Below are 229,310 nucleotides of genomic sequence, written 5' to 3'. Positions count from 1 at the left end.
GCGGCGGATGAGATAGGGCTCGATGAGCACCGCGACGATGAGCAGCAGCCCGAGGAAGACCGGCACCGCGCCGACCGGCAGCGAGAAGACGGCGTTGACCGTGATTTCCTCGTCGCCGATCTTGATGATGCGCGTGATCGGCCAGCCCTCGCGCAGCACCTTGTCGAGCAGCACGACCAGCATGGCCCCGAGGCAGGACCCGGCAACCCGGCCGCGGCCGCCGAGGATCGAGGCGCCGCCGATGATGACGGCGGCAATGACGGTCAGCTCACCGCTGACGCCGTAGAGCGGGGTCACGCCCTTGTCCTGGGCGGCCGACAGCAGGCCGGCGAGGGTCGCGCAGAGCGAGGAGATCAGGTAGGCCCGGATGCGCACCCAGTTGGTCGGGATGCCGGCATAGCCCGCTGCCTGCTCGTTGCCGCCGGTGGCGAAGGTCTCGTAGCCCCAGCGGGTCTTGGCAAGCACATAGGCGCCGACCACGGCGACGACGGCGAAGACCACGATCTGGTTGTTGAAACCCAGGACGTTGGTCTCGCCGAGGTGGAAGAACAGCGGATGCTCGCTCGCCTTGGCGGGATAGTAGATCGACTGGCCGTGGGTCAGCGCCAGCACGAAGCCGCGGCCGATGAAGAGGATGGTCAGCGTGCCGATGAACGCCGGCACCTTCAGGACGGTGACGAGCACGCCGTTGATCAGCCCGATCAGCGTGCCGAGCAGCAGGCAGAGGACCACCGAGGGGACGATGCCGAGATCGAGGAAGCTCGGGGCGAACAGCCGGGCGAACACCACGGCGACCAGGCCGTAGGTGGAGCCGACCGACAGGTCGAGGTCCTTGTTGACGATGACGAAGGTCATCCCGACCGCGATGATGGCCACCCGGGAGGTGTCGCGCAGCAGGGCGTGGAGCGCCTCGGTCGAGCCGAAGAACGCGGGGTTGACGAAAGCGCCGCCGAGATAGAGCAGCAAAAGCAGGGCAAGCAGCCCCGCCTCCCAGCCGCCGACAAGCTGGGGCGGCGCACGGCCGGGCGATTTGGTCGCGGTGGGCGCCATGGGTCCCCCTCTGGTCGTTGCCGTCGCTGCGGGGGAACTCGCGCCCTCCCGCACCGATTTTAAACGTTCCGAGCGAAATCAGTTCTCGAAGCGCTTGCCGACGTTTCCGACAGTCTCCTGCGTCACGAGTTGGGCGCGCGTGTCGAGATTGGCCGCCGCGATGCCGCGGTCGATCTGCAGATAGAGCTGCATAACCGGCCAGAAGCCCTGCAAGAAAGGCTGCTGCCCGAGCGCGCCGGTCAGATCGCCGCTCTTCATCGCATCCTGCTGGGCCGGGCCGAGGTCGAAACCGTAGGCGCAGATCTTGCCGGTCATTCCGGCCTGAGCGACGGCCTTGGCAAGCGCCGGCGTGAACACGTTGTTGCCGGCGAACGCGCCAACGACGTCGCCGCGCGATTCGAACAGCGTCACGATGCCGTTCACCGGATCATTCGGATTGGTGTCGATACCGGTGTTCTCCGGACCCGCGTCGACCTTGAAGGCATCAAGCTTGCCGGCATCCTTCAAGCCCTTGACGATGGCGTTGAAAGCCGAAGTGACGCGATTGTTCACCTCGATGTTGCCCATTGCGGTCGACGACGGCAGGACGATCGAACCCTTCTCGATACCCTTGTCCGCGAGGCACTTGACGAGCGCCTCGCCGGCGATTGCGGCAGCGGAGGCGTCCTGGCCGGTGTGGCCGATGCCGCTTCGGTTGAGGATCGTGCCGTCAAAGGAATTGGTCGTGGCGACCGGTATGCCCTTCGCCTCGGCGGCCTTGACGATGTCGTTATAGGCGCCGACCTGGGGCGTTGTCATGATCAGCCCGTCGATCGTCGGATCCTGCACGATCTGGTTCAGGATTTCGATCTCGCGGGCCGGGTCGTCGGTCGGCGATTCCGCGCCGAGCAGCAGGACCTTGGCGCCGATCAGGTTGCCGGCGACGGTCGCGCCGACGTAGACCGGATCGAAGAAGCCATTGCCGGCAGTGTGTGTCACGATAGCGAAAGTGAGGTGACCATCGGCCGAATGGAAGTCCTTCGTACCGGAGGCCTCCTTTGCGGCTTCTTCGAAGCTGTAGCCGCCGACCGCCTTATCGACGCCGCCCGATTGTGCGTAGGCGTTCGATACGCCGAGCGATAACGCCGCGGCACACACCGCGAGCGGGAAAATATGTTTCATGATTATCCTCCCTTGCAACCAACGGTCGGAAGCCGTTCGGGCGCATTTATTCAGGGGATTCCGAATGCTTCCTCCCACCCCGTACATTCTGCCCAAAACCTGCCCACGTAAAGGGCAATGCATCCTACGACTCTTCGCGATCCGATATCCAACACCTAAACATCAAGAATGATGCGGTCCATATTATCGGGAGAAAGGTCATCAGGACTGGAGGTGTGCCTTTTGGCACTATTCCAAACAAACCGGAAAAACACTCACAAACGCCCGAACAGATGCCCGATGTTCCAGAACAAGGATGTGTCGTCCATAGAGGGGAAAGACGGGGCCTGGAGGCAAAGTATTCCAGCTTCCAGCCGAATGCCTATGATGCAGCTTCGAACGCCACCGGCTTAAGTAAATAGTGCTCCCACTTTCACCGATGAATTGGTTCAGAGCGGAAAGCATCCGCGCCGTCGAAAGGTCTCCTAACGCAAGCGAGGGTCCTGCTAAGAGTTCGGAAGGCTTCTGGTCGGCGGAGCGTGATCCCGAACGGAAATCAGATCGACATGTCGAGAGAAGTTCGACGCCGGGGCAGCAGCGATGCGGGAAGTGATGAAAACGGCGACTGCACTTGGACGGCCGAATCCGCCGCTCGCAAGCGAGGATTGATCGTTCGCTAGAAATTGGCCAATGCGAATGACTGCAATTGGATACAGTGACACGCCTTTAGCTGTCGTACCTGGGAAGGTCCGCAAATGGCGCTGGCTGCTCGTTCCGATCGACGAGACGAATGGCAACATTCACCCGTTGACGACCTTGGGCGTTGCAGACTTGAACCTCCAAATCGAGGTCGGGAACCTGACCTTCAGCGCAAGAGCATTCGGGAGTGCGCTCGCGTGAGGTCATTCACCACATTTGGCGGCGACCCGCAGATGCTTTTTCGTGTTATGATGGCTTGCAACGCGCGTAATCTCGACCTCGGCAATATGGCAGAGGTCGAAAGCTATTGCCTTGGCACAGGAAGCTTTCGCCCCCAGCACTTGATCGCCTGAAACGCTGGGTGTGCTGCTTTCCCTGACTGACCCGGGGCGAGGAGGTTGTCCATGTCCACGAGTAGTGTTGACCGCCCGCTGCAGCCGGGCGACCGGGCACCGAATGTTGTGCTCAATGCGATCTCCCGCGAAGGCAAGATCGCGCTCGATGATTTTCGAGGCCGTAGCCCGTTGTTGATCGGTTTGTTCCGAGGCCTGCACTGTCCGTTCTGCCGGCGCCATGTCGCGGCGATGGCGCAACTCAAGCCGGCCTTGCGTGAGAAAGGCGTCGAATGCCTGGCGGTGGTCAATACGCCGGTCGAGCGGGCGCGGCTCTATTTCCGTTACCACCCAGCACCCGATCTTCTCGCCGCATCCGACCCGGAGCGGGCCTCGCACCGTGCTTTCGGCTTGCGCGAGGTCGGGATGGACACGGTCATGGCGATACGGATCCATCTCCCGGGCGAGTTGCCCGAGCCTATGGACGTCCTGGCAATGGACGAGTTTCTTAACAAGAAGGAAGGATATGAGATTACGGAAGCCGATCAGCAGGCGATGGCTTCCGGCTCGGGGCAGCTTGTCGGTCAGTTCCTAATCGACCGGGCGGGCATCGTACGCTGGAACTTCACTGAAGTTCTGGAGGATGGCCTCAACACCTTCAGAGCGCCGAATCCCGAGGAATTGATGTCGGCAGCTTCCCAAGTTGCACATTAATAGGCTGCGGAAATAGGCTGCTGATACTCGCTCGACGGACCATCCTGTGGTGATTCTTTGGATTTAACAATCATCGAAATGCTCAGCGCGGGAGGCTAAGGTCTGCCCGTGGGCTGCGTAGCGATTTCGATTCAACGGTCTGCGGACCGCCCCGACGCTAGAGTGAGCAAGCCGCATAGGCGGGGCGACGTCCGCTCCTTGCCGCAATCACGTCGTTCCGACAGGCGCGCATACGGCAAGTTTCCACCCCAGCCAGTCCTTCGACGCTCATTTCTGGCGTTCTGCGGCTCAGGTGTTTGAACCAGCGCGACGCGCCAACTACGGACATCGCCAAGCCACTACTCGGACGTCGCGTTTGGGTCGGTTCCGGACGGGGATCGGGATAGGGGGACGCCTCGCGACGCCGCCCCTCCCACACCACCGGGCATACGGGTCCGTACCACGGCGGTTCGATCGTATTAAGCTTGGGCAGAGACATGAAGTCGAGGGAGACCGAGAGACTCGAAGTAATGGTTGCGCAGGGCCTGTTGGACCGCCGGGTGTCCTGACATGCGCCAGAATCCCGTCGGTGAACCGGCGGCAACCGCAGCTCCGAACTTTGGTACGCCATGACGACGTAGTTCCTTGAAGCGGTTGTGCCCGTTCCCCCATTGCCACCAGAGATACATGCGTAGTCTCCGGCGGGTCCACGCTTCCAAGTTCGTAAGCACCCGTGGGGTCTGGCAGAAGCCAAAGTAGCCGCGCCATCCGATGAGGTATGACTTCAGCTCCTTGATCATCTGCGGCAGACTGATTCCCCGTGTCCGGCGTGTCATGTCCCGGATCAGCGCCTTGAATTTGTCGAGGGCCTTTGGCGCGATGCGCCGTTCGCTCCCGTCATTTGAGATGCTGAACCCAAGGAATTTCCGCTCCTCCGGTCGCGCCACCGCGCTCTTCGCCTCGTTGACCTTCAGCAGCAGCTTCTTGGTCAGGAACCGGCCGACAGAGGTCATGACCCGTTCGCCGGCGCGGCGGCTGCGAACATAGATGTTGCAGTCATCCGCATAGCGGCAGAAGCGGAGACCCCTTCGGGCCAGTTCCTTGTCGAGGTCGTCGAGCAGGAGATTGCTTAGGAGGGGCGAGAGCGGGCCACCTTGCGGGGTCCCCTCGTCCACCGGACGGACCAAGCCATCCTCCATCACCCCCGCATTGAGGAATGCGCGGATGAGTTTGAGCACGCGCTTATCGGATACCCGCGCGGCGACGCGCGCCATCAGGCTGTCGTGATTGACTCGGTCGAAAAACTTTTCGAGATCGATGTCAATCACGTGGCTGTAGCCCTCGGCAACGTAGCGTTGCGATTGGGCTACCGCCTGATGGGCGGAGCGTCCTGGGCGGAAGCCGTAGCTGTGCTCGGAGAACGTCGGGTCCCACTGCTCCTGGAGAACCTGCAGCAGGGCTTGCTGGATCAGTCTGTCGACGACGCAAGGCACGCCGAGTTTTCTGACCCCGCCCTCCGGCTTGGGGATTTCGACCCGCTTGACCGGCTGCGGCTGATAGGTTCCTTCGAGCAATCGAGACCGGATGCTTGGCCAGTGCTCACGCAGGTAGCCCTTGGCGTCATCGATGGTCATCCCATCCACGCCTGGACCGCCCTTGTTGCTTCGAACGCGTTTCCACGCTGTTTCCAGATTCTCTCGGCTACATACCGTCTCCATTAGTTGTTCTGTCCAGGCCGGGCTTTCGGGTGCCGACTTCGCCACGAGTGGTTCGGCCCCTTGGTAACCGCTGACAGGGGCTTCACCCCGGTCCCTCGGTTCCAGGGCCAGTGAGTACTGGGTCTTCTGCCGCTTTCCACTCATGAGTTGCCAGTCCTATTTGCCACTTCCAATCGTTCGGGCCTTCGGTCATCGTTTCCGGCTCGGCCTATCCGTTTGCTCCGCCTTTCGGCTTGGAGTGCCTCACTAGCCTTGCCGACAGCATCACCTACTACGCCCTCTGCTGACTCCTGCATCACGGTCAGGTCACCTTGCGGTTCCCTCAGTTCCGAAGTCGGAACATGACGCAGGCCTCCCCAGGTAAGTTCAATCGCCTTCCCCGCGCACCTGCCGGATCTACAGCCCTGCCCCTTGATGGATATGGACTTCGCGACACGTTGCCCGCTCGTCCGGCCAGGGATGCCTCATATCCGGTTTCTGTTCGTCAGGTCGCGGTTTTGCTCCACGCTTCCTTCAGACACCACCTCGCGGTAATGCCCTTGCGCTTTGCTAAGCCTTCACCTCCATCAGGTTGGCAAGGGGACTTTCACCCCCAAGCGGTTGAACATGCTGGGCACACAACGAACCCGCTGCGCGGGAGGGCGCCTGCGGTTGAGGTAGAGATCAAGAACCGGTCGTCGCGCCCGCGTTGAGCAGGGTTCGGCAAGGGCAGAGCATCACAGGCTTCTTCAACAAGGAGCCTGACTATGCCTCATTCAATTCTCGAAGCTTCGATCAGCCCGTTGCGCCAGCGACTGATCGACGACATGAACATGCGACGTTTCTCACGGGAGACACAGCGCAACTATCTCCGCGACATCGGACGCCTGGCGACATTCCTTGGGCGATCACCAGACACAGCGACCACCGATGACCTGCGCCGGTTTCAGATCGAGCAGCAGGAGGACGGCGTTCCGGTTCCGACGATGAACAGCATCGTGTCAGCGCTGCGCTTCTTCTTCACCCACACGCTCGACCGCCCGGACCTGGCGCGCCGGCTCGTCCGGCTGTCGCATCCGCGTAACCTGCCCGTGGTGCTGAGCCGCGACGAGGTTGCCCGGTTGCTCAACGCCACCACCTGCCTCAAGCACCAGGCGGCACTCTCGGTCGCCTATGGGGCCGGCCTGCGTGTCGCGGAGGTGTCGATGCTGAAGGTCGCCGACGTCGACAGCGAGCGCATGCTGCTGCGCGTCGAACGCGGCAAGGGCGGGCGGTATCGCAACGCCATGCTCTCGGAGGATCTGCTCACGCTTCTGCGTGAGTGGTGGAAGGTCGGGCGGCAGCAGGGCGTAATGCATCGCGACGGCTGGTTGTTTCCCGGGCAGCACGCGATGAAGCCGATCAGTACGCGGCAGCTCTATCGCATAGTCGTCGAGGCGGCCCAATCCGCCGACATCGCCAAGCGGGTCGGGCCGCACACGCTGCGTCACAGCTTCGCCACCCACCTGCTGGAGGACGGCACCGACATCCGGATCATCCAGGTCCTGCTCGGGCACGCCAAGCTCAACAACACCGCCCTTTACGCGAAGGTTGCGACCCGGACGGTGCGTGCCGTGACGAGCCCGCTCGACAAGCTCGGCCTGTTCAAGCCGGGAGAGACCTCGCCCGGTGGCTAATCCGTGCGCGCCTCGATCGAGGTCGCCGACATCTTCCGTGCTGCCGGACCCGCCTACCGGGCCGCCCATGCAGGTCACCTGAGCCTCGTCCAGCTCAAGGTGATGTCGGCGATCGAGCATTGCCGCACCGCAGCCCTCGGCGGTCACGTCGAGGCCTGCGAGGACTGCGGCCAGTGGCGCATCGCCTACAACTCCTGCCGCAACCGGCACTGCCCGAAGTGCCAGGGCGCAGCCGCGCGGACATGGCTTGCCGAGCGCGAGGCCGACCTGCTGCCGGTCGGCTACTTCCATGTCGTGTTCACGCTGCCCGCCGAGGTCGCCGACATCGCCTTCCACAACAAGGCGCTGGTCTACGACCTGCTGTTCAAGGCGGCATCGGAGACGATGCTGACGATCGCGGCTGATCGGAAGCACCTCGGTGCGCGCATCGGCATCACTGCGGTCCTCCACACCTGGGGTTCGGCGCTGACCCACCACCCGCACGTGCACATGATCGTGCCGGGCGGCGGCATCGCGCCGGACGGGAGCCGCTGGGTCTCGTCGCGTCCAGCCTTCCTTCTCCCGGTGCGCGTGCTCGGCAAGTTGTTCCGACGCCTGTTCCTCACCCGGCTGCTCGCGCTGCACGACGCCAGCCGGCTCGGCTTCTTCGGCACACTTGCTCATCTCACCGAGCGGCAGACATTCCTGCGCCACCTTGCTCCCGTCCGGAAGACGCGCTGGGTGGTCTACGCCAAGGCGCCGTTCGCCGGACCGGAGGCAGTGCTCGCCTACCTGTCGCGCTACACCCACCGGGTCGCGATTTCGAACAGCCGCCTGATCGCCTTCAACGCGAGCGGCGTCACCTTCCGCTACAAGATCCCATGAGGGTATGGATAGCGACCGGAGCTGTAATAGAGCGAGGTTGTTTGAACTCTCTGGAGACCCACCATGTCTATTACAACTGATCAATCTGCAGCGCCTGCCGCTATCCGTGTCGAGCTTGACGCAATTTTTATCTCTTTGGAACTGAGCAAATCAGCCTGGCTGATCACCTCGCTGTCGCCGGGTGCCACCGATAAGATGTCCCGGCACACGGTTGTCGGTGGCGACATTGCCGGACTGTTTGTACGTATCGACGAACTCCGTTCCAAAGCGCTGGCCAGGACTGGCAGGCTCTATCGAGTGGTATCTATTCACGAAGCCGGACTTGATGGATTCTGGCTTCACCGCTTACTCGATCGCGAAGATTGGATAGAAAGCCATATCGTGGACGCCGCCTCGATTGCCGTCTCGCGCAAGCGCCGGCGGGCGAAGACAGACCGGATCGACGGCGAGACGCTTATCCGGACGTTGTTGGCCTACAAGCGAGGGGAGCCCCGCGTCTGCTCTATGGTGCGAGTTCCAACCTCGCAGGACGAAGACCGTCGCAGGATCGGTCGCGAGCGCAAAGTACTCGTCGACGAACGAACGCTCCATATCAACCGCATCAAGGGTTTGCTGTTTAGCCAGGGCATTCGGGGCTATGAGCCTGGGCGCCGCGATCGCCGCGAGCGCCTTGAGGAGCTCCGCACGGGTGATGGTCGCGATCTGCCTCGGCACACCAAGGCCCAGCTTCTTCGCGAGCTCGGTCGCCTCGAATTACTGATCGAACAAATCAAGGCGGTGGAGGCCGAGCGTGACGCGGTTCTAGCGCAGGAGAAGGCGGCCCTGACCGAACCCGCAACGATGCTGCTCGGCATAAGGGGGATCGGCCCAGAATTCGCCAATGTCATCTACAGCGAATGCCTGTCCCGGCACTTCGACAACCGAAGACAGGTCGCATCCTACGCAGGACTTGCCGCAAGTCCCTGGCAAAGCGGTTCAATCAATCGTGAGCAGGGTATCTCGAAGGCAGGCAACCCACGTCTTCGAACAGCAATGGTCCAACTCGCATGGCTGTGGTTGCGTCACCAGCCGAATTCGATGCTGAGCCGCTGGTTCCAGGAACGGGTGAAGCACAATGCCGGAAAGCGCAAGGCGACGACAATTGTTGCCCTGGCCCGCAAGCTGCTGGTGGCGTTCTGGAAATATGTGACGTTCGGTGTTCTCATCGAGGGAGCCGCCATCAAAGCCACCTGATGCGACGACAGACGTAAAGTTATTCCCATCCCCAGGGCCTGATTAGCCCTGACGGATCCAGGGGGACGAACCGTGGTAGTCCATGGCTCAAAGCAAGCCGCCTACAAGAATGGTCTCGTCCTTCTGAGCCCTTGCCCGCCGAAAGCGGGATAGTGGTGCAGCCGCTGGGCGGCGACCGGATGTGAGGTTGATCAGGCCCGGATATCGGGCAGTGTCGTGCAACCGGGCTCAGACCGTGGATACCGTCTTCGAATAAGGAACGAATAATGTCGCCATGATGCCCCGACTTGACGTGATGACCCTCATGTGAGGTCACCTGAGCCTCGTCCAGCTCAAGGTGATGTCGGCGATCGAGCATTGCCGCACCGCAGCCCTCGGCGGTCACGTCGAGGCCTGCGAGGACTGCGGCCAGTGGCGCATCGCCTACAACTCCTGCCGCAACCGGCACTGCCCGAAGTGCCAGGGCGCAGCCGCGCGGACATGGCTTGCCGAGCGCGAGGCCGACCTGCTGCCGGTCGGCTACTTCCATGTCGTGTTCACGCTGCCCGCCGAGGTCGCCGACATCGCCTTCCACAACAAGGCGCTGGTCTACGACCTGCTGTTCAAGGCGGCATCGGAGACGATGCTGACGATCGCGGCTGATCGGAAGCACCTCGGTGCGCGCATCGGCATCACTGCGGTCCTCCACACCTGGGGTTCGGCGCTGACCCACCACCCGCACGTGCACATGATCGTGCCGGGCGGCGGCATCGCGCCGGACGGGAGCCGCTGGGTCTCGTCGCGTCCAGCCTTCCTTCTCCCGGTGCGCGTGCTCGGCAAGTTGTTCCGACGCCTGTTCCTCACCCGGCTGCTCGCGCTGCACGACGCCAGCCGGCTCGGCTTCTTCGGCACACTTGCTCATCTCACCGAGCGGCAGACATTCCTGCGCCACCTTGCTCCCGTCCGGAAGACGCGCTGGGTGGTCTACGCCAAGGCGCCGTTCGCCGGACCGGAGGCAGTGCTCGCCTACCTGTCGCGCTACACCCACCGGGTCGCGATTTCGAACAGCCGCCTGATCGCCTTCAACGCGAGCGGCGTCACCTTCCGCTACAAGATCCCATGAGGGTATGGATAGCGACCGGAGCTGTAATAGAGCGAGGTTGTTTGAACTCTCTGGAGACCCACCATGTCTATTACAACTGATCAATCTGCAGCGCCTGCCGCTATCCGTGTCGAGCTTGACGCAATTTTTATCTCTTTGGAACTGAGCAAATCAGCCTGGCTGATCACCTCGCTGTCGCCGGGTGCCACCGATAAGATGTCCCGGCACACGGTTGTCGGTGGCGACATTGCCGGACTGTTTGTACGTATCGACGAACTCCGTTCCAAAGCGCTGGCCAGGACTGGCAGGCTCTATCGAGTGGTATCTATTCACGAAGCCGGACTTGATGGATTCTGGCTTCACCGCTTACTCGATCGCGAAGATTGGATAGAAAGCCATATCGTGGACGCCGCCTCGATTGCCGTCTCGCGCAAGCGCCGGCGGGCGAAGACAGACCGGATCGACGGCGAGACGCTTATCCGGACGTTGTTGGCCTACAAGCGAGGGGAGCCCCGCGTCTGCTCTATGGTGCGAGTTCCAACCTCGCAGGACGAAGACCGTCGCAGGATCGGTCGCGAGCGCAAAGTACTCGTCGACGAACGAACGCTCCATATCAACCGCATCAAGGGTTTGCTGTTTAGCCAGGGCATTCGGGGCTATGAGCCTGGGCGCCGCGATCGCCGCGAGCGCCTTGAGGAGCTCCGCACGGGTGATGGTCGCGATCTGCCTCGGCACACCAAGGCCCAGCTTCTTCGCGAGCTCGGTCGCCTCGAATTACTGATCGAACAAATCAAGGCGGTGGAGGCCGAGCGTGACGCGGTTCTAGCGCAGGAGAAGGCGGCCCTGACCGAACCCGCAACGATGCTGCTCGGCATAAGGGGGATCGGCCCAGAATTCGCCAATGTCATCTACAGCGAATGCCTGTCCCGGCACTTCGACAACCGAAGACAGGTCGCATCCTACGCAGGACTTGCCGCAAGTCCCTGGCAAAGCGGTTCAATCAATCGTGAGCAGGGTATCTCGAAGGCAGGCAACCCACGTCTTCGAACAGCAATGGTCCAACTCGCATGGCTGTGGTTGCGTCACCAGCCGAATTCGATGCTGAGCCGCTGGTTCCAGGAACGGGTGAAGCACAATGCCGGAAAGCGCAAGGCGACGACAATTGTTGCCCTGGCCCGCAAGCTGCTGGTGGCGTTCTGGAAATATGTGACGTTCGGTGTTCTCATCGAGGGAGCCGCCATCAAAGCCACCTGATGCGACGACAGACGTAAAGTTATTCCCATCCCCAGGGCCTGATTAGCCCTGACGGATCCAGGGGGACGAACCGTGGTAGTCCATGGCTCAAAGCAAGCCGCCTACAAGAATGGTCTCGTCCTTCTGAGCCCTTGCCCGCCGAAAGCGGGATAGTGGTGCAGCCGCTGGGCGGCGACCGGATGTGAGGTTGATCAGGCCCGGATATCGGGCAGTGTCGTGCAACCGGGCTCAGACCGTGGATACCGTCTTCGAATAAGGAACGAATAATGTCGCCATGATGCCCCGACTTGACGTGATGACCCTCATGTGAGGACTACCGTCGCGACGGCGCCGACCGGCAGCAGGTCATGACGCTTGGCCCCGCCGAGTTCATCCGCCGCTTCCTGCTCCACGTGTTGCCGCGCGGCTTCCACCGCATCCGGCACTATGGACTGCTCGCCGGCTCCGCCCGCAAGGCCAGTCTCACGCTCGCCCGTGAACTCCTGGACGTCGCCGCGCCGCCCGACCCCAGCGAACCGGACGACTTCCGCCCGTCATGCCCGTGCTGCGGCGGACGCATGATCGTCATCGAGACCTTCGAACGCTGGAGGCAGCCGCGCGGACCGCCGGACGCAACCGCGACGAGCCGGGAGAACGTCCCATGACCCGGCATGGTATCCAGCGTTCAGCCGCAGGCACTCAGCCTCCGGCAATGGACCCACGCGTGTTCTTGGTAATGGTTGACCCCGACAGGCGCGCCTCCGGACCAGCGCCCGGCCGACAACACCGCGCGGAGGCACAACGAGGCGGCCTGTTCGCGCCCATCCCCGCGCTTCCCGTCGGCGGGCGCGCCATCGCCGACACCGGCCGAAATCCGAAATCCCCATAGCCACCGCCTGTGGCCCGCGGGTTCCTTCCTCGGGGACTTTCGTACGCCTGCCGGCGCCCGAAACTCTTCACGATAAGCGAAGGTCCGCTCCTGAAAAGCGTCGGGAACGTCTGCTCGTGGCGCAACCTCGCCTGTGGCGTTGACACCAGCAACGTCCGCTTCTGGAGAACTGGAGGGGCCGGCGGAATGACTGAGATGAGGCGCAAAGCGGTCGTCCCTGCCTTGGCAGACGTAAGTCGTCTTCGGGTAAACCTCGGTCGCTTGGACCAGTTGGGTTTCGACTCTAAGCCGCCTTCTTCTTCGCCAGCCTCGCCTTGATCGAGGCGACGTCGGCGCGCGGTGTCGCGGCGAACAGCGTCCTGGTGTAGCTGTGCTTGGGGTCGGCGAAGACCTCGTCGCGCGAGCCGTATTCGACCGCTTCGCCGAAATACATCACCATCACGTCGTCGGCGATGTAACGTACGACGGAGAGGTCGTGGCTGATGAAGACATAGGTCAGCTGGAACTCGTCCTGCAGGTCGGCGAGCAGGTTGAGCACCTGTGCCTGCACCGACAGATCGAGCGCGGAGACCGGTTCGTCCAACACCAGCAGGCTTGGGTTGAGCATCAGCGCGCGGGCAATGGCGATGCGCTGACGCTGACCGCCGGAGAACATGTGCGGATAGCGGTTGTAGTGCTCGTGGCCGAGGCCGACCTTCTTTAGCATCTTCATCGCAAGGTCGCGCCGCTCGGCGGCCGGCTTGTCAGTGTTGATCAGCAGAGGCTCGCCCAGCACGTCGCCGATCTTCTGGCGCGGATTGAGCGACCCGTAGGGGTTCTGGAAAACGATCTGCACCTTGCGGCGCATCTCCTTCGTCAATGCGTTCCTGGCGATGTCGACCTTGTTGCCGTCGATGAACAGGTCGCCGGATGTCGCCGAATCGATCAGCGTGATGATGCGGGCGAGCGTGGACTTGCCGCAGCCGCTTTCGCCGACGATGGCCAGCGTCCTGCCCTTGTCGACTTTGAACGAGACACCCTTGACCGCATGCACGGTGCGCGGCCCGGTGAACAGGCCGCCGCCAATGTGGTAGTCGCGCACGATGTTCTTGCCTTCGAGGACCGTGACGCTCATGAGGCGGCTCCCGAGGGCGCCGGCTCGAACATCATGTCGGACACGGTCGGCAGCCGGTCACCGACCGCGTTCTCCGGCAGCGCCGACAAAAGCGCGCGGGTGTAGTTGCTCTTCGGTGATTCAAACAGCGACAGCACGTCGGCCTCTTCCATCTTGCGGCCCTTGTACTGGACAATGACGCGATCGGCGGTTTCGGCCACCACGCCCATATTGTGGGTGATCATGATCAGGCCCATGCCGTATTTGGCTTGCAGCGAAACCAGGAGATCGAGGATCTGCTTCTGGATGGTGACGTCGAGTGCGGTCGTCGGCTCGTCGGCGATCAGCAGTTTCGGATTGCAGGCAATGGCGATGGCGATCATGATGCGCTGGCACTGGCCGCCGGACATCTGGTGGGGAAACGAACTCAGCCGTTCTTCCGGGTCGGCGATGCCGACCAGCTTCATCAATTCGATGGCCCGCGCCCGGCGCTGGGCGCGATCCATCCCCATGTGGAAGCGCAGCACCTCCTCGATCTGGAAGCCGACGTTAAAGCACGGGTTGAGGCTTGCGACCGGCTCCTGAAAGATCATCGAGATGTCCTTGCCGACGATCTTGCGGCGTTCGGACGGGCTGAGCTTCAACAGATCGATGCCGTCGAAGGCCATGCGGTCGGCCTTGACCGTCGCCGTGTTGGGCAACAGGCCCATCACCGCCAGCATCGCCACCGACTTGCCGGAACCGGACTCGCCGACAATCGCCAGCACTTCGCGCGGCTCGATCGCGAGATCGATGCCCTGCACGGCCATAAACGGTCCGGCCGCGGTGTCGAAGGAGACGGTGAGGTTCTTGATCTCGAGCAGAGGCATGCTCACGACCTCTTCAGCTTGGGGTCGAGCGCATCGCGCAGGCCGTCGCCGATCAGGTTGATGGCGAAGACGGTGATCAGGATGGCGAGGCCGGGGAAGGTCACCACCCACCAGGCGCGCAGGATGAATTCGCGCGCCTCGGCCAGCATGGTGCCCCATTCCGGCGTCGGCGGCTGCGCGCCCATGCCGAGGAAGCCAAGGGCGGCCGCCTCGAGAATGGCGTTGGAGAAGGACAGCGTCGCCTGCACGATCAGCGGCGCGATGCAGTTGGGCAGGATGGTGACCAGCATCAACCTCAGATGGCTGGCACCGGCGACCTTGGCCGAGACGACGTATTCGCGTGTCTTCTCGGCCATCACGGCGGCGCGGGTGAGCCGGGCGAAATGCGGCTGCAGCACGAAGGCGATGGCGATCATGGCGTTGACGAGGCCAGGCCCGAGAACCGCGACAAGCACCAGGGCCAGCAGCAGGGATGGGAACGCCAGGATGATGTCCATGATGCGCATGATCAGCGTGTCGACCCAGCCGCGGCAGTAGCCGGCAAGCAGGCCGAGGATGACGCCGGAGATCAGTGCGGTGGTGACGACGACAAAGCCGATGGCGAGCGAAAACCGCGAGCCGTAGATCAGGCGCGACAGCATATCGCGGCCGACGGCGTCGGTGCCGAGCAGGAACTGCGCGTTGCCGCCCTCCTGCCAGGCCGGCGGCGTCAGGAAGAAGTCGCGGAACTGATCGTCCGGCGAATGCGGCGCCAGCAGCGGCGCGAAGATGGCGATCAGGATCAGCAGCGCAAAGACGAAGAGCCCGATCACCGCGCCCTTGTTGACGGAGAAGTAATGCCAGAACTCGCCGAACATCTGCAGCCTTGCGTCCTGCTGCTTGACGACGGTCGCGGCTTCGATGGTGGCTGGGCCTTCGTTGCTCATGTCAGTTGGCCCGGATGCGTGGGTTGATGACGGCGTAGAGCACGTCGACGATGAGGTTCACCGACATGACGATCAACGCGATCAAAAGCAACCCGCCCTGCACGGTGAAATAGTCGCGCTTGGAAATGGCGTCGATCATCCATTTGCCGATGCCGGGCCACGAGAAGATGCTCTCGGTCAGGATGGCGCCGGTCAACAGCGTGCCGACCTGCAGGCCGATGGTGGTGACGACCGGGATCAGCGCGTTGCGGAAGGCATGCAGGCCGACGACCCGGAACGGGGTCAAGCCCTTGGCGCGCGCGGTGCGGACATAATCCTCACCCAGCACTTCGAGCATGGCCGACCGCGTCTGCCTGGCGATGACCGCGAGCGGAATGGTGCCGAGCACGACGGTCGGAAGGATGAGGTGCGACAGCGCCGAACGGAAGGCGCCCTTCTGCCCCGAGATCAGCGAATCGATGGTCATGAAGCCGGTCACCGGCTTGAAGAAGTAGAGAAGGTCGATGCGGCCGGAAACCGGCGTCCAGTGCAGCGTGCCGGAAAACACGATGATCAGCAGCAGGCCCCACCAGAAGATCGGCATGGAATAGCCTGCCAGGGCGGTGCCCATGGTCAGCTGGTCGAACCAGGAGCCACGGCGGATGGCGGCGAAAATGCCGGCGGCGACCCCCAGGATGACGGCAAAGATCATGGCGAAGATGGCGAGCTCGACCGTTGCCGGGAAGCGCACCAGGAAGTCCTTGAGCACCGGCGTCTTGGTGGAAAACGAGGTGCCGAAATCACCGCTGAGGATGTTCGTCAGATAGGTCAAATATTGTTGCCATATTGGCAGGTCGAAACCGAACTGGTGCATCAGTGCCGCGTGGCGTTCGGGCGACAGGCCGCGTTCGCCCGCAAGCACCAGCACCGGATCACCGGGCAGGATGCGCACGAAGCCAAAGGCGAGGATGGTTATCCCGATGAAGGTCGGGATGATGAGGGCGAGCTTGCCGAGGATATAACGCAGCATGGCGGGCGAGTGGGGGCGCCACCAAGTGGCGACGCCCCCGTTTCGCAACCTTATTCGGCGATATCGACGCCGTCGAAGCGATGGATACCGAGCGGATCCATCGCAAAGCCGGTGACGGTCTTCTGCATCGGCATGAACACCTTGGAGTGAGCGAGCGTCGCCCAGGGTGCCTGTTCCTTGAAGATGACCTGTGCCTGTTCATAGAGCTTGGTGCGCTCGGCCTGGTCCGAAACGGTCTTGGCCTTGTTGATGAGCGCATCGAAGTCCTTGTTGCACCATTCCGCGCGATTGTTCGAACCGACGGAAGCGCAGCTCAGGAGCACGCCGAGGAAGTTGTCCGGATCGCCATTGTCGCCGGTCCAGCCGACGATGACGGCGCCGTCGTGATCGACCGCGGAAGCGCGCTTGAGGTATTCACCCCAATCGTAGCTGACGATCTCGACAGTGACGCCGACCTTGGCGAAGTCCGACTGGATCAGTTCGGCGGTGCGGCGCGCGTTCGGCATGTACGGGCGCGACACCGGCATGGCCCAGACGTTCATCTTGAGGTCCTTGACGCCGGCTTCTTCGAGCAGCTTCTTGGCCGCATCCGGATCGTACGGATCGTCCTTCACTTCCTTGTTGTAGGACCACATGGTCGGCGGGATCGGGTTGATGGCGACCTGGCCGGCACCCTGGAAGACGGCGTCGATGATGGCCTTCTTGTTGATGGCCATGTTGAGCGCCTTGCGGACGCGCACGTCGTCGAACGGCTTCTGCTGGGTGTTGTACATCAGCGCGCCGACATTGAGGCCTTCCTGCTCGTCGACCTTCAGGTTCGCATCAGCCTGCAGGCCGGCGATGTCGGCCGGTGCCGGGTACGACATGATGTTGCATTCGCCAGCCTTGAGCTTCTGCGCGCGAACCGCCGGATCGGTGGTGATGGCGAAGACCAGATCGTCGATCTTCTGCTTGCCGCCCCAATAGTCCGGATTGGCCTTGTAGCGGATGGCGGCGTCGGTCTGGTAGTCGACGAAGATGAACGGGCCGGTGCCCACCGGCTTCTGGTTGAACAGTTCAGGCGTCTTGTCCGCCTGCAGCTTGTCGGCATATTCCTTGGAGACGACCGAGGCAAAGTCCATGCCCAGCGTCGGAATGAAGGTGATTGCCGGCTCCTTGAGGGTGAACTTCACCGTCAGGTCATCGACCTTCTCGACCTTGGTGATGTTTTCGCCGAACTGGTCATTGTAATACTGGTAGGCAATGCCCGGAATGTACTGAAACCACGGGCCGTTCTTGTCGACCTGACGTTCGAAAGAGAACACCACGTCGTCGGCGTTAAAGTCGCGCGTCGGGGTGAAATAGTCGGTGGCGGCGAACTTGACGCCCTTGCGCAGCTTGAAGACATATTCCTTGCCATCGTCGGAGATCGTCCAGCTTTCAGCCAGGCCCGGCGAGGTCGTTGTCTTGCCGTGATCGAATTCGACAAGGCGGTTGAAGACGGTGCGCGACGACGCGTCGAACGTCTGGCCGGCGGTATACGGCGCCGGATCAAAACCTTCCGGCGAAGCTTCCGCGCAATAGACCAGAGTTTTCGCGTTGGCCACGCCGCCCAGGACGCTTGCAGCCAGCAACGCGGCTGCAAAAGTCAGTTTCTTCTTCATTGAGCACTCCCTGATGTTCTTCCAAGCCCCTCTATCAGGCTCGCGAAGCGCGCATATAAGCACCGTTTTTCCGGCTTTGGAACACCCCGTTTGCTTACCCCGCGGGAAGCAGGAAAAAAATCCGCGATTTTGCTAAATGGCAGAAAAAATTAGCAGTTTTTTCCATTCACGCTATTATTAACGACCGCATTTTTTTATTGATCGCCGATCCGGCGATATCGATACCGCGCGCGCTTGCGAGCAGCCGAGGGTGCGCCAGGACACAGGGCGCGAGTGTTGGCGGCAGGAAAGATTTTCGGCGGCAAATCTTTCGCCGCCTTGCCGCAAGGGCAAGACTTGCACGGTCGGCAATGGAGGCAATACATAGTGACATAACGGCGGCAGCGGAGGACGTCTCTGTCAATTCAGGGGCGAGCGCGGCGCGAACGAACAAGAATTGTCCAGGGAGGAACGGGTGGCAAAAGCATCAAGGACGACGGCACCGGGGAAAGCGGGAGCCAAGGCGGCTCCCAAAGTAGCCGGTACGGCCAAGCCGAAAGCGCCAGCTGCCAAAGCCGCCGCGGCCAAGCCAAAGGCGGCCACCGCGCCAGTAAAGGCAAGCCCAAAGCCGGCGGCCAAGACTGCGGCTGGGAAGCCCGCGGCTACGCCAAAGTCCGTCGCCGCCAAGCCGGTGGCGAAGGCAGCTGCAGCCAAGGCGCCATCGGCAGCCAAACCTGCCATGGCCGCCGCCAAGGGATTGCCGAAAGCACTGACGGCGCTGGCCGCCGGCCTGCCGGAGAAGCCGTGGCTCAAGAGTTATCCGAAAAACGTGCCGGCCGAAATCGGCGCCTTGCCCTACAGCTCGATCGGCGATTTCCTGGTTGCCGCCTGCAAGCAATTCTCCGCCCAGCCGGCCTTCACCTGCATGGACAAGTCCATCAGCTACACCGATGTCGAGCGGCTGTCGGCGGCCTTCGGCGCCTACCTGCAATCGAAAGGCCTTCAGAAAGGCGCGCGCGTCGCGCTGATGATGCCCAACGTGCTGCAGTATCCGGTGGCGATGATGGCCGTGCTGCGCGCCGGTTATGTCGTGGTGAACATCAATCCGCTCTACACGCCGCGCGAACTCGAACATCAACTGAAAGACTCCGGTGCGCAAGCCATCGTCATCCTGGAGAACTTTGCCAACACCTTGCAGGCGGTGATCGCCAGGACGGCGGTCAAGCATGTGGTGGTCGCCGCGATGGGCGACATGCTCGGCGGCCTGAAGGGCACCATCGTCAATTTCGTCGTGCGCCGCGTGAAGAAGATGGTGCCGGCATGGTCGCTGCCCGGCCATGTCAAGTTCAATGCCGCAATGAAGGCCGGCGCCGGCATGGGTTTTGAGCCGGCCAAGGTGGCAGCCGATGATGTCGCGTTCCTGCAATATACGGGCGGCACCACGGGCGTGTCGAAGGGTGCCACGCTGCTGCACAGCAACGTGCTCGCCAATGTCGCGCAGAACGCGCAGTGGATGGAGGACGCCTACACGATCAAGCCGAAACCGGCGCACCCCAACTTCATCTGCGCACTGCCGCTCTATCATATCTTCGCACTGACGGTGAACGCGCTGATGGGCATGCAGCAGGGCGCCCGAAATGTGCTCATCCCCAACCCGCGCGACATTCCCGGTTTCGTCAAGGAACTGCAGAAATATCCGGTGCACATCTTTCCCGGCCTCAACACGCTGTTCAACGCGCTGCTCAACAATGAGGATTTCCGCAAGCTCGACTTCAAGCCGCTGGTACTGACGCTGGGTGGCGGCATGGCGGTGCAGAGGGGCGTCGCCGATCGCTGGAAGGCGCTGACCGGTTGTTCGGTCACCGAAGGCTACGGCCTCTCGGAAACCTCGCCGGTGGCCACCGCCAACAAGTTCACCGCCGGCGACTTCACCGGCACGATCGGCCTGCCGCTGCCCTCGACCGAGATCGCCATCCGCGACGACGACGGCAACAATCTGCCGCTCGGCGAGGTCGGCGAGGTCTGCATCCGGGGACCGCAAGTGATGGCGGGGTACTGGAACCGGCCGGATGAGACCGCCAAGGTGATGACCAAGGACGGCTACTTCAAATCCGGCGACATGGGTTTCATGGACGAGCGCGGCTACACCAAGATCGTCGACCGCAAGAAGGACATGATCCTGGTCTCGGGCTTCAACGTCTATCCAAACGAGCTCGAGGAAGTCGTGGCGATGCATCCGGGCGTGCTCGAAGTGGCGGCGATCGGCGTGCCGGACGAGCATTCGGGCGAAGTGCCGAAACTGTTCGTGGTCAAGAAGGATCCGGCGCTGACGGCCGAGACGCTGACCGCCTTTTGCCGCGAGAACCTGACCGGCTACAAGCGGCCCAAATACATCGAATTCCGCACCGAGCTGCCGAAGACGCCGGTCGGCAAGATCCTGCGGCGAGCGCTGCGCGAATAGTGGATAACGATCTTGCCGACAACGATGCGCCGGATCGGTGCTCGCGCCTCGACCCGGCCACGTTTATCAAGGCGAACATGCGCCTTGTTCCTGTGCCTGCGCTTCCAGAAATCCAGTTTTACATGGCTCACCCCGGCAGCGGATTGAGGCGGCTCGTCGAGCCCGAAGACGATGCGGAAGACGCGCCGGAGCCACAACCGCCCTACTGGGCCTATGCATGGGCCGGCGGCACCGTGCTCGCGCGCTATGTCCTCGACCATCCGATGACCGTGGCGGGACGCCGCGTGCTCGACCTTGGTGCCGGCTCCGGCCTTGTCGGCATCGCCGCCGCGAAGGCTGGGGCACGCGAAGTGATCGCCGCCGAGATCGACCGCAACGGCGTTGCCGCGATCGACCTCAATGCCGCAGCCAACGGCGTCGAGATCGCCATTGTCGACAAGGATATCACCACAGGTCCGCCACCGGCCGTCGACCTCGTGCTTGCAGGGGACGTGTTCTACGGCCGCGAGGTCGCTCTACGCGTCATCCCGTTCCTCGACCGCTGCCTGGCAGCCGGCATCGACGTGCTGGTCGGTGATCCCCGCCGCGCCGATCTGCCGCTATCCCGGCTGCGGTTGCTCGCCGAATACCAGGTGCCGGATTTCGGCGACGCGAAGGGTGCCGCGAGCAAGCCGAGCGGTGTGTTTTCCTTCGAGGCGGATGACCGCTGGCGCTGAGATCAAAACCCAGTCACTCGGAATGACCGGATTCGGACCTCCATCTTTGCCGCAACAACGTTGCTGGCCGTTACCTGAAAGCAGACTTTCGACTGCGGCACCGCGTTGGCCGTTTTGCGCCGCATGGCGGTCATTCATACGGTCCAGTCCATTCACCAAAAGCGGACATCGCTACTGCAGAAGCCGCAGCCGGCTTTGCGCCAAGAGCACACGTGAGCGAGGAGGGCGGAGAGCCGACCTAGCTGCATCGCGCTAGAATTAGGCACCTAGGGCGGAAAGCGGAGCTTCGCTGTACGTGCGAGTTGCGGTACAAGATGGGCGGTTGTAGCTGGAGTATTCCGCTAGGTTGCGCATGGCATGGATGCATCTGAAGTAACGGGGGCAGAAGTCGTTATCCTGAAACAAATCTAAGGCGTTTGCCATGAATTACACTCATCTAGGCCGGACCGGCATCAAGGTCAGCCGACTAGCCCTTGGCACGATGGAATTCGGCTGGCAGATCGATGAGTCGGACAGTGTCACGATCATGGACGAAGCTCTCGACGCCGGCATCAATCTCTTCGACACGGCGGATGTTTATGGCGGCCCGCAATCGCCCGAAATGGAGAAGGGCTACGGCACCTCCGAGGAGATCATCGGCCGTTGGCTCGCGCAGGGCGGCCGGCGCAACCGGATTGTATTGGCGACGAAGGTCTACCAGCCGATGGATACTGGTCCCAACGATCGCCGCTTGTCTGCCTATCACATCCGACGCGCCTGCGAAGCCAGCTTGCGGCGGCTGAAGACCGATCACATCGATCTCTACCAGATGCATCACGTCGACCGGGCCACGCCGTGGGAGGAAATCTGGCAGGCGATGGAGCAGCTGATCCACGAGGGCAAGATCACCTACGTGGGCAGCAGCAACTTCGCCGGCTGGGACATCGCCACTGCCCAGTGCACGGCCGCGTCGCGCAATCTGCTGGGATTAGCGTCCGAGCAGAGCCTCTACAACCTCGCGCAGCGTACCATCGAGCTAGAGGTGATCCCGGCGCTGCGTCACTACGGGGTGGGCCTCATCCCCTATGGACCGATCGGCGGTGGGTTGCTCGGCGGCGTGCTCCGCGGGGCAGCCCAGGGGCACGGCTCGTCGTCGCTGCTTCAAACGCGGGTCGCCGAACTGCGCCCGCAACTGGAAGCCTATGAAGCGCTCTGCGATGAACTGGGCGAAGCGCCTGCCCTCGTGGCCCTCGCGTGGTTGCTCCACAATCCGATTGTCACCGCGGTAATCAGCGGCCCCCGGGCGGTGGTGCAACTACGCGAGAACTTGAAGGCACCCTCGCTAAACCTCTCGAATGAAACACTGACGAGGCTGGACAAGATTTGGCCAGGCCCCGGCGGCGAAGCGCCGGGGGCCTATGCCTGGTAGGCTGTGGAAGTGACTGCTGTACCTACACAGCAACCATGCTGGAAGATTGCAGAGACGGCCCGACTGCAGATGGCCCCTTGCATTCGCGGAAGGCTATGACCTTCTGTTGCGGAGTTCCAAACTGCTCGGGCCGAGGGTCCAATAGGGGTCGCAGCGAAGGTCAGTTTTGGCGACTCGCATCGCAGTATCCCGCAAAGTGAGTAACGACCGGTTTGGGGCAGCTCACGACATCGGACCTTGGAGGGTGAACGTCCGCTATCGTTCTTCCCTGCACCACAAGAGGACCTCTGCTCCCGTGAAGAGTTTCGGGCGCCGGCAGGCGTACGAAAGTCCCCGAGGAAGGAACCCGCGGGCCACATTCGATGGCTATGGGGATTTCGATTTGCGGCAGGTGTCGGCGATGGCGTGTCCGCCGCCTGGAAGCGCGGGGATGGATGCGGACAGGCCGCTTCGTTGCGCCTGCGCGCGGTGTTGTCGGGACATTGGGCAGCTGGGCGCGGTCCTGTCGGCGTTGATGATCACCATGGACACGCGTGGGTCCGTTGCCGGAGGCTGAGTGCCTGCGGCTGATTGGAGTAGGCCAGGCCGGGTCATGAACAGTACTCCCGGTTCGTCGCCGTTGCGTCCGGCGGTCCGCGTGGCTGCCTCCACCTTTCGAACGTCTCGATGACGATCATGCATCCGCCGCAGCAGGGGCATGACGGGCGGAAGTCGTCCGGTTCGCTGGGGTCGGGCGGCGCGGCGACGTCCAGGAGTTCACGGGCGAGCGTGAGACTGGCCTTGCGGGCGGAGCCGGCGAGCAGTCCATAGTGCCGGATGCGGTGGAAGCCGCGCGGCAACACGTGGAGCAGGAAGCGGCGGATGAACTCGGCGGGGCCAAGCGTCATGACCTGCTGCCGGTCGGCGCCGTCGCGACGGTAGTCCTCACATGAGGGTCATCACGTCAAGTCGGGGCATCATGGCGACATTATTCGTTCCTTATTCGAAGACGGTATCCACGGTCTGAGCCCGGTTGCACGACACTGCCCGATATCCGGGCCTGATCAACCTCACATCCGGTCGCCGCCCAGCGGCTGCACCACTATCCCGCTTTCGGCGGGCAAGGGCTCAGAAGGACGAGACCATTCTTGTAGGCGGCTTGCTTTGAGCCATGGACTACCACGGTTCGTCCCCCTGGATCCGTCAGGGCTAATCAGGCCCTGGGGATGGGAATAACTTTACGTCTGTCGTCGCATCAGGTGGCTTTGATGGCGGCTCCCTCGATGAGAACACCGAACGTCACATATTTCCAGAACGCCACCAGCAGCTTGCGGGCCAGGGCAACAATTGTCGTCGCCTTGCGCTTTCCGGCATTGTGCTTCACCCGTTCCTGGAACCAGCGGCTCAGCATCGAATTCGGCTGGTGACGCAACCACAGCCATGCGAGTTGGACCATTGCTGTTCGAAGACGTGGGTTGCCTGCCTTCGAGATACCCTGCTCACGATTGATTGAACCGCTTTGCCAGGGACTTGCGGCAAGTCCTGCGTAGGATGCGACCTGTCTTCGGTTGTCGAAGTGCCGGGACAGGCATTCGCTGTAGATGACATTGGCGAATTCTGGGCCGATCCCCCTTATGCCGAGCAGCATCGTTGCGGGTTCGGTCAGGGCCGCCTTCTCCTGCGCTAGAACCGCGTCACGCTCGGCCTCCACCGCCTTGATTTGTTCGATCAGTAATTCGAGGCGACCGAGCTCGCGAAGAAGCTGGGCCTTGGTGTGCCGAGGCAGATCGCGACCATCACCCGTGCGGAGCTCCTCAAGGCGCTCGCGGCGATCGCGGCGCCCAGGCTCATAGCCCCGAATGCCCTGGCTAAACAGCAAACCCTTGATGCGGTTGATATGGAGCGTTCGTTCGTCGACGAGTACTTTGCGCTCGCGACCGATCCTGCGACGGTCTTCGTCCTGCGAGGTTGGAACTCGCACCATAGAGCAGACGCGGGGCTCCCCTCGCTTGTAGGCCAACAACGTCCGGATAAGCGTCTCGCCGTCGATCCGGTCTGTCTTCGCCCGCCGGCGCTTGCGCGAGACGGCAATCGAGGCGGCGTCCACGATATGGCTTTCTATCCAATCTTCGCGATCGAGTAAGCGGTGAAGCCAGAATCCATCAAGTCCGGCTTCGTGAATAGATACCACTCGATAGAGCCTGCCAGTCCTGGCCAGCGCTTTGGAACGGAGTTCGTCGATACGTACAAACAGTCCGGCAATGTCGCCACCGACAACCGTGTGCCGGGACATCTTATCGGTGGCACCCGGCGACAGCGAGGTGATCAGCCAGGCTGATTTGCTCAGTTCCAAAGAGATAAAAATTGCGTCAAGCTCGACACGGATAGCGGCAGGCGCTGCAGATTGATCAGTTGTAATAGACATGGTGGGTCTCCAGAGAGTTCAAACAACCTCGCTCTATTACAGCTCCGGTCGCTATCCATACCCTCATGGGATCTTGTAGCGGAAGGTGACGCCGCTCGCGTTGAAGGCGATCAGGCGGCTGTTCGAAATCGCGACCCGGTGGGTGTAGCGCGACAGGTAGGCGAGCACTGCCTCCGGTCCGGCGAACGGCGCCTTGGCGTAGACCACCCAGCGCGTCTTCCGGACGGGAGCAAGGTGGCGCAGGAATGTCTGCCGCTCGGTGAGATGAGCAAGTGTGCCGAAGAAGCCGAGCCGGCTGGCGTCGTGCAGCGCGAGCAGCCGGGTGAGGAACAGGCGTCGGAACAACTTGCCGAGCACGCGCACCGGGAGAAGGAAGGCTGGACGCGACGAGACCCAGCGGCTCCCGTCCGGCGCGATGCCGCCGCCCGGCACGATCATGTGCACGTGCGGGTGGTGGGTCAGCGCCGAACCCCAGGTGTGGAGGACCGCAGTGATGCCGATGCGCGCACCGAGGTGCTTCCGATCAGCCGCGATCGTCAGCATCGTCTCCGATGCCGCCTTGAACAGCAGGTCGTAGACCAGCGCCTTGTTGTGGAAGGCGATGTCGGCGACCTCGGCGGGCAGCGTGAACACGACATGGAAGTAGCCGACCGGCAGCAGGTCGGCCTCGCGCTCGGCAAGCCATGTCCGCGCGGCTGCGCCCTGGCACTTCGGGCAGTGCCGGTTGCGGCAGGAGTTGTAGGCGATGCGCCACTGGCCGCAGTCCTCGCAGGCCTCGACGTGACCGCCGAGGGCTGCGGTGCGGCAATGCTCGATCGCCGACATCACCTTGAGCTGGACGAGGCTCAGGTGACCTGCATGGGCGGCCCGGTAGGCGGGTCCGGCAGCACGGAAGATGTCGGCGACCTCGATCGAGGCGCGCACGGATTAGCCACCGGGCGAGGTCTCTCCCGGCTTGAACAGGCCGAGCTTGTCGAGCGGGCTCGTCACGGCACGCACCGTTCGGGTCGCAACCTTCGCGTAAAGGGCGGTGTTGTTGAGCTTGGCGTGCCCGAGCAGGACCTGGATGATCCGGATGTCGGTGCCGTCCTCCAGCAGGTGGGTGGCGAAGCTGTGACGCAGCGTGTGCGGCCCGACCCGCTTGGCGATGTCGGCGGATTGGGCCGCCTCGACGACTATGCGATAGAGCTGCCGCGTACTGATCGGCTTCATCGCGTGCTGCCCGGGAAACAACCAGCCGTCGCGATGCATTACGCCCTGCTGCCGCCCGACCTTCCACCACTCACGCAGAAGCGTGAGCAGATCCTCCGAGAGCATGGCGTTGCGATACCGCCCGCCCTTGCCGCGTTCGACGCGCAGCAGCATGCGCTCGCTGTCGACGTCGGCGACCTTCAGCATCGACACCTCCGCGACACGCAGGCCGGCCCCATAGGCGACCGAGAGTGCCGCCTGGTGCTTGAGGCAGGTGGTGGCGTTGAGCAACCGGGCAACCTCGTCGCGGCTCAGCACCACGGGCAGGTTACGCGGATGCGACAGCCGGACGAGCCGGCGCGCCAGGTCCGGGCGGTCGAGCGTGTGGGTGAAGAAGAAGCGCAGCGCTGACACGATGCTGTTCATCGTCGGAACCGGAACGCCGTCCTCCTGCTGCTCGATCTGAAACCGGCGCAGGTCATCGGTGGTCGCTGTGTCTGGTGATCGCCCAAGGAATGTCGCCAGGCGTCCGATGTCGCGGAGATAGTTGCGCTGTGTCTCCCGTGAGAAACGTCGCATGTTCATGTCGTCGATCAGTCGCTGGCGCAACGGGCTGATCGAAGCTTCGAGAATTGAATGAGGCATAGTCAGGCTCCTTGTTGAAGAAGCCTGTGATGCTCTGCCCTTGCCGAACCCTGCTCAACGCGGGCGCGACGACCGGTTCTTGATCTCTACCTCAACCGCAGGCGCCCTCCCGCGCAGCGGGTTCGTTCTTCGGCCCATGACAGACATAGAAGCGAGCGAACTGCACGTCTGCTTTCCTGAGCTGCTTCCCCGAAATCTGCCGCTTTCCACCAATCTCAGCCGTTGGCGGGAAAAGCCCAAGTTGATTTCGCCCCGCCTTGGCCGTCAGATCGTCTCCTTGACCCGCGCCGAGAGAAAATCCGGCAGATCGGCGACGGAATCCAGGACAACGTCGGCAATGCCGGCCAGCGATTCGCGGGTGCCGGTGCCGGAGAGCACGCCGACCGCCAGCCCGCAGCCGCCGGCACGCGCCATTTCGAGGTCGTGGCGGTTGTCGCCGACCATGGCGATTTCCGCCGGCCTGAGGCCGGTGAGATCGCTGAAGGCCAGGATCGTGTCTGGCGCCGGCTTCGGATTGGCCACCGCGTCGTAGCCATAGGCCGCGTCGAACAATTGGGCGACGCCGAGCGTGACCAGTGTCTTTTCCGCGCCGCTGGTCGAATCATTGGTGGCGACGCCAAGCCGGTAGGATTTCCTGTGCAGTGCCGTCAGCGTGTCGACGATGCCCGGCAGCGCCACGGCCATCGCCGAGCCTTGTACGGAGGTGATCTCGTTGAAGCGGGCAACCGCCAGCATCTGGTCCTCGTTGGACAAGCGCGGAAACCACAATTCGACGACGTCGAGATTGGTGCCGGACGCAAAGATCGAGTCCGGCTTGAAGCGCTTGTTGGCGAAATCGAAGCCGGCAGCGGCCAGCAGCCTGTCGGCTTTCCAGCGATCGCCCTCGGACGCATCCATGGCCATGAAGTCGGCAACGCCGAGCCAGGTCGCGTTGAAATCGACAAGCGTACCGTCCTTGTCGAACAATATTCCCTTGATGTCTGCCAAGCTTTTCACTCCGAGCCACGCAAATGGTGGATGAATCCCACAAGGCCAGCGGTCGATGCGTCCCGCTTCGCGGCACTTTCCTTGCCCTCCACGACAGGCAAAAGGCCGGTGGCCAGTTCCTTGCCGAGTTCGACGCCCCACTGGTCGAAGGAGTTGATGTTGAAAAGCGTGCCCTCGACAAAGACGCGGTGCTCGTAGAGCGCGATCAGCCGGCCAAAGGTGCGCGGGTCGAGTTTGCGGTAGAGGATGGTCACCGAGGGCCGGTTGCCGGAGAAGACGCGGTGCGGCGCTATCTTGTCGACTTCGGCCGGTTTCATGCCCTTGGCCAGCATCTGGGCGCGCGCCTCCTCGAGCGTGCGGCCCTTCATCAGCGCTTCCGACTGCGCCAGGCAGTTGGCGAGCAGCAGATCGTGCTGATGCTTGAGGTCGGGCTCGTGCCCGACGGCCGCGGCGAGGAACTCGACCGGGATGAAATCGGTGCCCTGGTGTAGCAACTGGAAGAAGGCATGCTGGCCGTTGGTGCCGGGCTCGCCCCAGACCAGCGGCCCGGTCGGCGTCGTCGCCGCCGTGCCTTCGAGGGTAACGCTCTTGCCGTTCGATTCCATGTCGAGCTGCTGCAGATAGGCCGGCAGCCTGGACAGGCGCTGGTCATAGGGGATGACCGCGCGGGCCGGATACCCGCAGATCACGCGATGCCACCAGCCGACCAGCCCAAGCAGCGCCGGCAGGTTCTGCTTTACGGGCGCGGTGCGGAAATGCTCGTCCATCTCGTGCGCGCCATCGAGGAAAGCACGAAAATTCGTCGGCCCGACAGCGATCATCACCGGCAGGCCGATCGCGCCCCAGAGCGAATAGCGCCCGCCGACCCAATCCCAGAAGCCGAAGACGCGATCCGGCGCGATGCCGAATTTGGCGACCAGGTCGAGCGCGATCGAGACGGCGGCAAAATGCTTGCCTACCGCTTCCTTGCCGAGCGCTTCCTGCACCCATTTGCGCGCCGTCTGCGCATTGGTCATCGTCTCGACGGTGGTGAAGGTCTTGGAGGCGATGATGAACAGCGTGGTTTCGGCGGACAGGCCCTTCAGCGTGTCGTGGATATGGGCGCCGTCGATGTTGGAGACGTAATGCGCGCGCGGCCCGTCATGATAGGGCGCCAGCGCCAGCGTCGCCATGGCCGGGCCGAGGTCGGAACCGCCGATGCCGATGTTGACGATATCAGTGATCTTCTTGCCGGTGGCCCCAGTCGCCTTGCCCGATCGCACGGCATCGGCAAAGGCGCCCATGGCGTCGAGCACGGCAGTAACGTCCGCCTTGACGTCCTGGCCGTCGACGGTGACGCCCTTGCCGGTCAGGTTGCGCAGCGCCGTGTGCAGCACGGCACGGTCCTCGGTGACGTTGATCTTCTTGCCGGCGAACATGGCGGCGCGGCGGCCTTCGAGATCGGCCGCCTTGGCGAGCTTTTCCAGCAGGTCCATGGTGGTCGCGTCGACGGCGCATTTCGACCAGTCGAGCAGAAGGTCGCCGTCGGTGGCGGAGAATGTTTCGAAGCGCTTGGGGTCGGCGGCAAAAGCTTGGCGCATGCTGGCGGGCGCGGCCGCGCGATGATCGCGCAGGGCGGCAAGCTGTTTTTGAAAGGACGGTTGATCCACTGCCAAACTCCGAGACCTAGAGCCATCATTACGGACCGGATGTTTCCGGCGCGTGTCGTCGCGACGATCTATCGAGCCTAATTCCACTCGTTTCAATGCGCAGCGATGACGCATGGAGTCACGCAGCGATGGCGCAGCGCAGCATCAAAATGGCGTGAAGGATCACTGGCATAAATCCCAACGATCAGAAAAATTGATTGGCGCAACCCCTTGTGCCACGGTTACGTTCGGCTGGTCCAGCCAAGCGAAAAAGGCTGGCCATCGAGGAACATCTTCCATGCCACAGCGTAACGATACGGCCATATGGTCCGGCCTGTTCCGGATTTCGGCGGAATCCGGACAGACCCTGCAGGCGCAGATCCGCCAGGCCATCGTGGCCGCCATTCTCGACCGCCAGATCGCCGCTTCGATGCCGCTTCCTTCCTGCCGGATCCTGGCCGAAAAACTCGGCGTGGCGCGCGGAACCGTGGTGCTGGCGTTCCAGCAGCTCGTCGACCAGGGTTTCCTGGTGGCGCGCGAGCGGCGTGGCCATTTCGTCAATCCCGATGTGCTGGCAACGCCGGCCAAGCCGCACCAGAAGGCCCCCGACCAGGCCAACGAGATCGACTGGAAGGCACGTCGCAAGATCGCCGCCAGCGACATGCCGCCGCCGGCCAAGCACGAGAACTGGATCAAGTCGTCCTACCCCTTCGTCTACGGCCAGTTCGATCCGGCGCTGTTTCCGACCGCCGAGTGGCGCGAGTGCAATCGCATGGCGCTTGCCGTGCTCGAGATCCGCAACTGGGCGTCCGACATGGTCGACCGCGACGATCCGCTGCTGATCGAGCAGATCCAGGCGCGGCTCTTGCCCCGGCGCGGCATCTTCGCCAATCCCGACGAGATCATCGTCACGCTGGGCGCCCAGAACGCGCTCTACATGCTGGCGACGCTGCTGATGTCCAAGGGCTCGAAGGTGGCGATGGAGGATCCCGGCTACCCCGACGCACGCTCGATCTTTCGTCTTGCGGGTGCCGAGATACAGCCAGTGCCGGTCGACCAGTCCGGCATCGTAACCGCTTCTATTGCCAACGATTCCGGGTTCGTCTTCGTCACCCCAAGCCATCATTGCCCGACCATGGTGCCGCTGTCGGCGGAACGGCGGCAGGACCTTCTGGCGCGCGCCAACCGCTACAACCAGATCATCATCGAGGACGGCTATGACAGCCAGCTCCTCGACGAAGCACCGCAGCAGGCGTTGAAGAGCCTCGATCGTTCCGGCCGCGTCGTCTATGTCGGCTCGATGTCGAAGACGCTGGCTCCGGGCCTGCGGCTCGGCTACATCGTCGCTTCCGCTGGCCTGATCTCCGAACTCAGGGCGCTGCGCCGCTTCATGCTGCGTCATCCGCCGGCCAACAACCAGCGCGCCGTGGCACTGTTCCTGTCGCTTGGTCACCACGAGGCGCTGGTGCGGCGGCTGTCGTCAGCCTTCGACGAGCGGCGCAAGCGGCTGGTCCATGCGATTTCCGCCTTCCTGCCGGAGTGGCGCTCGACCGATTCGGCTGGCGGCACATCGCTGTGGCTCGAGGGACCGCGCGGCACCGATGCACGCGGGCTGGCCGAGGCAGCAGCCTCGCGCAGCGTCATCATCGAACCGGGCGACCGTTTCTTCGATCAGACTGAAAAACCTTCGCGTTTCATGCGGCTGGGCATCTCGTCGATCGCGCTGCAGCACATCGAGCCAGGCATCCGCGAACTGGCCACCGCCGCTGGACGCAGGCCCGCGGCCGCCTGATCCATCGCCTGCCCCCTAGAGGGAGCCGCGCGCGTGGCTCCGTCCTTTAGCGCTCTGGCATATGCAACCGGACCGACTGGCCCATAGGATGGGCCAGTGCCGGCGGCATAGTCGGCGTCAAGGGAAGAAGCAGGCCGATGGTGGACCAACCGCCACGAATTCCTGCCGACGAAGGTGGAGTGCTTGCATGCCAGTGGCTGTCGAACAGCAGGACACGCCGGCGAACCGTCGTCCACAGCGCTCCGGTCTTCGCCAAACAGGACATGCCATGCGACCAGCTCCTCTGACGGAGGATACCGGAACACAGCACCAGGCCATCGAGGGCGGCAGCTACGGGCCGCTGCGCGGGGATGACTGCGAGCGCATCCACGAGGGCGTGCTGACGCTCCTGGAAACGGTGGGTTTCGCCAATGCCATCCCTTCCTGCATAAAGGTGCTGACCAAGGCGGGGGCGGTCCATGGCGACGATGGCCGTGTGCGCTTTCCGCGCGCGCTCGTGCTCGACACCATCAAGCGGGCGGCACGACATTTCACACTTCATGGCCAGGACGCCAGGCACGACATGGTGGTCCAGGGCAAGCGCGTGCACTACGGCACGGCGGGTATCGCCGTGCACCTGGTGGATCTGGAGAAGCGCGAGTACCGCGAATCCAAGCTGCAGGACATTTATGATGCCGCCCGCATCGTCGATGGGCTGGACAACATCCATTTCTTCCAGCGGCCGATGGTGGCACGCGACATCGCCGACCCGCTCGAGATGGATTTCAACACGCTCTATGCCTGTGTGATGGGGACATCGAAGCACGTCGGAACGTCCTTCACCGTGCGTGAGAATGTGAAGCCGGCGCTTGAAATGCTCTATGCCATTGCCGGCGGCGAGGAGAATTTCCGCGCCCGGCCTTTCGTTTCCAACTCCAACTCATTCGTCGTGCCGCCGATGAAGTTCGCCGAGGATGCCTGCGGCGTGCTCGAGGCCTGCGTTGAGGGCGGCATCCCGATCCTGCTGCTGTCGACCGGCCAGTCCGGCACGACGGCACCCGCCGCGATGGCCGGCGCCGTCGTGCAGGCGGTGGCCGAAGTGCTGGCCGGCCTGGTCTATGTCAACGCGCTCAAGCCGGGCCATCCTGCGATCTTCGGCGCCTGGCCATTCATGTCGGACCTGCGCACCGGCGCCATGGCCGGCGGGTCGGCAGAGCAGTCGGTGGCAACGGCGGCCTGCGCCCAGATGGCGCAATTCTACGACCTGCCCGGCGGCTCAGCCGCTGGCATGACGGATTCGAAACTGCCCGACATTCAGTCCGGCTACGAAAAGGGCATCACCAATGTGATGGCCGGCCTCTCCGGCCTTAACCTCGTCTACGAGGCGGCCGGCATGCATGCCTCGCTGCTCGGTTTCTGCCTGGAAAGCCTGGTCATCGACAACGATATGCTCGGTCATTGCCTGGGCTGCGCGCGTGGCATCGACGTGACTGACGAGGCCCTATCGATCGACAGCATCGCCGAGGTCTGCCTCAAGGGGCCGGGCCACTACCTCGACAACGAACAAACGCTCAAGCTGATGCAGACCGAGCATTTCTATCCTGCCTTAGGCGATCGTTCTTCGCCGAAGGAATGGAACGAAAAAGGCCGACCTGATATATTGCTGCGTGCGATCACCGAGAAGAAACGCATTCTTGCCGAACGATTTCCGCGCCACGTGCCAAAACAGGTCGACGACAGATTGCGTGCCCGCTTCGGCAGCCTGATCCACCTGCCGCGCACACAAATGGGCGCCTGACCGGAGACGAGTTCGTGCAGCCATACAGCCACCACCCAGGACCAACCATCGGGCAGAACGACAAATGAGTGTGCATCCTATCCAGCAAGCCCATACCGACGGCGACGCGATCGATCGGCTGGTGGCATCTCATCGGCCCGGCCACGGCCTGGTGCGCGCCTTCTATCATGACCAGGCAATCTTCGAGCGCGACATGGAACGTGTCTTTCGCCGCCACTGGCACTGCCTGGCGCATGCCAGCGTCATCGCGAACCCGGGCGATTTCGAGCTGTTCAAGCTGGGCGACGAGGCGGTCATCCTGACGCGCGGCATGGATGGCACCGTGCATGCCATGCTCAATGTCTGCCGCCACCGCGGCGCCGAGGTCTGCACCAAGGAGAAGGGCAACGCGAAGATGTTCGTGTGCCCCTACCACGCATGGGCCTATTCCAATGACGGGTCGTTGCGCGCTGCCCGCCTGATGCCGAAGGATTTCGACCGCTCGGCGCACGGGCTGAAGAAGCTTCATGTCCGCGTCGCCTCCGGGCTGGTCTTCATTTCCTTCGCCGAGACGCCGCTCGATTTCGATCCGATCGAACAGTCGCTGCGCACGAGCTGCGGCCAGTATGGCTGGGGCGACGCCAAGGTGGCGTATCGCCAGTCCTATCCGCTCGACGCCAACTGGAAGCTCGCCGTCGAGAACTATGTCGAATGCTACCATTGCGGGCCGGCGCATCCGGAATATTCGCAAACGCATGCGCTGGAAAAGCCGGCCGAGATGATCGAGCAGCTCAATGCCGCGATGGAGCAACGCACCTGCGCGCTCGGCATCGAGATCGGCAGCGCCAACCACTGGCAGAACTCGGCGGCCGGACAGGAAGCAATCCACACCTTCCGCTACGCGCTCTATGATGGCGTTTCGAGCGGCAGCCAGGATGGCTCGCCGGTGGCCCCGCTGATGGGCCGCTTCACCGACTATGACGGTGGCGTCACCTCCATCCACCTCGGCGGCACGACCTTCCTCGTCTGCTATCCCGATCACGGCATGATCTACCGCTTCATCCCGAAAACGGCCGGGACCTGCGAGATGGAACTGATCTGGCTGGTGCGCGGCGACGCGGTCGAGGGCCAGGACTACGATTTGGAGAAGCTGACCTGGCTGTGGAAGGTCACCACCGAAGAGGACAAGAAGATCATCGAGCACACCGCGCGTGGCGTGCGCTCGCACTATTTCGTGCCCGGACCGATCGCGCCGATGGAATACAACGAACTGCGCTACATCGGCTGGTATCTCGAGGAGATCAGCCGGGCTTGATCGGCTCGGCCGCCGTGGGGGGATCAGCCTTTCGCGTCATTCCGCGCTGAGCCCATATCGGTCGACGACTTCGGCGTTGATGAGCTTGGCATGCAGCGTCATCAGCACGATCTGTGCGTCGAAGCTGTCGCCGGCTTCAAGTGCCGCCTCGATGCGACGCTCGACTTCCAGCGTCCGCTCCCGGCCATTGGCTTGGTCGAAGGTTTCGGGACCCGCGATGCAATAGCTGCACAATTGTGCCACCGATGCATAAGTGTCCGGCGGCGGCTCGTCGGGCCAGTGATCCTTCATCAGATTGACGATGGTGAGTTTTACCCCCTCCGGCACGAGGGCGGGATGAAGGTCGGCGCCGCGCAATGCATCGTCGAGCTGCCTCAAATCGCCCGAGCGACCGAACATTCCAAGGAAGCCGAGGGAAGAACGCCGTCCCGCCATGTTGTTTCCTTCCGTTTCCAACCAATTAGGTGGTTCGCAAGCGGAATACAAAGGCAGTGGCATCTAAGCGCCGGCCGCCAGCAACAAGACACCAGCCAGCGCCGATCCGGCAAGCGTCGGCAACATGCCGATTTTCAATCTCAGGATGGCGATCATCGTCGCACAGGAGAGCAGCGCCGCACGCCAGTCGATCGATGAAAGCACCGGTACGTTCATGCCGGGGCCTATTGTGTGCACCTCACGGAAGACGACGTGCAAGGCAAACCACAGAGCCAGATTCATGATGACGCCGACAACGGCGGCGGTGATCGCGCCGAGCGCGGCCGACAATGCCTTGTTGCCGCGCAGGGCTTCGATGTAGGGAGCGCCGAGGAATATCCAGAAGAAGCAGGGCGTGAACGTCACCCAAAGGGTGAGCAACGCCCCCAGCGATCCGGCAAGCAACGGGTCCAGCGACCCGGCGTGGCGGTACGCGGCGATGAAGCCGACGAACTGCAGCACCAGGATGAGCGGACCCGGTGTGGTCTCGGCAAGCCCAAGACCATCGACCATTTCACCAGGCGCCAGCCAGCCAAAGGACTGGACGGCTGCCTGCGCGACATAGGCGAGAACCGCGTAGGCGCCACCGAAGGTGACGACCGCCATGAGACTGAAGAACCTGCCTATCTCAGTCCACACGCTTGCGGAGCCGGTGAGCCACCAGATCAGCAGGACAGGTCCGAGCCAGATCGGCAGCCAGATGGCGACAGTGCGCGGCGCATGCCATGTCGTCGGTTTGACATGGGCGAGCTCGCCGCGCTCGAACATCAGGTCGACCGCTCCCTTGGTATCGGCAACATCGCCCTTGCCATGCGCGGAACCGGAAAACAGGCCGGGAGCAACGCGGTCTCCCAGCCATCCGGTCAGGCCTGCGAGCAGGACGATGAGCGGGAACGGCACATTCAACGCATAGATGGCGATGAACGCCGCGACCGCGATCGACACCATGACGTGGTTCTTCAGGGCACGCCTTCCGATCCGGATCACCGCCTCGATGACAATGGCAAGCACCGCCGCCTTCACCCCGAAAAACAGCGCCGCGACGAGCGGCATGTCGCCATAGAGCACGTAGAGGCTGCTCAAGACGAGCATGACAAGCGCGCCCGGCACGACGAACAGGACGCCGGCGACAAGGCCACCGATCGTCCTGTGCAACAGCCAGCCGATGTAGATGGCGAGTTGCTGGGCTTCCGGGCCAGGCAGCAGCATGCAGTAGTTCAGCGCATGCAGGAAACGCTGCTCGCCGATCCAGCGCCGTTCCTCGACCAGTTCCTTGTGCATCAAGGCGATCTGCCCGGCCGGCCCGCCGAAGCTGAGCAGTCCGATCTTTGCCCAGACCTTCACAGCTTCGGTGAAGGTCGGTGCAGCCGGCACCTCGACGGTCACCGCCTTATTGTCCGGGACAAGAATGGTCATGACGGCTTACCTGCAGCGGGCCAGTTGTGCGTTTCTTCAGTGGCGTCGCGGCACCAGCGGAAGAACGCGTCGTAGAGCAGCATGCCTGCTTCCAGTTGTTCCAGATCGTCGCGAAACATACGCGACAGGCCAAGCGAGGCGGCCAGAAAGCCGGCCGCCTGGGGCACCAGGTCGAGGCTCGCGGTGTCGGCCGCACGCACGATCAACGCGAGGCGATCGAGCGCCTCGGATTCCAGCCCGAACTCCTCGATCATCGTGTCGAAGGTGCAGCGTTCGCCGCGATGGCTCCAGAACACATTGTCGATGTCGAAAGGCACGGCCTGGAAGCGATCGGCAACAGCCAATACTTCAGCGGGTTCGACAAACAGGAACACCGCGTCGGGGTCGAGGAAACGCCGGATCAGCCATGGGCAAGCGATGCGGTCGACCTTCGGGCGAGATCGCGTCACCCAGACGGTGGTGCCCTTTTCATTGCGTGGCGGCATCTTGGCGGTGCGGACCAAAAGCCCCCCGGCATCGCGCCAGGCCTCAAACCCGCCTTCAAGGGATTCGGCGGCAATCCCCTCATGTCGCAGCCATGCGACGACGCCTTGCGAGAGCTTTTGCCCCTTCTGGCAGACGACGGCCACCGGCTTGCCGGCAAACTCGGCCGCCCAGGTCGAAACGGTTTTGAAATCGCGTCGGCACGAAGCCGGCAGCAGGCGCGGATCGGCGTCGAAATCGTCGTCGATGCGGACATCGATGATGACAGGCGCGCCCGGCAGACCAATGAGACGAGACAATTGCGGTACGGTGATAGCGGTTGTTGACGGCATGGCGTCCACCTCCTGAAAAGAGAAGCTTGGACGCGAACATTGGGCTGACGCCTCACGGGGTCGTCGCGATGCACCCCTTGCCATGATGGTGGAATTGTTGGGCGCGCTTGTCAAGGATGATGAGCGTTCTCGACCTGCGACCGGGACGCGCTGGACGGAAAAGCGACAGGCGGCCTGATTGGTCAGGCCGCCTGTCGTCGCTCCACATCTATAATTGTCGGCAGGAATAATTGATGACTGCCCTTGGGAATAATTGATGATTATCCCCTGGAGCAATCAATGATTGTCCCCGAGCAATCAGTGATTGTCCCTGGGGACACCGCTGGTGTGCGCGACATCCTGGTATTTCACCGCCGGCTTCAGCACCATTCCCTCCGAGAACTGCGCGACCATGCCGCGCTGGATCTCCTGCCAGGGCGTCTGGTGCTTGGGATAGTGATAGCCGCCATTGTTCTGCAGTTCGGCGCGGCGCCGGGTGATCTCGTCGTCGGTGACGAGGATATCGGCCGTGCCTTTGCGCAGGTCGATGCGGACACGGTCGCCCGTCTTGAGCAGCGCCAGCCCGCCGCCGATCGCAGCTTCCGGCGAGGCGTTGAGGATCGACGGCGAACCCGACGTGCCCGACTGGCGGCCGTCACCGATGCAGGCGAGCGCGTGGATGCCCTTCTTGATGAGGTAGGCCGGAGGCTGCATGTTGACGACCTCGGCACCGCCGGGATAGCCGATCGGACCGGCGCCGCGCATGAACAGGATCGTATGCTCGTCGATGCCTTGCGCCGGATCGTCGATGCGGGCGTGGTAATCCTCCGGCCCGTCGAAAACCATGGCGTTGCCTTCGAAAGCCTCGGGATCCTTCGGGTTGGACAGATAGCGCTCGCGGAATTCCGGCGAGATGCCACTGGTCTTCATGATCGCCGAATCAAACAGATTGCCCCTGAGGTTGATGAAGCCAGCATTGGCCTTCAGCGGCTCGGCCACGGTGCGGATGACATCGGTGTTCTCGTTGGCGACGCCCTTGCAGTTGTCACCGATCGATTTGCCGTTGACCGTCACGGCTTCGGGGTAAGGCAGCAATCCGGCCTTCATCAGCTCGGCCACCACGGCCGGCACGCCGCCGGCGTGGTGATAGTCCTCACCGAGATACTCACCCGTCGGCTGCAGATTGACGATCAGCGGCACGTTGAGACCGATCTTCTGCCAGTCGTCATTGTCGAGCGGCACGCCGAGATGGCGGGCGATGGCATTGAGATGAATCGGCGCGTTGGTGGAACCGCCGATCGCCGAGTTGACGACGATGGCGTTCTCGAAGGCTTTCCGCGTCATGATGTCGGACGGCTTCAAATCCTCATGCACCATCTCGACGATGCGTTTTCCCGTCTCATAGGAAATCTGGCCACGCTCGCGATATGGTGCGGGAATGGCGGCCGAGCCCGGCAATTGCATGCCGAGCGCCTCGGCCAGCGAGTTCATCGTGGTGGCGGTGCCCATGGTGTTGCAATAGCCGGTGGACGGCGCCGACGAGGCGACGATGTCCATGAACTCGTCATAGCCGATCTCGCCGGCCGAAAGCCGCTGGCGCGATTCCCAGACGATGGTGCCGGAGCCGGTGCGCTTGCCCTTGTGCCAGCCATTGAGCATCGGGCCGACCGACAGGGCGATCGCCGGGATATTGACCGTGGCTGCAGCCATCAGCAGCGCCGGCGTCGTCTTGTCGCAACCGATGGTCAGCACGACGCCATCGAGCGGATAGCCGTAAAGCACCTCGACCAGGCTGAGATAGGCAAGGTTGCGGTCGAGTGCTGCGGTCGGGCGCTTGCCGGTCTCCTGGATCGGATGGCAGGGGAATTCGAAAGGGATGCCGCCCATCGAGACAATGCCTTCGCGCACGCGCTTGGCGAGTTCGATATGATGGCGGTTGCAAGGCGAAAGATCGGAGCCGGTCTGGGCGATGCCGATCAGCGGCTTGCCGGACATCAGTTCGGCGCGCGTCAGGCCGTAATTCAGGTAGCGTTCGAGATAGAGCGCTGTCATGCCCGGATTGTCGGGATTGTCGAACCACTCCTGCGAGCGAAATTTTTTCTTAGTGGTGGTGGCGCCTGCCATTGTGGTCTCCGTATTTGTAAGACAAATCGATATGGCAACGCGCGGAAGCAGGCAAGAGGGCGTGCGGTCGCAACCGGACTTTGGTGTGATAGACAGGCACCCAGCCGTGCGTTAGGGCTTCGGGCAGTCTTGTCCGGGAGGTTTTCATGGCTTTGGTGATCGAAGGCGAGGAGCGCATTGCCGCTCCCCTGCAAAAAGTGTGGGAAGCGCTGAACGACCCCGAGGTCTTGAAGGCGACCATCCCCGGTTGCCAGAGTCTCGACATGAAGTCGCCGACCGAAATGGCGGCGACCGTGGTGGTGAAGATCGGGCCGATCAAGGCGACGTTCAACGGCGAGGTGACGCTGAAGAACCTGAAGCCGCCGCACTCCTACACCATCCAGGGCGAAGGCAAGGGCGGCATTGCCGGTTTCGCCAAGGGCGGCGCCGACGTGACGCTGACATCGGATGGACCCGATGCCACGGTGTTGAAATACGCGGCCAAGGCCGATGTCGGCGGCAAGATCGCCCAGCTTGGCAGCCGGCTGATCGAATCGACCTCGAAGAAACTGGCCGGACAGTTTTTTTCCAGTTTTGGCGAGAAGGTCGGCGGTTAGGCCCCTCCCCCTTGAGAGGAGGGTGCCTCGACTTCTGAAGAAAATAGCGCCGAGCGCTTCACCGCGGACCCCACCCGGCCCTTCGGGCCACCCTCCCCTCAAGGGGGAGGGATATCCGCGCTACTCGAACACAATACTCGGCACCGCCGCTGCAGCCGCGCCGCGTTCTTCATTGACCCGGTCCCAAACCTTTGAAGCGATGCCGCGGTAGATTTTTGCTTCGGCGCCGTCGGGCTTCGAGACGACCACCGGGGTGCCGGCATCCGAGCTTTCGCGAATGCCCATTTCGAGCGGCACTTCGCCAAGGAAGGTGACGCCCAGGCGCTCGGCCTCGCGGCGGGCCCCGCCATGACCAAAAATGTCGTAGCGTTTGCCGGTGTCCGGAGCGATGAAATAGCTCATGTTTTCAACGATACCGAGCAACGGCACGTCGACCTTCTTGAACATGTTGAGGCCTTTTCGCGCGTCGATCAGGGCCAGGTCCTGCGGCGTCGAGACGATGACGGCGCCGGCCAGCGGCACCTGCTGGGCCATCGTCAATTGAGCGTCGCCGGTGCCGGGCGGCATGTCGACGACGAGCACGTCGAGCCGGCCCCACTCGACCTCGCGCAGCATCTGCGTCAGCGCCGACATCACCATCGGCCCGCGCCAGATCATCGGCGTTTCCTCATCGACGAGGAAGCCCATCGACATCACCTTCAGGCCGTAATTCTCCATCGGTTTCAGGATCTTGCCGTCGACGGTCTGCGGCCGGCCGTGGATGTTCAACAACCTAGGCATCGACGGGCCGTATATGTCGGCATCGAGCACACCGACGCGCAAGCCGTTGGCGGCGAGGCCAAGCGCGATGTTGACGGCGGTGGTCGACTTGCCGACACCGCCCTTACCGGAGGCAACGGCAATGATCGCCTCGATGCCGGGCACACCACGCTTGCCCTGGCTGTGTGAGGCCGGGGCGTGCGGAGCGGCACGCGGCGCGGCAGCGGCGGGCGGTGCCGGCCGGGGAGCGGGACGCGTCGGAACCGGCCCCTCCATACCGCCGCCCTTCTTCTCGGCGGTCAGCGCGACGACGGCGCCGGCGACACCGGGGATCGCCTTGACGACACGCTCGGCGGCAGCGCGCAGCGGCTCCATCTCCTGGGCACGGGCGGCGGGAACGGTAATCGAGAAGAAAACCTTCCCGTCGGCGATGAAAATCTCCGAAACCATGCCGAGGTCGACAATGTTGCCGGTGAAGTCAGGTCCATTGACCGTCTTCAGACGCTCGGTGACGATTTCCTTGGTGACGGACATGGCAGTTTTTCCTTACGCAACTCGCGCCTGAGATAGTGCAGTTTCCGAACAGAACCAAGCCGTGGAGCAATGGCTGCCTTGGCGTGCCTGAAAAAGCGGCGGGTCCTGTCGGATTTTATCCGCGCCAAACGTCTTCCAGATAATCGAGTGCCGATGCGGCCAGCAATCAGACAGAGTCGTCAAACAATCGCGGCGACCTATTTCAACGACCAGCACGGGACCGACAACCAGAGAAGGAGGCGACCATGCTCGCAAACAGCAACGCAACGGCCAATCTCGCGGTGAAAGACCTGGCAAAGGCCAAGGCTTTCTATGAGGGGACGCTTGGCCTGAAAGAGGTTCACAATGAGGGCGGCGAACTGATCGTCTACAAAAGCGGCGACACCGCCATCAATGTCTATCAGTCCCAATTTGCCGGAACCAACAAGGCGACGGCAGTGACATGGACGGTTGGCGATGAGATCGGCAATGTCATCAAGGAGCTGAAGTCGAAGGGCGTCACCTTCGAGCATTACGACATGCCCGGCCTGACGCTGGAGGGCGACGTCCATGTCGGTTACGGCATGAAGGTCGCCTGGTTCAAGGATCCCGACGGCAACATCCTGAACCTTGTGGACAGGTAGATGTCTTCACGTCACCTTGCCAGGCCGACCGCAAAGTAGGTGAGCGCCGCAATGACGGCCGTGGCCGGCAAGGTGACGATCCAGGCAATGACGATGTTGCTGGCAATGCCCCAGCGCACGGCCGAAAGGCGGCGGGCGGCACCGACGCCGATGATGGCGCCGGTGATGGTGTGCGTGGTCGACACGGGAATGCCGAGCCAGGTCGCGGCAAACAGGGTGATCGCCCCGCCGGTCTCGGCGCAAAAACCCTGCATCGGGTTCAGCCGGGTGATCTTCGAGCCCATGGTGTGGACTATGCGCCAGCCACCGAACAAGGTGCCGAGCGCCAGTGCCGACTGACAGGTGAGGACCACCCAGAGCGGCACATGGAAAGTCCCGCCGAGCATGCCTTGCGAATAGAGCAGCACGGCGATGATACCCATGGTCTTCTGGGCGTCGTTGCCACCGTGCCCGAGCGAATAGAGCGAGGCGGAAAAGAACTGCATGACGCGGAAGGTGCTGTCGACCGCAAACGGTGTCTGGCGCACGAATATCCACGAGACGACGAGAATCAGAATGAGCGCCAGGAGAAAACCGGTCGCCGGCGAGACGACGATCGCCGCAACCGTCTTGCCAAGCCCTGTCCAAACGATGGCACCCACGCCTGCCTTGGCCACACCGGCACCGACCAGGCCGCCGATCAACGCATGCGAGCTGCTCGACGGGATGCCGGCGATCCAGGTGACGATGTTCCAGACTATGGCGCCGACGAGCGCGGCGAAGATGACCGCCGGTGTGACGATGCTGACGTCGACGATGCCTTTGCCCACCGTCTCGGCGACATGGAGGCCGAAGAACATGAAAGCGATGAAATTGAAGAAAGCCGCCCATAGCACCGCGTATTGCGGCCTCAGCACCCGGGTGGAGACGATGGTGGCAATGGAGTTGGCCGCGTCGTGCAGACCGTTGAGAAAGTCGAAGAACAGCGCAACGGCGACGAGGCCGACCAGCACGGGAAAGGCAATGGTGGCTTCCATCACCTAAACATTCTCTATGACGATGCCGCTGATCTCATTGGCGACGTCCTCGAAGCGGTCCACCACCTTTTCCAGCTGGCCGTAGATCTCGCTGCCGATCATGTAGGCCATCGGATCGCTGCTGCCATGCTTCCTGAAGAGATCCTTCAGCCCTTGCTCGTGCAGATCGTCGGCCCGGCTCTCGACGCGCATGACCTCTTCGGCGATGGCGTTGAGGCGCACCGTGTGCGTCGCGACCTTGTTGAGCAGCGGGATCGCCTCCGCGACCAGCTTGGCGGCGGCGACGATGACGCCGCCCATTTCCTGCATCAGCGGGTCGAACTCCTTCTTTTCGAACAGCCTCACCGTCTTGACGGTCTTGTGCATCATATCGATGGCATCATCCATCGACTGGATCAGGTCCTTGATGTCGCCGCGATCGAAAGGCGTGATGAAGGAGCGACGCACCGCCAGCAGGACTTCCGCGGTGATATGGTCGGCCTCGTCTTCGAGATCGATGATTTTCTGGCACCAGCGGTCGATATCCCTGCCCTGGAGAAGCTGCTCCAGCGCCTCGGCACCGCCGACCACGGTGCGGGAATGTCGTTCGAACAGCTCGAAGAAGCCATCTTCGCGCGGCAGAAGCTTGCGGAACCAGCCCAGCATGGTCGATCTCCCAGTTTCATCCACATAGCGCCGCATTCAGCCGTGGGAAACAGGTAGCCGGCTTAAAGGTGTGGATGCAGGCCAATTGTGCATCGCGCTTGCGGTGAAGCGCGATTTCCCCGACCTTGCAACGAACGACCGGAAAGATCGCATGATCGACAAGCTGGAATTCTTCATCGCGCTCGCCAGGGAGGAGCATTTCGGCCGGGCAGCGGAGGTGTGCGGCGTTACCCAGCCGACGCTGTCGGCCGGAATCAAGCAGCTGGAAGGCCAGCTTGGCGTCATGCTGGTTCTGCGCGGCTCACGCTTCCAGGGGCTGACGCCGGAGGGAAAACAGGTGCTGGTGTGGGCGCGTCGAATCGTCGGCGATACCAGGACCATGCGCGAGGAAATGCGGGCGGCACGCCACGGTTTGTCAGGCCGCATCCGCATCGCCGCCATTCCGACGGCGCTCGCCATGCTGCCGCGCCTGACGACGCCGTTCCGCGAAAAGCACCCCGGCGTCACCTTCTCGGTGCTGTCGCGAACCTCGATCGAGGTGCTGTCGCTGCTCGGCAATTTCGACATCGATGCCGGCATCACCTATCTCGACAACGAGCCGCTGGGGCGGGTGACCAGCGTGCCGCTCTATAACGAGCGCTATCAACTGATCACCGCGATGGGAAATCCCTATTCCGACCGCGACAAAGTGACATGGGCGGAGCTCTCAAGCCTGCCGCTGTGCCTGTTGACGCCGGACATGCAGAACCGCCGCATCATCGACCAGCATCTGGCCGAAGCCGGCGTGCAGGTGCGGCCGACGCTGGAATCCAATTCGATGATCGTGCTGTTTTCGCACATCCGCACCGGCAAATGGTCCTCGATCATGCCGCTCAACCTGGCGGAAACATTCGGCTTTTCCGAACCGATCCGGGCCATTCCGATCGTCGAACCGGACGCCAGCCACACGGTCGGCCTGGTGGCGGCGCCGCGCGAACCGCACACGCCGCTGGTCTCGGCGCTGCTGGACGAGGCAATGGCGCTGGCGGACGATTTCCACGCCCGTCGCTAGGCTAAACAATGCTGGCTGCCAGAGCTTGATAGAAAATTTCTATCGAGCAACGAAACAGCTTTATTGATTCAGAGGGTTTCCTCTGATTTTGTAAAGACTTAGCGGTAAAAAGCTATCGACCAGGGAGGGCGCTGCGTGACGATGCAGCCTGCAAGTACCGAGATCACATCGCGCACTGCCGCGATCATCCAGGAGTTGAAGGGTCTCGAAGGCCCGCTGCTGCCGATCCTTCACGGCATCCAGGAAGAGTTCGGCCATGTGCCGCACGACTCGCTGCCTGTCATCGCCGAAGCGTTGAACATCTCCAGGGCCGAGGTGCACGGCGTCGTTACCTTCTACCATGACTACCGCAGCCATCCGGCAGGCCGGCATGTGCTGAAGCTCTGCCAGGCGGAATCCTGCCAGTCCATGGGTTCGGACGCCATCGCCGCCAAACTGAAGCAGTTGCTGGGCATCGGCTTCCATGAGACGGCCCGCGACGGCTCGGTCACGCTGGAGCCGGTCTATTGTCTCGGCCTGTGTGCCTGTTCGCCCGCCGCAATGCTCGATGGCCAGGTGATCGGGCGGCTCGATGACGAGAAGCTCGACGAGATCGTTGCAGAGGTGCGCTCATGATCCCGCGTATCTACATTCCCGCTGATTCCGGTGCGCTGGCGCTTGGCGCCGAAAAGGTCGCCAAGGCGATCGCCGGCGAACTGGCCGAGCGCGGCATCGAGGCCAAGATCGTGCGCAACGGTTCGCGCGGCGCCTATTTCCTCGAACCGATGGTCGAAGTTGCGACGGCGAACGGCCGCGTTGCCTACGGGCCGGTCAAGTCGTCCGACGTCAAAAGCCTGTTCGACAGCGGCTTCCTCACCGGCGGCCATCACAAGCGCTGGCTGGGCGCGCCGGACAAGATCCCCTTCCTGGCCAAGCAGACGCGGCTGACCTTCGCGCGCTGCGGCGTAACGGATCCGCTGTCACTGGAATCCTACAAGAAGCATGGCGGGTTGAATGGACTGACGAACGCGCTGGGACTGACGCCTGCCGCCATTGTCGCCCAAGTGACCGAATCCGGACTGCGCGGGCGCGGTGGCGCTGGTTTCCCGACTGGCATCAAGTGGAAGACGGTGCTCGATACCGTTGGCGACCGCAAATACATCGTCTGCAACGCCGACGAAGGCGATTCAGGCACCTTTGCCGACCGCATGATCATGGAGGGCGACCCCTTCGTGCTGATCGAAGGCATGACGATCGCCGGTATAGCCACGGGCGCGACCAAGGGCTTTGTCTATGTCCGCTCGGAGTATCCGCATGCGGTGGCGGCGATGAACAAGGCCGTCGAGATCGCCCGCAAGGCCGGCGTTCTTGGCGCCAGCGTGCTGGGTTCGCCCTACGCTTTCGACATGGAGATCCGGGTCGGCGCAGGCGCCTATGTTTGCGGCGAGGAAACGGCGCTGCTCGACTCGCTCGAAGGCAAGCGCGGCATGGTGCGGGCAAAGCCGCCGCTGCCGGCGCATAAGGGGCTGTTCGGCAAGCCGACGGTGATCAACAACGTCATCTCGCTGGCCTCGGTGCCTGTCATCATGGACAAGGGTGCCGCCTACTACAAGGATTTCGGCATGGGCCGCTCGCGCGGCACGATCCCGATCCAGATCGCCGGCAACGTGAAATATGCCGGCCTGTTCGAGGCCGCTTTCGGCATGACGCTGGGCGAGATCGTCGACGAGATCGGCGGCGGCACGGCCACGGGGCGTCCGGTCAAGGCAGTGCAGGTCGGCGGGCCGCTCGGCGCCTATTTCCCGCGCGCGCTGTTCGACACGCCATTCGACTATGAAGCCTTCGCGGCCAAGGATGGGCTGATCGGCCACGCCGGCATCGTGGTGTTCGACGACACCGCCGATATGCTGAAGCAGGCGCGCTTCGCCATGGAGTTCTGCGCCATCGAAAGTTGCGGCAAGTGCACGCCCTGCCGCATCGGCTCGACGCGCGGTGTCGAGACCATCGACAGAATAGTCGCGGGCATCGAGCCGGAGAAGAACCTCGCTCTGGTCACCGACCTCTGCAACACGATGAAATTCGGCTCGCTGTGCGCACTGGGCGGCTTCACGCCCTACCCTGTCATGAGCTCGATCACCCATTTCCCCGACGACTTCAAGCCCGCGCCCGTGCGTGTGGCTGCCGAATAGGAGCTGGCAGATGAACATCAAGGCCGACTTCCCATCCCTCGTCGAAGAGATCGACTACGGAACCCCGCAATCGAATGCGCAGAAGCAGGTCACGCTGAACGTCGACGGTCGCAGCATCACAGTGCCGGAAGGCACCTCGATCATGCGTGCCGCGATGGAAGGCGGGGTCGAGATCCCGAAGCTTTGCGCCACCGACATGCTGGACTCCTTCGGTTCGTGCCGCGTCTGCCTTGTCGAGATCGAAGGGCGCGGCGGCACGCCGGCGTCCTGCACGACACCTGTCGGCGAAGGCATGGTGGTGCGTACGCAGTCCGAGCGGCTCGACGCCATTCGCCGTGGCGTCATGGAACTCTACGTCTCCGACCATCCGACCGGCTGGAACGAACAGGCCGGAACCGGCGCCAGCGAGTTCGATGCGGTGGCGAAGTCGATCGGCCTGACCGAGAACCGCTACGGCATCGAGGGCCGCAACCACGTCAAGCAGGAAAACGGCGTGGCGCCCGGCCATGGCTCGCTGGCGGTCGATTACATCGCCCGCGACGAATCCAACCCCTATTTCACCTATGATGCCTCGCAATGCATCGTCTGCTCGCGCTGCGTGCGGGCCTGCGAAGAGGTCCAGGGCACTTTCGCGCTGACCATCGAGGGACGCGGTTTCGAATCCAGGGTTTCGGCAGGGATGCACGAGGCGTTCATCGATTCGGAATGCGTGTCCTGCGGCGCCTGCGTGCAGGCCTGTCCGACCGATGCGCTGCGCGAGAAGACGGTGCTTGCCAAGGGTCTGCCGGAACGCTCGGCCGTCACCACCTGCGCTTATTGCGGCGTCGGCTGCTCGTTCAAGGCCGAGGTGAAGGGCGACGAGGTCATTCGCATGATGCCCTACAAGGAGGGCAAGGCGAACCACGGCCATTCCTGCGTGAAGGGCCGTTTCGCCTATGGCTACGCCACCCATAAGGACCGCATCCTGTCGCCGATGATCCGGGAAAAGGTCACCGATCCCTGGCGCGAGGTGAGCTGGGAAGAGGCGATCGCCCATACGGCGAAGGAATTCCGCCGTATCCAGTACCAGTACGGACGCACCGCGATCGGCGGCATCACCTCGTCGCGCTGCACCAATGAAGAAACCTACCTCGTGCAGAAGATGGTGCGGCAGGGCTTCCGCAACAACAATGTCGACACCTGCGCGCGCGTCTGCCACTCGCCGACGGGCTACGGGCTCGGCCAGACCTATGGCACCTCGGCCGGCACGCAGGATTTCGACTCGGTCGACTATACCGACGTCGCCGTCATCATCGGCGCCAATCCGGCTTCCGCCCATCCGGTGTTCGCCTCACGGCTGAAGAAGCGGCTACGCCAGGGTGCAAAGCTGATCGTGCTCGATCCGCGGCGCACCGAGATGGTCAAGTCGGCACATGTTGAAGCGGATTATCACCTGCCGCTGAAGCCCGGCACCAATGTTGCCGTGCTGACGGCGCTGGCGCATGTGATCGTCACCGAGGGCCTGTTCGACGAAGCCTTCATCCGCGAACGCTGCGACTGGACGGAGTTCCAGGATTGGGCATCGTTCGTCGCCTTGCCGGAAAACAGCCCCGAAACCGTCGGCAAATTGTCCGGCGTCGATCCCGAGCTCATCCGGGGTGCTGCGCGGCTCTACGCCACCGGAGGCAACGGCGCGATCTATTACGGCCTCGGCGTGACGGAACACAGCCAGGGTTCGACCACGGTGATGGCGATCGCCAATCTCGCCATGGCCACCGGCAATATCGGCCGGCCCGGCGTCGGCGTGAACCCGCTGCGCGGCCAGAACAACGTGCAGGGCTCGTGCGACATGGGTTCCTTCCCGCACGAACTGCCCGGCTATCGCCACATCTCCGGCGAAGCGGTGCGCGATATCTATGAGAGCCTGTGGGGCGTGAAGCTGGACGACGAACCCGGCCTGCGCATCCCCAACATGCTGGATGCCGCCGTCGACGGCAGCTTCAAGGGCATCTACATCCAGGGCGAAGACATTCTGCAGTCCGATCCCGACACCAAGCATGTCGCAGCCGGCCTTGCCGCGATGGAATGCGTCGTCGTGCACGACCTTTTCCTCAACGAGACGGCGAACTACGCGCATGTCTTCCTGCCGGGCTCGACCTTCCTGGAGAAGGACGGCACCTTCACCAACGCCGAGCGCCGCATCAACATGGTGCGCAAGGTTCTGGAACCGAAGGCGCGCTACGCCGATTGGGAGGCGACGCAGGAGCTTGCCCGCGCCATCGGGCTGGACTGGAACTATCAGCATCCTTCCGAGATCATGGCCGAGATCGCGATGACGACGCCGAGCTTCGCCGGCGTCTCCTTCCAGCTGCTCGACCGTGTCGGATCCGTGCAATGGCCCTGCAACGAGAAGGCGCCGCTCGGCACGCCGATCATGCATATCGATGGGTTCGTGCGCGGCAAGGGCAAGTTCATCCGCACCGAATATGTGGCGACGGACGAAAGGACCGGGCCGCGCTTCCCGCTGCTGCTCACCACCGGCCGCATCCTCAGCCAGTACAATGTCGGCGCGCAGACCAGGCGTACCGACAACATCATGTGGCACTCAGAGGACCGGCTGGAGATCCATCCGCACGATGCCGAGAACCGGGGCTTGCGCGACGGCGACTGGGTGCGGCTGACCAGCCGCTCGGGCGAGACGACGCTGCGCGCGCTGATCACCGACCGGGTGTCGCCCGGCGTGGTCTACACGACGTTCCATCATCCGGACACGCAGGCCAACGTGATCACCACCGACTTCTCCGACTGGGCGACCAACTGCCCGGAATACAAGGTGACGGCGGTGCAGGTCGGCGCCTCCAACGGGCCGTCGGAATGGCAGCGCGACTATGACGAGCAGGCCAAGCAGAGCCGGCGCATCGCGTCTTTGCAAGCAGCGGAGTAGTCTTGGCGAGGCATTCGACGATAAGAGCTTCAATCTTGACGGCTGGTCGACCCCCACTCCGTCGAGCTTCGCTCGACACCTCTCCCCCGATCGACGGGGGAGAGGAAAGCGCGCGAACTCCAGGCTCCTTTCCTCTCCCTCCGGAGGGGGGAGAGGTGGCGCTGCGAAGCAGCGACGGAGTGGGGGAAGCCGGCCCCGCAACACGCAGCCACCGAAAGTCGGGCACAACCCAAAGAGCAGGCAACCCGGCGTATCTGGCGAGCAGTCGACCCCCACTCCGTCAAGCTTCGCTTGACACCTCTCCCCCGATCGACGGGGGAGAGGAAAGGCGCGAGCCTCCACAGATGCTGCGAAGGTGTACAGAGGGGCGCGCCTCGTGACTCGCAAACGCCCTGCCATCACCCAAATCTCCCGCCTTGCCCACCGCGCGTCGGGCACTGCGGCGGCCAATCGCATGGTGCCGGAAGAGACGCCGGTTGCGTTCTCCTTTGCCGGCACCACGCATGCGGTGATGATGGCAAGCCCGGCGGATTTCGAGGATTTCGCGCTCGGCTTCTCGCTGACCGAAGGCATCATCGCCTTGCCCGAAGAGATCGAAGCCATCGAGGTCGAGGGCCATGGCGCCGGCATCGACATCCAGATCCGGTTGAAGGACAGCGCCAACACGCGTTTCGAGGCGCGGCGGAGGCGACTGGCCGGCCCGGTCGGCTGCGGGCTCTGCGGTATCGAATCGATCGAGGAAGCGATGCGCTCGGTCGATGCTGTTGGTGCGTCAAAGCTTACGCTTGATGCCGACGACATCGTCCGCTCGGTCAAGCTCCTCTCCAAGGTGCAGCCGCTGCACACCGAGACCGGGGCCGTGCACGCTGCCGGCTTCTATGTGCCTGATAAGGGCATCGTCATGGCGCGCGAAGATGTCGGCCGTCACAATGCGCTGGACAAGCTGGCCGGCGCGCTGGCCAGGGCTGGCATTGATGGCGCATCCGGTGCCGTCGTGGTGACATCCAGGGTTTCGGTCGAAATGGTGCAGAAGACGGCTTCTATCGGCTCGGCTTGCATCATCGCCGTTTCGGCGCCGACCGCACTGGCCATCCGCATTGCGCAAGAGGCCGGCATGACGCTGGTGGCGCTGGTTCGCGGCGACGATTTTGATATTTTCACCCACCCCGACCGGGTGGTTTGCGGAGTTGCCAAGCATGTCGCATGACGAAGAACACATCATGAGCACCGCCGAGAAGCTGGTGCGCATGGCAAACCAGATCGCCGATTTCTTCCATTCCAAGCCGCGCGAGGAAGGCATTGCAGGCGTCGCCGAGCACATCAACAAGTTCTGGGAGCCGAGGATGCGGCGGCAGTTCTTCGAGATGCTGGACGACGGCACTGGGAACTTCAACGAGTTGGTGGTGGCCGCCTCCGTCAAGATCAGGCGACCGATCACGCCGGCTGAAGCCGACCTCAAACTCGGGCTCAAGGCCTCCCCGGCCGATGTCGCCGCCTCGCAAGAATAGCCGCCGGGCCGTGCTTGCTTATATTCTCGATCGCTAAAGTTTAAACTGCCGCAATCTGCGCTGTTCTGCTATGGTTTGACGATCAGAAATCGTCAGGCCGGGGTGGAAATCTCGTGAGGCCGATCGAGACGCGATACGCCCGTAGCGGCGATGTGCGGATCGCCTATCAGGTGGTCGGGCAGGGATCGTTCGATCTCGTCTTCGTGCCGGGCTTCATTTCCAACCTCGACCTGCACTGGGAAGACGAGGGCTATACCAGGCTCTTGAAGCGGCTTTCGGCATTCTCGAGGCTGATCCTGTTCGACAAGCGCGGTACCGGTCTTTCCGACCGCGTCGACGCCCATAACCTGCCCAGTCTCGAAACGCGCATGGACGATGTGCGCGCGGTGATGGACGCCGCCGGCAGCGGCCGTGCGGCGCTGCTCGGCTCCTCCGAAGGCGCGCCGATGGCGATGCTGTTCGCCGCCACGTATCCTGAGCGGACGCGGGCGCTGGCGCTCTATGGCGGCTATGCGCAGTTCCACAAATGGGTGATGTCGCCCGAACGCCTCGACGCTTTCATCGACATGGCGGAGACAGCCTGGGGCACCGGCGCCACTCTGCCCCATTTCGCGCCCGGTCGCGTCGATGATTTCCGGTTCGCCCAGTGGTGGGCTCGCTTCGAACGTTTGTCGGCGAGCCCGACTGCGGCGGCGGCGCTGGCGCGCATGAACGCGGAAATTGATGTGCGCGGCGTGCTGACGGCAATCCGTGCGCCGACGCTGCTGATCCATCGCCGCAACGATGCACGTGTCGACCCCGACGCCAGCCGCTTCCTGGCCAAAAAAATCCCGAATGCGCAGCTGATCGAGATTCCCGGACGCGACCATCCGATCTGGACCGGCGATGTCGACCGGTTGGTCGACCTGATCGAGGAGTTCCTGACCGGTGGGCGAGCCGTGGCCGAGGTGACCGCGTGCTGGCAGCACTGCTGGTGACACGCATCTACGACACCGCGCGGCTCGGCGACCGCATGTGGAGCGAACGCAGCCAGCGCTTCCAGGAAACCTGGCGGCTGCTGGTCGGGCGCCATTGCGGACGCTCGGCGGGCCTGCATGGCGAGATGATGATAGCGCGCTTCGACGGCCCGGCACGCGCCATACGCTGCGCGGCGGCGTTACGTGATGCGGCGCAGGAAATCGGTGTGGCGAGCGCGCAAGGAGCGCATGTCGGCGAGATCGAAGTGCGCGGTCCGCCCGTTGGGATGACGGCACGGGTGACGATGCAACTCGCCTCCCATGCCGGCCGCGGCGACATTCCCGCGTCGCGGCTGATCGCCGACCTGGCGACTGGATCGGGCCTTCATTTCACCGATGCCGGGCGCATCAGCGTCGACGAACTGGAAGAGCCGCTGGCGCTGGTCCATGCGACCTCCGAACAGCATCTGGAACCCGCCTGCCGGCCCAAGCCCAAGGCGGCCGAGCCGGCCGTATTGACAGCGCGCGAAAGCGAGGTGGTCAGCCTCGTTGCCGACGGCAAGAGCAATGCTGCGATTGCCGCCGAACTGAGGCAGAGCGAACACACGGTCAAGCGCCATGTCGCCAACATACTGCTCAAGCTGGACCTGCCGTCGCGGGCGGCAGCAGCAGCCTTTTCGGCCAGGCACCCTGGCCCGGACGACGGGCCATGAGAGCCATGGCGCTTTCGGTCGAAGCGGCCAAGGGCGCGCAAGCGCTATCAATTCTCCCATGCCGGCCAGGCGGATGTCGCCGGGAAAGGCGCTGTGAACGGAGGAGGAAATGCTGAAGTCGAACCGGACACTCAAATCGCTTGTGATAGCGGCAGGCGTTGGAGTGTTGTTCGCTATCGCTCCCGCAAAGGCCGAGGATGCGTCCGCGGCGGCTGCCTACAAGGACATCGAGGCGACGCTCGGCTCGGTGCCGGACATGTTCAAGACGCTGCCGGATGTTGCCGTTGCCGGCGCCTGGGCCGAGATCAAGGGCGTGCAGCTCAACCCAAAGACCGCGCTTGACGGCAAGACCAAGGAACTGCTGGGGCTCGCCGTCGCGGCGCAGATCCCGTGCCAGTACTGCATCTATTTCCACACCGAGGCGGCCAAGCTCAACGGCGCCAGCGACGAGGAGATCAAGGAGGCGGTGGCGATGGCCGCGATCGTGCGCCACTTGTCGACGATGCTCAACGGCAGCCAGATCGATCTGACGACCTTCAAGAAGCAGGCCGACGACGTGTTCGCGGCCGTCAAGGCGAAGTCGCAGTGAAGAAATCCCTGCCCGGCGACGAGCGCCGGGCAGCACTTCGACCATCAACCGCCCGGTCGGAAGACGGGCCAATGGAGGATGAAATGCTTACCAAGACCCAAACAGTGGACGGCGCGGCGATCAAGAAGGCGATCGAAGGCCGTGACGGCAAGATGCTGTCCAGCTTCTATGCCGACGACGCGCTGGTGCGGGTGATCGACCGCAACAACCCGCCGAGCAAGCCGCGCGAAATCCGCGGGCGCGCGGCGATCACCACATTCTGGGACGACATCTGCAGCCGGGCGATGACCCATAAGGTCGACACCACCATCGCCGACGGCGATAACCTCGCCTTCACCCAGGCCTGCGCCTATCCGGACGGCACCAAGGTGTTCTGTGCGGCGATGCTGGAGTTGAAGGACGGGCGGATCGCACGACAGACCGTCGTGCAAGCCTGGGACGAGTAGGTCAACCGCGGGGCCGTCCATCCCGATCGAATCGGGATGAGGCTCCGTTTCTAGTGCCGGAGCATGATCTTTTCCGAAAACCGGATACCACTTTTCGGGATCATGCTCTGGCCGCAACCCTGGAGGAGGAGAAGACAATGTTCAGCGCCAGATGGCAGATCGACGCCAAATTCGGACACAAGCAGACCGTACTCGACCTGTTGAAGAAATGGGAACGCGAGATCGGCTCGCAGGTCGGCCTCGACGAGCTGGAATTCCAGATCATGACCGGTTCGATCGGGGCGCGGGAAGCGACGGTCGAATCGCATCACCAGGTCGAAAGCCTTGCCAAGCTGGAGGCGTTCTTCGCCAAGATCGGCAAGATCGACGCGCACGCCAAATGGGGCAAGGAGATCGAGCCCTATGTCGTATCGGGCACCAGCCTGTGGAACATCTATCGCATCGTCGAGTAGTGGCTGAGCAGCCTTACCTCTCCCCTTGTGGGAGAGGTCGGATTGCCCCGATTTGTCCTTCACAAATCGGTTGGCAATCCGGGTGAGGGGTAAGCTGGCGTCAAGCTGGAACACCCCTCATCCGGCTCGGCGCTACGCGCCGATCCACCTTCTCCCACAAGGGGAGAAGGGCGGGCGCACTATGCGCTAGCTGTGAGCCACCATCACATGGCGCACGGCGGTGTAGTCTTCCAGTGCGTAGAGCGACATGTCCTTGCCGTAGCCGGATTGCTTCAGCCCGCCATGCGGCATCTCGTTGGTGAGCATGAAATGGGTGTTGATCCAAGTGCAGCCATATTGCAGGCGGGCGGCCGTCGCCATGGCGCGCGAAACGTCCTTGGTCCACACCGATGACGCCAGGCCGTAGTCGCTGTCATTGGCCCAGTTCACCGCCTCGTCGACCTCGGAAAAACGGGTGATCGAGACGACAGGGCCGAAGACTTCGCGGCGGACGATCTCGTCTTCCTGCAGGGCGCCGGCAACGACGGTCGGCTGGTAGTAGAAGCCGGAGCCCTCGCCCGGCTTGCCACCGGTGGTGATCTCGATGTGCTTCAGTTCCGAGGCGCGCTCGACGAAGCTGGAGACGCGGTCGCGCTGGCGGCGCGAAATCAGCGGACCGATCTCGTTTTCGGTGTCATCGGGACGGTTGTACTTGATGGTCGAGACGGCCGACGACAGGTCGGCGACGAGCTTGTCGTAGATCTTCTTGCCGGCGTAGATGCGGCAGGCGGCGGTGCAGTCCTGGCCGGCATTGTAATAGCCGAAGGCGCGCAGGCCGTTGACCACGGCGCCGAGGTCGGCGTCGTCGAAGACGATGACCGGCGCCTTGCCGCCGAGCTCGAGATGCGTGCGCTTGACCGACTTCGCGGCTGCCTGCAGCACCTTCTTGCCGGTGGCGACATCGCCGGTGATCGAGATCATGTTGACCTTGGGATGGTTGATCAGCGTGTTGCCGACACTGTCGCCGCGGCCGAGCACGACATTGACCACGCCTTCCGGCAGGATTTCCGCAAGTATCTTGGCAAGCTTCAGCGCCGTCAGCGGTGTCTGCTCGGACGGCTTGAAGACGACGGTGTTGCCGCCGGCGATCGCCGGCGCCAATTTCCAGGCCATCATCATCAGCGGATAGTTCCATGGCGCGATGGAAGCGACGATGCCGATGGGATCGCGGCGAACCATCGAGGTGTGGCCGGGAATGTATTCGCCGGCGACGACGCCCGGCATCGAGCGGACGGCGCCGGCAAAGAAGCGGTAACAGTCGACGATGGCCGGGATTTCGTCATTGAGCACGGCGTTGATCGGCTTGCCGCAGTTGAGCGCCTCGAGCGTGGCGAACTCCTGCGCGTTGGCCTCGATGCGGTCGGCGATCTTCAGGAGATAGCCGGAGCGCTGCGCCGGCGTGGTGCGCGACCACGAGACGAATGCCTGTTCGGCGGCAGTGACCGCCGCCTCGATCTGTGCCTGGCTGGCCTCGGGCAGGTTGAGGATGGTCGCCCCGGTCTTTGGATTGAGGATCGGTTCCTCGGTCTCGGTGCCCTTCTCGAATCTCGAGCCGATCAGCATCTGGGTGTCCATGTAGGTTCTCCCTTAACAGGAGCGAGTAGCGAGTAGCGAATAGCGAATAGGGTTTGACCGTCGATCTTCCCTATTCGCTATTCGCTACTCCCTATTCGCTGTTTTTCATTTCCCACTTCCAGCGATCTGGTCGCCGTCGCGGGTGAGGTAATAGGCGGCAAGGATCGGCAGCAGCGTCACCAGCACCACGACCATGGCGACGACATTGGTGACCGGGCGCTGGCGCGGACGAATCAGCTCTTCCAGCATCCAGATCGGCAACGTCTGCTGCTGGCCGGCGGTGAAGGTGGTGACGATCACCTCGTCGAAGGACAGCGCGAAGGCCAGCATGCCGCCGGCAAGCAGCGCCGTGGCAATGTTGGGCAGCACGACATGGCGGAAGGTCTGGAAGCCATCGGCGCCGAGATCCATCGATGCCTCGATCATCGAGCCGGAGGTGCGGCGGAAACGGGCGACGGCGTTGTTGTAGACGACGACGACGCAGAAGGTGGCGTGGCCAAGCACGATCGTCCAGAACGAGAACGGGATGTCGGCCAGCGAAAAGGCCGAGCGCAGCGCGATGCCGGTGATGATGCCGGGCAGCGCGATCGGCAGGATGACCAGCAGCGAGATGGTTTCGCGGCCGAAGAACTTTGTCCGCGACACCGCCGCCGAACAGAGCGTGCCGAGGACCAAAGCAATCGCGGTCGAGATCGCGGCAACCCTGACCGACAGCGACAGCGCCTGCCAGACATCCGGCCGGTTCCAGGTAACGGCGAACCATTGCGTCGTCAGGCCGGGCGGCGGCCAGACAAAACTCTTCTCCTCGGTGGTGAACGCATAGACGAAGATCAGCAGGATCGGCAGATGCAGGAACAATAGGCCGCAGGCGGCGGCGATCTTCAGGCTGAGCGGAGCCGACTGGGAACCGTCAGAGCGCATCGAAAGCCCCCATGCGCTTGGCGCCCCAGAGATAGAAGCCCATGATGACGATCGGCACCACGGTGAAGGCGGCGGCGAGCGGGATGTTGCCGGCGGTGCCTTGCTGCGAATAGACGGCCTGACCGATGAACAGCCGCGAAGTGCCGATGATCTGCGGGATGATGTAGTCGCCGAGCGTCAGCGAGAAGGTGAAGATCGACCCGGCGACGATGCCCGGCAGCGCCAGCGGGAACAGCACGTTGCGAAAGGTCTGGCCGGGCGAAGCGCCGAGGTCGGACGAGGCCTCGACCAGATTGCCGGGCACGCGCTCGAGCGCCGCCTGTACGGGCAGGATCATGAACGGCAGCCAGACATAGACGAAGACGATGAAGGTGCCGGTGAACGACACCGACAGCGAATTGCCGCCGACGACCGGCAGCGACAGCCAGGCGTCGATCACCCATTGCAGATGCAGCTTGCCGAACAGCCAGGTGAGGATGCCTTCCTTTGCCAGGATCAGCTTCCAGGCGTAGATCTTGACCAGATAGCTCGACCACAGCGGCAGCATGATGCCGAGGTAGAACAGCGCCTTCCAGCGGCCGCGCGCATAACGCGCCGCATAATAGGCGATGGGGAAGGCGATGACGGCCGAGGCCAGCGTGACCAGAGCCGCCATCGTCACCGTGCGCAGGATGATGTCGAGATTGGCGGCCTGCAACAGGTCGCCATAGGTCTTCAAGGTGAACTGGCGGTTGATGAGGCCGGAAAACTCGTCGATGGAGAAAAAGCTCTGCGCCAGCAGCGCAAACAGCGAGCCGATATAGACGATGCCGAGCCACAGCACGGGCGGCAGCAGCATGAGCAGCAGCAGGACCTTCGGCTTGCGCCAGAAAAGGTCCGACAGCGCGCCACGCAAACCGCCGCTGCCCGGCAGGATGGCGGGTGCAGGATTGGAGTTGAGCGCGGCGATCGTCATGGCACCGCTCTGTCTTGGCGGAGACTATGCGAGAGGCCGCGATCCTTCGCGCCCCCCTCTGTCCTGCCGGACATCTCCCCCTCTAGGGGGGAGATTGGCTGTCCCTTCTGGTTTCGCCAGTCGCCAAGGCTACAGAGTTGGCGAGGCCGAGAAACTGCCAATCTCCCCCCTAGAGGGGGAGATGTCCGGCAGGACAGAGGGGGGCGCTGCGCGCAAACCATCCTCATGCCGGCTCATCCATCAAATGCAGGTGCTCGCGGTTGAAGGTGAGCACGACCGCCTCGCCTTCTGCCGGCAAAGCCGTGCCGGCCGGCACGATGGCGTGCAGCCGCAGCCCGTCGGCATCGAGCGACAGTTTCGTCGTGGCGCCGAGATAATTGGTCGAGACGAGGCGGGCGGACACGCCTTCGCCACTGGCCGCGCGACCGACGCGAATGGATTCGGGACGCAGGCTGCCCCAGCGATGCTGGCCGGAATAGCGCTGGACGAAGTCCGGCGGCAGCACATTGGAGGAGCCGACGAAATCGGCGACGAAGCGGGTCTTCGGCCGCTGATAAATATCCTCTGGCGTGCCGATCTGCATGATCTTGCCATCGTTGAACACGGCGACGCGGTCGGCCATCGACAGCGCCTCGCCCTGGTCGTGGGTGACGAAGACAAAGGTGATGCCGAGCGCCTTCTGCAGCGACTTCAGCTCCTCCTGCATGTTCTCGCGCAATTTGAGGTCGAGCGCGCCGAGCGGCTCGTCGAGCAACAGCACCTTGGGCTGGTTGACCAGTGCACGGGCGAGTGCGACGCGCTGGCGCTGGCCGCCGGAAAGCTGGCCGGGGCGGCGAGTGCCATAGCCGGGCAGCCGCACCAGTGACAGCGCCTCTTCCGCCGCCTTGTGCCGCTGAGCCTTGCCGACGCCCTTGACCATCAGCCCGTAGGCGACGTTGTCGAGCACGTTGAGATGCGGGAACAGCGCATAGTCCTGGAACACGGTGTTGACGTTGCGGCGATAGGGCGGCACGCCCTCGGCGCGTTCGCCGAAGATCGAGATCGAGCCCGATGTCGGCTGCTCGAAGCCGGCGATGAGGCGCAGGCAGGTGGTCTTGCCGGAACCGGACGGCCCCAGCATGGCGAAGAACTCGCCGGGCACGATGTCGAGATCGACAGCGTCGACAGCGCGCACGCTGCCGAAATGGCGCGAGGCTTTCTGGAAGGAGACGGCGGAGGTCATGGGCTGTCAGTCCGTTGCCGGTTTGATGTGTTGATGTCGCGCGACGTCCTACCTCCCCTTGTGGGGAGGTCGCGGCAAAGCCGCGGGTGGGGGTGCCTCACACCCCACCCCGACGCTATGCGTCGACCCTCCCCACAAGGGGGAGGGTAAGAAAAATCACCGCCCGCCGATGACGCCGATATAGTCCGACACCCAGCGGTAGTAGGGCACGCACTGATCGTTCTGAGTGGTGCATTTCGACACCGGCGTCTTCCAGAACTTGATCTTCTCGAAATTCTCGTAGCCGTTGGTCTTGCAGCCCTCGTCGGTCAAAAGCTCATTGCCCTTGCAGGCGGCGGGCACGACGGGCAGCGAACCGAACCAGGCCGAGACATCGCCCTGCACCTTGGGCGACAGCGAATGTTCCATCCACATATAGGCGCAGTTGGGGTTGGCCGAGTCGGCCTCCATCATCGTGGTGTCGGCCCAACCGGTCGCGCCCTCCTCCGGAATGGTGGACGCGATCGGCTTCTTGGCGGCGACCAGCGTGTTGACCTGGAAAGGCCACGAGCCGGAAGCGACGACGCCCTCGTTCTGGAAATCGTCGACCTGGATGGCGGCGTCATGCCAGTAGCGGCCGACCAGCGTGCGCTGGACGCGCAGCAGGTCAAGCGCCGCCTTGTACTGGTCCTCGGTCAGTTCGTAGGGATCCTTGATGCCGAGTTCCGGCTTGTGGGAGATCAGATAGTTGGCGGCATCGGCGATGTGGATCGGCCCGTCATAGGCCTGGACGCGGCCCTTGTTGGACTTGCCGTCCGGCAGCTTCATTTCTTCAAACACGACGTTCCAGCTCTTGGGAGCCTCCTTGAAGACGTCGGTGTTGTACATCAGGACATTCGGACCCCACTGGTAGGGAACGCCGTAGTGGACGCCGCCAACGGTGAACCACGGTGCGTCCTTGAGGCGCTCGTCGACCGTCTTCCAGCTTGGGATCAGATCGGTGTTGATCGGCTGCACGCGCTTGCCGGCAACGAGGCGCAGCGAGGCATCTCCTGAAGCGGTGACGAGGTCGAAACCACCCTCGTTCATCAGCGAGACCATCTCGTCCGAGGTGTTGGCGGTCTTGACGTTGACCTTGCAGCCGCTCTCCTTCTCGAAGGAGGTCACCCAGTCATAGCCCTTGTCGGTTTCACCGCGCTCGATATAGCCCGGCCAGGCCACGATGTTGACCTGACCTTCGCCCTTGCCGAGTTCCTTGACCTGGGCGACGGCCTGACCGGAGAAGGTCAGCGCGACCGTCAAAGCAGTGCATGACTTCAGGAATGAATTCATCGTCGATCTCCCATTTTGGCGCCTGACCCCCGAAAACCGGTTCCGGTTTTCGCTAGAGGGTCACGCGCAGACTGAAAAAGTGTCACCTCGTCCAACGGACATATGCCGCTCTGCCGGCGGCTTGGTCCCTGAAACGGAAGGTGCTTGGAAATTTCCGGTTTCGCAAATTCATTTATCAGAAAGGCGATATCGGTTTTTCCGATAGGTCTACAGATGATCTTCTAGAGCCGCTGGCGGACCGTCCGCTGCGACTGGGCAAGGCCGATGAAATCGCGCGCCGCCTGCGGCAGGCCGGAGCCACGCCGCCAGACCATACCGACCTGCACCACCGGCAAGGAGCCCGAAATATCGCGCGATTCGATGCGGTCGCCTTCCAGCGACCAGGGCCGGTAGACGAGGTCGGGCAGCAGCGCCACGCCGGCGCCGGTGGCGACGAGACTGCGCACTGCTTCGACCGAGCGGGTGCGGAAAGCGACATGCGGCCTGGCGCCGATCGCCGTCAGCAGCTTGCCGGTGTTTTCCTCGATCTCGTCGACGGTCAGCATGATCAGCGTTTCGGAGGCAATGTCGCCAATGCTGATGATGTCGGCGCTGGCGAGCGGATGGCCGAGCGGCAGCCACAGCCGGTAAGCCGAGACTTCGAGAATTTCCGACTGCAACGCGGTGCGGTCGCGCAAATTGGAGGTGACCATGACGGCAATGTCGAGCTTGCCGCCGATCAAGAGATGTTCGAGGTAGTCGCCATTGTCCTCGATGGCCGAGACCTCGACACCGGGATAGGCGCGGCGGTAGCGGGCAAGCAGATCCGACAGCACATAGCCGGCGACCAGCGAGGTGACGCCGAGTTGCAGCCGGCCGCCCGCCACCGCCTGCTCACCTGAGAAAGAGCGGCGCGCGTCGGAAACGTCGGCGAGGATCTTGGTCGCGTGGCGCAGGAACTGGTGGCCCTTGTGGGTGATGTTGAGGCCGCGCGGATGGCGTTCGAACAGTTCGACGCCGAGATCGCTTTCGAGCTCCTTGATCGCTTCGGTGACCGACGATTGCGAGATCGACAGGTTCTGCGCGGCGCCCGAGACCGTGCCTTGCTCGGCCACGGCGATGAAGAACTGCAACTGGCGGATGGTGAAAGCCATGGCCGGACTAAACACGGCGGAGGCGATGCTGGGAAGTGGCGACCGGCGAACACTTGACGGCTCCAATAATCGTAACTAATTAAGTTACATGAAACGCAACAGCCGGCTTTCCTCGACCCTGCACATTCTCGTCCACATGGCCGAGAAGCCCGAACAGGCGCTGACCTCCGAGCAGCTTGCCACCTTCATCCACACCAACCCGGTCGTTGTCCGCCGTACCATCGCAGGCTTGCGCGATGCCGGCATCGTCACCTCGTCGCGCGGGCATGGCGGCGGCTGGCTGCTCGGGCGGGCGCCCGAGAAAATATCCCTGGCCGAGATCAGCGCAGCGCTTGGCGAGACGCTGCTGCCGTTCAGCACCGAGCCGGAAAGCCCCGGCTGCCTCGTCGAGCAAGCGGTGATCGCCGTCCTCGACGATTTTCGCGTCGCGGCCGAAAGGCTGCTGGCGGAGAAGCTGAGCCGCATCACGCTGGCCGACCTGACCGCCGATTTCCGCCGCCGTTTTGACCTCATTGGAGTCTCCAGCCATGCAGTATGATCTTGCCGTCGTCGGCGGCAGCTTTGCCGGCCTAGCCGCCGCCATCCAGGTGGCGCGGGCGGGGCGCAAGGTGCTAGTGATCGACGCCGGCCAGCCGCGCAACCGTTTTGCCGAGCATTCGCACGGTTTCCTCGGCCAGGACGGACGCGCGCCTGGCGCAATCCTGGCTGACGCAAGGCGACAGCTGCTGGCCTACCCGACAGCCAGGGTTGTCAGCGAGCGCGCCGACAAGGCCGTTGCCGCCGGCAGCAGCGATTTCGAGATCACCACCGATGGCGACGAGACATTCGGCGCCGCACGATTGGTGCTGGCCACCGGGGTGCGCGATATCCTGCCGGAGGTTGCCGGGCTTGCCGAGCTCTGGGGCAGGAGCGTGCTGCACTGCCCCTATTGCCACGGTTACGAAGTTTCCGGCGGGCCGCTCGGCGTGCTCGCGACCGGTCCGATGTCACTGCATCAGGCACAGCTGATCGCCGATTGGGGCGATGTCACGCTGTTCGGCAATGGCCTGTTCGAGCCCGACACAGATCAGATGCGCGCGCTGGAGAGCCGAAAGGTGCGGTTTGAGCCCACCACTGTCATCGAGCTACGGGAAGACGGCTCCGGCGGATTGATCGTCCACCTCGACGACGGCAGAAAGGCCGGCGTCAGGGCGATGTTCACGGCACCGCGCAACACCATGGCGAGCTCGCTGGCCGAACAGCTCGGCTGCGGCTTTACCGAAGGCCTCCTCGGCCCGGTGATATCAGTCGATGAAAGGCAGCAGACGACTGTGCCCGGCGTCTACGCCGCCGGCGACGCGGCACGCTCGATGCACAACATCGCCTTTGCGGTATCGGGTGGTACCTTTGCGGGCGTGTGCGCCCACCAGTCGCTGGTGTTTGGCTAAAACCCGGCTTCTTCGCCGGCGATGCTGAGCCGCGCGCCGGCCTGTGCAAGGGCGGCGGCTATGTCGCGCGGCGGCGAGCGGTCGGTGGCGAGTTCGGAAAAGCTGTCGAAGCCGCAGACCTGGACCAGGCCCAGGCGGCCGAACTTCGAGTGATCGGTGATGACGAGCGAACGCTGGCCGCGCGATAGCACCATGCGGGCGAACTCGGCCTCTTCCAGATCGTAATCCATGACGCCCATCCCCGCATCGATGGCGCCGGTGGAAATGATGGCGTGGCTGACCGAGAAGCGACTGACGAAGTCGATCGCCGAGGCGCCGAAGGCAGCGCCGGAATCACTGCGCAGCTCGCCGCCGGCCATGTAGACCTTGTTGCCGTTGATGGTGGCCAGCGTGCGGGCGATGTCCGACGAGTTGGTGACGACCGTCAGGCGCCGGTGGCCGAGCAGTTCACGGGCAAGGAACGAGGTCGTCGTGCCGGTGTCGAGCATGATCGATTCCCCGTCGCGGATGGTGGCGGCGACCATGCGGGCAATGACACGCTTGGCGTCGGCATTCTCACGCATGCGCCGCTCGAACGGTGCTTCTCCGATCATCGACGGCAGGCCGATGGCGCCATGCATCTTGAGGACAGAGCCGTCACCGGTGAGCGGCTTGACGTCGCGGCGCACAGTCTCGAGCGACACGCCCAGCCGGTCGGCCAGGCTGGCGATGGTGACGGTCCCCTCTTCCTGCAATAGCCGCAGGATTTCGCCGTGTCGTTTGGACTGGGCCATCTGGCTCCCCGGAGGTAACGCTTTGACCGATTCTAAGGTAATTCAAACGCTTTTAAAGGAATTACCCATACTTTCGGGCAAAACACCCAAAAAAAGTCACAGCTTTTTGTTGACAACCGGGCAACCCCGGCGTGAAATCCAAACCGTGACAAAGAGTTCGGAGCAGCCACGGGAGGGTGATGGCAGAGCCGCAACTCACTGACCAGGCCGTTTGGAACATGCCTGGGGCAAGGAATTTTCAGATCCGCGGGGGCGGATGCCGGGCTCAAAAACCTGGCCAAGGGGCTCGTCGGTGCGGTGCGGGATACCGATCCTGGCATCCCGCACCGACGAGATTTTTTGTGTTTCACCCCGCTGCCGTCGCGCTGTGCATGGCGCCTTGTCGAAGCCCAGCAAACCAGGAATGATTCCGTGATTGCCGAAGACCGCATCCGCGCCCTGCCCTGCTGGACCGGCAACATCGAGATTGCGCCGCTGCCGGGCGGTCTCAGCAATGCCAATTATGTGGTCACGGACGCAGCCGGAAGGCATGTCGTGCGCTTCGGCAAGGACTATCCGTTCCACCATGTCTTTCGCGAGCGCGAGGTGATGACCGCGCGGGCGGCGCATGCCGCTGGTTTCGCGCCGGCCGTGCTCCATGCCGAACCGGGCATCCTGGTGACGGAGTTCCTCGGCGCCAAAACCTATCTGGCCGAGGACGTACGCGCCAATCTCGGCCGCGTCGCTGCCCTGATGCGCGCCTTCCACCGGGAGATGCCCAATCACGTTTCCGGCGCCGGCTTCATGTTCTGGGTGTTCCATGTCATTCGCGACTATGCACGCACGCTTGAAGAGGGCGGCAGCCGCAAGCGCAGCGACTTGCCGCGCCTGCTGACGCTGGCCGACGAGCTGGAGCGCGCGCAGAAACTGTTGCCGATCGTCTTTGGCCACAATGATCTGTTGCCGGCCAACATTCTCGACGACGGCAACAGGCTGTGGCTGATCGACTTCGAATACGCCGGCTTCAACACGGCGATGTTCGATCTCGCAGGCGTCGCCTCCAACGCCGGCATGAGCGACGAGGAATCCTTCGCCTTCCTGACCGCCTATTTCATGAAGGAACCGGACGAAGCGATCCGCCGTTCGCACGCGGCCATGCAATGCGCCTCGCTGCTGCGCGAGGCGATGTGGAGCATGGTGTCCGAGCTCTATCTCGACGCGCCCGGCATCGACTACGTCGCCTACACCGAAGAAAACCTGACGCGGCTCGAAGGCGCGCTGGAAAACTACAGAACGAAGTACGGGATACAGAAATCATGACATTGCCGAGCCAGGCCGCCATCGTCGTCATCGGCGGCGGCATCATCGGCTGTTCGACAGCCTATCATCTGGCGCGCGACCACAAGGCTGATGTGGTGCTGCTTGAGCAGGGCAAGTTGACCTCGGGCTCGACCTGGCACGCCGCCGGCCTTGTCGGCCAGCTGCGCTCGTCAGCTTCGATCACCCGCGTGCTGAAATACTCCGTCGATCTATACAAGGGGCTTGAGGCCGAGACCGGCCTCGCCACCGGCTGGAAGATGACCGGGTGCCTCAGGCTCGCCACCAATGCCGACCGCTGGACCGAGTACAAAAGGCTGGCAACGACGGCAAAAAGCTTCGGCATGGACATGCAATTGCTGTCGCCGGCACAGGTCAAGGAAATGTGGCCGCTGCTGGAAACCAGCGATCTCGTCGGCGCCTCCTGGCTGCCGACCGATGGCCAGGCGAGCCCCTCCGACATCACGCAGTCATTGGCCAAGGGCGCGCGCATGCATGGCGCCAAACTGTTCGAGGATGTCCGCGTCACCGGCTTCGAGATGAAGGACGGCCGCATCACGGTGGTGAAGACCAGCAAGGGTGACATCGCCTGCGACAAGGTGGTCAACTGCGCCGGCCAATGGGCGCGGCAGGTCGGCGCCATGGCCGGCATCAACGTGCCGCTGCAGCCGGTGAAGCACCAGTACATCATCACCGAGAAGATCGACGGACTGGCGACCGACGCGCCGACCATCCGCGACCCGGACCGGCGCACCTATTTCAAGGAAGAGGTCGGCGGGCTGGTGATGGGCGGCTACGAGCCGAACCCGCAGGCCTGGACGACTGATCTTCCCGGGGGCGATGTGCCCGACGATTGGGAGTTCCGGCTGTTCGACGATGACTACGACCATTTCGAGCAGCACATGAGCCAAGCGATCGCGCGCGTGCCGGCGCTGGAAACCGTCGGCGTCAAGCAGATGATCAACGGGCCGGAGAGTTTTACGCCGGACGGCAATTTCATCCTCGGCACAGCGCCCGAATGCGCCAACATGTTCGTCGGCGCCGGCTTCAACGCCTTCGGCATCGCCTCGGGTGGCGGCGCCGGCTGGGTGTTGGCGCAGTGGGTGGTCGATGGCGAGGCGCCGCTCGACCTGTGGGTGGTCGACATCCGGCGCTTTTCCAACCTGCACCGCGACCGGCAGTGGGTCTGCGACCGCACGTTGGAAGCCTATGGCAAGCATTACACGATCGGCTTCCCGCATGAGGAGTATGCCAGCGGGAGGCCGCGCATCGTCTCACCGCTCTACGACAGGCTGAAACAGCAGCGCGCCGTGTTCGGCTCGAAGCTCGGCTGGGAGCGGCCGAACTGGTTCGCACCGCAAGGCGTCGAGCCGCAGGACATCTATTCGATGGGGCGGCAGAACTGGTTCGCGGCGGTCGGCGATGAACACCGGCACGTGCGTGAGAAGGTCGGCATCTTCGATCAATCGTCCTTCGCCAAATACGAACTGAGCGGGCCCGACGCGCTGAAGGCGCTGGACTGGATCTGCGCCAACGACGTCAGCAAGCCGGCCGGCCGGCTGACCTACACGCAGCTTCTCAACACGCGCGGCGGCATCGAGGCCGACTTGACGGTGGCGCGGCTGGCCGAAGAGAAGTTCTACATCGTCACCGGCACAGGCTTCCGCACGCATGATTCCTCGTGGATCAGCGACCATATCGGCGAGGGGCTCAATGCCACGCTTGTCGATGTCACCGAGGACTTCGGCACGCTGTCGCTGATGGGTCCCCGGGCGCGCGACGTGCTTTCGGCCGTGACCGAAGCCGATGTGTCGAACGCGGCATTCCCGTTCGGCCACGTGCGTGAGATTGCCATCGCCGGCCACACAGTTCGGGCGTTGCGCGTCACCTATGTCGGCGAGCTCGGCTGGGAACTGCATGTGCCGATCGCGGCAACCGGCGAAGTCTTCGACGTGCTGATGGCAGCCGGCAAGGAGCATGATATCCGCCCTGTCGGCTATCGGGCGCTGGAATCGCTGCGGCTGGAAAAGGGCTACCGCGCCTGGGGCTCCGACATCACCCCAAACGATACGCCGCAGGAAGGCGGGCTCGGCTGGGCGGTCAAGCTGCGCAAGAACACGGATTTCATCGGACGGCGCGCGCTCGAGAGGACCAGCGGCACGGCACTGAAGAAACGCTTTGCCGGCTTCACGGTCGACGATCCCGAGATCGTGCTGCTCGGTCGCGAAACCATCCTGCGCAATGGCGAGCCGGTCGGTTATCTCAGCAGCGGCGGTTACGGCTACACGCTGGGCAAGAACATCGGCTACGGCTATGTGCGCAATGCCGACGGGGTCAGCGACGATTTCCTCACCTCGGGCGACTATGAGCTGGTGGTGGCTATGGAACGCACGCCGGCAAAGATCCATCTCGAGCCGATGTACGACCCGGCAGCGGAGAGAGTAAAAGCCTAGTTCACGCGCAAAGCGAGACCGCGGCTAGGCACGGTGTCGGCCTCGCCCGGCATCGAGACGTAAGGCCGCGTTTCCTCGACGCGGGTGACGAGGCCTTGCGCCTCGAGCTCGGCGATGCGCGCGGCAAAGCCCTGATCCCACAGCGTGTTCTTGATCGTCAGCACGATCACCCCACCCGGCCGGCAGATGCGGATCAGTTCGTCCAGCCCCTCAGTGCCGACATGGCCGGAGGTGAAGACGCCGGCCGAGATGATGCCGGCATAGGCGTCGTCCGAGAACGGCAGTTGTCCGCCCAGCGCCAGGCAATGAAGCGCCGAATAGACGCCCTTGCGCGCCGCCTGATCCAGCATGCCTTGTGAAATGTCGAGCGCCTCGACCTGGGGATAACCGACAATGTTCAACCATTCGCCGATGAGCCCGGTGCCGGCCCCGGCATCGAGCAGCGGTGCGGCCCCGCGCGGCAGATGGCGGGCCAGCAGCGCAAGGCAGATCGTCGGATGGCGGTAGCCGGCGGCCGACATGTCGGCGTCATAGGTCTGCGACCAGCGGTCGTAGAGTGCCGCGACTTCCTCCGGCCGCTTCGCCGCGTAGGCCTCGGCAAGCGCGCCCTGATGTTTGCTGTCCGCCACTTTTGTCCTGTCCGCCAATCCCTAAAGCGTGTCGCGTCTGAACGGATTCACGCGACCCGCTTTAGGTCTTTGTTTTATGCATGTCGTTCTCCCAAAACCGAGGTCACTTTTGGGCGACATGCATTGGTCTCGCAGTGATGATAGCCAAACCACGAAAATTGTGGAACCGTCGCTGCGACAAATAACAGCGCGGGGGGCGCGGGCATGGTGACAGACGAAGCGCGTGCGGCACTGAACACCATTCCGATGCTGGCCGGCTACACCGGGCCGATCGAGCGGCTCGGCGGTCTCACCAATCTGGTCTTCAAGGCCGGCGAGTTCTGCCTGCGCATTCCCGGCAGGGGCACCGAGGAATACATCAACCGCGCCAACGAGGCGGTGGCTGCGCGCGAAGCGGCAAAGGCAGGGGTCAGTCCCGAGGTGCTGCATGTCGACCCCGGCACCGGCATCATGGTGACGCGCTTCATCGCCGACGCCGAGACGATGTCGCCGGAAAAATTCAAGACACGGCCGGCCAGCCCAGCCCGCGCCGGCGAGGCCTTCCGCAAGCTGTACAATTCCGGTGCGGTGTTTCCCTTCCGCTTCGAACTGTTTGCGATGCTCGACGACTATCTCAAGGTGCTGTCGACGAAGGATGTTGCCCTGCCCGCCGGCTATCATGACGTGGTCCGCGAGGCCGAGACAGTGCGGTCGGCGCTGGCCGCCCATCCGCTGCCGCTCGTCGCCTGCCACTGCGATCCGCTGTGCGAGAACTTCCTCGACACCGGCGAGCGGATGTGGATCGTCGACTGGGAATATTCGGGCATGAACGATCCGCTCTGGGACCTCGGCGACCTCAGCGTGGAAGGCAAATTCGACATGGCGCAGGACGAAGATATGATGCGCGCCTATTTCGGCGGCGAGGCCAAGCCGGCGGAGCACGGCCGCATCGTCATCTACAAGGCGATGTGCGATCTGTTGTGGACGCTGTGGGGGCTGATCCAGCTTGCCAACGACAATCCGGTCGATGATTTTCGCGCCTATGCCGACGGGCGGTTTGCGCGCTGCAAGGCGCTGATGGAGACGTCCGAATTTTCACGGCATCTGGCGACCATACGTCGGGGCTGAGCCTGGACTAATTGACGCCCTTCGGCACGTTTTCGGGCGGCACGGTGGTCTCGACCACTTTCTGGCGGTGGAAGATGAACAGGCCGGCCAGAACGACGATGCCCGAGCCGATCAGGATGCGCGGGCCTGGAACGTCGCCGAAGAACACCAGCCCGAAGACCACCGCCCACAACAGCAGCGTGTAGTGCAGCGGCGCCAGCGTCGAGGCCGGCGCCAGCTTGAGCGCCCTGGTGATCATCAGATGCGCGCCGCAGGAGACGATACCGAGCAGCAGCATAGCACCAAAATCGAGCGCCGACGGCGTCTGCCAGGCGCCGATGGTCAGCACACCGCCGACCAGCAGCGTGCCGATGGTCTGCCATGTCACCAGATTGGTGTCGCTGGTGCCGCGCAGCCGGCGGTTGAGGATGATGGCGAAGGCGAAGGAGATGCTGCCCACCAGCGCAAAGCCCGATGACAGCGAGAACGCCGCCGAGGACGGTTTCAGCATGATCAGCACACCGCAGAAGCCGAGCAGGATCGCCATCCAGCGGCGCCAGCCGACCTTTTCGCCAAGCAAGAGGTGCGAGAGTGCCGCAACGTAGATCGGCCCGGCCATGTAGAAACTCATGACATCGGCAAGCGGCAGATAGACCACGGCGGCATAGAAGAGCGCGGTGTCGAGCGTGGTCATCACCACGCGCAGCAGCTGCAGCTCCAGGCGTTCCATGCGAAACAGCTTGGCCGTGCCTTGATGGGCGATCATCGGGCCAAGCACGAAGAAGGCGCCGATGGAGCGGATCAGCACGACCTGGCCGACGGAAAAGCTGGCGACCAGCCACTTGCCCATGGCGTCGTTCAGCGCAAACAGGAAGTCGCCGGCCAGCATCAGCAGAATGCCGGCCAAAAGCACGTTCCTGATCGTCGAATTCTGCGCCACGGGCTGCGTCATGCCGATCCCGATTCCTCCCTTGCGTAAGCCGCGTCGTAGACGGAAGCGGCTGCTTTGACGAGGAGAATTCGGGCGATGGGTAAGACCAGCGCCGGGATTCGGCTGGATCTGCCCGGTTCCGGACTATTTCGGCTGCGGCCGCAGAATGATCGGCCGATAGATCACCGGCCGGTCCCAGGGATCGAAAGCCGGTGTGTTTCTCAGCTCCGCGCGCCGATCGAGGTCGATGCGCTGCAGGCATTCGGCAAAGGCGTCATTCTTCTTGAGAAAGCCGTAGGACCGGCATTTCGCTTCGTCGGCGGCGCGGCGGTCCTCAGCCGTCATCGTCGTGCAGCCCGTGCAAAGCGCCGTCAACGCCACAGCCATCACAGTATTGCGCCACATGAAATCCTCCTCGGCATAAAAGTGGAGTTTCATTGTAGATTTATTTGCGGACAGACGAAGCGGTGAACCTTGATGCAGATGCGGCGTCCTATTGGGCCTGATGCCGCCGGTTCACCATTGCCGGCCTTCCGTCGATGGACAGCCTGGTCTCCTGCTTCGTCCGCTCCGCCACCACCTTGCCCCTGGCGATGACGCAAAGGCGCTCGGCGCGCAGGCGCAAGGCCTCGATCGGATTGCCGGCGTCGAGGACGACGAGGCTGGCGCGCTTGCCGACCGCGAGGCCGAGATGATCGAGCCCCATGATCGACGCATTGACGTTGGTGACCATGTCGAAGCAGCGCGCCATGTCGGCCGGGCTCGACATTTGCGCGACATGCAGGCCCATGAAGGCGACATCGAGCATGTCGGCGGTGCCCAGCGAATACCAGGGATCGAGCACGCAATCCTGGCCCCAGCCGACGCGGATGCCGAGCGCCTGCATTTCCTTGACCCGAGTCATACCCCGGCGCTTCGGGAAGGTGTCATGGCGGCCCTGCAGCATGATGTTGATCAGCGGATTGGGGATGGCCGAGACACCGGCTTCGGCGATCAGCGGCAGCAGCTTCGAGACGTAGTAATTGTCCATCGAATGCATCGAGGTGAGGTGCGAGCCGGCGACCTTGCCCTGCAGCCCAAGGCGCTGCGTTTCATAGGCCAGCTGTTCGATATGACGCGACAGCGGATCGTCGGTCTCGTCGCAATGCAGGTCGACCGTCAGGCCGCGTCTGGCCGCAATCTCGCACAGCTCCGTTACCGAGCGCGTGCCGTCGGCCATGGTGCGCTCGAAATGCGGGATGCCGCCGACAATATCGACGCCCATGTCCAACGCGCGGATGGTGTTCTCCCGTGCCGTCGGCGAGCGATAAAACCCGTCCTGCGGAAAGGCGACCAGTTGCAGATCGATGTAGGGGGCCACCGTCTTCTTGACCTCGAGCAGCGCCTCTACCGCCAGCAGCCTGTCGTCGCAGACATCGACATGGGTGCGGATGGCGAGCAGGCCCATCGACACCGCCCAGTCGCAATAGGCAAGCGCGCGGTCGCGCACCGCCTCATGCGTCAAAAGCGGCTTCAATTCGCCCCACAGCGAAATGCCTTCGAGCAGCGTGCCCGACGCGTTGATGCGCGGAATGCCGTAGGAGAGCGTCGCGTCCATATGGAAATGCGGATCGACGAAGGGCGGTGAAACCAGATTGCCACGGGCGTCAACCTCGGTCCGCGCGGAACCCTGCAGGGTGGGCTCGATCGCCGCGATCGTCTCACCGCTGATGCCGATGTCGGCGACCCTGCCATCAGGCAGTGTGCCGCCGCGAACGATAAGGTCGAAATCCATCTGTCGTCATCCCGTCAAAAGAATCATCTGATGTAGCCGAGGCTGAAAATCGCATCCCGTCGATGCCGCTTGCAACAGCGGTTTGTCCGCGGCGGCCGCGGATGGTTCCATCCGGCCGCAACTCCCTCTATAAGCCGCCTTCGTTGTCCCGGTTTCAAGGATCCGCCGTTTGTTTCGTTTCTTCCGCTCGACGGAAAACCAGCGCCTCGTTGCGAGGCTGCTTCGGGAATCCTTTTACCAGCACAGGTTTGGCTACGGTGCCGCGATCTTGTCGATGCTTGTGGTGGCCGCCACGACCGGCGCCAGCGCCTGGATCCTCAAAGAGATCACCGACGAATTCGTGGTCTTCAAGCGGATTGACAGGGTCAACCTGATTGCGGCGGGGGTTGCCACGATCTTCATCCTCAAGGGCCTCGCCAATTTCATCCAGGCCTATTTCATGAGCCGGGTCGGCAACGCCATCATCGCCGACCGTCAGCGCAAGATCTACGACCGCGTCCTGGCGCAAGGCATCGAATTCTACCATTCGACCTCGTCATCCGACCTGATCACCCGCATGACCAACAATGCCCAGGCGGCGCGCAACGTGCTCGACCTCGTTGTAACGTCCTATGTGCGCGACCTGGTGTCGCTGGTTGTCCTGGTGGGGGTCATGGTCTGGCAGCAGCCAGCCCTGTCTCTAATCTGCTTCGTCGTCGGGCCAGTCGCCATATACGGCGTCAACCACATCTTGAAGCGCGTCCGTAAGATTGCCGCGATGGAGTTTCGCTCGGTCGGCCAGATCGTGCAGGTGATGCAGGAAACCGCAATCGGCGTCCGCGTCGTCAAATCCTTCAACCTCGAAGGCGCAATGCGCAACCGCATGTTCAAGGCCGTGTCGGACGTCGAGACCCGCGCCAACAACATCGCGACGCTGGAGGCGGCGACAAGCCCGGTGATGGAGACGCTGGCCGGACTGGCAATCGCCGGTGCCATCTTCGTCAGCGGCTTCCTGGTCTTGCAGGGCGGCCAGATGCCGGGAAACATCATGGCCTTTATCGGGGCGCTCCTGTTTGCCTATGAGCCGGCAAAGCGCCTTGCGCGCGTGCGCATATCCCTGGAAAGCGGCATTGTCGGCGTGCGCATGATGTTCGAGCTCGCCGACCAGCCGCTGACTCTGGCCGAGAAGCCGGACGCGAGGCCGCTTCTGGCCGGACCGGGCGAGATCCGGTTCGACGCCGTCAGCTTCGCCTACCAGAATGGCCCGCCGGTGCTGGACCGGTTCGACCTGACCCTTGCGCCCGGCAAGATGACGGCGCTGGTCGGGCCTTCCGGCGGCGGCAAGTCGACTGTTCTGAACCTGATCATGCGCATGTACGATCCGCAGAGCGGCAAGGTGCTGTTCGACGGCCAGGACATTTCCCAAGCGACGCTGGCGTCGCTGCGGGAAAAGATCGCCTATGTCAGCCAGGACACATTCCTGTTTGCCGGCACGATCATGCACAACATCCGGCTTGGACGTCAGGACGCGACCGACGAAGAGGTGATCGCCGCAGCCAAGGCGGCCAACGCGCATGACTTCATCAGCGCGCAGGCGAAAGGCTACGACACCGAGGTGGGCGAAAACGGCGCGCTGCTGTCCGGCGGCCAGCGCCAGCGCATCTCGATCGCGCGCGCCATGCTGCGCAACGCCGAAATCCTGCTGCTGGACGAAGCGACCAGCGCGCTCGACGCCGAGTCGGAAGCGCTTTTCCGAGATGCGCTGCAGCAATTGATGGAAGGGCGCACGACGATCGTCATCGCGCATCGTCTGTCGACCGTGCACCAGGCCGACACGATCGTGGTGCTCGAAGCCGGCAAGGTGGTGGAAAGCGGCCCGCACAAGACCTTGCTCAAGCAGGGCGGGCTCTATCAGAAGCTTTATGAGTACCAGCTGATGCCGTGAGATGAGCTTACCCTCCCCCTTGTGGGGAGGGTCGCTGCGAAGCAGCGGGGTGGGGCGGCGCCGACCCCCACCCGGACCTTCGGTCCGACCTCCCCACAAGGGGGAGGTAGGGGCCGCCGCAGCCTAATTTATTCCGGCACGAACCTGACAGCGCCCTTGGCCGCGCTGGTGGCCATCGCGGCATAGGCGCGCAAGGCGGTCGTCACCTTGCGTTTGCGCTTTTCCTCTGGCTTCCAGGCCAGGGCGCCCTTGGCCTCCATCGCCACCCGGCGGGCAGTGATTTCTGCATCATCTACAGCAAGGCGGATGCTGCGGTTCGGGATGTCGATCTCGATCGTGTCGCCCTCCTGCACCAATCCGATCAGCCCGCCTTCGGCGGCTTCCGGCGACGCATGGCCGATCGACAGGCCCGACGTGCCGCCGGAGAAGCGGCCGTCGGTGACCAGCGCGCAGGCCTTGCCGAGGCCCTTCGACTTCAGATAGCTGGTCGGATAGAGCATCTCCTGCATGCCGGGGCCGCCGCGCGGCCCCTCATAGCGGATGACGACGACATCGCCGGCCTTGATCTCGTTCGACAGGATCGCCTTGACGCTGGCGTCCTGACTTTCGAACACGCGGGCCGGGCCGGTGAATTTCAGGATCGATTCGTCGACGCCGGCCGTCTTCACGATGCAACCGTCGAGCGCCAGATTGCCTTTCAGCACGGCAAGGCCGCCATCCCTAGAAAAGGGATGTTCGGCCGAGCGGATAACGCCTTTCTCGCGGTCGAGATCGAGCTCGTCCCAGCGGCGGTCCTGGCTGAAAGCGACCTGCGTCGGCACGCCGCCAGGGGCGGCGAGGAAGAAATCGCGCACGCTCTGGCTTGTCGAGCGCGAAATATCCCAATGGTCGAGCGCGTCACCCAGGGTTCGCGTGTGCACGGTCGGCAAATCGCGGTTGATCAGGCCGGCATTGTCGAGCTGGCCGAGGATCGCCATGATGCCGCCGGCGCGGTGAACGTCTTCCATGTGGACGTCGGACTTGGCTGGAGCAACCTTGCACAGCACCGGCACCTTGCGCGACAGCGCGTCGATGTCGTCCTGATCGAAATCGATTTCGCCCTCATGGGCGGCGGCGAGAATATGCAGCACGGTGTTGGTTGAGCCTCCCATGGCGATGTCCAACGTCATGGCGTTCTCGAAGGCGCCCTTCGAGGCGATGTTGCGCGGAAGCGCGGTTTCGTCGTCCTGCTCATAATAGCGCTGGGCGAGATCGACGATCAGGTGGCCGGCCTCGACGAAAAGCCGCTTGCGGTCGGCATGCGTGGCCAGCGTCGAGCCGTTGCCCGGCAGCGACAGGCCAAGCGCCTCGGTCAGACAATTCATCGAATTGGCGGTGAACATACCCGAGCAGGAGCCGCAGGTCGGGCAGGCCGAGCGCTCGATGATCTTGACGTCCTCGTCGGAGATCCTGTCGTCGGCGGCCGCCACCATGGCGTCGACCAGGTCGAGCGCCTGCGTCTTGCCGGCCAGCACCACCTTGCCGGCTTCCATCGGACCGCCGGAAACGAAGACGGTCGGGATGTTGAGGCGCAGCGATGCCATCAGCATGCCTGGGGTGATCTTGTCGCAATTGGAGATGCAGACCATGGCGTCGGCACAGTGGGCGTTGACCATGTATTCGACGGAATCGGCGATCAGCTCGCGCGACGGCAGCGAATAGAGCATGCCGTCATGACCCATGGCGATGCCGTCATCGACGGCGATGGTGTTGAATTCCTTGGCAACGCCGCCGGCCTTCTCGATCTCGCGCGCGACCAGCTGGCCGAGGTCCTTCAAATGGACGTGGCCCGGCACGAACTGGGTGAAGGAATTGACCACCGCGATGATCGGCTTGCCGAAATCGCTGTCCTTCATGCCGGTGGCGCGCCAGAGGCCGCGGGCGCCGGCCATGTTGCGGCCATGGGTGGTGGTGCGGGAGCGATAGGCAGGCATGTTTTTTCCTTGGTGGCTGGCCGCAGCCGAAGACTGGCGCGGCGGAGCTGAATTCGGACCGCAGGCGTTATAGACGCGCAAGCCCGGTCTGGCCACAATTTTGCAATGCGCCAGATTCCACGAAAACCCGGATGCCGAAAAAAATTGCAGGCCGCTGTCGGATCGCGCGGCGCATGACCGTCCTTGGGGCAGACGGCAAGGAATGGCACCATTCCCGGAGTCAGCCGTTTCCCTGTAACAGCAGAGAGCAACCCGAGGAGCACGACATGCAAAAGATCACCACCTGCCTGTGGTTCGACGACCAGGCCGAAGAGGCCATGAATTTCTACGTGTCCATCTTCAAGAATTCGAAGGTGCTGAGCGTGATGCGTTGGCCCGAAGGCCATGCCGGCGAAGGCAAAGTGCTGGTGACCACGTTCGAACTCGACGGGGTGCAGTTCCAGGCGCTCAATGGCGGACCGCAATTCAAGCACACCGAAGCGATGTCGCAGTCGATCGACTGCAAGACGCAGGAAGAGGTCGATTATTTCTGGGACAGGCTCATCGAAGGCGGCGGCGAACCGTCGCAATGCAGCTGGCTGAAGGACAAATTCGGCGTCTCCTGGCAGGTCGTTCCGGAGCAACTGCCGCGCCTGCTTCTGGATCCGGACCGGGCCAAGGCCGGCCGGGTGATGTCGGCGATGATGCAGATGAGCAAGATCGACATCGCCAAGATCGAGGAAGCGGCGAGGGGGTGAGCAAAGGCGATCTTCCCCTGTGGGAGAAGGTGGATTGGCGCGCAGCGCCAAGACGGTTGAGGGGTGCTCCAGCGAAGTGAGGCGTCGGCGTTCCCTGGACCCCCTCATCCGTCGCCTTCGGTGACACCTTCTCCCGCAAGGGGAGAAGGGGAAGTCAGCGTCTATGCCGCCTTGTCGCGGACCTGATAGTCCTTGATCGTGGCAAACTTGATCGCCTTCCAGCGCTCGGCTTCGTAGTTGAGCGAGAAGGCGTGCTGGGCCAGAAACACCGGATCGTTGTCGAGATCGCGGGCGATGTCGCCGCGATGTGCCTCGATAAAGCGAAGCACCTCGGCCTTGTCGTCGGCCGATATCCAGCGGCAGACCGAAAACCGCGACATCTCGAATTCGACCGGCAGCGTGTATTCGAAGTTCAGCCGCTCCTTCAGCACGTCGAGCTGCAGCGCGCCAACGACGCCGACGATGGCCGGCGAGCCGTCCTCCGGCGAGAACAGCTGCACGACGCCCTCCTCGGCCATCTGGTGCAGCGCTTCCTTGAGCTTCTTGGCCTTCATCGCGTCGCCAAGGCGCACGCGGCGCAGGATTTCCGGCGCGAAATTCGGCACGCCGCGGAACAGGATCTCCTCGCCTTCGGTCAGCGTGTCGCCGATGCGCAGCGTGCCGTGGTTGGGGATGCCGACGACATCGCCGGCAAAGGCCTCGTCGGCGGTGACGCGGGTGCGGGCGAAAAAGAACTGCGGCGCCGACAGCGACATCGGCTTGCCCGTGCGCACCAGCTTGGCCTTCATGCCGCGCTCGAGCTTGCCCGAGCAGACGCGGACGAAGGCGATACGGTCGCGGTGGTTAGGGTCCATATTGGCCTGGATCTTGAAGACGAAGGACGTCATCTTCTCTTCGGTCGCCTCGACCTTGCGAGTATCTGCCTCCTGCGCGCGCGGCGGCGGCCCAAACGCACCGAGCGCCTCGATCAGGTCGCGGACGCCATAGTTGCGCAGCGCCGAGCCGAAATAGACCGGCGTCAGATGGCCCTCGCGGAAGGCTTCGATGTCGAGCGGCCGGCAGGCGCCGCGCGCCAGTTCCAGCTCCTCGATGAAAGCTTCTCGCTCGTTTTCCGGCAACAGGCCGGCGACGCGGTTGGAATCGGGACCGTTGACCGGCGTGCGGTCCTTTTCGGCATCGCCCCGGCGCACGGCGTTCAGCGCCAGATGGTAGGTGCCGGAGAACGTCTTGCCGCGGCCGATCGGCCAGGTGATCGGCGCGGTGTCCAGCGCCAGCTTCTGCTCGATCTCGTCCAAAATCTCGAACGGATCGCGGCTTTCGCGGTCCATCTTGTTGACGAAGGTGATGATCGGGATATCGCGCAGCCGGCAGACCTCGAAAAGTTTCAGCGTGCGCGGCTCGATGCCCTTGGCGGCGTCGATGACCATGACGGCCGAGTCGACCGCCGACAGCGTGCGGTAGGTATCGTCAGCGAAATCCTCGTGCCCGGGCGTGTCAAGCAGGTTGAAGACATTGTCCTCATACTCGAAGGTCATCACCGAAGTGACGACCGAAATGCCGCGCTCGCGCTCGATCTTCATCCAGTCGGACCGCGTCTGGATCTTGTCCTTCTTGGCCTTGACCTCGCCGGCAAGCTGGATAGCGCCGCCAAACAGCAGCAGCTTTTCGGTGAGCGTCGTCTTGCCGGCGTCCGGGTGCGCGATGATCGCGAAGGTGCGGCGGCGCGCCACTTCTTCTTCTATTGCTTCGGGCATTCTCTGGGATTTCCGTGTGACAGGCCGGGCTTCTAGCAGCGCAGTGCCGGGCTGTCGACCGGTCTGGCGGCGCGGACGCTGCTGATCGCCGCCTCACCGTCAGAGCATGCAGCTCAGTCATGCTATGGCTCCGGCCAGCGCATTGCCGCATATTTCGCGCTGCGCGATGTTGGCAAGCGGCTGCCAGGATGGCACTTGGGTGAGCGTCCGTCAGGAATCACGAGGCAGAGGAGGAGGCATGCGCGCCCCGAAAGAAGTGATCGTCATCGGCGCCGGCATCATCGGCGCCTCCATCGCCTGGCATCTGAGCAGAGCGGGTGCGCAAGTGACGGTGATCGCCGACAGCGCTCCCGGTGGCGTCGCGACGCCAAACTCATTCGCCTGGATCAATGCCAGCTGGGGCAATCCGGAGCCGTATTTCCGGCTGCGCACCCGCGCGATGGCCGAATGGACGCGGCTGGCGCAGGACCTGCCCGGCCTTCCTCTGAGTTGGTGCGGCGGCCTGCGCTGGGATCTGTCGGCGGCCGACATGGAAGCCTATGCCACAGGGTATTCATCCTGGGGCTACGGCATCGAGCGCGTCGACCGCGCAGGTGCTGCGCGCATCGAGCCCAATCTTACCGAGCTTCCCGATGTCGCCTTGCATGTGGCTGAGGAAGGTGTCGCCGAGCCGGTGGCTGCCACCAAAGCGCTGCTGGCCGATGCTGAACGGCGCGGAGCGAGGATCATTTCCGGCACGGTGACCGCGCTGGCCCAAACCGGCGGCAAGATAACCGGGGTGGACACATCGCATGGCCTGATTGCATCCGACGAGGTGGTGATCGCGGCCGGCGTCGGCTCGCCGGAGATCGCCGTGACGGCCGGGATCAACCTGCCGATCGAAGCGCCGCCCGGCCTGATCGTCCACTCGCGGCCTTACGAAAAGCTGCTCAACGGCCTAGTGCTGGCCGAGCGGCTGCATATGCGCCAGACAGCGGAAGGCCGCATCATCGCCGGCTCGGATTTCGGTGGCGCCGATCCGGGCATGGATGCTGAAGCCACCGCCCAAGAGCTGTTTGCGGCCCTGAAAGCCAGCCTGCGAGGCGGCGGCGGACTGGAGCTCGATTTCCACACGGTCGGCTACCGGCCGACGCCGATCGACGGCTTTCCGATCATCGGCCGCGCCGAGGGCGTGGACGGTGTCTATGTCGCGGTCATGCATTCCGGCATCACGCTGGCGCCGGCCGTCGGCCTGTTCGCCTCCCAGGAAATCCTCGACGGCGAGCGCGACCCGCTGCTTGCCCCTTATGGATTGTCGCGCTTCGCTCAATAGGCGGGCGGGCGGCGAAAGCCGCCGGCCAAAGATTCGATTGCCCTGGCGATGCCGAGCAGCCGCGATTCCGACCAGCGTCTGCCGACCAGCTGCAGGCCGATCGGCAGGCCGGCGCTGTCCAGTCCGCACGGCATGGAAAGCGCTGGATGGCCGCTGTAGTTGAAGACAGCGCCATAGGCCGGCAGCATCCAGTAGCTCTGCTCCTTGCCGTCGACCTTGATCGGCGTGCCCGGCTCGCAATGCGGGAAGGCCGTGGTCATGGCGACCGGGCAGAGCAGCGCATCATGGTTTTCGAAAAACCGGTCCCAGGCGAGAATGGACCTGTCGCGGCGGGCGAGTGCCTCGAACCAGCGTGACACCGGTGTCGGTTCCTCCGGTGGCTCCGGCTGGGCGACCTCCATCATCATGCCGATCAGCGCGCCGCCCTGCTCCAGATCGTCGTGCAGGTCGAGTTTTGGCAGTTTTGCTTCTTCGACGACGGCGCCGGCGCCTTGCAGCTGCCTTGCGAGGTCTTCGACCGCAGCGCTGATGTCGCCGGCCACCGGGAAGCCGGGAAAGGACGGCGCGAAGGCGATGCGCAATGTCTTGAGGTTGAGCTTCGGTATGTCCTCGACCGGCACCGGCGCCAGATCGGTGTCGCTTCCATCAGGGCCGGCGATGATTTGGTAGATCAGCCACAAATCTTCCACACTGCGCGCCAACGGCCCGAGGCAGGACATCAGCCGCACGCTGCGCGCAGCACCGCCAGGATCGGGAAAGGCGCCAGCCAGCGAGACGCGATGCTCTGTTGGCTTCAACCCATAAACGCCGCAGAAGCTGGCCGGCAGGCGGATCGAATCCTGCATGTCGGTGCCGACGTCGAACGGCGTCATCCCCGAGCAAAGTGCTGCCGCGGCGCCGCCGCTGGAGCCGCCTGCAGTACACTCGAGATTCCAGGGATTGCTGGTGCGGCCGAACAGCGGATTGTTCGACTGCCAGTCCGACAGCATGGTCGCGACATTGGTCTTGGCCATCAGCACGCCGCCGGCCGCCCTCAGCCGGGCGACGACCGGACTGTCGTGCCTGGCGACATAATCGGCGAAGGGCAGGAAGCCGACCGTGGTCTTCATGCCCGCCGTCTCATGCATGTCTTTCAGCGTGAACGGTACGCCGTGCAGCGGCCCAAGTGCGGCGCCGCGCGCTTGGGCTGCGTCTGCCTTTTTGGCGCGCTTGTGGGCCCCTTCCCGGTCGAGCGAGATGACGGCGTTGATCGCCTCGTTGTGGGCGTTGATCTGCTCCAGATGCGCGTCGAGCGCTTCGATGGCGGAAATCTTCCGCGTGGCGATCGCGGCGGCCAATTCGACGGTTGAAGAAAAGACGATGTCCATGATCAACGCTCCGGCTTGGCCGCGCTCGCCCTGGTCAAGATGGTGGATAGCGGTGCGACTTCAAGTGGAGTTGAGCATTCGAGGATTGGCTGCGTTTGATCGAAATTGTGCAGGCTGGGATTGTCCAAGTCTGCACTCTACGGCGCCCCCCTCTGTCCTGCCGGACATCTCCCCCTCAAGTGGGGAGATTGGATAGCGTCACGGCTTTCGCCAATCTTCAATGTTGCAAGAACGCGCGGTCAGCGAAACTGCCAGTCTCCCCACTCGTGGGGGAGATGTCCGGCAGGACAGAGAGGGCGCTGGCCCGCGGCTTTGCCGTAATTTGCAGCTACCCCACCAGCGCCAGCTTCGCCGGTGCCGGAGCAAATGGCCGGATGGCCATGCCATCGCCGGTGATCGTCACAAAGCTCGCCGGCGGGATCGCCTGCCAGTCGCCGCCCTCGCGATCGAAGGGTTCGGACACGATGCAGCGGCCGCCGCCCTTGCGCAGGACGGAGGTGTAGAGCGTCGGGGCGTGGGCGTCGGTGGCATAGCGTACCGCATGCAGCGCCTGCCCGTCGGAGAAGGCGGCGGTGAGTTTCAGCGCCGGTTCGAGGCCGGCGCGGCGCGAGGCTTCGAGCACGCGGCTGGTGGCGCGGGAGACGGCGCCTTGCGGATCGGTGGCCAATCCCTCGTCGATCATCAGGAGGAAAAACAATTCGGAATCGGTGGTGCCTTCGCGCTGGTCGAAGACCGCGTCGGACAGCGAGTTCTCCAGCGCGCGGCGGATTTTCTCGAAACCGCCGATCTGGCCGTTGTGCATAAACGACCAGGAGCTGGAGATGAACGGATGGCAGTTCATGCGGCTGGTGGCGCCGCCGGTCGACGCCCGCACATGGGCGAGGAACAGGCCGGATTTGATCTGCCGGCACAGGCTCTTCAGATTGGGATCGGACCAGGCCGGCAGGATATCGCGATAGAGACCCGGCTCCGGGCGGTCGCCATACCAGGCAAGGCCAAAGCCGTCGCCGTTGGTCGGCGATTTCGCCTCCTGGGCGCAGTGGCTCTGGGCGATCAGCGAGTGACAGGGCGCGGTGAGGATGTCTTCGAGAAAGACCGCTTCACCCAGATAAGCCGCCCACCGGCACATCGCTTCTGTCGTTCTCTAGGCGCGATCCATAAGAGCGGCAGGCTCCTTGGTCGCGTGTGTGCCTCTGTTGTGCGTCCGCTCGTAAAGCTCACGAACGATTCGGCTGGCGGTAGTCTCAAACAGAAATGGCAAGAAAGCGTGAACGAGTGCGGCGCCCGCCGCCAGCAACAGGCGCGACGAGAACCAGGCGGCAAAGGCCATATGACTGAGATAGGTTTCGCCGACCTTGGCCGGATGAGAGGTGAAAATCCTTGCGACCGACATGCTGGTCCCCTTCAGCGCTGGAAGTTCCTGATATGAGTATCCTGACATGGTTCGCCGGTTCATCGGTCTCAAATTATCCTTGCAGTCAGCCTATTGTTGGGACAAACATCCCACATGGCACTCGAAATCGACGAAATCGACCGAAAATTGCTCACCGAGTTGCAACGCGACGGCACGCTGTCGGTCGACCAGCTGTCGGAACGGGTGGCCTTGTCGCGCAATGCCTGCTGGCGCCGGGTGAAACGGCTGGAGGAAGATGGCGTCATCACCGGCCGGGTGGCGCTGGTCGATGCCGAAAAGCTCGGGCTTGGCCTTTCCGTCTTCATCCTGATCCGCACGTCCAACCACGACCCGGAGTGGCTGCAGAAGTTCCGGGCGGCGGTGACCGGCTTTCCGGAGATCACCGGCGTCTACCGCATGTCCGGCGACCTCGATTATGTCTTGCGCGCCCGCGTCGCCGACGTGAAGGCCTATGACCGGCTCTACCAGCGGCTGATCGCCAAGGTGGCGCTGTCTGACGTCTCCGCTTCCTTCGTGATGGAGGAGATCAAGGAAACCACGGTCGTTCCGATGGAACTGCGTTGAGGTATGTTGATATTCAGGTGATGCCGGCCTGCAAACGACGGTTTTCTGCGCTTCCGGTGCTCACGTACTTAAGTACGCTCCGCTCCGGTTCTCGAAACCCACCGTTTTCGGCTCGGCCTAACCTGAATCTCAACATACCTCAGGTCACAGTGCCGCCCAAAAGAAAGCCGTTGATAGGCTTGCGGTCGAGTTGACCGAATCGCCGTTCGCGCCGATAGGATCGATTTTATGCGCGCAGCCCTTCAAACTCCCTCCGTCATCGGTCCGACCGTCGGCTTCGTCAGGTTGCCGCACGGGGAAGGACTTTCCCTTCCTGCCTATGAAAGCACCGGTGCGGCCGGCATGGATCTGCGCGCCGCGGTGCCCGACGACCGGCCGCTGCTGATCCTGCCGGGAAAACGCGCTCTGGTGCCGACCGGGCTGATCCTGGAAATTCCGGAAGGCATGGAAGGCCAGGTCCGGCCGCGCTCGGGCCTCGCCTTCAAGCATGGCCTTACCGTCCTCAACGCGCCCGGCACCATCGACAGCGACTACCGCGGCGAAGTGAAGGTGCTGTTGATCAATCTCGGCGATGAGGACTTTGCCGTGACGCGCGGCATGCGCATCGCCCAGATCGTCTTCGCGGCGGCGACGCAGGCGGCAGTGGAAGAGCGCACTTTGGCCGGCGGCACGGCGCGCGGCGCGGGCGGGTTTGGATCGACCGGCACCGCCTGATGTCTGAACTGCCTAAACTTGTCATCTTCGACTGCGACGGCATCCTGGTCGATACAGAGAATCTGGCCAATCGGCGTCTCGCCGAATGGCTGACCGCTGCCGGCTATCCGACAAGCTTCGAATATTGCCGCAAGAATTTCTCCGGCCGCAGCATGGCGTCGGTGCAGAAAGAGATCGAAGAAAGAGACCAGCGTCAGGCTCGGCGTCGATTTCGTCGATCGCTGGAATGCCGGCCTGCCGGACCTGTTCGCCCATGGCGTCGAAGCAATCCCCTACGTCCGCGAGTTTGTCGAAGCCGTGCGTTCAGCCGGTATCGCCTATTGCGTCGCCACTTCGGCCAGGGTGTCGAAGATGCACATCACGCTCGGCCAGACCGGGCTGTTGCCGCTGTTCGAGCACGCGATGTTCTCTTCGACCATGGTCGGGCGCGGCAAGCCGTTCCCGGACCTGTTCCTGCATGCGGCGAAAGCCATGGGCTTTGCGCCTGCCGACTGCATCGTCATCGAGGACAGCGTCGCCGGCACGCAGGCCGGCATCGCCGCCGGCATGCGGGTGTTTTCCTACCATGCCGATCCCTATTCCGACCGCGCCGGCCTGATCCAGGCCGGCGGCATCCTGTTCGACGACATGCGCGAATTGGCCGGACTGGTGCCGATCCACTGACCTGATCTTCAGCCCGCGGCTGTACGCCTCGATTGTCCGTGCTAGCTTGGCACCGCCAACTCGAGGCCACGCATGAAACCCAGCCTGCTCCGCTTCATCCTCGCCTTGATGCTGCTGCCTGTTTTGTGGACCGCGGCCGCCGCGCAGGCCGTCAGCTTTCCAGAGCTCGGCAGCGCGCTGCCCGGCCGCACTGACGTGACCTATCTCGATCTGGCGAGGATGGTCATCCCAGATCTCGCCGAGGACAAGGACGGCTTCTACAAGGGCGGGTTGCCGATCCAGATGCGTCACATCGAGGGGCCGGACAGCGGCGGCTCACCGCCGGAAACGTCGGGCATTTTCAATGCGGCCGTGCTTGCCATCAAGGCTGGCGGCAAGGACCGGCTGACCATGCTGTTCGACCTTGGCGATTCTCCAGACAGCGCCGAAGGTTATGCGGTGCTGGCGCTCTACGACATCACGGTCAAGCCAAAATTGCTCGACGCCGTCAATGTCGCGCTCGACCGCGGTACCTATTTCCGCGAACCGGGCAAGCTTTCCGTTAGCGCCAACGATGACGTCCTCATCACCATGAGCGCGCATTTCAATTCGAGCCAGAACTATGTGATCACGCCGCTGATCATGATCCGCGATGACAAATTCGAACTTATCGACATGATCTATACGTTCGACGAAAACCTGTGCGCCTACAGCCGCAAGCAGGACGTGGCTTTGCAGACCGTCGCCGACGGCCAGCCTTATGCCGCTATCAAGGTGACGGTGACGGACTCTACTGTGCTGAACGGCGAAAGCTGCGACGACACTCCGCCCAAGCCAGAGTCCCACGAGATTTCCGTCACCTATCACTGGGACAAGAAGACATCGCGCTACACCAAGGATTCCGACGCGCTGGACAAATTGGCAGGAGAGAATGCCAATCGCTTCTGAACCAACCGCATTCGTTTGCCCGGTCAAATCGGGCAGGATAAAATCCGCTTAGCCACACCGCACATGATGGGGGAACTACCATGGACAAGGGCAAGATCTTTCGCGACCTGCATGCCTCGACCTTCGTCATGCCCAATCCCTGGGATATTGGCACGACGAAGCTGCTCGGCTCGTTCGGTTTCACGGCGCTGGCGACGACCAGCGCCGGCTTTGCCTTTTCACGCGGCCTGCCGGATGGCGCCGTGACCTTCGACCAGATGATCCACCATTGCCGCGAGGTGACGGCGGCGACCAGCCTGCCTGTCTCCGCCGACCTCGAGAAAGGCAAGGGCGACAGCGCCGAGCAGGCCGCCGAAACCATCTTCGCGGCGGAAGCGGCCGGCCTTGCCGGCTGCTCGATCGAGGACCACACCGGCGATCCGGACAAGCCGATCTATGATTTTGCGCACGCCGTCGAGCGCGTTGCGGCGGCGGCGGAAGCGGCGCGGGCACTGAAGCGCGATTTCGTTTTCACGGCGCGGGCTGAGAATTTCCTGTGGGGCAAGTCCGACCTCGACGACACCATCAAGCGGCTGCAGGCCTTCGAGAAGGCCGGCGCCGACGTGCTCTATGCGCCGGGCATCGGCGACGTCGAGATGATCCGCACGGTCTGCTCGGCGGTCAGCAAGCCGGTCAATGTCATGGCAAAGCCTGGCTTCACCATCGCCGACCTCGCCATGGCCGGCGTCAAGCGCATCTCGCTCGGGCCGTGGCTGACCAATTTCGCCTATGGCATGCTGGAGACGGCGGCACGCGAGATCCAGCAGGACGGCACGTTCGGCTTCACCCGCGCCGCCATGCCGTTCGGCAAATTGCAGGCGCTGTTTGCCAAACCTTCAGCTTAGATGAGGCCCATCGCATGACGCTTACCGTCGTCGATATGCATACGGGCGGCGAGCCGCTCCGGATCGTCACCGGCGGCTATCCCAGTATCCCGAAGAGCACCATCCTGGAAAAGCGCGCCTATGTGCGCGACCACCTCGATCACCTGCGGAAAATCCTGATGTTCGAGCCGCGCGGCCATTACGACATGTATGGCGCCTTGCTGGTCGAACCCGACCTGCCCGGCGCCGATCTCGCCGTGCTGTTCATGCACAATGAGGGCTATTCGACCATGTGCGGCCACGCCATCGTCGCGCTCGGCCGCTATGCCGTAAATGAAGGATTGGTGGCGAAACAGGAGCCAATCACGACTGTCAATATCGAGGCGCCATGCGGGCTGGTCGTCGCCTCGGTCGAGGTCAGGGACGGCAAGGCCGGCGCGGTGTCGTTCGAAAGCGTGCCGGCCTTCCTGTTCGCCGGCGGACAGACGATCGAACTGGCAGGCTGCGGCACGATCGGCTTCGACATCGCCTATGGAGGGGCTTTCTACGCGCTGGCCGATTGTCACCAATTCGGGCTCGAGTTCGGCCGCGACCGGGTGCGCGACTTCGTCGATGCGGCAACCGCACTGACGGACAGGCTCAAGGCCGAATTTCCGCTGTCGCATCCCGACCATGCCGACCTTGCCTTTCTCTACGGCACCATCCTGACCGATGGCCGCGACGCGTTTTCCGGCGAGGTGACCAAAAACATCTGCGTCTTCGCCGAGGCCGAGGTCGACCGCTCGCCGACCGGCTCCGGCGTCACCGCAAGGCTGGCAGCCATGCATGCCAAAGGCGAGATCGCGATCGGGCAGACGCGCCTGTTCGAAAGCATTGCCGGCTCGCGTTTTTCAGGAGCCGTGGTGCGGACGGCGAAGGCTGGCCCGCACGAGGCGATCATCGCCCGCGTCGGCGGTCGTGCCTATTATTCCGGGCGGGCTGAGTTCGTTGTCGAGGCAGACGACGAACTGGGGCGCGGTTTCCTGTTGCGCTAAGTGCGCCGATATCCGGATCGAGCCACTTCCCGCACCGAAATCGCCTTGTGCAGATGCACCATCATGGCGGCGGCGAAGAGCGGCGTCACCAGATTGAGCAACGGCACGGCGAGGAAGGCAGCGATGAGCAGCCCGGCGAGAAACACCGTGCCGGCATAGTGCCTGCGCAAGGCCCTGGCCTCTTCTTCGGCTCGAAAGCGCATGGCGGCGAATTCGAAGAACTCGCGCCCGAGCAGATAGCCGTTGACGATGAAGAAAGCGGCGATGTTGACGCCCGGCACCAGCAGAAGCAGCAGGGCGACGATGTTGCCAAGAATGACGACGCCGAGGAATCGCATCGACAGCACCAGCGAGCGCAGCGCCGGCATGGCGCGGCCGGTCGGGTCACCCGGATAGTCGGTGCGCTCGACCACTTCGGCGATATCGTCGAGGAACAGGCCGGCGACAACAGCCGTCACCGGCGCGATGAGCAACGCCATGCCGAAGGCAAGCGCAATGGCTGCGATGATGCCGCCCAGCCACCCGGCCCAGGACGGCATGCCGCGCAACAGCGTCTGCAGCCAAGGCAGCGCCAGCCACTCGACAAGGCTGGTCAGGCCAAACCACAAAGCCACCAGCGCCAGCACGGTCAGCCCGAGCGTCTTGACGAACACGGCACGAAACGGAGGCGAGAGCAGCTCAAAGGCCGCAGTGCGGGCAGCGTCGAAAATCACCGTGCTTCAACCCCAGGTCAGCGGACGCCGCCGAAATGGCGGACGCTTCCGAGATAGGCAGCGCAGGCCATCAGAACAAGCGGGCTGGGCGTTTACCGTGCAGACGCCGGCTTGCGAACCGGGAGGGTCATGGCGGCGACCCCAGCCACGACAAACGCCATGCCCAGCCATGCCGTCGAACCTAGGCTTTCGCCGAGGAAGAAAGCGCCGATGCCGACGCCGATCGGCACGCGCAGATAGGCCTGCGAGGTGGTGCCGACCGAGCCCAGCGTGTGGATGAGGCGGAAATAGATGACGAAAGCCAGCGCGGTGGAAAACACCGACAGGCCGAGCAGGGCCAGGATCGATGCGGTCGATGGCGCCAGCGTCCATGGCTGGTCGAACACAAGACTGAGGGGCACGAGGATAATTGCGCCGCATAGCATCGAACCGGCGGCCGGCAGCATCGGGTCGAGGCCCTTGAAGCCTCGGCCGAAAATCGCCGCGCCGGCATAGCAGATCGTTGCCGCGACGATGGCAAACTGCGCCCACAACTCGTGACCGAGACCACCCAGCGCCTCGGTGCCGATGATGAGGCAGATGCCGGCAATGCCGGCGCCGACGCCAATCAGTTTGCGCACCGTGACCGACTCGTGGCGGGTGATGAGCGCCGTCAAAAGGAAGGTGAAGATCGGTGAGGTCGCGTTCAGGATGGTGGCGAGGCCGGCATCGACCGAACGTTCGGCGGCAGCGATCAGGGTGAATGGCACGACGCTGTTGAGGCATGCCTGGAAGGCAAAGCGACGCCAGCTTGCCGCATCGCCCGGCATGGCGAGCCCGCGCCAGCGGATGATGGCGAACAGGATGCCGCCGGCGATCAGGGTACGGGCGGCAATGAAGGTGACCGGCGGGATCGTCTCGACGCCGATCTTGATGAAGGTGTAGGAGGCGCCCCAAAGCACCGCCAGCACGACGAGCAGCGCCAGGTCGGTGGTCATGTCGTTTTTTTCGGGCTCGTTCTTTGTCGACATGCTTTTTGTAGACATGCTCTTTGTAGACATTGGGGGGCTGGCTCGCCTTCGAAAAGTGATCGGCTGAGCCAGGCTTGTAGGCGGTGCGGCGATAAAATGCTTCGGCCACGGTCGAATTGTCATAGCGCCTCGTTGCCGATGCACCTTTGGCTTGTCCCGACCTGATCCGCCAAAGTTGCGTATCACGCCCTAGGCAAACCGGTTTCAAATCGCTAGACCCGCGCCGGGCCGGCGTGGCAAGAAGCCGGCTCGGGTTTTTGGCGGAGATTTTGATGCCGGATTATGACGTGCTTTGCATCGGCAATGCCATTGTCGACATCATCGCCCAGTGCGACGAGGAATTCCTCGAGACCAACGGCATCATCAAGGGCGCGATGAACCTCATCGACACACAGCGCGCCGAGCTGCTCTACAGCCGCATGGGTCCGGCGATCGAAGCCTCCGGCGGCAGCGCCGGCAATACGGCGGCCGGTGTCGCAAGCTTCGGCGGCCGCGCTGCCTTCTTCGGCAAGGTCTCCAACGATGCGCTCGGCGAAATCTACGCCCACGACATCCACGCGCAGGGCGTCGCCTTCGACACCACGCCGCTCAAGGGCGAGCCGCCGACGGCGCGCTCGATGATCTTCGTCACCCCCGACGGCGAGCGCTCGATGAACACCTATCTCGGCGCCTGCGTCGAGCTCGGACCGGAGGATGTCGAGGCCGACAAGGCTTCCGGCGCCAAGGTCACCTATTTCGAAGGCTATCTGTGGGACCCGCCGCGCGCCAAGGAAGCGATCCGCCAGACGGCGAAGCTGGCGCACGCGGCAGGCCGCGAAGTGTCGATGACACTGTCGGATTCGTTCTGCGTCGACCGCTACCGCGACGAATTTCTCGACCTGATGCGTTCGGGCACGGTCGACATCGTCTTTGCCAACAGCCACGAGATCAAGTCGCTCTACCAGACATCGTCGTTCGACGAGGCGCTGGCGCAGATCCGCAAGGATTGCCGGATCGCCGCCGTGACCCGCTCGGAAAAAGGCTCGGTCATCGTGCGCGGCGACGAGACCGTGGTCATCAAGGCGACCGCCATCAAGGAACTGGTCGACACGACGGGCGCAGGCGATCTCTATGCCGCCGGCTTCCTGCATGGCTACACGCAAGGTCGCAACCTGCAGACCTGCGGCGACCTTGGCTCACTGGCGGCCGGATTGGTGATCCAGCAGATCGGCCCCAGGCCAAGGCAGAATTTGCGCCGCGAGGCTGAGCAGGCGGGGTTGCTATAGCAGCCCCGGCGCTTCTAACCTCTCCCCTTGTTGTGGGAGAGGTCGGATTGCCCCGATTTGTCCTTTACAAATCGGATGGCAATCCGGGTGAGGGGTAACTTGGCGCCAAGCTGGAACACCCCTCAACCGTCTTGGCGCTGCGCGCCAATCCACCTTCTCCCACAGGGGGAGAAGGGAAGGCCGCCCTCGCTTCTCACCGTCGCGCGGCTGTCACACATCGCACCTACACGCAAACGAGGCGTCCTGCGACTGACATTTCGGGCGCCAACAGCCAGTTGGGGTGTCAAGAAATGCAAGACAGCAAGCTGTCGGGCCGCTGCATCTGTTGCCGCTGCGATTTCCGCTTTCCGCTCTAGAAATCCAACAACCGGCCGCATCCGTGGGAGGAGCGCGCGGCCCGGAAGACAGATGCATGAACAGATTTCAGACAACCGCCATCAAGCAGGACGACTTCGCGGAGATGGTCGCGGAGGAGGTCGAACGCGCGCTCGCCCACTATGATGAGGCCATCAACAAGCCCACCATGGTCTCGGTCGGCAAGATCGCCGGCAGCATAGCATCCGCCGTCACCTTGCTGTCGCCGAAGCACCAGCGCGCCATCGACGCCATCCATGCCGACCTTCCCGGCCTGGCCTCGAAATTCGTGCGCGCACTGGCAGCCGAGGCCGCGCGCCGCAGCGAAGCCGGTATTGCTGGCGCCACAAATCCGCCGACGACCCTGTCGGCCGATGTCGAGCCCCCTTCGCTGCCAAAGTCCGACGATCTCGAATCGATGCTGATCGAGGACTGGGCGGGCCGCGTCGCCGGCTCGACCTATCTGGAAGAGAATTTGCGCATCGCCCGCTCGACGCTGCATCGCTGGCAGCGGCGGGGCGAGGTCATCGCCTTGCGCAAGGGCGGCCGCAAACATGTCTTCCCGCTGGCGCAGTTCATCGATGGCCGGCCGGTGACGGGCATTCGCGACGTGCTGTCCCTGATAAGCAATCCGAGGCTCGCATGGCTGTGGCTGACGCGCCCCTCTGCGCTGCTCGACGGCCGCGTTCCCATCGACCTGCTTCGGCAGGATCAGGTCGGTGAGGTCGTCGAGGCGGCGCGTGCGTTCGCGCCGGACTAAAACTAAAACTGATATGAGCCCCGCCGGCCCGAGCTATCCTTTCCTTTCCGCCAGCAAGCCAAGATAGTGCTGCAGCACGGCAGCACCGGCGATCGACGTGACGTCGGCATGGTCATAGGCCGGCGCCACTTCGACGACATCGGCGCCGACGATATCGAGCGAGCCCAGTCGCCGCAGGATCATCAGCGCCTCGCGTGACGAAAGACCACCGGCGACCGGCGTGCCGGTGCCTGGGGCAAAGGCCGGGTCGAGACAGTCGATGTCGAAGGTCAGATAGGTCCTGGCATCGCCCACACGCGCCTTGATGCGCTCGACAACGCCGGCCACACCGAGCTCGGCGACATCTTCGCCATGCAGGATTTCAAGGCCGCAGGTGTCCGGCGCGTGGGTGCGGATGCCGACCTGGATCGAGCGCTCCGGCCTGACCAGGCCTTCGCTGACGGCCCTGGCGACGAACGAGCCATGGTCGATGCGCTTCTCCTCGTCGAGCCAGGTGTCCTGATGGGCGTCGAACTGGACCAGCGCCAGCGGCCCATACTTTTTCGCATGCGCTCTGAGCAGCGGCCAGGTGACGTAGTGATCGCCGCCGATGGACAACAGCGTGACACCGGCATCGATGACCTCGCCCGCCTGCGCCTCGATCTGCCATGGCGTCTCGTCATGCCGGCCGAAATCAAGGCCGCAATCGCCATAGTCGATGACCGCCAACCGTTCGAACGGATCTGCGCGGAAGGGATATTGCGGATCTCCTTCGAGGATGGCCGAGGCGCGCCGCACGCCTTGCGGACCGAAGCGGGCGCCCGGCCGGTTGGAGACGGCCGCATCGAACGGGATGCCCCACACGGCGACATCGACGCCGTCAAGGTTGCGGGTCAACCTGCGGCGCATGAAGGATAGGACGCCGCCATAGACCGGCTCGTGCGAGCCCCCGTAAATGGTCTTGCCGAAAACGGCCTCGTCGGTTTCGCGTGTGCGCGGCAATGATTTGAGCATGTCGATCATCTTTTTGCTGGAGAGAGGTGCAGAGCCCGAGCAGGTCAGGATCAGTTCGTTCCGGTGATGAAGCCGGTCCATAGCCGGGTAACCAGGCGCAGCGATTTCTGATCGCGTAGTTGGGCGGCAAACAAATGTTTCAGCGTCTCTTGCGAGATGTAGATGTCTGGATTGTCGCGAACGACGTCGTCGACCATCGGCGTCGCCGCCTTGACAGCGTTCGGGTAGAGCGTCGCATTGGTGAAGCGGGCGGCGACCCGCGGCGTGATCAGGAAATCCAGAAAGGCCTGGGCGTTTTCGGGGTGCGGCGCATCGACCGGAATGGTGACGACGTCGAAGAAGATTTCCGTGCCCTCCTTCGGGATGGAATAGCCTATATCGGCGCCGCTTTTGGCGTCCACCGCCTTGGTCGCCGCGCCGATCGCATCGCCACTCCAGCCAAGCGCCAGGCAGAGATCGCCGGCCGCCATCTCGCTCATGATCGAGCCCGATTTGAAATGCCTGATGTAAGGCTTGATCACCGTGAGCAGATTGGCTGCCTTCCTGATCTCGCTCTCGTCGGTCGAGAACGGGTCGAAGCCGAGGTAGTTGAGCGCGATCGACATCACGCCTTCCGGCGAATCAACCATAGCGATGCCGCAATCCTGGAATTTTCGCGCCACCTCCGAATTGAAGACCATGTCGAGGCTGTTGACCGGGGCGTCCTTCATCCGCTCGGCGATCTTGGCCTTGTTGTAGATGATGCCCGTGGTGCCATAGGCATAGGGCACCGCATAGGCGTTGCCCGGATCCTGCCTGGCCAGGAAGGCCATGATGTCGGGATTGAGACCCGAGGCATGGGGGAGCTTCGTCTCGTCGAGCTTCCGGATGGCGCCGGCCTTGATGTACTGGCCGACGATCGATGCGCCCGGCATGATCAGGTCATAGCCGGAGCCCCCGGTCAGCGCCTTGGTCGTGAGCATCTCGACGGCATCGAATGTGTCGTAGACGACCTTGATGCCGGTCTGTTTCTCGAAGTCAGCGATGGTGTCGGCGGGCACGTAATCGTACCAGAAGTAAATGTTGACGGTCTTGTCCTCGGCGGCGAGAGCACCGCCCGTCAGGGCGCAAACGGATAGGGCGAACATCGATGCGGTAAGGGTGGCAAGATGGCGCATGGCGCGGTCTCCCAAGGGGTCGGATCGCATGAGAATTGCCCGTTCGGCACAATCCGACAAACGGCATTTTTGTCGGTCATACTTGACAAAAACTCATCTCAAGCTTTGTCTTCGCCAATGAAGCTGCCTTCGTTGAATGCGATCCGAGCTTTCGAAGCGGCGGCGCGCCTGCACAGCTTCAAGGATGCCGCCGACGAGTTGCGGCTGACGCCCTCGGCGGTGAGCCGGCATATCCGATCACTGGAACAGGCGCTGGGTATAGAGTTGTTCGAGCGTGGCATCCGGCAGGTAACACTGGCGCCGAAAGCCACCCACTTTGCTCGCCGGCTGTCCACCGCCTTCAGGTCGATTGAGGCTGCCACCGAAGAGATGGGCAGCCATGGCCGCCCCGATGCCGCCAAGCGCGCCTCGCTGTCGATCAACGCGACCTTCATGAACCTGTGGCTGGCCGATCGCCTGCCGCGCTTCCGCGCCGAGAATCCCGATTTCGAACTCGACGTGTCGATCCACGACGATCAAAGCCGGGGTGGCAATCCGAGTGCCGATCTGCGCGTGCTGTTCACCGCCGATGCCGGCAATGCAGACTATTTGCAGCTTGTGTCACTGGTGATCTTTCCCGTCTGCGCGCCGGCCCTGCTTGCCGGTCCGAATGCGCCAAGCCGGGTAGCCGATCTTGCCGGACAGAGACTGCTGCACGAGAATACGACCGCCTGGTGGGAGGAATGGTTCGAGAAAGAAGGGCTGAAGGTCGACGCCAAATCCGGCCCGATCTTCCATGACCCGGCACTAGCCGTGCGCGAGGCGGTCAATGGCGGTGGTGTGGCGCTGGTCGACAACATCATGGCGCAGGATCTGCTGGCCAGCGGCCAGTTGGTGGCGCCGTTTCCGGTGCGGCACACGATTCCGGAAAGCTACTGCCTGCAGCAGAAGTCGGGCAATCGCGGCTCGGCCGGCATCAAGCGGTTCCGCGAGTGGCTGTTGGCGGAGATTACCACCCACAAGCAGGCGATGGGTATGGCTTGAGAGCCCTTGTGCACGCCCTTGATAGCGTCGCCTAGGCAGTCTTGCGGATCGGGTGCCGCGGCCTGGACGATGGCTGTTGCGGCGCCATTTCCTTGGCGGTGACCAGCCGGTTGCGGCCGCTCTTTTTTCCGATGTACATCAGCCGGTCGGCGAGCGTGATCAGCGCTTCGGAATCGGCGGCCTCCGCCGGATACATGGCCACGCCAACGGTGCAGCCGACCTGGATGGCGCCATTCGGCGTGGGAACCTTGATCCGCAACCTTTCCAGGATGCGTTCGGCGACGCGCACGGCCTTCTGCTGTGCCAGATCGGCGGCGCCCGAAAACAGGAAGGCGAACTCGTCACCGCCAAGCCGGGCCACGAAATCGGCGCTGCGCAGGATCGAGCGAAGCTGGCTCGAGACGCGCTGCAGCAGCGCATCGCCGGCCTCGTGGCCGAGCGTGTCGTTGACTTCCTTGAACCGGTCGAGGTCGATGAACAAAAGACCGGCCGCCTCGCCGGTGGCGCCGCAGCGAGCCACCACCGATTTGAGTTCGTCGTGGAAGGCGCGCCGGTTGGGCAAGTCGGTCAATGCGTCGTGGTTGGCCGAATGGTCGCTCTGCTGCTTCGCCAGTTCGATCTCGCGTTTTTGCGCCGAGAGCTCTTCGTTGGCTGTCTTCAGATCCAGCAGCAGCTGGGAATTGAGGTCCTCGACAACCTTGCGGTCGCTGATGTCGACGACGAAGCCTTCGAGGAATTCGAGTTCGCCGGCATCGTCCCAGACACCGCCGCCGATCTCGCGGACCCACAGCGGTTCGCCGACCTTCGGCACGATGCGGTAGTCGACGTTCCAGTTGCAGCGCGCTTCGAGCGCCGCGTCGACGGCGGCATAGACGGCGGCGAGATCATCCTGATGAATGGCCGAGACGTAGTCGCGCACGGCGTTGTGAATGAAATCGCTCGGCCGATAACCACTGACGGTGAGAATGCCGTCGCTGATGTAGAGCATGGTGTAGGACGCATCGTTGCGGCAGCGATAGAGGTAGCCGTCCATCCGGCCGGTGATGCTGAGAAGCGCATCCAGGCGCTCGTCGTGATAGGCTCCCTGGCCGACCACGGATGCCGGACTCGTATCGCGCTTCACGGCTGCAAATCCATGATTGTCACCACCCCAGTCTGTCCAAAAATGCCGCTCTGGCACATCGACGACAGCTCTCTGGTATAACAACCGGATATTATCAATCTCTTATGGATCGTGGTGATTTACCCGGAAATTCGGCTTGAATCGCAGGATTCCTGCGATTGCGCGTATTCAGGCGGAATGGCGCGGCCGATTCCGTTCATGCCGCCCAAGGCCTTGCCTCACTCGAAAAGCGTTCGCGGCTTTTCGTCAGCAGCGCGGACCGTTCGTCAAGTCCCCGCCGTGTACGCCGCAATCGCCGCCATGTTGACGATATCGCTGTCCTTGGCGTTGAGCGACACAATCTGAACCGGCTTGTTCAGCCCGACCAGCAGCGGGCCGATGACGGTGGAACCGCCGAGTTCCTGCAGCATCTTGGTCGAGATCGAGGCTGAGTGGAACGCGGGCATGATCAGCACGTTGGCTGGACCGGTCAGCCGGATAAACGGATATTGCGCCATGGCGCGGGCGTTGAGGGCGACGTCGGCGGCCATCTCGCCGTCATATTCGAAATCGACGCGGCGCTTGTCGAGGATGCGAACGGCTTCCTGGACGCGTTCGGAACGCTCGCCCTGCGGATGGCCGAAGGTCGAATAGGCGAGCATGGCGAGCCTCGGCTCGTAGCCCATGCGGCGGGCAAAGCCGGCTGCTTCCTCGGCGATGTCGGCGATCTGCTCGGCATTGGGCATATCGTGCACGGCGGTGTCGGCGACCAGCACGGTCTTGCCCCGCGCCAGCACGATCGAGACGCCGATGACGCGGTGGCCTGGCTTGGCGTCGATGACGCGGCGGATGTCGTCGAGTGCTGTGGAATAGTTGCGGGTGACGCCGGTGACAATGCCGTCGGCGTCGCCCAGCGCCACCATGCAGGCGGCAAAATGGTTGCGGTCGTTGTTGATCAGCCGCTGGCAGTCGCGGAACAGGAAGCCTTTGCGCTGCATGCGCTCGTAGAGATAGTCGGTGTAGATGCCGTTGCGGCGCGACAGCCTTGCATTGATGATCTCGATGCCCTGCTTGTTGAGGTCGATGCCGGCGTGCTTGGCGTTTTCCTTGATGACGTCGTCGCGGCCAAGCAGGATCGCGGTACCGAGCCGCTGGTTCACATAGGAGACGGCGGCGCGCATGACCTGCTCTTCCTCGCCCTCGGCGAAGACGATGCGCTTGGGCTGGCGGCGCACGCGGTCGTAGATGCGCTGCAGGGTCGAGGCGATCGGGTCGCGGCGGGCGGAGAGTTCCTGCGCATAGCGGTCGAGATCGAGGATCGGCTTGCGGGCGACGCCTGAGTCCATCGCTGCCTTGGCGACGGCAATCGGGATGGCCGAGATCAGGCGCGGGTCGAACGGCACCGGGATGATGTAGTTGGGGCCGAATTTCGGCCGGTTGCCCTGATAGGCGGCGGCGACGTCGTCGGGCACGTCCTGGCGCGCAAGTGCTGCCAGCGCCTGGGCGGCGGCGATCTTCATGTCGTCGTTGATGGTGGTTGCCCGCACATCCAGCGCGCCGCGGAAGATATAGGGAAAGCCGAGCACATTGTTGACCTGGTTCGGGTAGTCCGAACGCCCCGTGGCCATGATGGCGTCGGTGCGGATCTCGGCGACTTCCTCCGGCGTGATTTCCGGGTCCGGATTGGCCATGGCGAAGATGATCGGGTTCTTGGCCATCGACTGCACCATGGCGGTGGTCAGCGCGCCCTTGGCGGAGAGGCCGAGGAAGACGTCGGCGCCATCGAGCGCCTCGGCGAGGCTGCGCGCCTCGGTCTTGACCGCGTGCGCCGACTTCCACTGGTTCATGCCTTCGGTGCGGCCTTGGAAGACGACGCCCTTGGTGTCGCACAGGATGATGTTTTCCGGCGCGAAGCCCATTGCCTTCATCAGCTCGATGCAAGCGATGCCGGCCGCGCCGGCGCCATTGCAGACCATCTTGGTGGTCTTCATGTCGCGGCCGGTGATCTCCAGCGCGTTGATCAGGCCGGCGGCCGAGATGATGGCGGTGCCGTGCTGGTCGTCGTGGAAGACCGGGATGTCCATCAGTTCGCGCAGGCGCTGCTCGATGATGAAGCATTCCGGCGCCTTGATGTCCTCGAGGTTGATGCCGCCGAAAGACGGACCGAGGAAGCGCACGCAGTTGATGAACTCGTCGGCGTCCTCGGTGTCGACCTCCAGGTCGATCGAATCGACATCGGCGAAGCGCTTGAACAGCACCGCCTTGCCTTCCATCACTGGTTTTGAAGCCAGCGCGCCGAGGTTGCCGAGGCCGAGGATGGCGGTGCCGTTGGAGATGACGGCGACCATGTTGCCTCGCGTCGTGTAGTCGAAGGCGCGGCTGGGGTCTTCGGCGATGGCCAGAACCGGCACCGCGACACCAGGCGAATAGGCGAGGCTCAGGTCGCGCTGCGTTGCCATCGGCTTGGTGGCGACGACCTCCAGCTTGCCGGGGCGGCCCATGGCGTGGAATTCGAGCGCTTCCTGCGCACTGACGGACGGACCGTTGTTCTCGGTTTTCCTGGCCATGATGTTCTTGATTTCCTCACCGATGCAGCACCTCGTTGAAGCGGGTGCTTTGTGTCGGTCCGAATTAAGACCACGCGCCGCCGCGTGTAAACCGCCAGCGCGCGGGAATCGCTGTTGGCCCGAGTGATTGCGGGCATGCGGCCGCCTCGGTCGTCCCCTGTTTTTCGAAGCGCCGGCATTAAACCGCGCCATCACTTCTGCTAGCGTGCCGCGCATGAACATGCACAGCCCGAACGAGCCGGACGCCCCCGAGGCGATGACGCCGGTGCCGACAGCCGCCGCCGGCGCCACGCCGATGATAGAGCAGTTTATCGAGATCAAGGCGGCGAACCCGGATTCGCTGCTGTTCTATCGCATGGGCGATTTCTACGAGCTGTTCTTCGACGATGCCGAGAAGGCGAGCCGGGCGCTGGGCATCGTGCTGACCAAGCGCGGCAAGTATCAAGGGCTCGACATTCCGATGTGCGGCGTGCCGGTGCATGCGGCCGATGACTATCTGCAAAAGCTGATCGGCCAGGGATTCCGCGTTGCCGTCTGCGAGCAGATCGAGGATCCGGCCGAAGCGAAGAAACGCGGCGGCAAATCGGTGGTGCGCCGCGACGTGGTGCGGTTGGTGACACCAGGCACCATCACCGAGGACAAATTGCTGGCGCCCTCGGAATCGAGTTTCCTGATGGCGTTGGGGCGGGCGAAGGGCGGAGCCGATCACAGCTTCGCGCTGGCCTGGATCGACATCTCGACCGGCGCCTTCCGCGTCACTGATACCACCGCCGACCGGCTGCTGGCCGACATTTTCCGTGTCGATCCGCGCGAGCTGATCGTTGCCGAGCCGGTGTTCCATGATCCGGAACTGAAGCCGGTGTTCGACGTGCTCGGCCGCGTCGCCAGCCCGCAGCCGCCGTCGCTGTTCGATTCGGCCTCGGCCACGGGACGCATTGCCCGCTTCTTCGATGTGGCGACACCGGACAGCTTTGGCGCGTTTTCGCGCGCCGAACTGTCGGCGATCTCGGGAGCCATCGCCTATGTCGAGAAGACGCAGAAGGCCGAGCGCCCGCCGCTGTCGCGGCCCGAGCGCGAGGAGCAGGGATCGACCCTGTTCATCGATCCGGCAACACGCGGCAATCTGGAGCTGCTGCGCACACTGTCGGGCAGCCGCGAAGGGTCGCTGTTCAAGGCGATCGACCGCACGGTGACCGGCGGCGGCGCAAGGCTGCTCGCCGACCGGCTGATGGCACCGCTGACCGACCCGGCGGCGATCGGCGCCAGGCTGGATTCGGTGTCGTTCTTCCGCCCCGAGACGCGGCTCTGCCAGGCAGTGCGGTCGAGCCTGAAGAGCGTCGCCGACATGCCGCGCGCGCTGTCCAGGCTGGCGCTCAACCGTGGCGGTCCGCGCGATCTCGGCGCGCTGCGCGCCGGTTTCGAAGCGGCGGGCGCGATCGCCGAAATCTTTGCCGCGACCGTCCTGCCCCAGGAACTCGCGGCCGCACTCGCCGCCATCCATGCGCTGCCCCAGGCGTTGGCCCAGCACCTGACGCAGGCGCTGGGCGACGAACTGCCGCTGCTCAAGCGCGACGGCGGCTTCGTTCGCGGCGGTTACCATGCCGATCTCGATGAGATGCGGGCGCTGCGCGATGAGTCGCGAAAGGTGATCGCCGGGCTGGAGCGCTCGCTGATCGAGGAGACCGGCATCCGCTCGCTGAAGATCCGGCACAACAATGTGCTTGGCTACTATATCGAGGTGACCGCCAACCATCATGCGGTGATGACCGGCAGCGATGGCGCCAAGGCGCGCTTCATCCACCGCCAGACCATGGCCAACGCCATGCGCTTCACGACGACCGAACTCGCCGAACTTGAGACCAAGATCGCCAATGCCGCCGACCGGGCGCTCAGCATCGAGCTGGCCGCCTTCGACGCGCTGACGGCGGAAGCGGTTGGCGAAGCGGAGAAGATCCGCACTGGGGCCGATGCGCTGGCTGTGCTCGACGTCTCGGCGGCACTCGCGCTTTTATCGGAAAGCGAGGCCTGGTGCCGGCCGGTGGTGGATTCGAGCCTTGCTTTCGAGATTACGGGCGGGCGGCATCCGGTGGTCGAACAGGCCTTGCGCCGTTCGGGCGAAGGTCCGTTCGTCGCCAATGATTGCGACCTGTCGCCGGAGGGCAGCGCCAAGAACGGCGCGATCTGGCTTTTGACCGGCCCGAACATGGGCGGCAAGTCGACGTTCCTCAGGCAAAACGCGCTGATCGCCATTCTGGCCCAGACCGGCTCGTTCGTGCCGGCGACATCGGCCCATATCGGCGTCGTCGACCGGCTGTTCTCGCGTGTCGGCGCCTCGGACGATCTGGCGCGCGGCCGCTCGACCTTCATGGTCGAGATGGTCGAGACGGCGGCGATCCTCAACCAGGCCGGCGAACGCGCGCTGGTGATCCTCGACGAGATCGGCCGCGGCACCGCCACCTTCGACGGCCTGTCGATCGCCTGGGCGGCGGTGGAATATCTGCACGAAAAGAACCGCTGCCGGGCGATCTTCGCCACCCATTTCCATGAAATGACCTCGCTGGCCGGCAAGCTCGCGCGGCTCCACAACGTCACCATGCGGGTTAAGGAATGGGAAAACGACGTCGTCTTCCTGCATGAGGTCGGCAAGGGTGCCGCCGACCGCTCCTATGGCGTGCAGGTGGCGCGGCTGGCCGGCCTGCCGGAGGCGGTGGTCGACCGGGCCAAGGAAGTGCTGCACCAACTTGAGGAAGGCGAGGTTTCCGGCAAGACGAACCGGCTGGTCGACGATCTGCCGCTGTTTTCGGTGGCGGTGAAGCGGGAAGCGCCGAAGCCGGTGAAGAGCGATGCGCTGGGGGCGGCGCTGGGCGAGATCAATCCCGACGAGATGACGCCAAGGGAGGCGTTGGAGGCGCTGTACAGGTTGAAGGGGCTGGCTGGGAAGTAATTCCTTGCAATCGGAGCGGCGGCGGCGAAACCGCCAATCTCCCCCCTGGAGGGGGAGATGTCCGGCAGGACAGAGGGGGGCGCCGTAGAGTGCTGACCTTGCTTAACCTGCGCTCAAAAATAACGCTCGGCAGGGGAGGCGGCGCGAGGAAGCAGACGTCTTAAATTGATATGCTGGCGGGACAGCGCCCCCCTCTGCCCTGCCGGGCATCTCCCCCCTCGAGGGGGGAGATCAGCAGCCTCACCCGCCCGCCTAGATCATCTCCAACCCACGTTTGCGTGTCGGCGGCGGGAAGGCGCGGTCGAGATCGGCGATGTCCTGCGGCGTAAGCTTGATATTGAGCGCGGCGACATTCTGGCGGACATGCTGCTGGCTGCTGGCCTTGGGGATGGCGATGATGCCCTCCTGATGCATCACCCAAGCCAGGGCGATTTGCGCCGGGGTCGCAGCGTGACGAGCGGCAACGGCGTCGAGCCTGGCATTGCGTGCCAAAGCGCCCTGCTCGACCGGCGAATAGGCCATCAAGGGGATGCCGCGCTGCCGGCTCCACGGCGCCAGGTCGAATTCGAGGCCGCGCCGGACCAGATTGTAGAGCACCTGGTTGGTCTGAACATTGCCGCCATCGGACAAGCCGATCAGCTCCTCCATCTCGTCGCTGTCGAAATTGCTGACACCCCAGTGGCGGATCTTGCCGGCCTTTTTCAGGGTCTCGAAGGCCGCGACCGTTTCCTTCAACGGCACGCTGCCGGACCAATGCAGCAGATAGAGATCGATGCGGTCGGTGCGCAGGCGTTTCAGGCTGTTTTCGCAGGCGCGCTGCACGCCCGCGCGCGAAGCGTTTGACGGCAGCACTTTCGAGACCAGGAAGGTCTCGTCGCGGCGCCCGGCAATAGCCTCGGCCACCACCTCCTCGGCGCCGCCGCTGGCATACATTTCGGCGGTGTCGATCAGCGTGATGCCGAGGTCGAGGCCGAGCTTGAGCGCATTCACCTCATCGGCACGGCGGCTGATATCCTCGCCCATCTTCCATGTCCCCTGACCAAGCACCTGAACGGCTTCGCCTGAGGGCAGTTTGGTGTTTCTGATGGTCAACGGCATGGCGGGCTCCAGTTGGGGCTGGATCGCATCACAGGCTGGGCGAGAAATCCAGAGGACTTCTCGCCGGATTCCCCTTCGCGAAAAGGCTTACTTCACCGGATGGGCGGCGAGCCAGGCCTGCATCTGCTTGATCTCGGCTTCCTGCGCGGCGATGACGCCTTCGGCGAGCTTGCGGATTTCCGGGTCCTTGCCGTTGGCAAGCTCGACCTTGGCCATGTCGATCGCACCCTGGTGGTGCGGGATCATGCCCTTGACGAAATCGACATCGGCATTGCCGGTGTATTCAGATGCCATCATGTCGGCATGCATCTTGTCCATCGCCGCCTTGTAGCCTTCGGTCGAAGGGCTGGTCGCGTCCGTCGCCATTGCGCCCATGTCGTGTTTCATCTCCTCAGCCTGCGCCGGAACGCTTTCGAGGAAGACGGCAAGCAGCATTCCGGCCGCCATCAGCAGCAGCACGAGTTTTTTGGCGAAGGTCATTCATGGTCTCCTGTTGAGTGGTTTGGTATTTGGGGGCTTCGATCAGAGTTTCAATGTTCTCAGCCGCAATGCGTTTGCGATCACCGACACCGAAGATAGGCTCATCGCCGCCGCCGCCAGCATCGGCGACAAAAGCGTGCCGGTGAGCGGATAGAGCACGCCGGCGGCGACCGGCACGCCAAGCACATTGTAGAGGAAGGCAAAGAACAGGTTCTGGCGGATGTTGCGAATCGTTGCCTGCGCCAGCGTGCGAGCCCGCACGATGCCGTTGAGGTCGCCCTTGACCAAGGTGATGCCGGCGCTTTCGACGGCGACATCGGCGCCGGTGCCCATGGCGATGCCGACATCGGCGGCGGCAAGGGCCGGTGCGTCGTTGACGCCGTCGCCGGCCATGGCGACGCCCTTGCCCTCGGCGCGCAGCTCATCGACGAGGGCTGCCTTCTGCTCCGGCAGCAGGCCGGCGCGAACCTCGTCGATGCCAAGGCTTCTGGCGATGGCGTTGGCCGTGCGTTCATTGTCACCGGTCGCCATGATGATCCTCAAGCCGCTGTCATGCAGCGCCCTGATCGCCTCGGCGGTGGTCGCCTTGACCGGGTCGGCGACAGCGACGATGCCGGCCAGCTTCTTGTCGACAGCGACGAACATCGCCGTCTTGCCTTCGAGCTGCAGCGCCTCGGCCTTGGCCGAGATGGATGCGATGTCGATGCCAAGATCGGCCATCATGGCGGCATTGCCGAGCGCGACCTTCTTTCCCGACAAGGTGCCGGACACGCCCTTGCCGGTGACCGCCTCGAAGCCGCTGGCCTGGGCAACGGTCACACCGCGCGCAGCAGCGCCGTCGACGATGGCCTCGGCCAGCGGATGCTCCGACCCCTTCTCCAGGCCCGCGGCAAGGGCCAGCAATTCGTCCTCGGAAAAGCCGTTTGCCACGACGACATCGGTCAGTTTCGGCCGGCCCTCGGTCAGCGTACCCGTCTTGTCGACGATCAGCGTGTCGACGGAGGCGAAGCGTTCGAGCGCGGCGGCTTCCTTGATCAGCACACCGGCGTGCGCTCCGCGCCCGGTGGCAGTCATGATCGACATCGGCGTGGCGAGGCCGAGCGCACAGGGGCAAGCGATGATCAGCACCGACACCGCCGAGACGATAGCAAAGATCAGGCTGGGCTCGGGTCCGAAGATCGCCCAAGCGATGAAAGCGACAATCGCGACAAGGACGACGGCCGGGACAAAGTAGAAAGAAACGCGATCGGCCAACCCTTGAATCGGGGCGCGCGAGCGCTGCGCCTTGGCGACGAGCTCGACGATGCGCGCCAGCGTCGTCTCGGCGCCGACCTTCTCAGCGCGCATGATCAGTGAACCGTTCTTATTGAGGGTGCCGCCGGTCAGCGCATCGCCCTCGGCCTTCTCGACCGGCAACGGCTCGCCCGTGATCATCGATTCGTCGATCGAGGAACGGCCTTCCAGCACCGTGCCATCGACCGGCACGGCATCGCCGGGGCGGATGCGCAGGCGATCGCCGGCCTTGACCGCGTCGAGCGGCACATCGCTTTCGGAACCGTCGGCGGCGATCAGCCGCGCGGTCTTCGGCGCGAGATCGAGCAAGGCGCGGATTGCCGAGCCGGTCTTTTCACGGGCGCGCAGCTCCAGCACCTGGCCGAGGAAGACCAGCGCGACGATGACGGCGGCAGCCTCGAAATAGACCGGCACCGCACCGCCATGGCCGCGGAACTGATGCGGAAAAATGTCCGGAAACAGCGTGGCAACGACGCTGTAGAGATAGGCAGCACCGACGCCGAGCGAGATCAGCGTCCACATGTTGGGGCTGCGGTTGACGATCGACTCCCAGCCGCGGTGGAAGAAGGGGAAGGCGGCCCAAAGCACCACCGGACTTGCCAGGACCAGCTCGATCCAGACCTTTGTCCGATCCTCGACCAGGCCTTCAAACGTCAGGCCGATCATGGGCGCCATGGCGATGATCAAAAGGGGGACCGACAGGACAGCGCTCACCCAAAACCGCCTGGTGAAATCGACCAGCTCGGGATTTGGCCCTTCATCGCCCGTCGGCACGCCCATCGGCTCCAGGGCCATGCCACAGATCGGGCAGGACCCAGGCTTGTCGCGGATGATTTCGGGATGCATCGGGCAGGTGTATTGCGTGCCTTTGGGCATCGGCTGCGGTGCCGGCCTGTCGCCGAGATATTTTTGCGGCTCCGCCTCGAATTTCGCCTGGCAAGCGGCGGAGCAGAAATGGAAGCCCTGACCTTCGTGGCGGGCAAAGTGCCTGGCTGTCGCACGGTCGACGCTCATGCCGCAGACCGGATCGGTGGCCGTCAGGAATTTTTCCGGCTCGGCCACGAATTTCGTGCGGCAACCTTGACTGCAGAAATGATAGAGATGGCCGTCATGCCCGGCCGCAGGCTTGCCGGCGGCCGGATCGACGGTCATGCCGCAGACCGGGTCGCGAACAACGGCCTTGGCGGCAGGCGCGGCGCCTTTTGTCGAGCAGCAGCTACCATGCGCGTGATGATCGTGATCGGAATGCGTCATTCGAAAATGCCTCGATGGTCGGTGTGTGACGCGGAGATAGGGCTTCCAGTAACTGGAAGGTCAAGGGCTGTTTTGACTTTTTGCATTTCGGGTGCCGCTCGGGCGATTCACCCGGAAAAAGCCCGTATGCCGTAGCGCAGCGTGTGCTAGTAAATTCCGATCTTCCAGCAATGGTACCAATCAGTTAGACAATGAAGTGCCTGGTCATAAACCTCGATCGGTCTGCGGACCGGCTTGCCCATATGGTTGCCCAGTTCGCCCGTATCGGCATCCCGTTCGAACGGGTGGCGGCGATCGATGCACGCAACCATCCCGAACTTGAGCAGCAGCCTCAGCATGCGTTGTATGCGACCCGGCGCTTGTCGGGCAGCGAGATCGCGTGCCTGCATAGCCACCGCGCCTGCTGGTCGATCCTCGCGCAGGATGAGGCCCGCTATGGTGCGATCTTCGAGGACGACGTGGTCTTTTCGGCAAATGCCGGCCCGTTGCTTGCCGACAGTGGCTGGATCCCGGCCGATGCCGACATCGTCAAGCTGGAGACGTACTTCAAGAGTACCCTGATCCATCGGAGAAGGATTTCCGCTGGTCATGGTTTTTCCGCGTTCAGGCTCTACAAGAACCATCCGGGAACCGGAGGCTACGTCATCTCCAGACAGGCCGCGCGCGATCTCCTCGAGGCGACCGAAAAGGTCAATGTGACCGCCGATGATCTGATCTTCACCCCGGCGTTCCCGACCTCGTCCAGCAAGACGATCTATCAGCTCGTCCCTGCGTTGTGTGCGCAGGACCAGTTCGTCCGCGACCGACTGCCAAGCCTGCTCGGCCCAGAGCGAGATGCCGCAGGGGCCGCGAGCGGGCTTGCCGCAAAACGCAGAAAGCCGGCCGCCGAGAGAATCATGAAAGAGGCCGGACGAACCGCGCGGTGGATCGTCGATTTCTACAGATTTCGGCGACATATTGTCGTCCCCTTCGATTCGACTGGGGCAAACGACTAGCCGGCAGCCCCATACCCAGCGCCGCGAAAACGCGCTATAGACGCCGCCGAAACGGCAAGGCCGACTTGGACATATGGCAAGAATCTCCCTGAAGCTCGATGAACTGATCGACGGCGAAGCCTTGCGCCGCGAGATGACCGCGCTTACCGCGGCCACGGCAGGCGACGGCTCCGGACAGGCGGCGCGCAGCGGTGTGCTCCAGTTACTCAAGGGGCGGCTGGCAGAAGGGCGCACCATTGCCGAACGCATGCTGAGGGAAGACGGCGGCGGCAGCGCCTGCGCGGCGCGGCTGTCGCATCTCATGGATGAGATCATCCGAGCGCTTTACGATTTCGCCGTCACCCATGTCTATCGGGTCAAGAACCCCTCTTCGGCGGAGCGCATGGCAGTCGTCGCTGTCGGCGGCTATGGCCGCGGCACGCTGGCGCCCGGGTCCGATATCGACCTGTTGTTCCTGCTGCCCTACAAGCAGACGCCGTGGGGCGAACAGACCGTCGAATACATGCTCTACATGCTGTGGGATCTCGGGCTGAAGGTCGGCCACGCCACCCGCAATATCGACGAATGCCTGCGCCTGTCGCGCACCGACGTCACCATCCGCACCTCGATCCTCGAAGCACGTTTCCTGTGGGGCGAGGAAAAACTCTATGACGAACTGATGCTGCGGTTCGACCATGAGGTGGTGCGCACGACCGGCCCCGAATATGTCCAAGCCAAGCTTGCCGAACGCGACGACCGCCATGCCAAGGCCGGCGAAAGCCGCTATCTGGTCGAGCCCAACGTCAAGGACGGCAAGGGCGGCCTGCGCGACCTGCAGACGCTGTTCTGGATCGGCAAATACTTCTACCGGGTGCGCACCGGCGAGGAACTGGTCGACAAGGGCGTCTTCACAGAGGGCGAATACCGCGAGTTCCAGAAGGCCGAGGATTTCCTGTGGGCAGTACGCTGCCACATGCATTTCCTCACCGGCAAGGCCGAGGAACGGCTGCATTTCGACATCCAGCGCGAGATCGCCGAGCGGCTAGGCTACACCACCCACCCCGGCCTGTCGGCGGTCGAGCGCTTCATGAAGCACTACTTCCTCGTCGCCAAGGATGTCGGCGACCTGACCCGCATCTTCTGTGCAGCGCTCGAGGAAGAGCAAGCCAAGCACGTGCCGGGTTTCAACCGCATCTTCCTGACTTTCTCCAGGCGCAAGCGCAAGCTCGCCGGCACCTCCGACTTCATTGTCGACAACCATCGCATCAACATCGCCGACGATCAGGTGTTCGAGCGCGATCCGGTCAATCTCTTGAGATTGTTCTGGTTCGCCGACAAGCACGGTCTGGAATTCCACCCCGATGCGCTGAAGCTGCTGACCCGCTCGCTCGGCCTGGTCAACAAGTCGCTGCGGCGCGACGAGGAGGCCAACCGGCTGTTTCTCGACATCCTGACGTCGGACCGCAATGCCGAACTCAATCTGCGGCGCATGAACGAAGCCGGGCTGCTCGGCAGACTGATCCCGGATTTCGGCAAGATCGTCGCTATGATGCAGTTCTCGATGTACCACCACTACACGGTGGACGAGCACCTGATCCGCTGCATCGGCGTGCTGGCCGAGATCGAGCGCGGCGACGGCGAAAAAGTCCATCCCCTGTCGCACACGCTCATGCCGGGACTGAAGAAGAGCCGCGAGGCGCTCTATGTCGCCGTGCTTCTGCACGACATCGCCAAGGGCAGGCCAGAGGATCATTCCGAGGCCGGGGCCAGGATCGCACGCCGCATCTGTCCGCATATGGGGCTGTCGCCAGCCGACACCGAAACCGTGGCCTGGCTGGTCGAGAACCACCTCGTGATGTCGATGACGGCGCAGACCCGCGACCTCAACGACCGCAAGACCATCGAGGATTTCGCCGCGATCGTGCAGTCGGTCGAGCGGCTGAAGATGCTTTTGATCCTCACCGTCTGCGACATCAGGGGGGTCGGACCCGGTGTCTGGAACGGCTGGAAGGGCCAGTTGCTGCGCACGCTCTATTACGAGACCGAATTGCTGCTGACCGGCGGGTTTTCGGAAGTGTCGCGCGCCCAGCGCACGGCGGCGGCGCGCGAGCGCCTGGCCGAGGCGCTTGCCGACTGGTCGGACAAGGCTCGCAAGCGCTATGTCGGCCAGCACTATGAGAATTACCTTTTGGCCGTGGATCTCGCCGACCAGCTTCGTCATGCCGAGTTCATCCGCGAGGCGGACGCGTCGGGCAACAAGCTCGCCACCATGGTCAAGACTCACCAGTTCGAGGCGGTGACGGAAATCACCGTGCTGGCGCAGGACCATCCGCGCCTGCTGTCGGTCATCGCTGGCGCGTGCGCCGGGGCCGGCGGCAACATCGTCGACGCACAGATCTTCACGACATCGGACGGCCGCGCACTCGACACCATCCTGATCAGCAGAGAATTCGACCGCGACGAGGACGAGCGGCGGCGCGCCGAACGTGTCGGCCGGCTGATCGAGGACGTGCTGTCGGGCAAGAGCTGGCTGCCGGAGATGATCGAGAAGCGCACCAAGCCGCGGCGTGGCGCCAAGGTGTTCAAAATCCCGCCGCGCGCCGAAATCCGCAACACGCTGTCGAACCGTTTTTCGGTCGTCGAGGTCGAAGGCCTGGATCGGCCTGGGCTGCTGTCGGAGATCACCGGAACGCTTTCCGACCTGTCGCTCGACATCGCATCGGCGCACATCACCACCTTCGGCGAAAAGGTCATCGACACCTTCTATGTCACCGATCTGACCGGCCAGAAGATCGACAGCCCGGCCCGCATCGCCACCATCCGCAACCGGCTGATGGCAACGCTCGAAGGCATCGTGCCCGAACGCGGCGGCAAGGCCAGGGCGGCGGCCGAGTGACAGCGACCATCACTTTGTCCCAATTCCGCAGGCAGTTCCCAAAAGCATGAGCCTCGTCAAGAAATTCGCAACGGTCGCTTCTGGCACGCTGATGAGCCGCGCGCTCGGCTTCGGCCGCGAGATGCTGATGGCAGCCGCACTCGGCACCGGACCGGTCGCCGACGCCTTCAACGCCGCCTTCCAGTTTCCCAACACCTTTCGCCGGCTGTTCGCCGAAGGCGCCTTCAACGCCGCCTTCGTGCCGCTGTTCGCCAAGGAGATCGAGACCCACGGCACCGACGGCGCCAAGCGCTTCTCCGAGGAAGTGTTCGGCGTGCTGTTCACGGCGCTGCTGGCGCTGACCATCGTCATGGAACTGTCGATGCCGCTGATCGTGCGCTATCTGGTGGCGCCGGGTTTTGCCAGCACGCCGGGGAAGTTCGACACCACGGTGACGCTGGCGACGATCATGTTCCCCTATTTGATCTGCATGTCGCTGGGCGCCATGATGGCGGGCATGCTGAATTCGCTGCGCCGCTATTTCGCCGCCGCGGTGGCTCCGGTGTTCCTCAACGTCATCCTGATCGGCGTGCTCGCCTATGCCTGGTACAAGGGCTCCGACGCACTCACGGTTGGCTACGGGCTGTCCTGGGGCGTGCTTGCCGCCGGACTGGTGCAGCTGGCGATCGTCTGGGTGGCGGTGCGCCATGCCGGCATCTCGATCGGTTTTCGCCGTCCGAAAATGACTCCCGCGGTCAAGCGGCTGTTGATCCTGGCGCTGCCGGCGGCAATCACAGGCGGCATCACCCAGATCAACCAGCTGATCGGCACGGCGATCGCCTCGGCGCAAAACAGCGCGGTGTCCTCGCTCGCCTATGCCGACCGCATCTACCAGCTGCCACTTGGCGTGGTCGGCGTGGCGGTCGCGATCGTGCTGTTGCCCGAACTGTCGCGGGCGCTGAAGTCGGGCAATCTGATCGAAGCGGCCAATCTGCAGAACCGCTCGGTCGAATTCACGCTGTTCCTGACGCTGCCGGCGGCGGCAGCGCTCTGGGTGATGTCGGAACCGATCGTGCGGCTGGTCTATGAACGCGGCGCGTTCGCCGCCAACGGCTCGACACCGACAGTGGCGGCGATCCTGGCGATCTTCGGTCTCGGCCTGCCGGCCTTTGTGCTGATCAAGGCATTCACCCCGGGCTATTTCGCCCGCGAGGACACACGCACGCCGATGATGTTTGCCGCCATCTCGGTGGCGGTAAACGTCACCACGGCACTGACGCTGTTTCCACGCATGGGCGCGCCCGGCATCGCGGTGGCCTCGGCCGTCGCCGGCTGGGTCAACGCGGTGATGCTGCTCGGCGTCTTGATCCGACGCGGCCATTGGGGCCGCGATGTACCGCTGATGAAACGCATTCCACGTCTGGTGCTGTCTGCCGTGGTGATGGGTGCGGCGCTCTATTTTGCCGAACACTGGTTCGCCATCAGGCTCGGACCCGGCTCGCCGCTGGTGGTCAAGGCGACAACGCTTCTGTCGCTGGTTGCCGGCGGAGCGCTGCTCTACTTCATCACCGCGTTCGCCACCGGCGGCGCCGACTTCGGCATGATCGGACGCAATGTTGGAAGGAAGGGATCGCCGCCGACTAGGGGACAGTCTCCAGATCCGTGAGGCGGAATTCGTCCGCAGTCGAAAGCATCGGAACGCCGTAGTAGCGCGCGCAAGCGTAGTGAAAACAGTCAGCCAAGTTCAGGCGGATAGCGTTGTTGCGAAATCGCGATGCGGCCTCAACGGACAGCGATGTTGCGTCAGAAGCTGGCGGAAGCTCCCGCAAGGCAATTGCCCGCTCTTCGAGAAAACGGCTGACTATCTTCAGGCTTACGTCGACCGGTATGGCCAGCTTTTCCGATCGTGAAAGCGCCATTGCAGCTTCCCAGACGGCGATCGTCGAGGTGAACGGAGCCGATGCTTCGATAATCGCTTGCGCACAGCGCTCAGCTTCGGCCTCTTGGCTCAGCATCGCAACGATAGCGGCTGCGTCGACAAACATCAGTCTTCGCCCGACAATTCGTCATAGATCGAGCGCGGCAGCGGATTGCGCGCCTGATCGCTAAGCTCAATTCCGAACTCGGCGCGGAGCCGTGCCGCTGTCTCCAGCGGCGTCTCGCGGTTGCGCCGGCGCTCGAGCGCCTCACGCATGGCGATCACAATCGCCTCGGTTATGCCGACGCCCTCGACCTTCGCGAAGGCGCGCGTCAAGCTGTCGGCCTCCTTGTTGTTGATGTTGATCGTCATCACAGCCCTGCCTATTGAAAATGTAGTAATAGTTATGTAGCGACCTACATGACTATGTCAACATGCTGGTAGCCTCCCTTGACGTTCCCAGGAGTCTCTTGATCCTCTCCACGCCTTCGTCCATAAGCCCGCCGTCGCAAGACTTTCGCCGCGCGCGAAACGGCCCTCCACAAGCCATGAGGACAATCATGACCGCCTTCAAGCCACTCGTCTTTTCCGGGGTCCAGCCGACCGGCAATCTGCATCTCGGCAACTATCTCGGCGCCATCAAGAAATTCGTCGCCCTGCAGGACACATCCGATTGCATCTATTGCGTCGTCGACCTGCATTCGCTGACAGCACAGCTCGTCTATGAAGATCTCGCCGACCAGACGCGGTCGATCACCGCGGCGTTCCTGGCCTCGGGCATCGACCCGAAGAAGCATATCGTCTTCAACCAGTCGCGGGTCATGCAGCATGCGGAGCTCGCCTGGATCTTCAATTGCGTGGCGCGCATCGGCTGGATGAACCGCATGACGCAGTTCAAGGACAAGGCCGGCAAGGACCGCGAGAACGCCTCGCTCGGCCTGCTAGCCTATCCCTCCCTGATGGCTGCCGACATCCTGCTCTATCGTGCCACCCATGTCCCGGTCGGCGAGGACCAGAAGCAGCATCTGGAGCTGACCCGCGACATTGCGCAGAAGTTCAACAACGACTTCTCCGACCGCATCGCCGCCCTTGGCGTCGGCGTCGAGATGCAGGTCGGCGAAGAGACCGTGAACGGCTATTTCCCGCTGACCGAACCGGTCATCGGCGGGCCGGCGGCGCGCATCATGTCGTTGCGCGACGGTTCCAAGAAGATGTCGAAGTCGGACCCGTCGGATCTGTCGCGCATCAACCTGACTGACGACGCCGATGCCATCTCGAAGAAGATCCGCAAGGCCAAGACCGACCCGGAAGCGCTGCCGAGCGAGCTGGACGGTCTGGCCAGCCGGCCCGAGGCGGAAAACCTGGTCGGCATCTATGCGGGTCTCGCCGAGATGTCGAAGGCGGACGTGCTGAAGGAATTCGCCGGCCAGCAGTTTTCCGTGTTCAAGCCGGCACTGGCCGACCTTGCCGTGGAAAAGCTGGCGCCGATCGCCAGCGAGATGCGCCGCATTTCCGATGACCGCGCCTATGTCGACGCGGTGCTCAAGGACGGTGGCGAGCGCGCCGGCGTGCTTGCCGAAGCGACGATGAAGACGGTGCGCGACATCATCGGGCTGCTGCAGGGCTGATCCAACGTCGGGTGCACTGCACCAACACTGCACAAGGCCGGCGGCTTGCCGCCGGTCCGCCGTGGTGGCAGATTGCGGCCGCAATGACACCGAGTAGATAGTTAGACATGGTCTCCAAACGCCTCAGCCGCGAAGCCGGCCATCGCCGCAAGTTCCTGGCGATCATCGACGACACGCCGGAGTGTGAGCGCGCCGTCGCCTACGCCTCGAAGCGGGCGCAGAGCACCAGCGGCACGCTGGTGCTGCTCTATGTCATCGAGCCGGACGATTTCCAGCACTGGCTGGGTGTCGAGAAGATCATGCGCGAGGAGGCGACCGCCACGGCGCGCGCAGCACTCGACAGCTATGCCAACAAGGTACGCCAGAAGCTTGGCATCGAGCCTGAAATGGTGGTGCGCGAAGGCAAGCCGACGGAAGAGATCCACAAATTGATCGAGGAAGACCAGGACATCGCCATCCTAGTGCTGGCCGCCGGTGCCGGCAAGGAAGGCCCGGGGCCGCTGGTCGGCGCCGTGGCCGGCAAGGGTGCCGCCTTCCCGATCCCGGTGACCGTTGTGCCGCAGAACCTGTCGGACGAGGAAATAGACAGCCTAGCCTGAGGTGTGATGATATTCAGGTGAGGCCGGCCTGCAAACGGCGGCTTCCTGCGCTTCCGGTGCTCACGTACGAAAAGGTACGCTCCGCTCCGGTTCTCGGAACCCACCGTTTTCGGCTCGGCCTGACCTAAATCTCAACACACATTGGAGCGCGTCCCAGGGCGCGCAAAAACATTCCGCCAGCCAGGCCTTCCGGCGATGCGTTTCGCTTGAATGTCCAGCCAATTGAGCCTATTTAGAATTATTCCAAACTAGCTGCCCGAAATGGGCACGGAGATGGCCATGTTCATCCAGACCGAATCGACGCCAAACCCGGCGACGCTGAAATTCCTGCCCGGCAAGGAAGTGCTTCTGGAAGGCACCGCCGATTTCCGCGATGCCGACAGCGCCGCAATTGCCTCGCCCCTGGCTGGCCGGCTGTTCGAGATCCCCGGCGTCACCGGTGTTTTCTTTGGCTATGACTTCATCACCGTGACCAAGGACGGGCCCGACTGGCAGCATTTGAAGCCGGCGATCCTCGGCGCCATCATGGAGCATTTCATGTCCGGCGCGCCTGTCATGGCCAAGGCCGGTCCAGCCGCCGAGACCAGCCAGACCGGCGAGTTCTACGACAAGGCCGACGAGGAGCTGGTCATCACCATCAAGGAACTGCTCGACACGCGAGTGCGCCCGGCGGTCGCCCAGGATGGCGGCGACATCACCTTCCGCGGTTTCGAGAACGGCACCGTGTTCCTGCACATGAAGGGCGCCTGCGCCGGCTGCCCGTCGTCGACGGCGACGCTGAAGCACGGCATCCAGAACCTTCTTCGCCACTTCGTGCCCGAAGTGCAGCAGGTCGAGCAGGTCTCCTGATCGTTCAGCTTGCCGGCTAACAAATCGATCCATCGAAAAAACAAAAAACCGGGCCGAATTGCCCGGTTTTCTGTTTGGGACGTCCGTTGTTGCCTAGACGGTCCGCGTACGAAAGGTGCCTCTACCTGACCACGATTTCTCCGAGAGCCGGTACCGGTTTCTCGGGATCATGGTCTAAAGAACGATGACCTTGGCGCCGACCGAGGCGCGGTCATAGAGGTCGATAATGTCCTGATTCATCAGGCGAATGCAGCCCGACGACATCGCCTTGCCGATCGAATTCCATTCCGGGCTGCCATGCAGGCGATAGCCCGAATCACCGCCCTTGTTGAACAGGTACATGGCGCGCGCACCGAGTGGGTTCTTCAGGCCCGGCTCCATGCCGCCGGCAAACTTGGCCAGTTCCGGCTGGCGCTGGATCATCTGCCTCGGCGGCGTCCAGGTCGGCCATTCGCGCTTCAGCGCGATATGGGCAGTGCCGCGCCACTCGAATCCCTCGCGGCCGACGCCGATGCCGTAGCGGATAGCCCGGCCGTCACCCTCGACGAAATAGAGGAACTTGTTCTGCGTATCGACGATGATGGTGCCCGGCTTTTCCGGGCTGTCATAATTCACTTCCTGCCGATGGTACTTCATCGGCACCTTCTCGATCGGGATGCGCGGCAGCTGGTAACCGGCGTCGGTGACCGCGCCATAATTGTTGGAGAACATCTGCGAGCCGATGGTGCTGCAACCGGCGATAGCAGTGGAAAGCGCCAGTGCGGCGACGATTGCAAACGACTTCATGCGCATCAGGTGATCCGGTGCCCCGCCCCAACTTCGGCGGCACGAGTCGGCCGCTTTCTCACAATCATTCATGCTGGCATTTGCTTTGCTTGCCAAGCGCGCGATGCCTATATGCCTGTGCTGACGTGCTGGTAAGTGTATCACTATGGCATTTCGGCAACAGCACCCACAGGATTGTGAAGCAAATTCAAGGGGCCATCCCCGCGGGCTCCTGGAAATCGAGGAGAATCGGTCATGAATGTCGGTGACGCCGCCCACCGCTCCGGCCTGCCGGCCAAGACTATCCGCTACTATGAGGAGATCGGCCTGATCGCCCCAGCGCGCGCCGCCAACGGCTACCGCGACTATTCAGGAGACGACATCCACCGGCTGGCCTTTCTGCGCCGCGCGCGCAATCTCGGCTTTTCCATCGACGATTGCCGTCAGCTGATGGCGCTCTACCAGGACCGCGGCCGCGCCAGCCACGACGTGCGCGAGATCGCCGCCGCCCATGTCACGGCGATCGAGGAGAAGGTGCGTGAGCTGCAGTCGATGCGCTCGACCCTGCAGAAACTGATCCATGCCTGCCACGGCGACGAAAGGCCGGACTGTCCGATCCTCGACGACATGGCAGGCGCTGCCATGTTCGCCGACACGACCGCTTCAGCGAGATCATAGCAAGACGCCGGTCGCGGACCGCAAGCCTGTCGAGACGGCGGAGCCGTCCGCAGCAGCTGATTTGTCAAAGGATGCAACGCCCCGACGGGGCGATCACAAGACCTCTGTCGAGGCCCGGGCCCTCGGTCAAGTCGGGCAGCTTGAAACACACACGACCGCCGTGACCGTCGTGAGCTTTTCGCGCTTTACCAACGCCGGTCGTTCATAAGTCTTCTTCATGAGATATCCCCTGATTGCCCAGCAGAATTGGTGCATTTGGGCGCGCGAATTGTCAAGCAAGCGCTAAAGCTAAAAAAGCCCGTCACCGCCAGCACGCAGTTCGACTGACACAATTTTCTTCGGCATCTAGGCGCGTCAATCCGCCGCTCTATGTCTTCCTGGTCTCAATGATCAACGATGGAGGTTGGCATGGATCGGCGATTGTTTCTGACTAGAATGCTTGGACTGGCAGGGGCTGCGACCGTGGTCGCTATTGCGCGTCCTGCCACCGCGTTGGCCGGCGTCCCGAATACTGGGCCCGGCATTCTCGATGAACTCGACAAGCCGTCGGACGATATCCTCGACCAGCATGGTCCCCAAGATGGCGTCGAGCCCGTGCATTGGTATCGCAGGAGACGCCGTCGCGGGTGGAGAAGGGTTTGCCGCCGCTATTGGCGCCATGGTTACTGGCGCCGCAGATGTTTCCGCAGATCTTTCTGGATCCGCTTCTGACGAGAGCCAGCAGAACGCGAAGGTTCCGGCATCCGCCGGGCCCTCGCTGTCGCTGCTGGCCAGACTTCCAACAGCGGCTAGACTTCCAACCAAGAGTGCCCGCCACCGTCGGGCAGCGGGCAGGTTCTGGAGTGCCAGGGGATCAACCCAGCATTGGGTCAACGAGCGAGCCAGGGGTTGGTTGCCCAGCCAACTGTGTACGGTTTGACCAACCCGCCAAGGTGCGTTGTCCGCCTGTCGCGAAGCGCCAGGTTTGGCGGGCGGCACCCTCAAATCGGCCGTGGATGGCAGACGCCACCTCGGCAATGTTGTTTCGCCGGCAGCCGCGTCGGCCCTTTTGGATGGGCGCTACCCGGCGGGCGGTTCGGCGAAACTTATATTTCGATTTACTAAAGTAACGGAACGTCCGATGGACATTTCCGGAACTGTCAGACCTTTGCGTTGGTGAAACCAGACTTTGGTCCTACTTCGCGTCCTGAATATAGATGGAAGGGAGCGGCCCGGTAGCCTTGCCTTTGGGTGGCTGCCGCCGGGCCTGACCGGAGCGGGGTGTAGTGGGGGAGCTCCGGCTGCTCCAAAATAGCATTTTTTGCTTATATTCGCTCTAGCTAATTTATGGTCACGCTATCCAAATCGACGTGGCTGCGAGGCGAATCCCGCCAACCGGATAATCGCCGGCAAGGCCGCCAGCAATTGGCTCGTGCCGTATATTGCCAAGCGCTGATATGAGCGTAGGGTCGGCGGCTCGAAATGCGATTTTGCGGATAAATGATGAATACTGCCGCTGGTCCCGATCACCCGGTGACCCCAATGGCCGGAGACACCGCATGACCCGCGACCAGATGCTCGCCCACCTTCGCGCCGCCGATGCGGTCGCTCGCGGGGCTGTTGTGCATGGCCATCATCCGTTCGGTGCGGTGCTGATCGGCCCCGACGACGCGATCCTCATGCGCCAAGCCAATATCGACACCGTGCATCACGCCGAAACCGAACTTGCGAGGCGCGCGGCGGCCGCCTATTCGCCGGAGTTTCTCTGGACCTGCACGCTGGTCTCAACCGGCGAGCCCTGCGCGATGTGCACCGGAACGCTCTACTGGGCGAATATCGGCCGGCTGGTCTACGGCTTCGAGGAGACCAAGCTTCTCGCGCTGACCGGCGACCATCCCGAAAACCCGACGATGAGCCTGCCTTCGCGCATTGTGCTCGGCTCCGGGCAGAAGAAGATCGAGGTTCACGGCCCCTTCCCCGAAATCGAGGCCGAGCTTCTCTCCGTGCACCGTGACTTCTGGCAGCGGTAGTGGTTCTTCGCGCCTGGGATGCAAAGCAGATCGATGAATGTAACGTCCGGACATTCCTCCATTACGTGCTTGAGTGAGTAGTTCGACAGGTAGACAATGGGCAGCGAGGCACAAATAAAAGTGGGCCACCGGCTCCGGCAATTTGCCTACCTCGATAGGGTCAATCCTACCGGCAAGAAGTTCATGTATTTGAGAAAATTCAAGCCCCATGAATAAAACGGAATCAGGGAAGCCCACAAAGAGTCAAGTAGACAAGTTCCTCGATCTGGCGCGCGAGATTGAAACCGTCGACTCCGAAGAGCCGTTGAATGCAGCGCTTAAGAAGATGGCGAAGGCACCACTACCGAAGGACGAGAAGCGGAAGAGCCAACCGACTAGCTGGCCTGCCTAAGTGCTGTTCTCTTCAGCTTGTACTTCTCAAACTGCTTTTCAGCATGGCCGTCCGCTTTTTCGCGCTTCACGCTGCCAAGATGGGTCAGTAGCGGGCGCCCATTGAATTTGATGAACTCGTTCATCTTTGTTTCGGCTTGGGCCATGGTGACGAGCTTGCCTATGTCTACTTGATCTTCGAAGAAATCGAGGAGCATGGTCGTAAGCCGGTTCTTTTCTCGTATCTCCGTTCCCGCCAGATAGTTGTTTGCGATGGTAACATCCTGCTTGCGAATGTTTTCGTTCGGCCAACTCGACAAGCCCATATCCTCGGCATTTGCGTCGGCTCTCTCAATGATGAGCTCTGGACCAGTTCGGCTGGTTACCGCCCAAAGAAGCTTGTTCTGCATCCCGGCATAGAAATTGCGCCAGACCTCCGATTGCGGATCATAATCCTGGCACATAGCGCAAATGCTGCGCACCTCGCGATACACGTTGGCCTCAGACGACCGTATATCCCGGATCGTCTCTTTCAGTTCCTTGAGATGGTCGCGCTCGCTGGGGTTCTTTAGGCGGTCAATGTCAATGGCAAAGCCCTTTACCAAAAACTCTTTCAGGCGCTCGTTCGCCCACATGCGAAACATCGTGGCTTCCTTGGAATTCACGCGATAGCCGATAGAGATCACGAAATCCAAGCTGTAGAGGGTGGAGGGTTTGGTTTTTGGGGAAACTTGCATTTTTTGCAAGTTTCCTTCTTCCGGCAATTCGCCAGTTTCGATGATGTTGGTAATGTGCCGAGACACGCCCGTCACATCGATACCGAACAACTCAGCAATTTGCGTCTGTGTCATCCATATGCTTTCACCCGAATAGCGGATGTCGATCCGGACTCCATCGGCTGTGCCGTAAATGAGCAACCTATCGTTCATAGAAGTCTCGCCGTCTTTAGTGAACTCTTCGAGCCTGCTGATTTCCGCTTCAACCGTCCGATTGGGCATATTTGCTTTCCGATGCTGAACCATGCCGCGCAGTCTACATCGATTCGGCCCGGCACAGATGCGCGCTAAGGGGTTGTTCCACCGAATCTTGTTCTACATATGTTCCGCCTCGGATGTGGGTTTGTCAAATGGACAATCGCCCACAATAAAAGGGTTCAAACCGTGAACAAAATCTGGCATGGTGCCGCCATGCCAATCATTTCGCCTATCTCGATCAACCCGCTCATCGACGGTCGCCAGTCCGAACGCGCCATGCTGGTGCGGCGTGGCGTGCAGCGACTGTTGATGGCGATGGGCGCCCACGTGCTGCCCGAACTGTCGCTGGCCACAGGCCGCCGGGCCGATCTGGTCGCGCTGACCCGGCAAGGCGACATCTGGATCGTCGAGATCAAATCCTCGATCGAGGACTTCAGGGTCGACCGCAAATGGCCCGACTACCGGCTACACTCCGACCGCTTCTTCTTCGCCACCCACCCTGGTGTGCCCTCGGAGATCTTCCCGGAAGAATGCGGCTTCATCCTCTCCGACGGCTACGGCGCCGAGATCCTGCGCGATGCGCCCGAACACCGCATGGCGGCGGCAACCCGCAAGGCGCTGATGCTGCGGATCGCGCGGGCCGGCGCTTCACGGCTGCTGGCGGCGGAACTTGCCGGCGTGTCGGTGCCGGCGCTCGAGGGCGAGAGCGAGTAGCCGCCTTCGCTGAACCAAGAGCCGCCGGGCAGCCCTATTCTTCGCTCTCGTCCACCGAACCAACCGCCGGCGCCATCAAAAGCACGGCGGCGCCGAGGATGGCGGCGATGAAGGAGCCGGCGAGGATGCCGACCTTGACCGCGTCCTGCAGCGCCACGTCGCTGGCGAAGGCGAGCAGGCCGATGAACAGGCTCATGGTGAAGCCGATGCCGCACAGCAGCGATATGCCGATCATGTGCGACCAGCCGGCATGAGCCGGCAGGTCGGCGAAGCCGAGCCGGATGGCAAGCGCTGAAGCGCCGAACACGCCGACCAGCTTGCCGATCACGAGGCCGGCGGCGACACCGAGCGTCAGCGGTTCGATCAGCGCACCAAGGCTCAGGCCGGCGAGCGAGACCCCGGCATTGGCAAAGCCAAAGATCGGGATGACGACAAAGGCCACCATCTTGTGCAGGCCGTGCTCGAGCCGATGCAGCGGCGAATGGTCGAGGTCGTGGCCGATCCCGGCGGAGCGTTCGAGCGGGATGGTCAGCGCCAGCGCCACGCCGGCAAGCGTCGCATGGACGCCCGATTTCAGCACCAGCACCCACAGGATGACGCCCAGCACGAGATAAGGCACCAGCGTCATCACCCGCATGCGGTTGAGCACGACAAGCGCGGCAATGACGGCGAAGGCAGCACCCAGATAGGCGAGCGAAAGGCCGCTGGTGTAGAAGATGGCGATGATGATGACGGCGCCAAGGTCATCGATGATGGCAAGCGCCGTGAGGAACACCTTCAGCGAAGCCGGCACCCGGCTGCCGAGCAGCGACAGCACGCCCAGCGCGAAAGCGATGTCGGTGGCGGTCGGGATCGCCCAGCCGGAGAGTGCCGCCGCGTTGTTGCTGTTGATGGCGACATAGACGAGTGCCGGAATCAGCATGCCGCCGGCGGCGGCGATGCCGGGCAGGACCCTGCGTGGCCAGGTGGAAAGCTGGCCGTCCAGCATCTCGCGCTTGATCTCCAGCCCGACGAGCAGGAAGAACACCGCCATCAGACCGTCATTGACCCAATGCGACACGCTGAGCGGGCCGAGATAGGCGTGGAGCGCGGAGAAATAGGTTTCGGCCAGTGGCGAATTGGCGACGATCAGCGCCAGTGCCGCCGCCGCCATCAGGATGATGCCGCCGGCCGCTTCACTCTCGAGAAATTCGCGGAAGACGGAAACCGGCCGCTGCTTCAAATCCTGCATGTCGCCTCCGTCATGCCGCCTGCCGGCCGGCGTCATTCCGCAAAGATGCGCAAACCGCGCCTTAGCGCGGCGCGCGCTTGGCTAGTATCCGCTGCAAGGTGCGGCGATGCATGTTGAGCCGGCGCGCGGTCTCGGAGACATTGCGCTCGCACATTTCATAGACGCGCTGGATATGCTCCCAGCGGACGCGGTCGGCCGACATCGGATTTTCCGGAGGTGCCGCGCGTTCGCCGGCGGTGCGGGTGAGCGCGGCGAAGATGTCGTCGGCATCGGCGGGCTTGGACAGGTAGTCGACGGCGCCGAGCTTCACCGCGGTCACCGCGGTGGCGATGTTGCCGTAGCCGGTCAGGATGATGGTGCGGGAATCCTGCCGCTTTTCGCGGATGGCCGCGACCACGTCGAGACCGTTGCCGTCGCCGAGCCGCATGTCCACCACGGCATAGGCGGGCGGATTGGCGCGCGCCTTGGCAACCGCCTCCTCGACGCTTTCGGCCGTCTCGACCACGAAGCCCCTGGTTTCCATGGCGCGGGCCAGACGTGTGAGGAACGGCTTGTCGTCATCGACGATGAGCAGCGAGGTGTCCTCGCCTTCAACCATTGCGCCAATATTTTCGTCGCCTGTCATAGTCTCAAAATTCCTGCTGCCTTAATTTTACGCAGATATAGTTCCTGAGCCTCATTGTCCAATTTTTAGAGCTGCTTCAAGGCTCTCAGGCGGTATCGAACATGCTGGCCGAAGTGATTTCCGGATTGAGGAACACAGCACGCGGCCACGATATCTGTACCACGGCGCCCTCGCCCAGGCCGCTCGAATTGCGGAAATCGAGTGTCGCGCCTGAGCGTTCGAGCAGCGTCTTGGCAATGAACAGGCCGAGCCCCAGGCCGCCGCCGGCTTCATTGCCCTGGCGCGTCGACATATAGGGCTCGCCGATGCGGTCGATGATCTCGGCCGGAAAGCCGGGTCCGTCATCGATGATCGCGAAGGTCACAGCAGCGTCGTCCCAGCTCCAGCGCACGGTGACGCTCTTGCGGGCAAAATCGACGGCATTCTCGACCAGATTGCCGAGGCCGTAGATGACGCCCGGATTGCGGCGCCCGACCGGCTCGGGTCCGATGCGTTCGCCGGGCCGAAGCTTGATCGAGATGCCGAAGTCGCGATGCGGGGCGGTGACCTCCTCGACCAGCGAGGTCAATGGCAGCCGCGAAAGATGCGCCTCGCCCTCGGAGGACAGGCTGGTCAGCCGCTTCAGGATCTCGCGACAGCGTTCGCTCTGCGAGCGCAACAGCGTCACGTCTTCCCCGTATTTCGGATCCTTGCCGAGCGCCTTTTCCATCTCCTTGGCGACAAGCGCGATGGTGGCAAGCGGCGTGCCAAGCTCGTGCGCGGCCGCGGCGGCCAGCCCGTCGAGGGCCGAAAGGTGCTGCTCGCGCTGCAGCACCAGTTCGGTGGCGGCAAGCGCATTGGCCAGAAGCCGGGCCTCGGCGGCCACCCGGAAGGCGTATATGGCGGTGAAGGCGATCGAGGACAGCACCGCCATCCATATGCCCGCGACATAGATGAAGGGCATCGCCAGCGGCGCGCCCTCATACCAGGGCAGCGGCAGATGGACAAAGACCAGCAAGGTCGCCGCCGACATTACCAGCCCACCGAGGATGGCGGTCAGGCGCAGGGGCAGCGATGTCGCCGAAATGACGACAGGCACGGTCATCAGCAGCGAGAACGGGTTGGTCAGGCCGCCGGTCATGTAGAGCAGGCCGGCAAGCTGCAGGCTGTCGAAGATGAGGATGCCGAAGGCCGCAAGCGGAGTGAGCCGGTGCGCCGCCGGAAACCGGAAGGCAAGGAACAGGTTCATCCAGGCCGAACAGGCGATCAGGGCGAAGCACAGGCTGACCGGCAGCGGAAACTTCAGGCCATAGGCGACGACGAGCACCGCCAGGCTCTGACCGACAATGGCAAGCCAGCGCAACCGGATCAGCGTGTTGAGGCGCAGTCTCTGGCTCTGCTGGAAATCGGGCGAACGCAAAACGTTGATCATGGCCATGGATTACAGCCGCGGGACCAGGAACGCTAGGTCCCGCTCCAATCCGAGGATTCGGATTGGAGCTCTACTTCTTGTTTGAGCATGATCTTTTCCAAAAACCGGTTTCCACTTTTTGGGATCATGCTCTGGGTTTGGCGCGGGCGGTGGCGGCGGCGAGCAGCGGATTTTCCGGCCAGACATGCTTGGGATAGCGGCCGCGCATGTCGGCGCGCACGTCGGCCCAGGAGCCGCGCCAGAAGCCGGGCAGGTCACGCGTCGTCTGGATCGGCCGGTGCGCCGGCGACAGGAGTTCGAGCGTCAGCGGCACAGTGCCATTGGCGATCGAAGGATGGCGGTCGAGGCCGAACAGCTCCTGCACGCGAACCGCCAGCACCGGCCATTCGCTGTCATAGCGGATCGGCACATGGCTACCCGACGGGGCGTCGAAATGGGTCGGCGCCAGCGTGTCGATCCTGCGCTGAAGGTCATGCGGCACAAGTGTGGCCAGTCCGGCCGAGACAACGCCCGTATCGATGGCGGCAAACGATGCCGCGCCGGCGAGGTAAGGCAGCAGCCAGTCGTCGAGGCGATCGAGAAGTGCTGCATCCGCCATATCGGGCCAGGGCGCGCCAAGGCCGCGATGCAGCCAGCCAAGCCGCTGGCGCAGCGTTTGCGCCTCCTTGCTCCAGCTCAGCAGCGACAGCCCATGCTCGCGCACCGCATCTGTTATGGCGCGGTCGGCATCGGTGCCGGTTGGCGGCGGCAGCATGCGCTCGGCAAGCGTGATGGCGCCAATACGCACGGTTTCGCGCACGCGCACGGCGCGCTTGTCGCGATCAAAACTCGTTTCACGGCGCGTCTCGATCCTGTCCGCCAGTGCGTCGCGGACATTGTCCTCGCTGATGGCCGCCGCCGCTGTGATGCGCGCATTCTGCGCCTTGCCCTGGAGGTCGGCGACGACCAGAAATGGCTCGCCCGCCAACGGGTCGGCGGCATCGAGCATGGCGCCAGAGCCATTGGCCAGCACGAAACGGCCGCGCTCGCCGCGCGCTTTGGCGACGCGATCGGGCCAGGCGTGGACGAGAAGCGCGCCGGCGGAGGCAGCTTCGCTGCCCTTCGCCCCGCCAGCCTGCCTCGCCAGCCGTTCGGCGAGCTGCTTCGCAGCGGTGGCGCGCGGCGATCGTTCGGATCGAAAGCGCATCAGCCGTCGCTCCAGATCGGCGCCGTCGCCACCAAGGCCGCGCTCGGTGAGCAGCACGGCAAGCATCGCTGCCTCGAAGGCATGGCCGCTCTTGGCTGCCTCGGCGACCATATGCGCCAACCGCACCGGCAGAGCGAGCTTGCGCATCGCAGCACCCGCCTCCGTGAGGCGCCCCACCTCGTCGATGGCATCCAGCGCGCTCAGCAGCGCCCTTGCCTCGTTGAGCGCCGGAGCGGGCGGCGGATCGAGAAAGGCGAGCCCTGCTGGATCGGCAACGCCGAAGGCCGCGCAATCGAGCAACAGGCCGGACAGGTCGGCCTCCAAGATTTCCGGCGGCGTGAAGGCTGGGAGTGCGGCCGTCTGCTCGGCCCGCCACAACCGGATAGCGATGCCAGCTTGCGTGCGCCCGGCACGGCCGGCGCGCTGGTCGGCGGAGGCCTTGCTGACGCGCACGGTTTCCAGTCGGGTCAAGCCACTGGCCGGCTCGTAGCGTGGCAGCCGCGACAGGCCGGAATCGATGACGACGCGCACGCCGTCTATGGTGATGGAAGTTTCGGCGATCGAGGTGGCCAGCACCACCTTGCGGCGGCCTGCCGGCGCCGGCTTGATCGCGGCATCCTGTGCCTTGCCGTCGAGCATACCGTAAAGTGGCACGATGTCGGTATCGGCACTGATCCTGCCGGCCAGCCGCTCGGCGGTGCGCTCGATCTCGCGCTGGCCAGGCAGGAAGGCAAGCACGCTGCCGCTCTCGTCGGCAAGGACGGCGCGGATCGCCTTGGCCATCGCGTCCTCGATGGCGATGCCGGCGGGGCGCTCGTCGTAGCGGACTTCGACGGGAAAGGCGCGGCCCTCGCTCTCGATCACCGGCGCGCCCGACAGCAGTTTGGCGACACGCGCACCGTCGAGCGTCGCAGACATCACCAGCACGCGCAGGTCCGGCCGCAGCGCGCCCTGCACGTCGAGCGCCAGAGCGAGACCGAAATCGCCGTCGAGCGAACGCTCGTGGAATTCGTCGAAAATGACAGCCGAGACGCCAGGCAGTTCGGGGTCGTCGAGGATCATCCGCGCCAGCACGCCTTCGGTGACGACCAATATCCTGGTCGTTGCCGAGGCGCGGTTTTCCATGCGCATGGCATAGCCGACAGTGGCGCCGGGCTCCTCATCAAGCAATTGCGCCATACGGCGCGCAGCAGCACGCGCGGCGAGCCGGCGCGGTTCGAGCAGCACGATCTTGCTGGCCCCCAGCCAGGACGCATCGAGCAGCGCCAGAGGCACCAGCGTCGTCTTGCCGGCGCCGGGCGGCGCCACCAGCACGGCGCTGTTGCCATGGCCTAGCGCTTCGCGCAGCGCCGGCAGCACGGCGGATACTGGAAGCTCCGGCAGGGGTTTTGTGGTCATCGGTCCAGGAATGCGCTCGTCCAACCGCGGCAGGTCCGCTCCGTCCGCATATCAGCGGTCGCGGCCGTGGTGCAACTGATGGAACGGGGCACGTTCAAAGCCGGGTGCGCGAAAACGGGTTCCAGCGCACCGTGCCCAACCGCACTTCCTCGCGCACCATGGTCAGCAGGCCGGCTCCACCAACGACTGCAAGGCCGACCAGCGACAGCCCGTCCGGATATTCCTGGAAGAACAGCGCGCCGAGGATCACCGCCCAGACGATCTGCGAATAATGCGTCGGCGCGACCCGGTTGGCGGGTGCGTATTTCATTGCCAGCAGCTGCAGGAATTGTCCGCCTGCGGTGAAGGCACCGGCCATCATCAGCCACAGCAACTGCTTTCCGCTGGGAGCGGTGAATGCGGTGGCGGCGGCGCCGATGCCGTTAAACAACAGGCCGTAGCCGACCAGCACGCCCAGCATGGTCGTGCGCTTTTCCTGCTGCGCCAGCGAGCGCATCAGGATGACGCTGGTAGCCGCGAGGAAGGCAACGCCGAACGCGGCAAGGTGACCGAGATTGAGTTCGCGAAAGCCCGGCCGCACCACCAACATGACGCCGGCAAAACCGGCAACCACCGCCAGCCAGCGCCAGGGGCCGACCTTCTCCTTGAGGATCACTGTGGAGAGTATCGTGACGCAGAGCGGCGCCAGGAAGATCAGCGCATAGGACTCGGCCAGCGGAATGGTGGTGAAGGCGTAGACGCTGAGCACGCCGGAAGCGATACCCGCCCAGGCGCGCGCCTGCACCGCCCACGGCCGCCTGGTGCGCCAGAAATCACGCCAGCGCTCATCCGCTGGGCGAGTGAAGAAGAGAAAACAGCCGGCAAACAAGGTCGTGAAGAAGCCGATCTCGAAGACCGTGAATTGTCCGCCTAGACTTTTGACAACGGCATCGCTGCCCGAATAGCTTGCGTAGGCGATCAGGGCGAGCAGGATTCCGTTCGTCACGTTGTTCCATTTCCGGGGAGAGAGTGGTTTGAAAATCCTGGCGCTCGGTGCGCATCCGGACGACATCGAGATCTTCATGTTCGGTACGATGGCCGCCTATGCCGCGCAAGGCGCAGAACTCACTTTTGCCATAGCCACGGATGGTGCCAAGGGCGGCAAGAGTGATCCCGTTGTTCTCGCCCGTGTCCGTCGCGAGGAAGCAACGGCCGCGGCCGCGCTGCTCGGGGCGGCGCCGCGCTTCCTCGACTTTCCCGACGGCGAGCTGGTGGCCGATGCCGCGCTGATCGGAGCGCTGAAAGCACTGATTCGCGAAACCGGACCAGATCTGGCGATCACGCATGCGCCCAACGACTATCACGCCGACCATCGCGCGCTGTCGGACGGCGTGCGCATCGCGGCCTCGTTCGGGGTTCCGGTGCTGCATGCCGACACGATGGGCGGCACAGGTTTTTCGCCGACGCATTATGTCGACATTTCCGCCCATGCCGACATCAAGGCGAAAGCGATCCGCATGCATCAGTCGCAGGATCCCGACCGCTTCGTCGACGGCGCGAGAACGCAAAACCTTTTTCGCGCCGGCCAGTGCAACGGCGCGAAAGGGTCATTGGCCGAAGCCTTCCGCTTCGAACCGACATTCCCCTTCGCCGACATCCGCGCGCTGCTGCCGCCGGCGCCGCCGATCCGGAAGGTGATGGTGAGCACCAAACGGGTCGACTGAGAGCCGCTACGGTCTCAAAGCCAGGTCGCAACGAGCCCACCCGGCTTCGATAGTCCGCGCGGATCGGACCAGCGATCCGCACTTTTCCCAACGTTTTCAGAGACCGGCGCAACCATGCTGCGACGCAGCAACGAATTCGCTTGCCTTGTTTAGTAAAAATTGCATCACTAAACAAATTACTAAACATCTGCGGCGCTGCTGCGCCGCCATGTTTGGGCCCCTGAGGAGAGGGGTTGAGGGCTCTTGAAACCGTCATCCGGGCGCGTTTCGCAAATGGGAGGAAGGCATGAAATCGAGCTTGAAACTGGCGTTGGGACTGACCTCGGCGATTACAGCGTCGACAGCCGTCTCGAACGTCGCGCACGCTGAAGACCTGACGCTGTGCTGGGCCGCCTGGGACCCGGCAAACGCGCTTGTCGAACTGTCCAAGGATTTTACCAAGGAAACCGGCATCGGCATGAAATTCGAGTTCGTGCCGTGGACCAACTATGCCGACCGTTTCCTCAACGAGCTCAACTCGCACGGCAAGCTGTGCGACCTGATCATCGGCGACAGCCAGTGGATCGGCGGCGCCGCCGAGAACGGCCATTACGTCAAGCTGAACGACTTCTTCGACAAGGAGAAGATCAGCATGGACGATTTCGTGCCGGCAACCGTCGTCGGCTATTCGGAATGGCCGAAGAACACGCCGAACTACTGGGCGCTGCCGGCCATGGGCGACGTCGTCGGCTGGACCTATCGCAAGGACTGGTTCTCCAAGCCGGAGCTGCAGAAGGAATTCAAGGAGAAGTACGGCTGGGACCTCGGCCCGCCGACCACCTTCGACCAGCTGAAGCAGGTCGCCGAATTCTTCCAGAAGCGTGAGATCGACGGCAAGACCGTCTACGGCGCCTCGATCTACACCGAGCGCGGCTCCGAAGGCATCACCATGGGCGCCATGGACGTGCTCTACAGCTACGGCTTCCAGTACGAGAACCCCAAGAAGCCCTATGAAATGGAAGGCTTCGTCAACTCCGACAAGTCGGTGAAGGGGCTGGAATTCTACAAGGCGCTCTATGATTGCTGTACGCCTCCGGGCGCCTCGAACAGCTACATGGGCGAAGGCGTCGATGCCTTCAAATCCGGCCAGGTGGCGATGCACATGAACTTCGCCTTCACATGGCCGGGCCTGCAGAAGGACGAGAATGTCGGCGGCGACAAGATCGGCTACTTCGTCAATCCGAAGGGTCCCGACGGCGAGCAGTTCGCCCAGCTCGGCGGCCAGGGTATCTCGGTTGTGTCCTATTCCGACAAGCAGGAATCGGCGCTGAAATACATCAAATGGTTCGCCAACAAGGACGTGCAGGCCAAATGGTGGTCGCTCGGCGGTTATTCCTGCCTCAACGCCGTGGTCAAGGATCCGGCCTTCCCGGCCAGCCAGCCCTACGCGCAGACCTTCCTCGACTCGATGGCCATCGTGAAGGACTTCTGGGCTGAGCCGAGCTATGCGCCGCTGCTGCAGGCGTCGCAGAAGCGCTTCCACGACTATGTCGTTGCCGGCCAGGGTTCGGCCAAGGACGCGCTCGACGGCCTGGTCAAGGACTGGACGCAGGTCTTCCAGGATGACGGCAAGATGTAACCGGCTCCTCCCGAGCTAGGCCCAAGCGTCCCGTGCCGCCCTTGGCACGGGACGCGGTTCAGATAAATTCCATGACAGAGACGGCTTAAAGTGACCGAAGCAGGACTCACCATGCTCAATCGGACCGCGGAGAACGTTGCCCGGGCGACCCCGGAACCGTTGGCCCGCAAAGTCCGGGGCATCAGCGACAAGGGCCTCGCCTGGCTGTTCATCTCGCCGACGATCCTGTTGCTGCTCGCCATCAACATCTTCCCGCTGTTCTGGGCGATCTATCTGTCGTTCACCAACTACCGCGCCAACCGGCCGAACGAGGTGGTGAAGAATCTCGGCTTTGCCAACTACCAGCGCATCCTCGGCGACAAGGATATCTGGATCGCCATGCAGACGACGGCGCATTTCGTGTTCTGGACCATCCTGTTGCAGACGCTGATCGGCTTCACGCTGGCCTGGCTGATCGACCGGAAGTTCCGCGGCCACGCCTTCTGGACGACGCTCATCCTGGTGCCGATGATGCTGTCGCCGGCAGTGGTCGGCAATTTCTGGCGCTTCCTCTATGAGCCGCAGATCGGCCTGTTCGCCTATGCCATCTCCTTCGTCACGAGGATCCCGCCGACCGATATCCAGATGCTCTCCAACGTCTCGCTGGCGCCGTGGTCGATCATCATCGTCGATACCTGGATGTGGACGCCCTACGTGATGCTGATCTGCCTCGCTGGCTTACGCTCGATCCCCGAATACATCTATGAGGCGGCCGAGGTCGACCGCGCCTCCAACTGGCGGCAGTTCTGGTCGATCACGCTGCCGATGGCGCTTCCCTTCATCATGCTGGCTGTGCTGTTTCGCGGCATCGAGAACTTCAAGATGTTCGACATGGTCAATCTGTTGACCGGCGGCGGGCCGGGCTCGACCACCGAGGTCGCCTCGATCACACTGAAGCGGCAAGCCTTCGAAAGCTGGCGCACAGGCTACTCCTCGGCCTTCGCCATCATCCTGTTCGTTGCGGTGTTCGGCCTCGCCAACATCTACGTCAAGGCGCTCAACAAGGTGAAGCAGAGATGAGCCTGACCACAGCCCATTCGGTAGTCGCACCCTCGGCCAATTCGAAGCGTATCGCCGGCACGATCATCGTGCTTTACGCGCTGATCTCGATCGTGCCGCTGCTGTGGATCTTCGCCACCAGCTTCAAGACGCCGCCGGACTCGATCGCCTATCCGCCCAAGATCCTGTTCCAGCCTAGTCTGGAAGGCTATTGCAACCTGTTCACGACGCGGACACGGCAGACGCCGGAATACATCAACTCGCTGGGCCCGGCGACGGGCTTCTGCGACGAGACCGCGCGCAAGCGCAACATGGTGATCGCCGGCCCGTCCAACTTCCTGCCGCGCTTCGTCAATTCGCTGATCATCGCCTTCGGCTCGACCTTCTGCGCGGTGTTCCTCGGCACGCTGTCGGCCTACGGCTTCTCGCGCTTCAAGGTGCCGCTCGCCGACGACCTTCTGTTCTTCATCCTGTCGACGCGCTTCATGCCGCCGATCGCCGTCGCCATTCCGATCTACCTGATGTACCGCGAGCTTGGCCTGTCGGACACGGCACTCGGCATGATCCTGCTCTACACGGCGGTCAACGTGTCGCTGGCGGTGTGGCTGCTGAAAGGCTTCATCGACGAGATCCCGCGCGAATATGAGGAAGCGGCGATGATCGACGGCTATACGCGGCTGCAGGCCTTCTGGCGCACCGTGTTGCCGCAAGCCACCACCGGCATTGCCGCGACCGCCATCTTCTGCCTGATCTTCGCCTGGAACGAATATGCGTTCGCGGCACTCCTGACCTCCGGCACGGCGCAGACCGCGCCGCCCTTCATCCCGACCATCATCGGCGAAGGCGGCCAGGACTGGCCCGCGGTGGCGGCCGGCACGACGATCTTCCTGGTGCCGATCCTGGTCTTCACCATCCTGCTTCGCAAGCAATTGCTGCGCGGCATCACCTTCGGCGCGGTGCGCAAATGATTGATGTGGGAATAAGAAACCGACGGTGCCACCGTTTCCCTTCTCCTCGTTCACGGCTACGGGATCGACACATTTGCGAACGCTTAGCGTTTAGCGATAGCGTGCATGGCAAGCAGGCGCATGCATCGTCTCGCGCCGCGCCAGGTCGACCCCCACTCCGTCGAGCTTCGCTCGACACCTCTCCCCCGATCGACGGGGGAGAGGAAGGGCGCGAACTTATTTCAGCCAGACTCCCTTCCTCTCCCTCCGGAGGGGGGAGAGGTGGCGCTGCGAAGCAGCGGCGGAGTGGGGGAACCACCTGGCAACCGTCTCGCCCCGTGAACGGGGAGAAGGAAGGGAGTGGAGCATGACGCGTCCTGTTGCTCCCATAAAACCATCATGGCCTCGCTGGGCAAGGCGCGGCCTGATGGAAACCATCGCGACGGCACTGATCGCGATCGGCTTCCTGATGCTGTTCCAGCCCTTCGCGCTGTCGTTCTACACCTATTCCTTCATCACCATGCTCGCCGGCACCGTGATGTTCATCATCGTCTCCAAGTTCCCGGAATAATCATGGCCGAAATCCGTGTCCAGCACCTGAGAAAGGCCTTCGGCGATTTCGTCGCCGTGCAGGATTCCAACTTCGTCGTCGAGGATGGCGAGTTCTTCGTCATGCTCGGACCATCGGGCTGCGGCAAGACGACGACCTTGCGCATGATCGCCGGGCTCGAATTGCCGACCGGCGGCCAGATCCTGCTCGGCGGCGACGACGTCACCATGCTGCGGGCACGCGAGCGCGACATCGCCTTCGTCTTCCAGCTGTTCGCGCTCTATCCGCACATGAATGTGCGCAAGAACATCGGTTTCCCGCTCCTGGCGCAAGGCATGCCTTCGGCCGAAATCCGCACACGGGTCGAGGAAACGGCGAGGCTGCTGCGCATCGATCATCTGCTCAACAAATCCGTCTCCGGTCTTGCCGGCGGCGACCGCCAGCGTGTGGCGCTCGGCCGCGCCATCGTGCGGCGGCCAAAATGCTTCCTGATGGATGAGCCACTCGGCACGCTCGACACCGAATTCCGCGATCTGATGGTCCACGAGCTGCGCGAGCTGCACAACCGCATCCACGCCACGACAGTCTATGTCACGCACGACCAGATGGAAGCGATGTCGATGGCCGACAAGATCGCGGTGATGAACCATGGCGTCATCGAACAATTCGGAAGCCCACGCGAAATCTACGACCGCCCGGCGACCATGTTCGTCGCCGACTTCATTGGCTCGCCGCCGATGAATTTTCTGGGATTTGGCGGCGGGCTCGCCAAGGGTGCGAAGGAGATCGTCGTGCAAGGCGCGAAAGTGGCGGTGCCGGAGGTGCGCGAGGATATCGCGCCGGCCGACATGGCGCTCGGCATCCGCCCGGAACACATCCGCTTCGACGATGCTTCCAAGCTGCGCGGCGCCATCTACGGCACCGAATATCTCGGCACCACGCAGATCGTCGCGATGGAGACGGCGGACGGCATCATCAAGGCACGCGTGCCGGCCGAAATCCGCCTCTCCACCGGCGACCATGTCGGCCTGACGCTGAGCAGTGCACGGCTGTCACTGTTCGAGAAAGGATCCGGCCGCGCGGTGAGAACCGCGATCCACGATGTGGCCTCGGAACGGAGAGCGCAGCATGGCTGAAGTGCACATTAAGAACGTGACCAAGAACTTTGGCGACCATGTCGCCGTCAACGGTCTCGACCTGCATATATCAGATGGCGAGTTCGTCGTTCTGCTCGGGCCGACCGGGGCAGGCAAGACGACGACGCTGCGGCTGATCGCCGGGCTGGAACGACCTGATGCCGGCACGATCCAGATCGGCGGCCACGATGCCACAACGCTGTCGCCGGCCGAGCGCGACACCGCCTTCGTCTTCCAGCAATATTCGCTCTATCCGCATCTGTCGGTGTTCGACAATCTTGCCTTCCCGCTGCGCTCGCCGGCGCGGAAAATGCCGGAAGACCAGATTCGCCGCCGGGTCGAGGAGGTGGCGAAGATGGTGCGCATCCATCACAAGCTCGCCAACCGCTCGACCAAACTTTCGGGTGGCGAAATGCAGCGCGTCGCCATCGGCCGCGCGCTGGTGCGCAAGCCTTCGATCTATCTGATGGATGAGCCGCTGTCGTCTCTCGACGCCAAGCTGCGCGCCGATCTCAGGCTCGAGCTGAAGCGCATCCAGACCGAACTCGGTGCCACCATGCTTTATGTCACGCATGACCAGATCGAGGCGATGACGATGGCCGACCGCATCGGCATCCTCGCTGACGGCGTGCTGGTGCAGATCGGCTCGCCGCGGACGATCTATTCCGAGCCGGCAAACCTGCATGTCGCGGCGAGGCTCGGGCAGCCGGCGATCAATCTTCTGCCGGCCGGGCTGCTGCCTGACGGCGGCGCGCCGGCGGGAACCAAGACGATCGGCGCGCGCACCGAGCATCTGACGATCGCGAAGGCCGCGAATGGCCATGCCGATGGCGTCGTCGACTGGGTCGAGCATCTCGGTGACCAGAATCATTTGCATGTAACGGTGGGGACCAAGAAGCTGGTGACACTGACGGATCCCGACACGGATCTGGCGCAGGGCGACAGAGTGGTGATCCGCTACCGGTCGCCGCTGTATTTCGGCGCCGACGGACAACGACTGATGTGAATGGTTTCGGTGTTTCCCTCCCGAGGGTTCAACGCCGGCTTCTGATTGACGATTGCGGATACGGGGCTGGACGAATTCGATGACGCACTTTTTCAATCGCAGGGAAACGATCGTCACCGAGGCGCTGGACGGCCTGTTGCGGACCATTGGCTCGGGCGATCTCGCGCGTCTCGACGGCTATCCCGAGATCAAGGTCATCCTGCGCGCCGGTGGGGACAAGACGAAAGTCAGCGTCGTCTCGGGCGGCGGCGCCGGGCACGAACCGTCGCATGCCGGCTTCGTCGGCAAGGGCATGCTGACGGCGGCGGTCTCGGGCGAGATCTTTGCCTCGCCGAGCGTCGAAGCGGTGCTGGCGGCCATTCGCGCGGTCACCGGTCCGGCCGGCTGCCTGCTGATCGTCAAGAACTACACCGGCGACCGCCTCAATTTCGGCCTGGCGGCCGAGAAGGCGCGCGCCGAAGGGTTTCGCGTCGAGATGGTCATCGTCGCCGACGACATCGCACTCCCAGAGATTACCCAGCCGCGCGGCGTTGCCGGCACCTTGTTCGTGCACAAGATCGCTGGCCATCTGTCGGAGGCCGGGCACGATCTTGCGTCCGTTGCGGCAGCCGCTCGCGCGGCGGCGAAGGACATCGTTTCGCTCGGCATGTCGCTGTCGTCCTGCTCGATCCCCGGCCAGCCGCACGAAGACAGGTTTGGCGAGAACGATGGCGAGCTCGGCCTCGGCATTCATGGCGAGCCGGGCGTCGAGCGGATTGCGGTGCAAAGTGCCGACAGGCTGGTGGCGATCATGGCTGAGCGCCTCTCGGCACGTCTCGACCTCTCGGCCGACCATGCCTTGCTGATCAACAATCTAGGTTCGGTGCCGCCGCTCGAAATGTCTGTTATCGCCAACGCGGTGCTTGCATCGCCGCTGGCCAAGACCATCAAGCTGACGATCGGTCCGGGCCCGCTGATGACAGCGCTCAACATGAACGGCTTTTCGCTGTCGCTGATCCGGCTCGATGCGGCGCGCGAAACCGCCTTGCTGGCGCCTGTCGGTCCGCACGCCTGGGCGCCGGCAAAGCCCGTTGTTACGCCTTCTGTCATGCCATTGGCGAAAGCGGCCGGGCCAAGCGCGGTACGCAAGCCGAGCCAGAATGCACGCACCAGGCACCTTGTCGTCACAATCTGCGAACGGCTGATCGCGCTGGAAACCACTTTGAACAGGCTGGACGCCAAGGCGGGCGACGGCGACACCGGCTCGACGGTGGCGACCGGCGCGCGCAGCATCCTCGAACGGCTTGATACGCTGCCGCTTGCCGAGCCTGCAGCGGCCCTTGGCGCAATAGGTGACATTCTGAGCGCGTCGATGGGTGGCTCCAGCGGCGTGCTGCTGTCGATCTTCTTCACCGCGGCGGCCCAAGCTCTGGACAGCGGCGCGAGCCTGGCCAAGGCGCTGCTTGCCGGCCTTGAACGCATGACCTTCTACGGTGGTGCCGGAATTGGCGATCGCACCATGGTCGATGCGCTTGAGCCGGCGCTCAAAGCGCTCGACGCGAACGGCCTGGAGGAGGCGGCAACAGCAGCCCGGCATGGTGCCGAGGCCACCGCCGCCATGGACAAGGCGAAGGCCGGGCGGTCGGCCTATGTCGGCAGCAAGCTGCAAGGCGTGGTCGACCCCGGCGCTCATGCGGTGGCCGAAGTCTTCGCGGCCGCCGCCGCGCTGCATGAAGCGGCCTGACGCATGCTCCAGTTGTCGAATGACCGTTCTTTCGATACTGCCGGCAAGATGGAAACCGGGAATTCGGGTGACATGGCGGCATTGAACCTTGCCAGGCTGATCACGGCCGCCGCGGACACGATCGCCGCCCACGCCGAGGAATTGACCGCGCTCGACCAGGCGATCGGCGACGGCGACCACGGGCTGAACATGAAGCGCGGCTTCGAGGCCGTGCGGGCCGAAGCCGAAGTGTTTTCGGCCAAGCCGCTGCCCGAGGCCCTGAAGGCGATCGGCACCAAGCTGGTGATGACGGTGGGTGGCGCCTCCGGTCCGCTGTTCGGCACCCTGTTCATGGCGCTCGGCAAGGAGATTTCGGCTGAGCCCGATCGTGCCAATCTGACGGCGGCTTTCGGCAAGGCGATCGAAGCTGTGGCCGCGCGTGGCAAGTCGCAGATCGGGCAGAAGACAATGCTCGACGTGCTGCAGCCGGTGCATGACGCGTTGCTGCAGGGAAAGACGGCGCCGGAAATCGCCGACATCGCTGACGCTGCGGCCGAGGCGACCGTGCCGATGAAAGCCTTGCGCGGCCGTGCGTCGTTCCTTGGCGACCGGTCAATCGGCCACATGGATGCCGGCGCCCGTTCGACCGCACTTCTGGTGCGCACGATCGTCGAAACGCTGGAAGGTCAGCCATGAGCAATGTCGGCATTGTCATCGTTTCGCATTCGCCGCTGGTTGCCGAGGGCACGGCCGACATGGTGCGGCAGATGGTGGGCGACGAAGTGCCGCTTGCATGGTGCGGCGGAAACGGTCATGGCGGGCTCGGCACCAATGTCGAGGCGATCATGGGCGCTATCGACAAGGCCTGGTCGGAAGCCGGTGTCGCCATCCTGGTCGACCTCGGCGGCGCCGAGACCAACTCGGAAATGGCGGTGGAGATGATCGGCGAGCCACGCTCGCAAAAGATCATCGTCTGCAACGCGCCGATCGTCGAAGGCGCGGTGATGGCGGCGACCGAGGCCTCCGGCGGCGCCTCGCTCAGGGAAGTGGTGGCGACGGCGCATGAATTGTCGCCGTCGTGAACGAACGGGAATTTTGAAAGACATGTCCGCATCCGCCGAAGCGACCGTTGTGATCACCCACGAGGTGGGCCTGCATGCGCGTCCTTCGGTGAAGTTCACCAAGCTGGCCAAGAGCTTTGCCGCCGAGGTGGAAATCGCGCTTGCCGCCAACGGGCCCTGGTTCGACGCCAAGAGCATCGTCAAGGTGATGGCGGCCAAGGCGCCTAAAGGCACGGTGCTGCATATCAGGGCGAGCGGCGACGGCGCCGATGATGCCGTCGCCGCGCTGGTCGAACTGGTGCGACGCGATTTCGACGAAGGCACGGACCATGTCCGAACCGCTTAGGCTGCAAGGCATTTCGGCCTCGGCCGGCTATGCCGAGGGGCCGCTGTTCGATCTCGACCGGATTGCCGTATCCTATGTCGGCAAAGAGACAGCCGACGACGAGAAGGCCGCGCTGGAAACCGCTATCGCCATCGCGGCGGGCCGCCTCACCGTATTGATTGAGATGGCCGTGGGCGATGCCGCCGACATTCTCGAGTTCCAGATCGCCATGCTCGGGGATGATGCACTGAGCAGCCCCGCCTTTGCCAGAATCCAGGCCGGTGAGCGGGCCGATCAGGCCTGGCGGCAGGCGCTTGACGCTGAAATCGCCGGCTACGATGCTTCCGACCAGGATTACTTTCGCGCGCGTGCCGCCGACATCCGCGACATCAGGGACCAGGTGCTGCGGGCGCTGTCCGAGGATGGCGACGTCCAGGCACCAGCCGGCGCCATCTTCTACGGCGAGGACATCGCGCCGACGCGTTTTTTCGAAACCGACTGGAGTTGTGGTGGAGGCATCGCGCTGAAGGCAGGCAGCACGGCGAGCCACGTCGCCATGCTGGCGCGTTCGCGCGGCGTGCCGATGGTTGTCGGGTTGGGCGCTTCGCTGGCTCATCTAGCCGGCACAGCGCTGCTCGACGCCGAACATGGCGGCATCGTGCTGTCACCCTCCAAAGCCGAAATCGCTGCCTTTCGCCAGTCGTCTTCATCATTCTGGGCGCGCCGCGACCAGGCCGGGACGTTCCTGGCGCGGCCGGCGGTGACCAAGGCCGGCACGATGGTGCGCGTGCAGGTCAACATCGCCGACCCGTCCGATGTCGACAGCATCGACATTGCGACCTGCGACGGCGTCGGGCTGATGCGCACCGAATTCCTGTTCGGCAAGACGCTGCCGGACGAAGAGACGCAGTATCGCTCCTATCGCAAGGTGCTGGAGTGGGCCGGCGACAGGCCGGTGACGATCCGCACCGTCGATGCCGGCGGCGACAAACCGGTGCCCGGCTTCACGGTCGAGGAGAGCAATCCGTTCCTCGGCCTGCGCGGGATCAGGCTGTCGCTGGCAAGACCGGAGGTGTTTCGTGTGCAGATCCGGGCACTGCTGCGCGCCGCCGTCCACGGCAATCTGAAAGTGATGTTTCCGATGATCGCCATTGTGGAGGAATATAGACAGGCAGCGGCGATGTTCGCGGAGGAGCAGGCCGCACTTGCCGCGCGCGGCATCGCGAACAAGATGCCGCCGCTCGGCATCATGGTCGAGGTGCCGTCGGTGGCGATCGTGCCGGAAGCCTTTGCTGACGCCGCCTTCTTCTCGATCGGCTCCAACGACCTCACCCAGTATGTCATGGCGGCCGCCCGCGACAATGCTGCCGTGGCCCATCTCAATTCGGTCCGTCATCCGGCCGTGCTGCGGCTGATCGCTGCCGTGACCGCGTATGGCCAGCGGGAAAAGATCCCTGTCAGCCTGTGCGGCGATGCCGGCGGCGATCCCGCTTCGATCCCGGCGCTGATCGAGGCCGGCCTGCGCGATCTTTCCGTCGCGCCGGCGCAACTCGCCATGGCCAAGGCGGCCATCGCGGACGTTTCTGTCTAGGCGCGGCTGGCATGGTTGACATCAAACCCGAACCCGGTTCCGAAGAGGCGATCCGCGCCTACAAGACGATCCTGTCGCAGGTCATCGACCAGCGGCCGTCCGGCATGCGCCAGCGTCTCGCCGATGCGCTCGGCAAGCACCGCAGCTTCGTCACGCAGATTTCGAGCCCGGCCTATTCGATCCCGATTCCGTCGAAACATTTGCCGGCTATATTTTCGGTGTGCCATTTCAGCCCGGCCGAGCGCGATCAGTTTCTTGCCGCCTACCATCAGGCGCATCCGGGAAAAATGTCGGTCGCGGCAGGCATGCGCAAGACGCGGCATGTCTCGTTGATCGTGCCGGATTTCGGCGACGACAAGCAGAACGCCGCACTCGACAGAGCGGTGAACGATTTTATCCAGAAGATCACCAGCATCACCGGCAAAGGTAGCTGATCGCCTGGTATTAGGCCTATTTCGGGAGGAGACGGCCGTGAAGAAATTCATGAACTCGGTGGACACGGTGCTGATCGAGAGCCTCGACGGTTTCGTGGCCGCCCATGCCGACATCCTCTTGCTTGGCGACGAGCACAAATTCATCCGCCGCAAGACCTTGCGGCCGGGCAAGGTGGCGCTGATCTCCGGCGGCGGCTCCGGCCATGAGCCGCTGCATGGCGGTTTTGTCGGTCACGGTATGCTCGATGCCGCCTGCCCTGGCCAGGTGTTCACCTCGCCGACGCCAGACCAGATGCTGGCGGCGGCGCAAGCCGTCGATACCGGCGCCGGTTGCCTGTTCATCGTCAAGAACTATGAGGGCGACGTGATGAACTTCGACATGGCGGCTGAGATGTCGGAAGGCGTCCAGCAGATCGTGACCAATGACGATGTCGCCGTCGAGAATTCTTCCTATACGACGGGCCGGCGCGGCGTCGCCGGCACGCTGGTGGTCGAAAAGATCGTCGGCGCGGCGGCCGAACATGGCCTGGCGCTGGCGCCGTTGAAGGCGCTCGGCGACCGCGTCAACACTGCTACCCGCTCGATGGGCGTGGCGCTGACCAGTTGCACCGTGCCGGCGGCAGGCAAGCCGACTTTCGACATCGGCGACGGAGAGATGGAATTTGGCGTCGGCATCCATGGCGAGCCCGGACGCCGGCGCGACACGTTGAAAAGCGCCGATGACATTGCCGAGGAAATCTGTGCCGCGATCCTGGGCGACCTCGGTGACAAGGCGAAGGGCCCGGCGCTGCTGTTCGTCAATGGCTTCGGCGGCACGCCGCTGATGGAACTCTATCTAATGTACAACAGCGCGCGGGCAATTTTCGAGAAGCATGGCGTCGCGGTGACCCGTTCACTGGTCGGCTCCTACGTCACCTCGCTCGACATGGCCGGCTGCTCGATCACACTCACCATGCTCGACGATGAAACGACCAAATTCTGGGACGCGCCTGTACACACGGCGGCGCTACGCTGGGGCATGTAACCCTGGCTTCCACCCTGCTTTTCTGCGACCATTCCTGACTTCCTCGCAACGCCGGCTGGGTTGATGCTGCCACCGCTTACGCCTGCCGAAGAAAAGCTGCTGCTGCGCTTCGCCGATCCCGAGGCTGCGGCAGGTGGCGAAGTTTTGCCGGCAAAGACGCTGACGGCGCTGCTCGACAATGCAGAGTTCCATGGCGTGCTGCCGATCATGCTGCGCAAACTCAGCGGGGACGCGCGGCTGCCACCGGATCAGGGGCTGCGGGACAGACTGGACGACCTGCGCCAGAAGGCGACGATCGCCACCGGGCAGTCGATGCTGCTGCAGTACCATGGCGACCGCATCATGAAGGGACTGGCGGCGGACAATGTTCCGGCGCGGATCTTCAAGGGACCGGTCTTCGCGCGAAAGCTCTACCGCAACATTTCAGATAGGCCGTTCACCGACATCGACATCCTGGTCGAACCCGCCAACCTAGCCCGGGCAAACCGGGTGATCGCGGCATGCGGCTTCGAGCTTGGCAGCAACGAAGCTGAATCCTACCAGCTGCAGGAGTTCAAATGGCTCGAAAAAGAGAATTCGAGCCTGCTGGTCGAACTGCATGGCGATCTGGTGCATGACACCGGCATGCGGCGGCGCCTGTCGCTGGGTTTTCAGGAATTACTCACCATCGACGGCGAAGCGACAGACACGCCGGCAGCCCTTTTGACGATCGCCATCGTGCATGCCGCCGGCGGCCATAAATTCCACCGATTGCAGCTTTGCGTCGACGTGCTGCAAGGGGTTCGGGCGTTGCAGTCGGCGGACTCGGAAGCTCGCCTGTTCGACGCTGCCCGGATGACCGGCATCGAGCTCGAACTGGCTGTTGTGCTCAATGTGACCGGCCAATTGTTCGAGGAGAGCCGCGCGCTTGAACTCGCCGGCCGCATCAAGCCCGATCTCTCGATACGGCTGGCCAGACGGTTGATCACCACGAATACGCTGCTCGGCGTCAATTCCAGGGACAGGCTCGGTTCGCGCCTGCGCCGCGACGCCTTCCGGTGGATCCAGAGATTGGCCAAGGCCAGGCCATACGCCACTTGAAGTAGCCGTCAATCCCGCGTTGCCAGGGCGGCGCTGATCAGCGCCGCCGCGTCGGGTGGGCGCGCGCCCACCTCCAGCCGGAAGGTCGGCACCGCATTGACCAGCCCGCCGATCGTCGCCAGCCGGCGCTTCTGCATCGGCAGCAGCCCGGTCATGCCCGTGCGGACATTGTCAACTGCCAGCGCCACCATTGCGTCGGTCCCGGCCATGGCGACGAGCCGGGTCTGGCCGTCGGCGGAACGAGCCAGGTGCAGAAGGGCCGCCACCGGCCGGGCGGTCGCGTTTTCGACCCGCACGATCCCACTCAGCCGTTCGAGCGAGACAGGCTGTTCGCCGTTGCAATCCCATGTCTGGCCAAGGCATGGCGCCACCTGCGGGATCATCTCGGCAGTCTTCCGATGGATCTTGACGGCGCGCGGCAAGCCCCAGGCAACGACCTTGCCCGAAGCGACATTCAGGATCATGGCGTCGTCGGAGCAGAGCCCAAAGCCTTGTGTCGCCAGCGCCAGAGATGTCGTGGTCTTGCCGGTGCCGCTCGGGGCATGGATCAGCACCACCGCGTCATGGTCCGGCAGCGTCAGACCGGCTGTGTGCAGCATATGCTGAACGCCAGCGTCGAGCGCAGCATCCAGCACCAGCATCCAGGCCGTCCAGGTGACTTTCGTGTCGGGGCGAACCCGGATTTCGGCCCAACCTTCGTCACTCTTGATCGAGACAGTGAGGCGTTCGGGAAAGACGAGATGGACGGTGCCGCCATTCTCAATCATCCGGCAGTGGCCATCCAACGGTATTTCGCCATCGAAGACGAGCGATCCGTTGGCTGCCTCGTCCAGGGCTGCCGTCTCGGTGATATCAAGGCGAAAGTCCGGCTCGACGGGATCGGCGATGCGCAGACTGCCCAGCATCCGTTCGAAATCCTGCCACAGCCCGGGGCGCTCGGCTGATATGCCGAGGATTTGGCCGTTGAGGCCATAACACGCTGAAGGTCTGGTCAAGCGGGACGCACCTTTGCGGCATCGGCATGGTGACGGTAGATCTCGACCATGCCGGGAAGGCTGTCGCTGATCACCGGCCTGCCGTCGAGGCAGACCCAGCAATGCGCCGACATGCGTGGCGCCTGCATCGACTGGGGATCAACGCCGAAGCGCAGGTCCGGATCGAAGCCGGCAAGGCGCAAGAAACGATGACCGAGCAGCCCTTCTCTCAGGCACCTGCGGTCGCGCATCAGCCAGGGATGTCGGACGGTGCGATTGACAGCGGCGACGATGTAGGCGGACGGCAGGCCTCGATAGGGCGTCGACGAGGCGAGCGGCGCCCATTTGAGCACGTCCTCGAAGCTGCGGTTGGCGACCAGGACCGGCATCAGCCGCGCATCTGCCCAGAGATGGCAGCGAAACAAGGCGCGCAGGAGAGGACCGTCCGCCATCAAGCACCTGGCGCGGCGAGGATACCTTCCGAGACCAGATCCGTGGCCAGTGCCGCCATATCCTGATCGAGCGTTCCCTTGTCGACCTCGAACTCCTCGCAAAGCAGGTCGACGATCTGGTCTAGGTTGCGCACGCCGTCCACCTTGTCGAGAAAGGCTTCGGTCGTGCCGTTGCATGTGTAGAGCTGGCCGCTGCGCGCCAAAAGCACGACGGCACCATCGCCGACATGCTGGACAGAAGCGTCTTCCGCCAGCCGCAGAACCGTTTTAGAGGCAATTTCCATCACCAACCCCACCAAGCCATGCAAAAACCCGGAATTCAGATAGCGCGGCGAGGGAACGCTGTCTATCAGCCGATCATGGGAGACCTGCGGGCGGGCTCGTTCGGCTTTGCCTTCCGCAGATCCTCGTCCCGGCGGCGAAATCGCATCAGCTGCCTGTTCCCAGCCGGAATCGTCCCAGAAATAGTCGTCAACGCGAGGAGACAAGCAACTGAACCGGTCGGCTCGGCCGTTGCTTTTCTTCCCTAGAGTAAGGTAAAACCCGCTTGGGTCTTGGGGAGATAGCGTATGCGTTACAATTGGGAACGGGCTCCGACGAGCTTCGAACGTCATAGAAAAGCACTGGCGACAGCTATTTTGATCGCTAGCGGCATTGGCCTCATGCTTGTGGCCCTGCCGATCTAGAACAATCGACAATCATCGATACGCGCAGCTTTCGGCCTTGGTCTTGTCAGCGTAGCTGACCGGTCACCGCAAGGAAGCGGCGGTCGCGCCCTTCAAAACCCTGGCTGAAACGCTGCAGCAGCACGACGATCACCGCCGGCTTGCCGGCCGGGATGAATTCGTAGGATTCCGACAGGCTGTAGGAGGTCGGGCAGTTTCTTGAGCCCGGCACGGCCTTGTCCTCGTGCAGGATCTTGAACGGCTTGCCGTCCTGCCCTTGCAGCGTCAGCCGGAAGCCGAGCGCCTTGCCAGATGTGTCGCCCTGCTGCGTCGCATCGAAACTCGCCGAACAATCACTCGTGCTGGCTGCCAGGATCTCGTCGAGTTGGATGGTCGAAATGCCTGTTTCGTCATAGAGCGGCGACAGCCATTTCTGCGACACCTGTTCGAGGCGGGAGATGTCGTTGTAGGCAACCATTTCACCCGGAAAGGTGAACTTGTCGGACGCCGTCTGCTCGCCCTGTGATGCGATGGCATATCTGGCAAGAACGGGCGCCGCCTGCGCGGCGGCCTGGGCTCTCGCCTGCTCCAGCGTCAGCGTCGCCTCCTCCGAGTTGTCGACGACGAGGATCGGCTTGCCGCCGACAAATTCATCGGTGCGTGTGTCGATGATGTCGATCTGCGACCAGCCGGAATCCGAGGCGCCGGCGTCGAGCGTTCCATATTGCTCGAAGGCGAAATAAGCACCATCGGGCGAAAAGCCGATGATACGCCGTGCCGCGGCATCGCCAGCCTGAGCGGTTCCAGCGGAGATCGCGAGCACGACACCCATGACCAATGGGAGCGCAAAGCGCCCGATGATCCGCACAGCAGCAAACATCCCCACTCCAATCCCGTATCGCAATTTCATAGCTGCTTGCCCCCAAGCGCCAGGTCGATATCAGCCGTACAATGGCGTGCATTTGCGGCCAAGGTTAGAGCGCGCTATCTGGAGGGAAGAAAATCATTCCTGGGGAGGGTACGGATGGCTTCACGCTATCACGAGGTCTATGACGGCTGGAAACGCGACCCGGAACAATTCTGGGCGGACGCGGCGGGCGCCATCGACTGGTATTCGCCCTGGGACAAGGTGTTCGATGCCACGGCTGGGGTCTATGGACGCTGGTTTACCGGCGCCACCTGCAACACCTGCTACAATGCCATCGACCGCCACGTCGCCAGCGGGCGCGCCGACCAGATCGCGCTGATCCATGACAGCGCCATCACCGGAACGGTCAAGAAATTCACCTATGCCGAACTCAAGCGCGAGGTGGTTGCACTCACCTCGGTGCTAAAGAATCGCGGCATTCGCAAGGGCGACCGCGTCATCATCTACATGCCGATGGTGGCAGAGGCGGCCATCGCCATGCTGGCCTGCGCCCGCATCGGCGCGGTGCATTCGGTGGTTTTCGGCGGCTTTGCCTCGCATGAGCTTGCCACCCGCATCGACGACGCCAGGCCGAAGCTGATCATTTCCGCATCCTGCGGCCTCGAGCCGGGCCGCGTCGTCGCCTACAAGCCGCTGCTCGACAAGGCGATCGAGATCTCCCGCCACAAGCCGGACGCTTGCCTGATTCTGCAACGCGACCAGTTGCGCTGCGAACTGAAGGAGCATTTCGACATCGACTACGCCGACGCCGTCGCCCGCGAGCGGGCAGCGGGCGCCAATGTCGATTGCGTGCCGGTGCTGGCCACCGATCCGCTCTACATCATCTACACATCGGGCACGACCGGTCAGCCCAAGGGCATCGTGCGCGACAATGGCGGCCACATGGTTGCGCTGAAATGGACGATGGAAAACGAGTTCGGCGTCAAGCCGGGCGAGGTGTTCTGGGCCGCCTCCGATGTCGGCTGGGTGGTCGGCCATTCCTACATCGTCTACGGGCCGCTGCTGCATGGCTGCACCAGCATCCTGTTCGAAGGCAAGCCTGTCGGCACGCCCGACGCCGGCACCTACTGGCGGGTGATAGCGGAGCATGGCGTCGTCGCCCTATTCACCGCGCCGACCGCGTTCCGCGCGATCAAGGGGCAGGACCCGCAAGGCGAATTCATTGCGAAATACGACCTCTCGAAATTCCGCACGCTGTTCCTCGCCGGCGAGCGTGCCGATCCGGAAACCATCAAATGGGCGGAGCAGAAGCTTGATGTGCCGGTGGTCGACCATTGGTGGCAGACCGAGACCGGCTCGCCGATGACCATCAATCCCGCCGGCCTTGGCCTGCTGCCGGTGAAATACGGCTCGCCCGGCGTGCCGATGCCCGGCTACGACATCCGCGTGCTCGACGATGCCGGCCACGAGGTGAAGCGCGGCACGCTGGGCAATGTGGTGGTCAAGCTGCCGCTGCCGGCAGGCTGCCTGCCGACGCTGTGGAACGCCGACGCGCGCTTCCGCCAAGCCTATCTCGATGAGTTCCCCGGCTTCTACAAGACGGCGGATGCCGGCATGGTCGACGAGGATGGCTATCTCTACGTCATGGCCCGCACCGACGACATCATCAATGTCGCCGGCCACCGGCTGTCGACCGGCGCCATGGAGGAGGTGCTTTCAGCCCATCCCGATGTCGCCGAATGCGCGGTCATCGGCATTGCCGACGCCATGAAGGGGCAGGTTCCACTTGGCTTCGTGGTGCTGAATGCGGGTGTGACGCGCGATATCGGCCTGATCGAGAACGAAGTGGTCGGCCTGGTGCGCGAACGCATCGGCCCGGTCGCCGCCTTCAAGACGGTGGTGACGATCAAGCGCCTGCCAAAGACGCGTTCGGGCAAGATCCTGCGCGGCACCATGCAGAAGATCGCCGACAAGGAAGAATGGGCGATGCCGGCGACGATCGACGACCCGGTGATCCTTGATGAGATTACCATGGCGCTGAAGGAGCGTGGAATCGGGGTTTAGCGGCGGCCAATCGCGTATGGCAGCGCCCTTCCTCTCCCCCGTCGATCGGGGAGAGGTGTCGAGCGAAGCTCGACGGAGTGGGGGTCGACCTTTCATCGAAGCACTGCTTCCGCCTTTACCGCTTGCCTGAGTTTTCTTGCTCGCCGGGTTGTGGCTGTCTTGCGGTGGCGGCGCGATTGAAGAGCGGCTTCCCCCACTCCGTCGCTGCTTCGCAGCGCCACCTCTCCCCCCTCCGGAGGGAGAGGAAAGGAGCCAACCTTGCTAAAGCTCGCGCCTTTCCTCTCCCTCGTCGATCGAGGGAGAGTGTCGAGCGAAGCTCGACGGAGTGGGGGTCGATCTTTCATCTAAGCGATGCTTCCGCCTGATTACCGCTGCCTGAGTTTTCTTGCTCGCCTGGTTATGCATGTCTTGCGCCGGCATGTTTGGCGAATGGCACCCAATCCTTTATTGTGCAACGCAGCAATGTGCCCTAAAGTCCGTGGCGGGGGGCCATCCCAGCGGCACGGTATGGCTCAGCAGAAAATTACATTTGGTGGCGTCGACATCCTGCGCTTTCTCGCCGCCGTCATGGTCATGGTCTACCACTATGGCTTCTGGGTGTGGGCGTATCCGGACGGTGTTTCGGCGCGCGCCACGGGCGGCGTTCCCCCGCAACCGGCAATAGGCGCCTGGGTCGAATCCGGCTGGGTCGGCGTCCAGATCTTCTTCGTCATCAGCGGCTTCGTCATCGCCTTCAGCGCCGAAAGGTCGACGCCCTTGCGGTTTTTCGAAGCAAGGGTGAAACGGCTGGCGCCGGCGGTGTGGATCTGTGCACCGGTCACCGCGGTCGTCCTTTTGATCGTCGGTCTCAGCTGGCCGACGGATGCCGTCGTCAGGCTCGTCCGCACCGGCCTGTTCGCCCCCTACGCGCCTTGGGTGGACAGCGTCTACTGGACACTGGGCATCGAGATCGCCTTCTATGCCATCGTCTGGATCCTGCTTAGACTTGGCCGCTTCCATCAGATGGAAATGGTGGCCATCGCCATCGGCCTGGTCAGCACGCTGTTCTGGTGCCTGTACTACCCGCTCGACTGGGCCGATCTTGCCGAAACACGCACGCTCGCCCTGCTTCTGGTGCATCACGGCGTTTTCTTCGCGACCGGCGTCATGCTGTGGCTGATGCGCTTCAAGGCGGTGACAGCCGCGCGCCTTGCCTTCTGCGCCCTGTTCCTGAGCGGCGGCGTGCTGCAGATCGCCAGTTCGGTCGACGTTCATATCCTGAAGGTCGGACGAGAGATGCCATTCGCGCCGCCAATCCTCATCTTCCTCGCCGCCATCGCGCTGATGGCGTGGTCGCTGCGGCTCGACCTGTCCTGGAGCGGCTGGCGCCGGATCGGACTGATGACCTATCCGCTCTACCTGCTTCACGATGTCGTCGGCGCGGCCCTGCTCGGCGTCCTCGTCCGCGCCGGGCTGCCGCATCTCGTCTCAATGGTGGTCGTCGGCGCGACGATGATCGCGGCAAGCTGGCTGGTGGCGACCGAGGCCGAGCCACGCATCCGGCTGCTGCTCGACCACACCGTTTTCCGCTATCGGCTCAAGGCCGCGTAGTCGCCGACCTTCTTGACCAAATGGGGGTTAATCAGTGGGCACTTCGGTGCCCAGTTTGCGCAGGAGCCGTACTGTCCAGCCGCAGGATTCCGAGGCCTGGATCGTGGCAGTTTGAAATTCAGCCGGAAAGGACGCCGATGGTTCGTGGCCGGTACAAAAAGCAAGAGACCGATTGATGCTGATTGTCAGGATGGCGGAACTGGAAATCGATCCTGACCAGATCGACAGCTATAAAACCCTGCTTGCCGAAGAGATCGAGGCCTCCGTGCGAATCGAGCCGGGCGTGCTTTTCCTTCATGCCGTGTCGGAAAAAGGCGCACCTGAAAAGGTGCGCGTGATCGAATGCTACGCTGATCAGGCGGCCTACGAAGCCCATCTGACCACACCGCATTTTCTCAAATACAAGACGCAAACGGCGCATATGGTGCGGTCACTTCGGCTCATCGAAACCGACCCGATCACGTTGGCAGCGAAACCCGGTCAGATTTCAAACTGATCCACCACCCAGGCCCCGGCTCGACACCGCCGTTCATCCAGAGCGGTCGACCCCGTCTCAACGCGATGCGTTTTCGAAGGACCTGCTTGGGCAACAGCCGATCTCAGACCGGCGCCTTGCCGCGCACTTCCGACTTTTCCAGATAGTAGCTCGAATATTTGTCGAAGAACTTTTCCGAGCCGCCGAACGACCCGTATTTGGCCAGCTTCTTCAGATCGACCTTGTTCAGCACCGCGCCGACGATCTTGTTGGCGACATAGGGTTCTGATTCCAACATCGACCTGACCATCGCGCGGGGGGTGCGTCCCCATTCGGTGACCAGCACAAAACCGTCGACCAGCGGCGCGAAGGCCTTGGCGTCGACCACCGGTCCGAGCGGCGGCAGATCGACGACGATGTATTCGAACGTCTCCTTGGCGTTTTCGATGAAGCGCCGCATGCCGGCCGAGGAGAGAAGTTCGCTGGTATGCGAGAAGTGACCGCGCAACACCGCCGGGATGATCGCCAGCTTCGTCTGCCGGTCAATCTTGCCGACGGCCTGCCAGGTCTGGCCATTGACCACCGCTTCCATCAAGCCCTGCTCGGCTTCCATGCCGAGGCCGCGGCTGAGGCCGGGGTTGCGCAGGTCGGCGTCGATCAGCAGCGTCTTGGCGCCGTTGGCGGCAAGCAAGCCGGCCAGATTTGCCGCGACCGTCGACTTGCCCTCGCCGGGAAGCGCCGAGATGATGCCGATGACGCGGCTGCCTTGCCCTTCCATGACGACGTCGAAAGCGATCTTGGCGCTGCGCAGCGTTTCGGAGAACATCGAGGCAGGCGAATCGATGCTGACCCGCATGCGCGCCCGTTTTTCGGCTGAAGACAGCGATCTGGCGGTCTTGGTATCCAGTTGGGTCTCGCCCGGCTTTTCTTCCTTGCCGAGCTTGCCGCCGATCGTCGGCAGATAGCCGAGGAATTTCAGGCCGACACGGTCGCGCACATCCTCGCCGGTCCTGAAGAACCGTTCGTTGAACTCGTTCAGACCGCCGAAGCCGGCGCCCATCAGCATGCCGAGAACCAGCGAAAGTCCGAGCACGATAATGGTGCGCGGGCTTGACGCGGTAAGCGGCATCGAAGCGTCCGAGATGATGCGGATCTTGCCGACCGGGAAGGATTGCTGCTGCGCGGCTTCCTCGTAGCGGCCGAGGAATGTCTGATAGAGCGTGGTGAGCGCCGTCGCCTGCTGATCGAGTTCACGCAGCTTGACTCGCGTCTGGTTGTCGACGGAACTCTTGCCTTGTGCGGCCGCGACATTGGCCCTGAGCGCGGTCTCGCGCGCCAGCGCCACTTCATATTCGTTGCGATAGCTTTCGGTCAGCTGCTTCAGCTCGCCGAAAATCTGCGTCGATATGTCGGCCTTCTCCTTGGCGAGCGCCACCGCCTGCGGATGCTCGGGGCCGAAATTCGCCTCAACGTCCTGCAGCCGCTTGGCCACCGTCAGGTAGCGGGTCTTGAGCGCCGCGATGACCGAGCCGGTCGGCTGGTCGCTCGATATGGCGGCATCCTTGAAGGCATTGTCGGAGCCGCTGTCGACGATCGCCTTGTACTGCTGGTAGCGGGCGCTGGCGCGTGCGGTGTCGGCCTGCGCCACGATGAGCTGGGCGTTGAGATCGGAAAGCTGCTTGTCGCTCATCAGCTGGCCATCGCTGTTGGCGGCGAGCCCGTGCTCGGCCCTGAATTTCTCGACCGCGAGCGAAGCTGCCTGGGAACTCTGGCGCAATTCCGTCAACCGGCCCTGCAGCCAGACCGCAGCCCGCTCGGTGGCATCGAAGCTGGCGTCGAGCTGATCGGCGAGATAGGCGTCGGCATAAGCCTTGGTGATGGCGTTTGCCAAGGCCGGATCCGTGGCCTGGTAGCCGAGTGCGATGACATAGCTTCGGCCGGTGCGCTCAGCCTGGATCTCGTTCTGCAGCTTGAGGATTGCGTAGTCGCGACGCGATGTGGCGATCAGCGCGTCACGGGCGGCCGGGTCGAGCTTGCTGAAGTCGGCCCCCCCCGGCATGGAAGGGCTGGGGCGGACATACTGGATCACGCTGCGGACCATGCCGACGCCCTTCGCCAGAGCCGATACGGGCGGATTCATGAACGTATCGTTCTGGTCGAGCTTGAGCTTGTCGACGACCACGGCGGCAAGCCGTGTCGAGGTCAGGATCTCGATCTGGCTCAGGATGGCGGAATCGGTCTGCATGGTTGTCGACGCCGCCGAAATATCATCGACGATCTTGTTCAAGCCTTCGTCGATCAGCACGCTCGCGACCGACTGATATTTGGGCGGCGTTGTCTGCAGATAGAGCAGACCCAGAAAGACACCGATGACAGCACACACGGCAACCACCTTGGCCTGCCGTGCGGCCATGCCAAGCAGTCGCTCGATATCGATGAAGTCTTCACCGTCTCCTGCGTCCGAATTCGGCAATGGCATCCTCTTGTCGAGAGGAAAGTTGGCATAATTCATCTTCGGTCCAATTCTAGAGCCGGTCCCATTCCGATCGATCGCAATGGGCTCTATCTCACTGTTTTAACATGATCTTTTTCCGGAAACCCGGACCCACTTTCCGGGATCATGCTTTGGCTTGCAGCCGCCTCGAAGATCGGGAGCATCGCCAGAAGCAACGCAAGCGTCGTGCCAGACGCCGAGGGCCTGCCGGCCCCTCTTCGCCAGCCATCCGACAATGCTCCCGAAAAATGGGCATTATGCGGCTTCTTCCTGGCGTTCATGCGACCGGACGAACTCCTGAAGCATCTCGAAAACCGGGCCCTTCATGTCGTCGCGCGCCAGCGCGAAGGCGATGTTGGCCTGGATGAAGCCTTCCTTGGAACCGCAGTCGAACATACGGCCCTTGAAAGGCTGGGCGAAGAACGGCTGATCCGTCGACAGACGGACCATGGCGTCAGTCAGCTGGATTTCGTTGCCGGCGCCGCGCTGCTGATTGCCCAGAAGCGCGAAGATCTCGGGCTGCAATATGTAGCGGCCGTTGATGTAGAAGTTCGACGGTGCATTGGCCGGCGCCGGCTTTTCGACCATGGCTGTCACCTCGAAGCCGCCGCCGACATCGGCACCACGGCCAACGATGCCGTATTTGTTGGTCTCGGTCGGGTCGCAGCGCTCGACGGCGATGACGTTGCCGCCAGTGCGCTCATAAAGGTCGACGGTTTCGGCGAGGCATCCGCGCCCGCCGAAGGACACCATGTCCGGCAGCAGCAAGGCGAAGGGCTCGTTGCCGATAACCTCGCGGGCGCACCAGACGGCATGGCCGAGGCCTTGCGGCGATTGCTGGCGGATGAAGCTGGTGGCGCCGGCCACCGGCAAAAGGCTTTCCAGCGACTGCAATTGGGCCTTCTTGCCGGTCTGCTCCAGTGTTCCGATAAGTTCCGGATGGAGGTCGAAATAGTCCTCGATCACCGCCTTGTTGCGACCGGTCACGAACACGATGTGCTCGATGCCCGCCTCGAAGGCCTCGTCCACCGCATATTGCACGACAGGCCTGTCGACTACGGGAAGCATTTCCTTCGGCATCGACTTGGTCGCCGGCAGGAACCGTGTTCCAAGCCCCGCCACCGGTATCACGGCCTTCCTGATTTTCTTCATCGCAAATTCCTTCTGAGGAGATCGACTTCAGTCCATTCACAGGCCACGAAAAATCCCTTCATGTGCCTGCATCTTCACCTCCCCACCCCAACGGCAAACTGTGCCGCCATTCTTCGCAACCGCACGGCGATCGGCATGCCCATATGCCTGACCGCCGCCGGGTCGCTGAGCGCCGTCCGGATCGCCTTGAGCGGGGACCGCGCCTTGATGTGCTGAACCATCGACAGGAACGAAGCGGCCTTGCGCAGGCTGCGGCCGCGCCGTGCGAACGCCGCTTGGGCTGCCTCATCCATCCGATGGGTTTGAGCGAACACCGCATCCGCCCTGCGCATCGCTTCGACATGGTGAAGCTCGAGCACGCGCGAGATGGAGCCGCTGCGGATATGGTAGGCATAGCCGATATCAGGTTCGACCACGCATTTGCCGCCCTTGGCCAGGGCGCAGGCAAACAAGATGTAGTCTTCGCCGATCCTCAACTTCTCGTCATAGCGAAGCCGGTTCTCGTTCAGGAATTCGCGCTGGAAGATCGGCTTGAGGTAGCCGAGATTGAACTTCGATTCGAAAACGACGTTGCCGGCGATGTAGGTGGCCAGGGAAATTTCGCGCAAGCCTTCCAGATAGTGCCGCGGAAACATCGCGTCCTCGACGACGCCGTCCTCGCGTATGACCTGCAGATTGTCGATGGCGATCTGGGCACCGGCCGTTTCGGCGCGCGCGATCATCTTGGCGAGCCGGTCGGGAAAGACCGCGTCGTCGGAATCGAGAACCGCGATCCACCTGCCGCGGGCGACGTCGAGGCCGGCATTCCTGGCGCCGCCGGGGCCGCGATTGCTGGCCAGGGCAACGACGCGGACGATATCCTGCGGATAGGCCCGCGCCACATCCAGCGTCGCGTCGCGCGACTTGTCGTCGACGACGATAATTTCGACGCTGACACCTTTCTGGGCGATGGCGCTGGCGATCGCCCGGTCGAGGGTCGCCTCGGCGTTGTAGGCGGCAATCACAAATGAAACATCGGGCACAAAGGAAACATCGGAGACAAAGGAAACATCGGGGACAAAGGAGACGTCAGGCTGCACGCTTGCCTCCTTCCTGTGGCGAAGGCTGGCCGTAAAGGCGGATTTCGCGGATGCCGACGAGGCCGCTGACGACACCGACATGCATAATGCCGCGCAGCACGCTTCGGTTCCTGCGAACCGGACTGATGACGACCGGAAGTGCCGAGGCGAAGCAATAAATGGCCTTTGCCGACGCCAGGCCGACCTGCTTGACCAGGCCGATGCCGCTGGCGCTACTGCCCAGAAGATGGCCATGCGTCTGTCCGACGCGGAAGCGGCGGCGGCCGAGCCAGTCGAATGCCGCCCTTGAGCGCGGCACCACCTCGTCGACCCAGGCCTCGGGCGAAAAGGCGATGCGGCCGCCCGCTTTGTACATCTGGTCGAAGAATTCGGTGTCCTCGCCGCCGGTCTGGCCGCGCGCCAGGCTGAAGCGGCGGCCGCGCAGGCTGTCCGATCCCATCCGCAGCAGAACGTTGCAGGTGTAGCCGGTCTGGATCTCGCCGCGCACCCAGACGGGCAAGGTCGAATGGAAATCGCCGCGCCGCATCCAGTCCGGCGCATCCGGGCGATAGCGCGCCCTGACCGGGCCGAGCACGGCGGCTGCACCGCTCGCTTCAGCCATCGCGACCAGCTCGGCGAGCCATGAGGGTGTGGCCGTCTCGTCGTCGTCGATGAAGGCGACGAAATCCGCAATGCTGGCGTCGAGGCAGGCGTTGCGGGCGATCGAGATGTTGCGCGCCGGGGCATGCTGATAGCGGATCGGCACCGTCAATTCCTGCGACAGCGCCGTCACCAGGTCGCGGGCGGTTGGCGTGTCGTCATTGTCGGCTACGATGATGCGGACATCGAATCCCGCCGGCATCTCCATGGCGTCGAGCGAGCGCAGCGTGTCGGCCAGTTCCGGCCGGCGGAACGTGCAGACGCCGATGTCGATGCTGAGGTTCTTGGCCTGCGCCGTCATCACGCCACCCCGCGCCGCGACCCGAGGCCGAGAAGCTGCAGCCAGAAGCCGACCGACCAGCCAAGATGCATCACCATCGCCGAGACACCGGCAAGCGCGATGTCGGCATTGCGCTGGCCGATGGCCGTCCATAGGCCATAGCCCAGGCACACCGACGCCCATAGCAGCAGCGGCACCGCCGCCAGCCAGTGCACGAAGGAGAAGGCCGCCAGCAACACGACCGGAAACACCAGCAGCGGCACCATCTGCCGGACCTTCGGGATGACGCGGTGCTTCAGCACATTCTTGGCGCGGCCGCGGCCATAGCCGAGATACTGAAAGTAGAGGCCGCTGAGCGAGGCGCGCGGATAGTAGACCATCTGCGTCTTGCCACTCATCCAGATCTTGTAGCCAGCCTGGCGGAGGCGGTAATCGAGCTCGGCGTCTTCGTTGTGGCTGAACGTCTCGTCATAGCCGCCGACAGAACCGAAGGCCGATATCCGCATCAGCGCATGGTGGCCGTGGTCGATCCACTCTCCCGCCGAAAGGTGCCGATGCTTCGAGCCGCCGGTGCCGAGCTTGGAATTCTGTGCCGCGGCGGCCGCCTTCTGCACGGTGCCGCTGCCGCTGGTCAGCATCGAAACGACAACCGAATCCGCCCCGGTGGCCAACGCCTCCTCGACCAGCCGGTCGCAATAGTCGTCGGGATAGCCGCCATGCGCATCGATGCGGATGAGATAGTCGGCACCCTCGCCAAACGTGCCGACGGCGAGGTTGATCGCCGCGCTCTGGATGCGCCGCTCGTTGTGAAGCAGGATAACGCGCGGATCCATGCCTGCTATGTCCTCGACGATGGCCAGCGTGCCGTCGGTGCTGCCGCCATCGGCGACAATGATCCTGGCGCCAAGCCGAGCGGCCGCGGGTCGCAATTGATCGAGCAACGCGCCGATATGGGCGGCTTCGTTCAGGCACGGAATAACGATCAGGCTGGATGAGGGTTTTTCAGTCTGCGTCATCTGCCTCTGTCCATCTCTGGCCATCCTATGCCAATGCCTCGGCGGCAAAGGAGCCGGGCATGGCGGTCAGGCTGCGCAGCCGCTCGACAAGCGCCCGGCAATCGCTGCGATCGTAGCTCCAGGTCCTCGGGTTGCGGGCCAGAACACGCCCCTTCAGCCTGTCAAAGCGATGCTCCTCCATCTTGCCGAGTGCGGCTTCGAGCGCCTCGGGTGACGCATCGGGCAAGAGCACGCCGATATCCTGCTGTTTGAGGAATCGCCCGGTCTCGGTGTTGCCCATCGAGATCGGCACCGCACCGAAACGGCAGCCCTCATAGAGCCGGTTTGGCAAAAGCCATTCGGAGTTCTGCCCCGCTTCGAAAAAGTCGATCGCCCAGGAAAAATGGACGTCGTTGTAGATCGCCGCCATGTCTTCCGGATTGCGGTATGGCCCGCGAAACGACAGCCATGGCTCGGCTTCGACGAAGCCATGGAAATCCGGGAATTCGGACAGGGCCGGACGGCCGCGCAGCACGATCTCGAAGCGTCCATCCATGCGGCGGGAGAAATCGGCCAGCAGTTCGAGCGAACGGCGGCAGCGCAAAGCGCCAAACCAGCCGATCCGCCATGGCGGGCCGACCGGACTCTCTACCCTCTCGGAGGCGCCGGGCAAGATCGCCGCGGCCTCGAAATACTTGTTCTCGACCAGCTCGATGGGTGCCGCGACCTGGCCGAACGGCTTGAAGTAATTGGCGATGAAGGCAGGCGAACTGGTCACCAGCAGCTTCACGTCCCTGGCCAGAAACCGTTCGGTGGCGCGCAGCGCCTTGCCCAGGACATCGTTGCGAAGCACGAGGCGATGAATGTCGAGGCACTCGTAAACGATCGGAACCGACGCACCGAAGGCCGATCTGGCGCGGCGGGCAAGCGCCAGCATTTCCAGGTTGCGCGCGATGATGAGATCGGGCCTCGGCACGCCGCCAAGCTTCGAGCCGATCGATAGAGCCGCCTTGGCGACCGCCGCGAGGCGTTGGCCGAATCGCCCGTCACGCGTCGCGCCGAGGTCGAGCGGCCGCAATCCCTCGACATCCGCAATCGGATTCGTGGTGCGACGGAAGCCGGCCAAGGTGACCTGGGCTCCACCTGCCCTGAGCATCGTGATCCGCCGGCGCACGGCCGGGTCGGAAACGTCGTGCACAAGGTACAAGACATGCAGCATAAAAACTCGACCGCTGTTGGCCCGCCCATGGGAATGCTAGTACAGCTCTTGCTGCATCGCAACATTTTTGCTGCATCGATCGACGTTTTCTGTTGCACTGCAAAATTATTGCCTTAGTTTGTGGTCGGCGGCGGTCGTGGATTTTCGAGCTCGGAAATCCTCGTAGAAAATCAGGAATCCTGAATTTGGAAGCCAATGCATTCGATCCGCCAGAAGGCTCCTTGCGCAAATCGGTTGGACGCGGCGCGGTTGTCACGGCCATGGCGCAATCGGTGCGGGTCGCGACGCAGATCCTGTCCGTCATCGTGCTGTCGCGGCTGTTGTCGCCACAGGATTTCGGTGTCGTGGCGATGTGTGCGCCGGTGCTGGCCTTCATTGCACTGTTCCAGGATTTCGGCCTGACCCAGGCGACGATCCAGAAAAGCGGCATCCGGCATGAGGAGGTGAACTACCTCTTCTGGATCAATGTCGCCGTCAGTGCGATCCTGGCTTGCGTGCTTGCGGGTGCCACGCCGCTGGTCGCCGCCTTCTATGGCGAGCCGCGCGTGACTGGTCTGGTGGCGGCGTTCGGGCTGCAGATCATGGCCTATGGGCTTGGCGCCCAGCATCTGGCGCTTTTGACGCGCCGCATGCAGTTCGGCCGGCTGGCCGTCATCGACGTCGCCAGTGCCATCGCCGGGCTCACTGTTTCGATCGCCTGGACCTTCATCGACCGCTCCTACTGGGCGCTGTTTGCCGGCACGCTGACCGGCGCCGTACTGCCGACGCTCTGCTATTGGGCAAGTTCACGCTGGCGTCCAGGCCTGCCGCGCAAGGTTGCCGGTATCAGCGAGCTGATCAATTTCGGCGCCGGCATCACCGGCTTCAACTTCGCCAATTTCTTTGCCCGCAACCTCGACAATGTGCTGATCGGCAAATACTGGGGCGAGGCGCAGCTCGGCCTCTATGACCGCGCCTACAAGCTGCTTCTGTTTCCGCTGAGCCAGATCACCAACCCCTTGTCGAAGGTGATGGTTCCGGCGCTTTCCCGGCTTAAGGACGAGCCGGATCGCTACCGCAGCGCCTATCTGCGCGTCATGCCGCTGATCCTGCTGGTGGCGCTTCCCGGCGTCGCCTTCGCCACCGCAATGTCGGACGTGCTGATCCCCTTCGTGCTCGGCGAGCAATGGCGGGCAAGCGCCTCGATTTTCCTGGCGCTCGGCTTTGCCGGGCTGCTGCAGCCGCTCAACAACCCGGCGGGGTGGCTTTTCGTCAGCCAGGGCCGCTCCGGCGACTTCATGCGCTGGGGCATCATCACGGCCGTGACGTCGGTGCTGGCCTTCATGCTCGGCCTGCCCTATGGCGCGCTGGGCGTGGCGATCGCCTATGCGATCAGCGAGTATCTGCGGACGCCGTTCCTGTGGCTCTATGTCGGCAAGAGCGGACCGCTGCAGGCGCACCATGTGCTTCGCGCGGCAACGCCGTTCGTGCTTGGCGCCCATCTGGCGCTGGCCGCCATCTGGTTCATCAAGCCGCTGCTGCCGCAGCAGCATGTCATTGCCCTGGCCAGCGGCGCCGTGCTCGCTTACCTCATCACCATCGTCATCGCACTGGCATTCGCCTCCGGCCGCGAAGCCTTGCGCGAGGCTCTCAAGATGCTGCCGGCAAGGCTGCCCGCGGCAACACCGCGCGAGGCGCAATAATTTAGGCGCCTTCGGCAGCTACTGATATCCCCTACAGGACCAGGTCTGAACCATGCACTACCGATCGATCTCCGATATGAACGACGCTATCGTCAGGGGCCTGCACCGGCTGCCGCGCGACATCGACCTGGTCGTCGGCGTGCCCAGAAGCGGCATATTGGCGGCGACGCTGGTGAGCCTGTCGGCGAACATCCCCATGACCGATCTCGACAGCTTCCTGACGGGGCGAATCTACACGTCTGGCATCACCAAGCGCCGGGCCGCTCTGGACCGCAAGGTCTCCGAGATGCGCAAGGTGCTGGTGATCGACGACAGCGTTTCCGGCGGCAACGCCATGCGCGACGCACGCGCCCGCATCCGGGCTGCCGGCATCGAGGCGGATTTCACCTTTGCCGCCGTGTTCGGCCTTGAGCCGCAGCACCAGGAAACCGACCTCGTCTTCGAGGTCGTGCCGCATCCGCGCATGTTCCAGTGGAACTTCATGCATCACAAATTCCTGGCGCAATGCTGCGTCGACATTGACGGCGTCCTGTGCCTCGACCCGACGGAGGCGGAGAACGACGACGGCCCGGCCTACGAGACATTCCTCAGCGAAGCCCGGCCGCTCCATGTCGCGACCCACAAGATCGGCTGGCTGGTCACCAGCCGGCTGGAGAAATACCGCGCGCTCACCGAGGCATGGCTCGCCAAGCACGAGATCAAATACGACCAGCTGATCATGCTCGACCTGCCCAGCAAGGCCGAACGGCAACGGCTTGGCGCGCATGGCAGTTTCAAGGCCGATTTCTATCGCAGATCCGATGCCATCCTGTTCATCGAGAGCGAACACGAACAGGCGCTGAGGATCACCGAACTGTCCGGAAAGCCGGTGCTGTGCGTCGAAACGCATATGGTCAGCTTTCCCGACACGCTGTCGCTGCCGGCACTTGGCCAGGCAGCCCGCAACCTGCCGGCAAGGCTGCGGCAGATCAAGTCGCAAGAGGGACGCAAGAGCGCCGCCAAGACCATTGCCCGCGCCCTGCTTGGCGCGCGCGGCTACGAGAGGCTGAAAAGTCGCGTCAAACGCCCGGCTTGATCCGGACTGTCAGCAAGCATCTTACGCCGCTTGCCGCGCGCGCTGCTGTACCGCCCTGTCGAGTATCGAGAAGAAGGTAATGAACTGGCGATCGGGATCGAGTTCCGGGCGCCCGGCGAAGCTGCGCGCGAGGCCTGAGAGCCGGTCATATTCCTGGTTGTCGTTCCACAGTCGCCTGACGGCCGCGACCCAGTCGGCAAGCGGGGCATCGTAGTCGAGCACCACGCCACCGGAGCCGATCGCCTCGGGCAGACCGCCACGCCGCGAGCCGACAACCGGGATTCCGCTGCAATGGGCCTCCGACGCGACGCGGCCCCAGGCCTCTTCCCACTTGCTGGGAGCAAGCAGCATCTTCGTGCGGCCATAGACCGTCTTCATGTCGCTGGTGCGGCTCTCCAGCACGACATTGCCCAAAGGCGCGATCGTCTGTTCGATCCGCACCCGATGATCCTCCTCCAGCTTCCAGCTTTCGACGAACAGGAACGGGATTTCGCGGCAGGCGCCGGCGATGCGCACCGCAAGCTCAAACCCCTTTTCCTCGTAAGGATTGATCAGTGTGACGAACTGGCCCGTGGTCGGCGTCGAGTAATGCGCCGGATTGATGGTTGGCGGGATCACCGCCGCCTCGATGCCGAACTCTTGTCTGTAGGTACGCGCGGTGAAGTCCGAATTGGCGATGTAAAGCGCTGAATGCAATTCGCGCAGATCGCCGCCCAGTTCGTGGAACTCGACATTGCGGAGATAGACGACCAGAGGCACGCCCTCGGCCTGCAGCGCCTTGCCGATCGGAACCGATTTGTGGCACTGGACCACGGCCACATCCGGCTTCAGCCTGTCGACGGCAAAGCTCGCCGCTTCCCAGGGAAACCAGGCCCGCACCACCGGGTAGCCGGGATAGCTGTCGACAACCGCCGGCTGCCGCAACAGCTTCATCTTGGCGCGTGCCTTGAAGCCGAAGACACCATCGCCGAACAGGGCGGCGAGCACCGCGGCTTCATGCCCATGTTCGATCAGCTGTTCGGCCAGATGGTGCGTGCTCGACTGAACGCCGCCACTGAACTCGGGTGGGTAGCCGTTGCCACCTGCAAAAAGAACTTTCATGGGATCGGGCTCCTTGTCGCATCTCGTATTCTTCGCTCAGAGGCAACAGGCAAAGTCCGCCGCCTCGCTTTCGACGTCAGGCAAGCTTCGGCGGCTCCAGATTCGCGAAGGGATTGGTACAGGATTGCCAGCCGGTGAACCGGATCGGATCGTTGGGCGAACTGCGCCAGGCATAGTCCGTCAACATATGGAATTCGGCGATGAGCCAGCGGTCGAAATGCACCAGATCTTCCCGCTTCTGCTGGGGTAGCAGGCGGCGTGCGGCGCCCAATTTGAGTTCCTCCACCAGCGTGACGGCGTCGCTTAGTTTTTCGCTAGGAAAGTTCCACGGATTCCTGTTGCGGAACGCCAGCACGAACTGCTGCAGATGCTCGATGCGGATGTTCAGTCTGCCAAGGTATTTTTCGAGCGTGACGCGCACCAGGTCCTCGTCCGAGAATGAGGAAACGGCGGCGTAGGCGACCCCTGTCGAAACCACTCCGCCAGCCATGATGGCCAGGGCCGAGCGTCTGGAAATTTCGATCATCCGATACCTCCTTTCACGCGATCCGGCCCGCCGCCCGCAAGGACAGCGCTGCGGCGGTCAGGCTCGGGTTGGCGCAGGAGCAGCTCGGATAGGTGCTGGTGCCGACGACGACCAGATTTCTGAGCTGGTGGTGGATCATGCCGCTGTCGATCACCGAATCGGCCGGACCGGTACCCATCCTCAGCGTGCCCTGGACATGCGATTCGGTCGGCCGGATGCCACGGTCGAAGAGCTTTTCGACCGGCAGCGGAGCCAAAAGGCCCGGCAGTTTCTCCAGCGCGCGAGCCATGCCCTTCACCGCGTAATCCGATGGCGCCTTGAAGCTGACGAAGGCATTGTCATCCTCGTCAAGCGTGACGAAATTCTCGGGATCGAGCAGGTTTTCGGTGACCACGACAAGCGGCAGCGCCTGGCGCAGCCGCCCCTTTTCGGCACGCATTCCGTGCTGCCAGCGGTTCTCGAAATAGACCAGTGCCGCCGCGTGCTCCGATCGGTGCGGGCCGTCATAGAGGCCGAAATTCAGGCCGGTGGTGATGGTGCTGCCGTCGAAATTGTCGACGCCGTCGAGATAGACCTCGAAGTTCCAGCCGTAGGATTCGTGCAGGCCGCGGCCGACGAATTCGCCGCCCAGGCCCGATCGCAGCATGATCGCCGCGCTCTGGATGGCGTTGGCGCCGAGAATGAAGAGATCGCCGCTGACCTGGTATTCCTTGCCGGCATGCGTGAACGTGACCGAACGGACCGCGCCGCCGACGTGATCGAGCCGGCGCACTTCCGCACCGAGGCAGACCGAAACATCAGGATGCTCGAAGACATGCATCAACCCGTTGTTGACGGTGAATTTGGCGTCGACCGGGCACAGCCAGCAGCGCAGATTGGCACAGCACGAGGTGCGCTGTGCGGTCGGCACGCGGGCGCGCGCGGTGGGCATGACGAAGTGCTGGCCGGGCTGCGCCGCCTTCATCATCCGGTCCGGTGTCGACATGCGATGCGGCGGTTGCGGAAACGGCTTCGAGCGCGGCAGCATCGCCGCCATGTCGGGGTCGCCGGAGATCGACATGATGTCTTCGGCGTCGCAGTAGAACGGCTCGACGTCGTCATAGCTGATCGGCCAGTCATTGCCGATGCCATAGGTGCTTTTCAGCCTGAAGTCGTTGGGATGGAACCTTGGCGTCTGCGCAAACCAGCAGTTCGTTCCGCCACCCAGTCCGATCGTGTAGTTCCACGGCTTGTCGGAATTGGTCTTGTAGGTCGTCTCGTCTTCGATGTCGGTGTTGACGTTCTGTTCGAGCTGCCATTCATGGGTGTTGTGGCGCCCCCACTCCAGCACCAGAATGCGTGCCTTTCGCCGCTTGGCGAACTCATGCAGGAAGAAGGCCGAGCCGAAGCCGGAACCGATCGCGACGAGATCGAAATGATCCTTGGTGATTTGCTCGGGCTTTACGTCCAGCACCATCGGCTACAACTCCACACAGAAATACGCGCTCAGTCGCAGCGCCCGTTGGCGATCTGCGGACCGGTCTTGCATCCGTCCGTCCCTGCCCGGTCTCATGCCGCCATTCTGCCGATCGAATGATATTCGATGCCGTGGCGGGCGATGACCTTGGGGTCATAGAGGTTGCGGCCGTCGAAGATGACCGGTGTAGTCAGTGCGTCCTTCACCGCGTCGAAGGAGGGCGCGCGAAAACTCTTCCATTCGGTGGCGATCAGCAGCGCATCGGCGCCGCGCAGTGCCGCCTCCTTGGTGCCGCACAGAAGCAGGTCGTCACGCAGCCCGTAGATGGCCTGGCATTCCTGCATGGCCTCGGGATCATAGGCCTGCACGCGGGCGCCGGCCTGCCACAGCGCTTCCATCAGCGTGCGCGCCGGCGCCTCGCGCATATCATCGGTGTTGGGCTTGAAGGCCAGGCCCCACAGCGCAAAGGTCCTGCCTTTGAGATTGCCCTTGAAATAGCGGTCCACCTTGTCGAAGAGGACCGATTTCTGTGCGTTGTTGCGCTCCTCGACGGCGCGCAGCAGCTTGGCGTCGAACTTAACGCCTTCGGCGGTCTTGATCAGCGCCCGCACGTCCTTCGGGAAGCACGAGCCGCCATAACCAAGACCCGGATAGATGAAATGGTAGCCGATGCGCGGGTCGCTGCCGATGCCCTTGCGGACCTCCTCGATGTCGGCGCCGAGCTGCTCGGCCAGATTGGCCATCTCGTTCATGAAGCTGATCTTGGTCGCCAGCATGCAATTGGCGGCGTATTTGGTGAATTCGGCGCTGCGCACATCCATCACGATCATCTTCTCATGGTTGCGGTTGAACGGCGCGTAGAGTTCGCGCATCACCGCCTCGGTGCCCTCGCTGTCGGTACCGACGATGATGCGGTCCGGCTTCATGCAGTCGGCGACCGCGGACCCTTCCTTGAGGAATTCCGGATTGGAAGCGACGTCGAAAGTCAGGTCCTCGCGGCCTCGTTTCTTCAGCGTTTCGGCGATCCTGGCCTTGACCTTTTCGCAGGTGCCGACCGGCACTGTCGACTTGCCAACGACGATCTTGGGTTTGTCCATCTCGCGGCCGATGGTCTCGGCGACGGCCAGCACATATTTGAGGTCGGCCGAACCGTCCTCGCCGGGCGGCGTGCCGACCGCGATCATCTGGATCTCGCCATGCCTGACGGCGGCGGCGGCATCAGTGGTGAACTTGATGCGGCCTGCGGCATGGTTCTCCTTGACGAGGTTTTCCAGCCCGGGTTCGAAGATGGGAACCAGGCCTTGATTGAGCCGCTCGACCTTGGCGGCGTCGATGTCTACGCACACCACATGGTGCCCGACTTCGGCAAGCACCGCCGCCTGCACGAGGCCGACATAGCCAATTCCAAACACCGTCAAATTCATTCGGTTTCATTCCCATGCAAGGCAGCGGACCGCTTTCGGCCCAGCCAGTTCAAATCGACTTTCCCAACTACTTTACGCTGCATGCCAGCGATTCCGGAAACTGACAGGGTTCGCCCAAGGCTGTGAAGGCAACGCGCTTGACCTGCAGCGAAAGCTTGCGGCCTGGATCGGCGAAGGCTCCCATCCAACCCTTCATCGTATCGCTGCCCCAAAAGCTGAAGAAGATCTTCTGGGCATGGGTGGGTAGCTTCGCCGGGTCGGTGATCGTGTTGACCAGTTGGCCGTTGACGTACCAGCTCAAGCTGTCCTTCTTCCAGACGAAGGCGTAGTCGTTGAAGGCGTTCTCGGTGCCGCCCGGCACATCGACCAGCTTCTCGTTCTTGCCCTTGCCGGCAATGTAGGCGTTGACCTGCACCTTGGAGGTGTCCTTGGTGAGGATCTCGAAGTCGATCTCGTCCCAGGGCTGCTTGTCGGTGGGGCCGATATAGGTGAAGAATGCCGCGTTGAGGCCGGAGCCGGTATCGGTCTTCAGCCGTGCCTCGTAGGTGCCGTAGCCGAAGCGCTGCTTGGTCTGGATCTCGCCGCAGGCAAACTCACGGTCTTTCAGCTTCTGCTTCTCGAAGCCGAGCGACAGCACCCCGTCCGATAGGCTGACCAGCCCCTTCGACCAGGTGCAATTCTGATGGCTGCCATTGTTCCAGCCGTCGGAAACATACCAGCGCGCACGATCGAAGCTTTTGAAATCGTCGACAAAGGACGGCGATGTCGGAATGTCCTGGGCATAGGAAGGGGTTGCCAGGAAACTGCCAAGCGCAGCCAGCAGCAACGCACCGAGCGAACCCAATCGCCGCCGGCCGGCTTGCCCGGTCCGGCGCGCGAACGGCGGTGCGTCGATTGCTGTCGTGGACGTAGGTCTCGGATTCGAATTCATACCAAACTCACCTTTGCGCTGTGCGTCCCCAACCCAAAGTCGACGTTCGAACCGCTCCTGAACGGGGCCAACCTTGACCACCTCTGTGATCCTCTCGAATTGCTTTTCGAATTGCTTTTCCTGCCTCGCATCAAATCCGTTGCAACAGTTCCTAGCCTTCACTTTCAACCTCTGCCGGCGCCTGCCGGCCTGGCGAATTCGGCCGTGGCGGCCGAACCGGCATTCTCGTCGAAGACCGTATCCAGCGAATGACGGAGCTCTTTCATCATGCCGTCCTGGCGCGACAGCGCCGCGATGCGGCGCTCGCAATTCAGGATCGACTCCGTCAGTGCGCTGACTTCGGATGACCGACGGTCGGAGGCGGAGCCGTTTTCCATCGCTTCGACAAGGAAGGCGGCGTTGGTCGCCTTCGTCCGGTAGCGATTCTCAAGCCCGGCTCTCTCGGACTCGATCTCGGCCGCGATCTGCTCGAACAGCTTTGCCAGACGATCAAGACGTGAAACATCGGTCTGCCGGTCGCGGGCCGGATCCCTTGATCTGAAACCGAATATCGAGGCCATGAACTCAGATTCCTGTCATCGCCGGCTTGTGGGCCGGGCTTCTGGCCGATCCCCGCAGCCGGGGCTCAAAAAACTCGTGTCGCGTTGTCCTGCTCCTCTCAAGGAGAGACATCAGACCAATCCGATCGGGGGCCAGTTCGGCTGATCGTCCAATATGCTGCACCGCAACATAGACTGCCATCGTCAGAGCCGCGAGGCAACCACCCAATTCGTAAACTCATAAATCCGGCCGAAATGTACGTGATGAACATGTCCCCGCCGGACAAACCGCAGGCGTCCGGCACCGCTCTCAACGTTCCTGGCCCGTGCTGGTTCCGGCCATCAGAAAACGCAGCGGCGGCACATGCTTTTGCCTGGACACAAGGCCCACACGGCGAAACAGCGCCTCGAGCTTGTCGGAGGCCACGCCCTGGACGATGGGGAAGAGGTTGGATTGGCTGGCGAAAGCGTAAGCCGCGGCCGATGCCAGCCCTCGCTCGGCCTTGACGTCTAGGAAGTTGCGCAGCCGATACTTGTCGCGCACGTGCCGCTCGTGCCGCCGCAGCACCGCTTTCGAGCCTTCCGGCAGGCTGTCGATTGCCAGCAGCGCCAGATCCGCATCGGCCAGACGCTTCAGGTCCTGGGTCTTGTGGCGGCCGCTCAGCGAATCGGCGCGGACGATGGCGCCGTAGCCGCAGGAGCGAATGACCTTGAACCGCGCCCCGCGGGCGACCGCGCGGGCGTAGAGCTCGTAGTCCTCGCCCAGCCGCAGGCTCTCGTCGTAGCGCAGCCCGTGGCGGTCGAGGAAGGCACGGCTGATCACCGGCTTCAAAAAGCCCAATTCGCCTCTCTGGACGCGGCGCCTGGAGATGTTGCCTTCGACGAAGCGCTCGAAATCGAGGAATTCCGGATCGGCGGCAAATTGCGGCGCGACGATTTTCGTCGCATCGCCGGTCGCATCATCCCTGATCAGCATGATGTTGTCCGCCGCGAAATCCCAATCGGCGTCGGCAAACAGGTTGCCAAACCGGCCTTCGAGGAAAAAATCGTCGGCATCGAGAATGCTGATGAACGGCGCTTTCGAGCCGGCGATCGCTGCATTTCGGGCAAAGGAGGGGCCGCGATTGACGTCGAAGCGCATCACCGCGAGCCGTCCGCTGCCGTCGTCGGCGGATCGCGCGACACCAGCGGTGTCGTCGGTGGAGGCGTCATCGACGACGACGACCTCCGCCACTTCCGGTTCGCGCAACGCGGACGCGATGGCGACAGCGATTGTCGCTGCCGCGTTTTTTGCCGCGATGATCACGCAGACCTCGGATTTCGTCATCGACATGGATTTGCCTCTCGTACAGGTGATATCGATTTGCCCTCGCCCCGTACTCGTTCGATGCTCGATAGAATTGCCATCAGCGCCCTGTCTTCATTCAGCGGTTATCCGGCCGTTCAAAGATGCGGCGGCTGATGTCGGCGGACGCTGCCCAGCCGGCTTCGGCCAGATAGCGGACCGGCGCGCGGCCGCACAGTTCCCACAGCACCGTTCGCCGTTGTGGCCACCGCAGCGACGGCAGCCACGGCGCGATGTTCGACGACCGTGAGGACAAAGCTGGTGACCTTGTTCAGCCTGGCAATGTCGCCACCGCCAAGACCAGGCATCGACACGCCGCCGGCGACGCCCGGCCCCGCGATATACAACCGCAGGCAGGCCTGTATATAGGCCACCTCGTCGGCACAGTCGGTGGCGCGCAATCGTTGGTATGAAACATCCGGCAAGGCCATTTAGCGCACAGTCTCCCAGAGAAAGCGGTTTGCCGACGCTTATGCTGCAAGTGCGAAGCAAGCATCCTCAAAAACCTTGGCGCCGTAAAGCCTTTCCTTTCGCAGTGCGGAATTTTGCAGACCATCGCGTTAACCGGGATGGCGGAGAGCGAGCCCGCCACCGTCGCCTGAGGCCGGTCGGGCGCTGGTTAGTGCAGGCTGCGCCTGGCGCTGCCCAGCTTCTCGCCTTCGGCCACCTCGGGCGCATTCAGTTTTCGCTCTGCGTCACGAGCCAGGTCAGCCGGCGTCGGCGCGCTCCTGGCGATCATGGCGTAGACGAGCACGAAGTAGCCCGCCTGGATGACAATTGCGCATATGATCACGCGCATCAGTATTGTGCCTATCGACGCGCCGCCCAGCCAGGACCAGCCAACGACGATAGCCAGAGCGAAAATCATCCCGAGGATGAATTTTGGAAGTGCCATACCCAACAGCCCATAAACCGGCTCGGGTACATCTATCGATTGCCCCACCCGAGCGCCGTCCCTTGTCATGTGGGCTTGTTAAGGTCGCCCACTCTCGGCCGGTTGCTTCCGGCCTTTTCTACCTGTCGCCACTGTGACAGGTATAATTTGCAATTCTATTAAGGCGAGCAGTAGGCGGCAAGGGCAACTCCGGATATTTTTAATTGAGCTTCTGCGATCGACTCTACCATGGTGCAATGCACGCGACGGGATTTAAGCCGACCTCCGGCCACAAGCGGCTTTCAGTAAAATAGGCAATATTAAGTAGTATTTTATATGATTTTCCCCAAGTATCATGGCGCGCTAAAGCACTAAAGTGCGCTGTACCCTGACAGATAGGTAGGCTTGCCTAAAAATCGCCCCAAAAAGGTCCGTATTTTTTCGACTGTGCCCGTTTATTGTCACAAATTTGCTAAATACCCTGAAATTTGTGCATGCCTAGCTTATTATTTAGTCAATTCATGACGCGACTATTTCAACGAGTTGGTAAATTGTGTGTTGCGCTGCAACATTTTTTTGGTATCGTGCGGCGAACCATTCGTTCAACGCATGGAGTTTACGGCATGAGGGACGTTGCCAAGTCGGCCACAGCGAGCTTTTCGCAGGCTGACATCGATTTTCCGCCACCGATCGGCGGCCTGCTCAAACGCAGCTTCGATATCACCGGTTCACTGATTGGCTTGATCGCCCTCAGCCCGCTGTTTGTCATGATAGCACTGCTCGTCAAGTTTTCCGACGGCGGATCGATTTTCTACGGCCACAGGCGAATCGGTCGCGGCGGGCGGATTTTTCCTTGCCTGAAGTTCCGCACCATGGTTCCGGACGGCGACAAGGTGCTTGCGGCCTATCTCGCCACCAACCCGGACGCCAACGCGGAATGGGTCGCGACCCGCAAGCTGAAGAACGACCCGCGCGTCACCCGTGTCGGAGCGGTGTTGCGGAAACTCAGCCTCGATGAGCTGCCGCAGATCATCAACATCCTGCAGGGCGACATGAGCCTTGTCGGCCCTCGTCCGGTCGTGCGCGACGAACTGGAAATCTATGGCACCTCCGCCGTCTACTACCTGAAATCCCGCCCGGGCCTGACCGGCCTGTGGCAGGTCAGCGGCCGCAACGATGTGTCTTACGACAGCCGCGTCGCCTTCGACCGCCACTATGTCGAGAACTGGTCGCTGTTCGAGGACGTTCGCATCATCATCAAGACCGTCCCGGCCGTGTGGATGTCGCGCGGCTCTTACTGACCAGCCGGTGGCCGATGCCAGGCATTGGCGCCGGCCATTCGACGCAAGCTCATCGGGCGATGGGGCTAAAGCGGATCGGAACGTTCAGTTGAAAACAGATATGTTCGAAGCCTTTCGCAGCGGCCCGGTTTCCGGCCGCCTGCGGCGGGCGCGTTTGATGGCCACATGCCTTGCCGTGTCGCTTGTCGTCCCCCACATCGCCGCTGCCGGCGACTACCGCCTCGGATCGCAGGACAAGCTGACCATCCGCGTTGCCGAATGGCAGACCGTGGAAGGCACATTTCGTGACTGGTCGGCGGTGAACGGCGAATACACGGTCGGCCCATCCGGCACGCTGTCGGTGCCGTTCGCCGGTGAGCTGCCGGCATCCGGCAAGACCACGTCCGAAATCGCAACGGCGATCGGCGAGGCTTTGCAGAAAAAGCTCGCTTTGTCGGACAGACCGGAAGCCTCGGTCGAAATGGCGCAGTTCCGGCCATTCTACATTTCGGGCGAAGTCCAGAACCCCGGCCAGTTTCCTTATGTGCCCGACCTGACAGTGCTGAAAGCCATCAGCGTCGCCGGAGGCATCAGGCGAAACACCGACTACGGCCCTCAACTCGGCAAGGACCTGGTCACCGCCAAGGGCATGTTCGATATCTCCGACGACCAGCGCATTCGGCTGATCGTCAGGCGCGCCCGCATCGACGCGGATATGGCCGGCAAGGCGAATTTCGACGTGCCGAAGGAGGCCGAGAGCGATCCGAGACTGCCAGCCATCGTCGCGGACGAGATGACGATCCTGACGGCCGACCAAAAGGCGCTGAAGCTGAAACTTGAGGCGCTCGACGATCTGAAGGGGGTTTTGGAGTCCGAAATCGAATCGCTGCAGAAGAAGATCGTCAACCAGCAGCAGCAGGTCGACCTGGCACAGCAGCAACTCACCAGCATCGGCCCGCTGGCGCAGAAAGGCCTGATCGCCAACGCCCGGCTGCTGGATTCGCGGCAGTCCGTCGCCGACCTGCAGGGCAAGATCCTGGACTACGAAACCGCCATCCTCACCGCCAAGCAGGCGATCAGCAAGGCGAAGCAGGATGCCATCGATGCCCAGAACACCTTGAGTTCAAGTCTCGCCACTGATCGGCAGCAGACCGAAGCCGACCTGAACGAGGCCGCGCTGAAGGCGAATATGCAGAAAGGCCTGATAGCCCAGGCCACCGATCCCGCGACGACGGCCGCTATGACAAATGATCAGCAGCCCACCCTGCTTTATTCACTGGTGCGCAATGTCGACGGCAAGACCAGCGAAATCGCCGCCAAGGAAGACACACTGGTGCTGCCTGGCGATGTGATCAAGGTCAAGCTGGCACCGCTGGCCAGCCAGTAGCCTCGCGGACCCCGGGCACTACCCAGTGTTTCAATCCATCCGGCAAGGGCGGGTTTGGGTGGTGTCTCAGTTTGAAATTTGAAATCAGAAAACAGCGTTGGCCGGCGGCTTGATGTTGTCCCGTCGGCTTCGTCGCCTGTGGCAATGCGCATGACGCGGACGGCATTGCCGATCACGTCAGCCGGCCCGCTTTTGGCCGGCATTTAACGTGGGTACTCCAAAATGATGATGTAGCCAGACGGCTGCGTGAATGGACCGTTCTCCGTCAGAATATCGCGCGTGGGCTGCCAGATTGCGTTGACGATCCGACTGCCTTCTTCGCCTAGGCTGTGGAGAAGCGTTTTTAACCGATCAACATCGTCCGGGCATGTCTCAACAGCATATGGCATGAAAACCTCCATGCTTTGCAGCAAGCATATCGGAGTTCGGTCCAGATCGCGACAAACACGGCGTCACTGCCGTTTTTTGCGAGCGCCGACTTCAGCCCGCGAGTTGTCACTCATGACGGACCGGCCGCCGCCGGACGACCGGGATGCCTGGGCCAGTCAGCCTCGCCCCTGGGCGCATCCGCCGGCTCCATGGCATGCGATCGCCGCGTGCGGGTAACGGGCAGCCGCGCCAGCTTGAAGAAGCTGAAATACATCAGGAAAGAACCCATGATGTAGGGGTTGAGAATCTCGACCTCGACGAAGGAGCGGATCAGCAGCAGCACCATCACGCCGAAGAGGATCACCGAATCCGCCTGCCAGGTCCTGAAGATCACCGCCGAAACGTGGCCGTAGAGCGTACGCAGCATGATCAGCGATACCAGCGTCGCCCCGACAAAGCCAAGTTCGACGAGGGCTTCGATATAGGTATTGTGGAAGTGGAAGCCGGTGCGGGTGGTGATGTAGAACTCGTTCCACAGCCGCTCGGCTTCGGCGAAGCCCTGCACCCAATAGGCGGCATAGCCGACGCCGAGAATCGGCGATTTCTGCACGGCATTCCAGCCCTGCTCCCACAGATAGGTCCGCCCGGTGAGCGTCGAATCCTTACCGAAGAGGCCGAGGACGAAGTCCATCAGCCCGAGATTCAAGGCGACGAAGACAACCACGACCAGCAGGCCGGCCCCGATCAGGAAGATCACCCGGCGATAGCGCCGTGACAAGAGTTTGCTCATCGCAAGAAGCGCCACCAGCGCCAGAACCGCCGGTATCGAGGCCATCGAGGTGGCGGAATGCGAGACGACCAGCACATAGGCCGACAGCAACACGACGGGCACCGCCAGGATGAGGCTCAGCCGGCCGCGCCTGTAAAAGGCAAGGAAGACGACGCAGAAATAGATGCCGAGCGAGCCGACAAAGCCGATCTGGTTCTTGGAGGCGAAGGCGCCGACGAAATTGACGGTGCCGTCGAGAACGTCCTCGGAATAGTTCGCGACCTTCAGCGAATAGATGAGGACGATGAATATCCCGATCAGCGCCCCTATGGTCAACGTGCGCACGCTGACGGTGCGCGCAGCTATGTAGGCACAGGCGATGTGGGAAAAGTACTGGACCGACGTCCTTGCGGTGACGCCGGGAGCCTGCGACCAGAAAACCGAGAAGCAGACATAAGCCGCAAACAGCAGCGGCAGCCAGGCGCTGGACAGCTGCCGCAGAAACCGCCGGTAGTCGACCAGGATGAGCGGAAGCCAGACCGCATAGTAGGCCAGGATCAGCACCTGGCCGAAAATGACCGAATAGGAAAAGGCCCAGATCGAGACGGCTACGGCAAAGGCGCCATAGACCGAGTTCTTCTCGGGATCGATCAGCAGGGACTTTGGAATCTTCATCTCAGAGTCCCGCCGACACGACCCAGGGCCGGCAAGCCATGAGCCGGCCGGAAACTTCGCAAACATGGGCGTGCAATAAACGGCGTCTCCATTGTGCAGTGCAATATAGCCTATCGTGCCCGGCGCTCAATGGCAAATCCGGTCACCTTGTCTTACAGCGAGGCATTTGCGGAGAGGTCAGCTGGTTGAACGTCCGAGACGCTACCACAGTGCTCCGCCGGTGATCTGTATGTTCTCCATAGTGATGCCCTTGGCCAGATCGGAGCACAGGAAGACCGCCAGAGCCGCGATCTCCTGCGGCTGCAGCATGCGTTGCTGCGGATTGCCCCTGGCGATTTCGGCCATGGCTTCCTCAGGTGTGCGCCCCTTGCCTTCGCGCTCGACGACCTGCGCCACGTTGCGGCGCATAAGCTCGGTCTCGACCCAGGTCGGGCTGATCATGACGCAGGTGACACCGTGCGCCGCCCCTTCCAGCGCCACGCAGCGTGTGAGGCCGAGAAGTCCGGCCTTGGACGCGCAGTAGGCAGGGTTGTCCTTCCAGCCGACCGAGGCGGCGGTTGAGCCGATGTTGACGATGCGGCCCCAGCCGCGCTCGATCATGCCCGGCAGCACGGCACGCGTGACGCGGAAGGCGCCGGTCAGATTGGTGTCGACGATCTTGTCCCACAGCGCGTCGGAATGGCCGCAGACCGGCTGTTCGGCGGTTGTGCCGGCGGCGTTGACCAGAATGTCGGCGGGGCCGATGGCCGCTTCGGCTTCCGCCGCGAACCGATTGGTGACGTCGCTGTCGCGCACGTCGAGGTGAGCGGCGTGGACCCTGGTTCCGTGGGCGGCAAGGGCCGAACGCACGCGCCCGATCTCGTCCGCGCCGGGATAATAGGCGGCGTCTGATCTATCGGTGCCGGCCGGCGCGATGTAGGAGCCGACGGCAACGTTGGCGCCGGCTTCAGCCAAAGCCGTGGCAATGGCGAAGCCCATGCCCGAGAAACCGCCGGTGACGATGGCACTGCGGCCGGAAAGATTGTTCATGGCCCACGGTCTCCGCTTCGTTCCGGGCAGGCAATCAGGCCTGACCGGATTTGGCAATCACACCGGCACAGCCTCCATCGACAACCATTCATGGTCCCTGAAGCGGTTTGCCCAGCCATTCGCGATAGAAGCCCTCGAGGTCGGGCTCGAAATCGTGGACGATGGGATAACCGGGTGCAGCCGCTTCCACCTCGTGCAGCGTGCCGCACTGCGGACAGATGAATTCGCGGATTTCCATCCATTCGGGATCGGGGAGATCGCTGTTCGGGTAGATTTCGCGCAGCGCCTCCTCAGTGTTGCGGACGTTGATCACAGCCTTCAGCTTCCAGTTCTTGCGATAGTCGCCGAAGGAATGGCCGCATTCGCAGCGGGTGATGCGCTCATCGCCGCTCTGGCAGATGAACAGATGATCGGAGACCGGCAGCAGGATCGGGTCCTTCCAAGCGACACGATCCTGATAGACGGCGACCATTTTGAAGAAGCGGTCATCGTCCTTGTAGGCGCTCATGATGCGCCTTGTCTGCGGCCAGGGCAGCTGACCGGCGGCCAGATCGCGGATGACTTCCTTGCTGTACGAGGTCATGGCTTTGCTCCCGGCATGAAGATCGATCTGGCGTCGACGTTCCAGAACTCACTGAATTCCCTAGTGAAGCGCGACGACAGCTTGATCGCGCTGGCATACATTTTCTTCACCTCCGGCGCGAAGTCGGCCTTCTCGACGCGGCCACGCTCCTTGGCGATCCAGTCCGCCACCGGAATCGCCTTGGCCAGACGCTCTTTGCGCATGGCAGCGCGGCGCTCGACCGTGGCGTCGATATCGGCGACGGGATAACCGTCTTCATCGTCCTTCAGCACGATGCCGAAAACCTGGTCCGCCGCTTGCCGGGTGAGAAAGCCGTTCTCGACATCCCAGGCCGTCTTGATCGGATCGCGCTCCAGCACGTCGCCATAGCCGCCGCCGCCATTGTAGGAATGGCTGAAGATGTCGCCGGATTTGTGCGGCGAGGTGATGTAGGGCCCCTCGACCACGACATGGTCGCCACCGATGTTCTTCTCGTAGTCGGAGACATGCGGGTCGATGCCGGGTGCATGCGCCAGCGGTTCGCCTTTGGCGGCCAGTTCATGGATGTTGGAGTTCCTCACCGCGCGGTGCTTCTGGCAGGTCGGCGCCGGATAGCCACCGCACATGCCGCCATTGTCGAACACCCTGGAGGAATGCTCCGAGGTATGCAGCCGCAGATGCGAGGTCTTGTTGATCAGCCAGGTCGAGACGAAGGAGCAGCCGCCGCGATATTTGCCGGCGCCGCCGGAATTCGGGACGATCGAGCGGCCGATATAGACCATCGGCATCGACTGTTCCCAGACCTCGATATTGCCCATGTCGGATTCCGGATTCCAGCCGACATAGGCGGTGTCGAGGCCATCCTTGATGGCCAGTGCGCCGGAGCCGGCGGCGGCGCATTCGAAATGCGCCATGCCGAACGGCGTGCCGTACTGGCTTTCGCCGCCCATCTCGATCATCGGGCTGTTGACCTGGCCGACGAACGCCTCCTCGACGAAGCCGCGCGCCACGAAGCTGCGCGACAGCAGCCGCTGGAAGACGCCATAGGCCGGCAGCAGCAGCGCCCATGAGGTGGCGGTGGCCACCATTTCGTTGTCGGGGTTGGTCCAGGTGCCGTGTGGTAGTTTCAGCTCGGTCGCCATCCAGGCGCCGTCATTGACCAGCCCTTCGAAATTCATGTGCTGGGTCAGCGTGACAAACATGCCGCCATCCATGCCGGCCGGCGTGCAGTTCATCGAATGGTAGCCCCAGGGCTGGGTGCCCTCGAAGTCCATCGTGATCTTGCCGTCGGTGGTGATCTCCATCTCGATCGGGATGTTGTAGAGCCAGTCCGGGTCGCCGAGCAGCTGGAAGCCAGGCTTTCCCGCCGTGACGTGGCCGTAGAAAGTATGGCCGCGATAGATGCCGGGCACGGTGAGCTGGCGGGTGCGGGCGAGCTGGGCGCGGCGACCCTCCTCGATGAACTCCTTCGACACCTTCATCCAGTAGTCGAGGCCGATCTCCGAGATCAGCTGCTTGACGCTTTCGCGCATATCTATGCAGGAGGCGACCTTGGCCTTTTCGTCCAGCACCCAGTAGATCGGCATGCGCAGATTGCGCTCGCAACGGATGACGTAGTCGCGGCGGATCTCGTCGTTCTCGCCGATCTTCTCGGCGCAGACGAACAGGCCTTCGGTGAAGCGCTCCTGCGCGAGACACACGTCGCCGCCAGGCGTGATGCCGCCGGCTTCCAGCTCGTGGCAGACCGCGCCGGCCCAGCCGACCAGCGTGCCTTCATGGAAGATCGGCACCACGTCCATGACATCGGGTACCTGCACGGTGCCGATGAAGGCATCGTTGTTGGCGAAGATGTCGCCTTCACGGATGCGCGGGTTGTCCTCGTAGCCGTTTTTGATCATCCATTTGATGAAGCGGCTCATCGTATGGACATGCACCATGATGCCGTTGGAGAGCGCGATGGCGTCGCCCTCGGGCGTATAGATGGCGACCACCATTTCGCCGACCTCGCGCACGCCGGGCGAGGCCGAGATGCGGCGGGCCATTTCGCGTGCCGAGACGCAATAGGCGCGCAGCTTGGTGTGCAGCGTCTCGAATTTCAGCGGGTCCTGGTTGCGCAGCGTGAGTTCCGTGATGCCGTCATAGCAGCCGGTCTCCTCCATCAGCCGCTCGGAATCGAGCAGTCTTTCGCGAAGGCGCAGGGCCGAGGCAGGTTTGTCCAACATGGCGATCGCCCTCTCAAGCGTGGGTGTAGTGCAGCAGCGTCCATTCATCGACATGGACGCGGTCCTGCGGATGAACGACGAGCGTGGTGGCGGGATGTTCGATGATGGCCGGGCCGATCACTTCATGGCCGGGCTGGAGAAGGTCCATCTCGTAGAGATTGGCCTTGTGCCAGCGCCCGCCAATGTAGGCTTCGCGCACGCCCTTGTGGGCTGCTGCCGGGTCGGACTTGCCGAGCGCGCGCTTGAGCAGCACCGGCTTGACCTTGTCGGCGGTCGCGATCAGCCCAAGTTCGGTGATGGTGAAGCCGGCCTCGCCATAGCGCGACACGCGATGGTTGACCTTGGCGTAGACAGCCTCGAACTCGTCCAGGACCTTGCGCATGTCGTCAGCCGAATTGACCTCGGCAAGCGGCGCCATGACTTCGACGTCCTCGAGCTGGCCGGTGTAGCGCATCATTAGGAACGGCACGGTCCTGATCTTTTCGCGCGCATGGCCGTCTTCGATCATCTCGTCGACCGCGGCCTTGGTCAGGTCGTTCCAGACAGTCGTCACCTTGGCGCCGAAAGCGGCCAGCGTCGCCTCGTCGGCGCGTGACGGGATGTCGTGCTGCGTCGACACCGAATGCCGGCGCATGAAATCGGCGGTGGTGCAGCCGAAGGCGGAAAAAGCGGCGGCGAACTGGAAGGTGATGATGTCCTTGAAGCCGATACCTCTGGAGCAGCCGGCCAGATGCAACGGGCCGGAGCCGCCATAGGACAGCAGCGTGAACTCCGACGGGTGGATGCCTTGGCCCGAAATGACGCGGCGCAGCGCGTTGTTGGCATCGGACTCCAGCATGTCGATCATGCCTTCCGCGGCTTCTTCCAGTCCGACGCCAAGGATGTCGGAGCATTTCTCCTGGAAGGCGCGGCGGGCCTTTTCGACCTGCAGCACGACCTTGCCGCCCAGGAAATAGTGCGGGTTCAGCCGGCCGAGAATGGCGTCGCAATCGGCGATGGTCGGCTCGGTGCCGCCGCGGTCGAAGCAGATCGGGCCGGGGTCGGAGCCGGCGCTTTCCGGCCCAAGCGAGACCTTCTTGGTCAACGGGTCGACCTTGAGGATCATGCCGGCGCCGGCACCGATGGTGTCGAGATGCAGGGTCGGCACGTTGAGCTTGAACCGATCCATCAGCGGCTCGTTCTCGATCCGCGTCTGGCCGCGCGTGATGACGCCCATGTCGAAGGAGGTGCCGCCCATATCCGAGCAGATCAGCGAATCATTGCCGATCAGCTTGCCGACATAGGCAGCGCCCAGAATGCCGCCGATCGGGCCGGAGATCATGGTTTCATGCAGGCGCGGATGGTTGATCGAAGTCAGGCCGCCGAAGGAGAGCAGCGTCTGCACGCCATATTTGAAGCCGTATTTCTTCGAGACGTCCTCGATACCCCTAAGCTGCTTGCGGCCACGCGACGTCGCATAGGCCTCGATCAGCACCGAGTTCAGTCGCGACTGTTCGCGGATGACCGGGCGAACCTCGTGGCTGGTGTAGACGATGATGTCGGCGCCGGCCTTGTCGACCTCCTCGCGGCAGATCTCGGCGATGCGCTTCTCGTGCACCGGATTGACATGCGAGAAGATGGTCATGATGCAGATCGCTTCGACCTTGTCGGCGATCAGCTTTTTCGCGGCGGCAGAGACCTCGTGTTCGTAGAGCGACAGCACGATGTCGCCGAACTGGTCGATGCGCTCGGTGACGCCATGCGTGCGGCGGCGCGGCACCAGCGGATCTGGATGGTGATGGGTCACCGCATGCAGCCGGTCGGCATAGGAATAGTCGGCCCAGGCCTGCAGCCCGCGGCCCATCAAAATCATGTCCTCTAGACCCTTGGTGGTGATCAGGCCCAGCCGGCGGCCGGTGCGCGACAACAGCGTGTTGAGCATGCCGGTGCCGGAATAGAGCACGACGTTGACGCCGGAAAACAGCTGCTCCAGCGAGATGCCCCAAGCATCCGCCGCATCCTCGGCCGAGGCCAGGAAACCTTCGGCTTCATTCTTCGGCGTGGTCGCCGACTTGCCGATCTTGAAGTGGCCGTCCTGATCGACAAGGATCGTGTCGGTCATGGTGCCGCCGGCGTCGATGCCAATGACAATTGGATTGCCGACGATGGGGGCGGTGAGATTGGGTTGGGTCACGGTCGCCTCGGGATTTGGTCTAGGTTGACGCTAGGCTAGATTCGATGGGCGGCTTCGCGCCATATGCCTAAAGACACAATGACGGCTGGGCTGACATCGCCGAGAAAAGGGCATGCGCATGGGGACCATCTGGGCGCCGCTCGCCAAAGCGATCGCCGCCACTGGCACGGACAGGCATGTCGACTGCCTGATCGACCTGATCGGCGCGGACATCGAGCACGATCTCGTCACGGTGACACGCTATTCGGCGACGCAGACGCCCGAATTCATCAAACACCGACGCTTCTCGGATGAAATGGTCCGGCGCTATCTTGATAATTACTACGTGTTCGACCCGTTCTATGCCTCGTGGCGGCGCGAGCGAAGGCTGGGCATCATGCCGCTGAAACGGCTTGCCGACGACGAGGCCAAGCGCGGCCAGTACATAGCCGGGTTCCTGGCGCAGTCGGAGATCTGCGACGAGGTCGGCATCATGCTGGCCGACGGCGGCGACTGGTGCCTCGGCATCTTCCTCGACCGCTCGACCACGTCATTCAAGGATAGCGAGATCGCCCTGCTGGATGAGCGGCTGCCTGTGTTCGAGGCGCTGCATGCGCTCGACATCAAGGCGCGCGGAACCGAATTCTCCCGCACGTCGGCACCGACAGGCCCCGGCGCCTCGCCCCGGCAGGAGCCCATCATTCCGGCCAGCCTGTGGCCAGAGCTGTCGCTGCGCGAGCGGGAGCTGGTCCAGCTGATCCTCGCCGGCCACCCGACGGCGAACATCGCCGAGCGTCTCGGCATCACTGTCGGCACGGTCAAGAACCACCGACGGCGCATCTATGAAAAGCTCGACATCACCACCGAGCGGGAATTGTTTTTGCAGTTTTTTCAGCATCGGGCGGATCGATAGCCGAGTTTCAGGCAGCTGCCCGGATCAGCCCGTTGCTTCACGTATCCTTCTGCAAAAGTGCCTCGTGGCGCTTGCGAACCCGCTCGGCCATTTCCTCCAGGGAAATACCGCTAGGATCCGCCTTCCATCTGTCATAGGTCGGCACGACTTCCTCGCGCAGCCAACGCTCCACAGCAGCGTCGCGCTCTTGCAGGGCGCGAAGGCCGGCGCGGATCACTTCGCTGCTGGTCACATAGGTTCCCGATTTCACGAGATGGTCGATGAAAGCAGCCTGCTCTGCTGGCAGGCTGAAGGTGCGTTTTTCGGTGGCGGGCATGATGTCTCCTGTAGGATTGGTATGATAATATCATACCGGCATCGAAATCGCATTCGAAAATCTGCCGGCGAAGAAACCGACATGAATGGCCTGCCAACAGTCTCAAAATTCCTCTTGCGGAACCGCGCCGTCCCGGCTTAGTCTCGGTCTCGCCAAAAAAATGAAATTTAATTCCATTTGTGCGCGAACTTTCTAGCCAGTTGCGCGCTCCAGGGAAAAACGAACGACCCAATCGACTGAGAAAATATTTGATATATCATCTACCAGAACGGAACTCGCTTAATGGTCCAGCAGACATCGATCCAGCCATCGGCGCCCTGGTTGCGGCTAGACGTCGACGATTCGGACTGGAACGACGCCGAGGTTTCGAGCCTGGTGCGCTGGTATCACCAGATGCTGCTCATCCGCCGTTTCGAGGAAAAGGTGCTCGATCTCGCCAATGCCGGGCTGGTGCATGGTCCGGCCCACGCCAGCATCGGCCAGGAGGCGACGGCGGTCGGCGCCATGTCCGTGCTTGGCACCGGTGACCGCATCAACGGCACCCACCGCGCCCATCACCAGGTGCTGGGCAAGCTGGTCAACGCGCAGACGCCCGGCGGATTCGACCCGCTGCATGACGCTTTCAACCCGGACATGCAGGGCTCGGTGCGCGGCCTGATGGCCGAGATCATGGGCCTCAAGTCAGGCTATTGCGGCGGCCGTGGCGGCTCGATGCATATGCGCGACGATGCTTCCGGCATCCCAGGCACCAGCGCCATCATCGGCGGCAACCTGCCGCATGCGGCGGGCTATGCGCTGGCCGACAAGCTGCTCGGCACCGGCAACATCTCGGTCGCCTTCTTCGGCGACGGCACGATGATGGCGGGGCCGGCCTACGAGGCGATGAACATTGCCGCGCTCTACCGGCTGCCGGTGATCTTTTTCGCCGAAAACAATCTTTATGCTGTCTCGACGCACATCAATGAGCAGACGCGCGAGACGCGGCTGGCCTCGCGCGGACCGATGCTCGGCTTTCGCGGCATCGAATGCGACGGCATGGATGTGGTGGCGGTCCATCACGCCATGCGCGAGGCGCGCCGGACGATCGAGGAAGACGGCGGCCCGGTGCTGGTCGAGGCACTTTGCTATCGCTTCCTGCACCAGAGCGGCGCCCGTCCCGGCAGCGAGTTCGGCTACCGAACGCGGGCCGAAGAGGACGCCTGGAAAGCGCGTGACCCGCTTGCCACCATGGCGGGTCGCCTGAAGACGATGGGCATTCTCAACGCTTCGGACCTCGGCACACTCGACCAGCGCGTCATGGAGGTGGTCAACACCGCTGCCGACACGCTCACCGAAATGAGCGGCAACGCGTTGCGCATTCCCGATCATCTGTGGCCGGACCCAAGCGACGTCGACAACCAGATCCGCGGCGATCTTTCCGAACTGAAGGGCGAGCACTTCCTCGAGATCGAGGACGTGCTGCCGGCCGAGACCAGGCCGGTCAAGTTCATGGTTGCCGCATCCGAGGTGATTGCGCGCGCCATGGAGCAGGATGGGCGCATCATCATCATGGGCGAGGATGTGCACCGGTTGCGAGGCGGCGTTTCGGGCGCCACAAAGGGCGCGCTCGAACGCTGGCCGGAGCGCGTGCTGGCGATGCCGATCGCCGAGAACGGTTTTGTCGGCGTGGCGCTGGGTGCAGCGCTTTGCGGCCTGCGGCCGATCGTCGAGATCATGTTCGGCGATTTCTGCCTGGTTGCCGCCGACCAGTTGTTCAACGCGGTCAGCAAGGTGCGCCACATGTTCGGCGGCGGTTTCCCGGTGCCGATCGTGGTCCGGGTGCGCGTCTCGCCGCACACCGGCTACGGCTCACAGCATTCGGGTGATCCGTCCGGGCTTTTCGCACTGTTCCCTGGCTGGCGCATCGTCGCCCCGACGACGCCCTTCGACTATATCGGCCTGATGAATTCCGCCTTGAAATGCGACGATCCGGTCGTCGTCATCGAGCATGTCGAACTGTTCCCGAGCGAGGGTCCTGTTCCGACGGATGACCGCGACTATTGCGTGCGGCTCGGCAAGGCGAAGATCGTCAGGCTAGGCAGCGCCTGCACACTGCTCACCAGCGCCAGCATGGTTGCTGTCGCCAGGCAGGTAGCCGAGGAGACCGGCGTCGATGCCGAGATCATCGACCTGCGCAGCCTCGACCCGACCGGGCTCGATTGGCCGCTGGTGGAAGCCTCGATCCGCAAGACCAATCGGGTGGCCGTCGTCGAACAGATGCAGCGTGGGCTGTCGCTTGGCGGACGACTGACACAAGAGGTTCAGGATCGCGTGTTCGACTATCTCGATCACGAGATCCTGCATGTGACGGGAAGCCTCTCGGCTCCCGTCGTATCGGCCCCGCTCAACCGCGCCGCACCGGGCGGCGCTGAAAAGCTCAAGGCCGCGCTTCAATCCCTCACTGCCGTGGGTGGATAGAGCGAACGCATTGCCACAAAGATCCGACAAGAAAATGGGAGAACTGACATGACCATCCTACAGAGAAACAAGACCAGGGCGACGGTGCTGGCAGCCGTGCTGCTGGCCACCAGCGCCTTCTGGGCACCGGCCACCTTCGCGCAGGACAGCAAGCCGCTGGTCATCGCGCGCAACATCGACCTCAACTCGCTCGATCCGCACCGCGCCTTCTGCGACACCTGCCAGATCTACAATTCCAGCGTCTATGAATCGCTGCTGACGCTGGACAAGGACAACAAGCCGATCCCGCTGCTCGCCTCGAAGTGGGAAGGCAATGCCGACCAGAGCAGCTTCACCTTCACCCTCGACCCGGCCGCCAAGTTCTCGGACGGTTCGCCGGTCGAAGCCAAGGACGTCAAATGGTCCTGGGAGCGGCTGAAGAACCTCAAGGGCAGCGCCTCGTTCCTGATGGACAATGTCGCGTCGATCGAGACCCCGGACGCGCATACGGTCGTCGTCAAGATGGTCGCGCCGAGCTCCGAATTCCTCAACATCGCTGCGGCACCCTACGCGGCGGTCGTCAACAGCAAAGTCGCTTCCGAAGCCGGCGCCAAGGCCGATGCGGACGCCTCGACCACGGACAATGCCGAGGCCTGGTTCCTGGCGCATTCGGCCGGCAGCGCGCCGTTCGTGCTGAAGTCCTATGAGCCCAATTCGGAACTGCGGCTGGCGCGCAACGACAAATACTGGCGCACGGCGCCGGCGCTGAGCGAGGTCGTCATCCGCCAGACCAAGGATGCGGTGGCGCAGGCGCAGATGCTGCAGAGCGGCACCGCCGACATCGCCATGCAGATCGACCCGGATACGGCCAAGACGATGACCGGCAGCGACGTGAAAATCGAGACCGTGCCGTCCTACAACTTCATCTATGTGGCGCTGTCACCCGGCGCCAAGGCCAACAAGGTTCCGCTGACGCCCGAAGTGCGCGAAGCCATCTCGCTCGGCCTCGACCGCCCGAGCATCCTCGATTTCACCATCGGCTCCGAGGGCCAGCTGATCAGCGCTCCGATCCCGCTCGGCTTCCCCGGCGGTTCGGGCTTCGAGGCGCAGCCCTATGACGTCGCCAAGGCAAAGGAACTTCTGGCCAAGGCCGGCCATGCCGACGGCTTCGAGATGGAAGCGGCGTTCCCCGGCATGAACGTTTATGGCGTCGATCTCTCGCTGTTGATGCAGAAGGTCCAGCAGGATCTGGCCAAGATCAACATCAAGCTCGACCTGCAGCCGATCCCCTTCGCCAACTGGCGCGAACGCGTCAATGGCGACGGCATCCCGATGACGGCGGTGTTCTACGCGCCGGACTATTACGGCACGTCGCAATATGTCGACTATTTCGCCATGACCAAGGGCAGCCCGTGGTCGCGCCGCGCCGGCGCGGAGCGCGACCCGTCGGTGCTCAACCCCAAGGAAGCAGATATCTACAAGGCAGCCCTTGCGGCAAGCGGCGACGAGGCCGCAAAGCTGTGGCACCAGGCCGGCGAGGAAATGATCAAGGACAGGATCATCCTGCCGTTGATCAGCCCGAACCTGGTCCTAGCCTACAAGTCGGACGTCAAGGGCGTGCGCTACAGCGCCTGCTGCAACCTGCCGCTGGCGGAACTCAGCCACTGAGCGAAAAGATGCGGGAGGCGGCCAGCCGTCTCCCGCTTCCTCATCCTGGACGATCAGCAAATCCTGTTCTTCCAGCACCAAAACCAATATATGATATATCAATGCGTGGAGACCTCGTTATGCCTTCCCTGATCAACTCCAAGGACCAGCTGCTGCGCGAGCGTGCGGCCTCGGTCATTCCGGGCGGCATGTGGGGACACATGGCGACGCGCTATCTCGGCTCCGCCTATCCGCAGTTCTTCGAGCGTGCCGACGGCTGCCGGGTCTGGGACGTCGATGGGCGCGAATACATCGACCTGATGTGCAGCTGGGGGCCCAACATCCTCGGCCATCATCACCAGGCAGTCGAGGCGGCGGCCGAGCGGCAGCGTCGCCTCGGCGATGCGATGAACGGCCCGGGTGAAGTGCTGGTCGAGCTGGCCGAACTGCTGGTCAAGACGGTCGCGCATGCCGACTGGGCGATGCTGCAGAAGAACGGCACCGACGCCACCACGGCCTGCGTGACGATCGCACGCGCCGGCACCGGCCGGCGCAAGGTGCTGGTCGCGCGCGGCTCCTATCACGGGGCCGTGCCGTGGTGCACACCTTCGCTCGCCGGCGTCACCGCCGAGGACCGCGCCCATCTCATCCATTTCGACTACAATGACGTTGCCAGCCTGGAAGCGGCCGTCGAGCAGGCCGGCAACGATCTCGCCGCCGTCGTGATGACCGCCTTCCGGCACGACATCGCCCGCGATCAGGAATTGCCGACCGCCGCCTTCGCCAGACGGGCGCGCGAGCTCGCCACCGCCGCCGATGCGGCGCTGATCGTCGACGATGTCAGGGCCGGGTTCCGCATCGATCTTGCCGGCAGCTGGGAGCCGCTCGGCATACGGCCGGACCTGTCCGCCTTCTCGAAGGCGATCGCCAATGGCTATCCGCTTGCCGCGATCACCGGCACCGACCGGTTTCGCGAAGCCGCGACCAAGGTCTATGTGACGGGCTCGTTCTGGTATGGCGCCGTCGCCATGGCCGCCGCGATCGCCACCATCAACACGCTGCGCGACACCGACGCCATCGCCAGGATGACTGAAGCCGGCGACAGGCTGCGCTCAGGCCTCGATGCAGCGGCGAAGAAGCATGGCCTGTCGCTGCGCCAGACCGGCCCGGTGTCGATGCCGATGGTGCTCTTCGACGGCGATGCCGAGTTCAAAAAGGCCGACGCCTTCTGCTCGGCCGCCTTGCGCGAGGGCGCCTATTTCCACCCCCGGCACAACATGTTCCTCAGCGCGGCGCATACCGCAAAAGACATAGATCTTGCCCTGCAGGCTGCCGATGCCGGCATGGCCGCAGCCGCGCAGGTGGCCTGAACCGGCGCCGATGCGGTGGGAAGGAACAAATCGTTCAGCCGGCGGCCGACACCAGTCGGCCGTTCTGCGCCGCGCGGCGCAGTTCCTCGGGCGTGACCGCACCGTCGTTCAGCCGTTCGAGCACCTTGACCAGCAGGCGGCCGCCTTCGATCATGTCCTGTTGAATGCCCTTGCGCACGCCGTTCTCGTCGCGCGCCCGCAGCGCGTCGAGGATGTCGAGATGCCGGTGGCGGCCGTCATAGGTCGGCCTGGCGTGCGGGTATTGATAGTTCACCAGCGGACCGTTGCGCAGCCAGATGCCTTCGATAATGGCCAGCAGCTCCGGCATTTGCGCCGCCTGGTAGATCGAGTGATGGAATTCCCAATTGTCGCGGACGGCTTCGAACCAGCGGCCATTGTCCTCGTCGGCGATCAGCCTGTCATGCACCGCCGCCAGACGGTCGATTTCGCGCGGCTCGATGCGTGTCGTCGCCGCTGCACCCGCCATGCCTTCGAGATGCAGCCTGATGCTGCGCAGTTCCAGATACTGGGCCAGCGACAGCTGGGCGACGGTGATCGAGCGGCCGGCCTCCATCTCCAGGCCCTTTTCGCGGACCAGCTGCATCAGCGCCTCGCGCACTGGCGTCTCAGACACCTGAAGGCTGGCGGCGAGGTCGCGGATCTTGAAGCGATGGCCCGGCCAGAAACGGCCTTCCATCATGGCGCGGCGAAGCTCCTCGTAGACACGCGTCGTCAGATTGTCGCGCGCGATCGGCGCGATAGAAGCAGTCACATCCGCTCTCCGTTCTTGCAGTGGCGCAGGCGTCGCCTGCGTCGCGTGGGCTGTGTATATGATACCACGAATGGCCTGACCACCGACATGAGACAAGCATCCCTGAAACGGGCAGACATGAGACGGGCCGGATGACCGCGTCGACGCCTTCCCTGCTGTTCGGCGCCATTGCCGACGATCTGACCGGCGGCACCGAGCTGGCGTCGATGCTGGTCGCGCGCGGCATTCCCACGAGATGCACGGTCGGGCTGGACGCGCCGATCCCATCAGGCAATCTTGCCCATGTGATCCTGCTCAAGACCCGTGTCATCGCGGCCAGCGATGCGGTGCGCCAGGTGCTCGAAGCGGCTGACCGGCTGATCGAAGCGGGCGCGCGGCAGATCTTCTTCAAATACTGCGCCACCTTCGATTCGACGCCCGCCGGCAATATCGGCCCTTGCGCCGAGGCGCTGCTCAAGCGGCTTGGCGGTGGCGTCGCGCTGTTCACCCCGGCGCTCTGCGAAACCGGCCGCACGGTCTATCAAGGGCATATGTTCGGCGGCGTCCAGTTGCTGGGTGAATCGCCCAAGCGCTTCGATCCGCTGACGCCGATGACCGATTCCAATCTGGTTCGCGTGTTGCAGGCGCAGAGCAAGGGCAAGGTCGGGCTGGTGCCCTATCTCGTCGTCGATGCCGGCGCCGTGGCCATCCGCAACGCCATAGGAGAGCACAGCGCGCGCGGCGAGACGCTGCTGGTCACCGACACGATCCGCGAGCGCGACCTGGCGGCGATCGCGGAAGCCGCCTTCGACCTGCCGCTGATGACCGGCAATTCCTCGGTTGCGGCGCATCTGCCGCCGGCCTGGCTGGCGCATGGGCTGGTAAATTCAGGCGACCTCGCTGCGGCCAGCCTGCCGGCCATCGAAGGGCCAGCGGCAGTGCTGGCCGGCAGCGTCGCCGACCGCACCATCGAACAGCTCGACCGTTTTGCGCAAAAAAATCCGTTGCTGACGATCGATCTTGCCAGCGCCTTCGCCGGCGCCGATGTTGTTGCGCAGGCGCGTGCCTTTGCCGAACTGCATTTGCCCGGTGCAATGATCGCTATCGCCACCACGGCTCCGCAAGCGACGGTCGAGGCGCTGCAGCAGGCGCATGGCCGCGACGCAGTGGCGGCAAAGGCGGAAGAAATTCTGGCCGGGATTGCACAAATCCTCGTGCGCGATCTCGGTGTGCGGCGGCTCGTCGTCGCCGGCGGCGAGACTGCCGGCTCGGTGGTCAAGGCGCTCGGCATCGACCGCATCGCCATGGGCGCCTATGAAGGCCCCGGCCTGTCGCGCGCCGTCGCCCACCTCCCCGGCCAGCCCTCCGATCCGCTGGCGCTGATGCTGAAATCGGGCAAGCTCGGCGGCCCTGACATTTTCGCCGACGTCCTGCAAGACATGACACGAGCGACCACTGTCGCGCCGGCGATCGACACATGGCCACCGGCAAAGCCTGCCATTCGGCCAACCACAGGGAAAGCATCGTGATGGATACCGAGACTGGACGCGCCAGTTTGATCACCGCGACGCAGACGCTGGACGCCAGCGGGATGAATGTCGGCACCACCGGCAACATCAGCGTGCGCACCGAAAACGGTATGCTGATCACGCCGACGGGCATAGCCACAAGCGCGCTGCGGCCGGAGCAGATGGTGCCAATGCAATTCGACGGATCCTGGGAGGGTGCATTCCGGCCGTCGAGCGAATGGGAGATGCACGCCGAGATCTACAAGGCTTTTCCCGAGGCCGGTGCCGTCGTGCATGCCCATCCCGACCACTGCGTGGCGCTATCGTGCCTGCGCGAACCGCTGCCGCTGTTCCACTACATGGTCGCCGGTTTCGGCGGCGATGATGTGCGCTGCTCGGACTATGCGTTGTTCGCGTCAAGCGAACTGGCCAGGGTTGCCGTCGTGGCGCTCAAGGACCGCACGGCATGCCTGCTCGCCAATCATGGCATGATCGCCTTCGGCGGGGATCTCGACATGGCGCTCACCCGCACCATCAAGCTCGAAACCCTGGCGCGGCAGTATCTCTTGGCGCGCAGCGCCGGCACGCCGGTGCTGATCGAGGGCAGCGAGCTCGCCGCCATACGCGGGCGCTACAAGAATTACGGCCAGCAGAAATAGTGCATGTCACCCGAAAGTGCGCAGCGGTTTTGGGACAACGATATGCACCGCAAACGACAGCGGTCGACTCAGTCGACCTGCAGGTGCGACACGAACTTGCTGTTGAGATAGCTCTCCAGCGCATCGGCGCCGCCCTCGGTGCCATTGCCGGAATCGTTGATGCCGCCGAACGGCACCTCCGGCAGCGCCAGGCCATAATGGTTGATCGACACCATGCCGCTGGCGATGCCGGACGACATCTTTGCCGCGCTCGCCGCCGAGCGGGTGAAGCCATAGGCGGCAAGCCCGTAGTTCAGCCGGTTGGCTTCGGCCAGCGCTTCATCCAGTCCATTGACCGGGGTCATCAGCGCCAGCGGGCCGAACGGCTCCTCGTTCATGGCACGGGCATCGGTCCCGACACCTGACAGGATGGTCGGCTCGAAGAAATAGCCTGAATTGCCGATGCGCTTGCCGCCGGTGACGAGTTCGGCGCCTTTCTGCACGGCGTCGTGGACCAGTTCCTCCATCGCCTGGACGCGGCGCGGGTTGGCGAGCGGTCCCATTGTGGTGCCTTCGGCAAGCCCGTCACCGACCTTGATCTGGCGTGTCGCCTCCGCGAACCGGCCAACGAAATCGTCATAGACCGCATGGTCGACGAGGAAGCGCGTCGGCGCGACGCAGATCTGCCCGGCATTGCGGAATTTGGATGCGACCATCGAGCGTGCGGCGCGGTCGAGATCGGCGTCGGGCAGGACGATCACCGGTGCATGGCCGCCAAGCTCCATCGTCGCCCGCTTCATGTGCAGCCCGGCAAGCGACGCCAGTTGTTTGCCGACCGGCGTCGAGCCGGTGAAGGAGATCTTGCGGATCACCGGATGCGGAATGAGATAGGCCGAGATTTCCGACGGCGTGCCATAGACGAGGTTCAAGGCCCCAGCGGGCAGCCCGGCATCGACAAAGGCGCGCACCAGTTCGGCGGGCGAGGCCGGTGTTTCCTCCGGTCCCTTGATGATGATCGAGCAGCCGGCGGCAAGTGCGGCCGACAGTTTCCGGACTGCCTGGTTGAGCGGAAAGTTCCATGGCGTGAAGGCGGCCACAGGGCCAACAGGTTCCTTGACCACCGACTGGCTGACACCCTCAAGACGCGCCGGCACGATGCGGCCGTAGCTGCGGCGCGCCTCCTCGGCGAACCAGTCGATGATGTCGGCGGCGGCAAAGGCCTCCATGCGCGATTCGGCGATCGGCTTGCCCTGTTCCAGCGTCATCAGCGTGGCGATGTGCTCGTTGCGCTCACGCAGGATATTGGCGGCCTTGCGCATCAGCTTGGAGCGGTCGAAGGGCGAAACGCGCCGCCAGGCCTCGAACCCTTTGGCAGCAGCAGCCAGCGCCTCGTCGAGATCGTCGATACCGGCATGGGCGAGCGAGCCGAGCTCGGCCTCGGTCGCCGGATTGACGATCGCCATGGTGCGGCCGTCTCGGGCCGGGCGCCATGCGCCGTCGATGTGCAGCAGCACGTTTTTATACATGTCGGGCTCCGTGGAAAATCAGGCGGGAACGGGCTCGGCCGAGGGCGTATAGACGCCGATGGCGCCGGTGCCAATCAGCTGGTCGATGGTCTCGGCGCTGTAACCGAGCACGTCGGCCAGCACGGCTTGCGTGTCCTGGCCGAGCATCGGCGGCGCGATGAAGTCGGCGGTCAGCTGCGCGGCAAGTCCCTGCGCCGGGCGCACCATGGCGACGGAACCGAGATGCGGATGCGGCAAGGTCTGGACAAGGCCGCGCTCGCGCACATTGGGGCTATCGAAAACTTCCGGTATCGATTTTACCGTGCCGGCCGGCACGCTGGCCTCGGCACAGGCCGACATCCAATGATCACGCGGCTTGGCCTTGAAGGCGGCGGCGAGCTGCGGGATCAGCGCCTCGCGGTTGGTGGCACGCGCGCCCGCCTTGATGAAGCGCGCGTCCTCGGCCAGATGCGGCAGATCAACGACCTTTTCGCACAGCGCCGCGAACTGTCGGTCATTGCCGACGGCCAACGCGAAGCCGCCGTCTGAGGCTTCGAAGATCTGATAGGGAACAACCGTCGGATGCGCATTGCCGTAGCGGGCTACCTCGCGGCCGGTATTGAGATAACCGCTGCCGACATTGATCAACAGGCTGAGCGCGCAGTCGATAAGTGACAGGTCGAGGAACTGTCCCTTGCCCGTCGTCGCGCGCTCGAAAAGCGCTGCCAGGATCGACTGCGTCGCGACCATGCCGCAGACGATGTCGGTGATGGCGACGCCGACGCGCATCGGCTCGCCATCGCTCTCGCCGGTGATGGCCATCAGGCCGCTTTCGGCCTGCATGACGAAATCATAGCCGGGCCGTCCGGCATCGGGGCCGGTCTGGCCGTAACCGGAGATCGAACAGTAGATCAGGCGCGGATTCGACGCACTGAGTTCCTTGAAACCGACGCCGAGGCGCTCGGCGGTGCCGGAGCGGAAATTCTCAACGACGATGTCGGCCTTCGCCGCCAGTTCGCGCACGATGGCCAGCCCTTCTGGGCTCTTCATGTCGAGTGCGATGCTCTGCTTGCCGCGATTGGCGCAGAGATAGTAGGTCGAGACACCCTTGTAGCTCGGCACCGACCACGCCCTGGTATCATCGCCGCCATCGATGTTCTCGATCTTCCAGACTTCGGCGCCGAGATCGGCAAGGCTCATCGTCGCCCACGGACCGGCCAGCACACGCGAGAGATCGAGAACCTTGATGCCTTCGAGCGGCAGGCGCGCGCGGCCTTCCGTACCGGCATTCTTGGGGTGGTCTTCCGTCAAATCAGAATCCTTCGCGGGTAATTCGGCTGTTGTCTCGCAGGTTGTCAGACAGCCTTGAAGGTGTTGACGGGCTCGGGAAAATGACAGGCGACGCGATGCGAATCACCAGCCGGATCGAGCGGCGGTTCGACGGAGGCGCAGATCGCCTGCGCCTTGAAGCAGCGCGTGCGGAAGCGGCAGCCGGAGGGTGGATTGAGCGGGCTCGGCACATCGCCGGTCAGCACGATGCGCTGGCGCTTGCGCTCCTTCTCGGGATTGGCGAGCGGCACCGCCGACAGCAGCGCCTGGGTGTAGGGGTGCAGCGCCCTGGAGTAGAGTTCGGCCGCCGGCGCGATCTCGACGATCTTGCCGAGATACATCACCGCCACCTGATGCGAGATATGGCGCACGACCGAGAGGTCATGGGCGATGAATAGATAAGAGGTGCCGAAGGACTGCTGGATATCCTTGAGCAAATTGAGCACGCCGGCCTGCACCGAAACGTCGAGAGCCGACACCGGTTCGTCGAGGATCACCACTTGTGGGTTCAGCGCGAGCGCCCGGGCGATGACGACACGCTGGCGCTGGCCGCCGGACAGTTCGTGCGGATAGCGCTTGCCGTGATCGTGATTGAGCCGGACGAGTTCGAGCAGTTCGGCAACCCGCGCGCGGCGGTCGGCCGCCGACATGTCGCTCATGCGCAGCGGCTCGGCGATGTTGTCGGCAATGCGCATGCGCGGATGCAGCGACCCGTAGGGATCCTGGAAGACGAGCTGGATGTAGCGCCGCATCAGGCGCATGTCTTCGTGATTGAGGGCGAGCAGGTTCTGGCCACGGAACCAGCTTTCACCGCTGGTCGGCTCGATCAGCCGCATCAGGCAGCGCCCGAGGGTCGACTTGCCGCAACCGGATTCGCCGACCAGGCCCAGCGTTTCACCAGGGGCTACGTCGAACGAGACATCGGCGACCGCCCGCACATGGGCAACGGCACGGTCGAAGACGAGGCCGCCGCGAACCGGAAAATCCTTGACCAGATGTCGTACCGAAAGCGCTGCCGCCGGCTTGGTTTCGACTTGAATTTTCTCCGCTGCGCTCATGGGGCCACGCTTCCACTGTCCAGGCTTGCCGCCGCCAGCGAGGCGCCGTGGAAGGGCGGCAAGGTCGTCGCGAAATGGCAAGCCGAGAACCTGCCACCGATGTCGTGCAGCGGCGGGTCTTCGGTCCGGCAGCGTGCCTCGGCATAGATGCAGCGCGGATGGAAGGCGCAGCCGCCCGGCAAGCGCCCAAGTGCGGGCGGCGAGCCGTCGATCGAGAACAGCCGCTCGCGGCTTTCCTCGAGATTGGGGATCGAGGCGATGAGGCCGCGCGTATAGGGATGGCGCGGGTCGGCGAACAGCTCGGACACGCCAGCATGTTCGACGACACGGCCGGAATAGACGACCGCGACGCGGTCGGCATGACCGGCGACGACGCCGAGATCATGGGTGATCAGCACCAGGCCAAGGCCGAGCCGTTCCTGCAACGAGCGCAGCACGGCCAATATCTGCGCCTGCACCGTCACGTCGAGCGCCGTGGTCGGCTCGTCGGCGATCAGCAAATCGGGATCGTTCGCGACGGCCATGGCGATGACGGCGCGCTGGCGCATGCCGCCGGAGAATTCGTGCGGATACTGGTTGACGCGGCGCTCCGGCTGCGGGATCGCCACCAGATGGAGCAGTTCCACCGCGCGCGCCATCGCCTGTTTGCGCGTCACGCGCTGATGCAGCCTGACCGCTTCGGCGATCTGGGCGCCGACGGTCATCACCGGGTTCAACGAGGACAGCGGGTCTTGAAAAATCATGGCGATGCGCGCGCCCCTGATCTTGCGCATCTCGCGTGACGATTTGCCGACCAGTTCGTCGCCGTTGAAGCGGACCGAGCCGGTGACCACCGCGTTCTTTGAGGTGAGGCCGAGCGCGGCAAGCATGCCGACGGATTTGCCCGAGCCGGACTCGCCGACAATACCGACCACTTCGCCCTTGGCGACATCGAGGTCGATGCCGCGCACCGCTTCGAACTGATTGCCCGCCCGCCGAAACCCCACCCGCAGGCCGCGTATGGACAGCAGCGGCTCCTGCCCGCCTGCCTTGTCGACTGCGCCGGACTGCGCTGAAGATATCTGTGCGCTCATCGCCTAGTCCGACCTTGGATCGAGAATGTCGCGCAAGCCGTCGCCTATGAAGTTGAAGCCGAGCACGATGGTGAGGATGGCGACGCCGGGACCGAAGGCGATCCACCATTGGTAGAAATGGACGGCGCCATCGGAGATCATCGAACCCCATTCGGGCGTCGGCGGCGTGGCGCCGAGACCGATGAAGCTGAGCGACGCGGCGAGCAGCACGACCTGGCCCAAATCCATGGTCGCGCTGATCAGCACCGGGGTCCAGCAGAGCGGCAAGATATGCGTGAACAGGACGCGGCGCGGCCTGGCGCCGGCGGCGATTGCCGCCTCGACATGCTCGCGCTCCTTGACCTCCAGCACCTGCGCCCGCATCAGACGGGCATAGACCGGCCACCAGACGAGCACCATGGCGATGGCCGCATTGCCGAGACCCGGCCCAAGCGACGCCGCGACGGCCATGGCGAGCAGCATCGGCGGGAACGACAAGGTCACGTCGACAAGCCGCATGATCGCCGCGCCGGTCAGGCCGCCGACGAAGCCGGAGATGGCACCTAGCAGCGAGCCGATGACGACGGCCGAGACGACGACCAGAACCGCGATCGGCAGCGAATGCGCCGCCCCGTGCAAGGTGCGGGCCAGCACATCGCGGCCGAGCGCATCGGTGCCCAGCCAATGCGCCCAGCTCGGCGGCTGCAGCCGGCGCGCCACCATTTCGAGCGGATCGAACTGCACGACCAGGTTGGCGAATACGGTCATGAACAGCCAGAACAGGATGACGACCGTGCCGATCACCAAAGGCGCGGTCAGCCATTCGGGAACGGCGGCGGAACGGGATTTGGTTGCGACCGCCGACATCAGCTCAATCTCACGCGCGGATTGGCCACCACATAGAGTATGTCGGTGATGAGGTTGGTGACCAGGAACGCGAGGCCGCCGACGATGGTGACGCCGATGATTGCCGGGAAGTCGAGTGCGCGCGCCGCCTCGACGGCGTAGGAGCCCATGCCCGGCCAGGAAAAGATGGTCTCGGTCAGCACCGCGCCGGTGATCAGATAGGCGAAGGAATAGCCGATGACGGTCAAGGTCGGCACCATGGTGTTGCGCAGCGCGTGGACGATGACGACGCGCAATTCGCTAGCCCCCTTGGCGCGGGCGGTGAGCACGAATTCGCGGCTCATCACATCCAGCATGTTGGCGCGCACCAGCCGCGATATGGTGCCCGAAACCGTCCAGCCGAGGACGAAGGCCGGCAGCAGCAGGTGCCAGAGTGCGTCCTTGAAGACGGTCCAGTCGCCAGCCAGCAGCGAATCGATGGTCAGGAAGCCGGTGATGCCGGGTGGCAGTGCCAGGCGGGCATCAACCCTGCCCGGCCCCGGCAGCCAGTTCAGCATGACCGAGAAAATGAAGAGAAGGCCGAGCCCCGACCAGAACACCGGCAGCGACGAGCCGAACAAAGCGAACAGCCGCGCGCCATGGTCGATCAGGCTGTTGCGGAAATAGGCGGCCAGCACTCCAAGCACGATGCCGAGCGTAGTGCCGAAGATCATCGCTGCGAAAACCAGTTCGAGCGTTGCCGGCAAGCGGTAGAGAATGTCGGTGCCGACATTGCGCTTGGTGATGAATGACGTGCCGAGGTCGCCGCTCAGCAGATTGCCAAGATATATCATATAGCGTTCCGGCAACGGACGATCGAGACCCCAGCGCGCCTTGGCGGCGGCGACGACTTCCGGGTTGCTCATCTGCTGTTCGGCGACGATCGCCGTCAGCGGATCGCCCTTGGTCACCGTGGTGATCAGGAAGGCGATGGTGACGATGCCGAGCACCAGAAACGGCATTGCGATAAGCCGGCGCAAAATATAGCGAGACACGTGGCTACCTTCACAAGGAGGGGCTTCGTAAGATGGCACAAGGCGCTGGGAGATGCCATCGATGGGAGCATATTGACAGTCGGGGAAAGCGCCTGTCAATATAGATGGAATTTAATTTCATTTTTGATCGTTAGCGCCGGCGGCACCGGCCCGACAGGCGGACGACGCCGCCAGAAAGACCAGCAGCGTGCGCAAGCGAGCGAACAGGGACGACACGGAGCTTGAAGGCGAAGGTGGGCAGCTTTCGTCGTCGCTGGTGCGCGGCCTCGGCATCCTGCGTGCCTTCCGGCCGAGCGACGCCTCGCTCGGCAACCAGGACATCATTGCCCGCACCGGCCTGCCCAAAGCCACGGTCTCGCGCATCACCTATACGCTGAGCGCGCTCGGCTACCTCCTGTACGACAAGGACCTTGGCCGCTACAGCTTGGGACCGGCCACCGTGGCGCTCGGCTATTCGGCGCTCAGTTCCAGCGCCGTCGTCCACGTCGCCCGACCGCTGATGCAGCCGCTGGCCGACCTGACTGGAGCGGCGGTGGCGCTCGGCACGCGCGATAGCCTCAACATGGTGTATCTCGCCAATTGCCGGTCGGAGAGCCTTGTCACGCTGCGGCTCAATCCGGGCTCCTATCTGCCGATATGGAAGACATCGATGGGGCTGGCCTATGCGGCGGCCCTTTCACCCGAGGAGCGCGCCAGCCTTGTGCGGGCTCTGCAGGAGGCAGAGCCGGACAAGGCAGCGATGATCGCGGCGGCGATCGACGATGCGATCACCCAGTACGCACGCCAAGGCTACGTAACGTCGTTCGGCGCCTGGCACAGCTATATCCATGCGGTCGGCGTGCCGTTCCGCCCGCGTGACGGCTCGCCGCTGGTTGCCATCACCTGCGGCGGCATCGGCGAGATCATCACCGAGGACCGCGCGCATGCCGAGATCGGACCGGCGCTGGTGGCGATGGTGAAAGCGCTCGGCAGTCAACTCGAGGGAAATCCCGTGTAATCCCGGCACGGGATTGGCCCAGACGATCGGCCTGCATGCAGGCTTGAACTTGCCTGGTGGTGACGGGGTCCATCGGGTTCGGGTGACAGGGGAAAATTGGATGCCGATGAATTTTGCAGGACGGTTCAGCGGTCGGGGAGCGGTCATCACCGGCGGCGCATCGGGCATTGGCTTGGCTGTGGCTCGGAGAATTGTCGAAGAAGGCGGACGGGTTTCGGTGTGGGATCGCGATCCTGCTCAGATCGAACAGGCGAAAGTCGTCATTCCGGGACTGCACGGCGTGGCGGTGGACGTTGCCGATGCGGCAGGGGTTGAAAATGCCGCCACGCGGACGATCGAAGCGCTTGGCGGTGTCGATATCCTGGTCACCAGTGCGGCGATCACCGGTCCCAACATGACGACCTGGAATTATACGGTAGAGGATTGGCAGAAGGTCATCGACATCAACATCAACGGCGTCTTCTACTGCAACAAGGCGCTCGTGCCGCACATGCTCGAGCGCAACTATGGCCGCATCGTCAACATCGCCTCGATCGCCGGCAAGGAAGGCAATCCCAACGCCTCCGCCTACAGCACCTCGAAGGCTGCGGTTATCGGCCTGACCAAGTCGCTCGGCAAGGAACTGGCCAAGACCAAGGTGACGGTCAATTGCGTCACACCGGCGGCCGTGCGCACCGCGATCTTCAAGCAGATGAGCCAGGAGCACATCGACTTCATGCTGTCCAAGATACCGATGGCGCGCTTTGGCGAGGTCGACGAGGTGGCCGCGCTGATCTGCTGGATCGCCTCGGAGGAGTGTTCGTTCACTACGGCCGCCGTGTTCGACGTTTCCGGCGGCCGCGCCACCTATTGAGGCAGGACGCATTTCAATTCCGCGTGACGGTGCAACGAACGGGAGCGCACGGGCGTATAGTTCCAGACTTCGAATCGACGTGGACGCGAAAGGGATGCAGGAACCATGACATGGGATGCAGCCATCAGGCGGGAGCTTGCTTCCTTTGCTTAGAGCCGAGCCTGCCGCGCTGTCCGACGACGAGCTTCTGGACCGCTATCAGCGCGCCGCCTTCGACTATTTCCTGGAGAACGTGAACCCGGAAAACGGGCTGGTCGCCGACACGTCGCGGCCGAATTGGCCGGCCAGCATCGCCGTGGTCGGTTTCGCCCTGTCCTGCTATCCGATCGGCGTCGAGCGCGGCTGGATGACGCGCGATGCGGCGGTGAAGCTGACGCTTGCCGCGCTGCGTTTCTTCTCGAACAGCCAGCAAGGCAATAGCGACGAGGTCACCGGCCACAAGGGTTTTTACTACCATTTCCTCGACATGCGGACCGGCCTGCGCGTCTGGCGCTGCGAACTGTCGATGGTGGATACGGCATTGCTGATATCAGGCATGCTGGTGGCGAGCGCCTATTTCTCCGACGACAATGGCGAAGAAGCCGAGATCCGCCAGCTGGCCGAAGCTCTCTACCGGCGCGTCGACTGGCGATGGGCGCAAGGTTCAAGCCCGACCCTGCGGCAGGGCTGGAAGCCGAAGAGCGGTTTTCTCCACTATGGCTGGGAAGGCTACAACGAAGCGACGATCCTCTATGTGCTGTCAATGGCCTCGCCCGACAACCCGACCTCCGACAACAGCTACGAGGGCTGGACGGCGACCTACCAGTGGGAAAACATCTACGGCTACGACGTGCTCTATGGCGGTCCGCTGTTCATGCACCAGTTCTCGCATGCCTGGATCGACTTCGCCGGCATCCGCGACGCTTTCATGCGCGAGAAGGACTCGGACTATTTCGAAAACAGCCGCCGCTCGACCTACCTGCACCGCGACTATGCGCGGCACAACCCCTATGGCTATTACGGCTACGACGAGAACCTTTGGGGACTTTCGGCAGGCGACGGGCCGGGCGGCTTTCGCACCAGCGTCGAGCGGCAGCGTCGCCGGTTTTCCGGCTATACCGCGCGTGGCGCTCCGTTCGGACCCGATGACGGAACGATCGCCCCATGGTCCTATCCGGCGTCGCTGCCTTTCGCGCCGGACATCTGCCTGGCAGCGTTGCGTCATCTCGGGGATCGCTATCCCGAGGTGATCGATAATTTCCGGCTGCCGAGCGGCTTCAACCCCACCCTGGCGAACCGGCGAAAATTCGGCCGCAACGGTTGGGTGTCGCAAGGCCATTACGGGCTGGATCAGGGCATCGTGGTGATGATGATCGAAAACCATCGGTCGCGCATGATCTGGGAGCTGATGCGGTCCAACCAGCACATCCGGCGCGGCCTGGGCAAAGCGGGTTTCACGGGTGGATGGCTATCGAGGAACGGCGGCGATGACGCGTGACCGTACCAGGGCTACAGCCTTTCCTGTCGACAGCAACGACATCGAGCTGATCAAGAGCGCCCATCCGCCGCATTGGCAGAACCCGGAGCCGGACGGTCCCTACAACCTCGTCGTCATCGGTGCCGGGCCGGCCGGGCTGACCGCCGCTCACGAAGCGGCCGGCCTCGGCGCAAAGGTCGCGCTCATCGAGCGCAACCTGATCGGCGGGACCTGTATCAATGTCGGCTGCATCCCGTCGAAATCGATTATCCGCACGGCCAGGCTCTATGCAGACATGCGCGATGCCGAGAATCTCGGCGGTGACACGCCAGACCATCTTCACGTCGCCTTTCAGCGGGCAATGACGCGGATGCGTCAAATCCGGCAGCGGATCAGCCGCGCCGATGCCGCCGCGACCATCGCGTCGAAAGGCATCGATGTCTTTTTCGGTGAAGCACAATTTTCCGGACCGGACGCGGTCGCGGTGGTGGGCAAGACGCTGCGTTTCAGGAAGGCCCTGATCGCCACAGGCGCACGCCCGAGGCTGCCGACGATCCCGGGGCTTGCCGAAGCCGGCTATCTCAGCAACGAAACCATGTTCGATCTCACAGAATGCCCGAAGCGGCTTCTGGTCATCGGCGGCGGACCGCTCGGTTGCGAGGCGGCGCAGGCCTTCTGCCTGCTGGGTGCGAATGTCATCCTGGCGCAGCGGGAGCCGATGTTCCTGCCCGGCGAGGAACGCGACGCCGCCCAGATCCTTTCGGACGCGCTGGCGCGCGAGGGGATCGAGGTTTGCCTCAACACCGAGGTGGTGGCGGTGCGGACAGCAGGCGGAAAGAAGCTCGCCGACCTTGTACACGACGACATCACGACGACGATTTCCGTCGACGAGATCATCACCGGGATTGGCCGCTCGCCCAATGTCGACGGTCTCGACCTGGAGAACGCCGGGGTGGCATATGATGCCGACGGCATCAAGGTGGACGACTATCTCCGCACCACAAATCCGCGCATCTATGCGGCGGGCGATGTGTGTCTCGACTACAAATTCACCCATACCGCCGAGGCAACAGCTCGCATGGTCGTGCGCAATGCCCTGTTTCTCGGACGCAGGAAACTGAGCGAACTGGTCATTCCGTGGTGCACCTACACCGATCCGGAGATCGCCCATGTCGGCCTCTATCCAGCGGAGGCGCGCCAGAACGGCATCCCGGTCAAGACCTATACGGTGCTGATGCACGATGTCGCCCGTGCGGTGATGGACGGCGAGGAAGAGGGTTTTGTCAAAATCCACGTCAAGGAAGGGTCCGATCGCATCCTGGGTGCCACGGTCGTCGCCAGCCATGCCGGCGAGATGATCAATGCGGTGTCGCTGGCCATCAAATGCGGTATGGGATTGCACGCGCTGGCCGACGTCATCCATCCCTTCCCGACGCAGGCGCAAGGCATCAAGATGGCCGGCGACGCTTATCGGCAGACAAGACTCACCGCATTTTGGAGGCGTCTGGCGGGCCACTGGCTGGCGTGGTCCAGGCGGTGACCGTGTCATACCGGCAGGCATTCCAGCAGGCCCGTCGCCAGGCTGGTGCACCAGACATTCAAAGAGGATACGGCGCTTGACGAAAGCCCCATTCAGCTAAACAAGTCGAAGCTGGTTTTATGGCTGCGGGGCCGTCTTGAATGCCGTCTGGAATAAAGTCTTTGGTGCAACTCCGGGCGCACAGCCCTGGGCGCACGCTTCGAACACCATGAGTTCGCACGTGACCCTCCCGGCACTGAATGCCGAAAGGCGTACGCTCATCGTGACTCACGATCCGGCCTATCCGCCAACCTCCGGCGCGGATCTGAGAAATCATCGCAACGCTGAAGCGGCAGCGGAATTCGGCCCGGTCTGCCTGGTGTCGGTGCGGCCTCGGGCCGTGGAAGCAGCCGATCCGTCGATCCGCAGCGAGGCCTTGTCGATCGAAGGTGAGGCCCGCTCCGGCTCGGTCGGATGGTGGCGCATAAGGGCGGAGCATCGCATTTCGCGCACCGCCTTGACGCGGCTGGAGACACTGGTTCGAGACTTTCGCCCCGACACCGTGCTGGTCGAGGGTATCGGCCTGTTCAAGCTGCTGCGGCCTTTGCGAGCGCTTACGAAACAGCTCATCCTCGACATGCACAATGTCGAGTCCGACCTGGCGGGACAGTTGCGGCGCGTCGATGCTAAGCGACCTGCCGTGGCAACGATCACGCCAAGCCTTGGCATCAGACGCCTCGAGAGAAAGGCGCTCGCCCTTGCCGACAGGGTCTGGGTCTGCTCAAGCCAGGATCGCGAGAGGCTGATGGCGCTTTCCCGGCACACGGTGCCGATCGATGTGGTTCCAAACGGAATTCCCCACGCCGGGCACAGTCCCGAAACGCTGCCCGTCGAGCCAGGGGCCGGCAATGGCTTTCCGGTGATCCTGTTTATCGGCCACCTCGGCTATCCGCCAAACGTCGATGCCGTCGAGCGACTAGCCGGCTCCATATTGCCGCGCATACGACAAGCCTTGCCGGCCGCGACACTGGTTCTCGCTGGACGCAAGCCGAAGCCCGCCGTCCAGGCACTGGCCGGATTGCCCGGCGTGGATCTCGTCGAAGACCCGGAAAGCGTGGCGCCGCTCCTGTCCAGCGCGCATCTCAGCATCATGCCGCTTGCGGCAGGCGGCGGCACCCGCATCAAAATTCTGGAGGCGATGGCCTGGGGCGTTCCGGTGATCGCCACGCCGCTGGCGGCCGAGGGTCTGGATCTGGTCGACAAGGAGGAGCTGCTGCTGTCGGATACCGATGAAGGGCTTGCCGACATGGCTGTCGGACTTTGCCTGGATGCCAAGCGACGGGCACGGCAGCGCGTGCGCGCCCATCAAGCCGTATGGACAAGATTCGGCCCGCAGGCGATCCGCGATGCCGTCCGCGCCGGGCTTGGACTGGACGAGGCCGGCGCATGATCCCACCGATCCTTCACCAGACGTGGAAAAGCGACGTCGTTCCGGCCCGCTTTGCCCCTGCCGCGACAGGGCTGCGGCGATATTTGCCGGACAATCGTCAGCCGGCGGTCTCATTGCGCCGCAACTGGCTGACGATCTCGCCGGCCGCGTCGGCGATGTGTTTTCTCAACAAGCGCGCGGTCTCGGCGATGTCCCTTCGGCGATAGGCCTCGAAGAGCTCGCGATGCTCCTGCAGAGCTTTGGCCTGTGCCTTGGCGGGCTCGATTTGCAGACGCAAATAGCGGTCGGCGGAGTTGTAGAGCGTCTGGACGACAGCCATCGAACGCGGCCGCATCGAGGGTTCGAGCAATGCGGTATGGAACGCCCAGTTGAGACGGCTGAGGTCCTTGGGATCATCGCCTCGGGCGATGGCAGCCTCATAGGCGCGCAGCGATTTTTCGATGGCCGCAATGTCCTGATCCGAGACGTGCGCGATCGCCTTTTCGACCAGGAAAGGCTCAAGCAGCAGACGCGCATCGAAAAGGTCGATCGCATCGTCGGCGGACAACTCCGACACGACAGCCCCGCGATGCGTCCTGATGACGACCAGGCCGTCCGCCTCCAGCTGCAGAAGCGCCTCGCGCACCGGGATCCGGCTCACGCCAAGCTCGGCGGCGATGGCCTCCTGGCGGATCTGATGCCCACCCGGATAATCGCCGCCGATGATCCGGGCAGCGATATACTCGGCGACCATTGCCGTCACGGTCTGGCGCTGCAGCAGCGGCTTGTCGGTGGTGGCCATGGCGTCCCGTGTTCAGTCCTGCTGCCTGAGCTTTTCGATCGCCGCCTCGATAATGGCGGTGACGCGCGCACGCTCCTCGCCAACGAGAGGCAAACGCGGCGCTCGGGTCCACTCCGGCGCGCCATAGACGAGATGCTCGGCCATCTTGATGTACTGAACCAGCTTGACATGCGTGTCGAGGTGAAAGGACGGCGTCATGATCCGGTAGAGATCGCGCGCGCCGGCGAAATCGCCGGTCGCGCACAAATTGAAGATGCGGACGCATTGTTTGGGCCAGGCATTGGTCATGCCGGACACCCAGCCGGTGGCGCCGAGTGCCATGCTTTCGACGATCTGGTCGTCGACGCCGCAGAAGATATCGAAGCGATCGCCGAGCTCGATGATCATGTCGGTGACCCGGCGCACATCGCCGGTCTCTTCCTTGACGGCAACGATCGTCGGACAGTCCGCCAGCACCTTCAGGATGGCGGGGGTGACGTCGACGCCATAGGCGATCGGGTTGTTGTAGATCATGATCGGCAGGTCGCTGGCGTTGGCGATCGCCTTGTACCACTCAGCCGTCTCGCGCGGGTCAGTCTTGTAGCCAAGGCTGGGGAACACCATCAGACCTTCGGCGCCGAAATCCTGGTACTTGCGCGCGGCTGCGGTTGCGTTGGCCGTCGAAATCTCGGCAAGGCCGGACAGAAGCGGGACACGCCCGGCCACCACGTCCTTCGCGGCCCGGATGACCGCTTCCCGCTCCTGCAGCTGCAATGATGCATTCTCGCCAAGCATCGGCAGGACGATGATGCCCGACACGCCATTGGTGATCAGGCGATCGATGCTCGCCTGCGTCGCCTCGATGTCGATCGAACCATCCTGGTTCAGCTTGGTCGTAACCGCCGGGAACACCCCTTGCCAATGCGTCATCGTTCGGTTCCTCTTCAAGATCGATATTGTATGATTGGATCCAATCATACAATATCGGAAAGAGCAAGGTGCCGCGCCCCATTCACGGCGCGGTCGGACAACCCGACGCGCGCGTGCCAAGTCTTCAAACAGTGACTGTCGTAAAGGTCGAAGTGCTCGCGGTTCAGCGCAAGACCGCACGCCTCAATCGTGCAGTTCGCGCGATATCGGCGGACCGACGGAAAAGCCGGAGAATGTGACCTCGAACCCCTCGCGTTGCGGCGAGCAGCACATCATGCCGACATCAACCGTTTTCGAGATCGGGAAATAGGCAAGCCGCACCGGCTTCCAGTGGCCGTCTGAAGCATCGAGATACTGGACCCGGATCGCGTCGGCGTGACGGGTCAGGCGGATGCTGATGCCATTCGGGTCGGCAGGGATGGCGACCAGCGACCAGTCGGACGTGTCGTTGGTGACGACGACGGAGAAATAGGAAAGGCCGTCGGTGTATTCGATACCGGCCTTGATCCAGTGCGTTTCGCTGAGCCGGACCATCAGCCCGGCTTGATCGTAAAGCACCTTGTAGTCGCCCTTGACCGTGACTTCGGCGGTGAAATCGCCCTCGACCGGCCGGTACAGGAAGTGGCCGTTGTCACGCCAGAAACCGTAGAAGGTCTCGCGCCAAAAATCGGTCTCCTTGCCGGTGCGCACGCGAACGCTATCGCCGTCGATGGCATGGTGCGGCGGCGAGTTGAGCCAGGTCAGGTTCTGCACTGTCATCGCTTCGCGCCGCTCCAATCTTGATGTGCTTGGCGGGTGGCCGGCCCCGATCGGCCGACTGCCGATCAGCCAGCGAACGTATAGGCGGTCTTCACCGTGGTGTAGAACTCCGCCGCATAGCGGCCCTGCTCGCGCGGTCCATAGCTCGAGCCCTTGCGACCGCCGAAGGGAACATGGAAGTCGACACCCGCCGTCGGCAGGTTGACCATCACCATGCCAGCCTCCGAATTGCGCTTGAAGTGCGTGGCGTGCTTGAGGCTCGAGGTGCAGATGCCGGAGGTCAAGCCGAAGGGCGTGTCGTTGGCGACTGAAAGCGCCTCGTCATAGTCCTTGACGCGAATGACGCTGGCGACAGGTCCGAAAATCTCCTCGCGTGAACTGCGCATGGCGTTGGTGGCCTCAGTCAGCAGCGCCGGCTGCAAGTAGAAGCCCGGCGTCTTGCGGTCGAGCCGCTCGCCGCCGAAGGCGAGCGTAGCGCCCTCCCTGACGCCGATGGTGATGTAATCCTCGTCCTGCTTCAGCTGCGTCGCGTCGACGACCGGACCGATCTGGGTCTGCGCGTCGAGCGCGTCGCCGATGACCAGCTTGCTCATGCGATCCTTGAGGGCGTCGACGAAACGGTCGTGGATGCCGTCGGTCACGACAAGCCTGGACGACGCGGTGCAGCGCTGGCCGGTCGAGAAGAAGGCGCCATTGAGCGCGCAATCGACGGCGACCGCGAGGTCGGCATCGTCTAGGACGACCAGCGGGTTCTTGCCGCCCATTTCAAGCTGGAACTTGCGCATGTGCTCGATGCTTGCCGCGGCAATGCGCTTGCCGGTGCCGACCGAGCCGGTAAAGCTGATGGCGTTGACATCGGGACTGTCGAGCATCGCCTGACCGACCACCGAGCCCTTGCCCATGACGAGATTGAGCACGCCCTTCGGAAGGCCGGCGCGATGCAGGATGTCGACGATGGTCCAGGCGCTTTCGGGAACAAGTTCGGCCGGCTTGAAGACGACGGTGTTGCCGTGCGTCAGCGCCGGGGCGATCTTCCAGGCCGGAATGGCGATCGGAAAATTCCACGGCGTGATGATGCCGACCACGCCGACCGCCTCGCGCGTCATCTCGACGCCGACGCCAGGCCGCACGCTCGGCACGACCTCTCCGGTCAAACGCAACGTTTCGCCGGCAAAGAAATCGAATATCTGGGCGGCGCGAATGGTCTCGCCGATGCCCTCGGCCAGCGTCTTGCCTTCCTCACGCGCCAGATTGCGGCCGATCTCGTCCTTGCGCGCCAGAATCTCGTCCGAGGCCTTTTTCAGCACTGCGTGACGGGCCAGCGGACCGGAGCGGGACCATGCCGGAAACGCCGCCTTGGCCGCCGCGATCGCCTGCCCCGCCTGTTCGACACCCGCCGAGGCATAGTCGCCGACGACATCGCCGGTATCCGAGGGGTTGATGTTGCGCGAACCGGCCTCGCCGACCCATTCGCCATCGATGAGGTTTTTTCGAAACAGCGTCATGTCCTTGTCTTCCCTGCTGGTTGGCCGCGCGGCGGCATCTGTCTGAACTGGTATTTGCCAGACAATTGCCTTGCGGGAAAGCAAACACTGAGTCGGTTGCCGCGACAAAAGTCCCCTCCCCTTGCCATCAAGCCGATGGCGCGGGCGACGGCAGGGCCATATCGCTCCTCAATCCGGCTAACATCCGTGAGGCATCGTTCGGGCCAAGTCGAATTGCCCTGTACATTAGTGTCCATAGCCTTGATTTGCCTGAGGCAGCGTGTCATGCGTCGTGTCGATGGCAGCTCTCGAAACGACGATTCAGCGCGCCGGCGCCACCGGCAACATCAAGGCCACTCGTGAAGACTGGCTGAAGCTTGCGCTTGAAACGTTGATCTCGGACGGTGTCGAACGTGTCCGCGTGCTGACGCTTGGCCAGAAGCTCGATGTGTCGCGCTCCAGCTTCTACTGGTATTTCAAGAGCCGGCAGGATCTGCTCGACCAGTTGCTCGACTACTGGCGGCAGACCAATACGAGGTTCATCGTCGAACGCGCCAGGCGGCCTTCCGCCACCGTCATCCGCGGGGTGATGAGCATTTTCGAATGCTGGGTGGACGAAAGGCTGTTCGATCCGCAGCTGGATTTCGCGATCAGGGCGTGGGCCCGCCGCTCGCCTGCGATCAGGCGCGCGCTCGACGAGGCCGATGAGGAGCGCGTCAACGCCATCCGCGACATGTTCATGAGCCATGGCTATGACGAGGTGGATGCGTTCGTGCGGGCCCGCGTGCTCTATTTCATGCAGATCGGCTATTACTCGCTGGAACTCAACGAGCCGATGAGCAGCCGCCTGGCTCAAGTTGCCTCGTATCTGCGCAGTTTTACCGGCCAGGAGCCGTCACCCCAGGACGTCGAGGATTTCTCGCGCTACGTCGAGAAAACCGTTCCCCGCAGCCGGTAGCCATCCCAACAGCAGCATGTCCGCCTCTCGACCGGCATGCGCAAGAGGCGCGCTCGCTCGCATCGTTGTCAACCGTGACCGCAGCGACAGCGCAACCGCTGTGCGAAGCCGCGCAAGGTACTAGACACTGATGTACAATGCCACTAGGTTGCGTCGCCATGACTGGGTGGAGTGCGACAGGATGAAATCCCAATATAGGGCGATCGTCATCGGCGGCGGCGTGGTTGGAGCCTCGGTGCTCTATCACCTGGCGAAATTCGGCTGGAGCGACGTCGCGCTGATCGAACGCGAGGTGCTGACGTCAGGTTCAAGCTGGCATGCGGCCGGCGGGTTCCATGCGCTGAACGCCGATCCCAACATCGCCGCCCTGCAAGCCTACACGATCGACCTGCTCTCCGAAGTCGAGAAGGAATCGGGCCAGAGCATCGGTATGCACATGACCGGCGGCATCTCGGTCGCCTCGGCGCCGGAGCGCTGGGAATGGTTGAAGGCCTCTTACCGCATCTTCCAGACCATGGGCATCGACGATGTCCACCTGGTCGGCGTCGATGAGATCAAGCAGCGCTGCCCGATCCTCAACACCGACGGCATGCTGGGTGGGCTTTATGCCGCGCGCGAGGGTCATATCGATCCCTCGGGCGTCGTGCACGCCTATGCCAAGGCAGCCAGGCTGCGCGGCGCCGACATCATCGAGCACAACCGCGTGCAGGCACTGAACCGCCGCGCCGGCGGCTGCTGGGACGTGGTCACCGAGAAGGGCACGGTCATTGCCGAGCACGTCGTCAATGCCGGCGGGCTGTGGGCCAAGCAGGTCGGCAGGATGGCCGGCATCGACCTGCCGGTGTCACCGATGGAGCACCATTATCTCGTCACCGAGGCGCTGCCCGAAATCCAGGCGCTGGACAAGGAATTGCCACTGATCGTCGATCTCGAAGGCTTCACCTACATGCGCCAGGAGCAGAAGGGCCTGCTGCTCGGCATCTACGAGATCAACCACAAGCACTGGAACATGGATGGCGCGCCGTGGGACTACGGCATCGAACTGATCCAGGAAGACACCGACCGCATCGCCGACGAGCTGGCGCTCGGCTTCAGCCGTTATCCTTGCCTGGAGACGGCCGGCATCAAGCGCTGGGTGAACGGCGCCTTCACCTTCTCGCCGGACGGCAACCCGCTGGTCGGCCCGGTGCGCGGCGTGCCCAATTACTGGGTGGCGTGCGGCGTCATGGCCGGCTTCCTGCAGGGCGGCGGCGTCGGCAAGTCGCTTGCCGAATGGATGATCCATGGCGAGCCGGAAGCCGACGTCTACGGCATGGACATCGCCCGTTACGGCGACTTCGCCTCCAACCGCGAATACATCAGGCAGACCACCGGGCAATTCTATTCGCGCCGCTTCGTCATGAGCTATCCCAACGAGCAGCTGCCGGCGGGACGGCCCTTGAAGACGGCCGGCGCGCATGACGCCATGGACGCCGCCGGCGCGCGCTGGGGCAATTCCTGGGGCATGGAAGTGCCGCTCTATTTCGCACCGCAAGGCTTCGTCGAGACACCGACGCTGAAGCGCTCCAACGCCTTCGACATTGTCGCACAGGAATGCCGCAAGGTGCGCGAAGGTGTCGGCCTGCTCGATATCACCGCCTTCTCGCGCTACGAGATCACCGGGCCGCAGGCGGAAGCCTGGCTCGACCGGCTGCTCGCCTGTGCGCTGCCCAAGCCGGGTCGCGTCAAACTCGCGCCGATGCTGGGTGAAAACGGCAAGCTCAAGGGCGACCTCACCGTCTTCAACTGGGGCGATGGCTCCTGGTGGGTCATGGGGTCCTACTACCTGCGCCAGTGGCACATGCGCTGGTTCGAACAGCATCTCGCCGACGGCGTCACCGTCCGCGACATTTCGGATGCGGCCGTCGGTTTCTCGCTGGCCGGACCCAATGCGCGAACGCTGCTGGAGCGCCTGACACATGACGATGTCTCGCACGAGGCCTTCGGCTTTCTCGCCTGCAGGACATTGGATGTCGGGTTGGTGCGGGCCAAGGTCGGTCGGCTGTCGGTCATCGGCGAACTTGGCTACGAGATCCATTGCCAGGCCAATGAGCACGCGGGCCTGCGCCGCGCTCTGCTGACGGCAGGCAAGGATCTGGGCGTGACCGAATACGGCTTCGGCGCAGTCAATTCGCTGCGGCTCGAAAAGAGTTTTGGCATCTGGTCGCGCGAGTTCACGCAGGACTATACGCCGGCCGAGACCGGCATGGACCGCTGGATTGCCTTCGACAAGGGCGAGTTCATCGGGCGCAAGGCGGCGCTGAACGAGCAGAAGGCTCCACCGAGGCGCACGCTGGTGACGCTCGAAATCGACGCGGTGGACGCCGATGCCAGTGGCTACGAACCCATCTGGAACAAAGGCAGGCTTGCCGGCTTCGTCACCTCCGGCGGCTATGGCCATACGGTCGGCAAGAGCCTCGCCATGGCGCTGGTCGAGCGCGAGGCGGCCGATATCAATACCCAGTTGACAACCCACATCGTCGGCGTCGAAAGAGGTGCGCGCGTCATCGCTTCGTCGCCATACGATCCGTTGGGCAAGGCGATGCGGGCATGACCGATCGAACCGGTGCCGTCGGTGCAGAAGACCATGCGATGATCCCCGTTCCTTTCCGAAAATCAGGCCTGTCCGGCACGCCATGACCCGACGCTATTCCGCTCTGTCGCTGTTCAAGGAGGGCCTGGCCGGCCAGACCGGCTGGAAGCAGGCCTGGCGCTCGCCCGAGCCGAAGCCGGCCTACGACGCGATCGTCATCGGCGGCGGCGGCCATGGGCTGGCGACAGCCTATTACCTGGCAAAGAACCACAACATCACCAGGGTGGCTGTGCTGGAAAAAGGCTGGATCGGCGGCGGCAACACTGGCCGCAACACCACCGTGGTGCGCTCCAATTACTATTATCCGGAAAGCGTCGAGCTCTACGGGCTGGCGCACCGGCTCTACGAGGGGCTGGCCAAGGACCTGAACTACAATGTGATGCTGTCGCAGCGCGGTATGGTCAATCTGTGCCACTCGACCGCCGAGTTGGAGATCGGCGCGCGCACCGTCAACGCCATGCAGATCAACGGTATCGATGCCGAGCTGTTTTCTCCCGAGGATGTGCGCCGGGTGGCGCCGATCTACAATTTTTCGCCGGACGCGCGCTTCCCGGTGTTCGGCGGCATCTGGCAAGGCAGGGCCGGCACGGCGCGCCATGACGCCGTCGCCTGGGGCTATGCGCGGGCGGCGAGCCGGCTCGGCGTCGACATCATCCAGAATTGCGAGATCACCGATTTCATCATCGAGGGCGGCCGCTGCCGTGGCGTCCAGACGTCGCGTGGCGCGATCCGTGCCGAGCGCATCGGCATGGCGGTGGCGGGTCACTCGTCGGTGCTGGCGGCCAAGGCCGGCTTCAGGTTGCCGATCAATTCCTATGCGCTGCAGGCCTGCGTTTCCGAGCCGGTCAAGCCGATCCTCGACACGGTGGTGCTGTCGCCCGGTTGCGGCGTCTATGTCAGCCAGTCGGACAAGGGCGAGATCGTCATCGGCGGCGGGCTCGACCGCATTCCTTCCTATGCGCAGCGCGGCAACCTGCCGACGCTGGAGACGGTGATTGCCGGCCTGCTGGAGATGTTCCCGATCTTCGGCCAGCTCAAGCTGATGCGGCAATGGGCCGGCATTGTCGATGTCGTGCCGGACTCCTCGCCGATCATCGGCGAATCGCCGCTGCCGGGACTGTTCCTCAATTGCGGCTGGGGCACGGGCGGCTTCAAGGCCATCCCCGCAGGCGGCACGCTGCTGGCGCACTTGCTGGCGTCAGGCAAACACAATGACATCAGCCGTCCGTTTGACCTGGATCGCTTCGCCAGCGGGCGGCTGATCGACGAAGCGGCCGGCTCCGGCATCGCGCATTAGAGGCAATCATGCAGCTCTTTCCTTGCCCATTCTGCGGCCCGCGTGACGAGACCGAATTCCACTATGGCGGCGATGCCGGCAACATCAGGCCGGATGGCGCCGATGTGCCGATCGATCGCTGGGCTGGTTACCTCTATCTGCGTACCAATCCGAAAGGCACTGCGCGCGAAATCTGGGTGCACATGAACTGCGGCGAGTTCTTCGTCTTGGAGCGGGACACCGTCACCCACAAGGTGCTGTCCTCGGCTGCTCTCGGCGGGGAGCACGCGGCGTGACCGCCTCGCGTCTTGCCACCGGCGGCAGCGCCATCGACCGCTCGCGCCCGATCCAGTTTAGCTTCGACGGCACCACCGTGCACGGCTTTGCCGGCGACACCATCGCATCGGCGCTGCTGGCTGCCGATGTCGCGGTCGTCGGCCGCAGCTTCAAGTATCATCGGCCGCGCGGTATCTGGGGCGCCGGCGTCGAGGAGCCCAACGCGCTGGTCGACATTGGCGGCCTGCGGGCGACGCCCAACACGCGCGCCACGACCGAGCCGGCGCGCGACGGGCTGGTGGCGAGAAGCGTCAACGCCACACCCAATGCGCTGGCCGACCGCAACGCCTTCCTCGACCGTTTTGCGCGCTTCATTCCGGCGGCGTTCTACTACAAGACCTTCATGTGGCCGGACTGGCACAGATTCGAGCCGCGCATCCGCGCCATGGCGGGGCTGGGCAAGGTAGCGGACTGGACCTCGCCGGGCACAGCGGACCAGATCAACCATCATTGCGACGTGCTGGTGGTGGGCGCGGGACCGGCCGGGCTGGCGGCGGCAAGACTGGCGTCGGGTGCGGGTCTGACCGTCACACTGGTGGACGACCAGCAGGTTCCCGGCGGATCGCTCGGCCATCGTGCCGGTGAGATCGATGGCAAGCCTGCGACCGCCTGGATCGAGGAGACGGTTGCAGAGCTTGCCGCTGCCGGTCAGCTGTTCCTGTCTTCGACCACCGCCTTCGGCATTTACGACCACAATCTGGTGGGGCTGAACCAGCGTCATTTCGACGGCCGGCCGGATACGCTGTGGCGGGCCAGGCCGCGCCAGATCGTGCTGGCAACCGGCGCCATCGAGCGGCCGCTGCCTTTCGCCAACAACGACCTGCCGGGCATCATGTCGGCGGATGCGGCGCTTGCCTATCTCAGGCGCCATGCGGTCCTGGTCGGCCGCCGCATTGTCGTCGCCACCAACAATGACAGCGCTTATGAGGTGGCCGGGGCGCTTGCCGAGGCTGGCGCCGAAGTCACGCTCGTCGACCTCAGGCGTGACGGCACGCCTGCCGCGCCGGCCAATGTCCGGCTGGTGAAAGGGCGTGCCCTTGCTTCCGCCAGCGGCAGGCTGCGCGTCGACGGTGTGACGCTCGACGACGGCACCAGATTCGATGCTGATTGCGTGCTGATCTCGGGCGGCTGGACGCCAACCATTCATCTCTTTGGCCAAGCCAAGGGCAAGCTCGCCTGGAGCGAGGCGCGCGCGACCTTCCTGCCGGGCGATCCGGTCGACGGCATCGCCGTGGCAGGTGCGGCAGCCGGTGCGGTCTCCTTGTCGGATGTGTTTGCTGGCGTGGGAAAGGCATTCGCCGGCCAGGGGAACGCGGCAACACCACGCAGCACCGGACCGGAGGCGACAGGCGGCATTCTCCCGGCATGGCCGATGCCGGGCTCGAAGGGGCGCATCTGGATCGACTACCAGAACGACGTGACGGTGAAGGACGTCGAACTGGCGGCACGCGAAAACTTCGTCTCGGTCGAACATCTGAAGCGCTACACCACGCTCGGCATGGCGACCGACCAGGGCAAGACATCCAACCTGCCCGGCCTGGCGCTGATGGCCGGGATCACCGGCCGCACGGTGCCGGAGGTTGGCACCACCACCTATCGGCCGCCGTTCACGCCGGTGCCTTTGGCAAGCTTTGCCGGCGCGCGCGTCGGCGAATTGATGGCGCCGGTGCGCCGGCTGCCGCTCGAAAATGTCCACCGTTCCAATGGCGCCGTCTTCCAGGAATATGGCGGCTGGCTGCGCCCGGCCCACTATGGCGGCGACGCGGACGCGGAGCATTCGATCGCGGACGAGGCGCGGCGCGCCCGCCAGTCGGTCGCGCTGTTCGACGGTTCGACGCTGGGCAAGATCGAGGTGATCGGACCGCAGGCGGCGGCGTTCGTCGATTTCCTCTACTACAACACCATGTCGACGCTGAAGCCGGGCCGCTGCCGCTATGGCTTCATGCTGTCGGAGAATGGCGTGGTCTTCGACGACGGCGTGCTGGTGCGTCTGGACGAACATCGCTTCGTCGTGTCGTGCTCGTCCTCGCATGTCGCTGCCGTGCATGCGCGGCTGGAGGAATGGCGCCAGGACCGTTTTGGTCGCGACGCCGTCTTTATCCACAACGCCACATCGGAAATGGCGACGCTGACCGTTTCGGGGCCGAACGCCCGAAAACTGCTGGAGAAACTGGATCTCGGCCTTTCGCTCGACGACACCGATCTGCCGCATATGGCGATCGGTCATGGAACCTATGCCGGCGACGAGGTCCGCATTGCCCGCGTCAGCTTCACAGGCGACCGGAGCTATGAAATCTCGATCCGCGCGGACCGCGCCGAACCGCTATGGACGCGTCTGCGCCAGGCCGGCCAGACGTTCGACGCCATCGTTATCGGCCTTGAGGCGCTGATGATCCTGCGCGCCGAAAAGGGCTTTATCGTCATCGGCAAGGACACTGACGGCACCACGCTGCCGCATGATCTCGGCGTCGATGGCCCGCGTGCCAAACGCCAGACCGAGTTCGTCGGCCGCCGCTCGTTGTTCACCGAGGAGGCGTCGCGCGGCGACCGCATGCAGCTCGTCGGGCTGGCGGTGCCGCAAGGCGAAGCGCCGCTGCCAACTGGTGCGCACGGTATCAGACGGATCGACGGCAGATTGCGCAGCCAGGGTTTTGTCACCTCGAGCTACCACAGCCCGACGCTTGGCCGCGCCGTGGCGCTTGGTCTGATCGAGCGCGGCGCGGCGCGTCATGGCGAGGCGATCGAAATCCAGCACCTCGGCAAGGTTCGGGCGGCGACGATTACGGCCCCTTGCGCCTTCGACCCGGCAGGGGACCGGCTGCATGCGTGATCTCGCGGAAAAATGGTCTGTTGCACCGGACTGGCAGAGCGCGGTCATCACCACGCCGGGCCTTGCGATACAAGCAGTCCTCACCCTCAACCAGCTGATGGTCAGCGGCGACCTCGACGCGTGGGCACGGGGTTCCGGCGTCGACGGAACCGGCGTGGGCGCTTTTGGCGCCGCGCAGGGCGACCGCTATGCGGTGCGGATGGCGCGCGACCGGCTGCTCGTCGTCTCGAACAGCCCCCTTGCCATCCCCACGGGCTGGCACGCAGAAGGGTTCGCGGTGACGGCGATCAGCGCCGGGCTGCAGGTGTTCGAGGTCGAGGGAAGGGCGCTCGACACGTTCATCGCGCGGGGAACGACGCTCGATCCCAGCCAAGCGAGTGCCAGTGCAGCACTTTCCTTCGCCGGCATCAGCGCCATCGCCTATCGTCATGAGGATAGACTGCGCATCCATGTCGACCGTGGTCTTGCAGCCTATTTCTGGACATGGATGGAGCAGGCCGCCGGTCACATCGCCGCCGGATCAGTCGACTAGCCAGCGACGGTACGATCCCGTTCAGAGCGTGAACGACCAGAACAGGCAGGCCAGCGTCGCTGCCGCGAAGACGGCGAAAAACAGGCTGCGCAGCAGGACGTTGCGGCGCAGTTCGTTCATGACGAAGTGGCAACCGACGATCGCCGCGGCAAACAGGAATCGCCAGTTCAGCAGTGCCCACACGGCACTGCCCTGGCCGAAAGCCCATCTGGCGACCAGACAGCCGACGATGGTCGCAAACAGCGCGATCACGGTCCAGAAGAGGGCGTCTGCGGCATGGGTCAGGACAATGCCGGCCGCCCTGATCGGCAGGATCATCATCAGCATCGCGCTGAAGAAATAGACAGCGGCAAGCGGAACGAACACTCCGGCATCGGCAATGCCGTCAAGGCGCCTGACGCCGATCGCGCCATAGGGATAGCCATGCCTGGCGACAGCCAGGCTCAGCGCCATCAGCAAGGCGGTCAGCACCGCGACGAGTGCGAAGGATGTGAGGGCTTTGCTCATGACGTTCCTGTCCCAGACGAATCAGACAGAAACGTTTTTAGCGGGCGGTCGTAAATTGCGCGACGATTTCGTTTATTCGGCCGCGATCCTGCCCGCCGAGCAATTGGCCAGCACAAAACCGACCTCGTCGACCGCCTGCGCCGCGCGCTTCAGGATGGCCTCGGAGCGCAGCACGCCGTCGGTGAAATCCTTATCGGTGGCGTAGACGGCGGTGGGCAGTGTGAAGGCTTCGAAGAAGCCGAACAGCGGCCGCAGCTGATGTTCGACGATCAAGGCATGGCGCTCGCCACCGCCGGTCGCCGTCAACACGATGGGCTTTCCCCGCAGCGCCGCCGGATCGATCAGGTCGAAGAAATGCTTGAACAGGCCGGTATAGCTGCCCTTGTAGGTCGGCGACCCGACGACAAGGACGTCGGCGGCGAGGATTTGTTCCAGGATCGCGCGCGCCTGGCCGTCGAGATCGCGGGCCCATTTCGCCGTGCCCAGCGACGGACCGAGATCCTCGATATCATAGGTAACAGCCGACAGGCCGTGGCTGGCGGCAATGTCCCTGGCGACCAGATCGACGAAGGCGCGCGTCTTTGAAGGCCGGGTGATGTTGCCGGAAAAGCCGACGACTGTTGGGTTTGACATGGCAGTGGGCCTCTTGGGAAATGATAGTCGAAGGTTTGACGTGGCGGGCCGCCCGCCCGCCGGTGGGAAATCAGCTCCAGGCGTGCAGCGGCGGATTTTCGCCGTTGAGGAAATATTTGCCGAGGATCGAATATTTCCAGCGCACCGGATCGTGCAGCGTGTGCGTGCGGGCGTTGCGCCAATGCCGGTCGAGATTGTGTTCGGCCAGCGTCGAGCGTGTGCCTGCCAGCTCGAACAGCTTGTTCGTGGCGGCGATGGCGATTTCGGTCGACAGGATTTTTGCCTCGGCGGTGACGATCTGAGCGTGCGCTACAGTCTCGGCGGTCGGCTCGATCACCGCTCGGTCGATTGCCAGGCCGGCCTTTTCGAGCAACGCCTGCGCCGCGTGCAGGCGCAGCGTCAGGTCGCCGATGGCCTGGATGGTGTAGGGATCGTCCCAGGCATTGTCGACGCCGCTGTCGATCCAGGCGCGGCTCTTGGTCCTGACGAAACTGACGGTCTCGTCGATCGCCGCCTGGGCGATGCCGGTGTCGACCGCCACCTGAATGATCTGGAAGATGGCGCCGTCGGCGGTCGGCTTGTCGTAACCCTTGTAGCCGGGCACCAGATGGGTCTTCGGCACCTTGACGTTGTCGATGATGACGGTGCCGGACAGCGTCGTGCGCTGGCCGAAGCTCGACCAATCGTCGATGACCGTCAGTCCGGGTGCGCCACGGTCGGCGATCGCATACCAGGCACGGCCTTGGTCATCGAGTGCCACGATCGGCACGAGATGAGCGAGCAGCGCGCCGGACGAATAGAATTTGCGGCCATTGACGACGACATGGTCGCCGGCATCGGTGAAGCGCGTTTCGAAATCCGCAGCGCGTTTCGAACCGAACTCGGAAAAGGCATTGCCGAACCGCGTGCCCTTCAGCGCTTCGGCAAACAGCAGTTTCTGCTGATCCGGGTCGGAAACGGTACGGATGGCGGCGACGACGCCGAGATGGTTTTGGGCAATCTGGCCGATCGAAGAATCCGCCGCCGAGATGATCTCGATCACCTTGGCGAGCGTGGCATAGGACAATTCAGGGCCACCGAATGCTCTGGGCACATTGATCGACCACAGGCCGCTTTGCGAAAACGCATCGAGTTCGGCAACCGGCCAGATCCGCTCGCGGTCGCGCCGGGAGGCGTCCTTGACGAATTCGGCGGCGAGCGCGCGGGCAATCGCAATCGCTTCGGCGTCATCCCTGATGATGTGCGCCGGTGCGGTTGGCCTCGCGACTGGCGGCACGGCGGCGGAAGCCTGGTCGGTCTTGACGGTCGAAACGGTCATTTCACTGCTCCTTCGGATTTCATTTCAGGCAACGGCATGGAGATGGGCTGGCTTGGCGGCGGGCGATGCCTGTTGCCCGGTGGTCGATTGACCGAGATAGAAGGCCCTGATGTCCTCGCGCTGGCGAAGCTCGGCAGCCGCGCCGGAGAGAACGGAGACGCCGTTTTCAAGCACCGTGGCGTGGTCGGCATATCTGAGGGCGACCGCCGAGTTCTGCTCGGCGACCAGGATCGACAGGCCGGTCTCGCGGTTGAGTTTTCTGAGCGTCTGGAAGATGTCCTGGACGATGAGCGGGGAAAGCCCCATCGACGGTTCGTCGAGGACCAGCAGACGCGGCCGCGACATCAGCGCCCGGCCGATGGCGGTCATCTGCTGTTCGCCGCCCGAAGTCAGCCCGGACAATGTCCGGCGCTTTTCCCCAAGGCGCGGGAAATAGCCATAGATCCGCTCGAGATCCGCATTGATTTCGGCGCGGCGGCCACTGCGGCCGATGCCGCCGGCGATCAGATTTTCCTCGACGGTGAGGCTCTTGAAGCAGTGGCGGCCTTCCAGCACCTGCACCAGTCCGGCACGCACGAGATCGGCCGGCTTGCGGCGCGAGACATCGCCGCCGTCATAGCGGACGGTGCCGGCGCTGACCTGGCCGCGCTCGGCCGGCAGCAGGTTGGAGACGGCCTTCAGCGTCGTGGTCTTGCCGGCGCCGTTGGCGCCAAGCAATGCCAGGATCTGGCCGCGCCGAAGCTCGAAGCTGACGCCGTGCAGCGCCGTGATGGCGTGGCTGTAGGTGGCATGGACCGTGTCCACGGCAAGAATGACGTCATCGTCCGACATAGGCTCTCATTCCGTGGCTCGATGAGCCGAAAGAGGCCGGGCGCTGCGAAACCGATCCGCTGCGCCCGGCATTGGCTCATCAGTTGGTGGTGACAGCGTTGGCATCGTCCGCGGTGCGCAGCTTGATGCCTTTCTCGGCGGCATAAGCCTCGGCGGACTTCTCGATGATCGGCCGCAGCAGCGCCCAGTCCGGCGCGATCCAGTCGGAGACGACGTTCCATTTCTTGCCGTCCCATTGCTGGAAGGTCACGTAGCCTTCGCCTTCGTGGTTGTCCCAGCTGACGTTGATGGAGTGGAACAGGTCCTTGGCGCCGAGTGCCTCGACCTTGGCCGGATCAAGCTTGAGATGCTCGAAGCCCCAGCGGACCTCGTCGCCGGTCAGGGTGCGGTGGCCGAACTTCTCCTGCCCGACGCGGATCGCCTCGACATTGAGGATGCCATTGACGATGCCGAGGTTGTGGTAGACCGAGCCGATACGTGACTTGTCTTCCAGATTGCCCTTGCCGGCACCGTAGACCGTCTTCACGATCTCCTGCACCACCGGGTAGGAGTTGCCGGAAGCCTGGGTGGTGATGGCGGTGTAGCCCTTGGCGGCGTCGCCGGCCGGGATCACGTCCTCTTCCGAATTCGACCAGACATTGCCGACGATATGGTCGACGGGATAGCCGACCTTGACTGCTGTCTTCAGCGCCACCGGGTTCATCACGCCCCAGCCGCGCAGGACGACGAAGTCCGGCTTGGCGCGGCGGATGGTCAGCCACTGCGACTGTTGCTCGTTGCCGGGATGCGGCACCTCGATCTGCTGCACGGTGAAGCCGTATTTCTGCGCCAGCAATTCATAGATCGGGATGGTTTCCTTGCCGTAGGGCGAGCCGTGATAGAGCACGACGATCTTCTTGCCCTTCAGCTTGTCGATGCCGCCTTCCTTGGAGGCGATGTAGTTCACGATGCCTGACGTCTCGCTGTAGGGATTGAGCAGCAGCGGGAAAACGTAAGGGAACACGCGTCCATCGGTGGAGTCGGTGCGGCCGTGGTTGACCGTGATCAGCGGCACCTTGTCGGCGGTGATGCGGTCGATCATGGCGTAGGCAATACCGACCGAGAGCGGGTTCCAGGCGGCTGCGCCAGCATGGCTCTTCTGCCGCTCGTAGCATTCGACGCCGCGCTCGACCTCGTATTGAGTCTCGCATTCGTCCCAGGTCAGCCTGACGCCGTTGACGCCGCCGTCGCGGATGTTGATGAGGTTGAGATAATCGATGAAGCCGCCGAAGAAGCCGGTGCCGCCGGCCGCATAAGGCCCGACGCGATAGCTCTGCAGCGGGAAATACTGTTCGTCGGCGTGGGCGGCCGGCAAGGCCACCGACACGATCATCGCCGCGGACAGCGCCGCCGCCTTGATTGTGCTGAGGAAGGTCATGGTCGAGGTACTCCCGGTATGGGCCGTCTTGGGTCCGGCCTCTGGTTCATTTTCAGTTCGGGGCGATTGCCCCGGATCAGCTCAAGTCGACTGCCAGGCGAACAGGAGCCGTCTTCGGAGCCTGTCCCACAGGGCCACCAGCCCGTCGGGTTCGAGGATCAGAAACAGGATGATGAGCGCGCCCAGCACGATGCGCTGGCTCATGTCGAGCACGCCCGAGTCGAAGAGATCGCCGAGCAGAAAGCCGCCGAGGCGAGACAGAGCGAGCGGAAAGACGACGATGAGGGCAGCGCCGAAGAAGGCGCCACGGATCGAAGCCAGGCCGCCGATGATGATGATGAACAGGATCTGGAATGATCGATCGAGATCGAAGCCGTCCGGCTCGACGGTCCGCAGATACGCGAAGGCCCAGATGACGCCGGCAACGCCGATGATGAAGGACGAGATGGCGAAGGCCAGCAGCTTGGTCTTCAGCACCGGGATGCCGATGATGCGGGCGGCGGTTTCATTGTCGCGTATGGCGATGAAGTTGCGCCCGGTCTGCGACGAGACCAGCCGGTAGGCAAGGAAGGTCAGGACGGTGACGGTGGTCAGCGCGAAGAGATAGCGGCCGATGGCGCCGTCGAGCGCGAAGCCTGAAATCGACAGTCTCGGCGCGTCGATGACGCCGGATGCCGAGTTGTTGGAGAACCAGCTGAATTTGGTCAGCGCCCATTGCACGAAAAACTGCGCGGCAAGCGTCGAGACCGCGAGATAGAAGCCCTTGAGCCGCAGGCTCGGCAGGCCGAAGACGATGCCGATAGCGGCCGCGACGATGCCGGCCAGGAAGATGCTGCCGATCAGCGGCAGGCCCTCGACGCGCAGGTTGAAATTGTAGGCGGCGAAGGCGCCCGCCGCCATGAAGGCGGCACTGCCCAGCGAAACCTGGCCGGCATAGCCGGTCAGGATGTTCAAGCCCACGCCGGCGAGGCTGAGCGCCAGGAACGGCAGCAGGATGGCTTCGAACAGATAGCTCGAGCCGATCAGCGGCACGACGCCATACGCGAAGGCGAGCAGCAGCACGGGCGCGACCCATTTCGGCAGCACCGGCACGGAGGAAAAATCGCTTGATATCGCGGCCATCGCTCAGATCCTCTCGACCAGCTTCTGGCCGAACAGGCCGGAAGGGCGGATCAGCAGGAAGACCAGCGCGACGACATAGGCGAACCAGCTCTCGATGCCGCCGCCGAAATAGTCGCCGATATAGACCTCGGCGAGCTTTTCGCTGGCGCCGATCAGCAACCCGCCAACGATGGCGCCGAGGATGGAGTCGAAGCCGCCGAGCACCAGCACCGGCAGCGCCTTCAGCACCACCAGGGACAGCGAGAACTGTACACCCAGGCGTGCACCCCAGAGCAGTCCCGCCACCAGCGCGACCAGGCCAGCAGCAGCCCAGACGGTGGCCCAGATCAAGGGCAGCCTGAGGCCGACCGCCAGCGCCGCGAACTGGTCGTCGGCGACGGCGCGAAAACTGAGGCCGATGCGCGTGTAGCGGAAGAACAGCGACAGCAGGAGAACCATGCCGGCGGCAACCACCGCGGCGAAGATGTCGAACTGACTGATCAGCACGCCGCCAACTTCGAGCGGCACGTCCTCGATGCCGAGGTCGAGGCCGTGGACCTGCGTGCCCCAGATCAGCTGCGCGGCGCCCTCGATGATGTAGGACAGGCCAAGCGTCGCCATGAACAGCGTGATCGGCGGCTTGTTGGTGAGCGGCCGCAGCACTGTGCGCTCGATGGCGACACCTATCGCCACCATGATGGCGAAGGTGATCACCAGCGCCAGCGCGAACGGAATACCGCGCTCGACAAGGCTGACGAAGGTGAGTGCCGCAAACAACAGCATCGCGCCTTGCGCGAAATTGAGCACGCCAGAGGTCTTGTAGATCAGCACGAAGCCGATCGCGACCAGCGAGTACATGACGCCGGACAGCAGGCCGCCGACGAGCACTTCGATGAAGAACTGGTAGTCGAAATCGGCGATCATATGCCTGCCCCGTCCTCATTGTCCGAGGCGACGCCGAGATAGGCATCGATGACGCGCTGGTCGTTCCTGACTTCATCGGGCGTGGCGTCGGCGATCTTGCGACCGTAGTCGAGAACCGCGATGCGGTCGGACAGGCCCATGACGACGCCGACATCATGCTCGATCAGCACGACGGTGGTGGCGAAGCGGTCGCGCGCGGCGCGGACGAAGGACGCCATCTCGCTCTTTTCGCTTGATGTCATGCCGGCCATCGGCTCGTCGAGCAAAAGCAGGCGCGGCTCAGCGACCAGTGCACGGGCGAGTTCGACCCGCTTCTGCAGCCCGTAAGGCAGCGTGCCGGCAAGGCGATCGCGAACGGCGGTGAGGTCGAGGAATTCAAGGATCTGTTCGGCACGACTCAGAGAGTCGCGCTGCTCGCCGCGCGACCGGCCGATACCGAGCACCTGGCCGGCAAAGTTGGAGCGGACCTTGTAAGCGAGACCGGAAGCGACATTGTCGAGGACACTGAGGCCCTTGAACAGTGCGAGGTTCTGGAATGTCCTGGCGACGCCGAGATGCGCCAGCCGCTGCGTCGGCACTTGGGCATAGACGGCGCCGTCGAGCTGGACATGGCCGCGATCCGGCCGATAGACGCCGCTGATGACGTTGATCAGCGAGCTTTTGCCGGCGCCGTTCGGGCCGATGATGGCCCGGATTTCGCCGGGGCGGACCGACAGGTCGATATCGGCCAGTGCCACGACGCCGCCAAACGACAGGCCGATGCCTTGAAGCGAAAGCAGCGGAGAAGCGACGCCGGCAACGGAGCCGATCGGCTCGCTATTGTCCTCGGGCTGCTGCTCCCGTCGACTTGGCGGCAGACCGCGCGCAAAGACCTCCGGTGCGTAGGCGGAAGCCTCCATCACTCCGAGCGTATAACTGGGCAGAGGCATTCCAATCGTCCTCGATGGCTGCAGCAGGCGCGCAAATCCTCATTGCCGCTCGATGGCTCGAGCGCGCCGGGTAGCTTTCATTCGTGCGCCGGCCGGAGCTGCCCGGCCAGCCTGTGGGGTGACTACTCCGCCGCCAGCGACGCTGCCGCCTCGGCGTTTTCCAACTCGCGGACGAGCGGAATGACATGCTTGCCGAAATACTCGACCTCTTCCTGGAAATGCAGGAAGCCGAGCAGGATGAGGTCGGCGCCGGCGCGCTTCAGGTCGACGATGCGCTCGGCGACCTGCCTTGGCGTGCCGATCAGGTTCGAGCGGAAGCCGTCATTGTACTGGACCAGATCGTCGAAGGACGATTTCGCCCAATTGCCTTCGCCCTCCGGCGAGGCCTTGCCGGCATTCTTCACCTCGTGACCAAAGGCATCGACCGCCTCGGGATTGGCCTTGGCGATGATTTCGGCGAGCACCGCCCTGGCCTCGTCTTCTGTCTCGCGGACGACCGCGAAGGCATTGACGCCGACCTTGACGGAATGGTTGTTGGCCTTCGCCTTGGCCCTGAGGTCGTCGACCTGCCTAGCGATCTCGGCCGGCGTGTTGCCGTTGGTGAAGTACCAGTCCGAGACGCGCGATGCCATGTCGCGCGCTGCACGCGACGAGCCGCCCTGGAAGATTTCGGGCAGCGGATGCGACGGTTTCGGCTTCAGCGAATATTCGTTGAAGCGGTAGAAATCGCCACGGAAAGTGAAGCTGTCCTGCGTCCATATTCCGCGCAATGCACGGATGAATTCCTCCGAGCGCCGGTAGCGCTCGTCATGGTCGAGCCAATGCTCGCCGATGGCATGGAACTCGCCACGGAACCAGCCGGAGACGAGGTTGATCGCGACACGGCCATTGGTCAAATAGCTGATGGTGGCTATCTGCTTGGCTGCAAGCGCCGGGTTCCACGGTCCGGGCAGGATCGCGGCGATGACCTTGAGCGTGGTGGTCGCGGCCAGCAGATCGTGGCTGAACGCCACCGATTCATGCTGTTCGTCAGCACCATAGCCGGCGGTGAAACGGATCTGGCTGAGCGCATAGTCGAAGCCGGACTTCTCGGCGATCTGCGCCAGCTTGCGGTTGTACTCGGCCGAATGGTTGGTGCGTTGCTCGATATTGGAGATCACCAGGCCGCCCGAAACATTCGGCACCCAGTAGGCGAATTTGATCGGGTCGGCTTGTGCGTATGCCATGAACTGTCTCCCATTCAGGCCGTGTCGTTGATCGCTCCGGCCGCGCCGGCTTCCCCAATATTTATTATGTTTATAGAATATATATACAAAGAAGGATTTTCCGTTTTTGCGGCCCTCTAGGGACGGAAATACCAATTTTATCAGGCTAACCCGACTTGCCGGTGTCAGCTCGCAACCGGACCGTGCGCGGCATTGGCGACAATGGCCTCGGCTGACGGCAGCGTTTCCAGCAGCTTGGCAATTTCGGCCGCGACCGTCTGGGCATGGCGGGCAACCTCGGGCAGGCCCATGAGTTCGCCGAAAGTCGCTCGCGCCAGCGGACCGGCGACGAAGAGTGTGGTGATTATTTTGCCATCCCGGCCGACGGCGCGGCTGTCGAAACTTGTCTCGATGCCCAGCCCATATTGATCGGCTCTGATCAGCCCGGCTTTCGCCAGAGAGCTCAGCGCTGGGTTCAGTTGTAGCGCCTGCCCATGGGCCGGACCGGTGGTGTTGATGACGGCATCGAAGCGCGCCGTCTCGATCCGCGTCTGCCCGCGCCGTTGAAAGCTGACCGCCAGGCTGCCATCCTCATCGTTCGATGCGACAAGCCTGGCGGCAATGGTGTCGAACGTGCCGGCTGCATGACGCCGGTCGAGCACGGCAGCGACCTGCGGTGCGATCCTGAAGCGATGCACGTCCCAGAACACGCGCAGCTGGCGGACCAGCCTTGCCCGCTCCGACGGAGCAAGTGCTGACCACAGCACAGGACCCTGCAGGCGCAACTGATCGAAGACCGACTGCCAATTGACATTGGCCGCACGTGCCGCCGCCAGCGTTGCGCGAATAGTCTTGAGCAGGCCAAGCGCTGATATGGCCGGAGCCGAGGCAAAGTCGCCAAAGGGCTCGCCCCTAAGATCCGGGTGGCCGCGCGAGCGCAGCCCGCGGCGCGACAGCGACAGGATGCGTCCGCGATGGCCGCGGCGGTCGAGTTCGGCGACCATGTCGGCCGAGGTCAGCCCGGAGCCGACGATCAACACCGACGCCTCCTGCCCGATCCCGGCAAGTGCTGTGGCGGCGTACGGATCGGCGATGAAACCCGGCGCTTCCAGCAGGTGGATCAGCGCGGCTGGAATAGCGGGCTGCGGGTGCGTCGCTGCCAGGACGATGATGTCGGCGGCGACCGGCCCATCGGAAGTATGTACGGTCCAGCCCGCGCCGTTAGCGTCACGTGTCACACGTGTGGCGGAACCTTCGACATGACGGATCGTGTCAGCATCGATATACGGCGCCAGATGCTCGGCGACGTAGCGGCCAAACACGCGCCGGCGCGGATAGGCGTCGCCATTCTTCCAGATGGCGTCGGTGTCGCGCTCGAGTTCTCCGCTGCCAGTCAACCAGCGCGCAAAGTGCTGCGGATCGTCGGGTACCATGCTCATTCTGACAGCCGGGACATTGACCCGGTGCGCCGGCTCCTCGCTGGAGTAGGCAAGGCCGCCGCCGAGCAACGGTCGCGGCTCGATCACGGAAATCGACAGGCGTTCCGGCCGATGCGTTTGCGCCAGGTGCCAGGCCAGCGCCGCGCCGGAAAAGCCGCCGCCGATTATGGCGACGTGCAGCCGGCGGCCCGGAGGGAGCGCGTTCACGAGGCGCTGGCGAGCGACTTCGGCCGATGGTCGCCGGCTATGGTCTCGCCGAACGGGCCGGTGTTGACGGACGAAGCGGCTGATTTGACCGGATGATCGGTCGGCAGTTTCGGCAGCACCAGCTCGCCGAAGCGATAGGCTTCCTCAAGATGCGGATAGCCGGACAGGATGAAGGTATCGATGCCGAGGCGCCGGTATTCGTCGATGCGCTCAGTGATCGTGTCGGGGTCACCGACAAGAGCGGTCCCGGCGCCGCCGCGCACCAGGCCGACACCGGCCCACAAATTGGGCGCGATCTCGAGCTTGGCGCGGTTGCCGCCGTGCAACGCGCTCATCCGCGCCTGGCCGACCGAATCCATGCGGGCAAAGACCTTTTGCGCCGAGGCGATCGTGGCATCGTCGAGCCGGCTGATCAGCCTGTCGGCGGCAGCCCAGGCTTCCTCGGTGGTTTCCCGTGCGATGACATGCAGGCGGATGCCGAAGGAGAGTTTGCGGCCGGCCTTCTGCGCCAGTTCGCGCACGCCATCCAGCTTGCGCTCGACATCGGCGGGCGGCTCGCCCCAGGTCAGATATTTGTCGATCTCCTGCGCCGCCACCACGGACCCGGCGTCGGACGAGCCGCCGAAATAGAGCGGCGGATAGGGCGTCTGCACCGGCGGAAACAGCAGCCTTCCATCCTCGATGCGGAAATGCTTGCCGTCGTGCGCGACCGTCTCGCCGCTTAACACCCGCTTGTAGATCTGCAGGAACTCCTGCGTCACCTCGTAGCGCTCGGCATGCGACAGGAAGATGCCGTCGCCCTTGTTCTCCAGCGGATCGCCGCCGGTGACCACATTGATCAGCAGGCGTCCGTTGGAGATGCGGTCGAGCGTCGCTGTCATGCGCGCGGCCAGCGTCGGCGACTGCAGGCCCGGCCGCACGGCGACGAGGAAGCGCAAGCGCTCGGTCAGCGGCACAAGTGCTGACGCGATCACCCAGGAATCCTCGCATGCCCGGCCGGTCGGCAGCAGCACGCCGTAGTAACCCAGCGTGTCGGCGGCCTTCGCCACTTGTGTCAGATAGGCTAGGTCGACTGACCTGCCGCCTTCCGTCGTGCCGAGATAACGGCTGTCGCCATGCGTCGGCAGAAACCAGAGCACCTTGATGCGGTCTGGAATGTCCTTGGTCATGGCCTGCCTCCCGTGTGCTGACGGGCGTGGCCGGCTGGCTTGGCTGAGGGCGGGTGCAAAACAGTGGGCATGGCGTGGTCCTGTCCGGGTGGAAACCAGATCGCCAGTGCAGATTGCTTATTCCACAAATTCTGTAGAGTTAGTTTATTCTAATTCCGCTGCCGCTATTAGAATTTCTCTCTTCAGCCAAGGCATCGGCGGTGAGGCCGACCCGAGTGCACCGGGCCGGCCTTGTTGCGTCAGAACGCCGGTTCGACCGCGTTGACGTTGTCCTTGGTGACGACGGTCAGCGGGATCGGCAGCCGGTCCTTGACCTGCTTGCCGTCCATGATCTCAGCCATCGTGTTGATCGCCAGGCGGCCGTCCTCGACGGGCGACTGGACGATGGTCGAATACATCTCATTGGTGCGGATCGATTCGAACGCGTCTTTCTGGCCGTTGATGCCGACGATCGGCGGTGCGGCCTTGGATGGGTTGGCCTCCTTCCAGGCGTCGATGAAGCCGCGGGCCATCGTATCGTCATTGGCGTAGACGCCGCTGATCTGGACGCCGAAGCGGGTGATCAGATCGCGGCTCACCACCAGCGCTTTCTGCTGGTCGAAGTCGGCGTTGACCGTGTCGAGCACCTTGATGTCGGCATTGGTTTCCTTGAGACGGTCGGTGAAGCCGCTGACGCGTCCGATCGTCGTGCCGTTGCCGGCCTGGCCGGCGATGATGACGACGGAGCCCTTGCCGCCGAGCGCCTTGCTCAGCGAGTCGGCCGCCAGCTTGCCTTCCTCGTAGACGTCCGGCCCGGTGAACGACTTGATGAACGGCTTGGCATCGTCGCTCATTGGCGAATTGATGAGGATCGCCGGAATGTTCGCCTGCTGCGCGCGCGCCAGACCCGGTATGTAGGCCTGCGGGTCGAGCGGCCACAGGATGATGCCGTCGACATGGCGCGCGACGCAGGTGTTAAGCTGTTCCGTGCCCTTCTGGACGTCGAAGTCCTGGCTGAGGCTCAGGATCTCGATGCCGAGTTCAGCGGCGCGCGCCTGAAGCGCCTTGTTGGCCGGCGTCGCGTAGGCATGCGAATCCGCTGCCGTCACGTAGCAAACCGTCTTGGCGCTGGCCCAGCCCGTCGATGCCAGCACAGCCGCCATGGCGGCGACGTGGAGCATGCTTTTCTTGCCAATCATGTGTTTCCTCCCAATCATGTGTTTCCTCCTTGAGTGATTGGATTGTCGCGAACGAGCGCTGGGCGCGTGCCCGGAGCCCTCCCCTTGGTGGTAACGGCCCGATCGAGCACGACGAGCAGGATCAGGATAAGCCCCGACACGACCTGCTGGACGTATGCGGGGACGGACTGGAACTCCATCGCGATGGTTAGCGAGCCGATCGTCAGCACGCCACCGAGCGTGCCGAGCGCGGATCCCCTGCCGCCTTCGAGGCGAGTCCCGCCGACAACGACCGCGGCAATGACGGCGACCGTCAGTTCCGAGCCGAAGACAGGCGAACCGGTGTTGGTGACGAGGCTCTGGAGAACCCCCGCCAGGCTGGCAAGCGTGCCGGCAAAGACAAAGCCGAGAAAGACGATGCGGTCCGAGGCGATGCCGCTTTCCTTGGCTGCCGCCGGGTTGGACCCCACCGCAAAGACGTTGCGGCCCGGTATGGTGCGCGTCAGCCAGAAATGCAGCAGCACGATCAGGACGATGAACAGCGCGCTGCGGATGGTGAAGACATCGAGATAGATTTTCGCCAGCGCCAGCGAGAGCATGATGTCGGTGCCGGTCACCGGCTGGCTGTTGGTGATCCAGTGCGCGAGCGAGCGGAAGATCAGCATCGTCGCAAGCGTCACCACCAAGGAGTTCACCTTCAGGCCGACGACCAGCATGCCATTGATGGCGCCGGCCAGCGTGCCGACCAGGATGCCGACGATGGTGGCAGGCAGGATGCCGATTTCGCGCTGCAGGACGACCGATACGATGCCGGCCAGAGCAAACACCGCGCCACCGGAGAGGTCGATCTGGCCTGATATCAAAAGCACCGTCAGGCCTATGGCGATCAGGCCGATCGTTGCCGCCCGGTCAAGGCCGAGACCGAGGGTCGATGCTGAGAGGTAGCCGGGGACCACCAGTGCGGAAACGATGAGCGTCAGGCCGAGAATGATGACGACGCGATGCTGTGAGACAAGCGAAAGAAACCGCATCACGCCACCCCCCGCTTGCGCAGCGCCGCATCCATGCCGACGGCGCCGACGATCAGGATGCCGAGCACAAACCCCTGGATCGGCGTGCGCACGCCATCGAGCACCATGACGTTGGTCAGCAGCTGCACGAAGACGAGGCCGGCGATTGCCCTTGGCACGGAGCCGAAGCCGCCGATGATCGACACGCCGCCGACCACCACCGCGGTGATGGCGCTGAATTCATAGCCGGCGCCGATGAGCGGCCGCGCGCTCTGCAGCGTCAGTCCGAGCAGGCCGCCGCTGATGCCGGAAGCCAGCGCCGTGATCACAAAGGCGCCGGCCTTCACGGCCTGCACCGGAACGGCGCTTGCCTCGGCGGCGCTGTAATTGCCGCCGGTGGCGAGCGTCCATCTGCCCCAGAACGAGCGGGACAGCACGAAATGGCCGAGAAGGGCGATGACCAGGAAGATCAGCACCACGACTGGAATGCCGAACAGCCGGCCCTTGGCGAATTCGGCGGAAGCGGGATTGCTGCCATAGACGATGACGCCGCCGACAGCCGCCTGGACGATGCCCAGTCCGATCGTGCCGATGCCGAGCGTGGCGATGATGGGGTTGATGCCGACATAGCCGACCAGGACCCCGTTGAGCAGGCCTATGAGGCCCGCGAGACCAACCGCCAGGACGAAGGCGGGCAGCGGCCCGATCATCGGCTGCAGCCCGAGTGACAGGATGGCGCCGCAGGCGATGGTGGCCGGCACCGACAGGTCGGCCAGACCGCCGGCCACGAGCACGAAGGTCATGCCGACGACGACGATGCCGACGATCGACATCGAGGTCAGGACGTTGAGCAAATTGCCTGATGTGAAGAAGGCGGGGCTGACGAAGGAGCCGTAGAGCATCACGGCGAGGATGGCGAAGGCGAGCCCTGCCTTCGACAGGACGTCGACAAGCCTGTTGCCGCGCGTGAAGCGGTCGTTGCGTTTCACGCCGCTGATCTCCACGGCCGCATCGGTCACGCCACGTCCTCCCCCGTCGCCAGCGTCATGATGCGTTCCTCGCTCAGCTCGCTGCGCAGGAGAGGCTCGGAGGCGTGTCCATCGCGCATCACCACCACGCGGTCGCAGACGCCGAGGATTTCGGGCAGTTCCGACGAGATCATCACCACCGCCATGCCGCCTGCGACGAGCTGGCCAATGATGTGGTGGATCTCGGCCTTGGCGCCGACGTCGACGCCCCGCGTCGGCTCGTCGAGGATCAGGGCCGAAGGCTTGGCGGCAAGCCATTTGGCGATGACCGCCTTCTGCTGGTTGCCGCCCGACAGGAGGTTGATGCGCCGTTCGCCGTCGGGCGGCGAAATCGAAAACTGCTTCACACAGTCCGCCGCCAGCGCGCGATCGGCGCTGCGCCTGATGCGCCCGAAACGGCTCAGGCGGCGCAATATGGGCAGGCTGATGTTTTCCCGGATCGACATTCCCGGCACGATGCCGTCGCCCTTGCGATCCTCCGGTACATAGGCAATCCCTGCCCTGACCGCCTGGGAAGGCGAGTTGATCGAGACCTTGCATCCGTTGACGCTGACCGTGCCCTCGACAAGCCGCGACAGGCCGAAGATTGCGCGGGCGACCTCGGTGCGGCCAGCACCCACCAGCCCGGTCAAGCCCAGTATCTCGCCGGCGCGTACATCGAAGCTGACATCGCGGAAGCGCGTGCCGTCGCTGATGCGTTCGACGCGCAGCACCGACTTGCCGATCGTGGCCGGGCTTTTCGGGAAGACATTGCTGACTTCGCGACCGACCATCAGCCTGATCATGTGGGCGGCATCTATGCCTTCGATCGGACGCGTCTCGATCATTGAGCCGTCGCGCAGCACCGTAACCTCGTCGGCGATTTCGAGCACCTCCTTCAGCCGGTGGCTGATGTAGATGATGGCGATGCCGTCATCGCGCATCTTGCGCAGGATCCTGAACAGCGCCGCCGTCTCATGCTCGCTGAGGCTCGATGTCGGTTCGTCCAGGACGATGATCCTGGGCCGCGCCGCGTAGGCCTTGGCGATCTCGACGAGCTGCTGCTGGCTGATCGACAGGTTGCCGAGCCGTTCACGCGGGTTGATCGCCGCTCCGAGCTCATCGAGGACGGCGGCCGCAGCCCGGATCATCTCTCCCTTGCGCAGAAAGGTCCACTTGCCCGGCATGCGGCCGAGATAGACGTTTTCGGCGACGCTCAGGTCGGGGACCAGATTGATTTCCTGATGCACCATGCGGATGCCGAGCGCCTGGGCGTCGGCGGGCCGGCGCATGCGCACCTCGGCGCTGCCGACCCTGATTGTGCCGCTGGTGGGCGCGTAGGACCCGTTGAGCACTTTCATGAGCGTCGATTTGCCGGCGCCGTTCTCACCCACGACCGCATGAACCGTGCCGAATTTCACGGCAAGATTGACGTTGGACAGAGCCCTCACGCCCGGGAACGTCTTGCTGATGCCTCGCATGTCCAAGGCGCAATCGGCGGCGACAGTCATATCTGGCTAGGTTCCTCCTGGCGGCTGGCCGATCGTCCTCGGTATCGGCCATCGATATGTTAGTATAATAGTCGCTTCAAACGCAGTTCGACCCTCTTCGAACTGGCTTGAACGTCCGCGCTTTTGAACACGCGGCTCAGTCCAGGCTCTCGGCTGCGGATTGAATTTCTCACCGCGGATGATGACTATTGCACTAATATAACAGTCCTGGCAAGCTGGATTCCGGCGGTGGTTATGGACATCAGGTGTCGACCGACCTCACCCCTTGCATCGGGTGCATTCTAATTGACATTCTAATATAATCTGACCATTTCTGGTGAACGAGACACGGATTTGCAATGGACCTGGATCCTTCGACGCTCAATCGGGCTCTTCCGCTCCGCGATCAGATCTATCACAAGATCCGCAACCTGATCGTCGTCGGGCAGCTGAAGCCGGGGGAGGTGATCAACGAGGTCGCCATCGCCGAGGCCTTGGGCGTGTCGCGCACCCCGGTGCGCGAAGCGGTCAAGCGCATCAGCGACGAGGGCCTGGTCAAGATCCTGGCGCAAACGGGCACCTATGTCGCTCCGATCAGCCGGGCCGACCTGGAAGAAGCCTATGTCATCCGGCGGGCACTGGAGATGGAGAGCGCCCGACGCGCGGCCGCCAAGTTCACACCGGCCGCCAGCGAATTGCTGGAAGACAACATGGCGGCGCACCGGCTCGCCATATCGCGAGGCAGATATGCCACCGCGATACAGCTCGACGATGTCTTTCACCGCACCATCGCCGAGATCTGCGGCCTGCCGATGATCTGGAGAGCCGTCGACATATCAAAGGCACAGATGGATCGCGGCCGCTATCTCGCCATCCCCAAGCCGGGCTATGGCGAACAGACGATCGAGCAGCACGAGGCCATTTTCGACGCGCTGAAGCGCCACGACGCCGAGGGTGCGGCGCAAGCGATGGAACACCATCTCGAGACGTCGTTCCGCAATACGCTCGAAGTCGCCGCCGACCTTCTCGACTGAAGCCCCGCGAGCCAC

Annotated in this window: 193 protein-coding genes and 6 pseudogenes (1 of these 199 only partly in view); 93 read left to right on the top strand and 106 right to left on the bottom strand. The window is 63.4% G+C overall.

Translation table 11 applies throughout. The features are described from left to right. Together ACFOJ9_RS37230 and ACFOJ9_RS37225 are read right to left on the bottom strand one after the other, a co-directional pair. Window positions 1-1,050: the beginning of an ABC transporter permease gene (locus tag ACFOJ9_RS37230; RefSeq protein WP_378986918.1), read on the bottom strand. 1,206 nt of this gene lie to the left of the window's left edge; only the first 1,050 of its 2,256 coding nucleotides appear in the window; the start codon lies at window positions 1,048-1,050; the stop codon falls past the left edge of the window. Between the two features lie 78 nt (window positions 1,051-1,128). Beyond that, window positions 1,129-2,211 (bottom strand): substrate-binding domain-containing protein, encoded by a 1,083-nt coding sequence (locus tag ACFOJ9_RS37225; RefSeq protein ID WP_378986916.1) that lies wholly within the window; start codon window positions 2,209-2,211, stop codon window positions 1,129-1,131. 1,082 nt (window positions 2,212-3,293) lie between these two features. Here ACFOJ9_RS37225 and ACFOJ9_RS37220 point away from each other — a divergent pair. Next, window positions 3,294-3,935 (top strand): peroxiredoxin-like family protein, encoded by a 642-nt coding sequence (locus tag ACFOJ9_RS37220; RefSeq protein WP_378988308.1) that lies wholly within the window; start codon window positions 3,294-3,296, stop codon window positions 3,933-3,935. A 458-nt stretch (window positions 3,936-4,393) separates the two neighbouring features. Here the strand turns inward: ACFOJ9_RS37220 and ltrA are convergent, their stop codons facing one another. Then, window positions 4,394-5,632 (bottom strand): group II intron reverse transcriptase/maturase, encoded by a 1,239-nt coding sequence (gene ltrA / locus ACFOJ9_RS37215; protein WP_378987596.1) that lies wholly within the window; start codon window positions 5,630-5,632, stop codon window positions 4,394-4,396. Window positions 5,633-6,378: 746 nt separating this feature from the next. Here ltrA and ACFOJ9_RS37210 point away from each other — a divergent pair. The 6 genes and pseudogenes from ACFOJ9_RS37210 to ACFOJ9_RS37185 form a co-directional block, all read left to right on the top strand. After that, the gene (locus ACFOJ9_RS37210) at window positions 6,379-7,287 is read left to right on the top strand and encodes a tyrosine-type recombinase/integrase (protein WP_378982693.1); all 909 of its coding nucleotides are present in this window, start codon (window positions 6,379-6,381) and stop codon (window positions 7,285-7,287) included. Between the two features lie 3 nt (window positions 7,288-7,290). Continuing rightward, window positions 7,291-8,142 (top strand): annotated as a pseudogene (locus ACFOJ9_RS37205) (IS91 family transposase); the annotation flags it as partial. 72 nt (window positions 8,143-8,214) lie between these two features. Beyond that, window positions 8,215-9,384: an IS110 family transposase gene (locus ACFOJ9_RS37200; protein WP_378977626.1), complete on the top strand. Its 1,170-nt coding sequence runs from the start codon at window positions 8,215-8,217 to the stop codon at window positions 9,382-9,384. 310 nt (window positions 9,385-9,694) lie between these two features. After that, window positions 9,695-10,477: pseudogene (locus tag ACFOJ9_RS37195) on the top strand (IS91 family transposase); the annotation flags it as partial. Window positions 10,478-10,549: 72 nt separating this feature from the next. Further along, a complete protein-coding gene (locus tag ACFOJ9_RS37190) occupies window positions 10,550-11,719 on the top strand; it encodes an IS110 family transposase (RefSeq protein ID WP_378977626.1) in 1,170 nt (389 codons plus the stop codon). 308 nt (window positions 11,720-12,027) lie between these two features. Further along, window positions 12,028-12,363 (top strand): annotated as a pseudogene (locus tag ACFOJ9_RS37185) (transposase); the annotation flags it as partial. Between the two features lie 507 nt (window positions 12,364-12,870). On the opposite strand, the gene ACFOJ9_RS37180 reads toward ACFOJ9_RS37185, so the two are convergent. From ACFOJ9_RS37180 to ACFOJ9_RS37160, 5 genes are all read right to left on the bottom strand, one after another. Continuing rightward, window positions 12,871-13,701: a dipeptide ABC transporter ATP-binding protein gene (locus ACFOJ9_RS37180; protein WP_378986914.1), complete on the bottom strand. Its 831-nt coding sequence runs from the start codon at window positions 13,699-13,701 to the stop codon at window positions 12,871-12,873. Continuing rightward, window positions 13,698-14,549: an ABC transporter ATP-binding protein gene (locus tag ACFOJ9_RS37175; protein ID WP_378988305.1), complete on the bottom strand. Its 852-nt coding sequence runs from the start codon at window positions 14,547-14,549 to the stop codon at window positions 13,698-13,700. The genes ACFOJ9_RS37180 and ACFOJ9_RS37175 overlap by 4 nt, the downstream gene beginning before the upstream one ends. A 2-nt stretch (window positions 14,550-14,551) precedes the next feature. Then, window positions 14,552-15,406, bottom strand: a complete 855-nt coding sequence (locus ACFOJ9_RS37170; RefSeq protein ID WP_244482870.1) for an ABC transporter permease subunit — start codon at window positions 15,404-15,406, stop codon at window positions 14,552-14,554. Between the two features lie 70 nt (window positions 15,407-15,476). After that, a complete protein-coding gene (locus ACFOJ9_RS37165; RefSeq protein WP_378986912.1) occupies window positions 15,477-16,484 on the bottom strand; it encodes an ABC transporter permease subunit in 1,008 nt (335 codons plus the stop codon). A 50-nt stretch (window positions 16,485-16,534) separates the two neighbouring features. Continuing rightward, on the bottom strand, window positions 16,535-18,127 hold the full coding sequence (locus ACFOJ9_RS37160) for an ABC transporter substrate-binding protein (protein ID WP_378986910.1): 1,593 nt from the start codon (window positions 18,125-18,127) through the stop codon (window positions 16,535-16,537). A 454-nt stretch (window positions 18,128-18,581) separates the two neighbouring features. Here ACFOJ9_RS37160 and ACFOJ9_RS37155 point away from each other — a divergent pair, with 454 nt between their 5' ends. The 3 genes from ACFOJ9_RS37155 (at window position 18,582) to ACFOJ9_RS37145 (ending at window position 22,691) form a co-directional block, all read left to right on the top strand. Beyond that, entirely contained in the window at window positions 18,582-20,567 is a 1,986-nt protein-coding gene (locus tag ACFOJ9_RS37155; protein ID WP_378986908.1) for a long-chain fatty acid--CoA ligase, read from the top strand. A 77-nt stretch (window positions 20,568-20,644) separates the two neighbouring features. Continuing rightward, window positions 20,645-21,283 carry a class I SAM-dependent methyltransferase gene (locus ACFOJ9_RS37150; RefSeq protein ID WP_378986906.1) on the top strand — a complete coding sequence of 213 codons (639 nt, stop codon included), beginning with the start codon at window positions 20,645-20,647 and terminating at the stop codon, window positions 21,281-21,283. A gap of 421 nt (window positions 21,284-21,704) precedes the next feature. Further along, window positions 21,705-22,691 carry an aldo/keto reductase gene (locus tag ACFOJ9_RS37145; RefSeq protein WP_378986904.1) on the top strand — a complete coding sequence of 329 codons (987 nt, stop codon included), beginning with the start codon at window positions 21,705-21,707 and terminating at the stop codon, window positions 22,689-22,691. A gap of 590 nt (window positions 22,692-23,281) precedes the next feature. Here the strand turns inward: ACFOJ9_RS37145 and ACFOJ9_RS37140 are convergent. From ACFOJ9_RS37140 to pgi, 6 genes and pseudogenes are all read right to left on the bottom strand, one after another. Then, a pseudogene (locus ACFOJ9_RS37140) lies at window positions 23,282-23,617 on the bottom strand (transposase); the annotation flags it as partial. 308 nt (window positions 23,618-23,925) lie between these two features. Beyond that, entirely contained in the window at window positions 23,926-25,095 is a 1,170-nt protein-coding gene (locus tag ACFOJ9_RS37135; protein WP_378977626.1) for an IS110 family transposase, read from the bottom strand. Window positions 25,096-25,167: 72 nt separating this feature from the next. Continuing rightward, window positions 25,168-26,019 (bottom strand): annotated as a pseudogene (locus ACFOJ9_RS37130) (IS91 family transposase); the annotation flags it as partial. 3 nt (window positions 26,020-26,022) lie between these two features. Beyond that, window positions 26,023-26,931: a tyrosine-type recombinase/integrase gene (locus ACFOJ9_RS37125; protein WP_378982693.1), complete on the bottom strand. Its 909-nt coding sequence runs from the start codon at window positions 26,929-26,931 to the stop codon at window positions 26,023-26,025. A gap of 264 nt (window positions 26,932-27,195) precedes the next feature. Then, window positions 27,196-27,918, bottom strand: a complete 723-nt coding sequence (locus ACFOJ9_RS37120) for an HAD family hydrolase (protein WP_127267316.1) — start codon at window positions 27,916-27,918, stop codon at window positions 27,196-27,198. A 5-nt stretch (window positions 27,919-27,923) separates the two neighbouring features. After that, window positions 27,924-29,573, bottom strand: coding sequence for a glucose-6-phosphate isomerase (gene pgi / locus ACFOJ9_RS37115; protein ID WP_378986901.1), 1,650 nt, complete (start codon window positions 29,571-29,573; stop codon window positions 27,924-27,926). A 271-nt stretch (window positions 29,574-29,844) separates the two neighbouring features. Between pgi and pdxR the strand changes: the two genes are divergently transcribed. From pdxR to ACFOJ9_RS37100, 3 genes are all read left to right on the top strand, one after another. After that, a complete protein-coding gene (gene pdxR, locus ACFOJ9_RS37110) occupies window positions 29,845-31,338 on the top strand; it encodes a MocR-like pyridoxine biosynthesis transcription factor PdxR (RefSeq protein WP_378986899.1) in 1,494 nt (497 codons plus the stop codon). A 187-nt stretch (window positions 31,339-31,525) separates the two neighbouring features. Next, window positions 31,526-33,115, top strand: a complete 1,590-nt coding sequence (locus tag ACFOJ9_RS37105; RefSeq protein WP_378986897.1) for a trimethylamine methyltransferase family protein — start codon at window positions 31,526-31,528, stop codon at window positions 33,113-33,115. Window positions 33,116-33,179: 64 nt separating this feature from the next. Continuing rightward, window positions 33,180-34,409, top strand: a complete 1,230-nt coding sequence (locus ACFOJ9_RS37100) for an aromatic ring-hydroxylating oxygenase subunit alpha (RefSeq protein WP_378986895.1) — start codon at window positions 33,180-33,182, stop codon at window positions 34,407-34,409. Window positions 34,410-34,445: 36 nt separating this feature from the next. Here the strand turns inward: ACFOJ9_RS37100 and ACFOJ9_RS37095 are convergent, their stop codons facing one another. From ACFOJ9_RS37095 to ACFOJ9_RS37080, 4 genes are all read right to left on the bottom strand, one after another. Further along, window positions 34,446-34,844, bottom strand: coding sequence for a hypothetical protein (locus tag ACFOJ9_RS37095; protein ID WP_378986893.1), 399 nt, complete (start codon window positions 34,842-34,844; stop codon window positions 34,446-34,448). A gap of 63 nt (window positions 34,845-34,907) precedes the next feature. Then, window positions 34,908-36,299: a chromate efflux transporter gene (chrA, locus tag ACFOJ9_RS37090; RefSeq protein ID WP_378986891.1), complete on the bottom strand. Its 1,392-nt coding sequence runs from the start codon at window positions 36,297-36,299 to the stop codon at window positions 34,908-34,910. Further along, window positions 36,296-37,114: a chromate resistance protein ChrB domain-containing protein gene (locus ACFOJ9_RS37085; protein WP_378986889.1), complete on the bottom strand. Its 819-nt coding sequence runs from the start codon at window positions 37,112-37,114 to the stop codon at window positions 36,296-36,298. Before ACFOJ9_RS37085 ends, chrA begins: the two co-directional genes overlap by 4 nt. Before the next feature lie 297 nt (window positions 37,115-37,411). Continuing rightward, the gene (locus tag ACFOJ9_RS37080; protein WP_378986887.1) at window positions 37,412-39,217 is read right to left on the bottom strand and encodes an IlvD/Edd family dehydratase; all 1,806 of its coding nucleotides are present in this window, start codon (window positions 39,215-39,217) and stop codon (window positions 37,412-37,414) included. Between the two features lie 146 nt (window positions 39,218-39,363). Between ACFOJ9_RS37080 and ACFOJ9_RS37075 the strand changes: the two genes are divergently transcribed. Beyond that, window positions 39,364-39,813, top strand: a complete 450-nt coding sequence (locus ACFOJ9_RS37075) for an SRPBCC family protein (RefSeq protein ID WP_378986885.1) — start codon at window positions 39,364-39,366, stop codon at window positions 39,811-39,813. Window positions 39,814-39,933: 120 nt separating this feature from the next. Here ACFOJ9_RS37075 and ACFOJ9_RS37070 read toward each other — a convergent pair whose 3' ends face one another. Then, window positions 39,934-41,106, bottom strand: coding sequence for an Mrp/NBP35 family ATP-binding protein (locus tag ACFOJ9_RS37070; RefSeq protein WP_378986883.1), 1,173 nt, complete (start codon window positions 41,104-41,106; stop codon window positions 39,934-39,936). Window positions 41,107-41,351: 245 nt separating this feature from the next. Here ACFOJ9_RS37070 and ACFOJ9_RS37065 point away from each other — a divergent pair, with 245 nt between their 5' ends. Beyond that, complete coding sequence (locus ACFOJ9_RS37065) at window positions 41,352-41,729, top strand: VOC family protein (RefSeq protein ID WP_378986881.1); 378 nt, start codon at window positions 41,352-41,354, stop codon at window positions 41,727-41,729. Window positions 41,730-41,740: 11 nt separating this feature from the next. Here the strand turns inward: ACFOJ9_RS37065 and ACFOJ9_RS37060 are convergent, their stop codons facing one another. Continuing rightward, the gene (locus ACFOJ9_RS37060; RefSeq protein WP_378986879.1) at window positions 41,741-42,745 is read right to left on the bottom strand and encodes an inorganic phosphate transporter; all 1,005 of its coding nucleotides are present in this window, start codon (window positions 42,743-42,745) and stop codon (window positions 41,741-41,743) included. Between the two features lie 3 nt (window positions 42,746-42,748). Then, window positions 42,749-43,390 (bottom strand): DUF47 domain-containing protein, encoded by a 642-nt coding sequence (locus tag ACFOJ9_RS37055; RefSeq protein ID WP_378986877.1) that lies wholly within the window; start codon window positions 43,388-43,390, stop codon window positions 42,749-42,751. Between the two features lie 151 nt (window positions 43,391-43,541). On the opposite strand from ACFOJ9_RS37055, the gene ACFOJ9_RS37050 reads away from it, so the two are divergent. The 11 genes from ACFOJ9_RS37050 to ACFOJ9_RS37000 all read left to right on the top strand — a co-directional run bounded on the left by ACFOJ9_RS37050 (window position 43,542) and on the right by ACFOJ9_RS37000 (window position 54,196). Beyond that, a complete protein-coding gene (locus tag ACFOJ9_RS37050; protein WP_378986875.1) occupies window positions 43,542-44,441 on the top strand; it encodes a LysR family transcriptional regulator in 900 nt (299 codons plus the stop codon). 141 nt (window positions 44,442-44,582) lie between these two features. Further along, on the top strand, window positions 44,583-45,056 hold the full coding sequence (locus tag ACFOJ9_RS37045) for a formate dehydrogenase subunit gamma (protein WP_378988302.1): 474 nt from the start codon (window positions 44,583-44,585) through the stop codon (window positions 45,054-45,056). Further along, complete coding sequence (locus ACFOJ9_RS37040; RefSeq protein ID WP_378986873.1) at window positions 45,053-46,609, top strand: formate dehydrogenase beta subunit; 1,557 nt, start codon at window positions 45,053-45,055, stop codon at window positions 46,607-46,609. Before ACFOJ9_RS37045 ends, ACFOJ9_RS37040 begins: the two co-directional genes overlap by 4 nt. A 10-nt stretch (window positions 46,610-46,619) precedes the next feature. Then, on the top strand, window positions 46,620-49,532 hold the full coding sequence (gene fdhF, locus ACFOJ9_RS37035; protein ID WP_378986871.1) for a formate dehydrogenase subunit alpha: 2,913 nt from the start codon (window positions 46,620-46,622) through the stop codon (window positions 49,530-49,532). Window positions 49,533-49,908: 376 nt separating this feature from the next. Then, on the top strand, window positions 49,909-50,739 hold the full coding sequence (gene fdhD, locus ACFOJ9_RS37030) for a formate dehydrogenase accessory sulfurtransferase FdhD (RefSeq protein ID WP_378986869.1): 831 nt from the start codon (window positions 49,909-49,911) through the stop codon (window positions 50,737-50,739). Further along, on the top strand, window positions 50,729-51,040 hold the full coding sequence (locus tag ACFOJ9_RS37025; RefSeq protein WP_378986867.1) for a formate dehydrogenase subunit delta: 312 nt from the start codon (window positions 50,729-50,731) through the stop codon (window positions 51,038-51,040). Before fdhD ends, ACFOJ9_RS37025 begins: the two co-directional genes overlap by 11 nt. Before the next feature lie 113 nt (window positions 51,041-51,153). Then, window positions 51,154-52,017, top strand: coding sequence for an alpha/beta fold hydrolase (locus tag ACFOJ9_RS37020; RefSeq protein WP_378986865.1), 864 nt, complete (start codon window positions 51,154-51,156; stop codon window positions 52,015-52,017). Next, complete coding sequence (locus tag ACFOJ9_RS37015; RefSeq protein WP_378986863.1) at window positions 51,996-52,709, top strand: helix-turn-helix transcriptional regulator; 714 nt, start codon at window positions 51,996-51,998, stop codon at window positions 52,707-52,709. The genes ACFOJ9_RS37020 and ACFOJ9_RS37015 overlap by 22 nt, the downstream gene beginning before the upstream one ends. A 109-nt stretch (window positions 52,710-52,818) precedes the next feature. Beyond that, window positions 52,819-53,298, top strand: coding sequence for a carboxymuconolactone decarboxylase family protein (locus ACFOJ9_RS37010; protein WP_378986861.1), 480 nt, complete (start codon window positions 52,819-52,821; stop codon window positions 53,296-53,298). A gap of 83 nt (window positions 53,299-53,381) precedes the next feature. Next, a complete protein-coding gene (locus tag ACFOJ9_RS37005) occupies window positions 53,382-53,744 on the top strand; it encodes a nuclear transport factor 2 family protein (RefSeq protein ID WP_378986859.1) in 363 nt (120 codons plus the stop codon). A 137-nt stretch (window positions 53,745-53,881) separates the two neighbouring features. Beyond that, the gene (locus tag ACFOJ9_RS37000; protein ID WP_378986857.1) at window positions 53,882-54,196 is read left to right on the top strand and encodes a hypothetical protein; all 315 of its coding nucleotides are present in this window, start codon (window positions 53,882-53,884) and stop codon (window positions 54,194-54,196) included. A gap of 186 nt (window positions 54,197-54,382) precedes the next feature. Here the strand turns inward: ACFOJ9_RS37000 and ACFOJ9_RS36995 are convergent, their stop codons facing one another. The 6 genes from ACFOJ9_RS36995 to ACFOJ9_RS36970 all read right to left on the bottom strand — a co-directional run bounded on the left by ACFOJ9_RS36995 (window position 54,383) and on the right by ACFOJ9_RS36970 (window position 61,352). Next, the gene (locus tag ACFOJ9_RS36995) at window positions 54,383-55,810 is read right to left on the bottom strand and encodes a gamma-aminobutyraldehyde dehydrogenase (protein WP_378986855.1); all 1,428 of its coding nucleotides are present in this window, start codon (window positions 55,808-55,810) and stop codon (window positions 54,383-54,385) included. A 105-nt stretch (window positions 55,811-55,915) separates the two neighbouring features. Further along, entirely contained in the window at window positions 55,916-56,731 is an 816-nt protein-coding gene (locus ACFOJ9_RS36990) for an ABC transporter permease (RefSeq protein ID WP_378986853.1), read from the bottom strand. Beyond that, window positions 56,721-57,686: an ABC transporter permease gene (locus tag ACFOJ9_RS36985; protein WP_378986851.1), complete on the bottom strand. Its 966-nt coding sequence runs from the start codon at window positions 57,684-57,686 to the stop codon at window positions 56,721-56,723. Before ACFOJ9_RS36985 ends, ACFOJ9_RS36990 begins: the two co-directional genes overlap by 11 nt. Before the next feature lie 223 nt (window positions 57,687-57,909). Then, window positions 57,910-58,908 (bottom strand): ABC transporter ATP-binding protein, encoded by a 999-nt coding sequence (locus ACFOJ9_RS36980; protein WP_378986849.1) that lies wholly within the window; start codon window positions 58,906-58,908, stop codon window positions 57,910-57,912. Window positions 58,909-59,064: 156 nt separating this feature from the next. Then, a complete protein-coding gene (locus tag ACFOJ9_RS36975) occupies window positions 59,065-60,219 on the bottom strand; it encodes an ABC transporter substrate-binding protein (RefSeq protein WP_378986847.1) in 1,155 nt (384 codons plus the stop codon). Between the two features lie 221 nt (window positions 60,220-60,440). Continuing rightward, window positions 60,441-61,352, bottom strand: coding sequence for a LysR substrate-binding domain-containing protein (locus tag ACFOJ9_RS36970; RefSeq protein ID WP_378986845.1), 912 nt, complete (start codon window positions 61,350-61,352; stop codon window positions 60,441-60,443). A gap of 88 nt (window positions 61,353-61,440) precedes the next feature. Between ACFOJ9_RS36970 and ACFOJ9_RS36965 the strand changes: the two genes are divergently transcribed. Next, window positions 61,441-61,890 carry an RrF2 family transcriptional regulator gene (locus ACFOJ9_RS36965; protein ID WP_378986843.1) on the top strand — a complete coding sequence of 150 codons (450 nt, stop codon included), beginning with the start codon at window positions 61,441-61,443 and terminating at the stop codon, window positions 61,888-61,890. Beyond that, window positions 61,880-62,779 (top strand): NAD(P)/FAD-dependent oxidoreductase, encoded by a 900-nt coding sequence (locus ACFOJ9_RS36960; protein ID WP_378986841.1) that lies wholly within the window; start codon window positions 61,880-61,882, stop codon window positions 62,777-62,779. The genes ACFOJ9_RS36965 and ACFOJ9_RS36960 overlap by 11 nt, the downstream gene beginning before the upstream one ends. Here ACFOJ9_RS36960 and ACFOJ9_RS36955 read toward each other — a convergent pair. Then, the gene (locus tag ACFOJ9_RS36955; protein ID WP_378986839.1) at window positions 62,776-63,552 is read right to left on the bottom strand and encodes a DeoR/GlpR family DNA-binding transcription regulator; all 777 of its coding nucleotides are present in this window, start codon (window positions 63,550-63,552) and stop codon (window positions 62,776-62,778) included. The two genes, ACFOJ9_RS36960 and ACFOJ9_RS36955, sit on opposite strands and share 4 nt — an antisense overlap. Before the next feature lie 411 nt (window positions 63,553-63,963). Here ACFOJ9_RS36955 and ACFOJ9_RS36950 point away from each other — a divergent pair, with 411 nt between their 5' ends. Together ACFOJ9_RS36950 and ACFOJ9_RS36945 are read left to right on the top strand one after the other, a co-directional pair. Continuing rightward, entirely contained in the window at window positions 63,964-64,851 is an 888-nt protein-coding gene (locus ACFOJ9_RS36950) for a phosphotransferase (RefSeq protein WP_378986837.1), read from the top strand. After that, entirely contained in the window at window positions 64,848-67,301 is a 2,454-nt protein-coding gene (locus ACFOJ9_RS36945) for a GcvT family protein (protein WP_378986835.1), read from the top strand. Before ACFOJ9_RS36950 ends, ACFOJ9_RS36945 begins: the two co-directional genes overlap by 4 nt. Here ACFOJ9_RS36945 and ACFOJ9_RS36940 read toward each other — a convergent pair. Then, window positions 67,298-67,930, bottom strand: coding sequence for a class I SAM-dependent DNA methyltransferase (locus tag ACFOJ9_RS36940; RefSeq protein WP_378986833.1), 633 nt, complete (start codon window positions 67,928-67,930; stop codon window positions 67,298-67,300). The genes ACFOJ9_RS36945 and ACFOJ9_RS36940 overlap by 4 nt on opposite strands. A gap of 204 nt (window positions 67,931-68,134) precedes the next feature. Between ACFOJ9_RS36940 and ACFOJ9_RS36935 the strand changes: the two genes are divergently transcribed. Further along, window positions 68,135-69,037 (top strand): phosphotransferase, encoded by a 903-nt coding sequence (locus tag ACFOJ9_RS36935; protein ID WP_378986831.1) that lies wholly within the window; start codon window positions 68,135-68,137, stop codon window positions 69,035-69,037. A 7-nt stretch (window positions 69,038-69,044) separates the two neighbouring features. Here the strand turns inward: ACFOJ9_RS36935 and ACFOJ9_RS36930 are convergent, their stop codons facing one another. From ACFOJ9_RS36930 to ACFOJ9_RS36920, 3 genes are all read right to left on the bottom strand, one after another. After that, the gene (locus tag ACFOJ9_RS36930; protein ID WP_378986829.1) at window positions 69,045-69,968 is read right to left on the bottom strand and encodes a DMT family transporter; all 924 of its coding nucleotides are present in this window, start codon (window positions 69,966-69,968) and stop codon (window positions 69,045-69,047) included. Between the two features lie 123 nt (window positions 69,969-70,091). Continuing rightward, window positions 70,092-70,352, bottom strand: coding sequence for a hypothetical protein (locus ACFOJ9_RS36925; protein WP_378986827.1), 261 nt, complete (start codon window positions 70,350-70,352; stop codon window positions 70,092-70,094). A gap of 88 nt (window positions 70,353-70,440) precedes the next feature. After that, window positions 70,441-71,721: an amidohydrolase family protein gene (locus ACFOJ9_RS36920; RefSeq protein ID WP_378986825.1), complete on the bottom strand. Its 1,281-nt coding sequence runs from the start codon at window positions 71,719-71,721 to the stop codon at window positions 70,441-70,443. 169 nt (window positions 71,722-71,890) lie between these two features. Between ACFOJ9_RS36920 and ACFOJ9_RS36915 the strand changes: the two genes are divergently transcribed. Continuing rightward, on the top strand, window positions 71,891-73,645 hold the full coding sequence (locus ACFOJ9_RS36915) for an ABC transporter ATP-binding protein (protein ID WP_378986823.1): 1,755 nt from the start codon (window positions 71,891-71,893) through the stop codon (window positions 73,643-73,645). A gap of 128 nt (window positions 73,646-73,773) precedes the next feature. Here ACFOJ9_RS36915 and ilvD read toward each other — a convergent pair whose 3' ends face one another. After that, entirely contained in the window at window positions 73,774-75,618 is a 1,845-nt protein-coding gene (gene ilvD / locus ACFOJ9_RS36910) for a dihydroxy-acid dehydratase (protein ID WP_378986821.1), read from the bottom strand. A 266-nt stretch (window positions 75,619-75,884) separates the two neighbouring features. Between ilvD and ACFOJ9_RS36905 the strand changes: the two genes are divergently transcribed. Beyond that, window positions 75,885-76,355 carry a VOC family protein gene (locus ACFOJ9_RS36905; RefSeq protein WP_378986819.1) on the top strand — a complete coding sequence of 157 codons (471 nt, stop codon included), beginning with the start codon at window positions 75,885-75,887 and terminating at the stop codon, window positions 76,353-76,355. A gap of 161 nt (window positions 76,356-76,516) precedes the next feature. Here ACFOJ9_RS36905 and ACFOJ9_RS36900 read toward each other — a convergent pair whose 3' ends face one another. Beyond that, window positions 76,517-78,109, bottom strand: coding sequence for a peptide chain release factor 3 (locus ACFOJ9_RS36900; RefSeq protein WP_378986817.1), 1,593 nt, complete (start codon window positions 78,107-78,109; stop codon window positions 76,517-76,519). 238 nt (window positions 78,110-78,347) lie between these two features. Here ACFOJ9_RS36900 and ACFOJ9_RS36895 point away from each other — a divergent pair, with 238 nt between their 5' ends. Continuing rightward, window positions 78,348-79,421: an NAD(P)/FAD-dependent oxidoreductase gene (locus ACFOJ9_RS36895; protein ID WP_378986815.1), complete on the top strand. Its 1,074-nt coding sequence runs from the start codon at window positions 78,348-78,350 to the stop codon at window positions 79,419-79,421. Here ACFOJ9_RS36895 and ACFOJ9_RS36890 read toward each other — a convergent pair. The 3 genes from ACFOJ9_RS36890 to ACFOJ9_RS36880 all read right to left on the bottom strand — a co-directional run bounded on the left by ACFOJ9_RS36890 (window position 79,415) and on the right by ACFOJ9_RS36880 (window position 82,181). Then, entirely contained in the window at window positions 79,415-80,788 is a 1,374-nt protein-coding gene (locus ACFOJ9_RS36890) for an amidase (protein WP_378986813.1), read from the bottom strand. The two genes, ACFOJ9_RS36895 and ACFOJ9_RS36890, sit on opposite strands and share 7 nt — an antisense overlap. A gap of 328 nt (window positions 80,789-81,116) precedes the next feature. Further along, window positions 81,117-81,917, bottom strand: coding sequence for a class II glutamine amidotransferase (locus ACFOJ9_RS36885; RefSeq protein ID WP_378986811.1), 801 nt, complete (start codon window positions 81,915-81,917; stop codon window positions 81,117-81,119). Between the two features lie 15 nt (window positions 81,918-81,932). Continuing rightward, window positions 81,933-82,181: a DUF6356 family protein gene (locus ACFOJ9_RS36880; protein WP_109666078.1), complete on the bottom strand. Its 249-nt coding sequence runs from the start codon at window positions 82,179-82,181 to the stop codon at window positions 81,933-81,935. 114 nt (window positions 82,182-82,295) lie between these two features. Here ACFOJ9_RS36880 and ACFOJ9_RS36875 point away from each other — a divergent pair, with 114 nt between their 5' ends. The 6 genes and pseudogenes from ACFOJ9_RS36875 (at window position 82,296) to ACFOJ9_RS36850 (ending at window position 86,967) form a co-directional block, all read left to right on the top strand. Beyond that, window positions 82,296-82,766, top strand: coding sequence for an Lrp/AsnC family transcriptional regulator (locus tag ACFOJ9_RS36875; RefSeq protein ID WP_378986809.1), 471 nt, complete (start codon window positions 82,296-82,298; stop codon window positions 82,764-82,766). Window positions 82,767-82,994: 228 nt separating this feature from the next. After that, window positions 82,995-83,480 carry a dUTP diphosphatase gene (gene dut / locus ACFOJ9_RS36870; protein ID WP_378986807.1) on the top strand — a complete coding sequence of 162 codons (486 nt, stop codon included), beginning with the start codon at window positions 82,995-82,997 and terminating at the stop codon, window positions 83,478-83,480. After that, window positions 83,480-84,143 (top strand): annotated as a pseudogene (locus ACFOJ9_RS36865) (HAD family hydrolase). Before dut ends, ACFOJ9_RS36865 begins: the two are co-directional and overlap by 1 nt. Window positions 84,144-84,215: 72 nt before the next feature. Next, complete coding sequence (locus ACFOJ9_RS36860) at window positions 84,216-85,070, top strand: hypothetical protein (RefSeq protein WP_378986805.1); 855 nt, start codon at window positions 84,216-84,218, stop codon at window positions 85,068-85,070. A gap of 80 nt (window positions 85,071-85,150) precedes the next feature. After that, a complete protein-coding gene (locus ACFOJ9_RS36855) occupies window positions 85,151-85,954 on the top strand; it encodes an isocitrate lyase/PEP mutase family protein (RefSeq protein WP_378986803.1) in 804 nt (267 codons plus the stop codon). Window positions 85,955-85,968: 14 nt separating this feature from the next. After that, window positions 85,969-86,967, top strand: a complete 999-nt coding sequence (locus ACFOJ9_RS36850) for a proline racemase family protein (RefSeq protein WP_378986801.1) — start codon at window positions 85,969-85,971, stop codon at window positions 86,965-86,967. Here the strand turns inward: ACFOJ9_RS36850 and ACFOJ9_RS36845 are convergent. Together ACFOJ9_RS36845 and ACFOJ9_RS36840 are read right to left on the bottom strand one after the other, a co-directional pair. Further along, window positions 86,964-87,680 carry a sulfate transporter family protein gene (locus ACFOJ9_RS36845; RefSeq protein ID WP_378986799.1) on the bottom strand — a complete coding sequence of 239 codons (717 nt, stop codon included), beginning with the start codon at window positions 87,678-87,680 and terminating at the stop codon, window positions 86,964-86,966. The two genes, ACFOJ9_RS36850 and ACFOJ9_RS36845, sit on opposite strands and share 4 nt — an antisense overlap. Before the next feature lie 92 nt (window positions 87,681-87,772). Continuing rightward, a complete protein-coding gene (locus ACFOJ9_RS36840) occupies window positions 87,773-88,657 on the bottom strand; it encodes an EamA family transporter (protein WP_378986797.1) in 885 nt (294 codons plus the stop codon). Window positions 88,658-88,962: 305 nt separating this feature from the next. Here ACFOJ9_RS36840 and ACFOJ9_RS36835 point away from each other — a divergent pair, with 305 nt between their 5' ends. Further along, window positions 88,963-89,955: an adenosine kinase gene (locus tag ACFOJ9_RS36835; protein ID WP_378986795.1), complete on the top strand. Its 993-nt coding sequence runs from the start codon at window positions 88,963-88,965 to the stop codon at window positions 89,953-89,955. Between the two features lie 412 nt (window positions 89,956-90,367). Beyond that, the gene (locus ACFOJ9_RS36830; protein ID WP_378986793.1) at window positions 90,368-91,069 is read left to right on the top strand and encodes an antitoxin Xre/MbcA/ParS-like domain-containing protein; all 702 of its coding nucleotides are present in this window, start codon (window positions 90,368-90,370) and stop codon (window positions 91,067-91,069) included. A 33-nt stretch (window positions 91,070-91,102) separates the two neighbouring features. On the opposite strand, the gene speB is transcribed toward ACFOJ9_RS36830, so the two are convergent. Both speB and ACFOJ9_RS36820 read right to left on the bottom strand, forming a co-directional pair. Then, window positions 91,103-92,062 carry an agmatinase gene (gene speB / locus ACFOJ9_RS36825; RefSeq protein WP_378986791.1) on the bottom strand — a complete coding sequence of 320 codons (960 nt, stop codon included), beginning with the start codon at window positions 92,060-92,062 and terminating at the stop codon, window positions 91,103-91,105. Window positions 92,063-92,112: 50 nt separating this feature from the next. Then, the gene (locus ACFOJ9_RS36820; RefSeq protein ID WP_378986789.1) at window positions 92,113-93,219 is read right to left on the bottom strand and encodes an extracellular solute-binding protein; all 1,107 of its coding nucleotides are present in this window, start codon (window positions 93,217-93,219) and stop codon (window positions 92,113-92,115) included. A 132-nt stretch (window positions 93,220-93,351) separates the two neighbouring features. Between ACFOJ9_RS36820 and ACFOJ9_RS36815 the strand changes: the two genes are divergently transcribed. Further along, window positions 93,352-94,242, top strand: a complete 891-nt coding sequence (locus ACFOJ9_RS36815) for a LysR substrate-binding domain-containing protein (RefSeq protein ID WP_378986787.1) — start codon at window positions 93,352-93,354, stop codon at window positions 94,240-94,242. A gap of 31 nt (window positions 94,243-94,273) precedes the next feature. Here ACFOJ9_RS36815 and ACFOJ9_RS36810 read toward each other — a convergent pair whose 3' ends face one another. Next, window positions 94,274-95,365 carry a diguanylate cyclase domain-containing protein gene (locus tag ACFOJ9_RS36810; protein ID WP_378986785.1) on the bottom strand — a complete coding sequence of 364 codons (1,092 nt, stop codon included), beginning with the start codon at window positions 95,363-95,365 and terminating at the stop codon, window positions 94,274-94,276. 266 nt (window positions 95,366-95,631) lie between these two features. Then, on the bottom strand, window positions 95,632-97,911 hold the full coding sequence (locus ACFOJ9_RS36805; RefSeq protein WP_378986783.1) for an NADP-dependent malic enzyme: 2,280 nt from the start codon (window positions 97,909-97,911) through the stop codon (window positions 95,632-95,634). 214 nt (window positions 97,912-98,125) lie between these two features. Between ACFOJ9_RS36805 and mutS the strand changes: the two genes are divergently transcribed. Then, window positions 98,126-100,855 carry a DNA mismatch repair protein MutS gene (gene mutS / locus ACFOJ9_RS36800; RefSeq protein WP_378986781.1) on the top strand — a complete coding sequence of 910 codons (2,730 nt, stop codon included), beginning with the start codon at window positions 98,126-98,128 and terminating at the stop codon, window positions 100,853-100,855. Between the two features lie 252 nt (window positions 100,856-101,107). Here mutS and ACFOJ9_RS36795 read toward each other — a convergent pair whose 3' ends face one another. The 3 genes from ACFOJ9_RS36795 to ACFOJ9_RS36785 all read right to left on the bottom strand — a co-directional run bounded on the left by ACFOJ9_RS36795 (window position 101,108) and on the right by ACFOJ9_RS36785 (window position 104,980). Beyond that, window positions 101,108-101,953, bottom strand: coding sequence for an aldo/keto reductase (locus tag ACFOJ9_RS36795; RefSeq protein ID WP_378986779.1), 846 nt, complete (start codon window positions 101,951-101,953; stop codon window positions 101,108-101,110). An 87-nt stretch (window positions 101,954-102,040) separates the two neighbouring features. After that, window positions 102,041-102,433 carry a CopM family metallochaperone gene (copM, locus tag ACFOJ9_RS36790; RefSeq protein WP_378986777.1) on the bottom strand — a complete coding sequence of 131 codons (393 nt, stop codon included), beginning with the start codon at window positions 102,431-102,433 and terminating at the stop codon, window positions 102,041-102,043. 42 nt (window positions 102,434-102,475) lie between these two features. After that, window positions 102,476-104,980 (bottom strand): heavy metal translocating P-type ATPase, encoded by a 2,505-nt coding sequence (locus ACFOJ9_RS36785; RefSeq protein ID WP_378986775.1) that lies wholly within the window; start codon window positions 104,978-104,980, stop codon window positions 102,476-102,478. A gap of 191 nt (window positions 104,981-105,171) precedes the next feature. On the opposite strand from ACFOJ9_RS36785, the gene ACFOJ9_RS36780 reads away from it, so the two are divergent. The 3 genes from ACFOJ9_RS36780 (at window position 105,172) to murJ (ending at window position 110,495) form a co-directional block, all read left to right on the top strand. Continuing rightward, complete coding sequence (locus tag ACFOJ9_RS36780) at window positions 105,172-105,975, top strand: glycosyltransferase family 25 protein (protein WP_378986773.1); 804 nt, start codon at window positions 105,172-105,174, stop codon at window positions 105,973-105,975. Between the two features lie 73 nt (window positions 105,976-106,048). After that, the gene (locus ACFOJ9_RS36775; RefSeq protein WP_378986771.1) at window positions 106,049-108,850 is read left to right on the top strand and encodes a [protein-PII] uridylyltransferase; all 2,802 of its coding nucleotides are present in this window, start codon (window positions 106,049-106,051) and stop codon (window positions 108,848-108,850) included. 46 nt (window positions 108,851-108,896) lie between these two features. Further along, complete coding sequence (murJ, locus tag ACFOJ9_RS36770; protein WP_378986769.1) at window positions 108,897-110,495, top strand: murein biosynthesis integral membrane protein MurJ; 1,599 nt, start codon at window positions 108,897-108,899, stop codon at window positions 110,493-110,495. On the opposite strand, the gene ACFOJ9_RS36765 is transcribed toward murJ, so the two are convergent. Both ACFOJ9_RS36765 and ACFOJ9_RS36760 read right to left on the bottom strand, forming a co-directional pair. Next, a complete protein-coding gene (locus ACFOJ9_RS36765; protein ID WP_378986767.1) occupies window positions 110,470-110,874 on the bottom strand; it encodes a type II toxin-antitoxin system VapC family toxin in 405 nt (134 codons plus the stop codon). The genes murJ and ACFOJ9_RS36765 overlap by 26 nt on opposite strands. After that, window positions 110,874-111,119, bottom strand: coding sequence for a type II toxin-antitoxin system VapB family antitoxin (locus tag ACFOJ9_RS36760; protein WP_378986765.1), 246 nt, complete (start codon window positions 111,117-111,119; stop codon window positions 110,874-110,876). The genes ACFOJ9_RS36765 and ACFOJ9_RS36760 overlap by 1 nt, the downstream gene beginning before the upstream one ends. Window positions 111,120-111,307: 188 nt before the next feature. On the opposite strand from ACFOJ9_RS36760, the gene trpS reads away from it, so the two are divergent. From trpS to ACFOJ9_RS36745, 3 genes are all read left to right on the top strand, one after another. After that, entirely contained in the window at window positions 111,308-112,375 is a 1,068-nt protein-coding gene (trpS, locus tag ACFOJ9_RS36755; RefSeq protein ID WP_378986763.1) for a tryptophan--tRNA ligase, read from the top strand. A gap of 107 nt (window positions 112,376-112,482) precedes the next feature. Next, window positions 112,483-112,974, top strand: coding sequence for a universal stress protein (locus tag ACFOJ9_RS36750; protein WP_378986761.1), 492 nt, complete (start codon window positions 112,483-112,485; stop codon window positions 112,972-112,974). 279 nt (window positions 112,975-113,253) lie between these two features. Continuing rightward, complete coding sequence (locus ACFOJ9_RS36745) at window positions 113,254-113,823, top strand: NifU family protein (protein ID WP_378986759.1); 570 nt, start codon at window positions 113,254-113,256, stop codon at window positions 113,821-113,823. Between the two features lie 174 nt (window positions 113,824-113,997). On the opposite strand, the gene ACFOJ9_RS36740 is transcribed toward ACFOJ9_RS36745, so the two are convergent. Further along, window positions 113,998-114,615 (bottom strand): L,D-transpeptidase, encoded by a 618-nt coding sequence (locus ACFOJ9_RS36740; protein ID WP_378986757.1) that lies wholly within the window; start codon window positions 114,613-114,615, stop codon window positions 113,998-114,000. A 228-nt stretch (window positions 114,616-114,843) separates the two neighbouring features. On the opposite strand from ACFOJ9_RS36740, the gene cueR reads away from it, so the two are divergent. Then, on the top strand, window positions 114,844-115,266 hold the full coding sequence (gene cueR / locus ACFOJ9_RS36735; protein WP_378986755.1) for a Cu(I)-responsive transcriptional regulator: 423 nt from the start codon (window positions 114,844-114,846) through the stop codon (window positions 115,264-115,266). A gap of 1,538 nt (window positions 115,267-116,804) precedes the next feature. Beyond that, window positions 116,805-117,275, top strand: coding sequence for a nucleoside deaminase (locus ACFOJ9_RS36730; protein WP_378986753.1), 471 nt, complete (start codon window positions 116,805-116,807; stop codon window positions 117,273-117,275). A 374-nt stretch (window positions 117,276-117,649) separates the two neighbouring features. On the opposite strand, the gene rhuM is transcribed toward ACFOJ9_RS36730, so the two are convergent. Beyond that, the gene (rhuM, locus tag ACFOJ9_RS36725) at window positions 117,650-118,642 is read right to left on the bottom strand and encodes a RhuM family protein (RefSeq protein WP_378986751.1); all 993 of its coding nucleotides are present in this window, start codon (window positions 118,640-118,642) and stop codon (window positions 117,650-117,652) included. 189 nt (window positions 118,643-118,831) lie between these two features. Between rhuM and ACFOJ9_RS36720 the strand changes: the two genes are divergently transcribed. Continuing rightward, window positions 118,832-119,332 (top strand): MmcB family DNA repair protein, encoded by a 501-nt coding sequence (locus ACFOJ9_RS36720; protein ID WP_378988299.1) that lies wholly within the window; start codon window positions 118,832-118,834, stop codon window positions 119,330-119,332. A gap of 34 nt (window positions 119,333-119,366) precedes the next feature. On the opposite strand, the gene nhaA is transcribed toward ACFOJ9_RS36720, so the two are convergent. From nhaA to ACFOJ9_RS36695, 5 genes are all read right to left on the bottom strand, one after another. Continuing rightward, window positions 119,367-120,563: a Na+/H+ antiporter NhaA gene (nhaA, locus tag ACFOJ9_RS36715; RefSeq protein ID WP_378986749.1), complete on the bottom strand. Its 1,197-nt coding sequence runs from the start codon at window positions 120,561-120,563 to the stop codon at window positions 119,367-119,369. A gap of 61 nt (window positions 120,564-120,624) precedes the next feature. After that, complete coding sequence (locus ACFOJ9_RS36710; protein ID WP_183445738.1) at window positions 120,625-121,188, bottom strand: ActR/PrrA/RegA family redox response regulator transcription factor; 564 nt, start codon at window positions 121,186-121,188, stop codon at window positions 120,625-120,627. Between the two features lie 85 nt (window positions 121,189-121,273). Beyond that, entirely contained in the window at window positions 121,274-122,605 is a 1,332-nt protein-coding gene (locus ACFOJ9_RS36705; protein WP_378986746.1) for an ActS/PrrB/RegB family redox-sensitive histidine kinase, read from the bottom strand. Window positions 122,606-122,723: 118 nt separating this feature from the next. After that, entirely contained in the window at window positions 122,724-125,183 is a 2,460-nt protein-coding gene (gene hrpB / locus ACFOJ9_RS36700) for an ATP-dependent helicase HrpB (RefSeq protein ID WP_378986744.1), read from the bottom strand. Between the two features lie 94 nt (window positions 125,184-125,277). Then, on the bottom strand, window positions 125,278-126,168 hold the full coding sequence (locus tag ACFOJ9_RS36695; RefSeq protein WP_378986742.1) for a DMT family transporter: 891 nt from the start codon (window positions 126,166-126,168) through the stop codon (window positions 125,278-125,280). A 28-nt stretch (window positions 126,169-126,196) separates the two neighbouring features. Here ACFOJ9_RS36695 and ACFOJ9_RS36690 point away from each other — a divergent pair, with 28 nt between their 5' ends. The 15 genes from ACFOJ9_RS36690 (at window position 126,197) to ACFOJ9_RS36620 (ending at window position 140,398) form a co-directional block, all read left to right on the top strand. Beyond that, window positions 126,197-126,886 (top strand): PIG-L deacetylase family protein, encoded by a 690-nt coding sequence (locus ACFOJ9_RS36690; protein ID WP_378986740.1) that lies wholly within the window; start codon window positions 126,197-126,199, stop codon window positions 126,884-126,886. A gap of 286 nt (window positions 126,887-127,172) precedes the next feature. Beyond that, window positions 127,173-128,504, top strand: coding sequence for an ABC transporter substrate-binding protein (locus tag ACFOJ9_RS36685; RefSeq protein WP_378986738.1), 1,332 nt, complete (start codon window positions 127,173-127,175; stop codon window positions 128,502-128,504). Window positions 128,505-128,615: 111 nt separating this feature from the next. Next, window positions 128,616-129,563 carry a carbohydrate ABC transporter permease gene (locus tag ACFOJ9_RS36680; protein ID WP_032901495.1) on the top strand — a complete coding sequence of 316 codons (948 nt, stop codon included), beginning with the start codon at window positions 128,616-128,618 and terminating at the stop codon, window positions 129,561-129,563. Beyond that, window positions 129,560-130,510, top strand: coding sequence for a carbohydrate ABC transporter permease (locus ACFOJ9_RS36675; protein ID WP_378986735.1), 951 nt, complete (start codon window positions 129,560-129,562; stop codon window positions 130,508-130,510). Before ACFOJ9_RS36680 ends, ACFOJ9_RS36675 begins: the two co-directional genes overlap by 4 nt. Window positions 130,511-130,856: 346 nt before the next feature. Beyond that, window positions 130,857-131,060: a hypothetical protein gene (locus tag ACFOJ9_RS36670; protein WP_378986734.1), complete on the top strand. Its 204-nt coding sequence runs from the start codon at window positions 130,857-130,859 to the stop codon at window positions 131,058-131,060. A gap of 2 nt (window positions 131,061-131,062) precedes the next feature. After that, window positions 131,063-132,175, top strand: coding sequence for an ABC transporter ATP-binding protein (locus ACFOJ9_RS36665; RefSeq protein WP_378986732.1), 1,113 nt, complete (start codon window positions 131,063-131,065; stop codon window positions 132,173-132,175). Then, complete coding sequence (locus tag ACFOJ9_RS36660; protein WP_378986730.1) at window positions 132,168-133,181, top strand: ABC transporter ATP-binding protein; 1,014 nt, start codon at window positions 132,168-132,170, stop codon at window positions 133,179-133,181. Before ACFOJ9_RS36665 ends, ACFOJ9_RS36660 begins: the two co-directional genes overlap by 8 nt. 79 nt (window positions 133,182-133,260) lie before the next feature. Further along, on the top strand, window positions 133,261-134,904 hold the full coding sequence (locus ACFOJ9_RS36655) for a dihydroxyacetone kinase subunit DhaK (protein ID WP_378986728.1): 1,644 nt from the start codon (window positions 133,261-133,263) through the stop codon (window positions 134,902-134,904). 72 nt (window positions 134,905-134,976) lie between these two features. After that, the gene (gene dhaL, locus ACFOJ9_RS36650; RefSeq protein ID WP_378988296.1) at window positions 134,977-135,579 is read left to right on the top strand and encodes a dihydroxyacetone kinase subunit DhaL; all 603 of its coding nucleotides are present in this window, start codon (window positions 134,977-134,979) and stop codon (window positions 135,577-135,579) included. Continuing rightward, on the top strand, window positions 135,576-135,965 hold the full coding sequence (dhaM, locus tag ACFOJ9_RS36645; protein WP_127380390.1) for a dihydroxyacetone kinase phosphoryl donor subunit DhaM: 390 nt from the start codon (window positions 135,576-135,578) through the stop codon (window positions 135,963-135,965). The genes dhaL and dhaM overlap by 4 nt, the downstream gene beginning before the upstream one ends. A gap of 22 nt (window positions 135,966-135,987) precedes the next feature. Beyond that, window positions 135,988-136,290 carry an HPr family phosphocarrier protein gene (locus ACFOJ9_RS36640; RefSeq protein WP_378986726.1) on the top strand — a complete coding sequence of 101 codons (303 nt, stop codon included), beginning with the start codon at window positions 135,988-135,990 and terminating at the stop codon, window positions 136,288-136,290. Further along, window positions 136,274-137,860, top strand: coding sequence for a phosphoenolpyruvate--protein phosphotransferase (gene ptsP / locus ACFOJ9_RS36635; RefSeq protein ID WP_378986724.1), 1,587 nt, complete (start codon window positions 136,274-136,276; stop codon window positions 137,858-137,860). The genes ACFOJ9_RS36640 and ptsP overlap by 17 nt, the downstream gene beginning before the upstream one ends. Window positions 137,861-137,871: 11 nt before the next feature. Continuing rightward, the gene (locus ACFOJ9_RS36630; protein ID WP_378986722.1) at window positions 137,872-138,294 is read left to right on the top strand and encodes a hypothetical protein; all 423 of its coding nucleotides are present in this window, start codon (window positions 137,872-137,874) and stop codon (window positions 138,292-138,294) included. A gap of 37 nt (window positions 138,295-138,331) precedes the next feature. After that, the gene (gene dhaK / locus ACFOJ9_RS36625) at window positions 138,332-139,318 is read left to right on the top strand and encodes a dihydroxyacetone kinase subunit DhaK (RefSeq protein WP_378986720.1); all 987 of its coding nucleotides are present in this window, start codon (window positions 138,332-138,334) and stop codon (window positions 139,316-139,318) included. 63 nt (window positions 139,319-139,381) lie between these two features. Continuing rightward, a complete protein-coding gene (locus ACFOJ9_RS36620) occupies window positions 139,382-140,398 on the top strand; it encodes a nucleotidyltransferase family protein (RefSeq protein WP_378986718.1) in 1,017 nt (338 codons plus the stop codon). 8 nt (window positions 140,399-140,406) lie between these two features. Here the strand turns inward: ACFOJ9_RS36620 and ACFOJ9_RS36615 are convergent, their stop codons facing one another. The 4 genes from ACFOJ9_RS36615 to ACFOJ9_RS36600 all read right to left on the bottom strand — a co-directional run bounded on the left by ACFOJ9_RS36615 (window position 140,407) and on the right by ACFOJ9_RS36600 (window position 143,369). Then, window positions 140,407-141,393 carry a serine kinase gene (locus tag ACFOJ9_RS36615; RefSeq protein WP_378986716.1) on the bottom strand — a complete coding sequence of 329 codons (987 nt, stop codon included), beginning with the start codon at window positions 141,391-141,393 and terminating at the stop codon, window positions 140,407-140,409. Beyond that, on the bottom strand, window positions 141,390-141,824 hold the full coding sequence (locus ACFOJ9_RS36610) for a lasso peptide biosynthesis B2 protein (RefSeq protein ID WP_378986714.1): 435 nt from the start codon (window positions 141,822-141,824) through the stop codon (window positions 141,390-141,392). Before ACFOJ9_RS36610 ends, ACFOJ9_RS36615 begins: the two co-directional genes overlap by 4 nt. Then, the gene (locus tag ACFOJ9_RS36605) at window positions 141,824-142,438 is read right to left on the bottom strand and encodes a PqqD family protein (RefSeq protein WP_378986712.1); all 615 of its coding nucleotides are present in this window, start codon (window positions 142,436-142,438) and stop codon (window positions 141,824-141,826) included. Before ACFOJ9_RS36605 ends, ACFOJ9_RS36610 begins: the two co-directional genes overlap by 1 nt. Before the next feature lie 118 nt (window positions 142,439-142,556). After that, entirely contained in the window at window positions 142,557-143,369 is an 813-nt protein-coding gene (locus ACFOJ9_RS36600; RefSeq protein WP_378986710.1) for a DUF2259 domain-containing protein, read from the bottom strand. 144 nt (window positions 143,370-143,513) lie between these two features. Between ACFOJ9_RS36600 and ACFOJ9_RS36595 the strand changes: the two genes are divergently transcribed. From ACFOJ9_RS36595 to ACFOJ9_RS36585, 3 genes are all read left to right on the top strand, one after another. Beyond that, window positions 143,514-145,421, top strand: coding sequence for a propionyl-CoA synthetase (locus ACFOJ9_RS36595; RefSeq protein ID WP_378986708.1), 1,908 nt, complete (start codon window positions 143,514-143,516; stop codon window positions 145,419-145,421). Window positions 145,422-145,928: 507 nt separating this feature from the next. Continuing rightward, a complete protein-coding gene (locus ACFOJ9_RS36590; protein ID WP_378986706.1) occupies window positions 145,929-147,011 on the top strand; it encodes an acyltransferase family protein in 1,083 nt (360 codons plus the stop codon). Between the two features lie 175 nt (window positions 147,012-147,186). Next, a complete protein-coding gene (locus tag ACFOJ9_RS36585; RefSeq protein WP_378986704.1) occupies window positions 147,187-147,507 on the top strand; it encodes a putative quinol monooxygenase in 321 nt (106 codons plus the stop codon). 103 nt (window positions 147,508-147,610) lie between these two features. Here the strand turns inward: ACFOJ9_RS36585 and ACFOJ9_RS36580 are convergent, their stop codons facing one another. The 6 genes from ACFOJ9_RS36580 to ACFOJ9_RS36555 all read right to left on the bottom strand — a co-directional run bounded on the left by ACFOJ9_RS36580 (window position 147,611) and on the right by ACFOJ9_RS36555 (window position 155,344). Beyond that, a complete protein-coding gene (locus ACFOJ9_RS36580) occupies window positions 147,611-149,998 on the bottom strand; it encodes a polysaccharide biosynthesis tyrosine autokinase (RefSeq protein WP_378986702.1) in 2,388 nt (795 codons plus the stop codon). A 237-nt stretch (window positions 149,999-150,235) separates the two neighbouring features. Continuing rightward, window positions 150,236-151,132 carry a UTP--glucose-1-phosphate uridylyltransferase gene (locus ACFOJ9_RS36575; RefSeq protein WP_378986700.1) on the bottom strand — a complete coding sequence of 299 codons (897 nt, stop codon included), beginning with the start codon at window positions 151,130-151,132 and terminating at the stop codon, window positions 150,236-150,238. 74 nt (window positions 151,133-151,206) lie between these two features. Next, a complete protein-coding gene (locus ACFOJ9_RS36570; protein ID WP_378986698.1) occupies window positions 151,207-152,211 on the bottom strand; it encodes a glycosyltransferase family 2 protein in 1,005 nt (334 codons plus the stop codon). Next, entirely contained in the window at window positions 152,201-153,151 is a 951-nt protein-coding gene (locus ACFOJ9_RS36565; protein WP_378986696.1) for a glycosyltransferase, read from the bottom strand. Before ACFOJ9_RS36565 ends, ACFOJ9_RS36570 begins: the two co-directional genes overlap by 11 nt. Beyond that, window positions 153,151-154,146, bottom strand: coding sequence for a glycosyltransferase family 2 protein (locus ACFOJ9_RS36560; RefSeq protein ID WP_378986694.1), 996 nt, complete (start codon window positions 154,144-154,146; stop codon window positions 153,151-153,153). Before ACFOJ9_RS36560 ends, ACFOJ9_RS36565 begins: the two co-directional genes overlap by 1 nt. A gap of 25 nt (window positions 154,147-154,171) precedes the next feature. After that, the gene (locus tag ACFOJ9_RS36555; RefSeq protein WP_378986692.1) at window positions 154,172-155,344 is read right to left on the bottom strand and encodes a glycosyltransferase; all 1,173 of its coding nucleotides are present in this window, start codon (window positions 155,342-155,344) and stop codon (window positions 154,172-154,174) included. A 185-nt stretch (window positions 155,345-155,529) separates the two neighbouring features. Between ACFOJ9_RS36555 and ACFOJ9_RS36550 the strand changes: the two genes are divergently transcribed. Together ACFOJ9_RS36550 and ACFOJ9_RS36545 are read left to right on the top strand one after the other, a co-directional pair. After that, window positions 155,530-157,026: a lipopolysaccharide biosynthesis protein gene (locus ACFOJ9_RS36550; RefSeq protein ID WP_378986690.1), complete on the top strand. Its 1,497-nt coding sequence runs from the start codon at window positions 155,530-155,532 to the stop codon at window positions 157,024-157,026. 52 nt (window positions 157,027-157,078) lie between these two features. After that, complete coding sequence (locus tag ACFOJ9_RS36545; RefSeq protein ID WP_378986688.1) at window positions 157,079-158,101, top strand: phosphoribosyltransferase; 1,023 nt, start codon at window positions 157,079-157,081, stop codon at window positions 158,099-158,101. Between the two features lie 21 nt (window positions 158,102-158,122). On the opposite strand, the gene ACFOJ9_RS36540 is transcribed toward ACFOJ9_RS36545, so the two are convergent. From ACFOJ9_RS36540 to ACFOJ9_RS36500, 9 genes are all read right to left on the bottom strand, one after another. Beyond that, window positions 158,123-159,202, bottom strand: a complete 1,080-nt coding sequence (locus ACFOJ9_RS36540; RefSeq protein WP_378986686.1) for a glycosyltransferase — start codon at window positions 159,200-159,202, stop codon at window positions 158,123-158,125. A gap of 76 nt (window positions 159,203-159,278) precedes the next feature. Next, complete coding sequence (locus ACFOJ9_RS36535; RefSeq protein ID WP_378986684.1) at window positions 159,279-159,728, bottom strand: hypothetical protein; 450 nt, start codon at window positions 159,726-159,728, stop codon at window positions 159,279-159,281. A 13-nt stretch (window positions 159,729-159,741) separates the two neighbouring features. Then, window positions 159,742-161,184, bottom strand: a complete 1,443-nt coding sequence (locus ACFOJ9_RS36530) for a GMC oxidoreductase (protein ID WP_378986682.1) — start codon at window positions 161,182-161,184, stop codon at window positions 159,742-159,744. Between the two features lie 92 nt (window positions 161,185-161,276). Then, entirely contained in the window at window positions 161,277-162,608 is a 1,332-nt protein-coding gene (locus ACFOJ9_RS36525; protein WP_378986680.1) for a UDP-glucose dehydrogenase family protein, read from the bottom strand. Window positions 162,609-162,675: 67 nt separating this feature from the next. Further along, window positions 162,676-163,539, bottom strand: coding sequence for an endo-1,3-1,4-beta-glycanase ExoK (gene exoK, locus ACFOJ9_RS36520; RefSeq protein WP_378986678.1), 864 nt, complete (start codon window positions 163,537-163,539; stop codon window positions 162,676-162,678). A gap of 164 nt (window positions 163,540-163,703) precedes the next feature. Then, window positions 163,704-164,099 (bottom strand): hypothetical protein, encoded by a 396-nt coding sequence (locus ACFOJ9_RS36515; protein WP_378986676.1) that lies wholly within the window; start codon window positions 164,097-164,099, stop codon window positions 163,704-163,706. 289 nt (window positions 164,100-164,388) lie between these two features. Next, the gene (locus ACFOJ9_RS36510) at window positions 164,389-165,411 is read right to left on the bottom strand and encodes a glycosyltransferase family 2 protein (protein ID WP_378986674.1); all 1,023 of its coding nucleotides are present in this window, start codon (window positions 165,409-165,411) and stop codon (window positions 164,389-164,391) included. A 110-nt stretch (window positions 165,412-165,521) separates the two neighbouring features. Continuing rightward, window positions 165,522-165,854 carry a hypothetical protein gene (locus ACFOJ9_RS36505; RefSeq protein WP_378986672.1) on the bottom strand — a complete coding sequence of 111 codons (333 nt, stop codon included), beginning with the start codon at window positions 165,852-165,854 and terminating at the stop codon, window positions 165,522-165,524. Between the two features lie 188 nt (window positions 165,855-166,042). Then, a complete protein-coding gene (locus ACFOJ9_RS36500) occupies window positions 166,043-166,387 on the bottom strand; it encodes an exopolysaccharide production repressor exox (RefSeq protein WP_378986670.1) in 345 nt (114 codons plus the stop codon). Window positions 166,388-166,920: 533 nt separating this feature from the next. Here ACFOJ9_RS36500 and ACFOJ9_RS36495 point away from each other — a divergent pair. Then, window positions 166,921-167,598 carry a sugar transferase gene (locus tag ACFOJ9_RS36495; RefSeq protein WP_378986668.1) on the top strand — a complete coding sequence of 226 codons (678 nt, stop codon included), beginning with the start codon at window positions 166,921-166,923 and terminating at the stop codon, window positions 167,596-167,598. 100 nt (window positions 167,599-167,698) lie between these two features. Beyond that, window positions 167,699-168,964 (top strand): polysaccharide biosynthesis/export family protein, encoded by a 1,266-nt coding sequence (locus ACFOJ9_RS36490; protein WP_378986666.1) that lies wholly within the window; start codon window positions 167,699-167,701, stop codon window positions 168,962-168,964. Between the two features lie 499 nt (window positions 168,965-169,463). On the opposite strand, the gene ACFOJ9_RS36485 is transcribed toward ACFOJ9_RS36490, so the two are convergent. The 5 genes from ACFOJ9_RS36485 to ACFOJ9_RS36465 form a co-directional block, all read right to left on the bottom strand. After that, window positions 169,464-170,777 carry an O-antigen ligase family protein gene (locus ACFOJ9_RS36485; protein WP_378986664.1) on the bottom strand — a complete coding sequence of 438 codons (1,314 nt, stop codon included), beginning with the start codon at window positions 170,775-170,777 and terminating at the stop codon, window positions 169,464-169,466. 201 nt (window positions 170,778-170,978) lie between these two features. Then, complete coding sequence (locus ACFOJ9_RS36480; protein ID WP_378986662.1) at window positions 170,979-171,806, bottom strand: SDR family NAD(P)-dependent oxidoreductase; 828 nt, start codon at window positions 171,804-171,806, stop codon at window positions 170,979-170,981. Window positions 171,807-171,894: 88 nt separating this feature from the next. Next, on the bottom strand, window positions 171,895-172,389 hold the full coding sequence (locus tag ACFOJ9_RS36475; RefSeq protein WP_378986660.1) for an acetone carboxylase subunit gamma: 495 nt from the start codon (window positions 172,387-172,389) through the stop codon (window positions 171,895-171,897). Further along, the gene (locus ACFOJ9_RS36470; RefSeq protein WP_378986658.1) at window positions 172,386-174,590 is read right to left on the bottom strand and encodes a hydantoinase B/oxoprolinase family protein; all 2,205 of its coding nucleotides are present in this window, start codon (window positions 174,588-174,590) and stop codon (window positions 172,386-172,388) included. Before ACFOJ9_RS36470 ends, ACFOJ9_RS36475 begins: the two co-directional genes overlap by 4 nt. Before the next feature lie 13 nt (window positions 174,591-174,603). Next, window positions 174,604-176,763, bottom strand: coding sequence for a hydantoinase/oxoprolinase family protein (locus ACFOJ9_RS36465; protein ID WP_378986656.1), 2,160 nt, complete (start codon window positions 176,761-176,763; stop codon window positions 174,604-174,606). A 112-nt stretch (window positions 176,764-176,875) separates the two neighbouring features. Between ACFOJ9_RS36465 and ACFOJ9_RS36460 the strand changes: the two genes are divergently transcribed. Next, window positions 176,876-177,655 (top strand): helix-turn-helix transcriptional regulator, encoded by a 780-nt coding sequence (locus tag ACFOJ9_RS36460; protein WP_378986654.1) that lies wholly within the window; start codon window positions 176,876-176,878, stop codon window positions 177,653-177,655. Between the two features lie 37 nt (window positions 177,656-177,692). Here the strand turns inward: ACFOJ9_RS36460 and ACFOJ9_RS36455 are convergent, their stop codons facing one another. Next, complete coding sequence (locus ACFOJ9_RS36455; protein ID WP_378986652.1) at window positions 177,693-177,971, bottom strand: type II toxin-antitoxin system ParD family antitoxin; 279 nt, start codon at window positions 177,969-177,971, stop codon at window positions 177,693-177,695. 282 nt (window positions 177,972-178,253) lie between these two features. On the opposite strand from ACFOJ9_RS36455, the gene ACFOJ9_RS36450 reads away from it, so the two are divergent. The 3 genes from ACFOJ9_RS36450 to ACFOJ9_RS36440 all read left to right on the top strand — a co-directional run bounded on the left by ACFOJ9_RS36450 (window position 178,254) and on the right by ACFOJ9_RS36440 (window position 183,424). Then, on the top strand, window positions 178,254-180,428 hold the full coding sequence (locus tag ACFOJ9_RS36450) for a dehydrogenase E1 component subunit alpha/beta (RefSeq protein ID WP_378986650.1): 2,175 nt from the start codon (window positions 178,254-178,256) through the stop codon (window positions 180,426-180,428). A 48-nt stretch (window positions 180,429-180,476) separates the two neighbouring features. After that, window positions 180,477-182,075, top strand: coding sequence for an ABC transporter substrate-binding protein (locus tag ACFOJ9_RS36445; protein WP_378986648.1), 1,599 nt, complete (start codon window positions 180,477-180,479; stop codon window positions 182,073-182,075). 119 nt (window positions 182,076-182,194) lie between these two features. After that, on the top strand, window positions 182,195-183,424 hold the full coding sequence (locus tag ACFOJ9_RS36440; protein WP_378986646.1) for an aminotransferase class III-fold pyridoxal phosphate-dependent enzyme: 1,230 nt from the start codon (window positions 182,195-182,197) through the stop codon (window positions 183,422-183,424). A gap of 34 nt (window positions 183,425-183,458) precedes the next feature. Here ACFOJ9_RS36440 and ACFOJ9_RS36435 read toward each other — a convergent pair whose 3' ends face one another. Further along, on the bottom strand, window positions 183,459-184,196 hold the full coding sequence (locus tag ACFOJ9_RS36435) for a GntR family transcriptional regulator (protein WP_082525546.1): 738 nt from the start codon (window positions 184,194-184,196) through the stop codon (window positions 183,459-183,461). A gap of 131 nt (window positions 184,197-184,327) precedes the next feature. Between ACFOJ9_RS36435 and otnK the strand changes: the two genes are divergently transcribed. Both otnK and ACFOJ9_RS36425 read left to right on the top strand, forming a co-directional pair. After that, the gene (gene otnK / locus ACFOJ9_RS36430) at window positions 184,328-185,704 is read left to right on the top strand and encodes a 3-oxo-tetronate kinase (RefSeq protein ID WP_378986644.1); all 1,377 of its coding nucleotides are present in this window, start codon (window positions 184,328-184,330) and stop codon (window positions 185,702-185,704) included. Then, on the top strand, window positions 185,704-186,342 hold the full coding sequence (locus ACFOJ9_RS36425) for a class II aldolase/adducin family protein (protein ID WP_378986642.1): 639 nt from the start codon (window positions 185,704-185,706) through the stop codon (window positions 186,340-186,342). The genes otnK and ACFOJ9_RS36425 overlap by 1 nt, the downstream gene beginning before the upstream one ends. Before the next feature lie 68 nt (window positions 186,343-186,410). Here the strand turns inward: ACFOJ9_RS36425 and ACFOJ9_RS36420 are convergent, their stop codons facing one another. Genes ACFOJ9_RS36420 through ACFOJ9_RS36395 form a run of 6 tightly spaced genes read right to left on the bottom strand, consistent with a single transcriptional unit; the run spans window position 186,411 to window position 193,145 of the window. Further along, complete coding sequence (locus ACFOJ9_RS36420; protein WP_378986640.1) at window positions 186,411-187,847, bottom strand: NAD-dependent succinate-semialdehyde dehydrogenase; 1,437 nt, start codon at window positions 187,845-187,847, stop codon at window positions 186,411-186,413. An 18-nt stretch (window positions 187,848-187,865) separates the two neighbouring features. After that, window positions 187,866-189,137, bottom strand: a complete 1,272-nt coding sequence (locus tag ACFOJ9_RS36415; protein WP_378986638.1) for a CaiB/BaiF CoA transferase family protein — start codon at window positions 189,135-189,137, stop codon at window positions 187,866-187,868. Between the two features lie 44 nt (window positions 189,138-189,181). Continuing rightward, window positions 189,182-190,213, bottom strand: a complete 1,032-nt coding sequence (locus tag ACFOJ9_RS36410; RefSeq protein WP_378986636.1) for an ABC transporter ATP-binding protein — start codon at window positions 190,211-190,213, stop codon at window positions 189,182-189,184. Then, entirely contained in the window at window positions 190,210-191,286 is a 1,077-nt protein-coding gene (locus ACFOJ9_RS36405) for an ABC transporter ATP-binding protein (RefSeq protein ID WP_378986634.1), read from the bottom strand. Before ACFOJ9_RS36405 ends, ACFOJ9_RS36410 begins: the two co-directional genes overlap by 4 nt. Before the next feature lie 3 nt (window positions 191,287-191,289). Further along, window positions 191,290-192,132 (bottom strand): ABC transporter permease, encoded by an 843-nt coding sequence (locus ACFOJ9_RS36400; RefSeq protein ID WP_127380423.1) that lies wholly within the window; start codon window positions 192,130-192,132, stop codon window positions 191,290-191,292. Then, entirely contained in the window at window positions 192,132-193,145 is a 1,014-nt protein-coding gene (locus ACFOJ9_RS36395) for an ABC transporter permease (protein WP_378986632.1), read from the bottom strand. The genes ACFOJ9_RS36400 and ACFOJ9_RS36395 overlap by 1 nt, the downstream gene beginning before the upstream one ends. Before the next feature lie 187 nt (window positions 193,146-193,332). Here ACFOJ9_RS36395 and ACFOJ9_RS36390 point away from each other — a divergent pair, with 187 nt between their 5' ends. The 5 genes from ACFOJ9_RS36390 to ACFOJ9_RS36370 all read left to right on the top strand — a co-directional run bounded on the left by ACFOJ9_RS36390 (window position 193,333) and on the right by ACFOJ9_RS36370 (window position 199,420). Continuing rightward, complete coding sequence (locus ACFOJ9_RS36390; protein ID WP_378986630.1) at window positions 193,333-194,142, top strand: IclR family transcriptional regulator; 810 nt, start codon at window positions 193,333-193,335, stop codon at window positions 194,140-194,142. 100 nt (window positions 194,143-194,242) lie between these two features. Beyond that, the gene (locus ACFOJ9_RS36385; RefSeq protein WP_378986628.1) at window positions 194,243-194,995 is read left to right on the top strand and encodes an SDR family NAD(P)-dependent oxidoreductase; all 753 of its coding nucleotides are present in this window, start codon (window positions 194,243-194,245) and stop codon (window positions 194,993-194,995) included. 145 nt (window positions 194,996-195,140) lie between these two features. After that, window positions 195,141-196,472: a glucoamylase family protein gene (locus ACFOJ9_RS36380; RefSeq protein ID WP_378986626.1), complete on the top strand. Its 1,332-nt coding sequence runs from the start codon at window positions 195,141-195,143 to the stop codon at window positions 196,470-196,472. Then, entirely contained in the window at window positions 196,462-197,991 is a 1,530-nt protein-coding gene (locus tag ACFOJ9_RS36375; RefSeq protein ID WP_378986624.1) for a mercuric reductase, read from the top strand. The genes ACFOJ9_RS36380 and ACFOJ9_RS36375 overlap by 11 nt, the downstream gene beginning before the upstream one ends. Before the next feature lie 220 nt (window positions 197,992-198,211). Beyond that, window positions 198,212-199,420 carry a glycosyltransferase family 4 protein gene (locus tag ACFOJ9_RS36370; protein ID WP_378986622.1) on the top strand — a complete coding sequence of 403 codons (1,209 nt, stop codon included), beginning with the start codon at window positions 198,212-198,214 and terminating at the stop codon, window positions 199,418-199,420. A gap of 97 nt (window positions 199,421-199,517) precedes the next feature. On the opposite strand, the gene ACFOJ9_RS36365 is transcribed toward ACFOJ9_RS36370, so the two are convergent. From ACFOJ9_RS36365 to ACFOJ9_RS36350, 4 genes are all read right to left on the bottom strand, one after another. Next, window positions 199,518-200,201: a GntR family transcriptional regulator gene (locus tag ACFOJ9_RS36365; protein WP_378986620.1), complete on the bottom strand. Its 684-nt coding sequence runs from the start codon at window positions 200,199-200,201 to the stop codon at window positions 199,518-199,520. 12 nt (window positions 200,202-200,213) lie between these two features. Beyond that, window positions 200,214-201,110: a dihydrodipicolinate synthase family protein gene (locus ACFOJ9_RS36360; RefSeq protein WP_378986618.1), complete on the bottom strand. Its 897-nt coding sequence runs from the start codon at window positions 201,108-201,110 to the stop codon at window positions 200,214-200,216. Between the two features lie 183 nt (window positions 201,111-201,293). Next, the gene (locus tag ACFOJ9_RS36355; protein ID WP_378986616.1) at window positions 201,294-201,869 is read right to left on the bottom strand and encodes a DUF1349 domain-containing protein; all 576 of its coding nucleotides are present in this window, start codon (window positions 201,867-201,869) and stop codon (window positions 201,294-201,296) included. Window positions 201,870-201,934: 65 nt separating this feature from the next. Continuing rightward, window positions 201,935-203,374, bottom strand: a complete 1,440-nt coding sequence (locus ACFOJ9_RS36350) for an aldehyde dehydrogenase family protein (protein ID WP_378986614.1) — start codon at window positions 203,372-203,374, stop codon at window positions 201,935-201,937. A 277-nt stretch (window positions 203,375-203,651) separates the two neighbouring features. Here ACFOJ9_RS36350 and ACFOJ9_RS36345 point away from each other — a divergent pair, with 277 nt between their 5' ends. The 6 genes from ACFOJ9_RS36345 (at window position 203,652) to ACFOJ9_RS36320 (ending at window position 211,917) form a co-directional block, all read left to right on the top strand. Continuing rightward, on the top strand, window positions 203,652-204,311 hold the full coding sequence (locus ACFOJ9_RS36345) for a TetR/AcrR family transcriptional regulator (RefSeq protein WP_378986612.1): 660 nt from the start codon (window positions 203,652-203,654) through the stop codon (window positions 204,309-204,311). A gap of 181 nt (window positions 204,312-204,492) precedes the next feature. Continuing rightward, window positions 204,493-206,904: a GcvT family protein gene (locus tag ACFOJ9_RS36340; protein ID WP_378986610.1), complete on the top strand. Its 2,412-nt coding sequence runs from the start codon at window positions 204,493-204,495 to the stop codon at window positions 206,902-206,904. 82 nt (window positions 206,905-206,986) lie between these two features. Beyond that, the gene (locus tag ACFOJ9_RS36335) at window positions 206,987-208,240 is read left to right on the top strand and encodes a sarcosine oxidase subunit beta (RefSeq protein WP_378986608.1); all 1,254 of its coding nucleotides are present in this window, start codon (window positions 206,987-206,989) and stop codon (window positions 208,238-208,240) included. Between the two features lie 8 nt (window positions 208,241-208,248). Continuing rightward, complete coding sequence (locus ACFOJ9_RS36330) at window positions 208,249-208,515, top strand: sarcosine oxidase subunit delta (RefSeq protein ID WP_378986606.1); 267 nt, start codon at window positions 208,249-208,251, stop codon at window positions 208,513-208,515. Further along, the gene (locus tag ACFOJ9_RS36325; RefSeq protein WP_378986604.1) at window positions 208,512-211,385 is read left to right on the top strand and encodes a sarcosine oxidase subunit alpha family protein; all 2,874 of its coding nucleotides are present in this window, start codon (window positions 208,512-208,514) and stop codon (window positions 211,383-211,385) included. Before ACFOJ9_RS36330 ends, ACFOJ9_RS36325 begins: the two co-directional genes overlap by 4 nt. Next, window positions 211,378-211,917: a hypothetical protein gene (locus ACFOJ9_RS36320; protein WP_378986602.1), complete on the top strand. Its 540-nt coding sequence runs from the start codon at window positions 211,378-211,380 to the stop codon at window positions 211,915-211,917. The genes ACFOJ9_RS36325 and ACFOJ9_RS36320 overlap by 8 nt, the downstream gene beginning before the upstream one ends. 21 nt (window positions 211,918-211,938) lie before the next feature. Here ACFOJ9_RS36320 and ACFOJ9_RS36315 read toward each other — a convergent pair whose 3' ends face one another. From ACFOJ9_RS36315 to ACFOJ9_RS36245, 15 genes are all read right to left on the bottom strand, one after another. Further along, on the bottom strand, window positions 211,939-212,424 hold the full coding sequence (locus tag ACFOJ9_RS36315) for a hypothetical protein (protein WP_378986600.1): 486 nt from the start codon (window positions 212,422-212,424) through the stop codon (window positions 211,939-211,941). Window positions 212,425-212,496: 72 nt separating this feature from the next. Then, complete coding sequence (gene msuE / locus ACFOJ9_RS36310; RefSeq protein WP_378986598.1) at window positions 212,497-213,057, bottom strand: FMN reductase; 561 nt, start codon at window positions 213,055-213,057, stop codon at window positions 212,497-212,499. A 70-nt stretch (window positions 213,058-213,127) separates the two neighbouring features. Then, complete coding sequence (locus ACFOJ9_RS36305; RefSeq protein ID WP_378986596.1) at window positions 213,128-214,375, bottom strand: SfnB family sulfur acquisition oxidoreductase; 1,248 nt, start codon at window positions 214,373-214,375, stop codon at window positions 213,128-213,130. 24 nt (window positions 214,376-214,399) lie between these two features. After that, the gene (locus ACFOJ9_RS36300) at window positions 214,400-215,206 is read right to left on the bottom strand and encodes an ABC transporter ATP-binding protein (RefSeq protein WP_378986594.1); all 807 of its coding nucleotides are present in this window, start codon (window positions 215,204-215,206) and stop codon (window positions 214,400-214,402) included. A gap of 79 nt (window positions 215,207-215,285) precedes the next feature. Continuing rightward, window positions 215,286-216,623: an ABC transporter substrate-binding protein gene (locus ACFOJ9_RS36295; RefSeq protein ID WP_378986592.1), complete on the bottom strand. Its 1,338-nt coding sequence runs from the start codon at window positions 216,621-216,623 to the stop codon at window positions 215,286-215,288. A gap of 81 nt (window positions 216,624-216,704) precedes the next feature. Next, on the bottom strand, window positions 216,705-217,745 hold the full coding sequence (locus ACFOJ9_RS36290; protein WP_378986590.1) for a branched-chain amino acid ABC transporter permease: 1,041 nt from the start codon (window positions 217,743-217,745) through the stop codon (window positions 216,705-216,707). A gap of 3 nt (window positions 217,746-217,748) precedes the next feature. Next, on the bottom strand, window positions 217,749-218,648 hold the full coding sequence (locus ACFOJ9_RS36285; RefSeq protein WP_378986588.1) for a branched-chain amino acid ABC transporter permease: 900 nt from the start codon (window positions 218,646-218,648) through the stop codon (window positions 217,749-217,751). Beyond that, on the bottom strand, window positions 218,645-219,577 hold the full coding sequence (locus ACFOJ9_RS36280) for an ABC transporter ATP-binding protein (RefSeq protein ID WP_378986586.1): 933 nt from the start codon (window positions 219,575-219,577) through the stop codon (window positions 218,645-218,647). The genes ACFOJ9_RS36285 and ACFOJ9_RS36280 overlap by 4 nt, the downstream gene beginning before the upstream one ends. A gap of 122 nt (window positions 219,578-219,699) precedes the next feature. Then, window positions 219,700-220,803, bottom strand: coding sequence for a dimethylsulfone monooxygenase SfnG (gene sfnG, locus ACFOJ9_RS36275; RefSeq protein WP_378986584.1), 1,104 nt, complete (start codon window positions 220,801-220,803; stop codon window positions 219,700-219,702). A gap of 164 nt (window positions 220,804-220,967) precedes the next feature. Beyond that, complete coding sequence (locus ACFOJ9_RS36270; protein ID WP_378986582.1) at window positions 220,968-222,428, bottom strand: FAD/NAD(P)-binding protein; 1,461 nt, start codon at window positions 222,426-222,428, stop codon at window positions 220,968-220,970. After that, the gene (gene ssuD, locus ACFOJ9_RS36265) at window positions 222,425-223,597 is read right to left on the bottom strand and encodes an FMNH2-dependent alkanesulfonate monooxygenase (protein ID WP_378986580.1); all 1,173 of its coding nucleotides are present in this window, start codon (window positions 223,595-223,597) and stop codon (window positions 222,425-222,427) included. The genes ACFOJ9_RS36270 and ssuD overlap by 4 nt, the downstream gene beginning before the upstream one ends. Window positions 223,598-223,836: 239 nt before the next feature. After that, window positions 223,837-224,775, bottom strand: a complete 939-nt coding sequence (locus ACFOJ9_RS36260; RefSeq protein ID WP_378986578.1) for a sugar ABC transporter substrate-binding protein — start codon at window positions 224,773-224,775, stop codon at window positions 223,837-223,839. Window positions 224,776-224,789: 14 nt separating this feature from the next. Continuing rightward, window positions 224,790-225,785, bottom strand: coding sequence for an ABC transporter permease (locus ACFOJ9_RS36255; protein ID WP_378986576.1), 996 nt, complete (start codon window positions 225,783-225,785; stop codon window positions 224,790-224,792). Further along, window positions 225,785-226,783, bottom strand: a complete 999-nt coding sequence (locus ACFOJ9_RS36250; RefSeq protein WP_378986574.1) for an ABC transporter permease — start codon at window positions 226,781-226,783, stop codon at window positions 225,785-225,787. The genes ACFOJ9_RS36255 and ACFOJ9_RS36250 overlap by 1 nt, the downstream gene beginning before the upstream one ends. Then, a complete protein-coding gene (locus tag ACFOJ9_RS36245) occupies window positions 226,780-228,282 on the bottom strand; it encodes a sugar ABC transporter ATP-binding protein (RefSeq protein WP_378986572.1) in 1,503 nt (500 codons plus the stop codon). The genes ACFOJ9_RS36250 and ACFOJ9_RS36245 overlap by 4 nt, the downstream gene beginning before the upstream one ends. Window positions 228,283-228,620: 338 nt before the next feature. On the opposite strand from ACFOJ9_RS36245, the gene ACFOJ9_RS36240 reads away from it, so the two are divergent. Continuing rightward, window positions 228,621-229,295, top strand: coding sequence for a GntR family transcriptional regulator (locus ACFOJ9_RS36240; protein WP_127269483.1), 675 nt, complete (start codon window positions 228,621-228,623; stop codon window positions 229,293-229,295). Window positions 229,296-229,310 lie beyond the last annotated feature (15 nt).

This window comes from Mesorhizobium cantuariense (assembly GCF_042647205.1).
Lineage (GTDB): Bacteria > Pseudomonadota > Alphaproteobacteria > Rhizobiales > Rhizobiaceae > Mesorhizobium > Mesorhizobium cantuariense.
Note: the sequence above shows the minus strand (reverse complement) of the source record. Positions and strands in the feature narration are given on the sequence as shown.

What these genes read in the sequence shown, in the direction of transcription:
- ACFOJ9_RS37225 (WP_378986916.1), bottom strand. Translation starts at nt 2,211, where the DNA reads ATGAAACATATTTTCCCGCTCGCGGTGTGTGCCGCGGCGTTATCGCTC.
- ACFOJ9_RS37220 (WP_378988308.1), top strand. Translation starts at nt 3,294, where the DNA reads ATGTCCACGAGTAGTGTTGACCGCCCGCTGCAGCCGGGCGACCGGGCA.
- ltrA (WP_378987596.1), bottom strand. Translation starts at nt 5,632, where the DNA reads ATGGAGACGGTATGTAGCCGAGAGAATCTGGAAACAGCGTGGAAACGC.
- ACFOJ9_RS37210 (WP_378982693.1), top strand. Translation starts at nt 6,379, where the DNA reads ATGCCTCATTCAATTCTCGAAGCTTCGATCAGCCCGTTGCGCCAGCGA.
- ACFOJ9_RS37200 (WP_378977626.1), top strand. Translation starts at nt 8,215, where the DNA reads ATGTCTATTACAACTGATCAATCTGCAGCGCCTGCCGCTATCCGTGTC.
- ACFOJ9_RS37190 (WP_378977626.1), top strand. Translation starts at nt 10,550, where the DNA reads ATGTCTATTACAACTGATCAATCTGCAGCGCCTGCCGCTATCCGTGTC.
- ACFOJ9_RS37180 (WP_378986914.1), bottom strand. Translation starts at nt 13,701, where the DNA reads ATGAGCGTCACGGTCCTCGAAGGCAAGAACATCGTGCGCGACTACCAC.
- ACFOJ9_RS37175 (WP_378988305.1), bottom strand. Translation starts at nt 14,549, where the DNA reads ATGCCTCTGCTCGAGATCAAGAACCTCACCGTCTCCTTCGACACCGCG.
- ACFOJ9_RS37170 (WP_244482870.1), bottom strand. Translation starts at nt 15,406, where the DNA reads ATGTTCGGCGAGTTCTGGCATTACTTCTCCGTCAACAAGGGCGCGGTG.
- ACFOJ9_RS37165 (WP_378986912.1), bottom strand. Translation starts at nt 16,484, where the DNA reads ATGCTGCGTTATATCCTCGGCAAGCTCGCCCTCATCATCCCGACCTTC.
- ACFOJ9_RS37160 (WP_378986910.1), bottom strand. Translation starts at nt 18,127, where the DNA reads ATGAAGAAGAAACTGACTTTTGCAGCCGCGTTGCTGGCTGCAAGCGTC.
- ACFOJ9_RS37150 (WP_378986906.1), top strand. Translation starts at nt 20,645, where the DNA reads ATGCGCCTTGTTCCTGTGCCTGCGCTTCCAGAAATCCAGTTTTACATG.
- ACFOJ9_RS37145 (WP_378986904.1), top strand. Translation starts at nt 21,705, where the DNA reads ATGAATTACACTCATCTAGGCCGGACCGGCATCAAGGTCAGCCGACTA.
- ACFOJ9_RS37135 (WP_378977626.1), bottom strand. Translation starts at nt 25,095, where the DNA reads ATGTCTATTACAACTGATCAATCTGCAGCGCCTGCCGCTATCCGTGTC.
- ACFOJ9_RS37125 (WP_378982693.1), bottom strand. Translation starts at nt 26,931, where the DNA reads ATGCCTCATTCAATTCTCGAAGCTTCGATCAGCCCGTTGCGCCAGCGA.
- pdxR (WP_378986899.1), top strand. Translation starts at nt 29,845, where the DNA reads ATGCCACAGCGTAACGATACGGCCATATGGTCCGGCCTGTTCCGGATT.
- ACFOJ9_RS37105 (WP_378986897.1), top strand. Translation starts at nt 31,526, where the DNA reads ATGCCAGTGGCTGTCGAACAGCAGGACACGCCGGCGAACCGTCGTCCA.
- ACFOJ9_RS37100 (WP_378986895.1), top strand. Translation starts at nt 33,180, where the DNA reads ATGAGTGTGCATCCTATCCAGCAAGCCCATACCGACGGCGACGCGATC.
- ACFOJ9_RS37095 (WP_378986893.1), bottom strand. Translation starts at nt 34,844, where the DNA reads ATGGCGGGACGGCGTTCTTCCCTCGGCTTCCTTGGAATGTTCGGTCGC.
- chrA (WP_378986891.1), bottom strand. Translation starts at nt 36,299, where the DNA reads ATGACCATTCTTGTCCCGGACAATAAGGCGGTGACCGTCGAGGTGCCG.
- ACFOJ9_RS37085 (WP_378986889.1), bottom strand. Translation starts at nt 37,114, where the DNA reads ATGCCGTCAACAACCGCTATCACCGTACCGCAATTGTCTCGTCTCATT.
- ACFOJ9_RS37080 (WP_378986887.1), bottom strand. Translation starts at nt 39,217, where the DNA reads ATGGCAGGCGCCACCACCACTAAGAAAAAATTTCGCTCGCAGGAGTGG.
- ACFOJ9_RS37075 (WP_378986885.1), top strand. Translation starts at nt 39,364, where the DNA reads ATGGCTTTGGTGATCGAAGGCGAGGAGCGCATTGCCGCTCCCCTGCAA.
- ACFOJ9_RS37070 (WP_378986883.1), bottom strand. Translation starts at nt 41,106, where the DNA reads ATGTCCGTCACCAAGGAAATCGTCACCGAGCGTCTGAAGACGGTCAAT.
- ACFOJ9_RS37065 (WP_378986881.1), top strand. Translation starts at nt 41,352, where the DNA reads ATGCTCGCAAACAGCAACGCAACGGCCAATCTCGCGGTGAAAGACCTG.
- ACFOJ9_RS37060 (WP_378986879.1), bottom strand. Translation starts at nt 42,745, where the DNA reads ATGGAAGCCACCATTGCCTTTCCCGTGCTGGTCGGCCTCGTCGCCGTT.
- ACFOJ9_RS37055 (WP_378986877.1), bottom strand. Translation starts at nt 43,390, where the DNA reads ATGCTGGGCTGGTTCCGCAAGCTTCTGCCGCGCGAAGATGGCTTCTTC.
- ACFOJ9_RS37050 (WP_378986875.1), top strand. Translation starts at nt 43,542, where the DNA reads ATGATCGACAAGCTGGAATTCTTCATCGCGCTCGCCAGGGAGGAGCAT.
- ACFOJ9_RS37045 (WP_378988302.1), top strand. Translation starts at nt 44,583, where the DNA reads ATGCAGCCTGCAAGTACCGAGATCACATCGCGCACTGCCGCGATCATC.
- ACFOJ9_RS37040 (WP_378986873.1), top strand. Translation starts at nt 45,053, where the DNA reads ATGATCCCGCGTATCTACATTCCCGCTGATTCCGGTGCGCTGGCGCTT.
- fdhF (WP_378986871.1), top strand. Translation starts at nt 46,620, where the DNA reads ATGAACATCAAGGCCGACTTCCCATCCCTCGTCGAAGAGATCGACTAC.
- ACFOJ9_RS37025 (WP_378986867.1), top strand. Translation starts at nt 50,729, where the DNA reads ATGTCGCATGACGAAGAACACATCATGAGCACCGCCGAGAAGCTGGTG.
- ACFOJ9_RS37010 (WP_378986861.1), top strand. Translation starts at nt 52,819, where the DNA reads ATGCTGAAGTCGAACCGGACACTCAAATCGCTTGTGATAGCGGCAGGC.
- ACFOJ9_RS37005 (WP_378986859.1), top strand. Translation starts at nt 53,382, where the DNA reads ATGCTTACCAAGACCCAAACAGTGGACGGCGCGGCGATCAAGAAGGCG.
- ACFOJ9_RS37000 (WP_378986857.1), top strand. Translation starts at nt 53,882, where the DNA reads ATGTTCAGCGCCAGATGGCAGATCGACGCCAAATTCGGACACAAGCAG.
- ACFOJ9_RS36995 (WP_378986855.1), bottom strand. Translation starts at nt 55,810, where the DNA reads ATGGACACCCAGATGCTGATCGGCTCGAGATTCGAGAAGGGCACCGAG.
- ACFOJ9_RS36990 (WP_378986853.1), bottom strand. Translation starts at nt 56,731, where the DNA reads ATGCGCTCTGACGGTTCCCAGTCGGCTCCGCTCAGCCTGAAGATCGCC.
- ACFOJ9_RS36985 (WP_378986851.1), bottom strand. Translation starts at nt 57,686, where the DNA reads ATGACGATCGCCGCGCTCAACTCCAATCCTGCACCCGCCATCCTGCCG.
- ACFOJ9_RS36980 (WP_378986849.1), bottom strand. Translation starts at nt 58,908, where the DNA reads ATGACCTCCGCCGTCTCCTTCCAGAAAGCCTCGCGCCATTTCGGCAGC.
- ACFOJ9_RS36975 (WP_378986847.1), bottom strand. Translation starts at nt 60,219, where the DNA reads ATGAATTCATTCCTGAAGTCATGCACTGCTTTGACGGTCGCGCTGACC.
- ACFOJ9_RS36970 (WP_378986845.1), bottom strand. Translation starts at nt 61,352, where the DNA reads ATGGCTTTCACCATCCGCCAGTTGCAGTTCTTCATCGCCGTGGCCGAG.
- ACFOJ9_RS36965 (WP_378986843.1), top strand. Translation starts at nt 61,441, where the DNA reads ATGAAACGCAACAGCCGGCTTTCCTCGACCCTGCACATTCTCGTCCAC.
- ACFOJ9_RS36960 (WP_378986841.1), top strand. Translation starts at nt 61,880, where the DNA reads ATGCAGTATGATCTTGCCGTCGTCGGCGGCAGCTTTGCCGGCCTAGCC.
- ACFOJ9_RS36955 (WP_378986839.1), bottom strand. Translation starts at nt 63,552, where the DNA reads ATGGCCCAGTCCAAACGACACGGCGAAATCCTGCGGCTATTGCAGGAA.
- ACFOJ9_RS36945 (WP_378986835.1), top strand. Translation starts at nt 64,848, where the DNA reads ATGACATTGCCGAGCCAGGCCGCCATCGTCGTCATCGGCGGCGGCATC.
- ACFOJ9_RS36935 (WP_378986831.1), top strand. Translation starts at nt 68,135, where the DNA reads ATGGTGACAGACGAAGCGCGTGCGGCACTGAACACCATTCCGATGCTG.
- ACFOJ9_RS36930 (WP_378986829.1), bottom strand. Translation starts at nt 69,968, where the DNA reads ATGACGCAGCCCGTGGCGCAGAATTCGACGATCAGGAACGTGCTTTTG.
- ACFOJ9_RS36925 (WP_378986827.1), bottom strand. Translation starts at nt 70,352, where the DNA reads ATGTGGCGCAATACTGTGATGGCTGTGGCGTTGACGGCGCTTTGCACG.
- ACFOJ9_RS36920 (WP_378986825.1), bottom strand. Translation starts at nt 71,721, where the DNA reads ATGGATTTCGACCTTATCGTTCGCGGCGGCACACTGCCTGATGGCAGG.
- ilvD (WP_378986821.1), bottom strand. Translation starts at nt 75,618, where the DNA reads ATGCCTGCCTATCGCTCCCGCACCACCACCCATGGCCGCAACATGGCC.
- ACFOJ9_RS36905 (WP_378986819.1), top strand. Translation starts at nt 75,885, where the DNA reads ATGCAAAAGATCACCACCTGCCTGTGGTTCGACGACCAGGCCGAAGAG.
- ACFOJ9_RS36900 (WP_378986817.1), bottom strand. Translation starts at nt 78,109, where the DNA reads ATGCCCGAAGCAATAGAAGAAGAAGTGGCGCGCCGCCGCACCTTCGCG.
- ACFOJ9_RS36895 (WP_378986815.1), top strand. Translation starts at nt 78,348, where the DNA reads ATGCGCGCCCCGAAAGAAGTGATCGTCATCGGCGCCGGCATCATCGGC.
- ACFOJ9_RS36890 (WP_378986813.1), bottom strand. Translation starts at nt 80,788, where the DNA reads ATGGACATCGTCTTTTCTTCAACCGTCGAATTGGCCGCCGCGATCGCC.
- ACFOJ9_RS36885 (WP_378986811.1), bottom strand. Translation starts at nt 81,917, where the DNA reads ATGTGCCGGTGGGCGGCTTATCTGGGTGAAGCGGTCTTTCTCGAAGAC.
- ACFOJ9_RS36880 (WP_109666078.1), bottom strand. Translation starts at nt 82,181, where the DNA reads ATGTCGGTCGCAAGGATTTTCACCTCTCATCCGGCCAAGGTCGGCGAA.
- ACFOJ9_RS36875 (WP_378986809.1), top strand. Translation starts at nt 82,296, where the DNA reads ATGGCACTCGAAATCGACGAAATCGACCGAAAATTGCTCACCGAGTTG.
- dut (WP_378986807.1), top strand. Translation starts at nt 82,995, where the DNA reads ATGCGCGCAGCCCTTCAAACTCCCTCCGTCATCGGTCCGACCGTCGGC.
- ACFOJ9_RS36860 (WP_378986805.1), top strand. Translation starts at nt 84,216, where the DNA reads ATGAAACCCAGCCTGCTCCGCTTCATCCTCGCCTTGATGCTGCTGCCT.
- ACFOJ9_RS36855 (WP_378986803.1), top strand. Translation starts at nt 85,151, where the DNA reads ATGGACAAGGGCAAGATCTTTCGCGACCTGCATGCCTCGACCTTCGTC.
- ACFOJ9_RS36850 (WP_378986801.1), top strand. Translation starts at nt 85,969, where the DNA reads ATGACGCTTACCGTCGTCGATATGCATACGGGCGGCGAGCCGCTCCGG.
- ACFOJ9_RS36840 (WP_378986797.1), bottom strand. Translation starts at nt 88,657, where the DNA reads ATGACCACCGACCTGGCGCTGCTCGTCGTGCTGGCGGTGCTTTGGGGC.
- ACFOJ9_RS36835 (WP_378986795.1), top strand. Translation starts at nt 88,963, where the DNA reads ATGCCGGATTATGACGTGCTTTGCATCGGCAATGCCATTGTCGACATC.
- ACFOJ9_RS36830 (WP_378986793.1), top strand. Translation starts at nt 90,368, where the DNA reads ATGAACAGATTTCAGACAACCGCCATCAAGCAGGACGACTTCGCGGAG.
- speB (WP_378986791.1), bottom strand. Translation starts at nt 92,062, where the DNA reads ATGCTCAAATCATTGCCGCGCACACGCGAAACCGACGAGGCCGTTTTC.
- ACFOJ9_RS36820 (WP_378986789.1), bottom strand. Translation starts at nt 93,219, where the DNA reads ATGCGCCATCTTGCCACCCTTACCGCATCGATGTTCGCCCTATCCGTT.
- ACFOJ9_RS36805 (WP_378986783.1), bottom strand. Translation starts at nt 97,911, where the DNA reads ATGGCCAGGAAAACCGAGAACAACGGTCCGTCCGTCAGTGCGCAGGAA.
- mutS (WP_378986781.1), top strand. Translation starts at nt 98,126, where the DNA reads ATGAACATGCACAGCCCGAACGAGCCGGACGCCCCCGAGGCGATGACG.
- ACFOJ9_RS36795 (WP_378986779.1), bottom strand. Translation starts at nt 101,953, where the DNA reads ATGCCGTTGACCATCAGAAACACCAAACTGCCCTCAGGCGAAGCCGTT.
- copM (WP_378986777.1), bottom strand. Translation starts at nt 102,433, where the DNA reads ATGACCTTCGCCAAAAAACTCGTGCTGCTGCTGATGGCGGCCGGAATG.
- ACFOJ9_RS36785 (WP_378986775.1), bottom strand. Translation starts at nt 104,980, where the DNA reads ATGACGCATTCCGATCACGATCATCACGCGCATGGTAGCTGCTGCTCG.
- ACFOJ9_RS36780 (WP_378986773.1), top strand. Translation starts at nt 105,172, where the DNA reads ATGAAGTGCCTGGTCATAAACCTCGATCGGTCTGCGGACCGGCTTGCC.
- ACFOJ9_RS36775 (WP_378986771.1), top strand. Translation starts at nt 106,049, where the DNA reads ATGGCAAGAATCTCCCTGAAGCTCGATGAACTGATCGACGGCGAAGCC.
- murJ (WP_378986769.1), top strand. Translation starts at nt 108,897, where the DNA reads ATGAGCCTCGTCAAGAAATTCGCAACGGTCGCTTCTGGCACGCTGATG.
- ACFOJ9_RS36765 (WP_378986767.1), bottom strand. Translation starts at nt 110,874, where the DNA reads ATGTTTGTCGACGCAGCCGCTATCGTTGCGATGCTGAGCCAAGAGGCC.
- ACFOJ9_RS36760 (WP_378986765.1), bottom strand. Translation starts at nt 111,119, where the DNA reads ATGACGATCAACATCAACAACAAGGAGGCCGACAGCTTGACGCGCGCC.
- trpS (WP_378986763.1), top strand. Translation starts at nt 111,308, where the DNA reads ATGACCGCCTTCAAGCCACTCGTCTTTTCCGGGGTCCAGCCGACCGGC.
- ACFOJ9_RS36750 (WP_378986761.1), top strand. Translation starts at nt 112,483, where the DNA reads ATGGTCTCCAAACGCCTCAGCCGCGAAGCCGGCCATCGCCGCAAGTTC.
- ACFOJ9_RS36745 (WP_378986759.1), top strand. Translation starts at nt 113,254, where the DNA reads ATGTTCATCCAGACCGAATCGACGCCAAACCCGGCGACGCTGAAATTC.
- ACFOJ9_RS36740 (WP_378986757.1), bottom strand. Translation starts at nt 114,615, where the DNA reads ATGCGCATGAAGTCGTTTGCAATCGTCGCCGCACTGGCGCTTTCCACT.
- cueR (WP_378986755.1), top strand. Translation starts at nt 114,844, where the DNA reads ATGAATGTCGGTGACGCCGCCCACCGCTCCGGCCTGCCGGCCAAGACT.
- ACFOJ9_RS36730 (WP_378986753.1), top strand. Translation starts at nt 116,805, where the DNA reads ATGACCCGCGACCAGATGCTCGCCCACCTTCGCGCCGCCGATGCGGTC.
- rhuM (WP_378986751.1), bottom strand. Translation starts at nt 118,642, where the DNA reads ATGCCCAATCGGACGGTTGAAGCGGAAATCAGCAGGCTCGAAGAGTTC.
- ACFOJ9_RS36720 (WP_378988299.1), top strand. Translation starts at nt 118,832, where the DNA reads ATGCCAATCATTTCGCCTATCTCGATCAACCCGCTCATCGACGGTCGC.
- nhaA (WP_378986749.1), bottom strand. Translation starts at nt 120,563, where the DNA reads ATGCAGGATTTGAAGCAGCGGCCGGTTTCCGTCTTCCGCGAATTTCTC.
- ACFOJ9_RS36710 (WP_183445738.1), bottom strand. Translation starts at nt 121,188, where the DNA reads ATGACAGGCGACGAAAATATTGGCGCAATGGTTGAAGGCGAGGACACC.
- ACFOJ9_RS36705 (WP_378986746.1), bottom strand. Translation starts at nt 122,605, where the DNA reads ATGGCCATGATCAACGTTTTGCGTTCGCCCGATTTCCAGCAGAGCCAG.
- hrpB (WP_378986744.1), bottom strand. Translation starts at nt 125,183, where the DNA reads ATGACCACAAAACCCCTGCCGGAGCTTCCAGTATCCGCCGTGCTGCCG.
- ACFOJ9_RS36685 (WP_378986738.1), top strand. Translation starts at nt 127,173, where the DNA reads ATGAAATCGAGCTTGAAACTGGCGTTGGGACTGACCTCGGCGATTACA.
- ACFOJ9_RS36680 (WP_032901495.1), top strand. Translation starts at nt 128,616, where the DNA reads ATGCTCAATCGGACCGCGGAGAACGTTGCCCGGGCGACCCCGGAACCG.
- ACFOJ9_RS36675 (WP_378986735.1), top strand. Translation starts at nt 129,560, where the DNA reads ATGAGCCTGACCACAGCCCATTCGGTAGTCGCACCCTCGGCCAATTCG.
- ACFOJ9_RS36670 (WP_378986734.1), top strand. Translation starts at nt 130,857, where the DNA reads ATGACGCGTCCTGTTGCTCCCATAAAACCATCATGGCCTCGCTGGGCA.
- ACFOJ9_RS36665 (WP_378986732.1), top strand. Translation starts at nt 131,063, where the DNA reads ATGGCCGAAATCCGTGTCCAGCACCTGAGAAAGGCCTTCGGCGATTTC.
- ACFOJ9_RS36660 (WP_378986730.1), top strand. Translation starts at nt 132,168, where the DNA reads ATGGCTGAAGTGCACATTAAGAACGTGACCAAGAACTTTGGCGACCAT.
- ACFOJ9_RS36655 (WP_378986728.1), top strand. Translation starts at nt 133,261, where the DNA reads ATGACGCACTTTTTCAATCGCAGGGAAACGATCGTCACCGAGGCGCTG.
- dhaL (WP_378988296.1), top strand. Translation starts at nt 134,977, where the DNA reads ATGGCGGCATTGAACCTTGCCAGGCTGATCACGGCCGCCGCGGACACG.
- dhaM (WP_127380390.1), top strand. Translation starts at nt 135,576, where the DNA reads ATGAGCAATGTCGGCATTGTCATCGTTTCGCATTCGCCGCTGGTTGCC.
- ACFOJ9_RS36640 (WP_378986726.1), top strand. Translation starts at nt 135,988, where the DNA reads ATGTCCGCATCCGCCGAAGCGACCGTTGTGATCACCCACGAGGTGGGC.
- ptsP (WP_378986724.1), top strand. Translation starts at nt 136,274, where the DNA reads ATGTCCGAACCGCTTAGGCTGCAAGGCATTTCGGCCTCGGCCGGCTAT.
- ACFOJ9_RS36630 (WP_378986722.1), top strand. Translation starts at nt 137,872, where the DNA reads ATGGTTGACATCAAACCCGAACCCGGTTCCGAAGAGGCGATCCGCGCC.
- ACFOJ9_RS36620 (WP_378986718.1), top strand. Translation starts at nt 139,382, where the DNA reads ATGCTGCCACCGCTTACGCCTGCCGAAGAAAAGCTGCTGCTGCGCTTC.
- ACFOJ9_RS36610 (WP_378986714.1), bottom strand. Translation starts at nt 141,824, where the DNA reads ATGGCGGACGGTCCTCTCCTGCGCGCCTTGTTTCGCTGCCATCTCTGG.
- ACFOJ9_RS36605 (WP_378986712.1), bottom strand. Translation starts at nt 142,438, where the DNA reads ATGACGTTCGAAGCTCGTCGGAGCCCGTTCCCAATTGTAACGCATACG.
- ACFOJ9_RS36600 (WP_378986710.1), bottom strand. Translation starts at nt 143,369, where the DNA reads ATGTTTGCTGCTGTGCGGATCATCGGGCGCTTTGCGCTCCCATTGGTC.
- ACFOJ9_RS36595 (WP_378986708.1), top strand. Translation starts at nt 143,514, where the DNA reads ATGGCTTCACGCTATCACGAGGTCTATGACGGCTGGAAACGCGACCCG.
- ACFOJ9_RS36590 (WP_378986706.1), top strand. Translation starts at nt 145,929, where the DNA reads ATGGCTCAGCAGAAAATTACATTTGGTGGCGTCGACATCCTGCGCTTT.
- ACFOJ9_RS36585 (WP_378986704.1), top strand. Translation starts at nt 147,187, where the DNA reads ATGCTGATTGTCAGGATGGCGGAACTGGAAATCGATCCTGACCAGATC.
- ACFOJ9_RS36580 (WP_378986702.1), bottom strand. Translation starts at nt 149,998, where the DNA reads ATGAATTATGCCAACTTTCCTCTCGACAAGAGGATGCCATTGCCGAAT.
- ACFOJ9_RS36575 (WP_378986700.1), bottom strand. Translation starts at nt 151,132, where the DNA reads ATGAAGAAAATCAGGAAGGCCGTGATACCGGTGGCGGGGCTTGGAACA.
- ACFOJ9_RS36565 (WP_378986696.1), bottom strand. Translation starts at nt 153,151, where the DNA reads ATGACGGCGCAGGCCAAGAACCTCAGCATCGACATCGGCGTCTGCACG.
- ACFOJ9_RS36560 (WP_378986694.1), bottom strand. Translation starts at nt 154,146, where the DNA reads ATGACGCAGACTGAAAAACCCTCATCCAGCCTGATCGTTATTCCGTGC.
- ACFOJ9_RS36555 (WP_378986692.1), bottom strand. Translation starts at nt 155,344, where the DNA reads ATGCTGCATGTCTTGTACCTTGTGCACGACGTTTCCGACCCGGCCGTG.
- ACFOJ9_RS36545 (WP_378986688.1), top strand. Translation starts at nt 157,079, where the DNA reads ATGCACTACCGATCGATCTCCGATATGAACGACGCTATCGTCAGGGGC.
- ACFOJ9_RS36540 (WP_378986686.1), bottom strand. Translation starts at nt 159,202, where the DNA reads ATGAAAGTTCTTTTTGCAGGTGGCAACGGCTACCCACCCGAGTTCAGT.
- ACFOJ9_RS36535 (WP_378986684.1), bottom strand. Translation starts at nt 159,728, where the DNA reads ATGATCGAAATTTCCAGACGCTCGGCCCTGGCCATCATGGCTGGCGGA.
- ACFOJ9_RS36530 (WP_378986682.1), bottom strand. Translation starts at nt 161,184, where the DNA reads ATGGTGCTGGACGTAAAGCCCGAGCAAATCACCAAGGATCATTTCGAT.
- ACFOJ9_RS36525 (WP_378986680.1), bottom strand. Translation starts at nt 162,608, where the DNA reads ATGAATTTGACGGTGTTTGGAATTGGCTATGTCGGCCTCGTGCAGGCG.
- exoK (WP_378986678.1), bottom strand. Translation starts at nt 163,539, where the DNA reads ATGAATTCGAATCCGAGACCTACGTCCACGACAGCAATCGACGCACCG.
- ACFOJ9_RS36515 (WP_378986676.1), bottom strand. Translation starts at nt 164,099, where the DNA reads ATGGCCTCGATATTCGGTTTCAGATCAAGGGATCCGGCCCGCGACCGG.
- ACFOJ9_RS36510 (WP_378986674.1), bottom strand. Translation starts at nt 165,411, where the DNA reads ATGTCGATGACGAAATCCGAGGTCTGCGTGATCATCGCGGCAAAAAAC.
- ACFOJ9_RS36505 (WP_378986672.1), bottom strand. Translation starts at nt 165,854, where the DNA reads ATGGCCTTGCCGGATGTTTCATACCAACGATTGCGCGCCACCGACTGT.
- ACFOJ9_RS36500 (WP_378986670.1), bottom strand. Translation starts at nt 166,387, where the DNA reads ATGACAAGGGACGGCGCTCGGGTGGGGCAATCGATAGATGTACCCGAG.
- ACFOJ9_RS36495 (WP_378986668.1), top strand. Translation starts at nt 166,921, where the DNA reads ATGAGGGACGTTGCCAAGTCGGCCACAGCGAGCTTTTCGCAGGCTGAC.
- ACFOJ9_RS36490 (WP_378986666.1), top strand. Translation starts at nt 167,699, where the DNA reads ATGTTCGAAGCCTTTCGCAGCGGCCCGGTTTCCGGCCGCCTGCGGCGG.
- ACFOJ9_RS36485 (WP_378986664.1), bottom strand. Translation starts at nt 170,777, where the DNA reads ATGAAGATTCCAAAGTCCCTGCTGATCGATCCCGAGAAGAACTCGGTC.
- ACFOJ9_RS36480 (WP_378986662.1), bottom strand. Translation starts at nt 171,806, where the DNA reads ATGAACAATCTTTCCGGCCGCAGTGCCATCGTCACCGGCGGTTTCTCG.
- ACFOJ9_RS36475 (WP_378986660.1), bottom strand. Translation starts at nt 172,389, where the DNA reads ATGACCTCGTACAGCAAGGAAGTCATCCGCGATCTGGCCGCCGGTCAG.
- ACFOJ9_RS36470 (WP_378986658.1), bottom strand. Translation starts at nt 174,590, where the DNA reads ATGTTGGACAAACCTGCCTCGGCCCTGCGCCTTCGCGAAAGACTGCTC.
- ACFOJ9_RS36460 (WP_378986654.1), top strand. Translation starts at nt 176,876, where the DNA reads ATGCGCATGGGGACCATCTGGGCGCCGCTCGCCAAAGCGATCGCCGCC.
- ACFOJ9_RS36455 (WP_378986652.1), bottom strand. Translation starts at nt 177,971, where the DNA reads ATGCCCGCCACCGAAAAACGCACCTTCAGCCTGCCAGCAGAGCAGGCT.
- ACFOJ9_RS36450 (WP_378986650.1), top strand. Translation starts at nt 178,254, where the DNA reads ATGGTCCAGCAGACATCGATCCAGCCATCGGCGCCCTGGTTGCGGCTA.
- ACFOJ9_RS36445 (WP_378986648.1), top strand. Translation starts at nt 180,477, where the DNA reads ATGACCATCCTACAGAGAAACAAGACCAGGGCGACGGTGCTGGCAGCC.
- ACFOJ9_RS36440 (WP_378986646.1), top strand. Translation starts at nt 182,195, where the DNA reads ATGCCTTCCCTGATCAACTCCAAGGACCAGCTGCTGCGCGAGCGTGCG.
- otnK (WP_378986644.1), top strand. Translation starts at nt 184,328, where the DNA reads ATGACCGCGTCGACGCCTTCCCTGCTGTTCGGCGCCATTGCCGACGAT.
- ACFOJ9_RS36425 (WP_378986642.1), top strand. Translation starts at nt 185,704, where the DNA reads ATGGATACCGAGACTGGACGCGCCAGTTTGATCACCGCGACGCAGACG.
- ACFOJ9_RS36420 (WP_378986640.1), bottom strand. Translation starts at nt 187,847, where the DNA reads ATGTATAAAAACGTGCTGCTGCACATCGACGGCGCATGGCGCCCGGCC.
- ACFOJ9_RS36410 (WP_378986636.1), bottom strand. Translation starts at nt 190,213, where the DNA reads ATGAGCGCAGCGGAGAAAATTCAAGTCGAAACCAAGCCGGCGGCAGCG.
- ACFOJ9_RS36405 (WP_378986634.1), bottom strand. Translation starts at nt 191,286, where the DNA reads ATGAGCGCACAGATATCTTCAGCGCAGTCCGGCGCAGTCGACAAGGCA.
- ACFOJ9_RS36400 (WP_127380423.1), bottom strand. Translation starts at nt 192,132, where the DNA reads ATGTCGGCGGTCGCAACCAAATCCCGTTCCGCCGCCGTTCCCGAATGG.
- ACFOJ9_RS36385 (WP_378986628.1), top strand. Translation starts at nt 194,243, where the DNA reads ATGCCGATGAATTTTGCAGGACGGTTCAGCGGTCGGGGAGCGGTCATC.
- ACFOJ9_RS36375 (WP_378986624.1), top strand. Translation starts at nt 196,462, where the DNA reads ATGACGCGTGACCGTACCAGGGCTACAGCCTTTCCTGTCGACAGCAAC.
- ACFOJ9_RS36365 (WP_378986620.1), bottom strand. Translation starts at nt 200,201, where the DNA reads ATGGCCACCACCGACAAGCCGCTGCTGCAGCGCCAGACCGTGACGGCA.
- ACFOJ9_RS36360 (WP_378986618.1), bottom strand. Translation starts at nt 201,110, where the DNA reads ATGACGCATTGGCAAGGGGTGTTCCCGGCGGTTACGACCAAGCTGAAC.
- ACFOJ9_RS36355 (WP_378986616.1), bottom strand. Translation starts at nt 201,869, where the DNA reads ATGACAGTGCAGAACCTGACCTGGCTCAACTCGCCGCCGCACCATGCC.
- ACFOJ9_RS36350 (WP_378986614.1), bottom strand. Translation starts at nt 203,374, where the DNA reads ATGACGCTGTTTCGAAAAAACCTCATCGATGGCGAATGGGTCGGCGAG.
- ACFOJ9_RS36345 (WP_378986612.1), top strand. Translation starts at nt 203,652, where the DNA reads ATGGCAGCTCTCGAAACGACGATTCAGCGCGCCGGCGCCACCGGCAAC.
- ACFOJ9_RS36340 (WP_378986610.1), top strand. Translation starts at nt 204,493, where the DNA reads ATGAAATCCCAATATAGGGCGATCGTCATCGGCGGCGGCGTGGTTGGA.
- ACFOJ9_RS36335 (WP_378986608.1), top strand. Translation starts at nt 206,987, where the DNA reads ATGACCCGACGCTATTCCGCTCTGTCGCTGTTCAAGGAGGGCCTGGCC.
- ACFOJ9_RS36330 (WP_378986606.1), top strand. Translation starts at nt 208,249, where the DNA reads ATGCAGCTCTTTCCTTGCCCATTCTGCGGCCCGCGTGACGAGACCGAA.
- ACFOJ9_RS36320 (WP_378986602.1), top strand. Translation starts at nt 211,378, where the DNA reads ATGCGTGATCTCGCGGAAAAATGGTCTGTTGCACCGGACTGGCAGAGC.
- ACFOJ9_RS36315 (WP_378986600.1), bottom strand. Translation starts at nt 212,424, where the DNA reads ATGAGCAAAGCCCTCACATCCTTCGCACTCGTCGCGGTGCTGACCGCC.
- msuE (WP_378986598.1), bottom strand. Translation starts at nt 213,057, where the DNA reads ATGTCAAACCCAACAGTCGTCGGCTTTTCCGGCAACATCACCCGGCCT.
- ACFOJ9_RS36305 (WP_378986596.1), bottom strand. Translation starts at nt 214,375, where the DNA reads ATGACCGTTTCGACCGTCAAGACCGACCAGGCTTCCGCCGCCGTGCCG.
- ACFOJ9_RS36300 (WP_378986594.1), bottom strand. Translation starts at nt 215,206, where the DNA reads ATGTCGGACGATGACGTCATTCTTGCCGTGGACACGGTCCATGCCACC.
- ACFOJ9_RS36295 (WP_378986592.1), bottom strand. Translation starts at nt 216,623, where the DNA reads ATGACCTTCCTCAGCACAATCAAGGCGGCGGCGCTGTCCGCGGCGATG.
- ACFOJ9_RS36290 (WP_378986590.1), bottom strand. Translation starts at nt 217,745, where the DNA reads ATGGCCGCGATATCAAGCGATTTTTCCTCCGTGCCGGTGCTGCCGAAA.
- ACFOJ9_RS36285 (WP_378986588.1), bottom strand. Translation starts at nt 218,648, where the DNA reads ATGATCGCCGATTTCGACTACCAGTTCTTCATCGAAGTGCTCGTCGGC.
- ACFOJ9_RS36280 (WP_378986586.1), bottom strand. Translation starts at nt 219,577, where the DNA reads ATGCCTCTGCCCAGTTATACGCTCGGAGTGATGGAGGCTTCCGCCTAC.
- sfnG (WP_378986584.1), bottom strand. Translation starts at nt 220,803, where the DNA reads ATGGCATACGCACAAGCCGACCCGATCAAATTCGCCTACTGGGTGCCG.
- ssuD (WP_378986580.1), bottom strand. Translation starts at nt 223,597, where the DNA reads ATGACCAAGGACATTCCAGACCGCATCAAGGTGCTCTGGTTTCTGCCG.
- ACFOJ9_RS36260 (WP_378986578.1), bottom strand. Translation starts at nt 224,775, where the DNA reads ATGATTGGCAAGAAAAGCATGCTCCACGTCGCCGCCATGGCGGCTGTG.
- ACFOJ9_RS36255 (WP_378986576.1), bottom strand. Translation starts at nt 225,785, where the DNA reads ATGCGGTTTCTTTCGCTTGTCTCACAGCATCGCGTCGTCATCATTCTC.
- ACFOJ9_RS36245 (WP_378986572.1), bottom strand. Translation starts at nt 228,282, where the DNA reads ATGACTGTCGCCGCCGATTGCGCCTTGGACATGCGAGGCATCAGCAAG.
- ACFOJ9_RS36240 (WP_127269483.1), top strand. Translation starts at nt 228,621, where the DNA reads ATGGACCTGGATCCTTCGACGCTCAATCGGGCTCTTCCGCTCCGCGAT.